General features: G+C 63.7%; 200 protein-coding genes and 1 pseudogene (2 of these 201 running past the window's edge). 95 read left to right on the forward strand and 106 right to left on the reverse strand.

Annotated elements, in window-relative coordinates; genetic code table 11:
* Positions 1–546: the 5' portion of a manganese catalase family protein gene (locus IM816_RS08390; protein WP_250340536.1), read on the reverse strand. It extends 345 nt beyond the left edge of the window; 546 of the gene's 891 nt are visible here — the first part of the coding sequence; it begins with the start codon at positions 544–546; its stop codon lies off the left edge, out of view.
* 199 nt (positions 547–745) lie between these two features.
* Between IM816_RS08390 and IM816_RS08395 the strand changes: the two genes are divergently transcribed.
* Positions 746–1,255, forward strand: a complete 510-nt coding sequence (locus tag IM816_RS08395; protein ID WP_072320855.1) for a ferritin-like domain-containing protein — start codon at positions 746–748, stop codon at positions 1,253–1,255.
* 9 nt (positions 1,256–1,264) lie between these two features.
* Here the strand turns inward: IM816_RS08395 and IM816_RS08400 are convergent, their stop codons facing one another.
* The gene (locus tag IM816_RS08400; RefSeq protein WP_250340537.1) at positions 1,265–2,104 is read right to left on the reverse strand and encodes an SDR family NAD(P)-dependent oxidoreductase; all 840 of its coding nucleotides are present in this window, start codon (positions 2,102–2,104) and stop codon (positions 1,265–1,267) included.
* A gap of 226 nt (positions 2,105–2,330) precedes the next feature.
* On the opposite strand from IM816_RS08400, the gene IM816_RS08405 reads away from it, so the two are divergent.
* The 8 genes from IM816_RS08405 (at position 2,331) to IM816_RS08440 (ending at position 7,146) form a co-directional block, all read left to right on the forward strand.
* On the forward strand, positions 2,331–3,521 hold the full coding sequence (locus tag IM816_RS08405) for a zinc-dependent alcohol dehydrogenase (RefSeq protein WP_250340538.1): 1,191 nt from the start codon (positions 2,331–2,333) through the stop codon (positions 3,519–3,521).
* Between the two features lie 10 nt (positions 3,522–3,531).
* The gene (locus IM816_RS08410; RefSeq protein WP_250340539.1) at positions 3,532–3,939 is read left to right on the forward strand and encodes a hypothetical protein; all 408 of its coding nucleotides are present in this window, start codon (positions 3,532–3,534) and stop codon (positions 3,937–3,939) included.
* Between the two features lie 380 nt (positions 3,940–4,319).
* On the forward strand, positions 4,320–4,577 hold the full coding sequence (locus tag IM816_RS08415) for a hypothetical protein (protein ID WP_072320857.1): 258 nt from the start codon (positions 4,320–4,322) through the stop codon (positions 4,575–4,577).
* A gap of 118 nt (positions 4,578–4,695) precedes the next feature.
* On the forward strand, positions 4,696–5,202 hold the full coding sequence (locus tag IM816_RS08420) for a YciE/YciF ferroxidase family protein (RefSeq protein WP_072320858.1): 507 nt from the start codon (positions 4,696–4,698) through the stop codon (positions 5,200–5,202).
* A gap of 68 nt (positions 5,203–5,270) precedes the next feature.
* Positions 5,271–5,579 carry a DUF3247 family protein gene (locus IM816_RS08425; protein ID WP_250340540.1) on the forward strand — a complete coding sequence of 103 codons (309 nt, stop codon included), beginning with the start codon at positions 5,271–5,273 and terminating at the stop codon, positions 5,577–5,579.
* 84 nt (positions 5,580–5,663) lie between these two features.
* The gene (locus IM816_RS08430; protein ID WP_250340541.1) at positions 5,664–5,990 is read left to right on the forward strand and encodes a hypothetical protein; all 327 of its coding nucleotides are present in this window, start codon (positions 5,664–5,666) and stop codon (positions 5,988–5,990) included.
* Complete coding sequence (locus IM816_RS08435) at positions 5,983–6,561, forward strand: DUF4142 domain-containing protein (protein ID WP_250340542.1); 579 nt, start codon at positions 5,983–5,985, stop codon at positions 6,559–6,561. Before IM816_RS08430 ends, IM816_RS08435 begins: the two co-directional genes overlap by 8 nt.
* Before the next feature lie 126 nt (positions 6,562–6,687).
* Complete coding sequence (locus IM816_RS08440; RefSeq protein ID WP_083527245.1) at positions 6,688–7,146, forward strand: cupin domain-containing protein; 459 nt, start codon at positions 6,688–6,690, stop codon at positions 7,144–7,146.
* A gap of 65 nt (positions 7,147–7,211) precedes the next feature.
* On the opposite strand, the gene IM816_RS08445 is transcribed toward IM816_RS08440, so the two are convergent.
* Positions 7,212–9,845, reverse strand: coding sequence for a bifunctional diguanylate cyclase/phosphodiesterase (locus IM816_RS08445; RefSeq protein ID WP_250340543.1), 2,634 nt, complete (start codon positions 9,843–9,845; stop codon positions 7,212–7,214).
* Positions 9,846–10,124: 279 nt separating this feature from the next.
* Here IM816_RS08445 and nhaA point away from each other — a divergent pair, with 279 nt between their 5' ends.
* Positions 10,125–11,315 carry a Na+/H+ antiporter NhaA gene (nhaA, locus tag IM816_RS08450; protein ID WP_250340544.1) on the forward strand — a complete coding sequence of 397 codons (1,191 nt, stop codon included), beginning with the start codon at positions 10,125–10,127 and terminating at the stop codon, positions 11,313–11,315.
* A 4-nt stretch (positions 11,316–11,319) separates the two neighbouring features.
* Here nhaA and IM816_RS08455 read toward each other — a convergent pair whose 3' ends face one another.
* Positions 11,320–11,742: a universal stress protein gene (locus IM816_RS08455; RefSeq protein WP_250340545.1), complete on the reverse strand. Its 423-nt coding sequence runs from the start codon at positions 11,740–11,742 to the stop codon at positions 11,320–11,322.
* A gap of 151 nt (positions 11,743–11,893) precedes the next feature.
* On the opposite strand from IM816_RS08455, the gene IM816_RS08460 reads away from it, so the two are divergent.
* From IM816_RS08460 to IM816_RS08475, 4 genes are read left to right on the forward strand one after another with little or no spacing between them, the layout of a single operon-like run.
* Positions 11,894–12,793 carry a universal stress protein gene (locus IM816_RS08460; protein WP_250340546.1) on the forward strand — a complete coding sequence of 300 codons (900 nt, stop codon included), beginning with the start codon at positions 11,894–11,896 and terminating at the stop codon, positions 12,791–12,793.
* A 51-nt stretch (positions 12,794–12,844) separates the two neighbouring features.
* Positions 12,845–13,441 (forward strand): GNAT family N-acetyltransferase, encoded by a 597-nt coding sequence (locus IM816_RS08465; RefSeq protein WP_345779965.1) that lies wholly within the window; start codon positions 12,845–12,847, stop codon positions 13,439–13,441.
* A 12-nt stretch (positions 13,442–13,453) separates the two neighbouring features.
* Entirely contained in the window at positions 13,454–14,986 is a 1,533-nt protein-coding gene (locus IM816_RS08470; protein ID WP_250340547.1) for a thymidine phosphorylase, read from the forward strand.
* Positions 14,983–16,365 carry an MBL fold metallo-hydrolase gene (locus IM816_RS08475; RefSeq protein WP_250340548.1) on the forward strand — a complete coding sequence of 461 codons (1,383 nt, stop codon included), beginning with the start codon at positions 14,983–14,985 and terminating at the stop codon, positions 16,363–16,365. Before IM816_RS08470 ends, IM816_RS08475 begins: the two co-directional genes overlap by 4 nt.
* Before the next feature lie 22 nt (positions 16,366–16,387).
* On the opposite strand, the gene IM816_RS08480 is transcribed toward IM816_RS08475, so the two are convergent.
* From IM816_RS08480 to IM816_RS08495, 4 genes are all read right to left on the reverse strand, one after another.
* Complete coding sequence (locus IM816_RS08480) at positions 16,388–17,275, reverse strand: universal stress protein (protein WP_250340549.1); 888 nt, start codon at positions 17,273–17,275, stop codon at positions 16,388–16,390.
* A 14-nt stretch (positions 17,276–17,289) separates the two neighbouring features.
* On the reverse strand, positions 17,290–17,745 hold the full coding sequence (locus IM816_RS08485; protein ID WP_250340550.1) for a universal stress protein: 456 nt from the start codon (positions 17,743–17,745) through the stop codon (positions 17,290–17,292).
* A gap of 72 nt (positions 17,746–17,817) precedes the next feature.
* Positions 17,818–18,240, reverse strand: coding sequence for a universal stress protein (locus IM816_RS08490; RefSeq protein ID WP_250340551.1), 423 nt, complete (start codon positions 18,238–18,240; stop codon positions 17,818–17,820).
* A complete protein-coding gene (locus tag IM816_RS08495) occupies positions 18,237–20,807 on the reverse strand; it encodes a cation-translocating P-type ATPase (RefSeq protein ID WP_250340552.1) in 2,571 nt (856 codons plus the stop codon). Before IM816_RS08495 ends, IM816_RS08490 begins: the two co-directional genes overlap by 4 nt.
* A gap of 135 nt (positions 20,808–20,942) precedes the next feature.
* Here IM816_RS08495 and IM816_RS08500 point away from each other — a divergent pair, with 135 nt between their 5' ends.
* Positions 20,943–21,833, forward strand: a complete 891-nt coding sequence (locus IM816_RS08500) for a universal stress protein (RefSeq protein ID WP_250340553.1) — start codon at positions 20,943–20,945, stop codon at positions 21,831–21,833.
* Positions 21,834–22,004: 171 nt separating this feature from the next.
* On the opposite strand, the gene IM816_RS08505 is transcribed toward IM816_RS08500, so the two are convergent.
* Positions 22,005–22,370 carry a universal stress protein gene (locus tag IM816_RS08505; RefSeq protein WP_250340554.1) on the reverse strand — a complete coding sequence of 122 codons (366 nt, stop codon included), beginning with the start codon at positions 22,368–22,370 and terminating at the stop codon, positions 22,005–22,007.
* 185 nt (positions 22,371–22,555) lie between these two features.
* Between IM816_RS08505 and IM816_RS08510 the strand changes: the two genes are divergently transcribed.
* Positions 22,556–23,257, forward strand: coding sequence for a Crp/Fnr family transcriptional regulator (locus IM816_RS08510; RefSeq protein WP_250340555.1), 702 nt, complete (start codon positions 22,556–22,558; stop codon positions 23,255–23,257).
* Between the two features lie 12 nt (positions 23,258–23,269).
* Here IM816_RS08510 and IM816_RS08515 read toward each other — a convergent pair whose 3' ends face one another.
* Together IM816_RS08515 and IM816_RS08520 are read right to left on the reverse strand one after the other, a co-directional pair.
* Complete coding sequence (locus IM816_RS08515; protein WP_250340556.1) at positions 23,270–25,288, reverse strand: PAS domain S-box protein; 2,019 nt, start codon at positions 25,286–25,288, stop codon at positions 23,270–23,272.
* Positions 25,285–26,028: a response regulator gene (locus IM816_RS08520; RefSeq protein ID WP_250340557.1), complete on the reverse strand. Its 744-nt coding sequence runs from the start codon at positions 26,026–26,028 to the stop codon at positions 25,285–25,287. Before IM816_RS08520 ends, IM816_RS08515 begins: the two co-directional genes overlap by 4 nt.
* Positions 26,029–26,211: 183 nt before the next feature.
* Here IM816_RS08520 and IM816_RS08525 point away from each other — a divergent pair, with 183 nt between their 5' ends.
* Positions 26,212–27,225, forward strand: coding sequence for a zinc-dependent alcohol dehydrogenase family protein (locus IM816_RS08525; RefSeq protein WP_250340558.1), 1,014 nt, complete (start codon positions 26,212–26,214; stop codon positions 27,223–27,225).
* 18 nt (positions 27,226–27,243) lie between these two features.
* On the opposite strand, the gene IM816_RS08530 is transcribed toward IM816_RS08525, so the two are convergent.
* The 3 genes from IM816_RS08530 to IM816_RS08540 form a co-directional block, all read right to left on the reverse strand.
* Positions 27,244–28,503 carry an MgtC/SapB family protein gene (locus tag IM816_RS08530; protein ID WP_250340559.1) on the reverse strand — a complete coding sequence of 420 codons (1,260 nt, stop codon included), beginning with the start codon at positions 28,501–28,503 and terminating at the stop codon, positions 27,244–27,246.
* Positions 28,504–28,629: 126 nt separating this feature from the next.
* Entirely contained in the window at positions 28,630–29,286 is a 657-nt protein-coding gene (locus IM816_RS08535) for a DUF2238 domain-containing protein (protein WP_250340723.1), read from the reverse strand.
* 157 nt (positions 29,287–29,443) lie between these two features.
* The gene (locus IM816_RS08540; RefSeq protein ID WP_250340560.1) at positions 29,444–29,980 is read right to left on the reverse strand and encodes a DUF308 domain-containing protein; all 537 of its coding nucleotides are present in this window, start codon (positions 29,978–29,980) and stop codon (positions 29,444–29,446) included.
* 98 nt (positions 29,981–30,078) lie between these two features.
* Here IM816_RS08540 and IM816_RS08545 point away from each other — a divergent pair, with 98 nt between their 5' ends.
* Entirely contained in the window at positions 30,079–30,657 is a 579-nt protein-coding gene (locus IM816_RS08545) for a TetR/AcrR family transcriptional regulator (protein ID WP_250340561.1), read from the forward strand.
* A 174-nt stretch (positions 30,658–30,831) separates the two neighbouring features.
* Positions 30,832–31,539: an SDR family NAD(P)-dependent oxidoreductase gene (locus IM816_RS08550; RefSeq protein ID WP_250340562.1), complete on the forward strand. Its 708-nt coding sequence runs from the start codon at positions 30,832–30,834 to the stop codon at positions 31,537–31,539.
* Between the two features lie 11 nt (positions 31,540–31,550).
* Here IM816_RS08550 and IM816_RS08555 read toward each other — a convergent pair whose 3' ends face one another.
* Positions 31,551–32,444, reverse strand: coding sequence for a LysR family transcriptional regulator ArgP (locus tag IM816_RS08555; RefSeq protein WP_250340563.1), 894 nt, complete (start codon positions 32,442–32,444; stop codon positions 31,551–31,553).
* Positions 32,445–32,553: 109 nt separating this feature from the next.
* Between IM816_RS08555 and IM816_RS08560 the strand changes: the two genes are divergently transcribed.
* Positions 32,554–33,171: a LysE/ArgO family amino acid transporter gene (locus IM816_RS08560; protein ID WP_250340564.1), complete on the forward strand. Its 618-nt coding sequence runs from the start codon at positions 32,554–32,556 to the stop codon at positions 33,169–33,171.
* Positions 33,172–33,247: 76 nt separating this feature from the next.
* Here IM816_RS08560 and IM816_RS08565 read toward each other — a convergent pair whose 3' ends face one another.
* The 5 genes from IM816_RS08565 to IM816_RS08585 all read right to left on the reverse strand — a co-directional run bounded on the left by IM816_RS08565 (position 33,248) and on the right by IM816_RS08585 (position 40,625).
* Positions 33,248–34,375 (reverse strand): FAD-dependent monooxygenase, encoded by a 1,128-nt coding sequence (locus IM816_RS08565; RefSeq protein ID WP_250340565.1) that lies wholly within the window; start codon positions 34,373–34,375, stop codon positions 33,248–33,250.
* A 291-nt stretch (positions 34,376–34,666) separates the two neighbouring features.
* Positions 34,667–37,795, reverse strand: coding sequence for an efflux RND transporter permease subunit (locus tag IM816_RS08570; protein WP_250340566.1), 3,129 nt, complete (start codon positions 37,793–37,795; stop codon positions 34,667–34,669).
* Entirely contained in the window at positions 37,795–38,913 is a 1,119-nt protein-coding gene (locus IM816_RS08575; protein ID WP_250340567.1) for an efflux RND transporter periplasmic adaptor subunit, read from the reverse strand. The genes IM816_RS08570 and IM816_RS08575 overlap by 1 nt, the downstream gene beginning before the upstream one ends.
* Entirely contained in the window at positions 38,910–40,178 is a 1,269-nt protein-coding gene (locus tag IM816_RS08580; RefSeq protein ID WP_250340568.1) for a TolC family protein, read from the reverse strand. The genes IM816_RS08575 and IM816_RS08580 overlap by 4 nt, the downstream gene beginning before the upstream one ends.
* Positions 40,179–40,250: 72 nt before the next feature.
* Positions 40,251–40,625, reverse strand: a complete 375-nt coding sequence (locus IM816_RS08585) for a hypothetical protein (protein WP_250340569.1) — start codon at positions 40,623–40,625, stop codon at positions 40,251–40,253.
* A 176-nt stretch (positions 40,626–40,801) separates the two neighbouring features.
* On the opposite strand from IM816_RS08585, the gene IM816_RS08590 reads away from it, so the two are divergent.
* The 9 genes from IM816_RS08590 (at position 40,802) to IM816_RS08630 (ending at position 49,881) form a co-directional block, all read left to right on the forward strand.
* On the forward strand, positions 40,802–41,935 hold the full coding sequence (locus IM816_RS08590) for an NAD(P) transhydrogenase subunit alpha (protein ID WP_250340570.1): 1,134 nt from the start codon (positions 40,802–40,804) through the stop codon (positions 41,933–41,935).
* A 23-nt stretch (positions 41,936–41,958) separates the two neighbouring features.
* Positions 41,959–42,276, forward strand: coding sequence for an NAD(P) transhydrogenase subunit alpha part 2 (locus IM816_RS08595; protein WP_250340571.1), 318 nt, complete (start codon positions 41,959–41,961; stop codon positions 42,274–42,276).
* Positions 42,277–42,280: 4 nt separating this feature from the next.
* The gene (locus IM816_RS08600; protein ID WP_250340572.1) at positions 42,281–43,690 is read left to right on the forward strand and encodes an NAD(P)(+) transhydrogenase (Re/Si-specific) subunit beta; all 1,410 of its coding nucleotides are present in this window, start codon (positions 42,281–42,283) and stop codon (positions 43,688–43,690) included.
* Positions 43,691–43,775: 85 nt separating this feature from the next.
* Positions 43,776–45,167, forward strand: a complete 1,392-nt coding sequence (locus IM816_RS08605; protein WP_250340573.1) for an NAD-dependent succinate-semialdehyde dehydrogenase — start codon at positions 43,776–43,778, stop codon at positions 45,165–45,167.
* A gap of 42 nt (positions 45,168–45,209) precedes the next feature.
* Positions 45,210–46,238, forward strand: coding sequence for an alcohol dehydrogenase AdhP (gene adhP / locus IM816_RS08610; protein WP_250340574.1), 1,029 nt, complete (start codon positions 45,210–45,212; stop codon positions 46,236–46,238).
* 596 nt (positions 46,239–46,834) lie between these two features.
* Complete coding sequence (locus tag IM816_RS08615; RefSeq protein ID WP_250340575.1) at positions 46,835–47,227, forward strand: hypothetical protein; 393 nt, start codon at positions 46,835–46,837, stop codon at positions 47,225–47,227.
* Positions 47,228–47,285: 58 nt separating this feature from the next.
* On the forward strand, positions 47,286–48,956 hold the full coding sequence (locus tag IM816_RS08620; RefSeq protein WP_256470274.1) for a methyl-accepting chemotaxis protein: 1,671 nt from the start codon (positions 47,286–47,288) through the stop codon (positions 48,954–48,956).
* A 1-nt stretch (position 48,957) separates the two neighbouring features.
* Positions 48,958–49,275 (forward strand): hypothetical protein, encoded by a 318-nt coding sequence (locus tag IM816_RS08625; RefSeq protein ID WP_250340577.1) that lies wholly within the window; start codon positions 48,958–48,960, stop codon positions 49,273–49,275.
* A gap of 288 nt (positions 49,276–49,563) precedes the next feature.
* Complete coding sequence (locus IM816_RS08630; protein WP_250340578.1) at positions 49,564–49,881, forward strand: hypothetical protein; 318 nt, start codon at positions 49,564–49,566, stop codon at positions 49,879–49,881.
* 2 nt (positions 49,882–49,883) lie between these two features.
* On the opposite strand, the gene IM816_RS08635 is transcribed toward IM816_RS08630, so the two are convergent.
* Entirely contained in the window at positions 49,884–50,894 is a 1,011-nt protein-coding gene (locus tag IM816_RS08635; protein ID WP_425602639.1) for an alpha/beta hydrolase, read from the reverse strand.
* Between the two features lie 213 nt (positions 50,895–51,107).
* Positions 51,108–51,731, reverse strand: a complete 624-nt coding sequence (locus tag IM816_RS08640) for an OmpW/AlkL family protein (RefSeq protein ID WP_250340580.1) — start codon at positions 51,729–51,731, stop codon at positions 51,108–51,110.
* A 296-nt stretch (positions 51,732–52,027) separates the two neighbouring features.
* On the opposite strand from IM816_RS08640, the gene IM816_RS08645 reads away from it, so the two are divergent.
* From IM816_RS08645 to hemN, 6 genes are all read left to right on the forward strand, one after another.
* A complete protein-coding gene (locus IM816_RS08645) occupies positions 52,028–53,596 on the forward strand; it encodes a cytochrome ubiquinol oxidase subunit I (protein ID WP_250340581.1) in 1,569 nt (522 codons plus the stop codon).
* A gap of 2 nt (positions 53,597–53,598) precedes the next feature.
* Positions 53,599–54,732: a cytochrome d ubiquinol oxidase subunit II gene (cydB, locus tag IM816_RS08650; protein ID WP_250340582.1), complete on the forward strand. Its 1,134-nt coding sequence runs from the start codon at positions 53,599–53,601 to the stop codon at positions 54,730–54,732.
* A gap of 14 nt (positions 54,733–54,746) precedes the next feature.
* Positions 54,747–54,962 (forward strand): hypothetical protein, encoded by a 216-nt coding sequence (locus IM816_RS08655; RefSeq protein ID WP_072320897.1) that lies wholly within the window; start codon positions 54,747–54,749, stop codon positions 54,960–54,962.
* Entirely contained in the window at positions 54,949–56,694 is a 1,746-nt protein-coding gene (gene cydD / locus IM816_RS08660) for a thiol reductant ABC exporter subunit CydD (RefSeq protein WP_250340583.1), read from the forward strand. Before IM816_RS08655 ends, cydD begins: the two co-directional genes overlap by 14 nt.
* On the forward strand, positions 56,691–58,418 hold the full coding sequence (cydC, locus tag IM816_RS08665; protein ID WP_250340584.1) for a thiol reductant ABC exporter subunit CydC: 1,728 nt from the start codon (positions 56,691–56,693) through the stop codon (positions 58,416–58,418). Before cydD ends, cydC begins: the two co-directional genes overlap by 4 nt.
* 220 nt (positions 58,419–58,638) lie before the next feature.
* Positions 58,639–60,030 carry an oxygen-independent coproporphyrinogen III oxidase gene (gene hemN / locus IM816_RS08670; protein ID WP_250340724.1) on the forward strand — a complete coding sequence of 464 codons (1,392 nt, stop codon included), beginning with the start codon at positions 58,639–58,641 and terminating at the stop codon, positions 60,028–60,030.
* Between the two features lie 79 nt (positions 60,031–60,109).
* On the opposite strand, the gene IM816_RS08675 is transcribed toward hemN, so the two are convergent.
* Positions 60,110–60,565 carry a hypothetical protein gene (locus tag IM816_RS08675; protein ID WP_250340585.1) on the reverse strand — a complete coding sequence of 152 codons (456 nt, stop codon included), beginning with the start codon at positions 60,563–60,565 and terminating at the stop codon, positions 60,110–60,112.
* Between the two features lie 152 nt (positions 60,566–60,717).
* On the reverse strand, positions 60,718–61,626 hold the full coding sequence (locus IM816_RS08680; RefSeq protein WP_250340586.1) for a LysR family transcriptional regulator: 909 nt from the start codon (positions 61,624–61,626) through the stop codon (positions 60,718–60,720).
* Positions 61,627–61,732: 106 nt separating this feature from the next.
* Between IM816_RS08680 and IM816_RS08685 the strand changes: the two genes are divergently transcribed.
* Positions 61,733–62,797 carry an aldo/keto reductase gene (locus IM816_RS08685; RefSeq protein ID WP_250340587.1) on the forward strand — a complete coding sequence of 355 codons (1,065 nt, stop codon included), beginning with the start codon at positions 61,733–61,735 and terminating at the stop codon, positions 62,795–62,797.
* Between the two features lie 71 nt (positions 62,798–62,868).
* Here IM816_RS08685 and IM816_RS08690 read toward each other — a convergent pair whose 3' ends face one another.
* The 3 genes from IM816_RS08690 to IM816_RS08700 all read right to left on the reverse strand — a co-directional run bounded on the left by IM816_RS08690 (position 62,869) and on the right by IM816_RS08700 (position 66,405).
* A complete protein-coding gene (locus tag IM816_RS08690) occupies positions 62,869–63,504 on the reverse strand; it encodes a DsbA family oxidoreductase (RefSeq protein WP_250340588.1) in 636 nt (211 codons plus the stop codon).
* A 242-nt stretch (positions 63,505–63,746) separates the two neighbouring features.
* Positions 63,747–65,039 (reverse strand): retropepsin-like aspartic protease, encoded by a 1,293-nt coding sequence (locus IM816_RS08695; RefSeq protein ID WP_250340589.1) that lies wholly within the window; start codon positions 65,037–65,039, stop codon positions 63,747–63,749.
* A 37-nt stretch (positions 65,040–65,076) separates the two neighbouring features.
* A complete protein-coding gene (locus tag IM816_RS08700) occupies positions 65,077–66,405 on the reverse strand; it encodes an MFS transporter (RefSeq protein ID WP_250340590.1) in 1,329 nt (442 codons plus the stop codon).
* Positions 66,406–66,672: 267 nt separating this feature from the next.
* Between IM816_RS08700 and IM816_RS08705 the strand changes: the two genes are divergently transcribed.
* Complete coding sequence (locus IM816_RS08705) at positions 66,673–67,317, forward strand: TetR/AcrR family transcriptional regulator (RefSeq protein ID WP_250340591.1); 645 nt, start codon at positions 66,673–66,675, stop codon at positions 67,315–67,317.
* A 49-nt stretch (positions 67,318–67,366) separates the two neighbouring features.
* Here IM816_RS08705 and IM816_RS08710 read toward each other — a convergent pair whose 3' ends face one another.
* Complete coding sequence (locus IM816_RS08710) at positions 67,367–68,116, reverse strand: glucose 1-dehydrogenase (RefSeq protein ID WP_250340592.1); 750 nt, start codon at positions 68,114–68,116, stop codon at positions 67,367–67,369.
* A gap of 78 nt (positions 68,117–68,194) precedes the next feature.
* On the opposite strand from IM816_RS08710, the gene IM816_RS08715 reads away from it, so the two are divergent.
* Both IM816_RS08715 and IM816_RS08720 read left to right on the forward strand, forming a co-directional pair.
* Positions 68,195–68,767 (forward strand): TetR/AcrR family transcriptional regulator, encoded by a 573-nt coding sequence (locus IM816_RS08715; RefSeq protein WP_250340593.1) that lies wholly within the window; start codon positions 68,195–68,197, stop codon positions 68,765–68,767.
* Positions 68,768–68,794: 27 nt separating this feature from the next.
* Positions 68,795–69,376 carry a polysaccharide deacetylase family protein gene (locus IM816_RS08720; RefSeq protein ID WP_250340594.1) on the forward strand — a complete coding sequence of 194 codons (582 nt, stop codon included), beginning with the start codon at positions 68,795–68,797 and terminating at the stop codon, positions 69,374–69,376.
* Here the strand turns inward: IM816_RS08720 and IM816_RS08725 are convergent.
* The gene (locus IM816_RS08725; protein WP_250340595.1) at positions 69,265–70,326 is read right to left on the reverse strand and encodes a phosphotransferase enzyme family protein; all 1,062 of its coding nucleotides are present in this window, start codon (positions 70,324–70,326) and stop codon (positions 69,265–69,267) included. The two genes, IM816_RS08720 and IM816_RS08725, sit on opposite strands and share 112 nt — an antisense overlap.
* A 14-nt stretch (positions 70,327–70,340) precedes the next feature.
* On the opposite strand from IM816_RS08725, the gene IM816_RS08730 reads away from it, so the two are divergent.
* Positions 70,341–71,030: a cephalosporin hydroxylase family protein gene (locus tag IM816_RS08730; protein ID WP_250340596.1), complete on the forward strand. Its 690-nt coding sequence runs from the start codon at positions 70,341–70,343 to the stop codon at positions 71,028–71,030.
* Here IM816_RS08730 and IM816_RS08735 read toward each other — a convergent pair.
* The 12 genes from IM816_RS08735 to IM816_RS08790 all read right to left on the reverse strand — a co-directional run bounded on the left by IM816_RS08735 (position 70,987) and on the right by IM816_RS08790 (position 85,539).
* Entirely contained in the window at positions 70,987–72,192 is a 1,206-nt protein-coding gene (locus IM816_RS08735; RefSeq protein ID WP_250340597.1) for a glycosyltransferase, read from the reverse strand. The genes IM816_RS08730 and IM816_RS08735 overlap by 44 nt on opposite strands.
* Entirely contained in the window at positions 72,189–74,015 is a 1,827-nt protein-coding gene (gene asnB / locus IM816_RS08740) for an asparagine synthase (glutamine-hydrolyzing) (protein ID WP_345779966.1), read from the reverse strand. The genes IM816_RS08735 and asnB overlap by 4 nt, the downstream gene beginning before the upstream one ends.
* Positions 73,967–75,007, reverse strand: coding sequence for an asparagine synthase-related protein (locus IM816_RS08745; RefSeq protein ID WP_250340599.1), 1,041 nt, complete (start codon positions 75,005–75,007; stop codon positions 73,967–73,969). The genes asnB and IM816_RS08745 overlap by 49 nt, the downstream gene beginning before the upstream one ends.
* On the reverse strand, positions 75,004–75,849 hold the full coding sequence (locus IM816_RS08750) for a radical SAM protein (protein WP_250340600.1): 846 nt from the start codon (positions 75,847–75,849) through the stop codon (positions 75,004–75,006). The genes IM816_RS08745 and IM816_RS08750 overlap by 4 nt, the downstream gene beginning before the upstream one ends.
* A complete protein-coding gene (locus IM816_RS08755; RefSeq protein ID WP_250340601.1) occupies positions 75,846–76,844 on the reverse strand; it encodes a phosphotransferase enzyme family protein in 999 nt (332 codons plus the stop codon). Before IM816_RS08755 ends, IM816_RS08750 begins: the two co-directional genes overlap by 4 nt.
* Complete coding sequence (locus IM816_RS08760) at positions 76,845–77,594, reverse strand: FkbM family methyltransferase (RefSeq protein WP_250340602.1); 750 nt, start codon at positions 77,592–77,594, stop codon at positions 76,845–76,847.
* A gap of 73 nt (positions 77,595–77,667) precedes the next feature.
* Positions 77,668–78,141 carry a hypothetical protein gene (locus tag IM816_RS08765; RefSeq protein ID WP_250340603.1) on the reverse strand — a complete coding sequence of 158 codons (474 nt, stop codon included), beginning with the start codon at positions 78,139–78,141 and terminating at the stop codon, positions 77,668–77,670.
* A 74-nt stretch (positions 78,142–78,215) separates the two neighbouring features.
* Entirely contained in the window at positions 78,216–79,055 is an 840-nt protein-coding gene (locus tag IM816_RS08770) for an AraC family transcriptional regulator (protein ID WP_250340604.1), read from the reverse strand.
* Positions 79,056–79,106: 51 nt separating this feature from the next.
* Positions 79,107–79,508: a hypothetical protein gene (locus tag IM816_RS08775; protein WP_072320923.1), complete on the reverse strand. Its 402-nt coding sequence runs from the start codon at positions 79,506–79,508 to the stop codon at positions 79,107–79,109.
* Positions 79,509–79,609: 101 nt separating this feature from the next.
* The gene (locus IM816_RS08780) at positions 79,610–81,790 is read right to left on the reverse strand and encodes a TonB-dependent siderophore receptor (RefSeq protein WP_250340605.1); all 2,181 of its coding nucleotides are present in this window, start codon (positions 81,788–81,790) and stop codon (positions 79,610–79,612) included.
* Positions 81,791–82,053: 263 nt separating this feature from the next.
* Complete coding sequence (locus tag IM816_RS08785) at positions 82,054–84,969, reverse strand: ligand-binding sensor domain-containing protein (protein WP_250340606.1); 2,916 nt, start codon at positions 84,967–84,969, stop codon at positions 82,054–82,056.
* A 60-nt stretch (positions 84,970–85,029) separates the two neighbouring features.
* Positions 85,030–85,539, reverse strand: a complete 510-nt coding sequence (locus IM816_RS08790) for a helix-turn-helix transcriptional regulator (protein ID WP_250340607.1) — start codon at positions 85,537–85,539, stop codon at positions 85,030–85,032.
* Positions 85,540–85,739: 200 nt separating this feature from the next.
* On the opposite strand from IM816_RS08790, the gene IM816_RS08795 reads away from it, so the two are divergent.
* Positions 85,740–86,933 (forward strand): MFS transporter, encoded by a 1,194-nt coding sequence (locus IM816_RS08795; protein WP_250340608.1) that lies wholly within the window; start codon positions 85,740–85,742, stop codon positions 86,931–86,933.
* Between the two features lie 19 nt (positions 86,934–86,952).
* Here IM816_RS08795 and IM816_RS08800 read toward each other — a convergent pair whose 3' ends face one another.
* Entirely contained in the window at positions 86,953–87,660 is a 708-nt protein-coding gene (locus IM816_RS08800; RefSeq protein ID WP_250340609.1) for an alpha/beta fold hydrolase, read from the reverse strand.
* 211 nt (positions 87,661–87,871) lie between these two features.
* Between IM816_RS08800 and IM816_RS08805 the strand changes: the two genes are divergently transcribed.
* Positions 87,872–88,735: an alpha/beta fold hydrolase gene (locus IM816_RS08805; protein WP_250340610.1), complete on the forward strand. Its 864-nt coding sequence runs from the start codon at positions 87,872–87,874 to the stop codon at positions 88,733–88,735.
* On the forward strand, positions 88,732–89,673 hold the full coding sequence (locus tag IM816_RS08810) for an MBL fold metallo-hydrolase (protein ID WP_250340611.1): 942 nt from the start codon (positions 88,732–88,734) through the stop codon (positions 89,671–89,673). The genes IM816_RS08805 and IM816_RS08810 overlap by 4 nt, the downstream gene beginning before the upstream one ends.
* 1 nt (position 89,674) lies before the next feature.
* On the opposite strand, the gene IM816_RS08815 is transcribed toward IM816_RS08810, so the two are convergent.
* Positions 89,675–90,298: a response regulator gene (locus IM816_RS08815; RefSeq protein ID WP_250340612.1), complete on the reverse strand. Its 624-nt coding sequence runs from the start codon at positions 90,296–90,298 to the stop codon at positions 89,675–89,677.
* A gap of 125 nt (positions 90,299–90,423) precedes the next feature.
* Positions 90,424–91,779, reverse strand: a complete 1,356-nt coding sequence (locus IM816_RS08820) for a hypothetical protein (RefSeq protein WP_250340613.1) — start codon at positions 91,777–91,779, stop codon at positions 90,424–90,426.
* Positions 91,780–91,972: 193 nt separating this feature from the next.
* Between IM816_RS08820 and IM816_RS08825 the strand changes: the two genes are divergently transcribed.
* Positions 91,973–92,521: a helix-turn-helix domain-containing protein gene (locus IM816_RS08825; protein ID WP_250340614.1), complete on the forward strand. Its 549-nt coding sequence runs from the start codon at positions 91,973–91,975 to the stop codon at positions 92,519–92,521.
* A 61-nt stretch (positions 92,522–92,582) separates the two neighbouring features.
* Here IM816_RS08825 and mqo read toward each other — a convergent pair whose 3' ends face one another.
* Genes mqo through fumC form a run of 3 tightly spaced genes read right to left on the reverse strand, consistent with a single transcriptional unit; the run spans position 92,583 to position 95,936 of the window.
* Positions 92,583–94,082, reverse strand: a complete 1,500-nt coding sequence (gene mqo, locus IM816_RS08830) for a malate dehydrogenase (quinone) (protein ID WP_256470276.1) — start codon at positions 94,080–94,082, stop codon at positions 92,583–92,585.
* Entirely contained in the window at positions 94,079–94,474 is a 396-nt protein-coding gene (locus IM816_RS08835; RefSeq protein WP_250340616.1) for a cupin domain-containing protein, read from the reverse strand. Before IM816_RS08835 ends, mqo begins: the two co-directional genes overlap by 4 nt.
* A 13-nt stretch (positions 94,475–94,487) precedes the next feature.
* Positions 94,488–95,936: a class II fumarate hydratase gene (fumC, locus tag IM816_RS08840; protein WP_250340617.1), complete on the reverse strand. Its 1,449-nt coding sequence runs from the start codon at positions 95,934–95,936 to the stop codon at positions 94,488–94,490.
* Positions 95,937–96,966: 1,030 nt separating this feature from the next.
* On the opposite strand from fumC, the gene IM816_RS08845 reads away from it, so the two are divergent.
* The 3 genes from IM816_RS08845 to IM816_RS08855 all read left to right on the forward strand — a co-directional run bounded on the left by IM816_RS08845 (position 96,967) and on the right by IM816_RS08855 (position 99,687).
* Entirely contained in the window at positions 96,967–97,359 is a 393-nt protein-coding gene (locus IM816_RS08845) for a helix-turn-helix domain-containing protein (protein WP_250340618.1), read from the forward strand.
* Positions 97,356–98,645, forward strand: coding sequence for a type II toxin-antitoxin system HipA family toxin (locus tag IM816_RS08850; RefSeq protein WP_250340619.1), 1,290 nt, complete (start codon positions 97,356–97,358; stop codon positions 98,643–98,645). Before IM816_RS08845 ends, IM816_RS08850 begins: the two co-directional genes overlap by 4 nt.
* A 784-nt stretch (positions 98,646–99,429) precedes the next feature.
* Positions 99,430–99,687, forward strand: coding sequence for a hypothetical protein (locus IM816_RS08855; protein WP_250340620.1), 258 nt, complete (start codon positions 99,430–99,432; stop codon positions 99,685–99,687).
* 479 nt (positions 99,688–100,166) lie between these two features.
* On the opposite strand, the gene IM816_RS08860 is transcribed toward IM816_RS08855, so the two are convergent.
* The 6 genes from IM816_RS08860 to IM816_RS08885 form a co-directional block, all read right to left on the reverse strand.
* Positions 100,167–101,495: a zonular occludens toxin domain-containing protein gene (locus IM816_RS08860; RefSeq protein ID WP_250340621.1), complete on the reverse strand. Its 1,329-nt coding sequence runs from the start codon at positions 101,493–101,495 to the stop codon at positions 100,167–100,169.
* Positions 101,496–101,498: 3 nt separating this feature from the next.
* Complete coding sequence (locus tag IM816_RS08865; RefSeq protein ID WP_250340622.1) at positions 101,499–102,155, reverse strand: hypothetical protein; 657 nt, start codon at positions 102,153–102,155, stop codon at positions 101,499–101,501.
* A gap of 1,386 nt (positions 102,156–103,541) precedes the next feature.
* Complete coding sequence (locus IM816_RS08870) at positions 103,542–103,781, reverse strand: hypothetical protein (protein ID WP_250340623.1); 240 nt, start codon at positions 103,779–103,781, stop codon at positions 103,542–103,544.
* 45 nt (positions 103,782–103,826) lie between these two features.
* On the reverse strand, positions 103,827–104,078 hold the full coding sequence (locus IM816_RS08875) for a hypothetical protein (RefSeq protein WP_250340624.1): 252 nt from the start codon (positions 104,076–104,078) through the stop codon (positions 103,827–103,829).
* A 12-nt stretch (positions 104,079–104,090) separates the two neighbouring features.
* A complete protein-coding gene (locus IM816_RS08880) occupies positions 104,091–104,378 on the reverse strand; it encodes a G5P family DNA-binding protein (RefSeq protein ID WP_250340625.1) in 288 nt (95 codons plus the stop codon).
* Between the two features lie 43 nt (positions 104,379–104,421).
* Entirely contained in the window at positions 104,422–105,615 is a 1,194-nt protein-coding gene (locus tag IM816_RS08885; protein WP_250340626.1) for a replication initiation factor domain-containing protein, read from the reverse strand.
* A gap of 408 nt (positions 105,616–106,023) precedes the next feature.
* On the opposite strand from IM816_RS08885, the gene IM816_RS08890 reads away from it, so the two are divergent.
* The 4 genes from IM816_RS08890 to IM816_RS08900 all read left to right on the forward strand — a co-directional run bounded on the left by IM816_RS08890 (position 106,024) and on the right by IM816_RS08900 (position 108,816).
* The gene (locus IM816_RS08890) at positions 106,024–106,278 is read left to right on the forward strand and encodes a hypothetical protein (RefSeq protein WP_250340627.1); all 255 of its coding nucleotides are present in this window, start codon (positions 106,024–106,026) and stop codon (positions 106,276–106,278) included.
* Positions 106,279–106,446: 168 nt separating this feature from the next.
* Entirely contained in the window at positions 106,447–106,869 is a 423-nt protein-coding gene (locus tag IM816_RS18870) for a helix-turn-helix domain-containing protein (RefSeq protein WP_425602640.1), read from the forward strand.
* A 595-nt stretch (positions 106,870–107,464) separates the two neighbouring features.
* Complete coding sequence (locus IM816_RS08895) at positions 107,465–108,439, forward strand: RHS repeat-associated core domain-containing protein (RefSeq protein WP_250340628.1); 975 nt, start codon at positions 107,465–107,467, stop codon at positions 108,437–108,439.
* Entirely contained in the window at positions 108,436–108,816 is a 381-nt protein-coding gene (locus IM816_RS08900) for a hypothetical protein (protein ID WP_250340629.1), read from the forward strand. Before IM816_RS08895 ends, IM816_RS08900 begins: the two co-directional genes overlap by 4 nt.
* Positions 108,817–109,349: 533 nt before the next feature.
* On the opposite strand, the gene IM816_RS08905 is transcribed toward IM816_RS08900, so the two are convergent.
* Entirely contained in the window at positions 109,350–110,144 is a 795-nt protein-coding gene (locus tag IM816_RS08905; protein WP_250340630.1) for an SDR family oxidoreductase, read from the reverse strand.
* Between the two features lie 101 nt (positions 110,145–110,245).
* Here IM816_RS08905 and IM816_RS08910 point away from each other — a divergent pair, with 101 nt between their 5' ends.
* From IM816_RS08910 to IM816_RS08925, 4 genes are all read left to right on the forward strand, one after another.
* Positions 110,246–111,139: an AraC family transcriptional regulator gene (locus IM816_RS08910; protein WP_250340631.1), complete on the forward strand. Its 894-nt coding sequence runs from the start codon at positions 110,246–110,248 to the stop codon at positions 111,137–111,139.
* Positions 111,140–111,230: 91 nt separating this feature from the next.
* Positions 111,231–111,671, forward strand: a complete 441-nt coding sequence (locus IM816_RS08915; protein WP_250340632.1) for a hypothetical protein — start codon at positions 111,231–111,233, stop codon at positions 111,669–111,671.
* A gap of 152 nt (positions 111,672–111,823) precedes the next feature.
* On the forward strand, positions 111,824–112,408 hold the full coding sequence (locus tag IM816_RS08920; protein WP_250340633.1) for a methyltransferase family protein: 585 nt from the start codon (positions 111,824–111,826) through the stop codon (positions 112,406–112,408).
* Between the two features lie 275 nt (positions 112,409–112,683).
* Positions 112,684–113,727 (forward strand): serine hydrolase domain-containing protein, encoded by a 1,044-nt coding sequence (locus IM816_RS08925; RefSeq protein ID WP_256470278.1) that lies wholly within the window; start codon positions 112,684–112,686, stop codon positions 113,725–113,727.
* Positions 113,728–113,749: 22 nt separating this feature from the next.
* On the opposite strand, the gene IM816_RS08930 is transcribed toward IM816_RS08925, so the two are convergent.
* On the reverse strand, positions 113,750–115,195 hold the full coding sequence (locus IM816_RS08930; protein WP_250340634.1) for a S41 family peptidase: 1,446 nt from the start codon (positions 115,193–115,195) through the stop codon (positions 113,750–113,752).
* Positions 115,196–115,514: 319 nt separating this feature from the next.
* Between IM816_RS08930 and IM816_RS08935 the strand changes: the two genes are divergently transcribed.
* Together IM816_RS08935 and IM816_RS08940 are read left to right on the forward strand one after the other, a co-directional pair.
* Positions 115,515–117,038 carry a DUF1800 domain-containing protein gene (locus IM816_RS08935; protein ID WP_250340635.1) on the forward strand — a complete coding sequence of 508 codons (1,524 nt, stop codon included), beginning with the start codon at positions 115,515–115,517 and terminating at the stop codon, positions 117,036–117,038.
* Between the two features lie 9 nt (positions 117,039–117,047).
* Positions 117,048–118,238, forward strand: a complete 1,191-nt coding sequence (locus IM816_RS08940) for a DUF1501 domain-containing protein (protein ID WP_250340636.1) — start codon at positions 117,048–117,050, stop codon at positions 118,236–118,238.
* Positions 118,239–118,274: 36 nt separating this feature from the next.
* Here the strand turns inward: IM816_RS08940 and IM816_RS08945 are convergent, their stop codons facing one another.
* The gene (locus IM816_RS08945; protein ID WP_425602641.1) at positions 118,275–121,286 is read right to left on the reverse strand and encodes a TonB-dependent receptor; all 3,012 of its coding nucleotides are present in this window, start codon (positions 121,284–121,286) and stop codon (positions 118,275–118,277) included.
* Positions 121,287–121,496: 210 nt separating this feature from the next.
* A complete protein-coding gene (locus IM816_RS08950) occupies positions 121,497–122,570 on the reverse strand; it encodes an AraC family transcriptional regulator (RefSeq protein ID WP_250340638.1) in 1,074 nt (357 codons plus the stop codon).
* Here IM816_RS08950 and IM816_RS08955 point away from each other — a divergent pair.
* Together IM816_RS08955 and IM816_RS08960 are read left to right on the forward strand one after the other, a co-directional pair.
* Positions 122,557–123,390 (forward strand): oxidoreductase, encoded by an 834-nt coding sequence (locus tag IM816_RS08955; protein ID WP_250340639.1) that lies wholly within the window; start codon positions 122,557–122,559, stop codon positions 123,388–123,390. The genes IM816_RS08950 and IM816_RS08955 overlap by 14 nt on opposite strands.
* Positions 123,391–123,631: 241 nt before the next feature.
* Positions 123,632–125,062: a GGDEF domain-containing protein gene (locus tag IM816_RS08960; RefSeq protein ID WP_250340640.1), complete on the forward strand. Its 1,431-nt coding sequence runs from the start codon at positions 123,632–123,634 to the stop codon at positions 125,060–125,062.
* On the opposite strand, the gene IM816_RS08965 is transcribed toward IM816_RS08960, so the two are convergent.
* Both IM816_RS08965 and IM816_RS08970 read right to left on the reverse strand, forming a co-directional pair.
* A complete protein-coding gene (locus IM816_RS08965; RefSeq protein WP_250340641.1) occupies positions 125,059–125,574 on the reverse strand; it encodes an SRPBCC family protein in 516 nt (171 codons plus the stop codon). The genes IM816_RS08960 and IM816_RS08965 overlap by 4 nt on opposite strands.
* Positions 125,552–125,914, reverse strand: a complete 363-nt coding sequence (locus IM816_RS08970) for an ArsR/SmtB family transcription factor (protein ID WP_072320950.1) — start codon at positions 125,912–125,914, stop codon at positions 125,552–125,554. The genes IM816_RS08965 and IM816_RS08970 overlap by 23 nt, the downstream gene beginning before the upstream one ends.
* Before the next feature lie 292 nt (positions 125,915–126,206).
* On the opposite strand from IM816_RS08970, the gene IM816_RS08975 reads away from it, so the two are divergent.
* Both IM816_RS08975 and IM816_RS08980 read left to right on the forward strand, forming a co-directional pair.
* Positions 126,207–126,770 (forward strand): DUF2878 domain-containing protein, encoded by a 564-nt coding sequence (locus tag IM816_RS08975; protein ID WP_250340643.1) that lies wholly within the window; start codon positions 126,207–126,209, stop codon positions 126,768–126,770.
* A gap of 93 nt (positions 126,771–126,863) precedes the next feature.
* Positions 126,864–128,084 (forward strand): PQQ-dependent sugar dehydrogenase, encoded by a 1,221-nt coding sequence (locus IM816_RS08980; RefSeq protein ID WP_250340644.1) that lies wholly within the window; start codon positions 126,864–126,866, stop codon positions 128,082–128,084.
* A gap of 29 nt (positions 128,085–128,113) precedes the next feature.
* Here IM816_RS08980 and IM816_RS08985 read toward each other — a convergent pair whose 3' ends face one another.
* The gene (locus IM816_RS08985) at positions 128,114–128,860 is read right to left on the reverse strand and encodes an SDR family NAD(P)-dependent oxidoreductase (protein ID WP_250340645.1); all 747 of its coding nucleotides are present in this window, start codon (positions 128,858–128,860) and stop codon (positions 128,114–128,116) included.
* Between the two features lie 181 nt (positions 128,861–129,041).
* On the opposite strand from IM816_RS08985, the gene IM816_RS08990 reads away from it, so the two are divergent.
* Entirely contained in the window at positions 129,042–129,518 is a 477-nt protein-coding gene (locus tag IM816_RS08990) for a host attachment protein (protein WP_250340646.1), read from the forward strand.
* 17 nt (positions 129,519–129,535) lie between these two features.
* Here the strand turns inward: IM816_RS08990 and glgP are convergent, their stop codons facing one another.
* Entirely contained in the window at positions 129,536–132,013 is a 2,478-nt protein-coding gene (gene glgP / locus IM816_RS08995; RefSeq protein ID WP_250340647.1) for an alpha-glucan family phosphorylase, read from the reverse strand.
* Between the two features lie 162 nt (positions 132,014–132,175).
* Here glgP and glgX point away from each other — a divergent pair, with 162 nt between their 5' ends.
* From glgX to IM816_RS09020, 5 genes are all read left to right on the forward strand, one after another.
* Positions 132,176–134,320: a glycogen debranching protein GlgX gene (gene glgX / locus IM816_RS09000; RefSeq protein ID WP_250340648.1), complete on the forward strand. Its 2,145-nt coding sequence runs from the start codon at positions 132,176–132,178 to the stop codon at positions 134,318–134,320.
* Between the two features lie 115 nt (positions 134,321–134,435).
* Positions 134,436–135,668, forward strand: coding sequence for an NRAMP family divalent metal transporter (locus tag IM816_RS09005; protein ID WP_250340649.1), 1,233 nt, complete (start codon positions 134,436–134,438; stop codon positions 135,666–135,668).
* A gap of 165 nt (positions 135,669–135,833) precedes the next feature.
* Positions 135,834–136,790: a bifunctional enoyl-CoA hydratase/phosphate acetyltransferase gene (locus tag IM816_RS09010; RefSeq protein ID WP_250340650.1), complete on the forward strand. Its 957-nt coding sequence runs from the start codon at positions 135,834–135,836 to the stop codon at positions 136,788–136,790.
* A 68-nt stretch (positions 136,791–136,858) separates the two neighbouring features.
* Positions 136,859–137,746, forward strand: a complete 888-nt coding sequence (locus IM816_RS09015) for a universal stress protein (protein ID WP_250340651.1) — start codon at positions 136,859–136,861, stop codon at positions 137,744–137,746.
* A gap of 96 nt (positions 137,747–137,842) precedes the next feature.
* A complete protein-coding gene (locus IM816_RS09020) occupies positions 137,843–138,283 on the forward strand; it encodes a CBS domain-containing protein (RefSeq protein ID WP_250340652.1) in 441 nt (146 codons plus the stop codon).
* A 30-nt stretch (positions 138,284–138,313) separates the two neighbouring features.
* Here IM816_RS09020 and IM816_RS09025 read toward each other — a convergent pair whose 3' ends face one another.
* From IM816_RS09025 to IM816_RS09040, 4 genes are all read right to left on the reverse strand, one after another.
* Positions 138,314–139,099, reverse strand: a complete 786-nt coding sequence (locus IM816_RS09025) for an FMN-binding negative transcriptional regulator (protein ID WP_250340653.1) — start codon at positions 139,097–139,099, stop codon at positions 138,314–138,316.
* 34 nt (positions 139,100–139,133) lie between these two features.
* Positions 139,134–139,691, reverse strand: a complete 558-nt coding sequence (locus IM816_RS09030) for a hypothetical protein (RefSeq protein WP_250340654.1) — start codon at positions 139,689–139,691, stop codon at positions 139,134–139,136.
* Positions 139,678–140,937, reverse strand: a complete 1,260-nt coding sequence (locus IM816_RS09035; RefSeq protein ID WP_425602623.1) for an MFS transporter — start codon at positions 140,935–140,937, stop codon at positions 139,678–139,680. Before IM816_RS09035 ends, IM816_RS09030 begins: the two co-directional genes overlap by 14 nt.
* Positions 140,938–141,052: 115 nt before the next feature.
* Positions 141,053–142,726, reverse strand: coding sequence for a cyclic peptide export ABC transporter (locus tag IM816_RS09040; RefSeq protein ID WP_250340656.1), 1,674 nt, complete (start codon positions 142,724–142,726; stop codon positions 141,053–141,055).
* A gap of 212 nt (positions 142,727–142,938) precedes the next feature.
* Between IM816_RS09040 and IM816_RS09045 the strand changes: the two genes are divergently transcribed.
* From IM816_RS09045 to IM816_RS09070, 6 genes are all read left to right on the forward strand, one after another.
* Positions 142,939–143,127 carry a DUF6229 family protein gene (locus IM816_RS09045; protein WP_072320961.1) on the forward strand — a complete coding sequence of 63 codons (189 nt, stop codon included), beginning with the start codon at positions 142,939–142,941 and terminating at the stop codon, positions 143,125–143,127.
* A gap of 88 nt (positions 143,128–143,215) precedes the next feature.
* Complete coding sequence (locus IM816_RS09050) at positions 143,216–146,086, forward strand: type 2 lanthipeptide synthetase LanM family protein (protein ID WP_250340657.1); 2,871 nt, start codon at positions 143,216–143,218, stop codon at positions 146,084–146,086.
* Between the two features lie 97 nt (positions 146,087–146,183).
* Entirely contained in the window at positions 146,184–147,008 is an 825-nt protein-coding gene (locus IM816_RS09055; protein ID WP_250340658.1) for a DUF5694 domain-containing protein, read from the forward strand.
* 19 nt (positions 147,009–147,027) lie between these two features.
* Positions 147,028–147,786, forward strand: a complete 759-nt coding sequence (locus IM816_RS09060; RefSeq protein WP_250340659.1) for an AraC family transcriptional regulator — start codon at positions 147,028–147,030, stop codon at positions 147,784–147,786.
* 43 nt (positions 147,787–147,829) lie between these two features.
* Entirely contained in the window at positions 147,830–149,686 is a 1,857-nt protein-coding gene (locus tag IM816_RS09065) for a M3 family metallopeptidase (protein WP_250340660.1), read from the forward strand.
* A 114-nt stretch (positions 149,687–149,800) separates the two neighbouring features.
* The gene (locus IM816_RS09070) at positions 149,801–151,279 is read left to right on the forward strand and encodes a serine hydrolase domain-containing protein (protein ID WP_250340661.1); all 1,479 of its coding nucleotides are present in this window, start codon (positions 149,801–149,803) and stop codon (positions 151,277–151,279) included.
* A 283-nt stretch (positions 151,280–151,562) separates the two neighbouring features.
* Here IM816_RS09070 and IM816_RS09075 read toward each other — a convergent pair whose 3' ends face one another.
* From IM816_RS09075 to IM816_RS09090, 4 genes are all read right to left on the reverse strand, one after another.
* On the reverse strand, positions 151,563–153,158 hold the full coding sequence (locus IM816_RS09075) for a tryptophan halogenase family protein (protein ID WP_250337804.1): 1,596 nt from the start codon (positions 153,156–153,158) through the stop codon (positions 151,563–151,565).
* A 166-nt stretch (positions 153,159–153,324) separates the two neighbouring features.
* Entirely contained in the window at positions 153,325–155,763 is a 2,439-nt protein-coding gene (locus IM816_RS09080; protein ID WP_250337805.1) for a TonB-dependent receptor, read from the reverse strand.
* 288 nt (positions 155,764–156,051) lie between these two features.
* Entirely contained in the window at positions 156,052–158,661 is a 2,610-nt protein-coding gene (locus IM816_RS09085; protein WP_250337806.1) for a glycoside hydrolase family 3 protein, read from the reverse strand.
* A gap of 68 nt (positions 158,662–158,729) precedes the next feature.
* Positions 158,730–159,743 carry a LacI family DNA-binding transcriptional regulator gene (locus IM816_RS09090; RefSeq protein ID WP_072320969.1) on the reverse strand — a complete coding sequence of 338 codons (1,014 nt, stop codon included), beginning with the start codon at positions 159,741–159,743 and terminating at the stop codon, positions 158,730–158,732.
* Between the two features lie 293 nt (positions 159,744–160,036).
* Here IM816_RS09090 and IM816_RS09095 point away from each other — a divergent pair, with 293 nt between their 5' ends.
* Positions 160,037–161,470: an MFS transporter gene (locus tag IM816_RS09095; protein WP_250340726.1), complete on the forward strand. Its 1,434-nt coding sequence runs from the start codon at positions 160,037–160,039 to the stop codon at positions 161,468–161,470.
* Between the two features lie 39 nt (positions 161,471–161,509).
* On the opposite strand, the gene IM816_RS09100 is transcribed toward IM816_RS09095, so the two are convergent.
* The 7 genes from IM816_RS09100 to IM816_RS09130 all read right to left on the reverse strand — a co-directional run bounded on the left by IM816_RS09100 (position 161,510) and on the right by IM816_RS09130 (position 170,402).
* Positions 161,510–163,009 (reverse strand): efflux transporter outer membrane subunit, encoded by a 1,500-nt coding sequence (locus IM816_RS09100; RefSeq protein ID WP_250337807.1) that lies wholly within the window; start codon positions 163,007–163,009, stop codon positions 161,510–161,512.
* Between the two features lie 2 nt (positions 163,010–163,011).
* The gene (locus IM816_RS09105; protein WP_250337808.1) at positions 163,012–166,110 is read right to left on the reverse strand and encodes an efflux RND transporter permease subunit; all 3,099 of its coding nucleotides are present in this window, start codon (positions 166,108–166,110) and stop codon (positions 163,012–163,014) included.
* A complete protein-coding gene (locus tag IM816_RS09110; protein WP_250337809.1) occupies positions 166,103–167,218 on the reverse strand; it encodes an efflux RND transporter periplasmic adaptor subunit in 1,116 nt (371 codons plus the stop codon). Before IM816_RS09110 ends, IM816_RS09105 begins: the two co-directional genes overlap by 8 nt.
* A 116-nt stretch (positions 167,219–167,334) precedes the next feature.
* Positions 167,335–167,574 carry a hypothetical protein gene (locus IM816_RS09115; RefSeq protein WP_250337810.1) on the reverse strand — a complete coding sequence of 80 codons (240 nt, stop codon included), beginning with the start codon at positions 167,572–167,574 and terminating at the stop codon, positions 167,335–167,337.
* Between the two features lie 330 nt (positions 167,575–167,904).
* Complete coding sequence (locus tag IM816_RS09120; RefSeq protein ID WP_250337811.1) at positions 167,905–169,485, reverse strand: asparagine synthase-related protein; 1,581 nt, start codon at positions 169,483–169,485, stop codon at positions 167,905–167,907.
* 79 nt (positions 169,486–169,564) lie between these two features.
* Positions 169,565–169,729, reverse strand: coding sequence for a hypothetical protein (locus tag IM816_RS09125; RefSeq protein ID WP_177257358.1), 165 nt, complete (start codon positions 169,727–169,729; stop codon positions 169,565–169,567).
* A 139-nt stretch (positions 169,730–169,868) separates the two neighbouring features.
* Positions 169,869–170,402, reverse strand: a complete 534-nt coding sequence (locus IM816_RS09130) for a DUF488 domain-containing protein (protein WP_250337812.1) — start codon at positions 170,400–170,402, stop codon at positions 169,869–169,871.
* Between the two features lie 151 nt (positions 170,403–170,553).
* Here IM816_RS09130 and IM816_RS09135 point away from each other — a divergent pair, with 151 nt between their 5' ends.
* From IM816_RS09135 to IM816_RS09145, 3 genes are all read left to right on the forward strand, one after another.
* Positions 170,554–172,089, forward strand: coding sequence for a cryptochrome/photolyase family protein (locus tag IM816_RS09135; protein WP_250337813.1), 1,536 nt, complete (start codon positions 170,554–170,556; stop codon positions 172,087–172,089).
* Between the two features lie 117 nt (positions 172,090–172,206).
* Positions 172,207–173,070 (forward strand): tetratricopeptide repeat protein, encoded by an 864-nt coding sequence (locus IM816_RS09140; protein WP_250337814.1) that lies wholly within the window; start codon positions 172,207–172,209, stop codon positions 173,068–173,070.
* A 136-nt stretch (positions 173,071–173,206) separates the two neighbouring features.
* Entirely contained in the window at positions 173,207–173,497 is a 291-nt protein-coding gene (locus IM816_RS09145; protein ID WP_072320978.1) for a hypothetical protein, read from the forward strand.
* 49 nt (positions 173,498–173,546) lie between these two features.
* On the opposite strand, the gene IM816_RS09150 is transcribed toward IM816_RS09145, so the two are convergent.
* On the reverse strand, positions 173,547–175,652 hold the full coding sequence (locus IM816_RS09150; RefSeq protein ID WP_250337815.1) for a phosphocholine-specific phospholipase C: 2,106 nt from the start codon (positions 175,650–175,652) through the stop codon (positions 173,547–173,549).
* Between the two features lie 464 nt (positions 175,653–176,116).
* On the opposite strand from IM816_RS09150, the gene IM816_RS09155 reads away from it, so the two are divergent.
* Positions 176,117–177,904 (forward strand): peptide-N4-asparagine amidase, encoded by a 1,788-nt coding sequence (locus IM816_RS09155; RefSeq protein ID WP_250337816.1) that lies wholly within the window; start codon positions 176,117–176,119, stop codon positions 177,902–177,904.
* Positions 177,905–177,953: 49 nt separating this feature from the next.
* On the opposite strand, the gene IM816_RS09160 is transcribed toward IM816_RS09155, so the two are convergent.
* Together IM816_RS09160 and IM816_RS09165 are read right to left on the reverse strand one after the other, a co-directional pair.
* Positions 177,954–178,532: a helix-turn-helix domain-containing protein gene (locus tag IM816_RS09160; RefSeq protein WP_250337817.1), complete on the reverse strand. Its 579-nt coding sequence runs from the start codon at positions 178,530–178,532 to the stop codon at positions 177,954–177,956.
* 2 nt (positions 178,533–178,534) lie between these two features.
* Entirely contained in the window at positions 178,535–178,984 is a 450-nt protein-coding gene (locus IM816_RS09165) for a YybH family protein (protein WP_250337818.1), read from the reverse strand.
* A gap of 404 nt (positions 178,985–179,388) precedes the next feature.
* On the opposite strand from IM816_RS09165, the gene IM816_RS09170 reads away from it, so the two are divergent.
* The 3 genes from IM816_RS09170 (at position 179,389) to IM816_RS09180 (ending at position 184,647) form a co-directional block, all read left to right on the forward strand.
* Entirely contained in the window at positions 179,389–181,698 is a 2,310-nt protein-coding gene (locus tag IM816_RS09170) for a TonB-dependent receptor (RefSeq protein WP_250337819.1), read from the forward strand.
* A 370-nt stretch (positions 181,699–182,068) separates the two neighbouring features.
* The gene (locus tag IM816_RS09175) at positions 182,069–182,548 is read left to right on the forward strand and encodes a VOC family protein (protein WP_250337820.1); all 480 of its coding nucleotides are present in this window, start codon (positions 182,069–182,071) and stop codon (positions 182,546–182,548) included.
* A 56-nt stretch (positions 182,549–182,604) separates the two neighbouring features.
* Positions 182,605–184,647 (forward strand): M13 family metallopeptidase, encoded by a 2,043-nt coding sequence (locus IM816_RS09180; protein WP_250337821.1) that lies wholly within the window; start codon positions 182,605–182,607, stop codon positions 184,645–184,647.
* Positions 184,648–184,659: 12 nt separating this feature from the next.
* On the opposite strand, the gene IM816_RS09185 is transcribed toward IM816_RS09180, so the two are convergent.
* On the reverse strand, positions 184,660–185,649 hold the full coding sequence (locus IM816_RS09185) for a zinc-dependent alcohol dehydrogenase family protein (protein WP_250337822.1): 990 nt from the start codon (positions 185,647–185,649) through the stop codon (positions 184,660–184,662).
* Positions 185,650–185,786: 137 nt separating this feature from the next.
* On the opposite strand from IM816_RS09185, the gene IM816_RS09190 reads away from it, so the two are divergent.
* Positions 185,787–186,686: a LysR family transcriptional regulator gene (locus IM816_RS09190; protein ID WP_250337823.1), complete on the forward strand. Its 900-nt coding sequence runs from the start codon at positions 185,787–185,789 to the stop codon at positions 186,684–186,686.
* A 38-nt stretch (positions 186,687–186,724) separates the two neighbouring features.
* Here IM816_RS09190 and IM816_RS09195 read toward each other — a convergent pair whose 3' ends face one another.
* Together IM816_RS09195 and IM816_RS09200 are read right to left on the reverse strand one after the other, a co-directional pair.
* The gene (locus IM816_RS09195) at positions 186,725–188,341 is read right to left on the reverse strand and encodes an ArnT family glycosyltransferase (RefSeq protein ID WP_250337824.1); all 1,617 of its coding nucleotides are present in this window, start codon (positions 188,339–188,341) and stop codon (positions 186,725–186,727) included.
* A gap of 367 nt (positions 188,342–188,708) precedes the next feature.
* Positions 188,709–189,665 (reverse strand): MBL fold metallo-hydrolase, encoded by a 957-nt coding sequence (locus tag IM816_RS09200; protein ID WP_250337825.1) that lies wholly within the window; start codon positions 189,663–189,665, stop codon positions 188,709–188,711.
* Between the two features lie 177 nt (positions 189,666–189,842).
* Between IM816_RS09200 and IM816_RS09205 the strand changes: the two genes are divergently transcribed.
* On the forward strand, positions 189,843–192,041 hold the full coding sequence (locus IM816_RS09205) for a TonB-dependent receptor (protein WP_250337826.1): 2,199 nt from the start codon (positions 189,843–189,845) through the stop codon (positions 192,039–192,041).
* A gap of 3 nt (positions 192,042–192,044) precedes the next feature.
* Here IM816_RS09205 and IM816_RS09210 read toward each other — a convergent pair whose 3' ends face one another.
* The 8 genes from IM816_RS09210 to IM816_RS09245 are packed head-to-tail and all read right to left on the reverse strand — an operon-like array spanning position 192,045 to position 201,711.
* On the reverse strand, positions 192,045–193,817 hold the full coding sequence (locus IM816_RS09210; protein WP_250337827.1) for a GGDEF domain-containing protein: 1,773 nt from the start codon (positions 193,815–193,817) through the stop codon (positions 192,045–192,047).
* 29 nt (positions 193,818–193,846) lie between these two features.
* Positions 193,847–194,281: a hypothetical protein gene (locus IM816_RS09215; RefSeq protein WP_250337828.1), complete on the reverse strand. Its 435-nt coding sequence runs from the start codon at positions 194,279–194,281 to the stop codon at positions 193,847–193,849.
* Positions 194,259–195,095, reverse strand: a complete 837-nt coding sequence (locus IM816_RS09220) for an SAM-dependent methyltransferase (RefSeq protein ID WP_256470146.1) — start codon at positions 195,093–195,095, stop codon at positions 194,259–194,261. Before IM816_RS09220 ends, IM816_RS09215 begins: the two co-directional genes overlap by 23 nt.
* A 44-nt stretch (positions 195,096–195,139) precedes the next feature.
* Positions 195,140–196,642, reverse strand: coding sequence for an efflux transporter outer membrane subunit (locus IM816_RS09225; RefSeq protein WP_250337829.1), 1,503 nt, complete (start codon positions 196,640–196,642; stop codon positions 195,140–195,142).
* A 14-nt stretch (positions 196,643–196,656) separates the two neighbouring features.
* Positions 196,657–197,784, reverse strand: coding sequence for an ABC transporter permease (locus IM816_RS09230; RefSeq protein WP_250337830.1), 1,128 nt, complete (start codon positions 197,782–197,784; stop codon positions 196,657–196,659).
* Complete coding sequence (locus IM816_RS09235) at positions 197,781–198,920, reverse strand: ABC transporter permease (protein WP_250337831.1); 1,140 nt, start codon at positions 198,918–198,920, stop codon at positions 197,781–197,783. Before IM816_RS09235 ends, IM816_RS09230 begins: the two co-directional genes overlap by 4 nt.
* Positions 198,917–200,701, reverse strand: a complete 1,785-nt coding sequence (locus IM816_RS09240; RefSeq protein ID WP_250337832.1) for an ATP-binding cassette domain-containing protein — start codon at positions 200,699–200,701, stop codon at positions 198,917–198,919. The genes IM816_RS09235 and IM816_RS09240 overlap by 4 nt, the downstream gene beginning before the upstream one ends.
* On the reverse strand, positions 200,698–201,711 hold the full coding sequence (locus IM816_RS09245) for an HlyD family secretion protein (protein WP_250337833.1): 1,014 nt from the start codon (positions 201,709–201,711) through the stop codon (positions 200,698–200,700). The genes IM816_RS09240 and IM816_RS09245 overlap by 4 nt, the downstream gene beginning before the upstream one ends.
* A 107-nt stretch (positions 201,712–201,818) precedes the next feature.
* Here IM816_RS09245 and IM816_RS18710 point away from each other — a divergent pair, with 107 nt between their 5' ends.
* On the forward strand, positions 201,819–202,484 hold the full coding sequence (locus IM816_RS18710) for a TetR/AcrR family transcriptional regulator (RefSeq protein WP_256470147.1): 666 nt from the start codon (positions 201,819–201,821) through the stop codon (positions 202,482–202,484).
* Positions 202,485–202,614: 130 nt separating this feature from the next.
* Positions 202,615–203,457, forward strand: coding sequence for a class I SAM-dependent methyltransferase (locus tag IM816_RS09260; protein WP_250337834.1), 843 nt, complete (start codon positions 202,615–202,617; stop codon positions 203,455–203,457).
* A gap of 19 nt (positions 203,458–203,476) precedes the next feature.
* On the opposite strand, the gene IM816_RS09265 is transcribed toward IM816_RS09260, so the two are convergent.
* Complete coding sequence (locus IM816_RS09265) at positions 203,477–204,262, reverse strand: LytR/AlgR family response regulator transcription factor (protein ID WP_250337835.1); 786 nt, start codon at positions 204,260–204,262, stop codon at positions 203,477–203,479.
* On the reverse strand, positions 204,259–205,374 hold the full coding sequence (locus IM816_RS09270) for a sensor histidine kinase (protein ID WP_250337836.1): 1,116 nt from the start codon (positions 205,372–205,374) through the stop codon (positions 204,259–204,261). Before IM816_RS09270 ends, IM816_RS09265 begins: the two co-directional genes overlap by 4 nt.
* 172 nt (positions 205,375–205,546) lie before the next feature.
* On the opposite strand from IM816_RS09270, the gene IM816_RS09275 reads away from it, so the two are divergent.
* The 3 genes from IM816_RS09275 (at position 205,547) to IM816_RS09285 (ending at position 207,227) form a co-directional block, all read left to right on the forward strand.
* Positions 205,547–205,903: a hypothetical protein gene (locus IM816_RS09275; RefSeq protein ID WP_250337837.1), complete on the forward strand. Its 357-nt coding sequence runs from the start codon at positions 205,547–205,549 to the stop codon at positions 205,901–205,903.
* Between the two features lie 76 nt (positions 205,904–205,979).
* Positions 205,980–206,537, forward strand: a complete 558-nt coding sequence (locus IM816_RS09280; RefSeq protein WP_250337838.1) for a cysteine hydrolase family protein — start codon at positions 205,980–205,982, stop codon at positions 206,535–206,537.
* Positions 206,538–206,573: 36 nt separating this feature from the next.
* Entirely contained in the window at positions 206,574–207,227 is a 654-nt protein-coding gene (locus IM816_RS09285) for a DUF6766 family protein (RefSeq protein ID WP_345779942.1), read from the forward strand.
* Positions 207,228–207,237: 10 nt separating this feature from the next.
* On the opposite strand, the gene IM816_RS09290 is transcribed toward IM816_RS09285, so the two are convergent.
* Positions 207,238–208,743, reverse strand: coding sequence for an MDR family MFS transporter (locus IM816_RS09290; protein WP_250337839.1), 1,506 nt, complete (start codon positions 208,741–208,743; stop codon positions 207,238–207,240).
* A 107-nt stretch (positions 208,744–208,850) separates the two neighbouring features.
* Here IM816_RS09290 and IM816_RS09295 point away from each other — a divergent pair, with 107 nt between their 5' ends.
* Positions 208,851–209,522 carry an HAD-IIIA family hydrolase gene (locus IM816_RS09295; RefSeq protein ID WP_250337840.1) on the forward strand — a complete coding sequence of 224 codons (672 nt, stop codon included), beginning with the start codon at positions 208,851–208,853 and terminating at the stop codon, positions 209,520–209,522.
* A gap of 7 nt (positions 209,523–209,529) precedes the next feature.
* Here the strand turns inward: IM816_RS09295 and IM816_RS09300 are convergent, their stop codons facing one another.
* The 5 genes from IM816_RS09300 to msrB all read right to left on the reverse strand — a co-directional run bounded on the left by IM816_RS09300 (position 209,530) and on the right by msrB (position 213,853).
* Positions 209,530–210,891: a serine hydrolase domain-containing protein gene (locus tag IM816_RS09300; RefSeq protein ID WP_250337841.1), complete on the reverse strand. Its 1,362-nt coding sequence runs from the start codon at positions 210,889–210,891 to the stop codon at positions 209,530–209,532.
* Between the two features lie 95 nt (positions 210,892–210,986).
* Positions 210,987–211,745: a LytR/AlgR family response regulator transcription factor gene (locus tag IM816_RS09305; RefSeq protein WP_250337842.1), complete on the reverse strand. Its 759-nt coding sequence runs from the start codon at positions 211,743–211,745 to the stop codon at positions 210,987–210,989.
* Positions 211,742–212,755: a sensor histidine kinase gene (locus tag IM816_RS09310; RefSeq protein WP_250337843.1), complete on the reverse strand. Its 1,014-nt coding sequence runs from the start codon at positions 212,753–212,755 to the stop codon at positions 211,742–211,744. The genes IM816_RS09305 and IM816_RS09310 overlap by 4 nt, the downstream gene beginning before the upstream one ends.
* Positions 212,756–212,888: 133 nt before the next feature.
* The gene (msrA, locus tag IM816_RS09315; RefSeq protein WP_072321004.1) at positions 212,889–213,395 is read right to left on the reverse strand and encodes a peptide-methionine (S)-S-oxide reductase MsrA; all 507 of its coding nucleotides are present in this window, start codon (positions 213,393–213,395) and stop codon (positions 212,889–212,891) included.
* Positions 213,392–213,853: a peptide-methionine (R)-S-oxide reductase MsrB gene (gene msrB / locus IM816_RS09320; RefSeq protein ID WP_250337844.1), complete on the reverse strand. Its 462-nt coding sequence runs from the start codon at positions 213,851–213,853 to the stop codon at positions 213,392–213,394. Before msrB ends, msrA begins: the two co-directional genes overlap by 4 nt.
* 623 nt (positions 213,854–214,476) lie before the next feature.
* Between msrB and IM816_RS09325 the strand changes: the two genes are divergently transcribed.
* Genes IM816_RS09325 through IM816_RS09335 form a run of 3 tightly spaced genes read left to right on the forward strand, consistent with a single transcriptional unit; the run spans position 214,477 to position 220,569 of the window.
* Positions 214,477–216,606, forward strand: coding sequence for a DUF6531 domain-containing protein (locus IM816_RS09325; RefSeq protein WP_250337845.1), 2,130 nt, complete (start codon positions 214,477–214,479; stop codon positions 216,604–216,606).
* A 2-nt stretch (positions 216,607–216,608) separates the two neighbouring features.
* Positions 216,609–220,148 (forward strand): RHS repeat domain-containing protein, encoded by a 3,540-nt coding sequence (locus IM816_RS09330; RefSeq protein ID WP_250337846.1) that lies wholly within the window; start codon positions 216,609–216,611, stop codon positions 220,146–220,148.
* Position 220,149: 1 nt separating this feature from the next.
* Positions 220,150–220,569 carry a hypothetical protein gene (locus IM816_RS09335; RefSeq protein ID WP_250337847.1) on the forward strand — a complete coding sequence of 140 codons (420 nt, stop codon included), beginning with the start codon at positions 220,150–220,152 and terminating at the stop codon, positions 220,567–220,569.
* A gap of 106 nt (positions 220,570–220,675) precedes the next feature.
* Here the strand turns inward: IM816_RS09335 and zwf are convergent, their stop codons facing one another.
* The gene (gene zwf / locus IM816_RS09340) at positions 220,676–222,223 is read right to left on the reverse strand and encodes a glucose-6-phosphate dehydrogenase (protein WP_425602571.1); all 1,548 of its coding nucleotides are present in this window, start codon (positions 222,221–222,223) and stop codon (positions 220,676–220,678) included.
* Between the two features lie 217 nt (positions 222,224–222,440).
* Here zwf and IM816_RS09345 point away from each other — a divergent pair, with 217 nt between their 5' ends.
* Positions 222,441–223,187, forward strand: coding sequence for a glucose 1-dehydrogenase (locus IM816_RS09345; RefSeq protein WP_250337848.1), 747 nt, complete (start codon positions 222,441–222,443; stop codon positions 223,185–223,187).
* A gap of 62 nt (positions 223,188–223,249) precedes the next feature.
* On the opposite strand, the gene yjjX is transcribed toward IM816_RS09345, so the two are convergent.
* The 3 genes from yjjX to IM816_RS09360 all read right to left on the reverse strand — a co-directional run bounded on the left by yjjX (position 223,250) and on the right by IM816_RS09360 (position 226,362).
* On the reverse strand, positions 223,250–223,810 hold the full coding sequence (yjjX, locus tag IM816_RS09350; RefSeq protein WP_072321008.1) for an inosine/xanthosine triphosphatase: 561 nt from the start codon (positions 223,808–223,810) through the stop codon (positions 223,250–223,252).
* Between the two features lie 74 nt (positions 223,811–223,884).
* Complete coding sequence (gene pgm / locus IM816_RS09355; protein WP_250337849.1) at positions 223,885–225,528, reverse strand: phosphoglucomutase (alpha-D-glucose-1,6-bisphosphate-dependent); 1,644 nt, start codon at positions 225,526–225,528, stop codon at positions 223,885–223,887.
* Between the two features lie 195 nt (positions 225,529–225,723).
* On the reverse strand, positions 225,724–226,362 hold the full coding sequence (locus IM816_RS09360; protein ID WP_250337850.1) for a response regulator: 639 nt from the start codon (positions 226,360–226,362) through the stop codon (positions 225,724–225,726).
* A gap of 93 nt (positions 226,363–226,455) precedes the next feature.
* Between IM816_RS09360 and IM816_RS09365 the strand changes: the two genes are divergently transcribed.
* Both IM816_RS09365 and IM816_RS09370 read left to right on the forward strand, forming a co-directional pair.
* The gene (locus IM816_RS09365; protein WP_250337851.1) at positions 226,456–227,292 is read left to right on the forward strand and encodes an Hpt domain-containing protein; all 837 of its coding nucleotides are present in this window, start codon (positions 226,456–226,458) and stop codon (positions 227,290–227,292) included.
* Positions 227,289–228,131, forward strand: coding sequence for an NAD-dependent protein deacetylase (locus IM816_RS09370; protein WP_250337852.1), 843 nt, complete (start codon positions 227,289–227,291; stop codon positions 228,129–228,131). The genes IM816_RS09365 and IM816_RS09370 overlap by 4 nt, the downstream gene beginning before the upstream one ends.
* Here the strand turns inward: IM816_RS09370 and tadA are convergent.
* The 4 genes and pseudogenes from tadA to IM816_RS09390 form a co-directional block, all read right to left on the reverse strand.
* The gene (gene tadA, locus IM816_RS09375; RefSeq protein WP_250340730.1) at positions 228,128–228,589 is read right to left on the reverse strand and encodes a tRNA adenosine(34) deaminase TadA; all 462 of its coding nucleotides are present in this window, start codon (positions 228,587–228,589) and stop codon (positions 228,128–228,130) included. The genes IM816_RS09370 and tadA overlap by 4 nt on opposite strands.
* A gap of 103 nt (positions 228,590–228,692) precedes the next feature.
* A complete protein-coding gene (locus tag IM816_RS09380) occupies positions 228,693–229,244 on the reverse strand; it encodes a DNA-3-methyladenine glycosylase I (protein ID WP_250337853.1) in 552 nt (183 codons plus the stop codon).
* Between the two features lie 139 nt (positions 229,245–229,383).
* A pseudogene (locus tag IM816_RS09385) lies at positions 229,384–230,478 on the reverse strand (NADH:flavin oxidoreductase/NADH oxidase); the annotation flags it as partial.
* Positions 230,479–230,576: 98 nt separating this feature from the next.
* Positions 230,577–230,686, reverse strand: partial view of a LysR family transcriptional regulator gene (locus IM816_RS09390; RefSeq protein WP_250340731.1) — the end only. Its footprint extends 787 nt past the window's final position; the window shows 110 of its 897 coding nt (coding positions 788–897); its start codon lies beyond the right edge, outside the window; the stop codon is at positions 230,577–230,579.

Below are 230,686 nucleotides of genomic sequence, written 5' to 3' on the forward strand. Positions count from 1 at the left end.
GATCTCGCGCGTCATCAGGAACGTCAGCGCATCGCGCACACCCGGATCGTCGGTGACGTTGATGAGGCGCTCGTACACGATCTTGGCACGCGCTTCGGCGGCAATATTCGAACGAAGATCCGCGGTCGGTTCGCCGATCGTGTCGATGTAGCCGGCGTTCCACAACTGGCCTGCCGAATTGACGAGGGCAGGGCCGCCGCCGTAGAGAATCTGCGTCACGTGGCTGTCGTTGCCCGCGCCTTGCAGCGCACGGTACATCTCCGCCTGCTGATCGGTGGTCTCGGCCAGCAATCCCTTCGCGCCACGGTTCAGCATGGCGATGATGGAACCGATGACTTCCAGGTGGCTGAGTTCCTCGGTGGCGATGTCCAGCAGCATGTCCTTCCGGCCCGGATCTTCCTCGGCGAGGGCCTGAGTGAAATAGCGCATGGCAGCGGCTAGCTCACCTTGCGGTCCGCCGAACTGCTCGAGCATGAGGTTGGCTAGGCCCGGATTGGACTCGCCCACGCGCACGGTGTATTGCAATCGCTTGTTGTGGTTGAACACTGGCTTGCTCCTGGCGGCTGGCTGAGACGTCATCTTTTCCAAAGCCAGGTGCAGGTGGGGGGCAACATCAGTGAGGACCCATACACACTGCTGAACTGCGGTGCGTCATGCATCATCGCGTCGTCACATGCTTTCGCTTCGCACTGCACGTGTGCTCCATGACGATGACCGCTCCCCAACATGACATAGGAACACGAGCATGGCCGAATTGCGCGAGAACCTTCTGGACTGGCTTCGTGATGCACATGCCATGGAACAGCAAGCGGAGCAGATGCTTCGTGCGCAGGCGTCCCGTATCGAGCACTATCCCATCGTGAAGGCGCGGATCGAGCAGCATCTCGATGAAACGCTTGGCCAGCAGGCGTTGTTGAAGGCATGCATCGAGCGCCTGGGCGGATCGACCTCCGTCATGAAGGACACGTTGGGCCGCATGATGGCATTTGGCCAGGCGGCGGGCGGCATGGCGAACTCGGACGAGATCGTGAAGGGTGCCATCGCCAGCTACGTATTCGAGAACCTTGAGATCGCGACCTATACGTCACTCATCGCCGCAGCGAAGACAGTAGGTGATGTCGAGACCCAGCGCACCTGCGAGCAGATCCTGCCCCAGGAACAGGCTATGGCCGCGTGGATTCTCGAACACCTGCCGGAGTTGACCGAAGAGTTCCTCGTCCGGGACGCCACCCCGGACGTGGAAGCCAAGCGCTGACCAAGCGCATCAGGGACGCGGCGGCGACTCTTTGTCGCCCCGCGCCCGTCGTGGATCGTCGACGTCTTCGTACATCTTTTCATTCATACGCGCTTGCAGCTGTTCCGACATGAAGCGGCGCGAGAACACCATGGCCTTGTTCACCGCACCGACTACGGCGACGCGTTCGCCGCTCATGACCGCCTCGTAGCCGACCTGGGCCACTTCTTCCGGGTCCATCAGATTGGCTTTCTGAAAGGCGAAGCTCTCTTCGAGATCGCCCTTCGGAAAGAAATCAGTGTCTGTCGGACCCGGGCACAGCGCGGTCACCGATACGCCGGAGTCCTCCAGCTCCGTGGCGATGGCCTCACTCCACGAGAGCACGAAGGCCTTGCTCGCGTGGTAGACCGACATCGTCGGGCCTGGCTCGAAACCTGCGATCGAGGCGGTGTTGAGCAGGCGCCCATGACGTTGCGCGACCATCCGCGGAAGAAACAGCGAGGTCAGGCGTAGCACCGCCTCCACGTTGAGCCGCACGATCGACAGATGGGTGGCAATGGGCACCTCCGCGTAGTTGCCCTTGAAGCCGTGGCCCGCGTTGTTGACCAGGATGTCCACCTTCCAACCGGCGCTCAGTATGGCCTCGTCGATGACGGTCATGGCGTCCTTGTCTTCCAGGTCGACGGCGACCACGAGGGTATCCACGCCGTGACGCTGTTCGATATCGATGGCGATGCGCTCCAACTCGGAAGCATCAGGCGCGACAAGGCAGACCGGATGCCCATGCGCGGCGAAGCGATGGGCGAGGTGCAAGCCAATGCCGCTGCTCGCGCCGGTGATGAGAACACGGTCGGTGCTGCGAATGTTCATGGGCAGTCTCCTGGCTGGGACGGGGGCGCGGGACGCAGCGCTGTGAGCAACCTGGGCGTGCGGGCCTCAACGACGTGTTGCCTGCCGATGAAAGCGTGTGCACGTGAGTGAACGCAGCGATATCGCGCGCATACGTACCGATGTGCCTGCACGGACACGCGGTCTTGCCGCGATCGCGACGTGCGGCAGCGAACGATCGACCTGTCCCGACGCGAAGGAGATCTCGATGCTAGCTACCACCTATCGGCGCCCCTACCGGGTCAGCGCAAGGCATGTTCCCGACCCGGTGATCGAGCACCCGTTCGACGCCATCGTGCGTGTCCTGCGCAGTTGCATATGCGGCTCGGACCTGCACCTCTATCACGGGCTCGTTCCCGACACGCGGGTCGGATCGATCTTCGGCCACGAATTCGTCGGCGAAGTGGTGGATGTGGGGAGCGGTGTGCGGAACCTGAAAGTGGGCGACCGCGTGCTCGTGCCGTTCAACATCTTCTGCGGCACTTGCTATTTCTGCCAGCGCGAGTTGTACAGCAACTGCCACAACGTGAATCCCGAAGCCACGGCGGTCGGCGGCATCTACGGTTACTCGCATACGACCGGCGGATACGACGGCGGGCAGGCCGAGTACGTGCGCGTGCCCTTCGCGGACATCGGTCCGACGATGATTCCGCCGGACATCCACATCGAGGATGCGGTGCTGCTGACCGACGTCGTGCCCACAGGTTACCAGGCGGCGGAGATGGGCGATATCCGCGAGAACGATACGGTGGTGGTCTTTGGGGCCGGTCCTATCGGTCTGCTCGCCGCGCGCAGCGCGTGGTTGATGGGTGCGGGTAGGGTGATCGTGGTCGACCACGTGGACTATCGGCTCGATTTCGCCCGGCGCTTTGCGCACTGCGAGACGGTGGATTTCCGCTCGGTGGGCGATATGGCGATTCACATCAAGAAGATGACGGATGGCCTCGGCGCGGATGTCTGCATCGATGCCGTGGGCTGCGAGGCCTCCGGCAGCGTGATGCAGCGAGTGACGGGTGTCACCATGAAGCTCCAGGCGGGTGCCGCCACGGTTCTGCACTGGGCGATCAATTCGGTACGCAAGGGCGGCAACGTATCCATCGTGGGCGTCTACGGACCCACCTTCAATGCCGTGCCGATCGGCAACGCGATCAACAAGGGGCTGACATTGCGCATGAACCAAGCCAGCGTGAAGCGGCATCTCCCTCGGCTCATCGAGCACATTCAGGCGGGTCGCCTCAATCCGCGCGAGATCATCACGCATCGCGTGCCACTGGAGGAAGTGAGCGACGCGCACGAGATGTTCTCCGGCAAGAAGGATCAGTGCATCAAGACGGTACTGATTCCGCCCGGTGTCGATGTGGCTGCCTCGACTACCGCCGCCCCTATCACTACGCCTTGAGGTCCAGCGCATGAATCACGAACACATTCCGGGTTGGGGCGCAGACCTCGACCGCTCTCAGCGTCCCGCAGTGCCCATGGAGCGACGCCCGCCGCGATTGGAAGGCGTGCACTGGAGCGATCCGCCGCCCGCCCAGCAGTCCAGCGTTGAGATATTGAAGTCCACCGAACACCTCAAGATGCCGCCGGTGTTCGGCACGAGCGTGCCGCCGCGAGGGGTGAGCGGGTGGATTCGTCGACGTGCCTTCCGCCACAGTGAGAACGATCTGCGGCACTGGCTGATGCTGCTGTTCGCGGATCGCGTCGACGTGGTGGAAGGCGTGTTATCCGACGGGCGCCGCTCGCGCGGGGCTCGCTCGGCGGCGGCGATCGTCGGCGCCACGCTTGTTGCCGCCTGGTTGCTGCGCCGCTCGCCCTGATCGCGTTATCGTCCTACGGCGATCCTGATTACCGAAAGCACGGACAGGATCGCCACGACAGCAACACCAGCCGCGTGAGGATGAGGGGAGGCACGGCAGTGTCCTCGTTTGGAGTTGCCAGGATTGGCATGTGAGCACTGCGCAGCATGTCGCGCTGTGTAGAGGGCGTCGTCACCCGACTGAACGAGGCGACGAGCGACGACTGGCCGTGTGCTGCGTGACGTGCAGACGTGGTGGGGCCGCTAAGGACGTGTCGCAAAACATACCTACATGACGGTAATTCTTTCCTCCCGGCGAGGTCGGTCGCGTCCTGCGAGCGCGCAGAGGCCGCATCAGAGAACGGTTTGCGTCGTTGGCACGCGCCTTGAATGGGCAGGCGCATGACTCAAGACATTGCTTCGCCCATCATGCTTTATCTCCCCCTCGCCCAGCGGAACGACGCCTTCCCCTGGGAGGTCTTCCACGACACGCATCGCATGGGCGCCTTCGCGACCCAGGACGAATGTTTCCGCCATGGACTCCGTCTTGCCGAGAGCATCGGACGCCGCACAGGGCGCAGCGTGCGATTGAAGATCGAGAACGACGACGGCACCTGGGAGACCGTCGACGCGTTCGAGCCGGACGGCATGGAGGCGTGACCACAGCCGCCTAACGATTTCTTCGAAGATGTGGACCGTCGTTCACGCCATCCATCTGCATGCACGACAAGCTCGGGCGTAGCGTTACGTCTTCGGAGTCCACCACGGAGAACCCACCATGGCAGTAAAGACGATCGAAGATCTTTTCATCCACGAGCTCTCGGACATCTACAGCGCCGAAAAGCAGCTTACCCGCGCACTGCCGCGCCTCGCCCGCGCAGCGGAGTTACCTGAACTCAAAGAAGCCTTCGAAATGCATTTGGAAGAGACCCAGGGGCAAGTCGAGCGTATCGACCAGATTGTGGAGACCCTGGGCATCCGCCTGAAGCGGATGAAGTGCGCCGCGATGGAAGGCCTCGTCGAAGAGAGCAAGGAAGTCATCGATGCGATCGACGCCGGTCCGCTGCGTGACGCGGCCCTGATCGGCGGCGCCCAGAAGGTGGAGCATTACGAGATTGCGTCGTACGGCACGCTATCTGCTATCGCGAAGCAGCTCGGTTACAAAGACGCGGTCACGCTACTTCAGGCCACGCTGAAGGAGGAAAAGTCCACTGACGAGAAACTGACGATGCTTGCTGAGCAGGCGGGCAATCAGCGGGCCGCACAGAAGCAATCGGCGGCCTGATCCCGCTGCCGTGGGAGCCGCCATGGCGGCTCCCAAACCCGCAATGTCATCGGAAGAGGAATCTCGCCATGGGGCGTATCGCACGAACCGTATTTACCGAACCAGCGGACATCGCGCAGATGGAGCGTTGGGTCGAAGAGCTGGCCATCAATGCCCGCGTGCGCATTCACGTGGTCGAGGGGCCGCCGGCAGAGGGTGTGGTTGCCGTGACTCCGACGGTCCAGGTGTTCAAGAATGCCGACGACATCGAAGGCATCAACGGCACCGTCAAGCTGGAAGATGCACAGCGACCCGGCTGGAGCGGCGTGGTGTGGCTGGGCGACATCGTGCGTGTCGAACACCTCGACTCGGTGACAAAGGGAGCGACGCGGGCCTAGCGTACGGCGGCCGATGCGGACTTTCTCGATCGCGACGTTCCGGTCACATCCGCGGAGGCAATCTGTGGGGCGAGGTGAGCCGACATGATGATGACGATGGTTTTCGCGCTGGGCGTGAGCGCCTTGGCGCCTGCAATGCCCCAGGACGCCACCCCTGCGCACGCCGGAACGGCTCAGGGCCAGAGCGTCAACGGTGGGCGTCCCCAGCGGATTGGAGATACCCCGCGTGCGGGTTCGAAAGCGCGCAGCCAGCACTGGGACGACGGTATGAATACCAAGCGCGCGCCCGATCCCGGTCGGCGCGACGAATACGGTACGCCTAAGGTGACCCCGCCCAAGGGCCAGGGCACGAACAATGCAGGGGGAATCCCGAAAGACGAGCTTGCGCCGAAGGAGCACGACGATGAGTAAAGCCGGTAAGGCTCTCGGTATCGCCTTCATGGGGGTACTGGCGGTGGGCGGTGGCGCAACGTGGGCGCAGCAACGCGGCGGGGCCGACCAGCCGCAGCCCGCGGGCGATCGGAAAGCGCAGATAACGCCGACGGACGAAGGCTTCGTACGCGGTGCCAGCGACGCTTATCAGATGGGAAGTCGACTCGCCACGCTGACGGCCGCCCGAGCGAGCGATCCTGCGGTGAAATCCTTCGGGGCCGCCATGGTGAAGGATTTCATTGCCCTCAGTGACGCGTTGAAGCCGGCTGCCAGTGGCGAAAAGGGCTATCAATGGGCGGAGCAGCCCGCGCCCGAAGACAGCAAGATTCTTGGCGCGCTGGAGCGTATGCAGGGCAAGTCGTTCGATGAAGCCGTACCCGTACAATTTGTCGCTCTGCTGGAAAAGCTTCGTGCCGCGCTGTCGACCGAAATCGAAAAGGGGCACGATCCACAGGTGAAACCCGTGGCGCAGAAGCTGCTTCCGACCATCGAGAACCGATTGCATCAGGCCCGCGCGTTGAACAAGCGCGGCGCTGTGCCGAGATCGTGAGCGAGAAGCGCGCAGTTTCTTGACCGCGCGCCTTCAAAAGTCGGCGCGCGCTACCTATACTCAGTGTCCGACGCCGCATGCGGGCGTCGGAACACTCTTGGATTTCCATCTGTAAGGAGACATCGCATGGTTTTTTCCACCGCGCGCGCCTGCGCGTTCTGCGTCATTGCCTTTGCGTCAACCGCGCTTTCCGCGCAGCCCGACGCCACCTCGACGTCCGCTGAGACGATCTCGTTTCCCGCGAACGACCTCCACTGGGTCGAGATCCCCGATACCGGCGGTATCAAATACGCCAATGTCAGCGGCGACCTCACCGGCAAGGGAACCTACGAAGCGTTCGTTCACTTCCCCGGCGGCAAGGCCAACCCGTTCCATCACCACACGCAGGCCCTTCCCACCGTGGTGCTGAAGGGAACGTTCTACGCCATCATCGACGGCAAGCGTACTGAGTATCCGGCGGGCTCCTTCTACCGGCTGCCGGCGAAACTTGCCCATTACAGCGGTTGCAGCAGCAGCGAGGATTGTCTGCTGTTCCAGTATCAGGACGACCATTTCGACATGGTGCCGCTGAAAACGGCGAACTGATCGGTACGCGTCGCGTACCTTCCGGCCTCGCACAGCCCATGCCTGTGCGAGGCCTTGTGCTTGGCTCACACCGTAGGAGCGGTTTGGAACGGCGCAGCCCTGTCGCGGAGGTGTGCCGCAAGCACCGCCATGGGCATCGGTACGGCGAAGTAATAGCCCTGAAGCTGGTCGCACCCGTTCTCGCGCAACCACGCATATTGACGCTCGCGTTCCACCCCTTCGGCCACGACGGTCATGCCGAGCGTGCGGGCCAGCGCAATCATGGATCGGCAGATCGACGCAGCACGCTCGTCCGCATCGATGTCGACAATGAACGAGCGGTCGATTTTCAGCGCATCGATCGGCAGATCGCGCAGGTAGGCCATGTTGGAGAACCCCGTGCCAAAGTCGTCGAGCGATACATGAATGCCCTCGATGCCGAGCTTCTTCAGCGTAGGCACCGCATGCTGGCGATCCATGAGGCTGCTTTCGGTCAGCTCGACCTGAAGCGCGTCCGGTGCCAGGCCATAGGCGCGCGCGGTCGCCTGCAATTGAGCGGCCACATCGGCGCGCTGGAACTGCAGGGCGGAGATATTGATGGCGATCGGCAGCTCGAACCCATGGCTGACCAGCGCCACCCGTGCCCGTGCGGCCGTCTCGATCACCCACTGGCCCAACGGCACGATAAGACCCGTTTCCTCGCAGAGGGGAATGAAGACATCGGGCGGGATGAAACTTCCGTCGGCCTGAGGCCAACGTGCGAGGGCTTCGAGCTTGCACACCGCGCCCGTGCGAGCGTCCACGATCGGTTGAAAGTGCATATCCAACTCGCCGCCCTCGATCGCCTGGCGCATGCGCGAGGCGAGCGTGAGGCGTTCCACGGAATGCCGCGCCATGGCCGGTTCGAACACCTTCGGACCGTCGGGTTCGACGTCGGTCCGCACGTGCGCCGCAAGCGCGGCGTTCGCGATTACCTGATGCGCCTTGGCGCCATCGGTTGGATGCGATGCGACGCCCAACTGAGGGTCGAGCGTGTGCGACGTATCGTCCAGCATCACGGGTTCGTTCACCGCTGCCAGTAGCGCCGCCATCGCGGCGGCACGGCGGCCTGGGTCGTCGATGGCGAGAAGAAAACGATCGCCTGGACGGTGGGCGACCATGCCGTATGCCGCGGCGAGCTCGCCGAAGCGCGCGGCCACCTTGCGCAGCACGTTCCGTCCGACCTCGAGCCCGAAGGTGTCGCTGACCCGATCCATGCCGCGCAGGTGAACGTAGAACAGTTCGTACCATGCGTCCTTGCCCAGACCATGATCGAGGTAGTCGACCAAGGCCTCGGTATTGGGTAGTCCTGTCGTCACGTCATGGGTCGCGCGATAGGTGAGGGCACGTTCGAAGCGGATGCGTTCGGTGACGTCTTCAGCCAGGACCAGCCGCGCGGTGCGGCCGGAGAGGTCGATGTCTGCCGCATGGATGCGCACGTCCAACGTGCTGCCATCCTTGCGTCGATGCATCCAAAGGCGATCAGGTTCGCCGTCGCCACCCTGACGCAGCGCCTCGATGGTCTCCCTGAGCGCTCCCTGGTCGGCGGGTGGGCGGATGTCCGTGATGCGCATGGCGAGGAACTCCTCGCGCGAGTAGCCGTAATTGCGCACGGCCGCCTCGTTCACTTCGAGAAAGGCGAGGGTGCCGGTGTCGAAGACCCACGAGGGCAGGGGATTCCGGTCGAAGGCCAGGCGGAAGCGTGCCTCGGCGTCGGCCAACCGATCCGACGTAGCCGTGATCTCGGCGAGATAGGCGACCTGTGCGGACTCGCTCGCGTGCAGGCGGCGATACAGGAAGATCATGCCGGCCCAGTACACAAGGTAAAGAAGCACGCTGTAGAACGTGAAGCGATACCAGGGCGCGAGCACGTCGGCGGTGGGAACGCCTACGCCGACCCAGAACGGATAGTCACTCGGAGGGGCTACCGCAACCACGCGATCCACCCCATCGATGTGGCTTATCTGCCGCTCCTCGCGGTTCGAACCGGGCTCGAACAAGGTAGTGACGGGCTCGCCGATCACGCTGCGCCCATCTCCGCTGCGGGCCAGGATGGTTCCGAATCGGTCGGTGATCGCCGCGACGCCGTGGCGGCTCTTGCCGAGGTCGTCGGCAATGGCCTGCAGGCGGCTTTGCTTGAGTCGCGCGACGAGCCAGCGACCGTTCACGACGGGAACCGCAAGCGGGACCACCCAGCCGCCGTGCCAGGGTTGCAGCGGGCCGATCCGCAACGCACCGCGCCCGATGGGCGAGGAGGCGACCCACGTGGCGAGCGTCGGGTCGTCCACGCCAGGCGTGAGCGCTTTGCCGTCGGGATCCATCAGCACCAGGTTGGCTAGCTCGCCGTAATGATGGGCGACGCGATCGAGGTCGTGCGAGATGTCCAGCAGTTCGTCGTCGGAGTAATTCACCGCGAGGGGCGCGCTCTCCTCGGCCAGGTCCACCATGGCACGCTGGATGTCCCACAACAGCGAGGTGATGATGCGCTGGCCGCCATCGGCGACCGCCTGATCCTGGCTCTTCGCCACTTGCACGCGCCGTTCGTGATCGCTCACGATGACGAAAGCCATACCCAGGCCGAACATCAACGCAAGAAGGCCGCCGACCACGCGGATCAACCGCGCGGAGCGGTAGGGCGCGTCACGGGCCGTGACGGTCGCTGGCGGTGGAGGGCGATTCACCAGCGCACGCTAGCAACCTCCCCAACGCCCGGCAATAGCTCGTTTTTCAGCGCGTGAAGGGCGCGTGACGACGTACTTGGCCGCCCCCGCCGGACCGGGTGGCCGTCGCTCCGAATGTCCTCACCCAGGGCTCAAAAGACGGTTCGTTCCTCGCGGTCGCGCGAGCTCTCGAAGGGGCCGGATCGACGCGCGTTCCCGCTCCCGGGGGCGGGTTTTCCTTTACCTGCCGACGCGGGGATGGAACCATGCGTTCTTCCGCGCGTTTTTGGATATTCCGTTTTGATCAAGACCCTCGTCTGGCGCCCCTTGCAGCGCCTCATCGATTTCATGTCCGGTTCCGCCACGGGTGGGCTTGTGCTCATGGGCACGGCGGCCCTCGCCATGGTGGTCGCGAACTCCCCGCTCGGGCCTGCCTATTTCGATGCGTTGCACGTCGAGCTGGGTCCGCTCAGCGTGCTGCACTGGATCAACGATGGCCTCATGGCCATTTTCTTCCTGCTCGTCGGGCTCGAAATCAAGCGCGAATTCATCGATGGCGAGCTGGCGTCCAACCGCTTGCGCATCCTGCCTGGGCTCGCCGCCTTCGGTGGCATGGCAGTACCGGCGCTGATCTACCTCGCGATCAACTGGAACAGCGGCGACGCAGCCAACGGCTGGGCCATCCCATCGGCGACCGACATCGCCTTTGCGCTCGGCGTCGCGGCACTGCTGGGAAGCCGCGTGCCGGCATCGCTCAAGGCCTTTCTTGCCGCGTTGGCGATCATCGACGACCTTGGTGCCGTCATCATCATCGCGGTGTTCTACACGCCTGGGCTCGATCTCCTGTATCTCGGTCTCTCTGCAGCCGTCGTCGCTGCGATGGCCGTCGCGAACCGTCTCGGCGTTCGCAGCCTTTGGCCGTATCTGACGTTGGGCGTGGTGCTCTGGATATGCGTCCACGCGTCGGGGGTGCATGCCACGCTGGCAGGCGTCGCCACCGCTCTGTGCATTCCGCTTCGCGATGGCGAGGGGCGCCTTCCGTCCGACGGCGACTGCACGCATTCGCCCTTGCTCCGGTTGGAGCATGCTCTCCATCGTCTGGTGCCGATCACGGTGCTGCCGCTTTTCGGCTTCGCCAATGCGGGCATTTCCTTTGCCGGTCTCGGCGTAGATGCATGGCTCGCGAGCACGACCCTGGGTGTCGGTCTCGGTCTGGCCGTGGGCAAGCTCGTGGGCGTGTTCGGCACCTCGTGGCTCGCCGTCCGCCTGGGCTGGGCAGAAATGCCCCGAGAGGCCTCCACCGTGCAATTGCTGGGTACCGCCTTGCTGTGCGGTATCGGCTTCACGATGAGCCTGTTCATCGGCATGCTCGCGTTTCCCACGCACCCCGAACTCCAGGACGAGGCGAAACTCGGCATCCTGGCCGGCTCCGTGCTGGCCGGCCTGGCAGGGTGGCTGGTGCTGCGTACCGCTTCCAAACGGGCGGGGTGAGCGCTTACGGGAACACCATCACCGGTGTGTCGCCTTCGAGGATCACGTCCCGGGCCACGTTGCGCAAGGAACGTGCCTCGCCCGCGTGACCGTGCATCACGATCAGATGACAACCATAGCGGCGCGCTTCTTCCACGATCGCGATCGCGGAACGCGCGTCGACGACATGGTGGGTGCTGACGCGTACGCCGTGCCCGGCAGCGATCCGAGCGGCGCTGTCGAGGCACTCCGCCGCTCGCTCGCTCGCCCGTCGTTCAACCTCGCCACCTTCGATCAGGTCGGCAGCGAGCTGCACCGCGGGTAAAGGCGCGGTGACGTGGAGTATCTGCAGGTGGCAACGCAGTGTCGCCGCCAACTGCGCGCACTGTTCCGCGCAGCGCGCGGCGCCCGGCGAGCCATCGGTGACCAGCAATACGTTCTCGAACATGGTGGCTCCTGACGAAGTACAGGCCGGTCCGCCGGCACAGGCGATAGCGTGCCTGCAGTCGTTCGGGCGGCAGTTGACGTGCATCAAGAACCCCGTGGGATCTCCGCGTTAGAACGCAGTGGCACCTCGCGTTCACCCGATGGAGTTCGCCATGTCCAGCCTCGCCACTGCGCCTTCCCATACCTCTCCGGCCGGGAGCCACCAGGCTCTCCGCGATATCGCCGTTGTCGTCAGCCGGTTGCCGGCCGATCTGACCTCGTTGACGGTGGCTGCATCGCTTGCGCGCCGATACGGTGCGGAGCTCGATGTGGTCCAGGTACTGCCATTGCCCCTGCCCGTGGCCGACGCCTGGTCGTTCGTACCCGACCCGGCCTGCATGGAATGGTATGTGGAGCTACGCGAGCAGGCGGCGCGACAGAGCGTCGAACTCCAGCGACGCCTGGACTCCCTGGGCGTGGCGGGACACGTGCGCGTGGTGGAGTCCTTCTACGACGCGCCGACGGGCGTTGCGGCGGCGGCAGCGCGCCATGCCGATCTGAGCGTCATCGCGCGTCCAGCCGATGCGCCCGCGGATGCGTCGCGCGCGCACGGCTATTTCAGCTCGCTTCTGCTGGAATCGGGGCGACCGGTACTGATGGTGCCGAGCGCGACCGAGGCATCGACCCTGCCGCCGCGACACGTGGTGATCGCATGGGCGGACACGAGCGAAGCCACACGCGCCGTGCACGACGCCATGCCGCTGCTGCAGACGGCGGAAACCGTCGACATCGTCATGGTCGATCCCGTGGAGAATGCCATCGAGAACGCGGCCACCTTCGGCGCAGCGCTATCCGCGCATCTGGGTCGGCACGGCGTGACACCGCGCGTGATCGTCGATAAGTCCCGCGGACGTCCGATCAGTCGGATCATCCTCGATCGCGCGAGTCGGGCTCGCGCCCAGCTCATCGTGGCGGGTGGTTACGGTCACAGCCGCATGCGTGAATGGGTCATCGGCGGAACCACGCGCGGGCTGTTCCTCGATTCGCCGATTCCCGTCCTTTTCTCGCACTGACGTCGCATCCGTTGACCCAGGTCAAACGACGCCCTGCGAAACGACATCACCATGTTCACGTCATCCCTATTGGAGAACGCCATGTCGAGCCATGCCGCCAGCCCTTCGCCGGACACCGCTGCCTTTCCCGCCGTGACCGGTGAGCATTGGATCGAGACCCTGGCCGACGGCAGGCGCGTACTGATTCGACCCTTGAAAGCCGAGGACCGGCTTCGCGAACAGGCATTCATCCGCCGCCTGTCGGCCGAATCGCGACGCTGCCGTTTTCTGGGTGAGATACGCGAGGCGTCCGAAAGCGTGATCGACGACCTGATGGACGTCGATGGTGTCCATTCGCTGGCCTTCATCGCACTAGCCCACGACGATGGTGAATTGCGCGAAGTGGGTGTCAGCCGCTATAGCGCGACGAATGAACCCTGGCGCTGCGAGTGCGCCGTCACCGTAGCCGACGACTGGCGCCATCAAGGTCTCGCCGCCACGTTGATGCGCCACCTGATCGTCGTCGCCCGTCGCAACGGCTTCAAGCACATGTTCTCGATCGACCTCGCGGAGGATCGCGGCATGGAGGAGCTGGCGCGCGAACTGGGTTTTGCGCGGGCACTCGACCCGGACGACCCGACGCTCGTCATCCATACGCTATCCCTTTGACGGGACGCGACCATGGATGGCACGAAAGGCGAAGTCGCGGGCCCCTTGCAGCGTGAAGGTATCGACAGTGGCGACGAATTCATCGTCTTCTTGCCCGATGGCGACGGATCGCCGGGCTTGCCCGCTAGAACGCGCGTGCGTATCTGCGTGGGGCAGGGCACCGCGTGCCCGCGAGAGGCGTATGCCACGGTATACGTCGGGCGTTGCGGCGGCGCCGCCGGCATCGGTGTGTCGGAGTCGCTATGGCATGCACTGGCGCCACGGGCAGGTGAGTGGGCGATGGTGAAGCGTACGCCGCCGCCGGCATCGATGGCATGGGTAAGGGCCACGATGCACGGTCACGCACTGCCGCCAGAGGCCATGCGGGAAGTGGTGCGCGACATCGCCGCGCGGCGTTACTCGCCGATCGAGACGGCCGCCTTCGTCGCTGCTTCCGCGCACGGCAATCTTGCCTCCCGCGAAGTCGCTGCGTTGACACATGCGCTGATCGAAAGTGGCTTTCGACTGGCATGGCCGGGACGTCACGCGATCGACAAGCACTGCATCGGCGGTCTGCCGGGCAATCGGACCACGCCGATCGTCGTAGCCATCGCCGCGTCGCTTGGCATCACGATGCCAAAGGCCTCGTCGCGCGCGATCACCTCCGCGGCGGGCACCGCGGACGTGATGGAAACCATGGCGCCCGTAGTCATGGACGCGGCGCGCATGCGTCGCGTGGTGGAGCAGGAGAACGGTTGCGTGGTGTGGAGCGGCGGCCTAGGGTTCGCCCCTGCCGACGATCGCCTGATTCGCGCACAGCGAGAGCTGGACGTCAATGCGCCTGCGCACATCGTGGCTTCGGTGCTGGCGAAGAAAGTGGCGTGCGGCGCATCGAGTGTCCTCATCGATATTCCCGTCGGTCCGACGGCAAAAGTGCGAACGCGCGAAGAAGCCGAGGTGCTGGTGGACCTGTTTGCCCAGGTCGCAGATGACGTGGGACTCGCGGTGCGCACGCTAGTCACCGACGGCACGCATCCGGTCGGTTGTGGCATTGGCCCGGCGCTCGAGGCGCGCGACGTGCTCGCCGTGCTGCACGGCGACGCCGAGGCACCGACCGATCTGCGCGAACGTTCGGTACAGGTCGCTGCTGCGGTGCTGATGCTATCGGGCCGATACACCAGTGAGATTGCCGCGCGTGAAGCGGCGAATCATGCCCTGACCAGCGGCATGGCGAGGGCTCGCTTCGAGGGGATATGTCTCGCGCAGGGCGGTATGCGGGAGCCACCGCGCGCACGCTGCGTGCAGGTGGTGCACGCGACCTCGAATGCACTTGTACGCGGTTTCGATTGCCGCATGCTCGCGCGCCTGGCAAGGCTGGCCGGCGCGCCGGAATTTCCTGAAGCGGGCGTCCGGCTTCGCGTCCGCCCGGGCGATCGCGTCGAGCCGGGGCAGCCCCTGCTCGAACTGCACGGTCCGTCCATGGGATCGATCGAAAGTGCCGCGGGATATGCCGCCGTACAGTCGGATCTCGTCCGGCTCGATCACAAAGAAGGAGCGGTCGTATGATCGTCTACACGTGTCACGGTGCAGCGCGGGGCGTCACGGGTTCCTGTCACCTCATCGAATGCGGTGAAAGCCGCATCCTCGTGGACTGCGGCCTGTTCCAGGGGGGACGCGATGCCGCAGACGCCAATGCGCACGATTTCGCCTTCGATCCCCGGACCATTGACGCCGTGCTGCTGACGCACGCACACCTGGACCATTGCGGACGCCTGCCCAAACTTGTGCGCGACGGCTTTGCCGGGCCGATCCTCGCCACCGCGGCGACGCGCGATCTCGCGCGCATTGTATTGCTCGACGCGGCTTCGCTACAGGAAGAGGAAGCGAAGCGGGCTCGCGAGCACGGCCGCCCCGTCGTGGTCGTTTCCGATCTCGACGATGCCTTCCATGCGTTGGAAGCCTTGGACCGACGCGTGGTGGATTACGACGTCACGGTGGACGTGGCGCCAGGCATCCAGGCGACATTTCTCGATGCCGGCCATATTCTCGGTTCGGCCTCCATCCTGCTGACCTTGAACGATGGCGTTTCGCAACGGCGCATGGTTTTTTCCGGCGATCTCGGACACCACGGCTCCGGTGTGCTGCGCCCGCCGCGTCAAGCGCCACCGGCGGACTTCGTGGTCATGGAAACGACCTACGGCGACCGGCCGCACCGATCGTTCGAAGCGACGCGGGAGGAATTCCTCTCGGCCGTGGGGCAGACACTGGCCGCGCATGGGAACGTCGTGATTCCGACTTTCGCGCTCGAACGTGCGCAGGAAATCCTGTACTGCCTGCACCAGGGCATTCGCCAGGGCGCGATACCGGCGAGCGTCTCGGTGTTTCTCGATTCACCCATGGCGATCTCCGCCACCGCGGTGTTCCGCCGCCATCCCGAATGTTTCGGCGACGATTTCCTCGAGGCACTGCGAAAGGACGATCCCTTTGGCATGCCACGCCTGCATTACACGCGGGGCGTAGATGAATCGATGGCTATCAACGCCATCGAAGGCGGCGCGATCATCCTTGCCGGCTCAGGCATGTGCACGGGCGGACGCGTACGCCATCACCTCCGGCACAATCTCGGTCGCGCGCGGTCGTCCGTGATCTTCGTGGGGTACGCCGCAGAAGGCACTCCTGCCCGCGAGATCATCGACGGTCGCAAGGTCATCCGCATCGGCCGGCAGGACATTTCCGTGCGTGCGCGCATCTGGACGATCAACGGCTTCTCGGCGCACGCCGATGCTCCCGAACTCATTCAGTGGCTGGGCGATGAGCCGCGGCAACGGGTCTTCCTCGTCCATGGTGAGCCGGACAGAGGTATGGCGGCGATGCGCGACACGCTGCGGACGCGAGGCATGGCCGTCGTCTGTCCCGAGTTCGATGTGCCTTGCCGCCTCGCGTGAGCGGGGCAGCAGGGCTTCTGCATCAATGGTGAAGGAAGGTGGCGATGTCGCCGTGGCCGAAGACGTGGCGGGTGGCGCCGCCGAAAATGCGCTCGCGCAGAGGCGCATGCCCATAGGCGCCCATCACAAGCAGGTCGGCTTCGAAACGCCGGCTTCGTTCCAGCAAGGCCGGGCCAGCCGCCGACGGGGCGACGTCGAGCAGCGTGCGTGTCGCTTCCACCCCATGTCTCGCCAGAAAAGTTATGGGATCGAACTGCGGTACGCTGCTGGATGCCGGCTCCGTAGCGCCGTCGAGCAGCAACACGTCCTTTGCGGCCATGAGCAGTGGCAGCACGGCGCGAAGAGCCTTGGTGGCGGCACGGCTGCCGTCCCACGCCAGTACGACGCGATCGAATACGCTGCTGGGCGTGCAGACAACCGGCAGGACGAGGCATGGCAGGCCTGTGCGCAACAGCAACTGGTTGAGCCCGTCGATCGGATCGGCGCCGGTATCGCCCGGACGCTGGACCACGATCAGGTCATGCCACGATGCCAATGCGGACAGACGCGCAGCGACGTCCGTCTCGATGACGGCCCACGACGCCGAGTGCACACCCTCATGGCGGGCGAGATGCACGAACGCGTCGCCGTTGCCGCCGGGTTCCATGTCGTGCGCATGCACGGTCGACGGTGGGGCATCCAATAGCGACAGCACGGTGGCTTCGTGGCTGAAGCCATGACCGCCGAGGAAAGCGGTCGACATCGCACAGCCGGTGACCGAACCATGGGCACGTGCCGCGAGACGGCAGGCGACGTACGAGGCGACATCGTGCGGTGAGGCCACGATGGCAAGCACATCGCCAGCCGTCGGCAGGCATGTCTGCATGGCGCCGGTGTCGCCGCTCGTCGAGGTAAAGGGGGGCTTGGGCATGACGGACTCCGGGATCAGGACGTGCCGTGTGGCGCGCGGCAGACGAGTACGGGCAACGTCGCCGTCAGAAGCAGCTTCTGCGCCACGCTGCCCAGCAACAGCCGTTGCAGGCCGCGGCGGCCATGCGAGCCCACGACGATCAGGTCGCAGTGGCGCTCTTGTGCCGCCTCCTCGATCACCTGGTGGACCGGGGCGCCGGCTTCATACGAGGTCGTGCAGGTCACACCCGCCACGGTGGCGGCTTCTTCGACATCGCGAAGGTAACGGACAGCCTCCAGGCGGGCGTGATGGAGGTAGACCGCTTCGCTCGACGGCAGCATGAACTTGCCGTAGGCCGTGGCGTGGAACGGTTCGATGACATGTACGGCGGTCAGCGCCGCACCACACGCCTTCGCCAGTTCGACGGCGGTGTGGGTGGCGACGGCGGCGACGGGCGAACCGTCCGTAGCCACGAGGATGTGCTTGAACATGGGTGACCTCCCTTGACGGTGGCCATCGTCGCAGTTGACGGTCTGGGCGCATTGACCTGGGTCAAGCGCAGCTCAGCGCACAACGACCACCGGCACCTTAGAGCGCGACAGCACCTTCAGCACCACCGAGCCGAGGAACATGCTGCCGACCGCGCCGCGACCGTGCGAACCCATGGCAATCAGCTCATGGCGTCCCTTGGTGGCGATACGCACGATCTCCTCCGCCGGGTCGCCGACGCACGTCACCTCTTCGTGGGTATGCCCGGCCTTGGCGAGCAGGCGCCGGACCGGCCGCAGCGCCAGCTCGCTGTTGCGTGCATGGAACTGGGCCACCGATTCCGCTCCGAGGTAACCGCTGATGTGCGCGCTCAAGGGTAGATCCACGTGCACGACGGTCAGGTCCGGCAGGTCGCCGCGCTGCAGCCACTGCCGGATCACGAAGCGTGCGGCCCGGTTGCTTTGCGCACTGCCATCGACGGGTAACAGGATCTTCATGGGGGTATCTCCCTGGTGGGTGCGTGATGAGGTGACGCGCGCAGAGCATCAACGGAGGCTGGGTGGCGCGCGAAGCGGAGTCGGCGTTCCAGCAAAGCGACGCCAGCGAGCCATGCCCACAGCGTCAAGAGCGAACCTGCAAGCGTCGCCAAAGTCATCGCAGTCGGCGGAGCGAAATGCAGGATGCCGCGCAACCAGGGCAGATAACTCGTCGCCAATCCGACAGCCAGAACCAGCGCGCCCAGTCCCATGAGCCAGGGTGTGGCCTGCACCCGCGGAGAACCGCGTCCCGCGAATGCGAGCATCAGCGCTGCACCGAGCAGACCCAGGAAGGTCGCGAGGGACGCCGCCTCGTAGCTCGAGCCCAGATGCAAGGAGAGCAGGTGCGCGAGCGTCAGGATCGCGCCAGCACCCGCGCCCTGCGCGATGCCGATGCCGATATTGCGGCCCGCGAACGGGGATTCGTTCGGGCGCCTGGGTGCGTGACGCATCACGTCGGGTCGCTCAGGCATGGCTTCGAACACGATCGAACAGGCCGGGTCGATGATCATTTCCAGCAACGCGATCTGGACAGGCAGCAATACGGGCGGCCAGCGCAGGATGACCGGTACGATCGCGAGGCAGACGATCGGGACGTGGACGGCCGACACGAAGCGCATGGAGCGCTTGACGTTGTCGTAGACGCGCCTGCCCAGGCGGATGCCTGTCACCAGCGAGGAAAAGCGATCGTCGAGGAGCACGAGGTCCGCCGAGTCCCGTGCGACATCGCTTCCGCGGGCGCCCATCGCCACGCCGACGTCTGCAGAGCGCAGGGCAGGGGCGTCGTTGACACCGTCGCCGGTCATGCCCACCACGTAGCCGGCCCGGCGGAACGCCTTCACCAGACGGAGTTTCTGGGTGGGCTGCACTCGCGCGTAGACGTCCACGTCGACCAGGCGGCGGGCGAGTTCCGGCTCGCTCATGCCGTCGAGCTCCGCACCGGTCAGGACGTTCTCCACGCGCAGGCCGGCCTGCGCGCCAATCGAGGAAGCGGTGGCGGGATGGTCGCCGGTCAACATCACGACACGAATTCCCGCTTCGCGGCATATACCGATGGCCGCGGGAACCTCTTCCCTGAGCGGGTCGGCGAGCGCGACCAAGCCCAGGAACCGCTGGTGCACGCCCGCGCCATCTCGTGTCGGCGGCATGCCCGTTCCGTGAGCGACCGCTACCGCCAGCACGCGCATGCCTTGTTGTGCAAACGCCACGGCACGGGCGCGAAGGCGCGAACGGGTGTCGTCATCCACGTCGCATAGCGCGAGAATCGCCTCCGGTGCGCCCTTGGTGGCCAGGACCCAGTCAGCGCTGCCTTTCGTCAGCAGTCGCGACACGAATGGCCGCCCCTCGCTCACCGGCGTTTCCCACACACATGCGGCAAGGGGCTCGGCTGGTTCGGTATGGCCGAGACGATGCGTCGCGTAGGCGACGATGGCGCGGTCGGTGGGGTCCAGGGAGTGCGCCTGGCAGGCGTCCGACGCGGCGCCGAGCAAGGCGACATCGGCATCGTCGAGAGGACCCGCCAGATCGCGCGGCACGCCCGCGGCATCGGTGACCGAAGCCACTTCCATCTGGTTCTGGGTCAGCGTGCCGGTCTTGTCGACGGCAAGCAGCGAAATCGTGCCCATGGCCTCGACGGCCGCCAGACGGCGCGTGAGCACGCCGTGCTGGGCGATGCGTCTTGCGCCGAGCGCGTAGAACACGGCCAGTATCACCGGCACCTCTTCCGGCAGCACGGCCATGGCAAGCGCAATGCCGGCGAGCGCGGCGTTCAATGGCGACGATCCGGCCCACCACCAACTGCCCCACGCCACCGCCAGCGCGAGGGCAAGCGCAAGCACGGCGAACAGCCGCACGATGCGCGCCGCAGCTTTTTGCAAGGCGGAAGGCGACGCCAGCGCACCTGCCAGGGCGCCGCCGATCTGTCCGACGGCGGTACGGGCTCCGATGGCGGTGACCTGCATGCGCCCGTTCCCGCCGACGACCAGCGTCGCCGCGTGAACCGCGTGGTCCTGTGCATCGCCTGCCGAGCGTTGCACCGCGACGGACTCGCCGGTCAGCAGCGACTCGTCCAGGAGAATCGTACCGGCGACAAGCGTGCCATCGGCGGGCACCTTGTCTCCTTCGCGAAGAAGTACGACGTCGCCGAGCACGACCGCACTGGCGGGAATCTCCCGTTCCACACCTTCACGGATGACGTGAGCGGTCGGGGCCGCGAGTTCGCGAAGCGCGGCGAGCGCGCCCTCGGCGCGGAATTCCTGGGCGAAGGTGATGCCGACCACGATGAGTACGGACGCGGCGAGAAAGAAGGCCTCGGCGGCACTGCCGATCGCTCCGTAGATGGCCGCCGCCGCGATAAGCATCAGCAGCATCGGTTCGCGGAGCAGCTCGCGAAGTACGCGCAGGCTTCGGAAGCCCTCGCTTGCGATCAGGACATTGGGCCCATCGCGCCGCAGCCGCTCGCGAGCCTCCGCGTCGCTGAGACCCACGGTGTCGTCGGGGTGGGGCGATGTTGCGTGGATCCCCATCATGTCGTCATACCCATGGCGACCGCGCCGCGGCGTTGGTTCCATGCTGCCGCCGCGTTGGGGCGGCGTCTTGATCCAGGTCAAAAGGCGAGGGTGATTCGCCTCGTATAACGAAACTCCCAGAGAGGAGGCATCGCCATGTCCGCGACCCACATCGACGCGCCCGCCGGCTCTGTGGCGCACCAGGACACCTATCGAGAGATCGCCGTGGCATTGACGGGCGCCGCCGGCGATGTCTGTGCCGTGGACGCTGCCCTCGATCTGGCACGGGCCAGCGGTGGTCAGGTCCGTCTCCTGCAACTGCTGATGATGCCGACACCGTTCGTCGATGCGTGGTCGCTGGTGCCTGACGCGGGCTTCTCCCAGGCCTATGACGAAATCCGCGAGGCGGGACGTCGGGCTGCTGAACGCTGGCGCGAGTATCTGGCGGCACAGCAGGTTCCGGGCGAGGTGAAGTCCCTGGAGACGCAATACGTCGAGCCGGCCCACCTGGCGACGTTGGCCGCACGTTGCTCCGACCTTATCGTGCTGGCGATGCCGTATCGCGAGCCGATCGACACTGCCACGGTGCATACCTACTTTGCCAGCCTGCTGTTCGACGCCGGTGTGCCTGTGCTGGTCGTTCCGTCGAACGCGCCGGCATCGCTGCCACCTCATCGCGCCGTGGTGGCGTGGGCAGATACACCCGAGGCAACGCGTGCCGCGCACGATGCCCTGGGGTTGCTGCGCGGATGCACCTCGGTCGACGTGCTCGCCATCCGTACCGATAGCGCCGCACCGGCGGACGACGCGGGTGTCGAGGCATTCACGCGTCACCTCGTCCGGCACGGTGTCGCAGCCCACGCGGTGTCTCGGCAGGCGGACGACGCGGCCGTTGCCGATCTCATCATGCAACGTGCGTGCGACGCCGACGCCCAGTTGATCGTCGCTGGCGGCTATGGTCACGGGCGGATGCGCGAATGGGCCTTCGGCGGCGTCACACGGGAACTGTTCCTCTCCTCGCCTGTGCCGGTATTTTTCTCGCACTGATACGGGTAGCAGCCACCCTAGTGGCGGAAAGCCAACGAAGCGGTGTCGCGGTGTGGCAGGCTGCGATCGCCATCAGGATGGCTCCCACCAACAGATTCCGATGGTGGAGACAGGTGGGAGCCACCCTGGTGGCGAAAAGCCAACGAAGCGGTGTGGCAGTGTGGCTGGTTCCTATCGCCATGCCGCCTTCGTGCGTACCGGCCGGAGCCCGTCCGTCGAGACGATCACCAGATCGCAGGCATTGCGCTCGATGACCTCGGCCGTGGTGGCGTCGAGGTCCCTGCCGAACGCGAACCGGCAGGTGCAGGTGACGCCGAGCGCGGACGCCACCCGCCTGACCCGCTCGAAGACGGCCCGCCCGCGCGTCACCGTGTCGCGTGAGGAGCCGGCCCTGGCTTCGCGCGTACCGGGCAGCGCAGGCACGACGAAGACGACCGTGACGCAAGCCGCAAGGCAGCGGGCCAGACGCAGGCCCACCAGCACGGCGCGGAACGCCTTGGCGCGGTCGTCGATGACGATGAGCAGGTGATGGAACAAGGCGCTTCCGTGGAGTTTGAAACGACCTCATACAGCCCTGTTCGCGGCGGTGCCGGCTTGACGAGGATCAAGCGGAGGCCCGCCCTGTTACACACCGTTACAAAGCGTCACCGTCGTGTTGCCGTCCCGGGCCGTTCGCTGCGTAAGCTCTCCCCATCGCGTTCGATCTGATCGGAGAGGGGAATATGTTCACCAACGCTTGCTCGCACCCGGCCATGACGCCGCCTACCGTTGCGCTGCCGAAGGTGGACATCGAAGCCTTGAAGGACATCCTGCCGATCGTCCGACACAAGCATGCTGCCGGTCAGCACCTCTACCGCGCCGGCCAGGCCTTCCGGGCGATCCATCTGGTCCATGTCGGTTCGTACAAGATCTGCGACCTGGCGGACGACGGACGGGAAAAGGTCACCGCGTTCAAGATGAAGGGCGAACTGCTTGGCGTCGAGTCGATCGGTCTCGGCACCTATGCCTGCGACGCGGTGGCACTGGAAGACAGCGAAACCTGGGAGCTGCCGTATCCGGCAGTGATGAAGGCCGCCGCGACCATGCCTGGCCTGCAGGAACAGATCCACGCCGCGCTGGCTGCCGAGATCCGCTGCGATCGCTCATGGATGCTGCTGCTGGGCACACTTGCCGCAGAACCGCGGGTTGCCGCACTGCTCATCGACCTCGCGGCACGTCATGCGCGCCTGGGTTACAGCGCCAAGCATTTCATCCTGCGCATGAGCCGACTCGACATGGCGAGCTTCCTCGCGCTGAAGCATGAAACGGTTAGCCGCGTGCTGAGTCGCCTCGTCGACATGCACTACATCGAAGTGAAGCGCCGCGAAGTGCATCTGCTCGATGTGGAAGGTCTGCGCGCCATGGCCTGCGCGCAAGCGGCCTGAGGTAAACAGGCCCTAAGCCGCACCATCCAGCATGCGACGCATCGCGTCGCCCAGTTGTTCGCGTCGGTAGGGCTTGCGCAGCAGTTCCTGCGCGCCGACCCGGCGAAGGTCGTCCTCGTGGGCACCGTACTCGTAGCCGGACGTGAGCAGCACCTTCAGCGAGGGTCGCAGCGCAAGCAGCTCTTCCGCCAGATCGAAGCCTGTTTCGCCGTCGCCCAGCGCGACGTCGCTGAAAACCGCGTCGATCTCGGGATGGCGCGCGAAAACGACCCTGGCCGTCGCCACGTCTTCCGCCTCGACGACCTGATATCCGAGGCCTTTCAGGAAGGCCACCGCAATACGCCGGACTTCCGTTTCGTCCTCGACCACCAGTACGGTCTCGCGCCCTCGCAATGCCTCCGGATAGGGCGACGATGGCGCGTCGTTGTGTTGCGCGGCCGGCAGATACAGCTCTGCACGCGTCCCCACGCCCGGTGTGCTCTGGATGGCGAGGCGACCGTTGGACTGCTTGACGAAGCCGTAGACCATGCTGAGGCCGAGGCCGCTTCCCTTACCGGAACCCTTGGTCGTGAAGAAGGGTTCGAGCGCGCGTGCCAAGACGTCCGGATGCATGCCTTCTCCGGTATCCACCACGGAAAAGACCACGTAGATCCCTCGCGACAGATCGTCGGTGCCGGTGGTTTCCTCGTGTATTCGCGCAGCGATGGTCAGCCTGCCGCCGCGTGGCATCGCGTCGCGCGCGTTCAACGCGAGATTGACGATGGCGGCCTCCAACTCGCCCGGGTCGGCGAAGACCGGAGGCAGGCCGTCTGCACACTCGGCGGCGACAGTGATGCGTTCGCCCAGCGTCCGGCCAAGCATGTCGTTGAGGTCGGCCAGCAGCACCTCGCAGCGCATGGCCTGGGGATGCAGGCGCTGGCGGCGCGAGAACGCCAGCAGCTTGCGGGTGAGCGCCGAGCCGCGGTCCACCGCGCGCGACGCACTGGTGATCGTCTCCCGCACCGACGGATCTTCGGGCAATTCCAGTTCCAGCAACTGGAGGTTGCCCGAGACGATGGTCAGCAGGTTGTTGAAGTCGTGGGCGATGCCGCCGGTGAGCTGGCCCAGCGCATCGAGCCGTTGCGAGTGCGCGAGCTGTTCCTCGCTGCGTCCTCGCTGGATCGCCGCCGCCAGCATGTTCGCCACCGAGCGCAGGAAGTGCTGGCGGTCCCGGTCGAAACCGTCGTTCCGTTTCAGCAAGACCACGATGTATCCCGCCGCGGCGTCACGATCCGGCAGCGCAGCGACCACCGCATCGGCGGGGTAGGTCATGCCGTCGGCGTCCGCAAGCAACATCGGGAAGGTTCCCCGCGTAGTCGCCTCCTCGTCAGCCAGCGCCTGCGGCGACGGCAACAGATCCGGCAACCAGTCGCCGGACGCCAGGGCGAGACGCAGCGATTCGTCCACGCCGATGGCGGCAGGAATGTGGAAACCCCGTCCATACGCGTCGGGCAGAAGCACGGCCGTTACGGGAACGCGCAAGGTCTCGGCGACCAGCGCGGGAATGTCGCGCATGGCCGCTTCGTGACTCGCGGCGAGCAGAATGCGCCGGCTGATGTCGGCCAGGCTGGCGTCGTAATGAGCGCGCGCAAGCGCCTGACGTGCACGCTGCGTCTCGGAAATATCGCGGATCGACGCTGCGAACAACGGTACCTCGCCGGTCGACACCGGGCTCAGGCCGATCTCCACCGGGAACACCGTACCGTCCGCACGTACGCCGGTGAGTTCGTAGCCGGCCCCCATCGGCCGGACACGCGGATGGTCCATGTACGAGGTGCGATGCGCGACATGGACCTCACGCACAGCCTGCGGCAGCAACTCCTCGATGAGGCGGCCGTGCAAGGCGCCTTCCGGATAGCCGAAGAGTCGGTCCGCCTGGGGGTTCGCCAGCACGATCGCGCCGCCGCGATCCACCACGATCATCGCGTCGGGTGCCGTACGGAACAGCGCGTGGAACAGCCCGGCGTGCAGCGAGGTCTCGTGGTCGTTCATGGCGCGACTACCTTCGGGGTGAAGATGTAGCCGGCGCCGCGCACCGACTTGATGACGCGCGGGTGCAGCGCGTCGGGCTCTATCTTGCGTCGCAGCCGGCCGATCTGGACATCGATCGCCCGGTCGAACGGACCGGCCTCGCGACCGTACAGATGCGACATGAGCTGGTCCCGCGACAGGACCTCGTTGGCGTGATCGACCAGCACCCGGAGCAGGGCGTACTCGCCCGAGGTGAGGTCAACCGGTTGCCCGTGGGGGTCGTTGAGCACGCGTGCTCGCGTATCCAGCGCAAAGCCCTCGAAGCTCAGGATGTGGCTCTCCGGTTTCATCGGCGTCGATGCTGGGGGCGCGGCCGTGCCTCGCGCCCGGCGAAGCACGCTGCGCACGCGTGCGAGCAGTTCGCGGAGGTCGAACGGCTTGGTGACGTAATCGTCGGCACCGAGTTCCAGGCCCACCACGCGGTCGCCCGCATCGCCGCGACCGGTGACGATCACGACCGGACCGCGCCAGGTTTCACGCAGGTAGTGGGTGATCGCCAGGCCGTCCTCGCCGGGCAGGCCGAGGTCCAGCAGCACGAGATCGATGTGCCCCTCGGCCAGGCGATGGCGCATTTCCTCGCCATCGGAAGCGAGCACGGTGTCGAAGCCTTGCGCGGCGAAGTAGCGCGAGAGCAAGCTCCGGACGTCGGCTTCGTCGTCGACGATCAACAGACGATCGCCTTGGCGCTGGGTCGAAAGCATTCCATCACCCTTGGAATATCTGTGTCAGTGGCGGGGAACCGCCGCGCAACGTAGCCTCGGCATGAGCGCATTGCTGTCACGATAGCAAATGTGGCCGAGCGAAGCCGCATCAGGCCCGAATGACACGGTGTAGTGCGCGAAAACGCCGCAGTGGCGGTGCAGTCGACGAACCCGGACGAACCCATGAACACGCTGTTGACCGATCCTGTTGCGCCCCATGCGATGGTCCTGCACGAGACGGGTGCCGCTCTTCGTTTCGAGCCCCTGACGCTCGCGCCGCCGGGAGCCGGCGAGGTTCGTATCCGCATCGAGGCATGCGGTGTCTGCCGTACCGACCTGCACGTGGTCGATGGCGAGCTTCCTCATGTGGAAACGCCCGTTGTGCCTGGCCACGAAATCGTGGGCCGCGTCGAGGCCGTGGGTGCCGGCGTGACCTGGCCCGTGCCGGGCGAGCGCGTTGGCGTGCCTTGGTTGGGAGGCACCTGCCAAGCCTGCGAGTTTTGTCTCGATGGACGGGAGAATCTCTGCGACACGCCCGAGTTCACCGGATACACCCGTGCGGGCGGGTTCGCCACCCACGTGACGGCTCGCGCTGCCTATTGCGTGCCGCTGCCGAACGAGGCCGATGCGGTAGCACTCGCACCGTTGCTCTGCGCGGGGCTGATCGGCTGGCGCTCATTGCGTCACGCAGGCAACGGCCGTCACGTTGGCCTATACGGATTCGGCGCATCGGCACACATCGTGGCGCAGATCGCGATCGCACAGGGCAGGGAGGTATCGGCGTTTACGCGGCCCGGCGACGTGGCAGCGCAGGCCTTCGCCCGATCGCTTGGCGCGCGTTGGGCCGGCTCCTCACTCGACGATGCGCCGGCGCCGCTGGATGCCGCCATTGTCTTCGCCCCGGACGGGGCGCTGGTTCCGCAGGCGCTGCGCCAGGTGAAGAAAGGCGGACGCGTCGTGTGCGCTGGCATCCACATGTCCGACATACCCGGCTTTCCCTACGCATGGCTTTGGGAGGAGCGGGAGATCGTCTCCATCGCCAACCTGACGCGCGACGACGCACGCAGTTTCTTTGCCGACCCCGCCTGCGCACGAGTCACCACGACCACGCATCGCTATCCACTGGATGCCGCCAACCAGGCGCTGGACGACCTCCGCGCCGGGCGACTCACCGGGGCGGCGGTATTGGTGCCCTGACGGGTGTGACGACGCGGATCATGCCCAGCCAAGCGCCAGCGCGAATGCGATCACGATGGCTGCAATGCCCGGGATCACGCGCAACGCATAGCTACGGCCGCCTTTGACGAGGGCGGCGGCACATTTCAGGCACGAGTTGGTGACCAGCGCGGCGAAGACGCCGATCGCAGCCGTCGCCATGTCGACGCCGCCTGTCGTCACGGCCTGCGCGACGGAGGCCGCCGCGGCGTGGACGTCCGCAACGCCGGAAATCGCCATCACCCACGGAAGGCTCTCCGGTCCCCAGCGTGCCCGAAGAATGGCCGCCAGCAGCATGATGCCCGCGAGTAGCGCGCCGAAACGCAGGGCCGTCATCACCTCGAACGGTCGGCCGGTACCGATCGTCACCCGATCGTCTGACACGGAAAACGCGCGCCAGCCCATGCCGATCGCTACCACGACGGCGACACTGCCGCTCGCGACCAGCGGTATCGCCAGATACGAGAGCAAGGCGGGCGACAGCGCGCCGGTCACCACGGCCAACTGGACGACCGTGCCGACGTTGGAAAGCAGCGCCGCACTGGCCGACGCGCCGACCAGCGCCGGTGCGCTTCGCGCGCGCTCGCCCATCGCTGCCACCGTGGCGGTGCTGGACGCGAAGCCGCCTGCGAGCCCGGCGATGGGCAAGCCGAAACGCAATCCGAACGCGCGGAGCGAGAGATAACCGAGCGAACCGATGGCCATGACGGCTACGACCAGCATCCACACGCGACGCGGGTTGAGCGCGCCCCACGGATCGATCGCGTGATCGGGAAGCAGGGGCATGACCACGAACGCCGCGGCAGCAAGGGTCAAAAGATCGTGTAGTTCCCGTTCGGACAACCACTGCCGCGAAAGCCGATGCAGACGCCGCCGGTTCGCCAGCACCGTTGCCACGACCACACCGGCGCCGCCCGCCACGGCGGGCGACGACAAGGCCAACATGCCCAGCAGCAGCGTGACCAGCATTGCCACCTCGGTCGTGAGGCTGGGGTCGCTGCGTGCCGTGGCACGGTAGCTCGCCACACCAAGGCAGGCCACGAAGAAACCGGCCACGTAGACGGCGGCGTTGCCAAGCAGCGCAGCGAGCGCACCACCCAGTGCAAGCAAGGCGAAGGTCCGCACGCCCGCCTGACCCGTTGCGCCGCCGGGATGCTTCGCGCGCTTCGAACGCTCGCGCTCCAGGCCGATGAGCAAGCCGATGCCCAACGCGACGCCGAGCCCCGTGGCCAGTGCAACGATATCGGTCGGCGCACCCATCACGCGCCGGGAACCGGCGAAGGGGCGTCGCCATACAGGCGGAAGCGTGGCGCGTCAGGTGTCATCGGCGTGCTCGTGGCGAGGCCTTCATGGTCGGTGTCGTAGCACACATCGCGTTGATCTGGATCAAACTGACGACGCAGATGCATCCCTGGCGATAAACATCGGCCGCCAGCGGCACGTGGCAAGCACGAGCACGGCCAATGCGCTCCCCAAGGAGGCCAGTGCCATGTCCTTCTGGGCATCCCATACGTCTCCCTGCGTGCCGAGATAGGCCTGACCCAGGTCGCCGCCGAAACTCTCGGCCGCCATCCACTCCACCAGCTCGTAGATCAACGAATGCGACATCACGAAAGTCACAGGCAAGATCCAGCGCCAGATACCTCGCGGCGGCGCGCGCCAGGCGAACAACTCAACGACAGCCGGTGTCACCAGCACGCCATACGCAAAATGGACGGCGCGGTCGAAGTGATTGCGTCCACTACTCGCCATCTCACCGAGCGAGGTCAGCCCGCATGCGTCGAGCCAGCGTGGGTAGGGCACCTCCGAATAGGTGTAGTGAGCGCCGATTTCGTGCAGGCAGAGAAACAGCAGGAGCGACACATAACTGGCATCGGAGAACGGCATCCGCCGGTATCCGAACACGAGCAACGGAAGGGCGACAGCCACCAGAGCATTCTCCAGCAGCCAGTCCTGCCAATCCGCCGGACGTATGCCCGACAGGATCACGACCGCCACGGCGGCGAAGCACAGCAGCCGTGGCAGGCGATGGGGGTGTGGCATGAGATGCACGATGCGCTCCTCGGAAACGAGGGTGCAGCATATCGCTCGGTCAGTCGCTCGGCGGACGGCGTGGAGGGTCGCTCCGACGCCTTAATAACCTACCAGTAGGATGTTTCAAGGCTCGACATGCGCGGCGAAAGCGAGCCAGGCGAGGTCATCAGGAAGCGGGCTTGGCACGACCCCGTTTGAACGTCAGCCAGAGCGCGGAGAGCAGAAAATAGAAGGCGCCAAAGGCCGCATACGGGGCCAACTGGGCGATACCTGGCACCGCCTTGAAGGCCTGCACACAGAACACGATGCCGGCCAGCGCCGACTGCACGCCGCTGATCATCATGAACACCTGGCCGCCGAGTTTGCGGCGGCGGATGCCGACCGCGAGCTGGAACAGACCGGCCAGCAGGGCCCAGACGCCAAAGACGAGCACGCCTCCCTTGGCGGCGTAAAGGCTGTACGCCACGGCCATGACGATCGCCGTCATGCCGCTGGTGATCGCGTTGAAGCGCTGCCCCGGATTCGCGGCCAAGCCCCCGTTGCGGCGTGCGTCGAGCACGTTTGCGAAGGCGTCCCATGCTGGGTAAAGCACCAACAACAGGCCCACGACGGGGCTCGGCGCGGCGGCCGATAGCAGCGCCAGCACCACCCAGACCAGGGCGACCCCGGCACGAAGAAAATAGAAGTTCCGAAGCGTGTTCATGGCGGTCCAGGAGAGGAAAGTGTGTGCAAACCTACTAGAAGGTAGGTACCTCGTCAAATTGGTGGGCTCACTACCTACCCAGTGATAGGATGGCCGCCATGACCAGCACGCGACAAAAGCTCATCGATTCGGCCCGGCATTTCATCCAGACCCGGGGCTACAACGGCTTTAGCTACGCCGATGTGGCCGAGCAGGTGCAGGTGCGCAAGGCCAGCATCCATCACCACTTCCCGGCCAAGTCTGACCTTGCCCGGGCTGTGGTCGACGAATCGCGTGGGCACATCGTGGCGCAGACGGCGACACTTGCCGGCGGTGCGTTCGATCCCGACGAGCAACTGCGCATGTACACGGCGTATTGGGAGCGGTGCATCGCCGATGCGTCGGCTCCTTTCTGTGTGGCCGGCATGCTCGCGGCCGAACTCACCACGCTGCCTGACGATCTCGCAACCGATGTCCGCGCGCATTTCCGCGACCTCTCGCACTGGCTGGAAATCGTGCTGACCAAGGGAGCGCACATGGGGCGCTTTGCGTTCGAGGGTTCCGCGCGCCAGGAGGCGGAAGCCTTCATGGCACTCGTCTACGGCGCCATGCTGGCAGCGCGCGCGCATGGTGATCCTTCCGTGTTCGCCGGCATCGTCAACGTGGGGCTGCGCAAGCTGGCGCCCGTCGCGGCCTGACGGTCGGGCTCGTACCGTCAGCGTGTCCCTGACCTCCGCAGGTGTTCCTGCGCCTGCAGCGTGGTCGCGAGCACGCCGTCGGCCTGCGTCCGCAAGAACATGCGCCAGTCGGCGCCTTGCACCGGTCACCGTGCGACTTCACCATACGGCGTTTCAAACGATGGCAGCGCACTCATGACGTCGAACGCAACACCCCGCATTCTTATCGTCGGTGCCTCGCGTGGGCTCGGTCTGGCCATGGTGGCCGAGTTTCTGTCGCACTGTTGGGCCGTGACCGCTACGGTGCGCGAAAGCAGCCCACGCGACGGCCTCGACGATCTTTCCCGCCGACACCCAGGCAAGGTGGGGATCGAACAGCTCGACATGAACGACACCGATCAGCTCGCTGCGCTGGACACGCGCCTGGACGGCGAAACGTTCGACATCCTGTTCGTGAACGCCGGGGTGAGCAACCGCGATCCCACGCAAACCATCGGCGAGGTCAGCACCGAGGAATTCATTCACGTGATGGTGACCAATGCGCTGAGTCCGATGCGAGTGGTCGAGCGATTGGTACGTCATGTCACGCCGGATGGCCTGATCGGCGTGATGTCGTCGGGACAGGGCAGCATCACCAACAACACCGCCGGACAGCGCGAGCTGTATCGCGGCACGAAAGCCGCGTTGAACATGTACATGCGCAGTTTCGCCGCACGTGAGGCAAACGCCCGTCATCCTATGGTCGTCATGGCGCCGGGCTGGGTGAGGACCGAGCTTGGCGGTGAAGCAGCACCACTCACCATCGAGGACAGCATCCCTCGTCTCGTCCAGGTGCTTCTCGCGAAACGCGATCGTCCGGGGCTCGAATATCTCGACTACCAGGGCCGCACCGTGCCCTGGTAGCGGCGCCTCGCCTAACGCGTTCGCAAGGCTTTCTTTGCGGCTTCGCGCAAGGCGCGTCCGATGTGTTCCAGGGTTTCCGAGCGTACTGCCGCGAACTGCCAGTACAGGGGCACATCGAGCCAATGCTTTTTACCCAGGACGACGACGCGTCCCGCGTCCACGGCCGGAGCGATCAGCGATTCGGGCGCCAGGCACCATCCAAGCCCCAGCCCTGCCGCGTCGACGAAGCCCGTCGAGGTGGGTAGGTAATGCACCGGTGGCGCCAATCGCGCACGCGTGATGTCCCGAATGAAACGCCATTGCAGTTCGTCCTTGCGGTTGAACACGATCAGGGGCGCCTTGCCCAGAGCGTCCGCAGTCAAGCCGCGACGAAAGTGTGCGGCGGCGAACGCGGGTGACGCTATGGGGTAGTAACGCATCGCGCCTAGCGCATGTACGTTGCAGCCTTGCACCGGCTTGGCCTCGGCGGTGACCGCGCCCAGTACGGAGCCATCGCGCAGCATCTCCAGGGTGTGGTCCTGGTCATCGACGCGCACGTCGAACAGATAGCCATGACGGTGATGCAACTCGGCCAGGCCGTCGAGGAACCAGGTCTGCAGCGAATCGTCGTTGACCGCGATGGCGACCGAGCGTGGAACGTTCTCGTCGGTGGGCAGAAAATCCGCCAAAGCCTCCGCTTCGAGGGCTTGCATGGGACGCAGTCGCCGCAGGAGTCGTTCGCCCGCCGGCGTCGGCCGGCACGGGGCATGGCGCACGACCAGAACGTGTCCGAGCCGGTCTTCCAGAGCCTTGATGCGTTGCGAAACGGCGGATGGTGTGACGGACAGACGTCTTGCAGCGCCATCGAAGCTACCTTCTTCGATCACGGCGGCAAATGCGGCGAGTTGGGGATGAAGAAGATCCATGGTCGGTGCTGTCTGGATTAGTTTTTCTAATGATGGCACAGAATGTTTAGATGGCCTTGAGTACGTTCCCCCGGCATGCTGTTGCGCATTCGTTTCCGGAGTTCATCCCATGTATGTCGCTGCGGCGCTCGCCGGCTTCACCGCTGGCGCTGGCCTGATCGTCGCCATCGGTTCGCAGAATGCCTTCGTGCTGAGGCAGGGTCTGCTGCGGCAGCACGTCGGACTTGTCGTGGCGACCTGCGCGCTGGGCGACATCCTGTTGATTAGCGCTGGGGTGGCCGGCGTGGGGGCGCTGGTGCGGCAGTGGCCGGCGCTTCTCGATGCCCTGCGCTATGGCGGCGCAGCGTTCCTCATGATGTACGGCGCCATGGCGGCGCGACGCGCCTGGCACGGGTCCGGTGGCCTCGTCCCCAGCGATGAGGGCGGGCAGAGCGTGTGGATCGCACTGCTGACCTGCCTGGCCTTTACCTTCCTCAATCCTCACGTGTACCTGGACACGATGATCCTGCTGGGAAGCCTGTCTACGCGTTACACCGGCGGCGTGCAGTGGGCGTTCGCGGCAGGCGCATGCATCGCCAGCGTGACCTGGTTTTCGCTGCTGGGCTATGGATCGCGCGTGCTGCTGCCCATCTTCAAGAGGCCCGTGGCCTGGCGTGTGCTGGATATCTTCGTCGCGGGCTTCATGTTTTCGCTTGCCCTGTTGCTGCTACTTCGCCCGATCCGGTAGCCGCGACCGATACACCCGCGAGGGAAGCCACAGCGTTGTGGGAGGCGTGCGTGATAACCCGCCTATTCGAACGTCGTCAGAACTGCTTCAACGGTTCGTAGGTATTCCGATAGCTGCGCGGCGTGATGAATGGCATGAGCAGGGTGCGAAGCGCATGCGGGAGGCGCGCAGCCTTCGAGAGGCGATCCGTCATGGCCTGTACGTGCGCTACGCGCGAGCGACGGATCTCTTCGAAACGTTGGCCAATGCGCGCGACGTCGTCGCTGTCGGAAACAATCGCCGCCAGCGCAAGCGCGTCTTCCATCGCCAGCGCGGCACCCTCGGCCCATACGGGCGCTGTCGCGTGCGCTGCATCGCCGATGAGTACGACGCGGCCGTTCGACCAGCTCGCCAGCCGCGCTTCCTCGATGGGTGAGTGGTAGATGGACTCCGGATGAGTCACGGCCCAATCCACCGCCTTGCGCGCGCGGTCAGGGAAGGTCTTGAAGACATCGATGAGGTGTCGATGGTCGTCGCGCGGCGCGTTCGCCGCGTTCACCGAGACCCAGCCGTAGACCGTGCTGTCATCGACAGGGAGCAGCAGAATCATGCCGTGCTCGCCGGTCCATAACGTCCATCCGTCGATGCCGCCGGGGTTCGGTGCCATGAAACGCCAGCTTGCCGAAGCCAGGCGCGCGGTCGTGGTTCCGGCGGCCGTCATCACCAGGCCTCGCACGGTGGAGCGGACGCCGTCGGCGGCAACCAGCAAGCGGCCGGCGACCTTGTCGCCATCGCCCAAGCTGACCCGCACGGAGGCGGCGTCCTGTTCTACAGCGGCGACGGTGCTGCCAAAGCGAACCGCGCCGTCATCGAGATCCTTGCCCAGCATGGCCATGAGATCTGCGCGGCGCACGGCGCGCGGACGCATCGCCTCACCCCAGAACGCGTCTTCATCGATGGCTGCCAGCAGACGATCGGTGCGCGTGCGGTATTCGCGCTTGCGCACGGGGTAACCGACGCGCTCGATGTCCGCTGCAAGTCCGAGCTGACGAAGCGCCGCGATGGCGTTGCCGGGCAGGTTGATGGCGAGGCCGCCGTCGGCGGCCTGCGCGCTTCGTTCCAATACGAGGGCGTCGATCCCGCGCTGTTTCAGGGCACGGGCTGCGGCGAGGCCGGCGATGCCACCACCGGCGATGACGATGGATGGTGAATCAGGTGAGGCCATGTCAGGTCGCTTGTGAAGAACGACCTCCGATTGTGCCCCAGGCGTGCATACGAACACACACTCTTATGGGGCATGGCCGACGCCTTGTCGATCGTTCTCCAGCATGTACGGCATCGTTGCCGCCGTAAGACTGTGGAAGCCGCCATGGCTTCGAGAAGCTAGCCGGTGGGAGCCACCCTGGTGGCGATGGGAGCTTGCCTCGCCGCTTCATCGCTTCGTTGGCTTTTCGCCACCAGGGTGGCTCCCACCATTGCTCCGTTGGTTTCTCCCTAGAACGGCTCCCACAAGCGCTCACCCCATTGGCCCGACCCTGCCAGCTTGCTCCTTCGCCGCGCGACGCTGTTCCATCCAGTCGTACAGAACGGGCAGCAGCACGAGCGTAAGCAAGGTCGAGGTGATCAGACCGCCAACGACCACGGTCGCCAGTGGCCTCTGGACCTCGGCACCGACGCCCGACGAGAGCAGCATGGGGACCAGACCGAGGATCGCCACACTGGCGGTCATCAGCACCGGGCGCAAGCGCAATGCCGTACCCCGAACCACCGCATCGCGCACACTCAGGCCCGCGTGTCGCTGCTCGTTGAGAAAGCTCACCAGCACGATACCGTTCAACATCGCCACACCGAAGACGGCAATAAAACCGATGGCCGAAGGCACCGACAGGTATTGCCCCGTGGCGAACAGGCCGACGATGCCACCGATCACCGCAAAGGGAACGTTGGCGAGAATCAGGCCGGCATGACGCACCGAGTTGAACGCGGTATAGAGCAGCACGAAGATGAAGAAGATCGTCGCGGGTACGATGAGCGACAGACGTTTCAATGCGCGCTGTTGGTTCTCGAACGCGCCACCCCATTCCGTGTAGTACCCGGGCGGCAGTTTCACGGCCTGGGCGAGCCGCGCGTTGGCCTCGTTCACGAACCCGTCGATGTCGCGACCACGTACGTCCATCTGGATCACCGCGTAGCGCTGCAACTGTTCGCGGCGGATGAACGAGTAGCCCTCGGCCGTGTCGACCTTCGCGACCTGCGATAAGGCGACCAGTGCCCCCGACGGGCTGCGGATCGGAATCCGTTCGATGGCGGCTATCGATGCCTTGCTGGCGTCATCCAGGCGCACGGTGATCGCAAAACGCTTCACGCCGTCCAGCAGCGAGCCGATGGGTTCGCCGCCGATGCCGTTGCGCACAACGGTGAGAATGTCGTCCGCATTGAGGCCGTAGCGGGCCAGGGCATCGCGATCGACCTCGATGCGGATCTGCGGCTTGCCCAGGTTGGCTTCCAGGCCGAGATCCGCCACGCCCGGCACGGCAGCGAGCGTGTCCTTGATCCGCGCGCTGAGCCGATCCAGTTCGGCAAGATCGTCGCCGTAGAGCTTCAAGGCAAGTGTCGCTCTCACGCCGGAAATGAGTTCCTCGATACGCATCTGGATGGGCTGCGTGTAACTCACCACCGCCGTAGGCAGCAGGGCGGTGAGTTCGTTCTGCATCGTCTGCTCGAGGCTCTCGAGCGTTTCCCCATCGCGCCATTGTTCTTTCGGCTTGAGTGGTGTGTAGACCTCCATGTAGTTCACGTCGGCGGTCTCGCCTTTCTCGGCGCGGCCGATCATCGCCAGTGTCGTCTCGACTTCGGGCACCGTCGCCTTGATCCGTTGCGCGACCTGGTTCGAGATGTCGATCGATTCCGCAAGGGAAGCGGAGGGGATCGACGTGATGCGCCACATGATCGCGCCCTCGCGCAGGTTCGGCATGAATTCCTTGCCCAGGAACGGAAACAACGCGAGGCTGGCGAGCAATGCCACCACCGCCAGGCCGACGACCGCTTTGCGGTGACGCAGTGCGCGATCCAGCAGGCGGGCATAGCCGCGCTTGAGCGCGGCCACCAGCCGAGTGTCCTTCTCTTCCTTGGGCTTGAGCAGCAGTGCCGCGAGCACGGGAATCAGCGTGAGCGCCAGCACGAGCGACGCCGCCATGGCAAAGCTGATGTTGAAGGCCATCGGCTTGAACAGCTTGCCTTCCAGGCCTTGCAGGCTGAACAGGGGAAGGAAGACCACGATGATGATGCCGATCGCAAAGGCAATGGGGCTGGCGACCTCACGTGCCGCTTGCAGCACGGCAGCGGTTCGATTCACAGGGCCGCCCTGGGATCGTCGTTCGGCCATGATCCGGTAGGCGTTCTCGACCATGACGACGGCGCCATCGACCATCATGCCGATACCGATCGCCAGGCCAGCCAACGACATGAGGTTGGCCGACAACCCGGCCTTTTCCATGCAGATGAAGGCGATCAGCATTGCCAGGGGCAGGGTGACCACCACGATCAGGGCACTGCGCAGTTCGCCCAGAAACAGAAAGAGGACGATCGCGACCAGGATCGAGCCTTCGATCAAGGCGCGGACGGCGGTTCCAACGGCAGCATTGACGAGATCGGTGCGCTCGTACACCGGCTTGATCGTCGCGCCAGCGGGCAGGGCCTGCTGGACGGTCTGCAGCTTGGCTTTCACCGCATCCACGACGGTCTTCGCGTTCTCACCGATCCGAGCGAGCGCCTGGCCCATGACCACTTCCTTGCCATCGCGGGTCACCGCACCCGCGCGAGGCCCGCCAGCTTCGGTAACGCTTGCCACATCGCGCACGTGGATCGGCGTGCCGTCCTCCGTCTTCAGGACGATGTTGCCGATGTCGGCCGCCGTCCTGACCAGACCCAGGCCGCGGACGAGATACTGCTCGCGACCGACGTCGATGAAGTTGCCACCGACCTGCGCATTGTTGTCTTCGATCGCCTGCATCACCTCCTTGAGCCCGAGATCATGCGCGATGAGGCGCAGCGGATCGACCTGCACCTGGTACTGCTTCTCCTGACCGCCCCACGAGGTGATGTCGTCCACTCCCGGCGCAGTGCGCAGGATCAACCGCACCGTCCAGTCCTGCAGCGTGCGCAGGTCGGTATCGGAGGGCGCGCTCTTCGATGCCTCGTCCGTGCGCTCCACGGTGTACCAGAAGACCTGACCCAGGCCGGACGTGTTCGGCCCCATTTCCGGCTTGCCATAGCCTGCCGGCAAGCGGTCGCCCACCTGCTGCAAGCGTTCGTTGACCAACTGCCGTGCGAAGTAGATGTCCATGTCGTCCGCGAAATACACCGCGACGTACGACAGGCCAAACAGACTGACGGAACGGATCGCTTCGACCTTGGGTAATCCGGCGAGTGCGGATTCCACCGGCGTGGTAAGCAGCTGCTCGACGTCTTCGGCGGCGAGGCCGGATGCCTCGGTGTATACATTCACCTGGACCGGCGTCACGTCCGGAAAGGCGTCGATCGGCACGGTGCGCACGGCCTGCACGCCCAGGAAACCGACCACCACGAAGACGATCAGCACAAGCACCTTGTACTTGAGAGAAATCTCGACAAGACGTCCCAGCATCAGTCTTCTCCCAACTGCGAACGCAGCATGCGCGCCTTCAAGGCGAACGCACCTTTACGCACGTAAGGCGCGCCGGCACGCAGGCCTTGCTTGATCTCGGTCCACCCACTGCGGGTATCGCCCACCTCCACGGCGACCGGCTCGAACTGGCCCGGCGCTTTCCCGCGGACAAACACAGTTGCCTGGTTCTGCAAGAGAACGATGGCCTCTGCGGGTACTGCGAGCTGCTGCGTGGCCGAACGCACGGTAATGCGTGCTTCCACCAGTTCGCCCGGATGCAGCATGTCCTTCTCGTTCCCGACCTGAATGCGCACGTCCACGGTGCGGGTCTTTTCGTCGGTTTGGTGAGATCGCTGGATGACCTTGCCGGGCAGTTCCGTACCGTGCGCCACGACCGTCACTGCATCGCCTTCCTTGATCTGCTCGGCGTCTGCCGGTGCAAGACGCGCTTCCACCCATACCGACGCCTCCGTCACCAGGGTGAACAGAGGACGTCCGGCCTCGATGCGCTCGCCGACCAGGAAAGCATCGGTGGTGATGCGCCCTGTGCTGGGCGCGATAAGTTCGAAGCTTCCATCGGCTGCCGACGAACCACGCTTGAGCAGTTGGCTTATCTGCCCGTCGGACAGGCCGTAGGCCTTGAGCTTGGCCTTGGCCTGGTCGCGCTGCACGAGCGCTTCGTTGTAGCGCCGCGCGGAAACCGCTTGTGGGCCGAGCGATGCGACACGCTGCCAATCCTGGCTTGCCACGATAAGCGCACCTTGCGTTTCGGCCACTTCGACGCTGGACAGCACCACCAATGGGGTGCCGGCAGCCACGACGTCGCCGAGTTTGGCCTTACGGGCGACGACCTGGGAGGCAACGCGGGGAGCCACCAGCACCGTGTTGTACGCATCGACCTTGACCTCGCCGGGGGCCTTGATCTGGTCGGAGACCGTGCGCACGGCCAACGTGTCCACGACGATGCCGGCCGTCTTGATCGCAGCGGCATCGAGCACGAGCGGGTTGTCGGCGCCGGGCGCCTTGGTCTCTTCCGCGCTCACGGCAAGTGGCAACGCGCTCATCAAGGCGAGCGCAAAAAACGATGGGCGATTGAAGCGGAGCAAACGGGCGATCATCGGGAGAATTCCTTGGAGGTGCCATCGATCCCATCGGTCAGGCGACCGGCGGCGGCGAGATAGTCGAACCAGGCCTGCCACGTCTGGCTTTCCAGCGTGATACCGGACAGTGCGGTGTCGAGGCTTTGCTTGAGTTGCACGAGGTAATCCGAGGTACCGATTTCACCGGCCTGCCACAGTTTTTCGAGTGTCGTTGCGCGTTCGTCGAAGGCGCTGGCACGACTCTGGCGAAACGACACCGCGGCAGCTCGCAGCGCGACATAGCTGGCTCGGGCCTGCGTGAGCGCTGCATCCGTACGCAAACTGACGGCACGACGTGACGCGAACGCCGCATCCGCGTCGGCCTGCGCCGCCGATATAGCGGCTCGTCCCGTGTCGCGCACGGGGATCGGCATGGAAATGCTCACACCAATGACGGCATCGGAGCGCGTGCCGCTGCGAACGCGGCCACCCGTCACGCTCAGGGTGGGATCGGGGCGTCGGGCACGTTCCGCCACGACAACGCCGGCTTCGGCGCGGTCCTGCTCGGCCTGCGCCTGAATCCGTTCAAGCCGATCAGCTGCAGCCACCGGCACGATTGCATCGGCCTCCGGCGGAAGGGCCTGCGGCATGGCCGGCAAGCTGCGCTGGTTATCGCCGTCGATGGCGGCGAGCACAGCGAGGGAACTCGCTTCCTGCCCCGCAAGCGATGCCTGTTGTACCTGCGCCTCGCCCAGGGCCAACCCGGCGAGGTCGCGCTCGGTGGTGCTGATGTCTCCCACCTTCAGCCGCTGCGCCGCCAGTTCGTCGAAGCGTGCCATCAAGGCGACGCGACGCCGGCCCAGCTCGCTTTGCTTGTGGGCGAGCGTCGCACCGACCCACGCCTTGAGCCAGTCCGCGGCAATGTCACGGCGTTCGCGTGCCAGGGCAGCTTGCTTGGCTCTTACTTCGGCATCGCTCTCCGCGACGCGGGCCCGACGCTTTCCGGACAGATCCAGCGCCAGGCTTGCACCGGCGGTCCGCCGATCGACGTCCGCGTTTTCGCCCTCCAGTTGCACCGAAGGGTTGTAGATCGGCTGGTCGGCCGCACGCGCACGTGCCTGCGCGGCACGCAGCTCGGCTTCGGCCACCTGCAACCGCGGACTTTTCGACCACACGTTGCGAACCGCTGTCTCAACCGCCGGGGACGGCAGGACCGCGGCATCGTCCTGATAGGGCACGGCAGAAACGGTGGCGACAAAAAACACGCACACGGCGCCCCAGGGCGCTGTACGCCAAAACGACATAAGAAGAATCTCCTGAAACCATCAACGATCGACGCGCCGGCAAGGCCGGTCATGCGTCGGACACGAGGGGTTTCAGGCGATCGGAGGGCGCAGCAGCGAAGACGCGGCCGGGTAAGGCGGCGCCTCGGGGAGGTGGCTCACGACCTCAGGCAAACGGATGAGGGTCGCCACCGCATGGGACGCCATCGGCAACGCCGCACCGTGTGCACAGGCGCAATGGCAGCCGTTGCCTTCATCGAGGAGACAGATCTCTGTGTCGCCGGATGAAGCGACATCGGCCTGCACGGCAGCCACGGCAAGCGTGTGGCCGCTGGACGGCGAAACCGAGACCAGTGCAGGACCATCGAGCACACAGACGGTGCTCGCCGCGATCTTGATCATCAGTGCCGCGAACAACAGCACCCAGCCACCCTTATGGCGGCGCAGGCGCTGAAGCAACGTGGGCACGTGACGTGTCATGAGTGGGATGGTAGCCAGAACACGGGCCTTGGGTCCACCGATGCTCCGGTACGCGCCGATAGGACGCAACGTCATGCGCGTATAAAGCGCCTCAGTTGACTGAGATCAACTGTCTCATCCGTGCAACTGACAGACTTTCTACGAAGTAGACACAGGACTGCCGGATGTCGCTCAAGATTGCCGTACTGAAGGAAGTGGGCTCTAACGAACGTCGCGTTGCGATGGTGCCCGTACTGGTCAAACGTCTCACCAAGCTGGGGGCGAGCCTCGCGCTGCAGACGGGAGCTGGCGTCGCCGCTGGGTTCGCCGACGCGGACTATGTGGGCGCCACGACAGTGGACGATCCACTGCGAGTGGTGGCCGATGCCGACATCGTCCTCGCGGTACAGGCGCCGTCGGCAGCCGTGATCGCGGCGATGAAGCCCGGTGCCGTACTTGCCAGCTTCGTCTATCCGCAGAAGCACGCCGATCTGCTGGAACCGCTGTGTGAACGCCACATCAGCGCTTTCGCACTCGAAACCGTGCCGCGCATCAGCCGTGCCCAGGCGCTCGATGCGCTGTCCAGCCAGGCGACCTTGGCCGGCTATTACGCACCGCTGCTGGGCGCGGTACACCTCCCACGCATCTTGCCGATGATGACCACGGCCGTCGGATCGCTGCGTGCTGCCCGCGTGCTGGTGATGGGTTTGGGCGTGGCCGGGTTGCAGGCGTTGGCGACCGCGCACCGCCTGGGTGCGATCACGGAAGGCTACGATGTGCGACCCGAAACGAAGGAGCAGGCGCAGTCGGTAGGCGCCAAGTTCGTCGACACGGGTGTGGATGGACGTGGCGAAGGAGGTTACGCGCGCGAACTCACGGCCGAAGAGCAGGCGCGAACCCAGGACGCATTGACGCTGCACATCCAGCAGGCCGACCTGGTGATTACCACGGCCAATGTGCCGGGGCGCACCGCGCCGCGCTTGATATCGCGTGTGCAGATCGAGGGCATGAAGCCCGGTTCGGTCATCGTCGACCTGGCAGCGGAGAGCGGTGGCAACTGCGAGGGCACGGTACCTGGCGAGACCACGACCGTCGGACGGGCCACCATCCTCGCGCCGCTCAACGTACCGTCGCTGCTTGCTCAGCATGCCAGCGAGCTTTATGCAAAGAACCTGCTGAGCCTGCTCGACCTGATCGTCAAGGACGGTGCGCTGTCGCTGGATCTTGGCGATGAAGTGGTGGCGGGCACGCTGCTGACCCACGCCGGTGAGATCCGCCAGCCGGCGGCCCGGCGCCTCGTCGAAAACGTTACGCCCTGACATCCCATTCAAGGAATCCAACCATGAGCATCGACTTGTCGATGAGCTGGCTGATCGCGCTCTACGTGTTCATGCTGGCCGCCTTTACCGGCTACGAAGTGATAAGCCGGGTGCCATCCATCCTGCATACGCCGTTGATGTCCGGGTCCAACTTCGTTCACGGCATCGTCGTGGTCGGTGCGTTGCACGCTCTGTTCAATGCCAGCACCGTGACTGGCCAGATCATCGGCTTCGTCGGCGTGCTGCTTGGCGCGGGTAACGCGGCCGGTGGTTATGTGGTGACCGATCGCATGCTCGCGATGTTCAAGCCGAGCACCCCCGCACCGGCCGGAAAGGAGTAGGCCCATGTGGCAGTTGCTGGTCGAAGTCAGCGGGTTTGCAGCCGCGCTGTTGTTCATTCTGGGCCTGAAGCGGATGTCCTCGCCGACGACGGCGTTGCACGGCATCGTGCTGGCCGGTGTAGGCATGCTCGTCGCGGTGGTCGCCAGTTTCGGCTATCTGGCCGACGTGGAAGGTCCGGCGCGTGAGCACCGTCTGGTCAACGTGGCACTCGCGCTGCTCGCGCTTGGCATCGGCGTGGGTTGGGCCTGGTATCGCGGCAAGCGGGTCGAGATCACGGCCATGCCGCAGATGGTGGCGTTGTACAACGGCATGGGTGGTGGCGCCGCGGCAGCAGTGGCTGCAGTGGAATTGACGGGGCCGCATGACGGCAGCCTGCTCTCGGTGAGCGTGACCACGGTGGGTGCGCTCATCGGTTCGGTGTCCCTGACCGGCTCGCTGATTGCGTGGGCCAAGCTCGACGGGCGCATGAGCAGTGCATGGCGGTTCAAGGGGCAGGGTGCCTTCAATGCCTTGGTGCTGGTGGCGACCCTCGTCTGCGGCGGGCTGATCCTCGCCGGCATCGGCGCACCGATGACCTGGCTGGCCTTGTTCTTCCTTGGCGCATTGGCCCTCGGCGTACTGATGACGTTGCCCATCGGCGGCGCCGACATGCCGGTGGTGATCTCGCTGTACAACGCCTTCACCGGTCTGGCGGTCGGCCTGGAAGGCTACGCGCTGCAGAATCCGGCATTGATGATCGCCGGCATGGTGGTCGGTTCGGCCGGCACGCTGTTGACCCTGCTGATGGCCAAGGCCATGAACCGCTCCTTGGCGAACGTGTTGTTCAGCCGCTTCGGCGAGGTAGCAGCGGAAGCGCAAGGCGACGTCGCCGGCCGGCTCAAGCCCACCGACGCGTCGGATGCAGCGGTGACCATGCGCTACGCCGGCAGTGTGATCGTGATCCCCGGCTATGGACTGGCGGTCGCGCAGGCACAGGCCAAGCTCTACGAGTTCGTGAAACTGCTGCAGAGCGGTGGCGTGGATGTGAAGTTCGCGATCCACCCCGTGGCCGGACGCATGCCGGGTCACATGAACGTGCTGCTGGCCGAAGCCGGCGTGCCCTATGACCTCATCTACGACATGGAAGACATCAACGACAGCTTTGCCAACACCGACGTGGTGCTGGTGATCGGTGCCAACGACGTGGTGAATCCCGCCGCGCGTACCGACAAGAGTTCACCGATCTACGGCATGCCCATCCTCAATGCCGACAAGGCGCATCAGATCTACGTCATCAAGCGCGGGCAGGGCAAAGGCTATGCCGGCGTGGAGAACCTTCTGTTCTACGGCGACAACTGCAACATGGTCTACGGCGACGCGCTGGCGGTGCTCACGGGCATGGTCCAAGCGGTCAAGGAGCTTCCTGCCGGCTGAGCCCGACGCAGGCCACCCCGTCCCCCCACTATCTGTCCGCCCGTCGGGCCATCGATGACACGGACGCACTCAGAAGAGGCCAAACATGTCTTACGCAACCACCAACCCCTACACCGGCGAAACCGTCAAGACGTTCGCCAATGCCACCGATACTGAGATCGCGCAGACCCTGGACAAGGCTCACGCCATGTTCGACGCCTGGAAGGACGTCAGCGTTGCCGATCGTGTGAAAGTCCTGCAGAAGGCGGCGGATCTGCTGCGCAAGAACCACACCGAGTACGCAAAGATCCTGACGCTCGAGATGGGCAAAGTGATCGGCGAGGCGGAAGGTGAAGTGGAGCTGTCCGCGCAGATTCTCGAGTACTACGTCGAGAACGCCGAGAAGCTTCTGGCGCCGGAAAAGCTGCCCAGCAAGCACCCTTCCTATACCGATTCGTGGGTCGAGTTCGTGCCGCAGGGCATTCTGCTCGTGGTCGAGCCGTGGAATTTTCCGTACTACCAGATCGTGCGCATCGCTGCGCCGCAGCTGGCGGCCGGTAATGTGATCATCCTCAAGCATGCCTCCAATGTCCCGCAGTGCGCGGCTGCGTTCGAGCGCCTGTTCCGCGAAGCGGGCCTTCCGGAGGGCGGCTTCACCAACGTGTACGCCACCCGCGATCAACTCAAGACGATCATTGAAGACCCACGCGTGCAGGGCGTGGCACTGACGGGTTCCGAAGGTGCCGGTGCTGTGGTTGCCTCGCAGGCCGGCCAGGCACTGAAGAAGTCGACGATGGAACTCGGCGGTGCCGACGCGTTTGTCGTGCTGGCCGACGCCGATCTAGACAAGGCAGTGCAATGGGCGGTCACCGGCCGTCATTGGAACGCCGGCCAGGTGTGCTGCTCGTCAAAGCGCATCATCGTGCTCGATGCGATCTATGACGCGTTCCTGGCGAAGTACAAGGCGGGTGTCGCCACCTTGAAGGCGGGCGATCCGATGGACCCGACCACTACGCTGGCACCGCTGTCGTCGCAGGGCGCGGTGGATGATTTGAAGGCCCAGGTCGAAAAGGCCGTGGCACATGGTGCCAAGGTCGAAGCGATCGGTGCGGAAGTGCCCTCCAAGGGCGCGTTCTTCCGCCCGGTACTGCTCAGCAACGTTGCCGAGGACAACCCGGCGCGCTATTGGGAGTTCTTTGGCCCGGTATCGCAGGTGATTCGCGCCAAGGACGAGGCCGACGCCGTCCGTATCGCCAACGACTCGCCGTTCGGGCTTGGCGGTTCGGTATTCACCACCAACATCAAGCACGGCGTCGAAGTCGCGCAGAAGATCTCCACGGGCATGGTCTACATCAACCATCCCACGGGCGTCGCGGCCGACCTGCCGTTTGGCGGCGTCCGCCGCTCCGGTTATGGCCGCGAACTGGTGGGCTTCGGCATCAAGGAGTTCGTGAACCACAAACTGATCGCCGTGACCGACATCGACGGCGCGTTCTGAACGACTGACTGACCCCCACAGATCGATACGAGGAATGTACTCATGAACAAGACCATGAAAGCCGCGGTCGTCCGTGAATTCGGCGCGCCGCTCAGAATCGAAGAAGTGCCTGTGCCGACACCGGGACTGGGTGAGGTGCTGGTAAAGATCGAAGCGTGCGGCGTATGCCACACCGACCTGCATGCCGTGGACGGCGACTGGCCGGTGAAGCCGGCGCCGCCGTTCATTCCAGGTCACGAAGGCGTCGGTTACGTCGTCGCGATCGGCCCGGGCGTTACGCACCTGAAAGAGGGCGATCGCGTGGGCGTGCCCTGGCTGTACTCAGCCTGCGGCCATTGCGAGCATTGCCTCGGTGGCTGGGAAACCTTGTGCGAGACGCAGAAGAACACGGGTTATTCGGTCAACGGCGGCTTTGCGGAATACGCCCTTGCTGCTGCCGATTATGTGGGTCATTTGCCGGACAACGTGGGCTTCGTCGAGATCGCGCCTGTGCTGTGCGCAGGCGTCACTGTCTATAAGGGCCTGAAGGTCACCGATACCCGACCGGGTCAGTGGGTCGCCATTTCCGGCATTGGCGGCCTGGGCCACATGGCGGTGCAATACGCCAAGGCGATGGGGCTCAAGGTAGCAGCAATCGATATCGACGATGCGAAGCTCGATCTCGCACGCCGGCTGGGTGCCGAGCTCACGATCAACGCGAAGCACGTCGACCCGGCGGCTTTCCTGAAGAAGGAGATCGGCGGTGCCCATGGTGCGCTGGTCACGGCCGTATCGCCGGGCGCGTTCAGCCAGGCGCTCAACATGGTGCGCCGTGGCGGTACCGTGTCGCTTAACGGCCTGCCCCCCGGCGCCTTCGACCTGTCGATCTTCAACATGGTGCTCAACGGCATCACGGTGCGTGGCTCGATCGTCGGTACCCGCCTGGACCTGCAGGAATCGTTGGACATGGCGAAGGACGGTAAGGTGGCCGCCACCGTCACCACCGATCGCCTGGACAACATCAACGACGTGTTCAAGCGCATGCATGAGGGCAAGATCGAGGGCCGCGTGGTGCTCGATTTCGCTGCGTGAGGTAATCCAACTGCCCCTGCGGCAGAACGTGGGAATGCTCGCTGATGACGGGTATTCCCAACGCTCACAGAGCAATGAGCGGTGAGCAATGCGTCGCACCGAGGTTGATGCGGGATGGTGCGGCCAGGTTTGGGGGAGGGAAGCGCCCGTTATGGGCGCTTTTCTTTTTTGCGGAATCGCCTGGAAATGTGCTTCGCGGCTACACCGCTTCGTCGGCCTCTCGCCGCCATGGCGGCGAGGGGACGATGCCTCACGGCTACTAGAAATACCTCGCCACCTTTATCGGCCAGGAACATTAATTCTTTAATCGTTGCTCATTATGAGTTGGCGATGGTGGCGCTAATTAATGCAAAGCAACGAATTCACGTGAATTAATAATCGAGACAGCCTTGTCCTTCGCTGTTTTTCCGATGTGTAACTAGACACTCCTTTGGATTTCCTTAGTCACTGACAAAAATCGGCCGATATGCCATTGGCTTCAATTCGTAAAATGTCACGAATTGACAAGATGGGCATTTTGATCGAGTCAAACGACTGTTTTACGCTGGCACGGACAGTGCAATGCATGGCATGACGATCTTGGGAGAAGTCATGCCATGAAGCCGAATACACTGCTGGACTCATTCGAATACGACATCAGTCGGTTCGACCCCGAGGGTGCGGGCACCGATTGGATAGGCCGGCTCGGCGAGATCGCTGCGTCGGGAAGCCATTACGCAATGTCGCATCAAGCCATGAGGCTCTTCTCCGCCACCGGGTCGAACGACGTCGACGCTGCCCTGGCGCATGCATCTAGGCTGGCGGACCTGGCGCAAGACCGGGAAATTCGCACCACGCGCGATGCTGCCGAGGCGCTCGAGGGCGCACTTGTCTCCTACGAATGCTGCGACGCCATGCAGGTAAAGCACGCGTGCGCAGACCTTATCGGGGACATGGTCGAGCGGCGTCTCATAAACACGATCCCGTGCCGATCGGCTCCGTCCCATTGAATCATTCCTATTCCATCCATTGATGCGGGCGGGTGCCCGGCTGCCAAGGGGACAATGTATGAGGTTCACAGTACGCGCAAAGATCTTTTCGGCCATGGCAGTCGCCCTGGCATTGATCTGCTTTCTCGGAGTGAGTGGATTAGTCGGCGTCAAGAAGACCTACTCCCTCGTCGAAGAGATTTATAGATCCAACGTTCTCGCGATATTGGATCTGACGACGGCGCAGAAGTCCGTTGTAGATCTACGTGTCGCGCTGTTGCGTCGCATCCTGGACCCCAACCTCAAGGAAACCGGCAAACGGTTGAAAGACGACTTTGCGAACGAGTCCGCCGCATGGACACGTTTTTATTCCGCGAATATCAGCTCGGACGAAGAACGCAAGCTTGCCGAGGCCTATATTGCCGAGCGCGCCAAGACCTATCCGCTGATCGAGAAGGAACTGGCCATGCTCGAAGCGGGGCGGCCGACGGAAGAGATCCAGAGGATGCAGGTCGAGGTGGTCGGACCTGCGATCGGTCGACTGTCCAGCTTTGCCGATGAACTGGTGCGTGTAAACACCGAGCAGGCTAATGACGCTGCGAAGCAGGCGGAAGGACGCTACGCCGAGACGCGTTATCTATCCATCGGCGCCCTCGTGGTCAGCGTGATCTCACTCTTGGCGGTGGCCGTTCTACTCGCACGCATGGTGCTCGTTCCGTTGAACAAGGCGCGTACCCTGGCGCAGGCCATCGAAGGCGGTCGTCTCAACAATGCCACGCAAGTAACGGGCAATGACGAGTTCACCGACACGCTCAGGGCCTTGGATACGATGGACAAGCGGCTGGCGGACATCGTTACCGACGTCCGCTACATCTCCCAGCAGGTGTCATCATCGGCTGGCGACATTGCCCAGGGCAACGACGATCTCTCCCAGCGCACCCAGGAGCAGGCCAGCTCGCTCGAAGAGACCGCAGCGTCGATGGAGCAACTGGCGGCTGCCGTGAAACAGAATGCGGATGGCGCCGAACAGGCCCGTCAACTTGCCATGCGCGTGCGTGGCGATGCCGAGTCGGGCAGTCAGGTCTCGGCCGAGGCAGCCGAGGCCATGGGCCAGATTACCCAAGCCAGCAAGCAGATCGGCGCCATCGTCACGCTCATCGATGAAATCGCTTTCCAGACGAACCTGCTGGCCCTTAACGCAGCCGTAGAGGCAGCGCGTGCCGGCGACCAAGGCAGGGGCTTTGCCGTCGTGGCATCCGAGGTCCGCAACCTGGCTCAGCGCAGCGCCGCCGCGGCCAAGGACATCAAGAGCCTGGTGAATTCGACGGTCGAGCGCGTCGACGCCGGCGCATCGCTGGTGGCACGTACCGGCACGGCGCTCGAAGAGATTGCGAAGGGCGTGCGCACCGTCAGCTCGATCGTCGAAGAAATCGCCGCGGCGTCGCAGGAGCAGGCGGCCGGCATCGAACAGGTCAACAATGCCGTGGTGACGCTAGACGACGTCACACAGCAGAACGCTGCCTTGGTCGAAGAGGCCAGTGCGGCCAGCAAGAATGCCTCCGATCTATCGCAGGAGCTTCTGCGCAAGGTGGCTTTCTTCTCGGTGGAGGGTAAGGAACAGGATGTCGTTGCCAAGCCCGCTCGGACCGTGACGCGGCAAGAGGCGCCGGTGCCGACCATGGCTTCGTCGTTCCGTTCCGCTCCCGCCATGGCCACGGCGGGCGATGGTGCCGTTTGGAAGGAGTTCTGACATGACGCGCCCGTCGGCCATGCCTTCTACCCTCGCGTGTGCGCCGATTTCCCCCTCGATGATTGCCGAGGAGGCCCTGGCACTCGTCGAGGCATTCGCCGCTCGCGATACGGAGGAAATGACATTCCGAGCCACGATGCTGCTTACCTACGCGCGCGATACGGGCCAGATGCCGCTTGCCGTGGCGTCCATCGCATTTCTGGAAGAGGTGCTCGATGGCGGAACCGTGCAGCACACGAGCAATGCCTTCGAGCACGTGATCGCCGCGGCCGCGGCGATCGTGGAAGCCACGATCGCTCAGACCCCCGCGCATGTGTAGGCAGTGTTTGCGGTGGGAGCCAGCCTGCTGGCGATGGGGAAATCCAATAGCCGATCGGAGCCGATACATGGCGCAGTAGCGTGATGGTGTGAGGCCGACGAGGCCATGTCAGATTTTTGCGCCGGCTCACGTAGGCCATGCCCTACGACAGGTACCGCGACGACCTACCTGCAATACCAGCAGGTCACAGCCACGGTCCAGTACTGGGTAAGGGCATGCAATGCCAGTGGTTGTTCCGGCAACAGCAACGGCGTGGTTATTTCCTTGCAGAACTAAAGGACGTCGACAATGCGAAAAGCCATTGACGTGGCCGAGCGGTATTTACTCGGCGATTCATCGGAACACATGGCGTGCCTCGTCGAAGTGGCTAGGCATATGGATAAGATTGTTCATGATCCAGCCGTGGACAAGGCAGAGAAGTCTCTGAACCGCCTCATTTGGTGCGCATTGGTAACGAACACCGAGCTATCAGGTTACGCATGCGAATTCGTGGTCGGATTGGGCGAGGACATCGGCCTGGAGCTCGATGTGATGACGGAGATCGTCGTGCATACCGTGCCCGGAATGGCCGAATGGTGCGAAGCGCACGGCAGCAGCGCCGAATAGCGCTAAGAGGACGGTCGACCCGAGTAAAGGTTGCTCTTACAGCTGGCCGAGTCATTGGGAAGCACCCCAAGCCCGCACATCCACGCCTCGGCGAGTGTCGTCCAGTGTGTGATCGGCTTATCGGTCTGGCGTACGCCGAACGCGTGGCCGCCCTCGGCATAGAGGTGCAGTTCTGCCGGTACCTTGGCCTGTTGCAGGGCGAGGTAATAGGTGAGTGACTCGCGGGTGTCGTCCGTGCCGTCGTCGCCTGCCTGGGCGATGAACGTCGGCGGGCCCTTGGGATCGATGGTGACCTCTTTGGTCAGGGGGATCGCCGTGCCTTTCCCGTTCCACAGGTGCCCCGGGTAGAGCGCCAGGGCGAAGTCGGGCCGGCTCGGCAGGCGGTCGGCGTCATCGATGGGATGGTAGGCGCGCGTGCGGTGATTGCTGATGTCGGCGACCATGCGGCCGCCCGCGGAGAAGCCGACCACGCCGACCTTGGTGGGATCGAAATGGAATTCCGCAGCGCGTTGGCGCAGCAGTCCCATCGCGCGCTGGGCGTCCTGCAAGGCCATGGGCTCCTTGGGAGCGCGGCGACAATTACATTCTTCATTCCAGTACGGCCCCGAGCCCGGGACGCGGTACTTCAGCACGGCGCAGGTGATGCCCTTGGCCGTCGCCCAGTCGCAGATCTCCGTCCCTTCGAGGTCGATGGCGAGTATGCGATAGCCGCCTCCTGGGAACACGAGCAAGGCGGCGCCCGTGTTTACGCCCTTTGCGGGATAGATCGCCATCGTGGGCCGCGTGACGTGCTCCACGATCTGGATCGGTTTGCCAGCGATGGTGCCGTTGCCGGCTCCAAAGACCTCAGGAGCCGGGTACGGCGGTTGGGCGATCGCCAGGTCCTTCGGCCATAGGGGCACTTCGACGCCGGGGGCATTGGGTCGCCACGGGCGGTGCTGCACGTTCTGCAATGGCTCACTGCCTGTCGTGGCGGAGGCCAGGGTGGAGACGAGCATGGCGGCGATGCCGATCCATCGAGCAAGGTTCATGGTCTGCGTCCGTCCAGAAAGAGGTTTCCGGACGATAAGCCGAGGCCGTGGCGTTTCCCCGGCACCTGTCGGGCAGGAAACTGACACCCATCAAGCGAGTGCAAGACGCCCAAATGCAGCGGCCCCCTCTCCCGCGGGGAGAAGGGGCCGCCAAGACAGGCAGTGGGCCGGATCGATCAGACGTCGACTGCGTCCTTAGAACCGGTAGCCCACGCTGAACCCGTAGACGATCGGATCGATACGCGCCTGGCCCACCTTCGTGCCGCCGACCTTCACGTCCGAGCGGATGCGGATCCAGCGCAGGTCGGCCGTGATCAGCCAGCTGTCGTTGAGCTTGAAGTCCACACCGGCGCGTGCGGCCACACCCCAGCTGTCGTCGATGGTCACGTGGGCGCCCTTGAGCAGGCCTTCGCCGCGGCTGTCGTAGAAGTGCGTGAAGTTGATGCCTGCGCCGACGAACGGGGACACCTGCTCGTTGGGCATGAAGTGGTAGTTGATGCCGACGGTCGGCGGCAGCTGCTTGGTGGTGGCGGCCTTGGTACCGTTCAGACGCACTTCATGGCGGAACGGCAGCGCGCCGAGCACGTCGATACCCCAGTTCGGGGTGAGCAGGTATTCGAGATCGATGCTGGGGCGGGTGCTGCTGTCGACCTTCGCCTTCATTCCGGCGAGGTGACCCGTATCGCTGTCCGGATGCACCGTGGCGGCGCCGAAACGCAGCACCCACTGATCGTTGCCATTCACGGTGTCGGCAGCGAAGGCGGGCAGGGTGGTCAGGGCGGCGGCGCTGAGTGCGAGCCAGGGAAGCAGGGATTTCATGGTGACGTCCTTTGTGTGGAATGCGAGCTTTGTTTGGAATGCGAGTTCATTCTCGAAATCACGCGCGCTGCCCGATTGATCCAGATCAGTTACACGCCTACGTTTTGGGCGCCTGCGACGTCCTGCCGCAGCGCCGTGGGCGGGCCTGCGCGGTCGATATGCCCGCGGGTTGATCGAAGTCAAAAAGGCTGTCCATCGCAGCAACGAAACTTGCGCTCACGGTGCACCGCCTGGTGGCGAGGCACCGAAGCGCGCCGCGTGACGGCGCGTGCCACTCCACCTAGGGACGTCACGCCATGCATGACATCACCGTCGTAGACCTGTCGCGGCTGCAATTCGCGGCCACGGCGCTTTATCACTTCCTGTTCGTACCACTTACGCTGGGCATGACCTTCATGCTGGCGGCGATGGAGACTGTCTACGTGGTCACCGGCAAGGTGATCTACAAACAAATCACCCAGTTCTGGGGCAAGCTCTTTCTCATCAACTTTGCGCTTGGTGTGGCCACCGGCCTCACCATGGAATTCCAGTTCGGCACGAACTGGTCTTTCTACTCAAGTTTCGTCGGAGATATTTTCGGCGCGCCATTGGCCATCGAAGGCCTGATGGCGTTCTTTCTTGAATCGACCTTTGTCGGCCTGATGGTGTTCGGCTGGCATCGGCTCAAGCCCGGCCAGCATCTGGCGGTGACCTACCTGGTGGCACTCGGCTCGAACCTCTCGGCTCTGTGGATCCTGGTGGCGAACGCGTTCATGCAGGACCCGGTCGGTGCGCATTTCAACCCGACCACGATGCGCATGGAGTTGAACGACTTCGCCGCATTGATCTTCAGCCCCGACGCGCAGGCCAAGTTCGTACACACGTCGATCGCCGGCTATGTCACGGCGGCCGTCTTCGTCGCCGGCATCAGTGCCTGGTACATGCTGAAGAACCGTCACATGGAGCTGGCTCGTCGTTCGTTCCGCATGTCGGTACTGTTCGGTGTGCTGTCCACGGCCGGTGTGATCACGCTGGGTGACGCGCTGGGTTTTGTCGGTGCGGAAGCACAGCCGACCAAGCTCGCTGCGATGGAAGGTCTGTGGAAGACCGAAAGCGCGCCCATGCCGTTCAACCTGATGGCGTTCCCGTCGCAGGAGAAGCAGACCAACTACGGCGAGGTACAGATCCCCTATGTGCTCTCGATCCTGGTCACGCATTCGCTGACGGGCACGGTGCCGGGTGTGGACGTGCTGGAGCAGCGTGCGCAAGATCGCATCCGCGGTGGTATTCCAGCGGTCGCATCGCTCAAGATGCTCTCGGCCAACCCGGGTGATGCCAGCGCGCTGGATCAGTTCAGGACGCACGAGAAGGATCTGGGCTATGGCTTCCTGGTGAAGCGCTACGCCGACGACGTGAACACGGCGACCGACGCACAGATCGCCCAGGCGGCCAAGGACTCGATCCCGCACGTGGCCACGATGTTCTGGTCGTTCCGCGTGATGGTGTTGCTGGGTTTGGGCATGCTGGCCTTCTTCGTGCTCGGCCTGCTCTTCACGCTGCGCAACACGGTGCAGCACCAGCGTGGGTTCCTGAAGTTTGCCGTGTGGATGATCCCGGCACCGTTCCTCGCCTGCGAGGCGGGCTGGATGGTAGCCGAACTGGGTCGCCAGCCCTGGACGGTGTACGGCCTGCTGCCGACCTGGATGTCCGCATCCACGCATAGCGTCGGCTACATGGTGTTCTCGCTCATCGGCTTCGTGGCGGTCTATACCGTGTTCATCGTGATCGAGATGTACCTGATGGTGCGTGCGATCCGCACTGGCCCCAGCGACGGCGGCGATGAACTCTCGCTGCCGGTTTCCCACAAGACGTTGGTAGAGGCTTAATCATGGATATCTACGCAAGCCTGCAAGTGGTCTGGTGGCTGCTGCTCGGCATACTGCTGATCGGTCTGGCCGTGATGGTCGGCATGGACATGGGCGTGGGAGCGATCCTGCGCTACATCGGGCGTACCGACCTGGAACGCCGCGTGGCATTGAACGTCATCGGCCCTCACTGGGACGGTAACCAGGTGTGGTTCATCCTCGGTGGCGGCGCGATCTTCGCTGCGTTTCCGCTGATCTACGCCACCGCGTTCTCCGGCTTCTACGTGGTGATGCTGTTGCTGCTGTGGACGATGATCATTCGTCCGGTCGGCTTCGAATACCGCAGCAAAATGCCGTCGGCGACGTGGCGTAGTGCCTGGGACTGGGCACTGTTCGTCAGTGGCTTCGTGCCGATGGTGGTGTTCGGTGCTGCGATAGGCAACCTGTTCCAGGGCGTGCCGTTCCACTTCGACTGGACCCTGACGTCGTTCTACACCGGCAGTTTCCTTGCCTTGCTCAACCCGTTCGCGATCCTCTGTGGCGTACTGTCGGCGTGCATGTCGGCAGCCATGGGTGGCGTGACGGTGATGGGCGGCGCGCACGGTGCCATTGCGCAACGTAGCCGTACGGTCACGCGTGTGGCATGGACGCTGGCGATCGTGCTCTTCGCGGTCGGTGGTCTTTGGGTGTCGCATCTGCAGGGCTACGTCCTCGCGCAGTTCCCGGGTGCAGGTGTCGCGCAGACCCCGCTGCAGCAGGTGGTGACGCGTGCGGATGGCGCATGGTTGAACAACTTCCACGCGCACAACATCCTGTGGTTGGTGCCGGCCCTGGGTTTCGTCGGCATGCTGGGCAGCCTGTTCAGCGCAAGCAGCAACCGTCCGCTGCTGGCCTGGTGGATGGGTGCGGCGGCCTGGATCGGTGTGATCGGCACCGTGGGTTGTGCGCTGTTCCCGTTCCTGCTGCCCTCGGTCAGCGATCCTCAGCAGAGCCTCACGGTGTGGAACTCGAGCTCGAGCCGCCTGACGCTGGGTTGGATGCTTGGTTTCGCCGCGGTCTTCGTGCCTCTGATCCTGTGGTACACGAGCTGGGCCTTCTATGTGATGCGTGGCAAGGTCGATCCCGATCAGGTTGCCACTGACGAACACGCCTACTAAAGGGAGGCTTGGCAATGAAAACCTTTATCCAGTTCTCGATCTTCATGTTGATTGCCACGTTGGCCATCGTGCTGGCGGTGATCCTCGGCGATCGCGGTGCGTGGTACTTCGCCTGGCTCATCGGCACGGTGATGATTGTCCTCATCGCTGCGGCCGGCGGTGCCTTGCTCGATGCGCAGGACGAACGCGCCATGGCGTCGGCCACCGAGCGGGAACATGGCCAGCACTGAGCATGCTGTTGCCAACGACTGGCTGCGCCAACAGGCGCAGCCAGTCCGCGGCTTGCTGCGCGCCGCCATCGGGTATGGCGCGACGCAGTCCCTATTGTTGTGCGCGATAGCATGGCTGGTAGCGCAGGTACTGGCGCTGGCTATCTTCGAGCACGTTGGTTTGGCCGACCTGCGCTGGTCGATCCTGGCGATTGCCACGCTGGCCATACTCCGCGCCGTGTTGCTTTATCGGCAGCGGATGTGCAGCGACGCCGCCGGCCGCGCGGTGACGCAGAACGTGCAGCGGGCGTTGCGGCAGCGACTGCGCGAGTTGGGGCCGGCCTGGTCTGCCCGGCAGTCGGCAGGCGATCTGGTGACGCGGCTGGTCGATGGAGTGGATACCTTGGCGCCGTATTACGCGGGCTATCTGCCGCAGGCGGCGCTGGCTGGTTTGATTCCGATGGTGGTGCTGCTGGCTGTGGGCCTGCGTGAGCCGTGGTCGGCCCTGGTCCTGCTGTTGTGTGCACCGCTGTTGCCGGTGTTCCTGATTCTTGCAGGGCGCGCTGCTGCCGATGCGAGTACGCGGCGCTGGCTGCGCTTGCGCCGACTGGGCGCGCGTTTCATGGATGCGGTGGCCGGCTTGAGCACCCTGCGTCTTTATCGCGCCGCCGAGCGTGAGCATGAGCGCGTGCTGGCCGCTGGCGAGGCTTATCGGCAGGACACCATGGCGGTGTTGCGGGTCGCGTTTCTGTCCGCCCTGGTGATGGAATTCTTTGCCACATGCAGCATTGCGATCGTGGCCGTCGTGGTTGGTTTTCGACTCATGTCCGGGCACCTCGCTTTTGCGCCTGGCATGTTCGCGCTGCTGCTGGCACCCGAGTTCTTCCTGCCATTGCGGGCCATGGGCACGCAGCGGCATGCCCGCATGGAAGCGGCCGCTGCGGCGGAAGGTCTGGTCGAGGTGCTGGCCGTGCCGGTCGCGCCAACGGTCAGCGGGCCGGTGTGCGTTGCCTTCGAGACCTCGGCGCCGAGCGTGGCCTTGCGCAACGTCCACGCTAATCAGGGCGACCACGCGGACGTGTTGCGCGGTATCGATCTGGTGGTGCCCGCAGGCAGCCGTCTCACGCTGGTCGGCCCGAGCGGTGGCGGTAAATCCAGTCTGCTCGCCGCAGTGATGGGCCTGCTTCCGCTGGAAAGCGGCAGCATCGAGATCGATGGTCTTACCTTGACGGCGCCCGACTGGGACGCCTGGCGGACGCAGGTCGGCTGGTTGCCGCAGCGGCCTCACGTGTTCAATGGCAGCCTGCGTGACAACCTGTTGCTCGCACGTCCCGAGGCGGACGAGGTGAGCCTGGCGCGCGTGTTGCGCATGGCCGGGCTGGACCAGGTCGTGGCGAAGTTGCCGCAAGGGCTGGACACGCCGCTGGGCGAGCGCGGCCTGGGCCTCTCGGGTGGCGAGCTGCAACGGTTGGCGATCGCACGCATGTGCTTGCGCGACGCAGCAGTCCTGCTCTGGGACGAACCCACCCAACATCTGGATGCAGCCACCGCCGCCCAAGTCGAACAGCAACTGGATCAGTTTGCGCGTGGCCGCACCGTGTTGCGGGTAGCGCATCGTGTACGGGATCTGGGGCCGCTGGAAACGGTGGCCGTGCTGGTCGATGGAAAGATCGTGGAGCAGGGCACGGTGGCGCAGTTGTGCCAACCGGGCACCGCTTTCTCGGCGCTGCTGAATGAGGATCTCCGCGCATGAACTGGCAGCGTCGTCTGTTCGACCTGGTACAGCCGCAGCGCGGACGCATGCTGGCGGCGTTCGGTTTGAGTCTCCTCGCGAGTCTGGCGAGTATCGGCCTGATGGCCGTATCCGGCCACTTCATCGCCAGCATGGCGCTGGTCGGTGCGGGGGCAGCAGCGATCAACTACTACACCCCGGCCGCGCTGGTGCGCCTGTTCGCGATCCTGCGTACGGGCGGCCGCTATGCGGAGCGGCTCTTTGGACACAATGCCACGCTGTCGATTCTCGCCCGGTTGCGCGGCTGGCTTTTCGGGCGTTTGATTCCGCTCGCTCCGGCGGCACTCGCGGAACAGCGCGGCGCACAGTTGCTGTCGCGCCTGCGGGCCGATATCGACACGCTGGAACAGGCGTATCTGGGCCTTCTTCTGCCGAGCGCGGTCGCGGCGTGCAGTACCGTCGTCGTGGTGATCGTGTCCCTGTTCTGGTCCGGCTGGTTTGCGTTGCTTCTGCTGCCGGTGCTGCTGTTTGCGGGGGCATGGCTGCCGTGGCGCCTGCAGGCTCGTCATGCGGATGACGCGGCGCAGATCGATCGCGATGCCGAGAACCTGCGTGCCGCGTGGGCGGATGCACTGGCGGGCCGCGCCGAGTTGATGGTCTGGGGGATGGAAGACGCGCTCGACGCACGGATGGAGACACTCAGTGCGCAGCGCGAAGCCGCGCGTGCGCGAGCGCAGCGCGGTCTCGCGCGGGCCGATGCCCTGTTGACGGCGTGCAGCGGCATCGCCTTGAGCCTCGCCTTGCTGATCGGTGTGCTCGGCATGCAGCAACGTACGCTCGAGGGCCCGGGGCTCGCCATGCTGGCGATGCTCGCGCTTGCCGCGTTCGAGCCGCTGTTGCCGTTGCCTTTGGCGTGGTCGCGGCTGGCGGCGATCAAGGCGGCCGCATTGCGGGTGTTCGAGCTGGCCGATCGTACGCCGGCCGTGTCCGATCCCGTGGTACCGGTGGCACTGCCGAAGCAAAACGATCTGCGCCTGCGCGAGGTGTGGATGCGCCATGCCGAGCACGGTGAATGGGCATTGCGCGGGGTCAACCTGGACCTCGCCGCCGGCACGCGTCTCGCCCTGGTCGGTCCATCGGGCGCCGGCAAGAGCACGCTTGCGCATCTTCTTGGTCGGCTCTATCCCTACCAGGGCAGTGTGACGATGGGCGGCGTGGATCTGGATCGCGTGTGCGCCGACGACGTGCGAGCGCGCATCGCCATCGTGGAACAGACGCCTTATCTGTTCGACGCGAGCCTGCGTGACAACCTGCGTATCGCCGCTCCCGACGCAGACGACGCCGCACTGGCGCGCGTGCTCGCCGTCGCGCAACTGGAGGGGTTCCTGCACAACCTTCCGCATGGCCTGGATACCTGGGTGGGTGCCAACGGCGTGACCCTTTCGGGCGGCGAAATGCGACGGCTGGCGATCGCCCGGGCGCTTCTGGTCGATGCGCCGCTGCTGGTGCTGGACGAGCCCAGCGAAGGCCTCGACGCGCTCACCGCGGCGGCGTTGTACAAGGCGCTAGCCGACGAAACACGCGGGCGCAGCGTCTTGCTGATCACCCACCGTCTGGGCGGCATCGCCACACTGGTCGACGAAGTGGCCGTGATGGAGCACGGGCGCATCGTGGCGCGTCATGACCTTCACGCCGCTGTAGTGGCCCCGACCAAGCTGCCCGCGGGAGCGGCCATCTCGCCATAGAAGCCGCCATCCGCCTGTGGGAGCCGCCATGGCGGCGAGGGAATCTTGCCGGTGGGAGTCAGCCTGCTGGCGATGGGAGCTTGCCTCACCGCTACATCGCCAGCAGGCTGGCTCCCACCGGCGCGTTCGGCTTTTCGCGGCTGTAGCCGCTCCCACATCTTTTGCATACCAATTGACCGGCATCAAGAACGAAGGCAGCGGGCTACGGGATAGTATCCCCATGCAAAACGCACACACGATGCCCGAGTTCGACGCCGACCTGATTGCCCGTTACGACGGCCACGGTCCGCGCTATACGAGCTACCCCAGCGCGCTCCAGTTCCACGACCGGTTCGGCGAAGCCGATCTGCGCGAAGCGATCACAGCGTCCAACCACGACCTGGTGCCGACGCCACTCTCGCTTTACGTCCACGTACCGTTCTGCGAGAGCCCGTGCTTCTACTGCGGCTGCAATCGCGTGATCACACGCGACACCAGCCGAGCGGACGACTACCTGCGCGTGCTGGACCATGAAATCGCGATGATGGGGGCGCTGGTCGACGCCGATCGCGTCGTGCGCCAACTGCATCTCGGTGGCGGCACGCCGAACTATCTGAGCCTCAACGCGATGAGCCAGCTCAACGCGTCCATCCATCAGCATTTCACGCCCGCACCCGTGGATCAGCGCGAATGGGGCATCGAGATCGATCCGCGCCACGCCAACGAGATCTACGTGCGCGGACTCGCTAGGCTCGGCTTCAACCGCGTCTCCATCGGCATCCAGGATTTCGACCCGGCCGTGCAGGAGGCGGTAAACCGCGTGCAGTCCGTCGAACAGACGCGCGTGGCCATCGACACGGCAAAGCGCGCGGGCTACCGTTCGATCAGCGTGGACCTCATCTACGGGCTCCCTCGCCAGACCATGGACGGCTTCAGTCGTACCCTGGACAAGGTGATCGAGCTCAAGCCTGACCGCATCGCGGTCTACGGCTACGCGCATCTGCCGAAGATGTTCAAGGCGCAACGGCGTCTCGATGCCGAAGCGCTGCCATCACCGTCGGAGCGCCTGGAACTGTTTGGCATGGCCCTGCGCCGGCTGACCGAGGCCGGGTATGTCTATGTCGGCATGGATCACTTCGCGCTACCCGACGACGACCTGGTCCGTGCGCAGAGGGCAGGGAGCTTGCAGCGCAATTTCCAGGGTTATTCCACCTGCGGCGACTGCGACATCATCGGCCTTGGCCCGAGCGCCATCAGCCGCATCGGCGATACCTACAGTCAGAACCAGCGGGATCTGGCGACGTATGCGGCGACGGTCAACGAAGGCCGACTGCCGGTGGCGCGTGGCTTGCGCCTGAGCCCGGACGATCAGCTGCGGCGCGAAGCCATCGGCGAGCTGATGTGCCACGGTACGCTGGATATGGACGCCTTCGCGGAACGCCACCACATCCATTTCGCCAGTTACTTCCGCGATGCGCTGACGCACATGCAAGCCCTTGCGGACGATGGACTGGTGACGCTGACCGAGCATCGCATCGACGTCGGCGCCAAGGGGCGCCTGCTGCTGAGGAACATCGCCATGTGCTTCGACGCCTACGCGCCGGCAGCCCTCAGCAGTTCTCGCTTGATCTGATGGCAGTGATTCGCTGCGCCCGACACACGTCGCTGACGCAGCGAATCAAAAGCACAAAGTACCCGGAGCGATTACCGCATCACTCCACGTGATAGAGCACGGCCGCACCAGGCTTGGGCTCGAAGGCCGGCACCGTGCGCTGCTTCAGCGCTTCGCCCTGCACATTCCACACCAGGGTGTCCGGCGGGAATTCGTCCTTGCGCGTCATTGCGTCGATTTTCTTCACGATCGCTTCCGAGCTGCCCTTCACTTCGGGGTTCCATTCGAACACGCCGACGCGCCCGTAGAAGACAGCCGGTGCATCGGCGTCGAGGCGGCGATCGGGACACATCACCAGGCCGCGCTCGAGCATGACGCGAAGTGCGCCGACCGGCGTTGCGCGAACGGTGGGCGTGGTACGGTCTGCGCTGTGGCCTGGGCAGACGTTGGCGGAACGCGTAACCATTTGTTCCACCACTTCGCGATCGGATTGCGCGAAGGCGGGTAGGGCGACCAACGAGAGAGCGAGGGCGGAGACAGCGAAAGACGGCTTCATGTGTAGGTCTCTGTGGCTTGAGTGCGAGCGAGTCTATCGACGTAAACGGCCGTTACATAGCTTGAACAGGTCCGCGACGCGCAGCGATTCAGTCGCGTGGTGTGCTTCGTCATGGTGGCGTGAAGAAGGGCGGCGGGTCGTCGCGATGAACCTCAGCGACTGAGCGGTGCGTGCTTCTCACGCAGGAAGTCGATGAATACCCGCAGCTTGCGCGGCATGTGCATGCGACTGGGGTAATACACATGGAAGGGGCTGAAGGTCGGCCAGTAGTCCTGCAATACCGGAATCAGCATGCCGGATGCCAGGTGATGAGACACCATGCTTTCGAAATGGCATGACACGCCGACGCCTGCGAGGGCGGCGGCAAGGAGCACGCTGTCGTCATTGCTGATGGTGCAGCCTCGGGTGTCCACTTCCACGAGCCTGCCGTCGAGCATGTAGTCCCAGCGCATCGGACTGCGGTCGTGCTCCAGGCGTATGCCCACGCAGCGATGGTGCAACAGGTCGGCAGGCGTGGCGGGTATGCCATGGGCTCGCGCATAAGCGGGCGCGACGAACGTGGCGATACGTTGCGAGCTTCCGATCGGGTGCGCCACCACGTCCTTGCCCAACGATTCGCCGATGCGGAAGCCGGCATCGAAGCCGGCCGCGACCAGATCCACGAAACGGTTGTCGCAGTGCAATTCGACCACGACGTCGGGGTAGCGCGCCTGGAAGTCGGCCAGGTGAGGCAGGATCAGAATGTCGGCTATGGCACGAGGCAGGTTGATGCGCAGCAGCCCGGAGGGCATATCGCGCGTTTCCGTGACTGCGGCCATGGCCACGGTGAGTCCGCTCAGCGCCGGCTGCGCTTCGTCGAGGAACCGCTGACCGACCTCGGTAAGGCCTACGCGCCGTGTAGACCGGTCCAGCAGCCGCGCCCCGAGGCGCGATTCCAGCGTTCGCACCGTCTGTGACAGCGCCGAGGGGGAAACCCCGAGTTCGGCCGCGGCCCGCGTAAAGCTGGCATGCCGGGCGACGCACGCAAAAGCGGCAATGGCGGGGAAAAGGTCGGGCGACATACGTCAGGCCATTATGAAGTTCAGCTTCAAAGCGTATGCGCGTTTATCACCTTTATCCAGATGGCCGGGATTCCTAGATTCATGAAACCCTTTCTGGAGCTACGCCATGAGCAAGCAACTCAACGACTACGTGACCCTGGGCCGCTCGGGCCTGCGCGTGAGTCCCGTATCCATCGGCACGATGACCTTCGGCAAGGACTGGGGCTGGGGCGCCACCGAAGAGGACGCCCGGCGCATGCTCGACATTTACATGGAGCGCGGCGGCAACTTTATCGATACCGCCAACTTCTACACCGGCGGCACTTCGGAGCGCCTGCTGGGCGAGTTCCTCCAGGGGCGCCGCGACCGTGCCGTCGTCGCGACCAAGTACTCGCTCAATGTGGATCCCTCCAACATCAATGCGGGCGGTAACCATCGGCGCAACATGGTGCGCGCTGTGGAAGAAAGCCTGAAGCGCCTCGGCACCGACTACATCGATCTCTATTACCTGCACGTGTGGGATGCCACGACCCCGGTCGAAGAGATCATGCGCGCTTTCGACGACCTGGTGAGCGCGGGCAAGATCGTCTACGCAGGCATCTCCGATACCCCCGCGTGGCAGGTGTCGCGCATGCAGATGCTGGCGGACCTGCGCGGCTGGTCGCCCTTCGTTGCGTTGCAGATCGAGCACAGCCTGGTGGAGCGCACGGTCGAGCACGATCTGATTCCCATGGCCCATGAGCTGGGCCTGGGCGTGGTGGCGTGGTCGCCGTTGGCGAATGGCGTGCTTTCCGGCAAGTACACGCGTGCGGACATCGAGGCGCACAAGGGCGCCGACATGTTTACCGGTGGTCGTGCTGCCGTGGCTGCTGGCGTCGGCTCGCTGAGCGAGCGCAATCTCGACATCGTGGACGTGGTCAAGGCCATCGCCTCCGACGTGGGACACTCGCCGGCACAGGTTTCGCTGGCGTGGCTGCTTGCGAAGTCCGCGCCGTCTGTCATTCCCATCCTCGGCGCGCGCACCGCGGCCCAGTTCGAGGAAAACCTGGACGCGCTGTCGGTAGCGCTGTCGCCCGAGCAGATCGCCCGACTCGATCAGGCCAGCGATATTCCGTCGCCGTTCCCGCATCGTTTCCTGCCGCTCGTGCAGGCGCAGGTGCTGGGGGAAGCGCGGTTGAGCGTCACGCGGTAAGTGTTTCAGTGTTGAGGCGTGGCGGGCTTACTCCACCAAGGCGATGCGGTCGCGATCGACGGCATCGCCTGCTAGCCGCCGCGATGCATGGCCTCGCGAATGGCCGCTGCCAACTCGACCTCGCTTCGACCACCCGTGATCGCGACGCTACCTCCAAAGTCGAAGTGAGGTACCGAACGGATGCCCGCAGCCGATGCCCGGGCAACGTTCGCTTCGACCTTCCTATGCGCCGCCGGGTCGAGCGCGATGGCACGGGCTTCCTCCCGGTCGAAGCCATGGTGAACCGCGACGTCCGCGAGAACATCGGCATCTCCGGTGTTGCGCGCATCGAGGAAATAGGTGTCGGTAATCGCGACAGCGAGTGGGTGCTGGGTTCCGCGCTCACCCGCGGCGTGGATGAGTGCGTGCGCCGGCTGGGTCGGGTACATCCACAGTTGACGGCTGAGGTCGAGTTCGAAGCCGGACGCGCGTGCCTCGCCCTCGGGGCGCGCAAAGGCTGTCTTGGGATCGGTCACACCATAGCGCGCACGAAGCAGGTCAGGGATGTAGACCCCCGCAGCGGGAGCATCCGGTACCAGCAGGACCGGATGATGGCGGATATTCACGGGAACACCGCTGAAGTGCTCATGCAGCACCTTATCGAGCCGATGGATGCCGACGAAACACCACGGACAGGAGATGTCCGTATAGAGGTCGATCTGAAGCATGGACGACGTTCCCTTACTTAGTGATCTGCAATGCCTGGAGCGACTCGAATGAAACTGGTGTCATCGATCGAGTAGCCAGATACCTGGTCGGGTTCTCTCGCGATAACGTCATGCCGAGCTTGGCCTTGCCGTACGGCAATCGTAGGGTTCCCACCAGGGCCAGACAATAAGGCACACACATGTGACCGAGTCGCAACGACCCTAGCGAGATTCCGAGCTTTCTGGCCGGCTTCGAGTTCGACTCAATTCCGGTCGATGCGGAAGCGCATGGATTGGAAATCCACAGTGAACCCCGCCGCATTCGCCCAGGCGTCCTGACCGACCGTGCCGAACATGGGCGGTCCGCCTGGGCCTGATCGGCTCACCGTTTCGATGCGCACGTTCTTGAGCGTCGTTTCGTCCGTGCCGAGGATGAGCTTCCACTCGGGTTGGGTGACCACGTCGAAACGCTGCGCGCCGCCCAGGCCTGCCGAAGGCTGCTGCGAACGTGGCCAGTTGTTCGCGCGATCCTTGACCTTCATCCAATATGCCGAGGACAGGCTGGTGGAGCTGGCACCCGTGTCCAGTACAAGGGGCACTCTCTCTCCCACAGTGAAACCCAAGACAACCGGCGTCAGACCGTCCATGTAGATGGGGACGCCACCGTCGAGAGGGATGGGCGCGGGCCCGATCGAGATGGCGGTATCCCCATGAAAACGGATTCGGCCGAGTGCCTGGAAGACGGGGAAACCGAATGCTGCCGTGATCTGGTGTTCCTTGTTCGGCAGCTTGATATGCAACTGGTCGTCGGCGACCACCAGTACAGCAACGTTGTGGAGCGTGGCACTACCCAGATGAATTTCCTTGACGATCGCGACCTTGCTCTGGACCGACGCCCCGGTGCTGGAGCCGATGCCACCCGCTGCCCCCTTGACCGAGAGTCCCAGGCGTTTGGCAAAACTCTCGCTGACGACTGAGTAATTGGCGCCGGAGTCCAACATCCACGATCCGCCGATGCCGTTCGCCACCGCGTCGACATCCAGCGTGCCGAGAGGATTGCGCCGGATAGGCAGGCGCGACGCCCCCGAAAAACTTACGGCTTGGGGCGGTGAACCGCTGAGGGCGCTCGAAAGGGCAATGACATCCTCTACGCCTCGCATGGCATCGGGACCTATGTCTTTCGCATGATGCTTCGCCGCTTCGCGTAGCACCGCAGCCTGATCCGCATACGACGAGGTCTTCTGGTAATCGTCGGAAAGGGTCAACAAGGCATTGGCCGCTCGCGGCGAATGCTGTCGCTCCAATGCGGGAAGCGCACGGCGAAGGAAGCGCTTCGACGCTTCGACATCGTTCATGCGGTTGGCGACGAGGCCCCGCATGTAATCGCCTTCTGCCGTATCCGGAAGCGTCGGTAGGAGTGTGCTCACTTCATCCATGCGCCACGCGTCGAATGCCGTCTCGGTCCGCGTCACGGGATCGGTCTGGCTTGCCATGGCGCATGGCATGCCTGCACAAGCGAGCATGACCAGCACATGCTGGAGAGAACGTGTCTTCAAGAGTGGGGAACCTTCTGGGGATGGAAACAGCCGCGGGTCAGGCGTGACTTTGTGCTTGTCGCCAGCTGAGTGCCGCGGCAAGGGCCAACGCTGCGCCAATCACCAATGTGGCAAAGGCGAAACCCGCCTGGGCGAGCCTTGCACCACTGCCGTCGGGCGCCAGGGTGAAGAACAGGCCGCCTACCAGTGCAGTCGACACGGCGGCGCTGATCTGCAGCGTGGCGCTGACCAACCCGGCGGCGAGGCCAGCCCAGCGTGGATCGACCTGATCCACGTTCAAGCGGACCAGGGCCGGCAGGGCGATACCTTGCCCTAGTCCGATCAGGAAGAGCGGCGCGGGAAGCCACGCGGGCGCGTGCGTCAGTGCAAGGATGCACGCGATAAGCGCGCCCAGTACCTCACACAGCATGCCGAGCGCGGCCGTGCGTGTACCCATGCGCATGGCCAGTCGCGGACTGCACAGTGGCCCGAGCAGGAACCCCACACCCAGCGGCAAGATGGCGAATCCGGTAGCCAGCGCGTTGTGCCCCAAGCCAACCTGCTCGTAGACGGCGAAAATCAGAAAGAACGGGGCGAGCCAGTAGAAGAAAAACGTTGCTGTCAGGCTTCGCTGCAGCCCGGGAGCTCTCAACAGCGAGGGATACACCAGCGGTGTATTGCCCCGCTGTTCCTGGCGCCTCTCGAAGCGCCAGAACGACACGAGCAGCGGCGCGCTCACCATCAGCAACGCCACACACCACCACGGCCAATGCTGCTCTCGTCCCTCGATGAGGGGGATCACCAGGGCCAGCAGCCCAGTTGCCAGCAGCAACGCACCCGGCACATCGAGTTTGGCGGATCGTTCGCCTCGGCTTTCGCGAAGCAGGATCAATGCTGCCGGCACGGCCACCACGATGATAGGCAGGTTGATCAGGAACACGCTGCGCCAGCCCAGGCCAAGGACATTGGCGGACACCAGAACACCACCCAGCAATTGCCCGCCCACCGACGCCAGACCAAACGTAGCGCCGTACAGACTCAGAGCGCGGTTTTTCTCCGCAGTGGGGAAGAGAGCATGGATGGACGCCAGAGACTGCGGCGCCATGACGGCAGCAGAAACACCCTGGAGCAATCGCCCGACAACCAGCACGGCGGGCGAGGGCGCCCAGCCGCACAATGCGGACGCGGCGGCAAAACCGAGCATGCCACCCACGAAGGCGCGCTTGCGCCCATACAGATCGCCGAGCCGGCCGCCCAGAATGAGCGTCACGGCGTACGCGGTCGCATAGACCGAGACCACCAGTTGAGCGACATCCGACGAGGCTTTGAGATCCGTGCGTATCGCTGGCAACGCCACGTTGACGATGAAGAAATCCAGCGGCGGCAAGAGGGTGCCTGTTAGAAGCACTGCCAAAGCCAGCCAACGGTGAGTATCGCGCGTCGAGTGCTCGGGTATGGCGGTGCTGACGGCCGCGGAGCGGATTGACGAGGACATGGCACGCTTTCCGGGGCAGGACGACGGGGAGGCCCACGGCCGCCTTGCGATCATGGGTACTTATGTATCGAGCGATACATTAAATAGTCTGGCCGTGCGTAGTCAACAACTTGTATATCGATTAGTATCTAAATCGAGTTTCCGCCGGAGGATGCCGTTATGGCCGTCATGGGCCGCCCGCGAACGTTCGACCGCGACAAGGCAATCGATGAGGCCTTGCAGCTGTTCTGGCAGAACGGCTTCGAAGCCACATCGTTGAGCCAGCTCAAGGCAGCGATGGGTGGCGGGATTTCTGCCCCGAGCTTCTATGCGGCATTCGGCTCCAAGGAAGCGCTGTTTCAGGAGTGCGTGCAGCGCTACCTGGAAACGTACGCGCAGGTGACCGAGTGCTTGTGGGACACCGACATGGCGCCAAGAGACGCCATTGAAGCCGCCTTGCGTCAGTCCGCCCGCATGCAATACGAGCGCGGCCATCCGAAAGGCTGCATGGTCGGGCTGGGCGTCATGAGCGCACCTTCCGATGCGCATGCATCGGTCAGTGTCGGGCTGACGCGCTCGCGCTCGCGCACCCGCAAGGGATTCATTGCCTGTGTACAACGCGGTATCGACCGTGGCGATCTCGACGCCAGCATCGAGGCCCAAGGGCTGGCTGCCGTCTTCGACGCCTTCCTGATGGGGTTGTCGGTGCTCGCCCGAGACGGTGTTCGCCTGAGCACCGTGGAAGCCGGTATCTCTCACGTCATGCTGGCCTGGGATGCGGCGGCGCGCTCGCAACGCGGAGCCGCGCGCGCGGGAAAGGCATGATGGATCGCCGGTTTCCCGCGCCACGCGGCCGCCGCTGGCCGCGACAGGCTCAGACCGCGACGAGGCCGCCGTCGACGACGAGTTCGGCACCTGCGATGTAGCTGCCCTGGCTCGACGCGAGGAAGAGCACCGCGTCGGCGACTTCTTCCGTGCGGCCCATGCGACCGAGCGGGATGAGCTGATTGAACATTTCCTCGGCGCCCGGACGCGTATCGAGGTAGCCGCGCATCAGCTGTGTTTCCGTGCCGCCGGGTGCGACGACGTTGACGCGGATGCCGCGCTCTTTCAGGTCGGCGGTCCAACTGCGAGCGAACGAGCGCACCGCCGCCTTGGTGGCGTTGTAGAGCGACTGCCCCGGAAAACCCTTGCTGCCGGCGACGGATCCGTTAAGGACCACGGCACTACCTGCACCGAGCAGCGGCAGCGCCTTCTGAACGCTGAAAAGCAGGCCGCGGACGTTCACGCCGAAGATCCGCTCGAAGTCCTGTTCGGTGATGTCGTCCAAGGGGAGGGAATCGGAGTCCGCCGTACCGGCATTAGCGAAGAGTACGTCCAGCTTGCCGTGGTCCTGGCGGATGCGGTCGTAGAGGCGGTCCAGGTCGCCCAAGTTCGCCACGTCGCCCTGGATGCCCACGGCGGCCTCGCCGAGTTCCGCCACCGCTGCGTCCAGCCGGTCCTGCCGGCGCCCGGTAATGTACACGCGCGCGCCTTCTGCAATGAACGCCTTTGCCGTGGCGAGGCCGATGCCTTCGCTGCCGCCCGTAATGGCCACGATCTTGCCTTCGAAACGCTTGTTCATGGGGTGCCCTTTGATTAAGTGGAGGATTGCTCCATTTAATATATGGAGGCATCATCCACTTTGCAACCGAGGCTGTCCATGACCGAAACATTTCAGACGATCGACGAGACGCCGCTGCGCGCCGATGCGGCGCGCAATCGCGAGCGCATCCTCGCGGCGGCGGATGAGGTGTTCTCTGAACGCGGTGCCGACGCGTCCCTTGAAGACGTCGCGAAACGCGCGAAGGTCGGTATCGGCACGCTCTACCGTCGATTCCCGACGCGCGAGTCACTGCTAGGAGCGCTCTGCGACGAACGCCTGCTCGCGCTCGCCGCCAACAGCCGCACCCGCGACGACGCGATGGACCCCGGCACGTCACTCCGTGCCTTCATGGTCGAACTCGCCACGCATGCCAGCCATTACCAAGGACTGGCCGTGCAGCTCGGGACGGTGCTCAAGAGCCACACCGTCGGATGCAATGCAGGACGCGAGGAAGGGCAGCGCCTGCTGCAGCGCGCGCAGAAAGCCAAGGCCGTGGCGAAAAACGTTTCATTCGACGATCTGCTCTGCGTCATCACGGCGATCTCCCTGGCGGTGGAGCAGGGTGGTCCGGCGAAGTCACGAGTCAAGCACCTGGTCGATTTGTTTCTCGATGGAATCAGGGTGCGTTGAAGCGGCGAGGCGATAGCGTCGAAATCTATGATCTCCATCCAACTGACATTCGACGACGGCCCCGGACCCTCGACCGCTCGCCTCTTGGATGTGCTGCAGCACGCGCGCTTCACAGCGACCTTCTTCGTCCTTGGAAAACACGCGCAGGTGCAGCCTGCACTCCTGCGACGCATGGCTGAAGACGGTCACGTGATCGGTAATCACACCTGGTCGCATGCGCGTGATGGTGAACTAAGCGATCAAAGACTCAAGGACGATATCGCTGCGACCGATCGCCTTATTCGTGAGGCTTTCGAGAAGGCCGGTGTCGCTTCGCCAGAGCGCATCCCTCTACGGCTGCCGTACGGTGCGCAAGAGGGCGACACCCGCTTGCGCGTGCTCGCATCCCTCGGTCGATCGCATGTGGGATGGACATCGCTCTTCGACGACTGGGTAAGACCCGCTCCGAACGTAGACCGCCTCGTTGGGGCCATGCGTGCGCATATGGCCGATCAGATTCACCGCAATGAAGATGCCGTGCTCTGCCTGCATGATGCTTCCCCGACTGCCGAGGAACGCGAAGCCACCGTCGACGCCGTCGAGCGCTGGCTCTCATTGAGAGTGTACTGACGACGCAGGGCTCGCCAGCAACCGAGAAACCCCATGCCCGGGCCGGGCTGCCAGAGCCGACGTTGTGCCGCGTGGATATGGATCAGCACCTGGTCGAGGCAGAACAGATTCATGAGCGCCTCTCGGTAGCGCACCCACCAGGTTGCGTCAGCACCGGGAATCATTTCAGCATAAGCCAACACCGCTTGATGCCACCGCCGATCATCAAAGTGAAAACCGTCATCTCGCTCGGCATCGCGTGAGAGAGCGAATGCAGCGAAGGCCGCTTCGAGCCAGGAGGCCCCTTGGCCCACCTCGTCGAAGTCCACGATCCCGCAAACCCGATGGTCGATAAAGAGAAGGTTGCCGGCATGGAAGTCGCCGTGTAGCCACTGTATCGGCCCGCGCACCCATGTCATGGCTGCCGTCAGCCATGCGTGTGCACGGTCGAGCATCAAATCGTAATGCGCATTCGGGATCGCCGGCAGCAGCGGAGCGGGGTGTGCCCGAATGCGTTCGTAGCGCTGCCATAGCCATGCCAGCGGATCGGCACTCGGGCACGGGAGGGGTGCCAGTGCGGCATGCAGTCTCGCCAGAGCGTGCATCGCGTGTGTCGTCGCACGATCTGGATCCTGCGGCAATCCCGGTAGCCCATCGATACGTTCGAACACATGCAGCCAACGTCCTTCGTCGGTCCTGACGACGTCATTTCCCTCCCGGGTAGGGATGACCGTAGGCACCGCGATATCACCCTGCTTTCCGCGTACCTGTCGGATCGCCTGCCGCTCTCTATGGACCTGCTCAGCCGTCTTTCCTGGCCAGGAGACGCGAACGATACACGGGCCCTGTTCGGTGGGGACGAGGTACGAACTGTTAGTATGGCCGGCAGGCAAGGGCTTCGGACTTACGTCGCCAAGCCCCCACGCGGTACTTAGCAGCGCTACTGCCGCGTCGTCCATCACGCTGTCCATGACCTGGCTCGATCATGTCCGAACGTATTTCCGCTCGCATGCGCGATATCAATGTCGAATGGCTGACCCGCGCCGCTGAGGTCGATCATCTTTTTCATAACCGTTGGCTGGGTGAGCTGTTCTTTCATCTTCCCGGCGACATGCTCGCCATTCAAGAGCTGGTTTGGCGCGTCAAGCCTCGGTGCATCATCCAGACGGGCATCGCTGCGGGCGGCGGAGCGGTATTTTCCGCCTCGATGCTGGAGTTGGCGGGTGGCGACGGGATCGTTGTTGCCGTCGAACCCAAACTCCGGCCCGAGGTTCGGGATCGCTTGCTTTCGCATCGCCTGGCGCATCGCATGCGCATTGTCGAAGGCGATTCGCTCGACCCTGCGACGTTTCAAAAGGTCGTGGCGGAGTGTGCCGATATCTCGCCGACCATGGTCATTCTCGATCTCGTCCATACCCATGAGCACGTACTCGGCGAGCTTCGCACCTATGCGCCGCTGGTGACGCCGGGCAGCTATGCGATCGTCATGGACACGATCATGGAACACCTGCCGGTGGAGACGTTTGCGGGCAAGCCGTATGGCAGAGGCAATAACCCAGCCACCGCGGCAAAGGCGTTTCTCATCGAAAACGATCACTTCGAGGTGGATCATGACATCGAAGACCAGGTGATCATGACGCTGTCGCCCGACGGTTTCCTGCGGCGAGCTCGCTGATGAGTTGCGCGGCTTCCGTAGACCCTGGGCGACGATAGCTCTTCGCAACGCGTGCAACGTTCGCTTTGACCTGTTCGGACGTCATCAATCCCGTGATGGCATCGGCAATGTCATCACGCGATGCGTGCTCGAGATCGAGCCGCCGCCCCACGCCTGCTCGCTCGACGAAATGCACCTGATGAAACTGATCGTTGCACAGCGGTGAGATGATCATGGGCACGCCGAACGACAGCGCCTCCATGACCGAGTTGGCGCCTCCGTGCGTGATGAAGAGCGACGCGCGGTCCAGCATCGCGAGTTGCGGTGCATAGCGCACCGCATGCATGTGTGGGCCCAACGTCGGCAGCTCGTTCGTGTCGAGCAGGTCGGCCATCGACAGCACCAACTGCACGGGGAGGTCGCGGGTCGCTTCGATGACCTTCGAGAACATCTGGGGCTGGTAGTAGATCTGGCTGCCCAGCGACATGTACACGAGGGGTAGGGCAGGGTCGAGGCGTTCCCAGGAGAAGTCTGGTTCGTCGCCGCGCAGCGTGGCGGGTAATGAAGGTCCGACCAGGGCGACATCCGGTGGTGCGTCGGCCGCCAACGCCTCGGTGGTGAAAGCGATCGTCAACCATGGCGAGATCACGTCACAGCCTCGAAACGTCGGACTCATCCCGTGCGCGGCAAAGAGCGCATCGCGAGAAGGTGCAAGCCATCGAACGGTTGCCAATAGATCGGAGTTGAGCGACGGCGGCAGCACGGGATTCAGCGAGTTGGACATCGCCACCCAGGGTAGCCCCTCGGCGTCGGCGGCGATGGCAGCGGCGTAGAGCAACGGATCGATGACGACGATATCCGGGCGCCAGCGACCGATGCTTTCACGAATACGGTCGATCTCGGCAGGCACCCCATCGATCAGCAAGGAGCGCACCCACTCGCGAAGCCACGACGGATCACGCACCTGCTTCGCAAATTCTGCACCGCGTCGCCAGTCCGCCGGGCGTGGCGATTCGACAGGTCCAAAACATTCGAACTCGCCTGCGCGCCGCACTTGGTGACGGATATCGCCGGGCGCATGAAACGCCACCGCATGGCCCATCGCTTTCAATGCAAGTGCTGGCCCCATGCACGGATTGACGTGTCCGCGCTCTGGAACGACACAGAAAAGAACACGGCTCATGCAAAACTCACATCGTGAAGGGTCGCCCAGTGCGCCAAGGCGGAAGCGCGGAACATGACCGCACGCTCGTGTTCGTCGAGGGGGCTGGGATCGGCGCAACGTCGAAGCAGACGTGGTACGTCCATCACGACAGCGACAGAGTCGCCATGGTCCCGCAGCGTCTCATGGGTGTGCTGGCGGACATGTTCGCCAGCACCCTGGTCTTTGGGGAGTGCCGACTTCCGCCGACGCCGAATAGGCTCGGGCACCAGACCTCGCGCCGCCTCGCGCAACATGGCCTTCTCGATACCGTGGCGCAGCGCGTCTTCAGGCGCTATCGACGCCGCGAGATCGAGCAGTGCCGTGTCGCCGAAAGGCACGCGTGCTTCCACGCCGTGGGCCATGCAATGAATGTCGCCGTTATGCAGAAGACGTTGCAGCCACCGATGCCTGACCAGCCATTGGGTCGCGCGTAAACGACCGCCGACGGTCGCCCACTCATGGCCGGCATCCTGGGCCAGCGCACGGTACGCCGTGCCAAAATATTCGAGCGGCCGCGCAAGCAAGCCTGGGCGCAGGTAGGGGTCGCCGGTCAGACGCTGCAACACATGAAGCGGGTCGCTCGTCGCGTGGGGGTCGAGAAGAAAGTGATAGCCGAAGTGGGTTTCATCGGCGGCATCGCCGACCATGACGGCCTTTACGCGGGTTCCCGCCGTCCGAGCAAGGTGATGTTGCGCCAGTTCCTGCTCCCATGCGGGCAGCGCATCGTTCTGACTTGCCACCTCGCGCAAGCTTTTTCCGAAGTCATCGCGCGAGGGCCTGACGTCTGTACGAGGCAGTCGCAAATGCGTTGACGCGCTTTCCGCAAACGGCTGATCGTCGGAGTCCACGATCAGGGAGGCTGCGTAGTCGTAGCGATCGTGCTCGGCGAAGGCAATGGTGAAGCTTTCCGGTGTTGCGCCGGCCTGTGTTGCCAACGCACCGATCAAGGTGGAATCCAGGCCGCCGCTCAGAAACAGCCCCACGGGAGCGTCTGCCACGAGAGTGCGCCGAACAGCCTCAGCCAACCGCACGCGCAGTTGGTCAGCGGTTTCCTTCCACGAGCCTGGCGAAGCGGTCGCTTCACCCTCGATGGCCCACGGCCACACGTGTACGCCTTCCGCGGTGATGCGCAACGCGTGGCCGGGCGCGAGGTAGTTCATGCCGACGAACATCGGTGCCGCTACACCGCTGAAGTAAGGAGCGACCAGATATTCGGTGACGGCGTCGATGTTCGCGCGCGGGCGCGCATGCATGGCCGGCAGCAAGGCCTTCGCTTCCGACGCAAAGATGAACTCGTCGGACTGTTCGGCGTAAACGAAGGGCTTGATTCCCAGGCGGTCCCGCGCTGCAAAACCCTGACGGCGTTCCGTGTCCCACACGAAGAACGCGAACATGCCATTGAAGCGAGCCAGGCATGCCTCTCTCCACGTCGCGTAAGCCGCCAGCACGACCTCGCTGTCGCTGCGCGACTGGAACCGCCACGCTTTCGACAGCTCGGCCCGCAGCGCGTCGTGGTTGTAGATTTCGCCGTTGTACACGAGCACGTAGCGGTTGTCGGCGCTGCGCATCGGCTGCGCGCTGTTGGCCGGGTCGACGAGGGCGAGCAGGGTGTGGCCGAGCACGGCGCACGGGTCGTGCCAAAGGCCGCTGCCATCCGGGCCGCGGTGACGAAGACGGTCACGCATCGCGATCACTCGGTCCGTGTGCACGCGCGCGCCGCCGTCATAGCGGATCAAGCCAGCAAGGCCGCACATCAGGCTGCGACTCCGAGGTCGGCCAGCAGCAGGCGCAGCGTGGCCCATTGCACGCGTTCGGCATCGGTCGTCAGCGCCGGCGTGGCCGTGCCGAGTTGTGCGGCCAGCGCCTCGATATCCGGGCTTGGCAGGAGATGATCGATATTCATTGGCGGTGCCAGGCGGAGTCGCTTGGGGCCGTCGGTCAACGCAGGAGAGACCCCGAAGCGCCTACCAAGCACGCGTAGGCACGTTTTCTCGGGATCAGGCGGAAGCGCCTGCAGGTGTGCAACGACATCGCCATCCAGAAAGGGCGGGACAAGCTCGACGCCTTCGGCCCGGAACAAGGTGCGGCACAGCGGCAGATAGTCGGCCGAGGTGTCGCGTCGAAGCACCTGGTCGGCACCGTCGCCGCTGATGGCAAGTTCGATCCCATCGCGCCGCATGGCTCGGGCCAACAGGAGCTTCGCCATGGGATGCAGGTTGAACAACGGCTCTTCGAGATGGCGCATGGCATCGGGCACGGCGTCAACGAAGTCGGCCTCACTGACTTCCACGACCACTACCGCGACGCCCGATCGCCTCGCCGTCTCGAGTGCGGCGTCAAGTTCGTCGTAGCCGGGCAGTCTCGTCGTCAACACATAGGCGGGGAGGTGGGTGGCTCCGAGGGTGTCCAGCATCGCGAGGAGCAAGGCGGAATCGAGGCCGCCACTCAGCGCGATCGCGGCGGGTCGGTTGCTCTTTACGACACGCTCCAGCGACGCGAGAAGAAGCGATTCCAGATCGCCCGCTTTCGAGACCATGGGCCGAGGGGCGACGGTAAGGCCGCTGGGCGAAGTCAGAAGCGCATACCTGGGAGGCACCGCAAGGAAGTCCGCGAGTACTGTGCGTCCCGGCAAGCGCATGCCACTGAAGTATCCGGCGACCGCGCCCGTATCGACGTGTCCGCAAGCGAGCGATCCGCGGCTGATCAGCTCACGGATGCTTGTGCCATATGTTCCGCTCGCGGGATGGTAAATAAGCTGTTCGAAGCCGAAGGCGTCGCGGTGACCAAGGATCATTCGAAGCGGGCCTTCTCTGCCTGGACTTCGGCGTGCCGCATCATCCGATGCGGCTCCATCGATGCGCTACCGCCGCGGCAATGGAAGCACGCCTGCAGTGCCGTCTCGCGCATGAGATACGCGTGAAGCTCGTCGACCAACGAATCGCCGTCGTGCAGCGGGATCCCATCGTGCGTGAAGTCATTCGCCCCGCGATGAAGTGTCTGCATGTGCGGCGGTCGGGTGCAGGTGTAGAAGATGCCATCACGAATGAGGTGGCAGCGTTCCCTGAGCCAACAGTCGTGGTAGACCGCCTGCGTCTCAGCCACGTCGTGTGACACAGGGTCGCGCGTCATACGCACGAACTGAGTCTGGGTTTTCCAGTTGAGCGCCACGTTGAAGCGCGTCGCCTGGGCCTCGATGTGCGTTACGAGTGCGGCACCGAGACGCGGTTTTGGGTAGAGCGAGATCGTCAGCGCATCGACTTCTTCCCAGAACGCGTCGGGGAGGCGGCCGAGTAGCAAGCCGTTCGTCGTCACCGAGATTTTCGGTGCGATTCCCGTCGCTCGAACGCCGCGAAGTATCGCGACCAGGTCCGGATGTAGCGTGGGCTCACCGCCGACCAGCTTGAAGACGCGCGGTTTGACGACGCGTGCCGCCCGCACGAGGTCCTCGAACAACGACGCCGGGTCGGCCGTCCAGGGGGGCAACAGTGGCGACAGCGAGCAGCATTCGACGCACGTCAGGTTGCAATGATCCACGATGTGAGCTTCAAGGGATCGCGTCTGGATGCGTCCATCGACGATAGGATAGTGACGCTCCATGAGCGGGGGGAAAACGTGCTCCCGTTCGACCGTGCTCACGACGCGTCTCCTACACATTGGATATAGAAATCAGCCAGACCGTTACGCTCCCGCGCGAGCATCGAAACCATCTCCATGGCGCCGCGCAGGCGTTCCTCGAAACCTGCGCGACCCGCTATCCAGCCTTCGAGCACCCAGTGCTTCGTTGCATGCATGACGCACGACACGTCCACGGCCCAGCGCATGCGATCGGCGTGTAGCGGGCGGAGACTGAGGTAGCCCGCCAGGAAAGAGCGGGCGAGCGTGGCGTTCTTCAAGGGCAGGTGATTCAGGCACCTGACGACCTCGAATTCGCGTGGCGCACCGATGGAAGCTTCCCAGTCGATGATCAGCGGGGGCAAGCCGGCATGGAAAAGGTAATTGAACTGGTTGAAGTCGTTGTGGATCGGTTGCTCCGTATCGTCGAACGGGAAGGCCTCGATGGCGCGCGCGTAGCAGGAAGCGAACATGTCACGGCAGACCGCCAAATAGCGTGTAACGCTTGAGCTATCGATGCCGACATGTTCCGGTATGAACAGGCTGCTCGGTTCCAGCCGGAGAAGCTCGGCCTCGGCATCGATACGACCCAAACGCAGGGAAAGCGTGTCGGGGGAGGGCGTGGTTACCTCGTCCAACCTCGCATGCAGTGACGCCAGGCAGCGGCCAAGGCACGCCCATTCCGCAGCCGAGTAGGTGTCGTAAGGTCGGTGTGTACCGGCTTCCCAGCGAGTCACGAGGATCCGTTGACCGTCGTGTTCCGTCGAAGTCTTACCCGTCGTCGTCCTGATCAGCGACTGGACGCGGTAGGCGTCATCGCGGTAAGAACCGAGAAACGCGATCAGCTCCGCTTCCCGTGCGCCACGGAGGCTGTCTGCCGCCGTGAACCGTTTGACCGCCACATCTCCCTGGTCTGTCGACCACCGGGAAACGCGCTCGGTCACCGGCATAGGCTTGCCCAGAGGACGCAGGTCATAGTCGTTCGGGAAAGCCAGCGAAGCGGGGAACGAGGAAGTCACTTAGATCGACTCGCCAGGTCCGAACCGGTAAGGATGCCCGGTAAGGAACGTGTTGTGCCCCACATATCGAAGGTTGTACATCGCCGGGCGGAACAACAGCCGCGTTTCGTTATTTGCGATGCCGAGCAGGGGGTAGAGGTCGCGGTCGACGAAGAAGGCGTTATTACCCATGTCGTCGCAGCACACCAGCTCATAGCCGAGCGTCTTGCCGAGGGCAACCAGTGACTCGAGGCTGGCTCCGTAATGGGTCGATCCGTCCCAGGCATGGTTGGCGTCGAAGGCCATGACCCAGCGTTCGGGAGGCGCATAGTACGGGTTGTATTCCACGACGACGATGCGCGCACGATGACGACGCAGCGCACGCCATACCCAGTAGTCGTTGCCGTCGATATCGAGGGAAAGAAAGTCGTACACAGCCGGCACCCCGGCTTCGTCGAGCAAATCGTCCGCCATATCAGGCTGGACGCGCTCTCCGATCAACGTCACGTTCTTCGCTTCGCCGTAGTTCTCCCGCAACCGTCCAAATCGGTAAGCGGATGCCTCGATCAACGTGCCAGACCAACCTTGCTCACGCAGCAACAAGGCCGTATTGCTGTTACGCAAGCCGTCGCTGGCCCCAATATCGACACAGTATCGATTCGTGGTCGGGATACGTTCCAGAATACGGGAGAGAATCGCTTCCTCGGTGCCCTGGGAATACAAGCCGGGCATCAGCCTGGACAGATCGATTTGCGGAGTCCCTTCATGCATGCCGTGCCAGCCATAGGGTTGCGATGACCGAATGATAGCGAAGATGCCAGCCTAGAGAAGATGACCTACAAACTCACCGCCCAGCTGACGCGATGATGGCCAGAAGCTGTGCCCTCAGCACCGCGGCACGCGCGTTGTCACCGGCGCTAAGCAACTCGCGGTCGCGATCGTCGATTTCGGTAAACACGATGTCACCGGCGCGATTCACCCGTGGTGGTATCACCGCGCGCTCATCGGGACGACCCGGCACGCTGGGGCTGTGGAAGACGTGGTCACGGCATTGAGCGTGCGTCCATAGCGCCAACGCGATCCTCGGACCCGCACGCGATGACGTGGGATCGAAGTCGACTTCTCCAGCCCGGATCCAGGCGTGGGGATATACCTCGCCGTCCTCATGGAGAAAGCCTAGGACCAGGGACACATCCGGGTAACACGCTGTGAGCTGGAAAGCGTCGTGGAAACAGAAGCGGGCGCCTCTGAGCACGCCGGCCTTTGCGTCTCTAATGGCATCGGGTAAGGGCTCGATAGTCTCAATGAGCTGCTGCATCTTAGTCTCCTTACCAGGATTGAAGGCGGAGCGGGGCGGGATCGACGTCCTTGGGACACTCGATCTAATCAGTCCTAATCGGAAATCACAATGCCCCGCGAGGGAGTGGATTGTCCATCAATCGTTTTTTCGGCGAGGTATCGGGCCGGTGGCTTGCCTACCGTCTTGCGAAACATGGTGACGAAGCCGCTGGCATCTTCATAGCCCAACTCGAACGCCACCGTCTGCACGCTCTCACCCTTCGTCAACCGCTGAAGCGCGAGGATGACGTGCAGCTGCCTTCGCCACTGTCCGAAACCCATGCCGATTTCGCTTTGCAGCAGGCGGCTCAGGCTTCGCTCGCTCATGCCTATTCGTGCGGCCCAGTCGGCCTTCGAGCTTTTATCGTCGGGCGCTGCCAGCAGGTATTCCGCAATGCGCCGCAATCGAAGGTTGCGCGGCATGGGGAAATGCAGGTCCTCCAAGGGAGCCAGCGCCAACTCGTCGAGCAATGCCGCAATCAGGCGGTCCTCCCGGCCACCCGGCATGTAAAGCGCAGGAAAGCCGGCCACCGTCAGCAATAGCTCACGTAGCAGTGGGGAGACCGAGATCGTGCAACAGGTTTTCGGAAGATTCGATGCCGCGTCCGGCTCCACGAACACACAATGACATTCCGTTTCACCCGACCCACGTGCCGAGTGTGGCAGGTTGCCTGGAATCCATATGGCGCACTGCGGCGGTACGATCCACACACCGTCTTCGATTTCGCAGTTGAGGACGCCGCGAACAGAGTAGATCAGTTGGGCCTTACGGTGCTGGTGCTTCGTGTTTTCCCAGTCTTTTGCTACCGATGTGGCGCTCAAGGCAACGACGCGCCCCGGTACGTTGTCGATGTCGATCTGTATGCTCATGTTGGTGACGTCGCCGACCGACACGGTGTGTGCCTAGCCTCATCTGGAATTCAAGTCGTTATGGAAGCCGTTGGATTATTGAGGCGACACCGCGCCAGTCGACAGCAATTCTCTAGCCATATCGATGGCCTGCTCGCGTGAAGCGGCAAGGATCATCGGATAACCCCAAAACTTAGCAAACATGGCCGACATGGCTTTATAAGCAACACGTTTTGCCTGACTTGGCTCAACGACGATCATGGCAAGAACCAGCGTTCGCAATTGAAGCTTGTGCTTCTTCATCCAGAGCGAAACGAGCTTCTTTTCCTCCGGCGTATGCTCATGGTCTTCGGAGGGAGAGGAATCACTCAAGATGACGAATGACTCGCCGCGCTTTAAATTGGCCTCGAATTCATCGAAGTCTTTCTGGGCGTCATGCCCAGGCTGGTGTGAAAAGTTCATCCATACCAGTGGAAAATCCGAGCTATTCATCGTCATTTGCCAACTCCTGTGTTCTTGCCGCTGAACGGGCGTGGATTTTCTCCACGGTCGATGGTTAGGTGCAGGGTTCGCGTGGCTAACGCCTGCACCGAGACAAATCAGTACTTGAGGTTCAGCGTCACCATCACGTTCCGTGGCGCGCCATAGCCGACTGTGTCGAAGTCGCCTTTCTGTAATGCGTACTTCCGATCGAGTAGGTTGTTGACGTTGACCGCGACGTCGATTCCCTTCGCTATGGCATAGCGTCCCATCAGCGACACCATGGCATACGACGCCTGCTCTCCGCCCAATGTGCTGGTGCCGGTGTTCGCCGCCTCGTAGAAGCGACTTTGCCACTTGATCCCACCGCCCAGCGTAAGTCGGCTCCAGCTTCCAGAAAACTGATGCGTGCTGAAAAGCTGTGCCGTGGTGCGGGGTAGCTGCGAGTTCAGGCGTACACCTTTGCCGTCCTTGGCCGTAAAGTGGGCGAGACCTGCATATACACTCCAGCCGCGCGCCAGTTCGCCCTGAAGGTCCAGCTCGACGCCGCGCGACGTTGTCCCGTTCACGCTCTCATAGGCCTGGGCGCCGCTTGGTGTATATCGCCCAGCGACGATCTGCGCGGCGTTGTCCAGATGGGTATCGAACAAGGCGACCGATGCATTGAGACGCCCTTCGAGGTAATCGCCTTTCAGCCCGATTTCTCTGGTTTTACCTTTGGCCGGCGTGAGCACGTTGCCGTTGTTGTCGCGGTAGTCGGTTTGCGGGTTGAAGATGCCGGTGTAGCTGACGTAGGCCGAATAGGTCGTGTTGATGTCATAGATCAGGCCGGCGTATGGATCGAACTCACCGGATTTCTTGTAATGAAAAGGCGCGCCGTTGACGTTCTCGTTGATTTCATAGGTGGTGAAGCGGCCGCCCACGACGAGTTTCAGGGGATCGGCAAGCGAAAAACGGGCTGCGGCATAGACACCGACTTGCTTGATTCGGGTTTGGGTCGGTACCGACGCCATCGCCTCGAAGTCGGGCCGGGGGTAGGGCGAGCCGAGGTCGTAGATGTTGACTGGCACCAAGCCTGGATAAAACGGAGGAATGTCCCGTTCGCTGCCGTCGCGCCAAGAACTCGTCGCGCCGACCACCACGTCGTGGGAGCGGCCCAAGAGTTCTACAGGGCCGCTTGCCATGACGTCCAGGGTGTTTTGGTGGCTGCGGCCTTCGGACGCTAGCGCTACCGGATAGGCCCCGAAGGGATAGGCGCCCAGCCCCGTGAGACGATCAGGACGGCCGCCCAGCGCGATCAGGTGTGAGTCGAATCCGGTGCGATACTGATTGGCAACGGCCCGTAGGTTCCACCCATTGGCAAAGCGGTGTTCTATCGTGGCGAATGCGGTTTTCATATTTGTGTCCCAACCGCTCCATGTCTGCCCGAAGGACTTTGAGCGTGGGTAGTCCGCTTGTGTGCCGTCACTGAACCAGAGCGGTAACCCTCCCCAGGTCGAACCCTTAGGGGAGCTGTCCTGATAGTCGAAGCCCATGCTTATCGACGTGTCGGGCGTCAGATCGGCCTCGACGACGCCGTAGAATGCCTTCCTCCGCGGCTTGTATCGGTCGATGTAGGAGTTTCCGTCCTGATACGTCCCCACCACACGTGCTCGGACGCGGCCGTCCTTGGTCAGAGGCGTCGAGACGTCAGCGGTTCCCCGGTGGGTATCCCAACTGCCTGCGCCGAGAGACGCAGATGCCGAGAAATCACGGGTGGGCCGTTTGCGTACCAGATTGATGGCGGCCGAGGGATTGCCGGTGCCGGTCAGCAAGCCGGAGGCACCACGTACGACCTCGACACGATCGTAAAAGGCAGTGTCGAGAGAACCGATGCCGCTGCCATTGACAACATCACCAACGGCCGTTGGTATCCCGTCATACTGAATGTTGTTAATCAGGAAACCGCGGGAATAGAAGCTCGTCCGTTCGCTGTCGGACTGGTACGAGGTGACGCCTGCGGTGTTATCCAGCACGCTCTGTACCGAGTTCAATTGCTGGTCGTCCATGTGTTGACGCGTGATCACCGTGACCGCCTGCGGTGTCTCGTTCAACGCTAGCGGCAGGCGCATGGCCGCCGCCGTTTTTCCCGTCGTGTATGAACCGGTCCCCTCAGTCGCCTCGGGGCCCACATGGCCTGTGACGATCACGACCGGCAAGGTCAGCTTGTCCTTGGACGCGTGCTCCTTGGCATTGTCCTGGACCGGCGTCGGCTCGGCGGCGAAGGTGCTCTGCGCGCTGATGACCAAGGCGACGACCATGGCAGAACCCAGATTGTTGCGCGCCGCACACCCGAGTAATCCCTTGGGGCGGGCCCGCTGTGGACGGGCAGGGACTGTCCTGCACATACGTCCGAAAGGCCTTCCCTTGCACGATAGCCTGCGCATACAAATACGACTCATTAATGTTTAGACGTCGTATTAGAACCCGCGGCCTGTCAGGCTCGATGGCGAATTTAGGCCAGATGATTGTTCAAGTAGGCCAAACTTGGCGAACGGAGCGAGCTGCCTACGTCTTCTTCTCGTCACTCAGTCTTACGCGGAAGCCCGAACCTCCGCCGTCTGCCGGCCGCCGACGCATAAATCGCCACCGCAGGCATGGTCACGTAAGCACTGGTGCCCCTGGGTTCGCCTTGTCCGATCGTGAAGTGGCCCGACCAGCGCGCCGTCCTTTCGCGGACGCCTTGCAACCCAAACGATAGCGGTTTGTCAGTCGCTCCGGGGGCCACCCCCACGCCGTCGTCGCTTACTTCGATGTCGAGATGGTGCTCGCCAAACCGAATGTTGACGCAGACGGCGTTCGCATGCGCGTGCTTTCGAACATTACGGATGAGCTCCAGGACAATGGCGTTGAGATCATCTTCCGCTTCGGCCCGGATGGGTTTCTCCTCGCCGTCGACCGCGACGACGCCGTCGATGTCGGTGTCGGCGAGGCATTCGTTCAGCGCGGAGCGCAAGCGCATGACCAGCGATATCGAGGGTCTGGGAGTCGTGCGGAGGTCCACGACGCGCTGCCGTCCCTCCGCCATGGTCTGTTCAGCCACGCGCAGGGCCCGCTCGAGGTGATCACGAGCGGCGCCTTCCTTCATTGCGTTGGCCGCCACGCGCACGTAAAGCAGTACTCCATGCAGTCCTTGCAGCACCGTGTCATGCAACTCACGCGCAATGCGCTCGCGCTCCATGACCCGCGCGAGCAAGACCGTACCCAGAATCCGCACGCGCCAGGCGTAAAGCGCGTAGAGCAGGGCGATCACGATGGCCACGCAGAGCAGTGCAAACCACGTCGTTTGGTAAAAATAGGGCGCGATACGGAATGACACACGCGCGGGAATCGTGGACCAGACGCCGTCCTCATTGGCCGCGAGAACTTCGAAGGTATAACTGCCGGGCGAAAGATTCGTATACGTCGCCTCCCGCACGTTGCCCACATCTCGCGACGTTTCATCCAGGCGCGTGAGCCGGTAGCGGAATCGCGCACGTTCGGGAATGGAAAGAACCGGTGCCGTATAACGAAACTCAACACGTGTCGTGCCAGCGGCCAATGCCTCATCTGGCCCGAGGGTCCTGCCGTTGACCGCGAGGACCGTCGCGACCGGGGGGCGAGGGTTTTGCGTGAGGCGTGCCGGGTCGAGCTCCGCCGCACCCGTGTCGGACGCGACCCATAGACGATGGCCGGCACCAGGGATGAGCGAGGGGGCGGGTACCGCGTCCCGAAGACCCGGCCAGCCGTCACGCTCGTCGAAGTGCTGCACAGGCACGAGGTAGTGGGGGTCTGCCCACCATCGCTTCATGTCATCCGCCGCGACACGATAAAGTCCGTCGGACGCGTTGACCCACAGATCGCCATCGGCCTGTTCGACGATGCCTGTGCCCAGCCGCACCACATGGTCGTCGGCGAAGCGCAACGAGCGAACGGGTTTGCCCGGGGTGAAGAACTGCACACCATGGTCGCCTGTGATCCAGACGCCGTCGTGGCGCGGCCACAAGGCAATCACCTGTCCGACGGTGATGCCTGCAGTGCCCGTATAGACCGTCGCGCGTGTTCCATCATCCTCGATGGTCGCCACCGTGTTGTCGTCGTAACCAAGCCACAAGCCGTGATCGGCACGCGTGGCGATCGCACGGAGGTTCTTTTCTTTTCCCGGAAGGCCTGCGTCCGTGCCAAGGGGGACACCCGTTCCACCGGCCAGGCGGAAGGCCTGGCGGAAGGCCAGCCACACCGAGCCGTCGCGAGCCTGGGACAACGCGCGCACTTGTCTCGGCATATCCATGATGGCCGAGGGAAGCGGCTCGACCTTGATGTCGTGTCCGTCGATTCGCAGCAGGCCCCGGTCCGACGTCATCAAGACGTTGCCGTCCGGGGCCCTTGCGATGGCGTTTATCTGCTTCCCGGCTTGTGGCCATGCCTTGGCGACCGGCGCGAATTCGGTCAAGCCGCCTTGGGAAGCCACCCATAGGTGATCCTGGCCGTCTGTGGCGATGGCCGGCTTGTACGTGTCCTGAGGTAGATCGACAGGCTCGAAGCGGCCCCACCTGAACTGGTCGATGCCCTTGGGGGTCGCCACCCAGAGGGTGCCTTCGCGGTCCTTGAAGACTGCAAGCGCGGATGCACCGGTCAGCCCGTTCTTCTCGCTGTACGTCTCGACCACAGGCTGGCCTGTCGCCGGACCGCTTCCCGGCCAGATGATGCGCACCACGCCGGCATTCGCACCGCACCACATGGCACCCTCATCGTCGATGATCTCGTCGGTGAGTTGGTCTTCCGGGCGCCACACGCCACCCGCGCGACCGAGTTGCGCAGCACGGTAGTCGGCGACGGTCCGCAGTTCGAAGGCCGCGGCACCAGGTTCTTTCCGCAGCGCGCTCTTGTCGCGAAGAAGCCAGATGGACTGGTCGGGTGCAACGAAACCCTGTTGGATATATTCCCTGGGCTCGGGCTCTGTCTTTGGAAATCGCTCCCAGCTATTGCCCGTGAACCGATACAGCCCGTTGGTGCGCACGGCCCATAACGTACCGTCCGTGGTGCGAGCCAGGGATATGACCGTTCCCACGCCATCCGGCCTCGGAAACACCTGCGCTTTGCCGCCGGCAAGGCGGGTGATGTAACCACTCCGGTCACCTACCCACAAAGCGCCATCGGGCGTGGCAAGCAACGACATGATCTGGGGATGGGGCAGCAGGGGGCTGAGGCTGCCGTCGAAGGTGACGCCATCGAATTTGAACAGGCCCGTCGGTCCGCCAAGCCACAGGTAGCCCTCGCGGTCCTGCGTGATCGCCCAGACGCCGGCCGGCGCTCCTGCACTGGCAGGAAAGGCGCGGTGGATGAGTTGTCGGATCGGGCGGTAAGCGGGCGCCGGTGGCGCGTCGGCTAAGGCGGTCGATGCGTACACGAGCAAGAGCAGGCCGAAAGCGGCCAGCAGGTGCTTCATAACTCGACGCATCGGCGTTTCCCGGGACGGCCTCGAGCCATTGTGACCACCGCGCCGTGGAAGGTCCACCACCTACCGAAGGAAGCCACGCTTGAGTGCGATGGCCACGGCGTGCGTGCGATTGTTGGCCTGCAGTTTGCTCATCGCATGCGACAGGTGTTCCTTCACCGTTTCCGTTGAGAGGCCGAGGCGTTCTGCGATTTGCTTGTTTTCGAGCCCTGCCGCGATACCGCGCAAGACCGAGATTTCCCGTTCGGTGAGGGCGTTGTCGTCAGGGCGCTGAAGCATCCGCCAGCCATCGCTCGTCAACAGGTCCTGCGTCTCGGGATTGTCGCGCATGTACTCCGTCACAAAATCGCAGGCTGGCTCGACCAGGAGGCCCTGCAGCCGCGCCTGGGCCAAGGCCACCCGCATGAGCTGGATGCCAACCCCGTTTTCGATCAGGGCCTGGGAAATATCGACACGGAAGAAGCGCAACACACGCCCGTTCCGTTCATACCAGGCGCTCGCGCTCTGCCGGCCGAGTTCGGCGATGAAGCGTCCTTCGTCGGGTGCATCCCTGATGCCGATGTCCGCTGCCATGCATGCGCTGAAAGAAGAGCCGGGATCCCGGCGACCGCAAAAATCCTAGCGCGTGGTCTACGGGCCGGCTTGCACTTTTGGCGTCACGCCCGATCGTTCAATGCTCACGCGTGTACGGAATGACCGCTATGACACAGTCCTACTAGCAAAGCGGCTTTCGGCGCGTACCATGCGCGCCATCCCCCGTCTCTGGAATCCCCATGTCCTCACCCACAGAACGTGCAAGCGGTCCCCGCCGGGGCGTCCTGTTTGCCATGGCCCTTGCCGCAGGCCTCGCGGTGGCGTCCATCTATTACAACCAGCCCATGCTGGGCGTGATGACCAATACCTTCCACGATGCGCGCGTCAGTGGATGGATTCCCACCTTGACCCAACTCGGCTATGCCGCGGGCCTGCTATTCCTACTTCCGCTAGGTGACATGCTCGAGCGCCGGAAGCTCATCGTCGTTCAGTTCGGTGTACTCGCCCTTGCCCTCGTGGTCATGGCCATCGCCCCTGGCGTGTCGGTGCTCGCCCTGGCATCGGTCCTCGTGGGCGCCGCGGCCACGGTCGCCCAGCAGATCGTGCCGTTTGCGGCCATCCTCTCCGCGCCAGAAAAGCGGGGTGCGGCCATCGGCACGGTGATGAGCGGGCTCCTCACCGGCATCCTCCTCAGCCGCACGCTCGCCGGCATTGTCTCGAGCATGGCCGGATGGCGGGCGATGTACTGGCTGGCTGTGCCACTGGCCCTGCTGGGCGCTGCGCTCATGGCGCGCAGCCTGCCGGCACATCACCCGGCAAAAAAGCTCCGCTACGGCGACCTGCTGGGCTCACTCATCCATCTTTGGCGTGGTGAGCCGGTGCTGCGCCGCGCAGCGATCACGCAGGCGCTGCTGTTTGCTTCGTTCTCGGCGTTCTGGACGACCCTCGCGCTCCGCCTGGCCGAACCGCCGCTCAACCTTGGCGCGGCGTCCGCAGGCCTGTTCGGCATCGTCGGTGCCGTAGGCGTTGCGATGGCGCCGGTGGCGGGCCGCGTAGCCGATCGTCGCGGCCCGGCACCGGTCATCGCCCTGGGGGCGGCGGCAACCATGGTGGCCTGGCTCGTCTTCGGGTTATGGCCGGGCCTGATCGGTCTCATCGTTGGCGTCGTGGTGCTCGACTTCGGCGTGCAGATTGCGCTGGTGTCCAACCAACATCTGATTTATGGCCTGCACCCGGAGTACAAGAGCCGGCTCAACACGCTCTTCATGACCACGATGTTCGTGGGTGGCGCGCTCGGATCGATGGCGGCAGCCACGGCGTTTGTCCATGGTGGCTGGCGGGGCGTCTGCATCCTCGGTGGCGTGCTACCTGTGGGTGCATTGCTCCTCAGCCTTATCCGGCGGCGCGCCTCGCCGTCTCAGCAGGCGCACTGAGACGGCGGGCGTCGCCCGGTCAGCCGCGTGATGCAGCCGCCGCGGCCTGCGTGATGGCCTCGATGACTTCATCGGCGTGCGAGATGAGCGACATATGGCTCGACGGCACCTCCGTTACCGTGGAACCCATGAGCTTCGCGGCGTCGCGCTGCAGCTCCGGTGAGACTGCGCGGTCACTTGTCGAGACGATGAACCAGGACGGGCGCGTACGCCAGGCGGTCTTCGTGAGCGCGTCGGCGAACGTACCCTTGGCGAGCGGACCCTGCGTGACCGAAAGAAGGCGGGCTGTCTCGGATGGCAGATCCTGCGCGACGTCATCGATGAAGGCCTGCTCGGAGAGATAGACAAAACCGTTGCCATCGTCGCGGATGCCACCGAGCGCCGGCGGAGCAGGGTACTTGCCGACGAGTTCACCGGTCGTCTGGCCCGTTTCGCCGGAGAAAGCCGAGACATAGACCAGCGATTTGACCTTCGGGTCCTCACCGGCCTCGGTGACGATGAACCCCGCCCAGCTGTGACCGACGAGGACAACCGGGCCCTCGACAAAATCGATGACGCGCTTGGTTGCAGCCACGTCGTCGGCGAGCGACGTAAGCGGGTTTTGCACGGCGACGACCTTCAGGCCCTTCGACAGGAGCTTGGGAATGACGGCGCTCCAGCTCGAGCCATCGGCCCAGGCACCGTGGACGAGGACAATGGTGGGCGAGGCAGTTGACGTGGTGCTCATGGCAGGTCCTTTCGATGGCGAAGAATGATGTCCGGGGACAAAACACACGCCAAGCTAGGACAACTACCTGCGCGGAGCTTGCAGGAAGATGAGGCGGACAATCGTTCTACGCGTTCACCTCATGCCTCATCAATGAGCGGTCCAATCGTGCTATTTCCGCCTTTCCGTCATCGCTACGCTGCACCCTTCCCCTGGCTGCGGTCGACGCGCAATGAAACACCACACCATCAAGGCCAACGGCATCCGCCAGCATTTCATCGAAGCAGGTGAGGGGGCGCCGGTCGTCCTGCTCCATGGATTTCCCGAAACCTCTTACGCCTGGCGTCACCAGATTCCGGTACTGTCCGAGAAGTACCGCGTCATCGCGCCGGATCTCCGCGGCTACGGCAAGACCGACAAGCCGGCCACGGGCTACGACAAGCGCAACATGGCGAAGGATCTCGTCGCGCTGCTCGATCACCTCGGCATCGACCGTATCGCGCTCGTGGGTCATGACCGTGGCGCGCGTGTCGCGACGCGTTTTGCCAAGGACCACCCGGAGCGCCTCGACCGGCTGGTGGTGATGGACAACGTGCCTACGCGCATCGTTGCCCAATCGATGAATGCAAAGGTCGCCAAGGCATACTGGTTCTTCGCGTTCCACCAGGTGCTCGATTTGCCAGAGGCGCTTATTTCTGGCCGTGAGGATGTCTGGTTGCGCCATTTCTTCACCGACTGGTGCTATGACCCGCATACGATCGAAGGCGCCGATTTCGAGGCCTACGTGTCGGCATACCGCGAACCGGGTGCCGTTCGCGGGGCCATGGCCGACTACCGCGCGGCGCCCGAGGATGTCCTCCAGGACGAACAGGACGCCGATACGCTCATCGCATGCCCAACGATGTCCATCTGGGGTGCCGATTTCGAAGCCGTCGGCGGTACCTTCGACATGGCGGCGGTCTGGCGCGGGATGGCGACGCACCTTCGTGCCGAGCCCATTGCCCAGTGCGGCCATCTTCCCCAGGAGGAGCAGCCGGAAATCGTCAACTCCCTGCTGCTCGATTTCCTCAGCGGCTGGAACGGGGGTGTGGCATGAAGCGGCTGGCGTTGTTGCTCGCGCTCCTCGTTACAACGGGTGCTGCCCTGGCCGCCGATGTGCGCGTCGGTCCGCAGGGCCCTGGGTTTTACCGCCTCCGCATGGGCGCGGACGAGGTCACCGCGCTGCTCGACGGCACGCATCCGTTTCTCGCCGATGAGCTGCTCACTCATATCGACCGTACAAAGGTGGACAGTCTCCTCAAAGCGGACTACCTCGCATCCCCCGTGCAGGGATCGATCAACGCCTTCCTGGTCAAGACGCCCGACCGGCTGGTCCTTATCGACACAGGCGCAGGCCCCCTCTACGCAGGGGATGGCGGATTCCTGCCCACGGCGCTGCTTGCGGCGGGCTACCGCCCCGAGGATGTCACCGACGTCCTCCTGACGCATCTGCACCGCGATCATGTCGGTGGTCTCATCCGCAACGGCACCATGCTGTTTCCCAACGCGATCGTCCACATCAACAAGGCGGACGCCGACTTCTGGCTCAACGCGGCAAATGAAAGCAAGGTTCCGAAGATCCTCCTGCCCATGTTTTCAGGTGCCATGGATTCCCTGGCGCCTTACCAGAAGGCCGGGCATGTCGTGACGTTCGCGGGGGAAACCGACGTATTGCCCGGCTTCCATGCCATCCCGGCGCCGGGGCACACGCCAGGGCACACGTGGTACCTGATCACGAGCGGGCATGAGCATCTGCTGGCCTGGGGTGACACAGTCCACGTGGCTACCGTGCAGCTTGCCGACCCGAACGCCTCGATCCGTTACGACTACGACGAGGAGCAAGCGGCGGTATCGAGAAAGCGTGCGCTCGAGGACGCGGTGGCCAAGGGGTATTGGATCGCCGCGGCGCATGTGTCTTTCCCCGGCCTTGGGCACATCCGGCGCACGGGGGCGGGTTACCAGTGGGTACCCGTCAACTACACGAGAACACCCTGATTCAGCCGAGATAACCCCGGGCGAGCGCAATGGACAGCGCATGCGCCCGGTTGCTCGCACGGAGTTTGGCCATGACGCGGGAGAGGTGTTCCTTGACCGTGTCGGCAGCAATGCCGAGGTGCTTGGCAATTTGCTTGTTCTCCAGTCCGGCCGCCACACCACGCAAGACGGAGAGCTCCCGCTCCGTGAGCGGCTCATCGCCACGGTGTTCGGAAAGGCGTTTAGCGACCTCCGCCGAGACGCGGTGCTGCCCCGCATGGACGGCGCGAACGGCCCCTACAAGGTCGTTGGCGAGCGAGGTCTTGAGAAGGTAGCCCTGGGCGCCGGCCGCAAGGGTCCGCCTCGCGGCCGCATCTCCGCCGTAGGTCGTGAGCACAATCACGCGGGCCGTCGGTTCGATCTTCCGCATGGCGCCAACCATCGCATCGCCGTCCATGTCCGGCAGCTTGAGATCGACGACGGCAACATCCGGCCGCATGGCTCGGAAAGCCTCGATGCCCTCGGCCCCGGTCCCCGCCTGTCCGACGATGAGCACGTCCGGTTCGGCGGCCAGCATGGCCACCACACCCGCGCGAAAGAGGGGGTGGTCATCGACGACGATGACGCGGATGGCCTGTGATGTCATGGTTGTGCCGAGATGGTCTGGCGATCGGGATACAACATGTGGGCGCCGCGTGGCTTGACGCCCTGCGTGGTCAGAATCTATCGCCGCATCGAGTCGCCGATGTCTCCCGGCGCACACGAGTGCCGTCAAAACGCGTAGGAAATCATGACCCGGTTATACGAGAAGGGGCGGTTGCCTGGATTGAGGTTGTTTGCTCCGCCCACGGAGCGTTCCCACCGGTTGCGCAACTGCAGGCCGTTCAAGGGGCCGGTGAACCGGTAGACGAGATCGAGGTACACATCGTGGCTGTTACCTCGGTACAGGGTTCGGTATTGGGTGTAGGCGGTCACCACCTGGAGTCGGTCGCCAAGCAGCATCTGGGTGATCCGTGCCTTCCACGCATGGCCCGGCCCCTGCTCGACGAGGCCTCGCAGCATCGACGTCGTATAGAGGGGGTCCGTGGCGTAGCTGGCGGTAAACGGCGAGATAAGCGTGCCACTGCCGACGGTATCGCCACTTTGGCGGACCACACGGTTCCACGACACATCGAAACGGGTATGGCCGACGTGCGCGCCAGCGTCGATGCCGGGTATTTCACTTCGCACCCGCCGCCCGGCCACGCCGAGGATCTTCGTGCCCGTCTCCACGAGCGTGTTGTCGCCCGTCGTCCACCCTTCGACAAGCTGTGCGGAGACGAACGGATGCACGATCCCGACAGCGGGGAAGGTTACTGTGCCGTCCGTGTAGGCCATCCGGGCAAAATGCAGGAAGTCATAGAGCCATGTCTGCCCGGAAAACATCCCGTGCCGGTACGTGGAGCCGGCGAGCCAGGTGCCGCTATAGGCCTTGGCGTCGGGCGGCAACGCGCCGTTGCCGCCATACACAGGGTCGCCGTCAAAGTGCGTTGGGTAATAGAGATTGTCGGAAAAGAACCGGTCGGACGTGCGGCTCTTCCACTGGAAGGTTCGTGCCACGACGAACGACCAGTCCCTGCCTGCGTCGAACCGGGCGCTCAACGCGCGATAGGCAGCCGGAAGCACGCGCGAATCGCTCATCCCGAGCCAGGGCGTGTCGAGGTACTGGTCGCCTGCGCGCAGCGTCCAGCCTGAGGCGCGGTACTGGACGTACGCCTGGCTTATGGCGTCCAGCGAATTCTCGCGACCCATCAGCGTCACGTCGATTCGGTTGGCGGGTGTATTGCGCGTGCCCAAAGCATTCGCATAGACCAGGGAAACACCGGCTGAGAAGCCCTGCACCTCGCCGCTCCGCGCATTGACGAGCAGGGCGCTGGCGAGCGCGGACGCATCGGGCATGTTGGGCGAGTCGTACATGCGGTGGTAGTCGTACAAGCGCAGCGATCCATCGACATGCCCATCGGAGAAGATGCCGTCCGCCATGCCAACGCCTGGCAACGCCGACAGGACGATGCCGACGCAGAGCACGCGACGACGACCGAGTGCATGAAGGCGGTGATGTGAACAGGAGGGGCGTCGAAGATGCATGGGCTGCGGCGCGCTGGGCGCCACAGTATGGGGAAGGGCAAGCGACAGCGATTGGCCTCACGTGCGATGGGTAAGGTCACATTCCTGCCAAAACGTTTCGTCCTAAGAACGTGCCCCCCCATACAGGGGGTCAACCGTCCTGGGTCGACGGATAGCATCCGATGGGTCTTCGAACTGTGGAGATGGTGGCTCCATGCGAATCGATAACTCATCGCCATCGGGCTCATCGGGCGACGACCCGTCGCCGGTCCGGGCCGTGCAACAACTGCTGGATCATGCGTTGCGTCAGATAACGGATGTAGACAAGGTGGATCGCGTCGCCTGTGCGCGTTATCTCGCGCAAGCGTTGCAGATCCACCACGAGCGCATCAGCGCCCATGCGCCACGTCCACACAGTGGGCTGGCCCCATGGCAAATCCGCACCGTCAAGGAAATCGCGCTCGCGCGACTCGACCTGGGCCTTGCGATCAGTGACCTCGCCGCAGCGTGCCGGCTGTCGCGCAGTTATTTCAGCCGCGCGTTCAAGGTCACCTTCGGCGAAAGCCCGCATCGCTGGCGCCACGGCAAGCGCATCGAGGAAGCCTGCCTGCAGCTCTGCAGCACGGGCAGAAGCCTTGCTGACATTGCCATGGCGTGCGGATTCAACGATCAGGCGCACTTTACTCGGTCATTCAAGGCCGCTATCGGTATGACGCCTCACTCGTACCGCAAGTCCCGAAGTGCGGGGAATGTGCGCGACTGATATCGCCAACGACGACCGGGCAGGAGGTGCCCCCAGCCCAGGGCAGGGGGCACATTTCCCATCATGGGATGTTTTCAATCTTGAGGACAGCCGCGGTGGCGGTGCGGGTGGCATCGCACGCTGCTGCATCCTCGATGAGGTTGATCCCGTACGTCGGAAACACGGTCTTTAGCATTGGCAACCAACCGGTTTCCGTGAGGCGATCGGGAAAACAGGCCTGCAGTACCTCCACTGCAATCGCTGCCGCGGTGGACGCACCTGGCGATGCCCCGAGCAGGGCCACCAGTGACTTGTCCGCAGCGACGACGAGTTCGGTGCCGAAAACCAGCGTGCCACCGTGGTCACCCTCATCGGGCTTGATGATCTGTACACGCTGCCCAGCGACTGCTTCCTGCCACTGAGAACGGTGCGCTGTCGGGTAGAAGTCCTGAAGCAACTGGAACTGGTGATGCGAACTTTGCAGAACCTGTCCTATCAGGTACTCCTCCAGCTCAGCGTTCTCCTTTGCCACGGACAGTAGCGGAAGGATGTTGCTGGCCGTGACGGACTCAAACAGGTCCGCGTGCAAACCATGCTTCAGGAACTTCGTCGAGAACCCCGCATAGGGACCAAAGAGCAGCGACGTCTTGTCATCGATGACGCGCGTATCGAGGTGGGGCACCGACATCGGAGGAGACCCGGAAGACGCCTTGCCGTAGACCTTGGCGTGGTGTTGCGTGGTGACGTCATCGACGTCGCATTTCAACCAGATGCCGCTGACCGGAAAACCCCCATAGCCTTTCGCCTCGGGAATGCCCGACTTTTGAAGAAGCGTAATAGCAGCACCACCGGCACCGATGAAGACGAAGCGCGTCGATACCGCCCGCGTCACGCCGGAGACGGTATCCGTGAAGGTCACGGTCCACCGGGAATCGTCGGATCGCTCCAGTGCGATGACCTCGGCGTTGTACCGAACTTCGATGCCCTCGCCCTGCAGGTGCCCGACGAGAAGGCGGGTCAGCGCGCCATAGTCGACATCCGTCCCCGTTACCAGGCGCGTTGCAGCGACATGCTGCGCCGGGTTGCGTCCCTTCATGACAAGCGGTGCCCATTCGGCAATCTTGGCATGATCCTCGCTGTACTCCATGCCCCTGTAGCAGTGGTGGGCACTCATGGCGGCGTGGCGTGCCTTGAGGAAAGCGACGTTCTCCTCGCCCCAGACAAAGCTCATGTGCGGACACGGATGGAGGAAGGCCCGTGGATCGGGGATGGCACCCTTCTCAACGAGGTAAGCCCAGAGCTGGCGCGATATGTCGAACTCCGTGTTGACCTTCAACGCCTCCGAGATATCGACGCTTCCGTCCGGTCGCTGCGGTGTGTAATTCAGTTCGCAGTTTGCTGCATGGCCCGTGCCCGCGTTATTCCAGGCCATGGAGCTTTCCAGCGCGCAATCGTGGAGTCGCTCGACGACCATCATCTTCAGACCGGGCTCGAGCGTATGCAGCAAGGTGCCGGTGGTGGCGCTCATGATGCCAGCGCCGATGAGAAGGACGTCGACGTCCGGCTCGCTTCGTGAACTCATGCCTCGTCTCCCTTCGTTTTGAAGTGCAGGGTTGCGCCTGGGTCATACACAACGTAAGCGCGTCGCCACGGCTGGTCGCCTATCAGTCGCCAGCGGTGTCCGGTGCCGCTGTCATCCTGGGCTATCAGCACGTCGCCGGGATAAATCGTGAAGGTCGCACCGGACTTGACCTCGAACTCCACGGTGCCGGTGAGAGTCAGCACGAATTGGGGTTGCGGATCCTGATGCCATTCGAACGACCCACCAGTGGTCGTTTCCTGAAACGACAGCTCATTGACAGCGATGGGCAGACCGGAAGCGCGACCATGTCGTCCGGCGCCTATCTCGAGCTCGCCCTCCTCAAAGAGCGAGTTGCCGTCGCCAGCCGTCCACATTCGTATGCAGCGAATCATTGCTTTGTTCTCCTCATGCGCCAGCCAAGCCGTGCCCGACCATCTCGATGGGGCGAATCGTTTTGTCGAAAAGTGCTTCATCCACGAGACCCGACGCGAGGGCGGCCTCCTTCAGGGTCGTTCCGTCGGCGATCGCTTTCTCGGCGATGTGGGCGGCGTTCTGATAGCCGATGACGGGAGAGAGCGCGGTGACAAGCATCACGCTGCCCTCGACGTATTGGCCGATTTTCCCGGGAACGATCTGCGTACCCTCCACCGAGAACTCGCGGAAACGGTCGCAGCCGTCCGCGAGGATTCGTATGGAATGAAGCACGTTGTTGATGATGACCGGCCGCATCGCGTTGAGCTCGAAGTTGCCCTGGCTACCGGCGACGGCAACGGCGCTGTCGTTGCCAAGCACCTGTATGGCGATCATGACCATGGCCTCGCACTGGGTCGGATTCACCTTTCCCGGCATGATCGACGATCCTGGCTCGTTGGCCGGAAGCGTCAGTTCACCGAGTCCACAGCGTGGCCCGGATGCCAGCCAGCGCATGTCGTTGGCTATCTTCATGAGCGCAACGGCAAGCCCACGCAACCCAGCCGATGCCCTGACCATCGCGTCGAGTGAGCCCTGTGCCGCAAATTTGTTGGGCGCCGTCACGAAAGGCTTTCCAGTGAGCTCCGCAATTCTCGACGCCACGTCCGTCGAAAATCCCTTAGGTGCATTCAGGCCCGTACCCACGGCCGTGCCCCCGACAGCGAGTTCGTAGAGTCCGGCCCGAGTTGCTTTGACATCCTCGAGGCATGCACGCAACTGGCCGGCCCAGCCATGCCATTCCTGACCGACGGTCAGCGGTACGGCGTCTTCAAGGTGGGTTCGCCCAATCTTGACGACGGTCATCCATTCGTCAGCTTTGCGCTCGATGACCCCGATGAGCCGAGAAACCGCGGGTATGAGCTGATCATCTATGGCAAGGACGGTCGCGACATGCATCGCCGTCGGAAAAGTGTCATTCGAAGACTGTCCCATGTTGACGTCGTCGTTGGGACCTACGGGGTGCTGGCTGCCGAGAGTTCCACCCAGCAGTTGGATGGCACGGTTGGACAGAACCTCGTTGACGTTCATGTTCGACTGCGTGCCCGAACCGGTCTGCCAGACATACAGTGGGAAATGCATATCCAGCTCGCCCGCGATGGCCTCGTCAGCCGCTTGCACGATAGCGTCGCGCTTCCATTCCGGCAGGCGGCCGGCCGCGGCGTTGACCAGGGCGCAGGCCTTTTTCACAAAGCCATACGCGTGATACACCTGCGCCGGCATCTTGTCGGTGCCGATATTGAAGTGGTGCAGCGAGCGTTCGGTCTGAGCGCCCCAGTAGCGGTCCGCCTGTACGCTGACCGTACCCATGCTGTCGAATTCTTCTCGCGTTCCTGTGGCATGGATGCCAATAGGGATGGAACGCAGTGTGGGGGTATCGCTCACATGCATGTCCTCTTTGGTTCTCGGGGAGGATGGTCCGTGCAACGGACGCTGCGAGTGATGATTTATAACGACGTCTGTGGGGCGTCGCCTTGCAAGAAGGTGATTTTCGGCAGGTGACAAATGATCTATAAATTCAGCGCGTCATCCATGATGCCCGTCGGGCATCTGTAGAATCGTGGTATCCGCATTCGACTCGCAGCGGACATCAACGAAAGCCAGAGCAGGGATGAGACATTGGAACTCTCGCCACAAGACAAAGAACTTCTCCGCAGAGTCGATGAAGTCCTCCACTACATGTGGGATCCCATCGGCGTAGCGGGCTCCCGCAAGCCAGGGACGAGTATCAAAGCTATGTCTCAGCGGTATTCCGGCTTCTCAAGAGCACGGCCGACGGAAAGGATGTCGCCGATTATTTGCTTTGGTTGAGCACGGAGCAGATGGGGATGGGGCCTAACCCTAGTCGCGATGCCGAGGTGGTTGACGTGCTCTTGGCGTGGCGCGATTACCTTGTTGGGTGAGTTCGAAAGGTGCGCTTGCGACCCGAGCGGATATCTCGATGATGCCGCCGAGGGAGGGCGATTAGGGTTGGGTATCGCGGGGGATAGGAATCGCCCCACCGGCTTGTGTGGATGATCTCTCGCTCAAGTCGCGGCATTTGATCGACTGCGCCGACGTGCTGTCGCGCTTGTGCGCGGGGCGTGTCGCGGCCCGCGTGTCCTCAGCCTACCACCTAGCTCTGGTTGGGTATGGCGGGCTGGTGGGCGGAACCCGATGGGCAACCGAGCGAACTTCGCTTAATAAAAACAAATACGAACCCGAGCCCGGCCCGGATGCCGAGGTGCCTCCATTCCCGCCGGCACCATCCCTCAGTGCTGCCGATCGTTTGCGTGCCGAAGGGAAAACCAGTCCGCTGGCCAAGCTCTCTCAGACCCCTGACGTCTGAATGATCCAGCGGAGAACGATCATAAAGGGGCCCTTGAGAGCCCTTATTTAAGGTATGATAAGAGCTCCCTTAGAAGGGAGACTTCCCGTGAAGCAACTCAGCGATTTCATCGGCAAGCGTCGGGTCAAAACCCCCTCCATGGACATTTTCCCGATGGAGGTGGGTCGGCGGCTGCGCCTCCAGCGCATTGCCTTCAGGTGGCGCCAGTCGGATCTGGCCCTGCGTGCCGGTGTCTCGGTGCAAACGATCAAGACGGTCGAGAAAGGGGAGGCCATCTCTTCCTGGAACCTCCTGCGCATCCTCCTTGCCCTGAACCAGGGATCCGATTTCTTGAAGATGCTGGAGGCGCCGAACTTCCCCAGCTTGAAAGCCCACGAGCACTACCTCCAACTCACCAGCGTCAAGGGTCCGAGCCTCCTGGGTCGGCGCGTGCGCACGAAAGCAGTGACCGCGACCCAGACCCCGGAGAAGAAGGCATGACGATCCCCACCGCCTGGCTCAATGCGCCGATCCACCAGGTGGACGTTTGGACTGAGCATCTGGGTCCAGCCATCCTGGTGGGCCGCCTCAATTATGAACGTGCCACCGGGGTGGCCTACTTCGAGTGGAGCGACGAGGCCCAAGCGCATCATCTGGACCTTTCACCGTTGCGCCTGCCATTGGAGGCGGGGGTGTGGGCCAGCAACCGAGAACGCGAGCTGCCGGAGGAATATCGTGGGCTGCCCGGTTTCCTCAACGACGCGTTGCCCGATGGTTGGGGCCTGTATTTGATGGACAAGGCTTTGGCACGTGCGGGCATTCCGCCGGAGCAGATCACGCCTGCCACGCGCCTGGCGTTTCTGGGGGACCGCGCGTGGGGTTCGCTTTCCTTCCACCCCGTGATCGGGGAGGACATCGGCGAGCTCATGTCCCTCGATGCGCTGGGACGGGAAATGGAAGCCTCGATCGAAGGGCACCTGGAAGCGGTGTCGGATGAACTTCTGCAGGCCGGCAGTTCCCCTCAGGGGGCGCGGCCCAAGGTCATGGTCGATTGCGACGGACACTTTCGCCACGCCAAGGTGACGCGGGGCTTGCCCGCCGAAGGGTTCCGTTCGTGGATCATCAAGTTTGCTGGCCGCGATGAACCCGAAGATGGACCCCTCTTGGAACTGGCTTACATGACCACCGCCCGCAACGCGGGATTGCGGGTTATGGACAGCAGGATCCTGACGATCCGGGGCAAGCATGCGTTTGCCACCGAGCGTTTCGATCGCTCCCCCGCGGGTCGCGTGTTCACCCACACGCTGGGCGGCCTCATGCACTTCTCTCACCGTCGCATCGGTTTGGACTACGGGATCTTGGCGCAGGTCATGGATGAGTTGCAGGTGCCCCAAGGGGCTTATCGGGAGGCTTACGCCCGCGCCGTGTTCAATGCGGCGATGAGCGTGCGCGATGATCACTCGAAAAACTTTGCCTTCATCAAGGGGCAGAACAATCAGTGGGACATTTCCCCCGCGTATGACCTGACCTACATGACCGGTCCGGGTGGCTATCACACAATGACCTTTGCCGAAGGCGACACGCAGGATCCGACGCAGCAGGATCTGTTGAACCTGGCGCCTCACTACCATCTGTCCGAGGCGCAGGCGCGACCGATCATTCAAGCCATGGCCGAGGCGGCGCGACAGGTGGTGCCCATGGCCCGCGAGATGGGTGTGAGCAAAGCCACCCTGGATCCGATCGCGGACCGGCTGGGGGCCATCAACGCATCGATGCGCCGCGCATGAGCCGGAGCAGGGGGAGGTAAAGGGCACGGCCCACGACACCTACACCTGCGTCGAAGCCCAACACATCAACGGCAACCCGATCAACGCGCTGCGCATGACGTGTGGATAGTGGCGACTGTTGCAGGAGACCTATGGCATGGGCGAGCTGCTGATGCCCTGCTGTAAGGGCGCCGCGGTGCCAAAGGTCAGCCCCAACGGCCTTCAACACTTTGCCCACGCCTCCGGTGTGTGCAGTGAGTCCGAAGAGAGCCAGCTCCCGGAATTACCGGACCCAGTGGGGCAGGTGATTGACCCGCGAACGTGACAACTGGGAAGCCGGCCTACAAGCCGCTGAGACCCGCGTGCAAGGCAAGACACCAAGCAATGGCAGCCCAACTAGAACACGAAGTTGCACGCCAATCGGGTCAAATAACTGCTTTGGAAAAGGCGCTCTCAGAGGCGTACGCTGCGGCACCAAAAAAAGAGCCTCACGACCGACGCCTAGGGCGCCCAATACTGGCATAGGTATGAAACCCTCGGCACGCCCCAAGGACAAATAACCCAGCGTCGAACGATGACCAGATAGAGTGCGCGCGAGGACGTCCTAAAGGCATGGACATTATTAAGCCTGTGAGGACATTTTTAAGCAGGTCCCGACAAGCTGACAACAACAACGGTGCGACGCATCCGGGTAAGGAAGTGCAAAGTGCGCATAATGTATATTATGTCCAATTCAAACGGCGCCTTCGCAGGATGTTGAAGGCCCTCGGGAAAGCCTTTGCAGTCCCGCGTCAAGGAGTCAGACATGCCGCGCAGGCAGTGGCAGCTTGAAGATGGCGCGCTGGTCCACCCCACTGGCCGGCGCATCCCGCTAGACGATATCGAAGATTGGTTCCGCGCCGCCTGGGGCGGAAACCAGTCGATCCAGACGGATCGATGGCGAGGCTGGCGGATCGTACAACAGTACCTTGTCCCGCCAGGACGAAGCATCAGGGACGGCATCCACATCAACTGTCTGCGCGCACTTGCCAACCACCTCGGCGTAGATGGAAAACGAAGCTGAAAAGCAGGTTTGGCGGGAGAAGGCTCAGGCATGAAAAAAGCCCCGGTCGGTGACGATCGGGGCTTCTCCGTTGGAGAGGTTGAGAGCGTATCCGCAGGGGTTTCACCCCTACAACCCCGAGGCCTCCACGCCCGTGGCGCTAGGGCCATCGCCAACGCACCGAACCCGGCCGGGCCAAGGCTCAATCACATGGTCACTGGTGCGATACACAACCCCTGCGACACACCGCGCACGCCCAGCAACGATAGCCCTGAACGCTGACACCTCATTCGGCGTCATATAGAAACGACGCGAAACAGACACCGAAGGCGGCGCATCTACGTGAGAAGCCTCCAAATTCTCCGGTCGAACTGCACGCATGTAGATGTACCGATAAATCGGCAGCGACGCCAAAACAAGCAATCCCGCAATAACGTAGTAGCCGCTCGGCCGCATAAGGCTCCCTCCTGACGACGAAGGGTAGCGTACCTTCCAGCAATTTAGCGATCTGACCCGATAGCAGACACGGTAGTCAGCTCAGGCGGCACGTACGCGACATTCGTGGGCCGATCGCCCCACTTCGCTTTCTCAGAAGCCTTGGCGGCGTCGTGTGACGGCTCGCTGACGCTCGGCGTCACAGACGCCGCCACGGACGACGACGAACGCATATCAGCCGCGATCGTCCCCGGCATGTCTACCGGCCAACGCGTGGCGACGATCACCTGCTTTTCCCAAGAAATCTTTACACCGTAAGGCTTGACCTCCACAGCAACACCCATCGATCGCAGCTCGTCAAACGTCATGCGTTCGAGCACATGCGACTGGTCCTCGCGCCACTCGATGATGCCGACAGCACCCCTACTCCCCTCAATCACTGCAGCAACACGAGGACGAGCCTGCTGACTCATTTCGAACACGTACGCGACCTCGGCAGGCATCCCCTTCGTATCGAACGATCCATGCTGACCCGTGGGCAGCATGGCGCTCTTGACAGATGCCGGAGCATCCGGAGCCACGACCGCAGGCGTCGCAGCCTGCGTGGTAGCCATGTGAGCAGGCGGCGGGCTTTTGACGAGCTTGACGTCACCGTGCACGAACTTCCAGAGCACCGGCACCGCAAAGAACAACGCAACGCCGGCAACGAGCAACGGTCGCGCGAGCTTCGACCACACCGACTTGCCACCACCATCGTACACATCGACATTGTTCGCGCCCGCCGCGTAACCGCTGTACAGCGGAAAAATCGAAGCATCGTACTTGAAGGTATCGCCACCAACGCGTTCGTATTTATCCGGCGCAATCGTCACGAAATAGCGAACGCGATAGCGGTTTTTGAAGCCAACCGCAGTGAGCTTTTGGAACTGATTCTTGCGTTCGATTCGCGCCCGAATCACCGCATGAAGTCGTTTGTAGGCTTGGGTCATGATGACGCCATCCATGCCGTTCTGACCGTGCAAAGCAAAGAATTGCTCCACCGGCTCCGGCAGCGGCGCACGACCCGTAACGTAAAACTCGTGAACCTCATCGATGACAAACAACGCGTTTTGCAGATGAGTCGGAATGCTCCACGCATCGCTACCCGGCTCGCCATCATTCGCAGCAGGACGAACAGCTTGGAACGTCTCTACGACCTTGCCCGTAGGAACGCAAATCAACTTATCTCGAACCGTTTGGACGTCCATCTTCAAGTGAGCCGCGATCTTGTCATGGTCCAAACCATTGAGACGCGCGTACACCGTTCGCCCCTTCTTGAGCGCAGGGAGGATATGGGACTTCACCGCGTCATAGCTTTTGCCCGAGCGCGGCACACCTTCATTGAAAACGAGCATACGTCACCACTGGAAAAGGGTTAGAAGCTTCCGAAGAAGACGAAACGCGTAGCCGGCGCCGATTACCGTCATGCCCTCCGCCACCTTGAACATATTGAGGAACCATCCGACATCGGGGCCGGCGTGCGACAACAACGCGCCCAGGCTGTATTGCTTGACGAAATCGGGAACAGGAATGGCCGCAACGGCAGCGGCGAAGACACCGAGCACCGCGCTCACGAACCAGACCACCGCATCTTTCACGAGCGCGACGATGGACGAACCGAACGACGAGAACGCACCCGAGGCCCAGCTCGTAATCTTCGTCACGAAACCCGGCTTGCCACCGCTGCTACCGCCGCCGTTTCCACCCGAGCCACCGTTACCGCCCCCACTACCGTTACCGATGCATACCAGCTCCCCGGTGGGCTTCGTTGTGCACGAATACCCGTTCCCGTTGTTCGTTCCAGTACAAACGCGCTCGCCGTTCGATTCGGTATGACACTCATACCCACTGCCGTTACTGGTGCCCGTACACACCTGTTCGCCGTGCTCGTCGAGGTGACACTCAACACCCGGTGGCGTCCCCGTGGAATTGGACTGCGCATGCGCCCGGCCAGGAGCAACGAGCAAAGCGAGGACGAGGACGACGAGGCTAGTAAATAGCGATACGGAACGCATGGAACACCGCCAGAGATAGAACGATCCACCCCGCCAGCTCAAAGAACCGAGCAAACGACCCGTCGCACAAAAAACCGAAGCGCAGCTCAGGCGTGTACTTCGACGCCGGCACCGTCCAGACCGGACACGAGCCCGTCGCTTCCACCTTGAAAAAGCCACTCGCCGCAGACAGCAAAGGCGAGGACGACACCTGCGTTTTGTAATCGTTGAAGGCGTCCGCGACCGTCTTGCCGCTCGACGTGTAGAAAGCACCAGGAACACCGGCTGCATCACCCGCCGTACACGCATCGCCGGCCGTGCACTTATCCTCACTGTCGTCGCCACCGCTCCCGCTGCCGTTACCGCCACCGGTGCCGCCCGTACCATCACTGCCGCCCGTGCTCCCGCCTCCGGTGCTGCCACCGCCCGTGCTGCCGCCACCGGTCGAGCCACCGCCGGTAGATCCACCACCCGTGCTGCCACCGCCCGTGCTGCCCCCTCCGGTCGACCCGCCGCCCGTAGATCCGCCTCCGGTCGAGCCACCGCCGCTATCCCCTCCCCGGTGCTTCCGCCCCCGTGCTGCCCCCGGTAGAGCCTCCGCCAGTGCTGCCGCCCGTATTGCCGCCCGAACCGCCAGTGTTCGGTGCAGGACCATGCACACACGTCCTACCGGACTCGTCGCAGTAGGTGCCGCCCTTACTCGGGTCTTGCGGATCGTCCGGCGTGTAGCCGCCCCCAGGCGGCGCAGGAGCCCCGCTCCATGGCGGGGAACCGGACGTACATTGTTGGCCCGTCTTGTACGTGCCAAACGTGGGATTCGTACCACCAATTTCGATGGTCGTTTTTTGCTCGCAGCTATCGCGGCAGTACACAGCCGACGCATCGCCGCCGTTCTCCGGCCAACCGGCCGTGAATTCGCCTTGCTTACAGTCTTTCGCGGGCTGAACGTTTGGACACGACGCACCATACCCCTGACCCCACGCTCCATCACTACGCACGGCCCGGTAAGAAATACCCTCGATATATTGATGGTAGTAATCCCACGACTCGCTATAGACACACGTGTAGCGCAAAAAGTGTGCAGGGTCGGCGTCCGCCTGTGCATTCAGATCCGCGATGTCCGCTTCACACTGCTGTTGAAGAACGGTCTTCGACGGCGTGCAATCCTCGGTCGTGCCGGTCGCCGCATACACGGTGCGAGGCGTAAAGGCCAGCATCACGACCAGCACGAACACGAACGAGATAACGCCCGACCTCACGACCGCAGCCCCGCAACGACACCGTACGCGCTGACAGTTCCGAGCATCGCAAAAACGAAACAGATGAGCATGGCTTTCCCCTTGAAAAAACGAGGGGGCCGAAGCCCCCTCCCCTTGCCTCGCACGTGACGTGACGTCTCTCGCCGTATCAGCCGAAGAAGGTCGCAACCTTCTTGGTCGCCCACTTGGCAAAGCCCGGACCAACCACGATGACACCCATGGCGACAATCGCCGTGATGGCGGTGGAGCTGTCCACACCGGCACCGATCGACGAGAAGTCCGTACCGGCCGCCATCGCCGAACCGGACACCACGGCACCAGCGACAGCACCGGCCGACGCCAGCTTCTTGGCATTGCGGGCAACGAGTTCGCGAATGTTCTTGCTCATGTCTTTTTTCCTTTGTCTGTAGTCGTCGAAATGACGTTTTCGTGGCTATTGGTGGTCAAAGAACGACGCGACAGCTCCGACGTTCCGGGCGACCAAGTGCAGCGTGAGCACGAGGACGAACGGACCGGCAAACCATCCCGCCGCAACTTCCGGCGTCGGTGCAGACAACGCGTCCTGCACGACCTGATAAACGCCGTATTCCGTGCCGCTGACGAGCACGTAACCCGAACACTCCGAGACCGCCTGACCTGTCGTCGCGAGCGTGCCGTCAGTGTTGAGAGTTACGCAGACCGCCATGGCACGAATTCCTTATGCCGACGCGACGCGCGCAGCGGACTTGACGGGCACGAGGCCGAGATTGCGACCCAGCTCGGGACGATTGAAACGACCCACGCTCAACGGGGTTTCCATGACGTACTCACCGACCGGATACGCATCCACGTCGTCCGGCAGCGTGAGATTGATTTCCACGGGGTACTTTGCGAGGCCGACCAAATACGCCTTTTGCTCGCGCATGGAATACGCCTTGCCAGTACGTGCGCTCGTGCCCGATCGCGTCTCAACCTTCGTGTCTTCGATTCGGATTGTCTGTGCCATTTTCGTTTTCTCTGTTTGGACGTCTAAACGCCTTGGGATGCCGTCAGAACGGCGCTACGAACGCGTACCCCATTTCTTCACGGAGCAGCGTCAACAACGATTCGCGATCACCGCCCTTGCCCTTGAAACGAGCGGGAACGGTGTTGCGAAACACGTTTTCTTTGAACCAGTCTTCGGCACCAGGGCCAAGCGCCGCCCAAAGCAGATGGAGCAAAGGCCCGCATTGCTGCTTGAGAAAACGCTTCGCACCCTGGACGGTGGCGTCCACCTCGCGCCGCGTGTACTCGGGCCTAGCAGCCTCGGGTGAAGCCACGATCGGCAACCGCTCGTCCAACACCTTGTAGGCTCCACGCAGGAACCGCTCAGGGAACGTAATCGCCTCCATTGGGATAACGCAGTTGCGCGACCACAGGCGAAGCTCTACGCGAACCCAAGGCGATTCAGGATCACCAAGTTGCTTGCCTTTCTCGTAGATGCACAGTTCCTTTCGACCTTTGCCGCCAACGTAGACGGTGCATCCCGTATTCGAACCATGGTCATCAATGAAGCGCGTGCGAGGCGGCTGCCCGTTGCCCGCAAACGCGCCAGACCTCGCCATGGCATCGACACCACGGATGTCGAAAACCGCACCGGCATAGTCGTCAAACGCAACATCAATACGGCTGATGTGCGCGCGCAAAGCCGCAGCCTGACCGACGACACGCGCCCAATCGCTCACCAAGCGACAGCCCGCACCGCTCAACGACACACACCACGTATCGCCGTTTCCACCCCGCCCGATCCGGCCAACGGTGTTGCCTTCCTCGTCGTGGATGAAGGAGCTGAGGCGGTAGAACTGCCAGGACTTAGACCGAAGCTCGGTTGCCATGAGCCTCGACGTGCCGAACAAGAACGACAGGATCGTGCGAGTGGCCTGCCCTTGATCCTTCGCCCCGTCATCGGGAAACACGAGGGTTAGATAGTCAATTGAGACAGCAAAGGCGCTTTCGCCCTTCCCTTCCCCGAGGTGACCTGTTAGGCCCGTATTACTAACCGGGCCTGCCGCGCACAGCGCGGCCTGCGGATCGATGTGTATCGACCCATCCAGTACAAAGGTCCCCGACCACGCAGAAGCCTCCACAGGGGGCAGAGCGACGTCCACGTGGGCGGGGGTAAAAACGATGGAAGACGACAACGCGCGACGCATGTAGCACGACGAGTGCGGGACGTAAGCTTCCGGAAGACCACGGCGGATCATGCGGCCACCTCGGCGGTAGCCCAGGTGAACGCGCCTTGGGAGTACAAAGCCGCATCAGCACGATGGAGAGCCATCAACGTATAACGCTGACGCAACGTTCCAGACCGACCAGCAGCATCCGAACGGATCAACGCCAACTCGCAGTCTTCGGCGCAACGAACGATGTACGAACGACGCTGATCTTCGGTAAGCGGGCTCATGCTCGACCCCCGCGAAGACGATCGAGCGCGCGGTCTCGAAGCGCGAGCCGGTCCGTCCAAATGTCCGCCGTGCAGCGGGCGATGCCGTACACGATCGCGGCGAGAACGACACCGAGAATGAAGTAGGCACCGAACGCACAAAGCCAACGTATGCCCTCCGAAGACGCGCCGAGCGAATGCAAGCATTCGATCGAAGGAATACGGTTCATTGTTCAGCCCCGCAGTGCGGGCAGTAGGCGAAATCACCGCCGACGTCCTCGCGGCACTCGATGCAGACGTCGTCATCGACGAGTTCGACGACCTCAAGGCATTCGCCGCAAAAACCGTCAGCGCCACCCCAATCGACGTCCTCATCCACGTTGTCACTGCCGCACTGACCACACCGGCTCATACGAGCCACCCTGCCCGCTTGAGCGAGCGCGTGTGCACGACGATGACCAGCGCACGGTGGACCATCAGGTAACCCAGCGCCGAGGCGCAGAACACCATTGAGAAGCCGAGAGCAAGCATTGATAGACCCCTGTTGATTGCGTCAAGGTGCTTGACGCGCGGGGAGAGTAAAGTACCTTGACGCCATCTCCGTCAAGGGCCTTTACGCGTGAACACGACAAATAAATTGCTTGACATGTACATGGAAGCTGTGCAAGCGAGCACACTTACAGCGGCAGCAGCAAAGCTAGGAGTGAGCCGCCCTGCACTGTCGAACTGGCGCGCAGGAACGTCACACGCGGAGCCAGAGCTTGTGGAGAAGATGGCGAAGGCGTGCAAGCTAGACGCCGAGGAATGGGTGCTACTCGTGCAGGCTGACCGGGAAATACTACCGGCCAGAAAACAGGTGTGGCTTCGGGCTGCTCAACGTCTGGCGGCGACGGCCGCGATTGTCGCGCTCACGCTCGGTTTAGACGTCCAAACGGCTAAAGCGGATTTCACGAAGAATGGACAGAATTTCGCAGAAGTCCCGGCGAGTGTATATTATGTAAAATTAAATCCGGGGAGCTATGGGTCACGAGCAGTCAAAACCTCGATAGCACATCGGACCATGTGCCAACGGTGAACCCGAGAATGCTGCACGCACTCGCCAATATGGCTAGCGTTGGATCCTGCGCAATCATTGCCCAAACACTCTTGGACCCAGGCTCGCCCGTCTGTCGGCCCTCGGCCACGATGAAAACGATAACACCGACGCAAGGACCAGCAATTCGCCCCAGGTTTGCGTAGTGGAATTCAGTATGCAACGGACGACCGAAAATCCAGTCGGCGAAGGCGGGGTGCAGAATATCGAACGCCCCACCCAGCACGGCAATTACCGCTCCATAGAAAACAGCGTACAACGCCAGCGTTAGTCTTCCGAAGGGAGACATAGGTAGTGTGACCAAGAATGAAATCGCTGCCAGGAGGCTTTCAAGTAAGCGGGCCGTCCAATAAACGGTCAACGACGGTCACGTGGGCAGCGGTTGCGAACGCCACGAGCTACCAGCTGCAGGAAACGGTCACCCCGGTCGGTGGTACGTCGGTTGTCTACAACGGCAGCGGTACCTCTTACATCGAGCGCGCGTTGGGTGTCTCGGGAACCCTGACCTTCCATGTCATGGCATGCAATGCAAACGGGTGCTCTGCATATGGCCCTTCCAGCTCGATACAGGTGCTCAATGGAAATTAAGCTGAGAACGATCGCGCATGCCGCGCTGTGGTTGGTGGCCGCCATATCTCTCCGTGTGTCCGCAGCTGACGTGCATTATCTTTACACTGACGTGGCTAATTCGGTCTTGGCCACGACAGACGCCAGTGGCGCGATCATTGCTTCTACGCAGTACAAGCCTTACGGGCAAGCTCTGCTTGACAAACCGCTTGATGGCGTCGGATTCGCTGATCATCAGATGGATGATGAGTCCGGCCTGGAGTATATGAACGCGCGATATTACGATCCTATCGCCGGGCGTTTTGTAAGTCCCGATCCCGTACCGGCTGGAGGCGGGAAGTTCCTGGCCATCAATCGTTACGCTTACGGAAACGACAACCCTACTACGTTTATTGACCCCACGGGCATGGAATCCTGTGGGGTCTGGGCCTGCGAGACGTATGACTCCGGCTACAGCGACGGAGGCGCCGGGTCAGGAGACTCGCCATCAGCGCACATGCATATCAATCAATCGATCGTGATATTTGTCAGACAGCACTTGGCGGATGCGATGGAGGTGGCTCAACAGTACGGCCTTACCGCGGAAGAGGTGCTTGGCCTGGCCGGCCTTGAATCTGGGTGGGGATTTAGCCGCTTCGCGATGTTCAACAACTATTTTGGATTGCACGCACCCGTTAGTGGCGAGACGGGAGAGGTTCTCTCCAACGAAAGGTCGAGACAGGCAAACGGAAAAGTGGACTATACACGGGTGGCGACATTCAGCTCGTTCAAAGCGGGCCTTTCGGCCATGCTTGATCGACATACTGATCTGCAGAACATTACCGACCCCAAAGTGTTCGCTCGGCAGGCTCAGATGGGCTCGGGCCATTGGGGATGGGATCCCGCCATGAAGGGGGCGCCGAGCGCGCCGCGGTCTAGCTACCAGCATAATCTTGTTCAGGTGATAACCGAAATTCAGCAGCTCATTGGTGAGGGGCGGAAATGAAATTTTATTCGGCGTTTTTCGGATTGCTATTAGTCTTGGCGATCATGAATTCAAGCCTCTGGGCGGCGGACCACCGCATTGGACTCACAGAAGCTCAGGCGAAGGCAAGAGCAGCAGAGCTGACGCATACCGCCTTTCCCGGCACACACGTGTATCCCGATCTGGAAAGGCCTATGTCGCCTGGATTCTATGGTGTCGAGTTGCACTGGGATCAGTTGGTCGAAGGTAATCAGGTAGCTGCCTTCTTACAGATCGATAGGCTAAACGGCAACGTCTTCCAGTTTGAAGGCGTGACTTGCTATCAATACGGGCCTGACAAGAAGATGCATGAGGTTCATCCGAACGGCAAGCTTCGCATGCCGGACGTGTGCGAGTAACTGCTCGCAAATGGCATCGGTTTTGACCGACGCTAAGAACTCTCCATTATATCGCTGAATGAGTGCACCTCGGCGGGAGGTTGGTGTCTGCGCTCAAGCACGTATCGTCCAACGGCCTAGTTATTCTCCATGCCTCGGCGCGCGCTTTCCCGTCTAAGTAAGCAACGCATGCGAGAGTTCGAAGGCAAAGTGTGACTGCAAGGATGCAGCGCCATCCGGACAGGCGCTGCATCACGGTTCCGGAGCTTTTCGCGCGACAGGCGGAAATAGGATCGGGCCACCGAATTGCGTCAATCTTACCCTCCTAGCCCTGTATGCGCCTCTCGAAGGCGTACGAAGAGTTAGTCTAAGTATTGATCAACGGCTGATGTGGAAAGCGGAACGCACCGGATGCTCCGGGTCGGGTTTCTGCCAACGCCATGTCTCAGCACGAGATGGTGTCGCGAACGGCGAATCGAGCTGCTGATCATGTCGAGAATCTAAAGATTGCCGGCGCAGATCGCGATCTGAGGCTGGATATTTCATTGATATATTCAATGAGATAGATCGTAGATGCGGTTTGCGACGTATTTAGGGGGCTGCCGACACCGCGTCGACGCCAGCGCAACAGCGTCGGCACCCGCCGGGAAATGCAGCCGGCCGGTGGTGTCGTTGGCGGCATCCCAGATGCCTTCGGCGACATCTGTCGCAGCTGTCACGGCAGACAGGTGGCCGAATCCCGTAAGCACTTCACGGGCGAAAGACTCGTAGGGCTTCGTGAGCAGCCCCTGCATGCGCTGCTGGCCATTGGCGGCGAAGCTCGTGGAAGGTCCGTAGCCGGGTTCGACCAACTTGACCCGCACACCCACTGCTTTGAGTTCATGCTCCAGCGACGCCGTGAAGCCTTCGATGGCGGTCTTGCTAGCGGTGTAAGCGGCCACCAGTGGAAACGAAGCAAGGGTCGCGCTGGACGTGACATTGACGATCACGCCGTCTCCGCGTTCACGGAACTGCGGGATCACTGCCTGGCACATCGTCATCACACCGAACGTGTTGGTCTCGAAGATCTCTCGCACGGTGGACATAGGCGTAGCTTCGAATGCACCGAAGAGTCCGATGCCGGCGTTGTTCACCAGAACATCGATGGGGCCAGCGGCCTTCAGGGCCCGGCCGATGCTATCGGGCTGGGTGACGTCCAGGGGCAGGATACGTAGGTTGTCCGAGGCTGGAAGAAGGTCCGACCGCGGCGTCCGCATGGTAGCGATGACATTCCATCCTTTTGCGAGGAAGTGTCGTGCGGTTTCCAGGCCGTAACCGGATGAACAGCCAGTAATCAGTACAGTGTTCAATTCGTTCTCCGAGTGGTGTAGTTGACTCGAAGAAAACGATAGAGGACGCTATTCGGATCGTCGATACTAAATAATCCGTATTATTCCAGTGATCGTCTAGCGTGAGTGACCCTCTCTCAGAAATCGTTCGGTTGCTGCGCCCGCAGGCCGTGTTCGCCAATCTGATCAGTGGCAAGGGCAATTGGGCGGTGCGCTACTCCGAGTTCGGCAAACCCAGCTTTTGCATCATGCTGGAAGGCGGCTGTCGGCTGGCGGTGGATGGTCACGAGCCGACGACGCTAAGCGCCGGGGATTTTGTGCTGCTTCCTACGACACCCGGCTTCACGCTATCCAGCTTCCTCCCCTCGCCCCCCGTCCACCTGGACCCCACCAAAGTGCCGAAGGGACTGGAGCTACGCTATGGCGAGCAAACAGGCCAACCCGACATGCGTTCATTGGGAGGCGCGTTCCTGTTCGATTGCGTCGATCCCGGTTTGCTGGTGTCGCTGCTGCCTGGAGTGGTGCACGTGCAAGGTTCGTTGCGGCTGTCACAGCTCGTGCAGATGGTGGGTGAGGAGACTGCGGACGAGAAACCAGGCAACGAGTTCATGCGTTCTCGGCTGGCCGACATGCTGCTCGTCGAGGCCATGCGTTCGACAACCTCTGGCAGCGCCCCGCCGGGCCTCCTCCGTGGATTGGGCGATGAGCGATTAGCCGCCGCACTGAAGCAGATGCACGCCCATATCGGCCGGAGGTGGTCGGTTGCGCAACTTGCAAAGATCGCTGCGCTATCTCGGTCCAGTTTCTTCGAACGATTCACGCGGACGGTCGGGGTTGCGCCGATGGAGTATCTTCTCGCCTGGCGAATGGAAATCGCGAAAGAGTTCTTGCGTCGCGGTGAGTTGTCCGTGTCGGAGATCGCCGAACACGTCGGCTACGGGTCGACCAGCGCGTTCAGCGCGGCATTCACCAGGCATGTCGGACAGCCACCCAGCCACTATGCGCGCGCAGCGTAAACGCGTCTGGATATTAGCGACACAACTCAATGCCCTGCCCCTCGCACGTCATGCGTCGGCTAAACTCACTTACGAGGCTTAGGGAAGTCACATGGAACGCGAATTCAAGGTCGGCTCGGCCCGTTTTGTGGTGGACGATCCCCGAGGTTTGCTGGGCGTCGCCGAGGCAACGCCTTTGAAAGCGGAGCAGCTTGGCATCGAGACAGCGCGGACTCGCGACGAAGAAGCATGGCCGTTCAGCCCGTTAGGCCATCCCAACCCGAATGACCCGATTGGAAATATCGGCGCACGAGTCGCAGTGCTCGATGGCATCGTTCAAGGGCGCACGAGCCCGTGGACGCTCGGGTTCGCTTGGTTTTTCAGCGCGATCGATGCATTCGCCTTTGCCGCCCTGATCTGGATGTCCAGCACAAGCATCGTCGCCAGGGGTCTCGCAATCGGCGCTGTGATCTGCCACACGGTGTTCTTCTTGAGAGCCAAGGCCACTATGCTGGGGCGCCGCGCAGGAAAGAAGGCCTACTTCAGTCGTTAACCGGTACGGGTGCGGTTTACCCGAGCTTGAGTTAGGGGGAAAGGCCATAACGCACCCGCTTCAACATAGGCACATCGGCACTAGTCACGCATGGCCCCCACTGCAATATTCGAAGCACTGACGGGGGCTGGGCCACGCTTAGCGGAGGATCGGTGGAAACGGAAGAACTTCTGAAAAGGGGTATCAGTGTCTGTTGGTACTTCCTGCTTGCCTGGTGGCTCTGGAGCGCCCGTGGAAATAAAGTCGTTGCGCGTGGCGAGCCATGGACGACCCGGCTTCTCCTGTACTGGCTGCCATTGACACTGGCTTTCGTCTTGCTGGGACCGGGCGATTGGTACGGGCACACGTGGCTGCGCGAAGGGATCGTGCCGCACACCCTTCCCTTCTTCACCGCGGCTCTCGTGATCGTCGCTGCTGGCGTCGCTCTCGCTTGTTGGTCGCGCTACCTCTTGGGTCGCAACTGGAGCAGCGTCGTGCAGATCAAGAAGGATCATGAACTGATCGAAGCCGGTCCCTACCGTTTTATCCGGCATCCCATTTACAGCGGGCTCCTCCTGGCATTCATCGGCACGGCGATCAGAGAGGGCGATGTGCGCGGCATCGTTGCGGTGCTGATCGTGTTGGCTTCGTTCTGGCGCAAGCTACGGATGGAGGAACGCATGCTCGGCGAAACCTTCGGCGGTGCATATGCCGCCTATAAAGCCAGAACTGCAGCGCTGATACCCGGCGTCCTCTAGTCAGCAAGGGATTTGCGAAGCCTGCACCTCAGGCCGGCGGGTGGCCGCGTGTTAGCGCAGGCCCGCGATTCAACGTTTCGACTCGAGAACGGCTTTGCCGGGTCCTGCCGTTTGCAAAGCGCACCCGATTTCGCCCTACCCTGGGCAACTAAACCTTTGCGACGCGGACCGCATCCATGCCGTAGTCGTCGGCGCGGGGTGTATCGATGAATGGATTTCCAGGACTGCGTGAGCGGGCATGCCGGCGTGCGCTACGAGGGTTCGCGCTATGTCTGATGAGCCTGCCGGTTGCCTTTCCGGCGTGGGCCGACTGCGGTAGCTGTGCCGCCATCGTTCGCCCTTTCGTCGTCGATCAAGGCTTCAACGGCGTGGTGATGGTGGGCCACGGTTCGCACATCGACTACTCCGCGAGCTTCGGTCTGGCGGATGCCGCCACGGGGCGAGCTCTGACGGCCGACACGCCGTTCGAGTCCGGCTCGATATCGAAATGGATTGCGGCAATGCTGGTCCTACGACTGGTTCAACAGGGGCAGCTCGCACTGGACGAGCCCATTTCGATGTATCTGCCGGATTATCGAGCTGATAATGGTGCCAAGCTGACGCTGCGTCTCTTGATGTCCCATGCCAGTGGGCTTCCCAATGCCATCGATGAGGCGATCAAGCGCGATCCGGCCACGCGGAACCTGTCGATCGACCAGGCGGAAGCCGTGCGACGCTTTGCGAGCGGCGACTTACACTTCGAGCCAGGGACGGATTGGGAGTACTCGCACTCCAACTGGCTTCTGGTCAAGGCCATCGTGGAGCGGGTTACGAAGCGGGACTACGCCTCGCTGGTCGACGGTTACATCGTCCAGCCGCTCGCCATGCGCCATAGCGGAACGTTCGCTGGGAGTTCTCTTGCGGTACCGGGTATGGCGCACGGCTACCTCAAACTGGCTCCTTCGGCGGAACCGCTGGACAAGCCTTCGCCGGACTTCATGATGCTCGCCGGTGGGTTCTACGCCAGTGCCAACGACTTGTTCATCCTCGTCGATGGCCTTTTCTCAGGAAGAATGTTGTCGCCCGAACTAACGCGCATTTTGATGAGCGTCGAACGCCCTGCCCAGCACTACGCCCTGGGTGGACGTACCAAGACACTCTCCTTTGGCGGCAAGGATCACCCCGTCGCCTGGGAATACGGATCCAACGGTGCATACCGGGTACTCGTGTGGCGCACGCTCGACGACGGACACACCGTCATCCTGATGAACAACACGAGTTTCGATCATATGAAAATGGGCGATCTGGGCGCCGCGCTCATGGAAGCGAGCTATCGTTAGACGTCACGCACTGCGACCGTCCTCAGCGTAAGCCAGCGATCCAACGTTCCAGTGCGGCGTTGTCGGTCAGGTCGGCTTGGTAGACGTAGCGCGGCACGAGCGGCACGTTGCTGCCACGCTGACGACCCCGGTACACCTTCATGGGTACGACCAGCGCCATGTGTCCGCTCGGCAGCATGGTACGGCGAATGTCCATATACGCCGTGTCTGCACTGGTTACCTGGCCGACGTGGATGGCGCCCAGGGCCAAGAATAGATCTGCGGCATCGAGGCAGGCCGACGCGCAGCCGCTATCGGTCACCATGAAAATGCGGGCGTGAGTCTTCGGCGGCTTCGGCGTAGGACGCTTTGCCTCACCCGGCTCCATGTAGAACGGTTCGCCCTTCGCCATCGCCGCCTGCATGCCTGCAACGGTACTTTTTCCCCAAGCAAGGTTCTCAGGGGGCGCGTCCGCATGGGCGGACCACATGCGCACATAGGATTGCATCTGCGCCATGTTGTCCTGGGAGGCGCGCCAGTCGACGCGGGTTGGAGCCAGGTTGACGGCATCCACAGCGTGCTTGCCCCAGAGTGCTTCGGCCACACGGTGGCTCCATCCGGAGTCGCCGCCATTGTTTCCGCGCAGATCGAGCACGACGCGCGGCGCAGCGAGTATCGTTTCCCGCTGCGCTTGCACCTTTGCAATCAAAGGCTCCAGCGCCTTGGCTGCAGGATGATCGGGGTCGCCGTCGAAATCGCTGAGCGCGATCCAGACGGTGCCGTCGGAAAGCGTCCGCATGCCGATCGGTTCGGCCTTGCGTCGAAAGGCTTCGGCAAAACGGCGGTCCAATTCCTTATCGTCAATCGGACGCCATGCCAGATCCACCGTGCGGCGCGTGCCGTCCACGTCGAACGTGCACCGGACGGGGCGCTTGATCCAGGGATTGCCCACATCGGTGAAAAGGCGCTTGCCACGCATGACGCGTGACACATGAAGATTCCACCGGCCGCTTCCTCCCATGCCGCCGACATTGTCACGCGCGAGTGCTGCGGCGTCCTTTCCGTCGCAGGCGATGAGGCGTGCACCGAGGGGCACGGGTGCGTCCGCAGCACGGGTCACGACCCGTTGATCGTCTTTCGTGTCGAACGTCGTGAGAAATCCGGGCCACCGGGTGACGAGCGGCGGCTGTATGACACCTTCGGGCACGAAGGCGGCAAGGTGTCCGTCGTCAAATGTAGCGGCGTACGCGATGAGGGCATAAAGGTACCCCGCATACGTCGTAGTGCTGCCCGCGCGCTGCAGTGCCAGTGCCAGGGCCTGATCGTTTTTTGCGGCGAACCCGGGGTTTTCAGGATCGACTGGCCCCGGATGGTTGCGAGCGATGTCATCGTGCATCGCCTTGGCGTCCATGCGCAGGCTGGCAGCCCAGTCCTGTGCCGATGCAATAGGCGCCGTGAGCAGCAGCGCAGTGGCGAGCAGCGACTTCATACCTTCCCCCTCAGGTGTCGTCACGCATGCTCAAGGATGCGAGCAGGGAACGGCAAGCGACGAAAGTCATACCTTAAAGATGCTTCGTCAGTACGGCCCAAGGGAGACGGTCCAGGTCGAAGGGCCAGCGAAAAGGTTGATTGGCATACGCGCAAGAAAATGCGGAGGCCGTATCCCTTCGCGAAGCCACATGGCGTTCATGTACTCCGATGAAAATGACACCGGAAACGCCCAAACTATGAACCCGTGCCAACACCTCCAGTAAACCCGATGAGCCCTCCGCCGTTTGAGGGTCATCCTGCCTCGAACGGAGAACCGGATGCGTTCGATATTCACGACCAGCCTGACCGCACTGCTCTGCCTGGCCGCTGCCGCCCCGCCCGCCTTCGCTGCCGATAAGCCGCTTTCGCAGGAAGACACGGAGTGGCTCGATCGCGTGACCTTCGGCCTCGATACCGCCACCGTGGCCAGCTACCGCGATCTTGGCCGACGCCGCTTTCTCGAAGCGCAGTTGCATCCGAAGACCGATGCCCTGCCCCAACCGATCGCCGCACAGATCGCCGGTTTCGATGTCATGAAGACGCCGCCGGAAACTTTGCTGGCCACTGTGCGAGACCAGTATCGCGACATCAACGCCATGCCCGATGGCGATGCGAAGCAAGAGGCGCGAAAAGCACTGCAGAAACAGGGCAACGATTACGCGCAGCAGGCGCAGGCAGCCGAGCTGCTGCGTGCCATCTACGACGAAAACCAACTGCGCGAACAATTGGTGTGGTTCTGGCTGAACCATTTCAGCGTGTTCAAGGACAAGGGTCGCGTGCGCTGGCTCGTCGCGGACTATGCGCAGAACACGATACGGCCGCACGCATTGGGCAAGTTCCGCGACCTTGTCATGGCAACGCTGAAAAGCCCCGCCATGCTGGAATACCTCGACAACGCGCAAAACGCACGCGACAAGATCAATGAGAACTACGCCCGCGAGCTCATGGAACTGCACACGCTCGGCGTAAACAGCGGTTACACGCAGACCGACGTGCAGAGCCTCGCTCACATCCTCACGGGCGTCGGTGTGAACTTCGATGGACAGCCGCGCAAGTTACGCCCGGATCTCAGGCCTTACTACGTGCAGGAGGGCGTCTTCGAGTTCAATCCGAATCGCCACGACTTCGGCGATCAGGTACTCCTCGGCAAGACCATCAAGGGCGGTGGCTTCGACGAAGTCGAAAAGGCCGTCGATCTGATCGTCAGCCAGCCGGCGTGTGCCACGTTCATTTCGACCAAGCTGGCAAAGTACTTCGTGTCGGATAACCCCCCGCCGTCTCTGATCGCTGCCATGGCGAAGACCTTCCGCCGCAGCGATGGCGACATTGCCAAGGTGATGGAGACGATGCTCACGTCTAAGGAATTCACCGCGTCGCTTGGCAAGCGCTACAAGGACCCCACTCAGTTCCTCGTGTCGACCATGCGGCTTGCCTACGATGGCAAGCCCGTGGAAAACCCGCGTCCGCTGGTGAACTGGATCAACCAGCTCGGCCAGGCGCCGTTCGGCCGAATAACGCCCGACGGCTGGCCAGTGACCGATTCGGAATGGTCGAGCTCCGGCCAGGTGGCGAAACGTTTCGAGATCGCGCGCTCGATCGGCAGCGGTGCCAATCATCTGTTCGACTTGGACGATACCGGTAAGCGTAGCGTAGGTGGTTTCCCGCAGCTCACCACGCCGACCTACTACGCCACGATCGAGCCTACGCTCGGCGCCAAGACGCGTGCCGCGCTGTCGCAGGCCACGTCGCAGCAGGAGTGGAATACGTTCCTGCTCGCCTCACCCGAATTCAACTACCGCTGAGGTTCCGCCATGGACCGTCGCCAATTCCTCTTCACGCTCGCCGCGACCGTACCCGCCCTGACGCTGGGCGGCAAAGTGTTCGCCGCGCCCGCCAGCTCGCCGCGTTTCCTGCTCGTGTTTCTTCGTGGCGGCTACGATGCCAATAACCTGCTTGTGCCGTACGCGAGCGACTTCTACTACGAGTCGCGCCCGAGCATTGCGCTAGCGAAGCCCACGGACGGCGATCCGAAGTCAGTGCGCGCGCTGGACGCACACTGGGGGCTCACGCCGGCTGTCGCGCAGACCATGGGTCCGCTGTGGGACAAGAAGCAGCTTGCGTTTATTCCGTTCGCTGGGACCGACGATCTCTCGCGCAGCCATTTCGAAACGCAAGACAACATCGAGGCGGGCGAACCCAGTGACTCGCGCCAGTACGGCTCGGGATTCATGGGCCGTCTGAGCGGCGTGCTGCGTGGCGTGCCACCGATCGCCTTCACCGATGCCCTGCCCCTGTCCTTCCGCGGCACGGGCGATGTGCCAAACATCTCGTTGAAGGGCGACGGCAAGGCCGTGTTCGACGATCGCCAGTCGAAGATCCTCGCCAGCATGTACGAGGGCACGCCGCTGCAAGCGGCCGCCACCGAAGGCCTGCAATTGCGCCAGCAGGTCGCTCAGGATCTGCAGACGGAAATGGTCGCCGCCAGCCGCGGCGCAGTGAATGCGCGTGGCTTCGCCCAGCAGGGCCAGCGTATGGCTACCCTGATGAAAGACCGTTTCCGCCTCGGCTTTGTCGACGTGGGTGGTTGGGACACGCACGTGAACCAGGGCGGCGCGGACGGTCAGCTCGCCAACAACCTGGACAACCTTTCGCAAGGCCTCAGCGCCTTTGCCGATGAGCTGGGTCCAACGGAATGGAACAACACCGTCGTTGTCGTGGTTTCCGAGTTCGGCCGCACCTTCCGAGAGAACGGCAACAAGGGCACGGACCACGGTCATGGCACCACGTACTGGGTGCTGGGTGGCAAGGTACGTGGCGGGCGCGTCGTTGGCGAGCAAGTCGCCATCAATGCAGGAAGTCTGCTGCAGAATCGGGACTATCCGGTACTCAATAACTATCGCGACGTGCTTGGCGGGCTGATGAAGCGCATGTACGGGCTATCGGATGCGGATCTCGGCACGGTGTTCCCCCGTGCCAAGCCGCGCGATTTGCAGCTCGTGTGAAGGTGCCGGCGTGAAGCCGGCACCTCCCCGCTTGCCTCAGAAGTCGTAGCTGACCGAAAGCCGCGCATAACGCGGTTGCTGCCGGATCGTCGCTGTGCGGTACAGCGGATTGATCAACTGCGGGCTCAGTTCGCTGTAGGGCGACAGTTGGAGTGGACGCTGCTCGTTCAGCAGGTTGAAGATGTTCGCGCTGAAGCTGAGCTTGTGGTCCGCGAAGGCGGGGCTGTACGTCGCACCGATGTCCAATTGGCGCGTCCATGGCAGGTGGCCCTGCTTGCCTGGACGCGACGGCTCGCCGTTGCAGAAGTGATAGAGGCTGCCGTACGACAACGGGTCCGTGCCATCGGCACCATAGAAACCGAGGCAATGCCGCGGGCTTCCCGAGATGACGGCCAGGTTGGCCGAGACCAGCCACTGCGGATCGATCTGGTAGTAGCCGTACAGTTTGATCTGGTGCGTGTGGTCGTTGTTTTGCGGGCCGTTGGCGAACTGCATGATCGATGCGCCATCCCAGTCGTAGCTGGTGGACGCGTTGGCCTGGCTGACGTCGGAACGGAGCTGGCCCTCGGTGTTGCCATAGCTGCGCGAGAACACGTAGTCGAACTTGGCGTACCAACGCCCGTTGAAGGGGTGCTCGAGCAGCGTTTCGAGGCTGTAATACTGGCGCTTGAGCTTGGGGAAGCCGAGTTCGGCGTTGCTCATCGGCACTTCGACGTAATTGCCACTCGCGTCTACCAGCGTGAAGGTGTTCGCCCGACCCGAATTGATCAGGAAGCAACTGTTGCTGGTGGAGGCGTCGTAACCCAGCTGCGCCGACTTGGCCAGCACGGCATCGCGGTCGCAATAGTCATCGATGGCGTTGCGCAGGTTGCGGTACATCAGCTTCGCGCCATAGACCCACGCGGGGCCGGCGGTCTTGGTAAAGCCGAGGATGTACTCGTCCTGCTTTTCCGCCGTCAGCCCTTTGGCCGTGGTTACCTTCGGGTCGGGTTGCTGCCCGTAGAGGTTCAGGCCGGACACGGGCCCAGACATGGCGGTCAGGCCCGTGGGCGTGCCGTCCGCGGCAATACCGCCATAGGTGTAGTACTGCACGGTGTTGGTCGTGGCGGCCGCGGAATTGAGCGCGGGGTTGAGCGGCAAGCCGAGGTAATAGCGGCCGGCATTGCCGTAGACCTTGAAGCTGGCGTCGCCCATCACGTCCCAACTGAAGCCCAGTCGCGGCGCCCACTGCGGCTTCGTCTGGGTGATATAGGCCTGGCTGGCGGAGTCGTAGTTGGTGAATTGGTCGTTGCGCAGCCCCAGCTGCAGCAGCAGCCGGTCGTTGACCTGCCACTTGTCCTCGACGTACTGCGCGCGCTGCGTCGAGCGCACCGTCGCCACTTGGCTATAGGTGTTCTTCTGGACGAAATAGCCGTCCGCGCCGTTGGGAAAATCCTCCGTCGCGCCGACGCCCAGATCGGAGTTGATCGGCACATTGGGCAGCGACTGGCTGTACGACCACGTATAGCCCGGGCCCGAGGATTCGCTGCCCTGGTTGGCCGCCTTGGCCGTCAGGTTGTCGATACCCACGCTGATGGTGTGCTCCCCGATCGCATACGCCAGGTCCAAGCGCGTGTTGGTGGTGAAGTTGCCACGCTTGGGGTCGCTCAGGCCATCGGTCGTCTGCGCGTTACCGATCGGAACGCCGCCGTTGAACGCGGGGTTCTGGTTCACCTCACCGTCGACGTAGGTCAGGCTACCGTCGTAATTGGCCGGTGCCTGATAGGCCTGCGTATGCATCTTGCCGTACTCGGCCGTGAGCGTCAGCGCGTCGGTGATATAGCTGGTGAACTTGCCGCTCCACAGGTCGCCGCCGTTTTTCTGCCGGTCCGCATCGTTGACGAACGCACCACGACGCTTAGCCACGTAGTCGTAGTCGTAGTAGCTGCCCTGCGTCTCCGTCTTGTCCGAGGCGCCAGTCAGTTCCAGGATGTTGCTGTCGGTGATGTTCCAGTCGAGTTTGGTGTACCAGCGCGGCATGGTGCTACGCGACTTCTCGAACGAATTGCTGGCTTCTTCGTTGGCCACCGTCTGAGTATCGCGACGTTCCACCTCGGCGGCGGCGAACACGTACAGCTTGTCCTTGATCAGCGGACCCCCGGCATAGATGGACGCCGTGCTGTCGACGTCGCGGTTGGCGCGGTTGTACGCATACAGGTTGCCGGCCTTGGCCGACTGCGGCACGCCGCTGGCGTAGTAGTCGTTGGCGCCTTTGGCGCGCGCGAACTGTGGCTCCCAAAGGAACTGCACGCCGTAATGCCAGGTGTCGGTACCACGCTTGCCCACCGCGTTGATGACGCCGCCGTCAGAGCGCCCGTACTGCGCGCTGTAACCGCCGGTGTATACCTCTTCCTGATCGATCGCGCCGTACGGCAGCGTGATACCGCCGAGCGCCTGAAGCGGATCGGTCGTGTTGAAGCCGTTGATGTAATAGGCATTCGCATTGGCTGACGATCCGCCGAAGCTCACCAGCGACTTGCCGGTGTCACTGGTAAAACCGCCACTGTTCGGCACCACGCCCGGCGCTAGCTGGGCGATTTGCTCGGCCGTGCGCCCCAAGGGCAACTTCGCCAGCTGCTGCGCATCGATCACGGTACGGGAATCGACGCTGGCGACATCGATCGGCGGCGTGGCATTGGCCGATACCTGTACGCCATCCAGGGCCGTGGCCTGCGCCGTGGCCGCGGTGAACGACACCTCGCTGGCGTTGCCGACCCGCACGGCCACGTCGTGGCGGCTGTCGAGCACCTTGCCGTCGCGTAGCAACGTGACAGTGTAGGTACCGATCGGCAGCGCCGGCGACTTGTAATGCCCGTTCGCGTCGACTGGTAGATCGCGGCTCACACCGCTCTGGTTTTCCACGCGCACCGTCGTCCCGGCCGCGACCGGCACCTCACCGAAGAGGCTGCCCGTGGTCGATTGAGCGAAGCTCATAGGGGCACAAGCGGCGCCGACAGCAAGACACAGCGCCTGTAACGGGAGATGACGAAAAGAACGCGGAAGCGACATGGAAAGGCCCGGTGGCGGCACCATCGTGTGCACGGGTACCTCCCGTGGACGAGATGCGGAATGGATAGGAATATCCGTCCCCGAAGGCGGACGCCTCACCTTCTAGCACCACGTAAACGTTTACACAACGGTTACATAAGCATTACGTAAAAGTCGCAAGTTATTGCGACGCTTATCTTTTTTTGGTGGCTTCGCCGATCGCCATTTAGCTCAATGCGAGGACACGTAGTCGGATGCGGCAAGTGCCGGCGGAACCGCAAACTGTTCTTTCATGCGCTTGAGTTCCGCCATGGGCGGACGGCCGAAGAGGCGCTTGAACTCGCGATTGAACTGCGAGGCGCTGGCGTATCCCACCGCATAGGCAGCGGCTTCCGCCGTCATGCCCTCGCGTACCATCAGTAAGCGGGCTTGGTGAAGACGCGTGGACTTCACGTATTGCATGGGCGACGTCTGGGTGATCGCCTTGAAGTGCGTATGAAACGTGGGAACGCTCATGTTGGCGTCCTTCGCCAACGCCGCGAGATTGATGGGTTCGGCGTAGCTGGCGTGTATCCGCTGCAGAGCTTTTCCTATCTTGCCGAAAGGGCCTTGCATCGCCAGGGCCGAACGGATCGCCCTGCCCTGCGGCCCGGTCAGTACGCGGAAATAGAGTTCGCGTACGAGGTTCGGTCCGAGGATGGGCGCTTCCAAGGGGCTTTGCATGGCCTCCAGTAAACGGAGCACCGACGCTATCAACGAGGCATCCATCGGACTGGACACCATACTGGCCGGCTCGTCTCGATTCACCGGCGAGTGCAGGCGATCGATCTGGATGGCCAGCTCGGCGGCCATCTGAAAGTCCAGGTGCATGTAGATCGCCAGCAGAGGGCGATCCGGTGAGCCATCCGATGTCATGGTGAAAGGGACAGGTACCGCTACGGCCAGGTAGTGCTGCTCGTCGTACACATAGATCTGCTTACCGAAATAGCCGCGCTTGCACCCTTGGCACACGATCACGATGCCTGGGTCGTACAGAACCGGTGTATGAGATAGCACCCGGTCGGAGCGCAGGATGCGTACACCGGGCAACGCCGTGAGGTTGTAACCCTCCTGTGGCGCCAGCGCGCGAATGAGCGCGACCATGCGGCGTTGTTCCTCCATCGTAGACTTCTCGTCGGACAGCATTACAAGGCGCTCATAAGAATAGGCAATAAAGGCGATTGATTCGGCATAAAAGTGGCGGCGTAACGACAGTATTGTGCATGCATCGTCGTTAGTTGGGAGTGACCCCATGGTAGCCAGCAAGACCTTGTTTATTACCGGCGTCAGCAGCGGTTTCGGCCGAGCCTTGGCCGAAGAAGCACTCCATGCCGGTTATCGCGTCGTCGGCACAGTGAGAAACGCGCAGGCCCGGGTTGAATTCGAACGGCTCTCTCCCGGGCGCGCCCTGGGCCGCATTCTCGATGTGACGCACTTCGACGCGATCGACGCGATCGTGAGCGATGTCGAAACCGACGTCGGCCCTATCGACGTGCTGATCAACAACGCCGGATATGGTCATGAGGGCGTCATGGAGGAATCGCCCCTCGCGGACATGCGCCGCCAGTTCGACGTGAACGTATTTGGCGCCGTGGCGATGATGAAGGCTGTGGTGCCTTACATGCGTGCTCGTCGCAGAGGACACATCGTCAACATCACTTCCATGGGCGGTTACATCACCCTGCCCGGCATTTCGTATTACTGCGGCAGCAAGTTCGCGTTGGAAGGTATTTCCGAGGTGGCCGGCAAGGAATTGAAGGCGCTCGGTATTGCCGTCACCGCGGTGGCGCCCGGTTCATTCCGCACGGATTGGGCGGGACGCTCGATGGTCAGGACACCGCGTTCCATCCCGGACTACGACGCGTTGTTCGACCCGATCCGAGAAGCCCGCATCGAAAAGAGCGGCAAGCAACTCGGCGATCCCGCGAAGGCGGCGCAGGCGATATTGAAGGTGATCGACAGTGACTCGCCACCGGCGCATCTGCTGCTGGGAAGCGATGCACTTGCCCTGGTCAGGCAGAAGCTGGCCGATCTCACCGCCGAGATCGACCAGTGGGAGGCGCTGACGCGTTCGACGGATGGTTGAGTGGGTGCCATGGCACTGAAGCCTAGGAGTTATGAGAGCCCGATCCGGCGTCTAGGCAGCGCCGCGGGCTCGCCGTATCCTGCGTGCAAAGGATGGCCCCGGTGCTGATACGGGTTAATCTCTTGCGTGCGTCCCGCAACGGATGCGCGCTTGCTCCAGGGCCGGAGTGGTCGTTGTCATGCTCCCTATATGAGGCCCGATGCGAATACAGCGATGGACCCCGGTCTTTTTCAGCGTGCCCATGGCAGGGCAATGTATTGCCGTTTTGTGGGCGACCGAGAACACCTTGTTTCATAGCTACGTTGCGGTGGTGACCACCGTTGCGCTTGCCATACTGCTGTGCGCCAGGCGGATGTCCCTGGCGGTGAAACATAACCGGCCTCTTTGGGCGCTGCTGCTGGCAAGCCTTGCAGCGAAAGGTGTGGCGTTTACGCTTTTACTCATCGACAGCACCCATCACAGCGAAGGGACGCTGGTGATGGTCGATCCCAGCTTCTGGTTCTGCGTGGCGGGTTGGTTCCTGATTGCCGCGGCGTCGTTCGACGCTGCCACGCCAACGGTTCGATGGGCGTCCCTTGGGGACATCCTCACCTCGATACTCTCAGTCGGCCTGTTTTACGTTCTCTTGCGCGCTGCCATCGAGGGACCGATGGCCGCCGATTCGGCGGTGTTCCTCACTCGCCTGTTCGACGCCCTGGACGGATTTGTCGCTGCCATCGTGCTCTTGCGATTCCTCGGCACACGCCGGGCCGACGAGCGGCGCTTCTTCGGCGTCGTCGCTGCCTTCACGGTGACCGATGCGATCGCCGCCGCCGTTCACAACCGTCTTGTCGTGGCGACCGATTCGTATCTTCCGGAGCTGCTGTTGACGCTGCCGATGGTGGTGGTCGGCATGCTCCTCAGCCGGCGCAAGGCCATCTGGTTGCGTGGTTTCCGTCCGTCCCTCTTGCAACGTCGGTTGTCGCGCATGGTCAGGCCATTCGCATTGAGCCTGGCGACATGCTTCGTCGCACTCGCGACCGCCCATGTCGACAAGACGCTTGCCATTCGCGCCCTGGTGGCGGCACTGACCCTGTTTGCCGGCAGGAATGCGCTGGTCGTCTGGTATCACCTTTCGGCAGAGGACCAGATGCGGGTACTTCGCCGAAGGCTGCAACACGCCGCAGTGCATGATCCGCTGACGGGCTTGCTCAACCGCCGCGGCCTGTTCCATATCCTGCAACGCGAATACGACGCTGCACGCCATCCTGCAGGATTCAGCATCGCCATGATCGACGTCGATCACTTCAAGCGCTTCAACGACGAGTACGGTCACCAGGCCGGTGACCGTTGTCTGGTGCATGTCGCGCGCTCGCTGACGCAGATAGCCGATGCCGTCCCCTCGTGCGTCGTGTCGCGCTACGGCGGGGAAGAGTTTGTTCTGCTGTTTCCAGGGGTAACGTTAGAAAGCGCCCTGCTGCACGTCGAACGCGCGCGCATCGAGGTTGCCCTTGCTCCTCCATCGCCGTTGCCACCCGATACACGAATCACCTTCAGTGCAGGCCTCGTGACGGTCGAAGGGGGCCGTTGGCCCCCCATTGACGAATTGCTGCGCCAAGCCGATTCAGCGGTCTACGCCGCCAAAGCCGAAGGCCGGGACCGAAGCGTTGGAGCGGCGCTTGTGACCGCCTAGGCGCCTTCCCGCAGGCTGCCCTGGTCGAGCATCGCATCCAACTGCGCGAACTGCTCGGGCAGGCCTTCCGCCGAACCCTTGAGCGCCTCGTCGCGAGCCGCCTGCGTGGGATAGAGCTCGTGGAGAGTGACGAGCGTCTTGTCGCCGTGCGCCTCGAACGTCACCGTGGTCAGGGCGCCCTCCTCGCTTTCCTCATTCGTCCACACGATGCGCTCGAGCGGCGTCACTTCCTTGTACGTGCCGAAGAATGCCATGGGCTGGTCGAATGCCGGGTGGCGGAACACGAGCTTGTACGTACCACCCGTGCGAATGTCCATGCGGCATTCTTCCAGTGACATGCCGGCCGACTTCGGCACCCACCACTGTTTGAAGAGGTCCGGCGTGCTCCACGCTTCGAACACGATATGTACCGGTGCGTCGAAGGTTCGCCTGACGACGAGTTCCCGGTCCGACCTGGCTTCCACTACCGTGCGGTTCGCGGTGGTGGCGTTACTTTCGTTTGTGGCGGCCATTTGCGTTCTCCTCGCGTTTCATGTGCTGGACGAGCGCGTCCAGTGCGTCGAAGCGTGCGTTCCAAAGGCGGCGCTGCTGCTCGATCCAGGCAGCCTCCTCTTCCAGGCGGCGCGGACCTAGCCTGCAGGTGCGCACCCGCCCGACCTTCTCCGTGCTCACCAGGCCGGCCTGCTCCAGCACGCTCACGTGTTTCTTCATGCCCGTGAGTGTCATCTGAAACTTTTGCGCCAGGTCGCTGATCGAGGCGTCTGAGGCCCCGAGTTGCGCGAGCACGCCACGCCGCGTGATATCCGAAAGCGCGGCAAACGTTGCGTCGAGGGAAGCTTCATAGTGAACCATGTGGTTCAGTGTATGCCTGTCCTGGCGCGGAGTGCAAGCGGTGCCCGGGGGCGGCACGTTGATCGGGTACTGAGTCCAAAACGCTCGGTGCTACGTATAGGACGGTAAGCAAGTCGCACACTGACCGGGGCCTGCCGCTTAGGCCTTCATCCTGGAGAACCACCGTGAAGACGTTCCTACCGACGGCAGCGGCCACTGCGAAGGTTCCCTTTGCGGCCGCTCCCGCGCGTACCAGCGACGGCGCGGCGCCTGATGTCGGGTATCGCGTCTGATGCGCATGCGGAGCATGCGAGTGCCGACGAACGCTTCGCTTCGCCGCAGCTTGGGCTTCTGGGCCAATCTTCTTGGCTATCAGGGGGTGTGGTTCCTGCTCGTCAGTGGCGCCGCACGCTCCAGCTTGGTCGTGCCGATCGCCGCTGCGGTCGCGTTTGTGGTGGTTCAACTGATCATGACGGCAGAGCCACGCAGCGAAGGCCGCCTTGTGGTGGCCGCGTTGCTGTTGGGGTCGATCACGGATGGCGTAGCGGCGGCGTTGGATTGGCTGCGCTATGCGTCCCCTGCTCCCGCACTACCGCCGCAGGGTGCGCCGTTATGGATATTGATGCTCTGGGCCAGCTTCGCGACAACGATCAATCGCTCGCTTACGGTCGTCCGTGGGCGCCCTTGGCTTGCTGCTGTGTTGGGCGGTCTCGGTGCGCCGTTGGCCTATTCGGCCGCTGCCAGTGGCTGGCATGCGGTCGAATGGACCTCCCCCTGGGCATGGGTATGGATAGGTGCCTGCTGGGCCTTTGCACTGCCGATACTCGTGTGGGTTAACGCATCCTCGACTCAAGGCCAGATTCCGCGATCTGAATGAGCAACTTGCGCTGCGGATGAAAAACACCGTCACACATGAACGATCTTTCGCACGCTATGTTTTGTAGATCACCACGGCGCGGGAAATGGGGACATGAAGAAACTGGCTAACGGGGTTTTGTTCGCGGCTTGCATCACGGGCGCGGTCCACGCGCAGGCGAATGCCGGCGACCAGAAGCCGGACTCCGACCTCCCGTTTACCATCACCAAGGTAGCCAGCCTCGACCTGCCCTGGCGCATCGCCTTCCTGCCCGACGGACGCATGCTGGTGACGGAGAAGGTGGGACGCGTGGCACTGGTCACTCCACAAGGTGACAAGACCGATGTCGGAGGCGTGCCGGCGAGCTACTTCGAAGGCCAGAACGGCATGTTGGGCGTGTTCCTCTCGCCGCATTACGCCGCCGATCACAGCGTGTACCTGACCTACGTCGAGCCGGGCGACTACGGTGGCGGCGTGGCCCTGGGCCGAGGACGCCTCGTGCTGGACGACAAGCAACCCCGGCTGGAAGGCTTTCAGGTGTTGTGGCGCCAGGTGCCCACCGGCAAGGGCGGTCAACCGGGCGGCCAGATCGCGTTCTCGCCGGACGGCAAGTACCTGTTCCTCACGCTCGGTGACCGCCAGCGCTTCACCCCGGCGCAGGATCCGAGTCAGCCGCTCGGCAAGATCCTCAGGCTCACGCTCGACGGCAAGCCGGCGCCCGGCAATCCGTGGGCAGGAAAAGTCGGCGCGCGAACCATTCCCTTGATCGATCCGCCCGCCGATACCGAAAAGGCCAAAACGGCGCCGATCGTCAGCACGTACACCTTCACCGGACCCAACCTCACGCCTGCAGAAACCTGGAGCGTCGGTTTCCGCACGCCCTATGGCCTGGCCTTTGGTCCGGACGGCCGCTTATGGGAACTTGAGCATGGTCCCAAGGGCGGTGACGAGTTGAACCTCGTCCAGCGCGGTAAGAATTACGGCTGGCCCTTGGTCTCGTATGGCATAAACTACAACGGCGTGCCCATTCCCAACCCGGATACGCGCCCCGATCTGGTCAAGCCAGTCATCTATTGGGACCCGGTCATCGCGCCGGGAAACATCATGTTCTACAAGGGCACGCTGTTCCCGCAATGGAATGGGAGCGCCCTGCTCAGCGGTCTCACCGCTCTGGGCATCGTGCGCGTGACGTTCGACGAAAAGGGCGGCGCGACCGCCGTCCAACGGTGGAGCGTCGGCAAGCGTGTACGCGATATCGAGGAAGCCCCGGACGGTTCGCTGTGGATGCTCGAGGATGCTTCGCCCGGAGGGCTGTATCACCTGATGCCGAAGTGATCGTTGAGGGCTGTGCCTGCACCGACGAGCTAGCGTGCGGTATAGCCCCCGTCGACCACGAACTCCGCGCCGGTGATGAACGACGCTTCGTCCGAGGCGAGAAACACGGCGCACCAGGCCACTTCGTCAGGCGTCCCCAGGCGGCCCAGCGGATGTAACGCTGCGATCGCCTGGAAGCCTGCCGTCTCTTCCACCTCCATGCCCGCCACGTAACCCTCCACCATCGGCGTGTGGATGAATCCGGGATGGATGGAGTTCACCCGTATCCTGTCCTTTGCGTAGAGCAGCGCATCCGTTTTGGTCATGAGACGAACCGCGCCTTTCGATGCGTGATAGGGCGGTACGTCGGCAGCGCCGACCAGTCCGTAAATCGACGACAGGTTGATGATGCTGCCGCCGCCAGCAGACCTCATGGGAGCGACGGCATGTTTGACGCCGAAGAACACGCTCTTGACGTTGATGCGCTGGACGCGGTCCCACTCCTCTTCGGTCAGCTCATGGGTCGGCTTGTCGGCGCCTACGATGCCAGCGTTGTTGACGAGGATGTCGAGCCGTCCGAATCGCGCATGCGCGTGCTGGATCGCACCGGCCACGTCCGCTTCGTTACCCACATCGGCATGAATGAAATCGACGCCGGGGCCTAAGGCTCGCTCGGGGCGGCAGATGTCCGCGATGACCACGTCGGCGCCCTCCTCCGCCATGCGCTGCGCGCAGGCCGCGCCGATACCCATGGTGCCGCCCGTAATCAGCGCGACCTTTCCTTTCAATCGGTTCATGGCGCACCTCCCGAAGTCGGTAGCTCGAGCATGCGTGCGGTGCCCGCCTCACGCCTTGATCTGAATCAAGCGCCTCTCCGTCCGGATTGATCTACGTCAACGTCGGCAGCGGTGCCCCCGTCTACAACGTTGTTGACGTCATTGTTTCGACACCCTTGCCGCACAGACGGAGGTGGTTACCATGGCTCTGACCTGGATCTTGGTGTGCGACGCTGCGCGGGCGCGCCTATTCGAAAGCGCGGACAGGCATACGGCATGGTGCGAAGTAGCCTGTTATGCCAATCCCGAACTGAGGGGGCCCCCTGCGGATCGCGGCACGGGCCGTACGGTGCCCCGTTCGCAGGAAAGCGTCGGTGCCGCAAGGCATGTGATCGAGCCTCGCGAGAGCAGAAAGGATCACAGCGCGCGTATTTTTGCTCACAGCCTTGCCGAAACGCTGCGTGAGGCTCATGCACACCGCCGTTACGAGCGACTCTTCATCGTCGCGCCGCCGCGCTTCCTGGGTGTGCTCTCCGACCAGTTCGGCGATGAAACGGCGATGATCGCCGGCTCACTGGGCAAGGACGTGGTCGGTTTGTCGGCCGAGGACATGGAGCGACATGTCCGGGCCGCGTTTCCTCACGACTTCGCCGCTGAAGCGAAACGTCCGGCCGCCTGACACGGGCGGCCAGCCCCTCACCGCTGCCACGTCACAAGAGGCAGCTCGGCCGGGAGGAAGGCGTCCTGATGCCAAGGCCGCAGTCGCACCGTGTAGTCGCTTGCGGGGCGGGTGGCAGGGAGTGACGCTTTGAACATGTAACCGCCGATCGCGCCACTGATCGCATCCCCCTGGCTCATCGGAATGGACTGCCGCGGAAACCCGTCGCGTTCCTCGGCATAAAGTTCTACTTTTACCCACTCGACGTTCAATCCACCGAGGTACGCTTGCGCGTGAAAGCGCCAGTGGGCGTCGTCGAGCGTCACGTCCACGTCGCCGAGTCGCACTTCGTGCCAATGCGACGACATGGCATCGCTCCATGCGACAAGTTCACCCGGGTTGCGCTTCGTCAACGCGCGAAGGGCCGGACGATAGAAACCGTCCACGTACTCAAGCAGCATCCGATTGCTGCTGAATGCAGGTGTGAGCCGCGACATGCTCGCGCGCATTCGCTCCACCCAGCGCTGCGGCACGCCGTGATCATTGCGCTCGTAGAAGCACGGTGCAATTTCGTCTTGCAGCAGACGATAGAGACAGTCCGCGTCTTCCGGGTTGCCCCCGTGTCCGTCGATCGCCCACCCGCAGGCCGCGTCATAAGCTTCCGCCCACCAGCCGTCCAGCGTGGAGACGTTGAGTCCACCATTCACCAGCGTCTTCATGCCGCTGGTACCGCAGGCTTCCCACGGTCGGCGCGGCGTGTTGAGCCATACATCCACGCCCTGCACCAGCCGTTGTGCGAGAGCAAGGTCATAGTCTTCCAGGAACACCGCCCTGCCCTGGACGTCCGGACGTTGCGTGAATTCCACCCAGGCACGCACCTGTTGTTTGCCTTCCTCGTCGGCGGGATGTGCTTTCCCGGCGATGATGAGCTGGACCGGCCGCTTCGCATCGGCGAGGATATCGATGAGCCGCTGCGGGTCGTGCAGCAACAGGTTCATACGCTTGTATTCGGTAAAGCGGCGCGCGAGGCCCACGGTCAGAACGTTGGGATCGAGAACGCGGCGCGCCATGGCGATGCTTGCTGGCGTTTCACCTCGAAGGCCGAGCTGCATCGCCAGCCTGTCACGTGCGTATTGCACCAAGTCGCGTCGCTGGCGGCCCGCCAGATCCCAAAGCACGATGTCATCGCAGGCGGCTATGGATGCTTCGAGGCAGCCGACGTCGCCGAGCCAGCGTCGTTTGCCGCACGTCTGGGTCCAGAGTTCATCGGCCGGTGCGGAATCCCATGACGGCACGTGAACGCCGTTGGTGACGTGGCGAACCGGTACCTCGTCAAACGGCCAGCGCGGATAGAGCGGCGCGAAGAGCTTTCGACTCACCTGGCCGTGGAGCTTGCTTACCGCACTGGTTTGCGCGCAACCGCGCAACGCGAGATAGGTCATGTTGAACGGTTCGTCTTCGTCTGCCGGGTCGATACGACCCAGGGCGAGGAAGTCGCGTAACGAAAGCTGGCAGTCGTTGAGCAGATCCTGCGCGTATTTTCGGATCAGCGAGGGCGCGAACGCGTCGAACCCGGCGGGGACGGGCGTGTGCGTCGTGAATACGTTGCCCGCCCGGGTCTCCCACCATGCTTCCTGGAACGTGACGTTGCGACGATGCATGCATCGCCGTGCCCGCTCCAGTACGGCAAACGCGGCATGTCCCTCGTTAAGGTGGCATACCTCGACGGGCAAGCCGAGAGCGTCCACGAGGCACCAGCCACCAATGCCGAGCACCACCTCCTGCAGCAGGCGCATTTCGGAACCGCCGGCATAGAGCTTGGCGGTAATGCCGCGGTCAACGGCGCCATTGAGTACATGGTTGCTGTCGAGCAAGTAGAGCCGGGTGCGCCCCACGTCGGCCTGCCACACGCGAAGCCGCAACGTCCGTCCGGGAAGCGGCAGCGCGAGTTCCAGCCACGCACCATCGGGACCGACCGACGGTTGGATGGGCAGGCTGGTCGGATCGTTCGACGGGAAAGCTTCCTGTTGGTTGCCTGCGCTGTCGATCGTCTGACGGAAGTAGCCTTCCCGATAGAGAAGTCCCACGCCGATCAGCGGCACGCCGAGATCGCTGGCTGTTTTCAGGTAGTCGCCAGCCAATACGCCCAAGCCTCCGGCATACAGGGGCAGCGCTTCGCTGAGCCCGAACTCCATGCTGAAGTAGGCAATACCGTTAGGCATGTCGCCCGACGAATGGCCGGCAAGCATCCCTGGGGTTTCCAGGTAATGACGGCGTTGGTCGACAGCCGTTTTCAGTCGCTCCAGGAAAGCCTCGTCGCGTTCGAGTTGATCGAGCTGCGCCTGCGACGCGTTTTGCAGCACCACCCATGGGTTATGCGTGAAATCCCATAGCTCTCCGTCTACCTGTCGCCAGAGTGCATCGACCGCGTGGTTCCATGTCCAGCGGAGATCGAGCGCGAGGTCGTTCAATGGCTCGAGGCCCGATGGAAGCGAGCGCGGAAGAATCCGGTGCATGTGCATTGGCGACCTCCTGGGCGGCAGCCGTTACGTTCTCGCCAGCGAGACGCTGAGGTATTGACGAGGATCAACGAGCGGCTTCGTGGCGAAGGTCACAGTGCCTGCAACCTCGGCAGATATGTGAAGAGTCGTCATGCCCCCAAACCCTGCACAGGCCGCATGAACGGGCCTTTTGTCCTCGCAGCAGGGGCACCGGAGCCTTTAGGTGCTCACTGGGACGGCCACGGCGTGAACTTGTCCGTGGTGTCGCGGCACGCCCAATCCATCGAATGGTGCGTATTCGACGAGACGGGCGAGCGTGAACTCGCTCGCCTTCCCCTGCCCGTGCGTGACGGCGACATCTGGCACGGCTACCTCGAAGGCGCAGGCCCCTGTCTCGTCTATGGGCTTCGGGTGCATGGCCCTTACGATCCATGCCGTGGGCACCGATTCAACCCCCACAAGCTGCTCATCGACCCCTGTGCCCGGGCGTTGCTCGGCACGTTCACCTGGGGCGATGCGGTATTCGGGTACGCAGGTGGAACGCCCGACGTCGCCTCCGCCATGGATGAACGCGACAGCGCACCGTTTGTACCGAAATGCGTCGTTACGGCGCCGCTGCCGCCGCTTTCGGAGCGGCCGGCCCGGCCACGTACGCCATGGAACGACACGGTCATCTACGAACTGCACGTCAAGGGATTCACCCAATCCCATCCGGCCGTGCCGGAGGCCATACGAGGCACCGTCGCCGCGCTCGCGGCGCCTTCTGTCATCGCGTACCTGCAGCAGCTTGGCGTCACGGCCATCGAGTGCATGCCGATGGCGGCCTTCATCGACGAACGGCATCTCGTCAGGCACGGGCTGACCAACTACTGGGGCTACAACCCGATCGCTCCGATGGCCGTCCATGCGCCCTACCTTGGCGGCGGAGACGCACGTGCCATGGCGGACGCCGTCGATCGACTGCATGACGCCGGTATCGAGGTGATTATCGACATCGTCCTGAATCACACCGCTGAAGGCGGTGCCGACGGGCCGACGCTGACGTTGCGCGGTCTGGACAACGCCGTGTACTACCGTTTGCAGGAGCAGCATCCGGAACGCTATGTGGATGCCTCCGGTTGCGGCAACACCCTCGATCCGTCCGAGGCCGCCGTCATCGCACTTTTCCACGCCACGCTGCGCTACTGGGCTTGCGAGATTGGGGTCGACGGGTTTCGCTTCGATCTGGCGACGCTCCTGGGACGCTCCGAGACCGGCGCGTTCGACGCGGATGCGCCTTTGTGGCGCACCATTGCCGCCGATCCGGATCTCCGCGACCTGAAGTTGATCGCCGAGCCGTGGGATGCCTCGACGTCAGGAGCCCTCGGGTCGTTTCCGCCGCCCATCCGCGAATGGAACGGCCGCTATCGCGATGACATCAGACGGTTCTGGCGTGGCGACGCTTGCGCCCGCGGCGCGATGGCGACGCGACTGGCGGGTTCCAGCGATGTGTTCGACCACGGCGGCCGCGGCCCGCTGCACGGGGTCAACTACGTCACCTGCCACGATGGCTTCACGTTGGCAGATGTCACCTCGTACGCCGCCAGGCACAACGAGGCAAATCCCTATGACAACCATGACGGCAGTCCGGAGAACTGGAGCAGCAATGGCGGTGAGGAAGGCGATACCCAGGACAAAGCCCTGCGCCTGCTCCGTCGTCGCCGACGCTGCGCCATGCTGGCGACGCTGGCGTTGTCTCGCGGCGTGCCGATGGTGCTCGCTGGGGACGAGCTATCGCGTACGCAGCACGGCAACAACAATGCCTTTTGCCAGGACAACGCCCTGAGCTGGCTCGACTGGACCGCCATCGAGGACCCCATGCGCGATCTGCGGCCATGGCTCGCCCGCGCGTTGCAGTTGCGGCGACGGTTCCGCTTTCCGCGTGTCGACGCGTTCTTCCGTGGGGCCACGGCGATACACGTCGACGACCGGGACATCCGCTGGTCCGAGCCCGATGGATCCGAACTCGACTCGGCAGGATGGGCAGACACTGCAGAGCGCGCTCTCGGTATTCTCGTCACCGGTCCCGGCGAAGGCGAAGCGGTCAACGAACGCATCTTTCTCGCTCTCAATCCAGGGGAACACGAGCGGACCTTCCGCTTGCCTGCGCCACCGGGGACCGAGGCATGGTTCGTCGTGCTCGATGCGGACCGCCCGCCCACCGCGGCTGCCGTCCTCGCATGCGGCAGCGAGGTATCGATTCCGCCCACGGGCATGCTCGTGCTGTCGGATTCGGACCCTGCAAGGCCGTCGCTCGCCGCAACGCGTGTGGCCACGCCTTGAGCCAGGGCGAGCTGATGTTCTCTTGATGCGTATCAACTCCGGGGGACGCCGGTTTTGCTGCACTGCCCTCGTCATGAACAGTCCTGCGTCCCCACGCCGTACCCGGACCTCCGCAGTGAAGGCGGGATGGCGGCGACTCGGGGCTGGCCTGGTGACAGGCGCGGCTGACGACGACCCCAGTGGCATTGCCACCTATTCACAGGTAGGCACGCAGTTCGGCTACAGCATGCTCTGGACGACGGTCGCGACCGTCCCGTTGATGATCGGCATCCAGACGATCTGCGCCCACATCGCCCGGGTCACGGGAATGGGGCTGGCTGCCAACCTCACCCGCATCCTGCCGCGCGGGGTGGTCGCCGGGCTGGTCGGGCTGCTGGTCATCAACAACGTGGTGAATCTCGCCGCCGACATCGGCGCCATGGGCGATGCGCTGGCCATGCTCACCGGCGGCCACGCGCGCTATCTTGCCTTGCTCTGTGCAGCGGTCTCGTTGCTGCTGGAGGTCTTCATACCGTTTCGGCACTACGCACCCATCCTCAAGGTACTCACAGCGAGCCTCCTCGCCTATGTACTGACGGCGTGCGTCGTCGGTATTCCGTGGCGCGAGATGGTTGCGCATTGGCATCCGGAACGATGGGACCATCGCACGCTGGTGGCGTTGACCGCCGTCTTCGGTACGACCGTGAGTCCCTATCTCTTTTTCTGGCAGGCGGCAGAGGAAGTCGAACAGGAACGCGGTAAGCCGGGTGCGCAGGCCCTGCTTGCCGCACCGGAAGACGCGCCAGAAGAATTCCGTCGCATCCGCATCGACACGAATCTCGGCATGACCTACTCGAACGTCGTTGCGTTCTTCATCATGCTGACGGCTGCCGTCGTACTGCATGGGGCCGGGCTGCCGTCGATCGATACCTCGGCAGACGCGGCGCGCGCATTGGAGCCTCTTGCCGGTCGCCTGGCGTCGATGTTGTTCACCCTGGGTATCGTCGGTACCGGCATGCTCGCCGTGCCGGTGCTGGCGGGTTCCGCGGCATACGCCGTGTCCGAAGCCCTGGGGCAGAAAGGCGGCCTGGAGAACACGGTCGCCGAGGCCAGGACCTTCTACGTCATTCTGGCGATTGCCACGGCGCTGGGTACCTTGCTCACGTTCCTTCCCGTATCGCCACTGCGTTTACTGTTCTGGTCTGCGGTGATCAACGGTGTGATCGCCGTGCCGCTCATGGGGGCGATCATGGTCGCGGCGTGCAGCCGATCGCTGATGGGACCCTTCGTCCTCAAAGGCACGCTTCGCCTTCTGGGTTGGGTGGCCACGGTCGTGATGGGACTGGTGGCTCTTGGGCTGCTCTTGTGACTTGAACCCGATCCATCGTCTTGACGAGGATCAATAAGCCGGCTGTGACGGGATCCAGAATGGAGGCATGCTTCGCGACGTTGACGCGTTGATGCCGGATGTCGGTAGCCAAGGCATCGCGTCGCCGAGCCCGCCCCTCTTCGTGATGTACGCGCTGGAGTCGCCATGTCGCTGCCAAGCACCGATACGATCGCCGATGCCGACCTTCGCCATCCGCGTTTCCGCTTTCTGCTATCGCGTTGTCGCAATCGTCCGAAACTTCCGATGGGTGTGGTCCATCCCTGTAGCGCCGTTTCCCTCGAGGGCGCGCTCGATGCTGCCTCGCACGGCCTGATCGAACCTTGGTTGTTCGGGCCGGAAACGCATATCCGTCGCCTGGCCGACACGCTGGGGCGTGGTCTCGAAGGCGTGATCATCCATGACGCGCCCGATGCTCACACCGCGGCTCAGTTCGCCGTCATGGCAGGGCGCCGCGGCGATGTCGCCGCACTGATGAAAGGCGACATGCACACGTCCGATCTGCTGCATGTGCTGCTCGACCGCGATACAGGTCTTCGCGGTCCGGGGCGCATGACCCATGCCTTCGCCATCGACACACCCGCTTATGCGCATCCCTTGATCGTGAGCGACGCCGCCATCCACATACGGCCGAATCTCGATGAAAAGCGCGACATCTGCCAGAACGCCATCGACCTGGCGAAGGCCATCGGCATCGAGCGCCGGCACGTGGCGATTCTCGCCGCGGTGGAGACGCTTCACGAGGACATGCCGGCGACACTCCATGCCGCCGCGCTGTCCAAGATGGCAGCGCGCGGCCAGATCGCGGATGCCGACGTCGACGGCCCGCTCGCGTTGGACAATGCCCTAAGCCCTGCGGCCGCGCGCCTGAAACATATCGACTCGCACGTGGCGGGGCGCGCCAACATCCTCATCGCGCCGGATCTCGAGTCCGGCAATCTGCTGACGAAGGCGCTGGTATTGCTCGCGGACGGCATTGCGGCGGGTATGGTCCTGGGCGCCGCCCTGCCCGTCGCCCTCACCAGCCGATCCGATACGTCGGCCGCGCGCGTGGCATCGGCGGCCATGGCGGTACTCCTCGCCGCGCAAGAACGGGCGGCTTGACGCAGGTCAAGGACGCACCCCGCCATTGCGCTAGCGTGCAGACGTAGCCATTTCAGAGCGGGGCTTTCATGAATACGACAGCACGTTCCCAGCGCACCGTGGCTCAGATGCCTGCCTCCTGCCTTCCGGCCGTAGGCGATGTTCTGGCCGTTGTCGCCGGACCGGTGGATGGCGCGGCCTATGTCGCGAGTCGTCTCGCCGCGCGAGACGATGGATCCGTCACGGGTTGCGCGATCTCGCCGGCGTTCCTGGGCGTCCCGTCTGCTGAAGCCGGCACGCGTTCCACGTCGCTGCGGGAACCCATCACTCACTCGTCTCAGAGCGAAGGTCGGGAAGCCGTTGCCGGTCGCGATACCTTTCTCCGTTTGGCCCTTGCTGCGGGTGCGCAGAGGCCGCAGTGGGCCTGGGCGGGAAATGATCCGGGTCATACGCTGGCCATGCTCGCCGCGTGGCACGACTTGATCGTGGTCCAGCGGCCTGCCGATCCGCACGCCAATTCCCTGGACGGCCTGGAAAGCCTGCTGATGGGAACAGGCCTGCCTTGCCTCGTACTGCCTTCCGTCTGCGCCCCCTCCGGCGTGTTCGATCGGGTCGTGGTCGCATGGGACGGCAGCCTTCCTGCCGTCCGCGCGATCCGTGCGGCCTTGCCGCTGATCGCAGCGGCCCAGGATGTGCTTCTGCTCGATGGATGTCCCACGCACCAGAGTGACAACGAAACACCAGGATTCGATCCTGCGGGTTTCCTGGCACGCCACGGTATCGAGGCGACGCACCGGCGCGTGCGGACCACACCGGGGGAAGCGGGCGCGACGATCCTGAAAAAAGCTCACCAGTTCAAGGCCGATCTGTTGGTCATGGGCGCCTACGGGCATACGCGGCTGCGGGAACGCCTGTTCGGTGGCGCTACGCGGCAGGTCCTCGCGCATAACGAGCTGGCGACGTTGCTCTACCACTGAATCACGCAGTCGCTTGCCGGGCGAGGAGCGATAATCCACGCCGACATGTTCGGCGCGGTCGGTTTATCAGCCGTCGCAGCATCCGGAGGTTACGCCATGAAAGCCATCGAGATCGGCCGGCAACGCGTTCCCACCGTCGAGAGCGGCACGCCCGTGGCCGAAGTCGCGCGGTTGATGCAGAAGCATCAGGCGTCGTGTCTCGTCGTTGTCGCAGAAGCGAGCATGAAACCGCTCGGCGTGATTTCCGAGCGCGACCTGGTCTTGCGGGCGCTGGCCCCGGGAGCGGACTTTGTCCATATGACCGCTGCCAGCATCATGTCCACGCCCGCCATCGTCTGCCATGCAGACGCGTCGCTGGCGGACATCGTGCAAGCGATGGCCGGTGGCGGCGTGGCGCACCTGCCGCTGGTGGACGACGAACGCCGTCTCGTAGGCATCGTGTCGGCAACGGACGTAACGGCCGCTGTCACCGAGTTGCTAGGGCAGTTGGCGAAAGCCCTCGCCACCGATGCGTTGAGCGATCGTCCTTACGCATGACCTCCGCGCGCTGGCGGCGTGCTCCTGGGTTCAATCGCCTCCCGGCCGAGCGCGTCGCATGGCCTCGGCAAGCTCACGGTGACCGTGCTCATCGAGGGCTTTCAGCGTGCTGTCGAAGTCCCTCGGCTCACGATTCTGGCTGAGCTTGCGCTTGCCCTCCAGACGGGAGATTTCGATCTCCAAACCGACGATATGAGCCAGATGTTCTGTCAGGTAATCGGCGGGCGCATCGCTCATCTTCCAGGGAGCGGGCAAGCTCGCCTCCTGCTGACGCGTGAGTCGCGCCACCATGCCGCGTACAAACGACTCATCGTCGTGGATGCTGATCCGTCCGTGCGCATGCACGATCTCGTAATTCCAGGTGGGCACGTGGCGATGCGTTTCCTGCTTGCTCGCGTACCAGCTCGGGGAGATGTAACCCTGCGCGCCACGAAACACCACCAGGACGGGATCGCCGTTCCGAACCTCTTGCCAGATCGGATTCGCGCGGGCGACGTGGGCGAGCAGCACTCCGAACGCACCGCGGCTCTCGTCCAAGACGAACGGCAGGTGGTTGGCCTCCAATCCAGCGGCCGTGTTAGTGACCATCATTCCGAGCGGATGCGCTTGAATGATGCGCCGGAGTTCCTCGGGCCTGGATTCGGTAAACAGCGGTGGAACGTACATGCGGGCTCCGAGCAGGCCGTATGACTGGCGATCATACAGCGGGCCTGGCGTCGCGCGCGTGGCGACACCGTCGTCGCAGGAGCCGCCATGGCGGCGAGAAACATGCACCTCACAGCTACCGCTCCGTCGGCTTCCGGCCTGATCTGCCAAGGGAGCGCCACCCAGGCGCCCCCTCCCAGGCTCCTCACTCGACCGCTTCGAGCGGCCTCCCCGCGCGAGCCAGATGATCGGCGTGGATGACGACGCCGTGGGGCGATTCGTGCCAGGTGCCTTCCACTTCGATCTCGCGACCGACCTTCAGGACATTGGCGAAGCGTTTCGCCGCATGGGGCGGGAAACGAAGATGCACGCCGTCGTCGAGGATCACGCCGTGGACGTCGCCCTTGGGGCCATGGACGAGGTATTCGATGACGCCGCTGTATCCCCACCGTTCTGCCTTGGTCGGTGTGTGACGTTCGACGGTCTTTTCGGCCTGCGGTCCGTTGTCCACGACCGCCGCGCCATGCGCGGGCTCGACGGCAACCGCGACGATAAGAGGCTTGCCGCGCACGCGAACGCCGCGTACCACGATGCTGTCGCCGATCTTCATGCGTGGCAGAAGCTTGCCGGACAGATGCGGCGGGATGTGCACCTCGGTCCCGTCCTTCAGCAATACACCGTCGAGATGGCCGTGGGGATTAAGCAACAGGCGCGCGATCTTGCCGCGCGTGATCGGGAGATGGTCGGGATCAATCCAATGCATGGTGTGCTTCCTGTGGCATACGAGATGAGTGGGGAGTCGTGTGGGGGAAGGCGGCGCGGCCCAAGGACCAGATAACGATGGCGAACGCCGCGAGCGCGCCAAGGCAGAGAAACGCGGGGGCGAAGCCGTACCACTGCGCTACCCAGCCACCCAACGCGGGACTGAGTGCCGCGCCGATGCCCTGTACGGCCAATACCGCGCCCTGGGCGACATTGACGCGTCCGGTGCCGTTCATCAGATGGGCGACCAGCGCCGGTACCGCGACGCTCTGCAGGCCCGCGCCGATGCCATCGAGCGCCTGCACCGGAATGACGCCCCAGGTGTCCATCCAGAGTGCGGCGATCACGCCACGGATCGGCAGGGCGACGAGGGTCAGCATGACGACCCACCAATGCCCGCGGGTGCGCATCCAACGCATGGCAACGAGCGACGCCACGATCATGACGAGCTGGGCGATCACGATGGTGGCGGAGGTGAACAGTGCCGGGTCGGCCTGTCCTCGCCCCACGACAGCGAGACCGAACAGCGGCAGCATCGCCGCGTTGCCGAGGTGAAAGAGGCAGAGTGTCGCCGCGAGGATCAACAGTGCACGGTTCTGCCAGACGAGGCGGAAGCCGCCGGGTGTACCCGCGTCCCCGCCCTGCGCCCCCTCGCCCATGCCGCGCGCGCGTCGGTCGTCGATGTCCGTCCGTCGGATGGTGTAGGTAGCACCGATGGCGAACGCGCCGAACGCCGCTGCAAGCAAGAAGATAGCGGGAAAACCGAAACGCCAGCCCAGATAACCGGACAATGCGGCGGCCACGACGTTGCCGGCATGGTTGGCCACCTGCACACGACCGAACTGCCGATCGAAGCCGCTCTGTCCCACCAGGCCCAGCGTGAGGCCGGCAAGCGCCGGACCGAACACGGCGCCCGTAAGTGCCGTGAGGACCTGCGACGTCACCACGGCGGGCGATGCGGTCGAGTACAGCAGCAGGAGCGTCGCGAGTACGGTCCCGACGCTCGCCAGAGCCACCAGCCCTCGCTTGTGTGTGGTGCCGTCTACCAGCGCACCCGCCGGAGCCGTCGCGGCAAGTGCCACGAGGCCGCCGATCGTCATCGCCGTTCCGATCTGCCCGGGCGCCCAGTGGTGCGCCTGGAGATACACGCCCAGGAACGGGCCCACACCCGCCTGCACATCGGCAAGAAAGAAACTGGCCGCTTCGAGCGCACGTGGCGAGCGTTGCGATGCGGTGTTCATGGGCACTCATTCGGGGATCGGTGGGGCAACGATAGGCAAGCGATGTCTACGTCTTCGTGAAGACGCGAACGCAAGTTCTTTCGATGCCCGGTATCCCGTCCGAACGCGGTGCTCAGTGCCGCTAACCCACGCGATGATCCGCAGACTGGTCGCCCGCCGCGTAGGCGACCCCCGGGTCACGACGTCGCGTATCGGACACGATGCGTCCCGATTCCAGCTTCACCACGCGATCGGCGAGCGCGAAATAGCGGTCGTCATGGGTAATCGCGACCACGGTCTTGCCCTGAGCTTTCAGGTCCGGCAGCAAGGTTCGGTAGAAGTAATCGCGGAAGTGCGTGTCCTGATCGGCGGCCCATTCGTCGAAAAAGAAAATGTCCCTGTCCTCGGCATAGCACTGCAACAGCGCCAGGCGCTTGCGCTGTCCGGTGGACAGCGTGAGCTTGGACAATTCCCCCTGCTCCACCTGCACCAGCGAGCCGAGGCCCAGTGAGGTCAGCAAGGTCCGGATGCGCTCATCGGAGAGCGGTCGCCCGCTCGCGTCGAGTACGTGGGGGAAGAGAAAGAAGTCGCCGAACACCCCGGTGAAGCGTTGCCGGTGCGGTTGCGTATCTCGACCGAGCGGCACGTCATCGATGAGCAGTTCCCCGGTGCGGGGCGTGAGCAACGAGGCAAGCAGCAGCAACAAGGTCGACTTGCCGCTGCCATTGCCGCCCACGATGAAGAGCAACTCGCCACGCTGGATGTCGAGGTCGATGGGGCCTAGCGCCACGCGTCCTTCTTCTTCGCCGGCATAGGCATAGGTCACGCCGCGGAGCGCGATGCGCTGCCACGCGCCGCCCTTCCCCTGCACAGCGGACCGTCTCGATGAGCCGTCACCATCGAGGTCCAGGCCGACACGTTGAAGATGCCGAAGGCTCGCCGTGCCGACACCTACCTGCCGCGCAGCGCTCACGATGAACGCCACGGGGCCGCTGAGAAACAAGGCGCCGATCACGAACCGCATGATCGTCGTCTGCGGCAAGGCCAGACTCGCATAGCCGATGTAGACGATGACGAAGACCGATGCGTAGATCACGGTCGATGTCCATGCCTCGTTGAAGCCCAGGCCCGTGTGTACCTGCACCATCAGGCGGCGGGAGCGGCCGATGGCCGGGCGGATGAGTTCGTCGGCGACGTGCTTTGCGCGGGCGGCATTGAGCGCCAGTTCCTTTTTTCCTTCGCTCAAGTAACGGAAATACTCGAAGACCTTTTCGTTCGCATCGCGCAAGGCATCGAAGCGACGACGAAGAAAACGTTCCAATGCCATCGACGCAACCACGGTGACGCCGAGAAAGCCCGCGAGAATAGCGAGCAGCGGCGGCGACACGCTGGCGAGATAGCTCACATACAGGACGACAAGCAGCACGTTGTACGCCAGCAAGGGTGCGACGAGGACCAGCGGCGCGATACTCGCCACGTCTTCGATGAGCGATCCGAAGATCGTGTGCTTCTCGTTGGCGAGCGTTTCGTACTCGAGGTCGACGAATCGGCGCGAGAGGTCGATGCGCAGCTGCGCGACGAGATCGCCACCCAGACGGGCGAGAATGAATTGCGACGCGGCTCCTGTCGCGAGGACCGCAACCAACCAGCCCGCGCCTTCCCATAGCGGTGCGGTGTCACCGGCATGCACGCCATGCGTTGCCATGGCGTTGATGTGCGATAGCAGCGCCATGGTGGACAGCGCGCTTGCGGCAGACAATGCCACGGCGCTCGCCACGAGCATGCGATGCTGAAGGATGAAGCGCTTGAGGATCATCGACGCATCCTTACACCATTGTCGCGTCTGCGCATGGTGCCAGACATGCATAGTCGGCATGAAAAGCCTATTGCGTGCGGAATCGGCAAATCGCACAAAATCACGCTGCGAACTCCTCAGAATGCCTGAGCGGTGTCGTCGTGGACGCGCCCGCCGCGACGCGATTCCTATACCGTCCGGGCGCACACCCGTAACACGTAAGGAGTACTCGTATGCAGACCGACAAGATCCTCGCGGGATGGTTGAGTGGCGCCGACAACGTAGGTGGGTATGACAACCCGGCTGGGCCGCTTTACACCGAAGGTCACAACCAGACCCTCATGGCCATGACCAGTACGGATATCGCACTGATTTCCAATTGCAGTTCGTGTACGGCTTCCCGGCCGGGCGTCTGCTGCTGACAGGCAGTAGTCGCGATAGCCGTGGCAACCACCACGGCTATCTCTTCCGTCGCTCCTCCCGCTTGCAACGGTCATGCAGGGACCGCCCATGGATGCATCCGCATCGCCTAACGCCTTTGCTCCCCTCATTGCTTATCTGACGGATGACGTACGACGACGTCTCGCCAGTGACATCGCCGCCCAGGCCGGGCTCGACGCCGCCGAAAGAGAGCTGGTCGCAGCGACCGCAGAGCGCGCCCTACGCGACAACGCAGAACGCAAGCTCAACCGCGTGCTTCTGCTCGAACTGCACGCAGCGAAGCTGTCCGGCGAACTGCCTGAAGGCTCTGACGCATCGCGTTTCGCCGCCTTTATCGCCCGCTCGATGACGACCGAGTTCATCGCAGCCATCGATCGACGTTACCCCGTGCTGAGGCCTCGCCTCGCTCGCGCCCTCGATCAGCAACGCCGGGCCATCGTCGCCATGGTGTCCCGACTGGAGGCCGACCGCGATGCCTTGTCTGCCTTCCTCGGTGCCGATCTGGGCGCGCTGCGCGCATTGCACCTCGGCGAAGGCGACGTTCACGAGGGCGGGCAATCCGTAGCGCGCCTCACATTCGTCGGCGGCACGGTCATGTACAAGCCGAGGTCGCTGCATGTCGATGCGGCGCTGGATCGCTTTCTCGCCACGGTGCTTCGCGACGCTCCATCGCGCATACGCGTTCCCGCGGTGCTCGACCGAGGCGATTACGGGTGGAGCCGGCACGTCGACCACGTGTACTGCGTCGACGATGCCGAGCTTGCTGTGTTCTATCGGAACATCGGCCATTGGCTCGCGGTCATGCGACTCCTGGGCGGTACCGACATCCACTACGAGAACCTGATCGCCTCGTCCACGGTGCCCTATGTGGTCGATGTCGAAAGCCTGTTCGTCACCGAGATCCCCCTGCCGCCCTCGCAAAAGGGCGAAGCCGTCGATCTTGCGCAGGCGCTCATCCGCTCGTCGGTCCTGCGGACGGGTCTTGTCCCCTTTCGCGCACCCGTTCTCGGGCTGGACGGCGTGGACATATCCGCCATCGGTGCGCTGCAGGGGGAGCAGCCGAAGATCCGCGTGCCTGAGATCGTCGATCCCGGAACGACCGACGCCCGCGTCGGCCTGGTCAGCGTCGATATCGATACCGGCAAGAACCATCCCTGCCTCAACCCTGACATCTCGCGCTTCTGGGAGGACATCGTCGTCGGCTTCCGCACGATGACCGAGACCTTGAACGAGCGGCACCGCAAGGGGGAGCTCGCGCCGCTGCTCGATGCCTTCGTCGGGTGCCGGATCCGACGCATCCGGCGGCCGACGCAGGCGTACGTCGAGGTCATGCGCATGCTCTGGCACCCCGCATCGCTGCATGACGAAGCCGCCGCTGTCGAGCGTGCTCGCGACCTGCTCGCGAAGAACGCCGCCGTATCTCCGGTGGCCCCGTCCGAGCCGGCGCTCATCGCCAGCGAGATCGACGACATGCTTTACGGGGATGTGCCCGTCTTCGCCAACGTGCTCGACGCGTCGCAGCGTGACGAGGTGTTTCGAGCCTGGCTGGACATGCGCGTCGAACTGGAGGAGCTGACCATCCGCGGCGCCCTCGTGACCGCTCACCTCAACGTTCGACTCAACGACGACAAGCGATCTCCCTACGACCTATCTGCGCACCATCCGCATGCGAACGATCTGGATCGACGGCGGCGATCCATGGCTCGGCAGACGCTCGAACAGCTGTTGCGTCTCTCCGTGCGTGGCGACGATCGCACCATGACCTGGATCAGCCCGGTGCTGGGCCGCGGCGGTTGGCAGATGCGTACACTCCAATCCAATCTCTACGTCGGCCTTGGCGGCATCGTGCTGGCATTGGCGACCTATGCTGAAGAGATGCGCCAAGGACGCCTCGATGAGGTGGCGGGCATCGGCGATGCGCTGGAGGGGGTGCTTCGGATTCTGCGCGCGGCGGAAGACGTCGATGAACCCGAGGCGATCGGCGGCTTCATTGGGCTCGGTTCGCAGGTGCAGACGTGGCTCGTGCTCGATGGGCTGATGCCTGGGCGTGGCTACGTGTCCCGTGCTGTGGCACAGGCCGCACGTATGGAACAGTGGAACATCGAGAACGAGCGCGTGCTCGACGTTCTCGAAGGCGTCGGCGGTGCGATCGTTCCCCTGCTCAATCTGGCCGAGGCTACCGGCGATTCACGTTGGCTGTCACTCGCCGAGCGTGCCGGCAGGCACCTCGAAGCCACGGCCATCGTCGACGAACGCGGCGCGTGCTGGCCCGCGTCGATCTTCGACGAGCCCATCGGTGGCTTTGCGCATGGCGCCACCGGTACAGGCTGGGCGTTGACGCGTCTTGCGCTCAGTAACGCCGGGACGGCCACCGATCGACAGCGTTGGCTCGCGCTCGCCGAGCGGGCGTTCGACTTCGAGGAATCGCTGTACGACACGGAGGCGGGCAATTGGATCGACGTTCGCAAGCCGGATAGCCGGGACTTCGCGAACACCTGGTGTCATGGCAGCGTCGGCATTGGCCTGGCGGCCTGCGATCTCTACGAACGTACGGGACACCCGCGTCACCTGGACACGCTACGCCGCGCGGTGCGCGTCGCGGCCGAGGGTGGCTGGGGCCACAGTCACACGCTTTGCCATGGCGATCTCAGCAACTGGGAGCTGTTGAACCGCGCGTCGCGCATCGCCGCGTCCCAGGTGCCCGATAGCGGCATGCCGCCAGCGGCGATCGTGTTGTCGAGCATTGAGGAGCACGGCATCGTCGGCGGCCTGGCACGCGATGCGTTCAACCCGGGGCTGATGAGCGGCGTGTCGGGGTCGATCCTGCAACTGGCGCGCATGCACCCCGCGTGCCCGGTGCCGTCGGCACTGCTGATGGAGTATCGCGTGGCGAAAGCGCCACGCGATGCGGCGCAGCAACCTGCGGTGGCCGCGATCTAGTGTGACGGTCCACGCCGTTGGCATGCCGAAAGTCATGCCAACGCTTCCGCCGTGGCGCGCATCCCATCGGCTCGTAGACCATCCGATGGGGTTCACCATGTGTCGTTGGGTATCCGCTGCCTTCCTGGCTGTCGTCTCTCTGTGCGCGGGCGCCCAGGAGGCTCCGCAGATGATGTTCCTGGGCTCCGGCCACCTGGCCAATCACAATCGCGACGTCGCCAACACACATGTGGAAGACGTGCGTACTCCCGCGCGGCAGGCCGAGATCGAGACGATGGTCGCGCGGCTGGCGGCCTGGAAACCCACACACGTCGCGATCGAATATCCCTATGCGAAGCAAGCGGAACTGGACAAGCGCTATGCCGATTACCGGGCGGGCCGCTATACCTTGACGGCAGACGAGACCGACCAGATCGGTCTGCGCCTAGCGAAACAGCTGGGTCTGCCACGTGTCGATGCCGTGGACTGGAATGACAACGCTCCCGGCAAGGACGCCGACTACGATTGGATGGCGTGGGCCAAGGCGCATGGCAAGGCCGATCTGCTGGAGGCTAGGGTCGCCCCATGGAAAGCTCAGGCGGCGAAGGAAACCGAGTACCTGAAAAGCCACAGCGTGACGGAGTGGTATCTCATGTGGAACGATCCGAAGCGTATGGCCGAGGACCAGAAGGGGTACTTCGATCTGCCGCTGTTCGGCGACGACAGCAACAACCCCGGCGCCGCATGGGTCGGTCAATGGTATGCACGCAACCTGCGCATCTTCACACACATCCGCGCGCTCGCCACCAAGCCCGACGATCGCGTGCTGGTCATCTATGGTGCAGGCCACGGCCCCCACTTGCGCAAGGACGCCGTGGAGTCCAACGTATTCCGACTGGTCGAGCCGCAACCATGGCTCACGGGGCAAGCCTCGGCGCGATAGCCTGCACGGGAATATCTGGATGAGCGGTATCGTCGATCTCCACGTCTCCCAATACCGCCCTGGCGGCCACATGGCGGGACATCGCCACGACGAGGCCTGGTTCTGTCTCGTCGTGGAAGGCGGTTACGAAGAAACCATTCTTGGCATGCGCAACGTCCATGAGCCGGGCGATCTTCTGTTCTGCCCCGCTCATGCAAAACACGAGCAGCGCTTCGGCCACCGCGGCGCGCGCAAGGTCATCTTCCATCCCGACGATACGCTGGCCGGCCTGCTGGCCGAGCACCACGCGCGACTGGACGGGCGCCCATTGATACGTCGGTCGGCCACGCTGCATGCGCTGGGATGGCGCATTGTTCAGGCCATGGCGGTCGAGGACGCATGCGCGCCGCTATGTGCCGAAGGCCTGGCCCTGGACGTCCTGGCGGAAACCGGTCGCGGCATGGCAGAGCTGAGCATGATGGAGCCAGCTTGGCTGCGCAGGGTCCGCCAGTGCCTGCATGACGATCGAGCCCGCGACTGGTCGCTGGCCGATCTGGCGGCCGTGGCAGAACGCCACCCCGTCCATCTCGCCCGGAGCTTCCGGCTCTTTCACCACTGCACGCCCGGCGACTACCTGCGCCGGCTGCGCGTGGAGCGCGCAGCGCATCTGCTGCGCGCCACTCGGCGGCCGTTGCTGGACATCGCCCTCGAATGCGGTTTCGCGGGTGCGGCGCAGTTTTCCCGCTCGTTCCGCGCAGTGCACGCCATGACGCCGTCGGCGTGGCGCAGGTCGCGCTAATCCGGGTAAAGCGTTGCCTTCACGCGCCTGCTAGCGTGGGCCAATGAAGACCTTCATCCCATTCGTTCTGCTGGCGGTGCTCGTTGCCCCCGTTCACGCCGAAGACCGGCGCATCGATCCCCGCCTGTGGTTTGCGAGCCCCGCCGCCGAGGAGACGGATCGCACGACGTTGTTGACGGACGTCGCGGCGCTACCCGTCCTCGACGACCCCACTCCCGGTGCCCTGCTCGATTATTTGCACCGGGCCGAACGCCTGCTGGAGCGCACCCAACGCCACGCGGCATGGCTGCACCTGCGCACGGCCCAGGACATCGACGACCATGCCGCTGCCGAGTCCCGACGTGCGGTGGGCGATGCGGGGGATACTGTCGTGGAACGCACCCGCCAGACCTTGCGCAAGATCGGTGGCGATGGGTTTGCGAAGGACGTGGCTGCCCTGCCCGCGCTCGCGCGCTACCACTGGCTGCTGGAACGCGCCGTGCGCGCGCTGCCGCACGAACTTCCCGATGCGCAACAATCCATCCTCGATACGCTGACCGACCAGGACAGCCAGACGTTCTGGAACATCTACCAGAAGACGCGCCGCGCCACGGCCTATGGCCATGTCCATACATCGCACGGCGACCTCGATGTCGGGAAGGATGCCGACAAGCTTGCTTCCGATCCCGACCGCCGCGTGCGCGAACAGGCGTGGAAGCTGCGCCAGGATGCCTTGGCCGCGCAGGAGGAAACCTATGCGTCGATCCTGGTGGGGATCGTCCGCCTCAACGACCGCGTCGCCAAGCTGCAGCACTTCAACGATGCGCCGGAGGCCGCGTACTTCGCGCGTCTTTTTACCCGGGCCGACGTAGATGCCACGGCGAAGGCCGTGGAAGCCCATGCGCCCTTGCTACAAGCGTACCAACGCCTGCGCGCAGAGCATGTCGCACACGCGCTCGGCATCGAGCAAGCGCATAGCTGGGATCTCGCGATGCCGACGTCGGGGTTCGAGCCACCTGCTTTCGACGACGCACAGATGCGCCGCGTGATTCCCGAGTCACTGGCGCCGCTTGGTCGTGACTACGTAGCCCATTTTCGCGCCCTTCTCGACCCTGCGAACAAGCGCACCGACCTCGCCACCGTGCGGGGCACGCGCGAAGATGATGCTTTCTCCCTTGCAGCCCCTGGATCTCCCGGCGCGCTTTTTCTCGGCGTATGGAAGCCGACGGTCAAGGAAGCCAGCGTCGTGGCACACGAGGGCGGTCACGCGATCCACAGCCAGTTGATGGACGAGCGCGGGGTATCACCCTTCCTCAACCACGGCCCGAGCTGGATGCATGAAGCCATCGCCATCCTCAACGAGATGCTGTTCTACGAGTACCTCTATCGGCATACCGACGATCCCGCGGCGAAGGCGTATTACCTGCAGGCGCAACTGGACGAGATGACCTTCGAGATCTTCACCTCAGCCGAAGAGGCGCAATGGGAGGAAGGCATCTATGACGGCGTCGTTGCCGGCAAGATCCGCGGCGCCGGGGACATGGATGCGTTGACGCTGGACATCACCCGGCGGTTCGAGATCTGGCCTTCCATCGACCCGTCACTGGCGCACGCGTGGATCGGCAAGCGCCTGATGTTCGAGGATCCGCTGTATCTCGCCAATTATCTTTACGCGGGCTTGTGGGCAACGCGCATGTTCGACATGGCCCGAAAAGATCCGGCCGACTTTCAGAAGCGATACGCCGCGCTGATGGCCGAAGGATTCGACGCCGCACCTGACCAGCTTCTCGCCCGGTTCTTCGGCAAGCCTCTGACGCCTCCCGATCTGGTGGACGCGGACATGGTCGTTATCCAGGAGAAGGTGGATGCACTGGCACAGCTATATCGAAGGTTGCCTGGCCCGCCCTCCTCCCAACGTTGAAGGTCGCGTTTCAACCTTTTTCCACACCCGCGCATCCTTCCCGCTAACGAATCCGCTCTCAGCCTTTACCGCCGAGTACGGCGTTTGCCACCCCATCGTCTACGGGAAAACACGATGCCGTTTCGCAAGCTCATCCTCTTGCTGATTTGCAGCGCGTCCATGGCTGCCTCCATTGCCATGGCACAAACGACCGCCGAGCCTGAGCAGGCGCGAATGGACCGCGTATTCCAGCGGCTCGGCACCCAGTTCGTTGCTGACGGCCGCGCCGACGGCGTGTCGATCGCCGTGGTCAAGAATGGTCAGCCGCATTTCTACAACTTCGGTACAACCACGCGTGGCAAGGACAGCCCGCCGACCGAGAACTCGGTCTACGAGATCGGTTCAGTCAGCAAGGTCTTCAATGCGCTGATCCTTGCGCATGCCGTGATCGAAGGAAAGATCCACTTGCAGGACGACATTCGACGTTATCTGCCCGGCGACTACCCCAACCTGCAATGGGAAGGCACGCCGGTACGCATCGTCGATCTGGTCACGACGACCTCGGCCTTGCCCGACAACCTGCCTAACCCGTTCCCCGATGGGGTCGATCCGGACAAGGCGCCCTTCCTCGCGACGGAGGCGATGAGCCGCATCACGCCGGAACAGGTCTATGCCGAACTCAAGACGGCCAGACTCAGTCGCAGGCCGGGCACGGAGACGCAGCACTCGAACCTCGCACCCGTGCTCATGGGCCGCATTCTCGAGAAGGTCTATGACGAGCCGTACCAAAGCCTCGTGGCGCGCTATATCGAGAAGCCCTTCGGCATGCAGTCGGGATTTGGCAAGGGTAGGCAAGCGCTCGAGGTGGACGGCTATAACAAGCGGCACGTCGCGATGCCGCGGATGTACGAGGATGCCTTTCTGATGGCCGGCGGCCTGCGCTACAGCACGCGCGATATGGCGAAGTTCCTGACCGCAGAACTGGCAGCCACCGATCCCGCCATTCGCCTTACCCAGCAAACGGCGTGGGGCGATCCCGAAAAAACGTCCGCGATGGGCCTCAACTGGGTGCTCAGCCGAACTGTGGACAACAAGCCGCGCCTGCGCATGTCCGGCAGTACGTTTGGCTGTGCGAGCTACATCGAAATCTATCCGGCGCTCGGCTACGGGATCGTTCTCCTCGCCAACCGGCCCGGTGAAGCGCAGAACGAGCTGCAGAACCTCGCGAACCAGGCGCTGGAAGAGATTTGGGGAAAGCCTCCGGCGTTGGGCGCGCTCGAACGCGCCTTGCAGGACGATCGTTCCGGCGATGCTTCGCGCGTGATCGCGATGGTGAAGCGCAAGTATCCGGAGCTGCATCTCACGGAAGACTTCGTGAACACTTGGGCCTACCGCCTATTGCGCGAAGGCAAAGGTACTCAGGCGATCGGACTGTTTCGCTACAACACGGAGCAGTGGTCGACCAGTTGGAACGCCTTCGACAGTCTGGCCGAAGGCTACGAGACGCTGGGCGACAAGCCCAACGCCATCGCCAACTACCGCAAGTCGCTCGCCCTCAATCCTTCCAACACTCACGGCGCCGACCATCTGAAGAAGCTGCAGACCGGGCAGTAGGCGAGTTCGTTAATCGCCAGCAGGCTGGCTCCCACCGGTCATTTGCAGGCTCCCGCTGTCTCCTTTCGCCAGCAGGCTGGCTCCCACCGGTCATTAGCAGGCTCCCGCTGTCTCCTATCGCCAGCAGGCTGGCTCCCACCGGCAACCTCGACAACTCGGTGGGAGCCAGCCTGCTGGCGATCGAAGGTAACTCGAAGAACAGCGTCGCGGCCTCGCCGTGACTGACTTTTCAACGGGAGGTCAGCCAACATGCAACGAGCCATCAAGACAGCGACCGATCCCTTCAGGCTGAGGCTCGGACCACGCCGGATTCACGAGATAGCTCACGCCGCGCATGCTCACCACACATCTGCTCGACCAGCGCCCGATGATCCGGTAGATCATCGAGGGCGCGAATGGCCGCTTGCTGGATCATGGCGAACTCGTGACGTGCAGCGGCCACATGCGGATACGCACTGCGCATGGGCTCGAGATCGGTCTTGAACTCCATGCCGTAGAGGATGTACTGCCAGCTGCATGGCATGAACATCTCCAGGTCGGTCACGAAGTCCAGTCGATGCGGCGGCCGGTGTTTCCACCGGGCCAGCTTTTCCTGCAGTGTGGTTGGAATCGTGGCGGGGTCGGCATTGTCGATCCAGAACGCCGAGTCGCGTCGCTGGCTCAGGCAATAGTGCATCTTGATGAAATCGATGATGCGGTCGTAGCGCGCAACCATCATGTCGTTGAAGTGGCGCGAGGCGCTTTCCATGCCATCCGTGTCGCTGGGCAGCAGATGGGAAAGCAGGTACGTCGCCAGTTCGATCAGCGCGATGCCGGTGGATTCCAGCGGTTCGACAAAGCCGCCCGCCAGCCCCACCGCCACGCAGTTCTTGCGCCAATGCTCGGGCCGATATCCCGTCTCGAACCGGATATGCATGGCCTTGAGGTTTTCGCCGGCCTGGCCGAGGTAACGTCGGAAAACGTCTTCGGCACGGTCGTCGCTGGTGTGGCGCGACGAATACACGTAACCCACACCGCGCCGCTTCTGCAGGCCAATGTCCCAGATCCACCCGGCCTCCTGGGCCGTGGAGATGGTGTATGAGGGAATCGGTGTATCCGGTGTGTCGTACGGCACCTGCATGGCGACGGCGCGGTCGGCGAACAGCACGTCCGCCCGGCTGCGAAACGGCGATTGCATCACGTTGCCGATCAGCATGCCGCGCAGGCCAGTGCAATCCACGTAGAGGTCTGCAGTGAGGTCGCCCTCCTCCTTCGTCACCACGCGTGCGATGGCGCCCGTCTCATCCAGCTCCGTGCGCTCCACCGTCGCCACGTGCCGGACAACGCCGAGCGACTGTTGGCCGTGCTCCGCGAGCACGCGCGCAAAGCACGCCGCATCGAAGTGGAACGCGTGGTTCATCGGGCCTTGATAATCGCTGTCACGCGCACGTTTGGGTGCGCGCGAGTGGTCGACCAGCGTGCTCTGCATCGACACGGCATCGGCAAACGGCATGCCCTCCGGTGCTGCACCCAGTAGCCAGTACGGCAGCAAATCAGGGCCGCCCGGGCGTTGGCTGGGTGCATTGAACGGATGAAAAAAATGGTCAGCACCGGGCGTGCCCGGTGGGCGCACCCAATGGCGATAGTGAATGCCTTGCTTGTACGTCGCAGTAGCGCCCACCAGGAAACGACGCTCGTCGAGTCCGATGGCCGCCAGCGTGCCGCGAATGGAAGGAAACGTCGCCTCGCCGACGCCGAGCAGGCCGATGTCGGGCGACTCCACCAGATGCACCTGCACGCTACGCGGATCAAGGGCGTTCACTGCTTTGGCGAGGTAACACGCCGTCAGCCACCCGGCGGTGCCGCCGCCCACGATCAACACGTTCTTGAGGCGCGCCATGATCTGCTCCCGCGGGTTGCTAGCGATGGATCAAAGAACGGCCGGGCCGCATCATGCGGGCCCGGCAAAGAAGCCATTCACGGGGAGAGGGGTGAGCGCTCGCCGAAGCGGCCCCAACGGAACGGCAAACGTCGGGCGTCCCGAACACGGGACGCCCTGGATGACGTCAGAACCACACACCGAGTTGCACACCGTAGGTGCGCGGTGCGAGGTACTGCGATACGTATTCCAATGAGCCGTCGGACATGAGGAAGCGCCCGGCGCTCGTACGGACCTTTCCGTCGGACACGTTCTGCACGTACGCGTTGACCCACCACTTGTCGCCTGGCTCGCTGTAGCGCAGCGACACGTCGCCACGCGTGTACGCCTTCTGCCGGTCACCAGCGCCCAGGTTGAAGTAGCTCAGCCACTGCGAGCTCTGGTACTGCGCGCTGACGCGGGGCGTGAGGCGTCCTCCGTTGGCAAGGTGGAACGTGTGCTCGTAGATACCCGTAAGCGACACGTTGGGTGCATGAGGCAGATCGTTGCCGGTCACGTTCGCGCAGTTGGCAAGGTTTGACTGCGGCGGGCATGCCGGCAGGCCCTGATAGTCGTTGGAGCCGGCGTAGATCAGACGACCCAGTTCCTTCTTCGGGATCGCCGAGAAGATGAGGTTGAAGCGGTCGTTGGTCTGCTGGTAAGCCAGCTCCGTTTCGAAGCCGAGCACCTTGGTGCTGCCGCCGACGTTGGAGAAGCCCAGGCCGTGATTGCCGTCCGGATAAACGATGGGCGCGGAGAGCTGGAAGTTCTTGAAGTTCTCGTAATAGACGGCCGAGTTCCAGGTCATGTGGCCATCGAGGAACGTGAACTTGCTGCCGACTTCGTAGTTGGTCAGCGTCTCGGGCTTGTACAGCGTGCCCGCATCCTGCGTGCCGCCCGACTTGTAGCCGGTGGACACGCTGGCGTAGAGCAGGCCGTTCTCGCTGACGTCGGTATCCAGGCGCAGCAGCCAGGTCGGCTTACCCTTGCTGTACTTGGCCGTATTGCGCTGCGAAATGGAGAAGCCGTTCGACGGGTCCGGATACACGTCCGGCGAGATCGGCACCTGGGGCACGGTCGGATCGTAAGCCCAGCCCCAGTTGATACCGCCCTCGTTCTTCTTGGTGTCATGCGACCAGCGCGCACCACCGGTGAGGCGCCAGTGGTCGCTCAGGTGCCAGGTCGCCTGGCCGAACAGTGCATACGACTCCACCGTCTCCTTGGGCTGGATGAACGAGCCCTGCCAGTTCACGGTGCCGTAGCGCGTACCGTTCATGATGGGGATGTCGAAGCGGATGCTGTTGTCTTCGTAGCCGTAATAGGCACCGAGGATCCAGTCGACCGTCTGCGGACCGACGGACTTCAGGTTCAGTTCCTGGCTCCAGTTCTTGTAGCGGGAGTCGTTGGTGCGATCGTCCTGGTAGACGCCGTTGGTGGTGAAGCTGGTTGGCACGCTGACGCCCACGTCCTGGTCGAAATCGCTTCGACCCGTGTAGTGGTTGTAGCCAGCGATGTAGCTGAGCTGCATGCTGTCGTTGATGTTCCAGTCCATGCGGCTACGCAGCGTCTTGGACGTGCGGTCCAGGTACGGCGCGGTGTCGATCAGTGCCGACCAGAAATCCTGCCCCTCGCGCGGCTTCTGCATGAGGCTCATGCTCGGCGTGCCGCGGTCGACGAAGTACTCGTACGAAAGGTTCCACTTGAACGCGTCGCTGGGCTGCCACAGCGCGCTGACGCGCGCGGCGGACTGGTCTTGCGAGTTGTATTTGTCGCCGCGCTGCACGTACTGGCCGGGATCGATCGGTTTGAAGTTGGCTAGCGTGCCGCCGGAAGCCGACGACGCAAGATACGCCTGCTGTTGCTGCGCGATGCTGGGCAACTGGCCCGACGGGTTCTGGTAATCGACGTAGCCATCGTGCTGCTCGTGCACCACCGCAACACGCATGGCGAACGTGTTGCTGATGGGCAGGTTGAACGCAGCGCGCGCACCCACCTGGTTGTAGTTGCCCGCGCCCACCTGCGCGTTGCCGTAGAAGCCCGCACCGATATCCGGCTTGGCCGTCTGAAAGCTGATGGCGCCGGCGGTGGAGTTGCGACCCCACAGCGTGCCCTGCGGGCCACGCAGCGTCTCGACGCCGTCCATGTCGAGCAGCAGGCCCGATGCCGCTTCGGCACGCGGTGCATAGACGCCATCGACGAAGGTCGCCACTTCCGGATCGGCGTATTCGGTCTTGGCGCTGTCGTTACCGATGCCGCGCAAGGTCAGCGTCACGACACCGTGGTCACCCTGCGACGTACCCTGCAAGCCCGGTACCAGTTTGGTCAGGTCCTGCACGGTCATGACCCGCTCTCGGTCGAGGGTATCGACGGAGATGGCGGTCACCGCCACGGGCGTCTTCTGCAGCGGCGTTTCGCGCTTGGTCGCGGTCACGGAGACCGCGTCCAGGTTCTGAATTTTCTTCTCGTTGCTGCCCTGCTCTTTCGCCGGCGTGCTCTGTGCGGTGGTGTCCTGTTCCGCCGCCAACAGCGTGCCTGGCGTGATTGCCAGCGTGATGGCGACATACAACAACTTGCGATGCAGATTCATTTGGCTCTCCCCGTCCATCGTTCGGATAAATGTTGTCCGCCGCACTACCGGTCTAGACAAACGTTTTCCCTACGTCCCCATCGACACGCCATTCCCCCGAATGACAGCGCTGTCATTGGTCGATGATAAAACGCGTTGGTAACGAATGCTTGCGGCACGGCAGCACGTCTTCACAGGTACGAAAAACCCCACCACGCACTCGCGTGCGCGGCTCGCCGAGGCGTTGGACGCCTCGGGTTTGGTGCAAAGCAAACAAGCGCACTCGAGCCGGAAGCCCGAAAACGGTAGTCATGGCGCGTTCCCGGACGGCGGGCACGACAAGGTGCGGTCCGCCACCGTACTGAGCGATACATCCGTGATGGCCATCTGCGCACCGGCGTGGCTGGACCACGCGAAAGGCCGATCCAACCGGCTCATGTTCGCGCCGGCCGCCCTGAAGCATTTCAACGGAATGCCCACTCGCAGCCACTGCCCCTGGGGCAACGCGGCGAGCTGTGTACCGACCGGCACGCTGGCCTCGCATCCGGTTCCGCAGCCCACACCGATGGCGCTGTCCGCCGGCGGCGCGGCATCCATCCGCAACGTGGTGACGAGCAGCACGTCGCCGTTCGTTTCGCGCTCCACGTCGAGCGGTGCGGGCGCGACCAATTCGACGCTCGCGGCACCGGACCAGCGCACCTCGCGTGCGTCTTCCTGAGCCTTGTAGTCGACGGCTTCGATGCGCACGCTGCCGTCGGCCGCGGCCGATGGCATCGCGGTGACGTTCGTGGCGCCACCATGCGCGCCACTCAAGCGCAGCACGAAATCCGCTGCCGGCTTGCCGCGTGTGAAGTAAACGCCGGTCTGCTCGTTGTTCAGCGTGAGGCCCGGGTCCTCCGGCAGGTTGCCGGTGTCCGCATGGTCGGCGTAGGTCAGGCCGAAGCCGTAGGGAAACTGCGGGCGCTCGCCGCGCGCGATGGCTGCGACCGGTATCTGCGCCGCGCTGCGTGGCCACGCATAGGCCAGCTTGCCGTGGAAGTCGTACGCCACGCGGCCATCGGGTTTGCGCAACAAGACATCTGCCACGCCCTCGCCTTCGCTGCCCGGCAGCCATGCAACAACGAATGCGTCCGCGGCATTGATCTCGCGATTGACCCAGAGCGGACGTCCAGTCAGGAACACGGCCGTCACCGGGATGCCCTGCCCGCGCAGCTTACGCAGGAGTTCCAGGTCGCGGTCGTTGCCGGGGCGGTAGGCGAGATTGGAACGGTCGCCCTGGAATTCGGCGTAGGGATCCTCGCCGAAGACGACGATCGCGGCATCGGGCTTCTGTGTGTAATTGCCTTCCACCGACAACTCGGCGCTGCCACCTGCGGCCTTCACCTGTGCGTCGATGCCCGCCCAGATGGAGGTGGCTCCCGGGAAATTCGCGTTGGTCAGACCCGTGCCCTGCCAGCCCAACGTCCAACCGCCGTTCTGCTTGGAGATATCGTCGGCGCCGTTACCGGCCACCAGCACGTGCTTGCGCGGATCGATCGGCAACGTGCCCCGATGGTTCTTCAGCAGCACCAGCGATTCGCGGACGGCGCGACGAGCCACCTCGCGATGCGCAGGACTGCCGATGATGTCGGCCGCCTTGACGGCAAGCGGATTGGTCGACGGCGCACCGGCGTCGAACATGCCCAGCCGCATCTTCACGCGCAGGATGCGGGTTACCGCATCGTCTACGCGGCTCATCGGGATGGTGCCGGCTTTCACCTGGGCCAGCGTGTTCGTGTACAGACCCTTCCAGGAATCGGGGGCTTCCAGCATGTCGAGCCCCGCGTTGTACGCTACGGCGCAGTCTTCATTGGTGCAGCCCGGCACCTGTCCATGCGCGTTCCAGTCGCCGAGCACAATGCCGTCGAAGCCCATGCGCTCTTTCAGTACGCCGGTGATCAACGCTTTGTTGCCGGCCATCTTGACGCCGTTCCAACTGGAGAACGAGACCATCACGACCTGCACGCCCGCCTTGATGGCCGGCGGATAGCCGGCGGCGTGGATGTCGCGCAGTGCGGCTTCGCTGATCTGCGCGTCGCCCTGGTCCTTGCCGTCGTGCGTACCGCCGTCGCCGACGAAATGCTTGGCCGTGGCAATCACATGCTGCGCATCGAGGAACTGCGGCGTGCCCGGCTTGCCTTCCAGCCCACCGACGACTGCCGCGGCGTACTGCGCGACCAACGCCGGATTCTGCGAGTAGCCCTCGTACGCACGTCCCCAGCGACCATCCTGTGGCACGGTAAGCGTCGGCGCGAAGGTCCAACTGATACCGCTGGCGCGGAGTTCCTGCGCGGTGACCTCGCCGATATCGTGGATCAGTTGCGGATCGCGCGTCGCTCCCAGCGCGGAGTTCTGCGGAAACAGCGTGCTGCCGACCAGATTGTTGTGGCCGTGCACGGCGTCGATGCCGAACAGCACCGGGATCGCCAGTCCGCCACGCGAGGTGTCCATGGAGGCGTGGTAGAACGCGTCGGCCAATTCGCGCCAATGCGAGCCGTCCGGGTACGGATGCCCCGGCGGCTTGGAATTGCCGCCCGCCAGCACCGAGCCCAGGCGATAGGTGCGTACGTCGTCCGGCGTTACGTATTTGATGTCGGCCTGGATCATCTGGCCGACCTTGTCCTCCACGGACATCTTCGCCATCAGCGCGTGTATCCGCGCCTCGATCGCCGGGTTCGGCGGCAGCGGCGATGTGCCTTTCGGCCATTGCTCGGGGTGTACTGCGTTGGCATCACCCGCCGCGGCCGGCACGGTGCTCAACACGGCGCCGGCAAACGCCAGCGCAACGGAATGGCTTCGCAAGAACAGGCACGATCGCTGCAGCAATGGCACGGCATGGGCCCCTGGCTGGCGCACCGGCGGTGCGCTTCCGGGCCGCATCTTGGCAGGAATGACAGCGCTGTCAATTTGCTATGCAGCATGACCGCGGGCATCGCCAGCGAACGATCTCAGGGAGCTGCGGCCGTGGAACCGCGGATCTGGAGGGTGTACGGCATCTGCACCAGTTGGCCGACGCTGTGACTGCGCAGCATGCCGAGCAACTGCTCCGCCGCAATCTTTCCCATTTCACGGGCGGGCTGCTGGACGGTGGTAAGTGCCGGCCAAAGTTGGCGAGACAACGGCGTGTCGTCGAATCCACAGACCGACAGATCGTGCGGCACCTTCAAACCATATTCGCCAGCCGCCCACATCACACCGGTCGCCATGTCGTCGTTGGCGGCGAAGACGGCTGTCGGGCGTTCGCTCAGCGACAACAGTTGCTGCGCAGCCAGCACGCCCGAGCTGAAGGTGAAGGCGCCTTGCACGACCAAGGCGGGATCTTCCGGCAGTCCCGCCGCAGCCATCGCATCGCGATAGCCTGCCAGGCGCCATCGGCTCGCTCCATGGTTCGCGATACCGATCACGTGCGCGATGCGCCGGTGCCCGAGGGCCAGCAGATGCTCGACGATCGCACGCGCGGCACCCTGCTCGTCCATGGTCACGCCAACGGTCTTCCCGCGATGTAACGGCGACACGCTGGCATACGGCACCTTGTGTTCACGAAGGCGTTTCAGCAGCGGCGCATAGTCGGTAATGGGCGGCGTCAGCACCACCCCGTCGGGGTGATGATCGGCAATCAGCGCGTCGAGACGGCGGATGAAATCGCCATCGCGCATGCGCAACGGCCGCACCATCATGCTGTAGCGATGCGCGTCGCAAGCCTCGAGCACGCCATCCTGGATTTCCGCCAGGTAGGTCGAGGACGGGTTGTCGTTGTTGTCGTACAGCATCGCCACGACGAACGAGCGATTGCCTGCCAAGCTGCGTGCCGACGGATGGGGGCGATAGTCCATCGCCTCCATGGCGGCGCGCACCCGCTGCCGCGTGGCATCGGTGACGTTGGCCTCGTCGTTGAGCACGCGTGACACCGTCTTGGGCGATACGCCCGCTGCGCGCGCCACATCTTCGAGGCGTACCCGCATGGATTCTCCGCTGTCCTCAAACCTTCGTTCGACTATGCCGCCACAGCCCTGCCCTTTACAAGCGCTGAGGAAGGCCTCGATGCTGCGTCCGCAGCATGCGCGAGGCGCCGCGCCATGACATAACTGCGTCCGGGAGGGAGGAACCGGTGTCCTGGATCAACGCAGCACAGGCCAGCCACGTGCATGCCGAGCAAGCCGCCGATGAGCGTTCGCTTGCGGCCCGGCTGTGTCCGCCGCCCAGCCAGCTACCAGTGACGAAGCGGTCCACGCTGTCGTTCTGGCAGATATGGAACATGTGCTTCGGCTTTCTCGGCCTTCAGTTCGGCCTTGCGCTGCAGAACGCCAACGTCAGCCGGATCTTCCAGACACTCGGTGCGAACCTCAACGACATTCCCGCGCTGTGGATCGCCGCGCCGCTGACCGGCTTGATCGTGCAGCCGATCGTTGGGCACTACTCCGATCGCACCTGGAACCGTCTCGGGAGGCGGCGGCCGTACTTCCTGGCCGGCGCAGTGTTCGCTTCCCTGGCCTTGCTGTGGTTACCGAACGCGCCCGCGTTGTGGATCGCCGCCGGTCTGCTGTGGATTCTGGATGCCTCGATCAACGTGTCGATGGAGCCATTTCGCGCGCTGGTCGGCGATCAGTTGCCCACGAAGCAAGGACCCGCAGGCTTTGCGATGCAGAGCTTCTTCATTGGCGCGGGCGCGGTGGTGGCATCGCTGCTGCCGTGGGCGCTCGCGCGGTTCGGTGTGGCGAACGTGGCACCGGACGGCGGCATACCGGACACCGTGAAGTACGCCTTCTATGTCGGCGGTGCCGTGCTGCTGGGCGCTGTGCTGTGGACCATGCTGACCACGCGGGAGTACTCCCCTGCGCAACTGCGTTCCTTCGCGGACACGGTGCCCGAAGGTCTGCCGGCGGACGTATCGCGCGCCGTGCGCCCTGGGCTCCTGCTGCTTGTCGCGGGTGTCATGGTGCTGTTCGCTATCCGGTACTTCACGCTGGAGCGGGAGGTCTACCTCCTCTCCGGCGGTCTGCTCGCGTTCGGCCTCATGCTTACCTGGCTCAGCCGCACACGCAGCCGCGGCATGCTGCGCGAGGTCGTTGGCGACCTCTACGGCATGCCCGACTCGATGCGGCGCCTGGCCGGTGTCCAGCTGTTCTCCTGGTTCGCGCTGTTCGCGATGTGGATCTACACCACGGCAGGGGTCACCCAGACCATCTACGGCACCAGCGATACAAGCTCGTCGATCTACAACGAGGGTGCGAACTGGGTGGGCGTGCTGTTCGCCGCATACAACGGCTTCGGCGCCCTCGCTGCGATCGTCATTCCTTTCATGGTCAGACGCTGGGGCTTGCGCATCAGCCACATGGTCAACCTCTGTCTGGGCGGCGCGGGCCTGTTGTCCTTCCTCTACATCCGCGATCCACGCTGGCTGCTCGCCTCGATGGTAGGGGTCGGCTTTGCCTGGGCATCGATCCTGTCGCTGCCTTATGCGTTGCTATCGGACCACCTCCCGACCGCGAAGATGGGCGTCTACATGGGCATCTTCAATTTCTTCATCGTCATTCCTCAGGTGCTCGCCGCCAGCATCCTGGGTCTGCTTTTGCGACTGTGTTTCCACAACCAACCAATCTGGGCGCTCGGCCTAGGCGGCTTCAGCCTGTTCGTCGCAGGCCTGTGCACCCTTTATGTTCCCGAGCCTGGAGGCCATAAGCGCGCCTAGGGATGCTCTGGTGGGAGCCAGCCTGCTGGCGATGAGGGATCACTTCGTCTGGGTCGAGAATTGGGCGACCGTGTCACGGCGATTCCACCAGCCACCGCCTAGCGACTGAAACAGCGCCACCGTATCCGAGTACCGCGCCGCCCGGGCCTGTACCAGCGCAAGATTTGTCTGCTGCCATGTCACCTCAGCGGTGAGCAAGCTGCTTTCGCTGATATCGCCGAGTGCCCACTGGCGCCGGGCAATGTCCAGGCTGCGCGCGGCGGCGTCTTCGGCCCGTTCGGCGGCCGCCATTCCCTCGGCATCCGCATGGATCGCATGGAGCGCATCGGCGACGTTCTGCATGGCACTGATCACGGTGCTGCGGTATTGGGCAGACGCCTCCCGATAAGCCGCCTCCGCCGCACGCTGTTTGTGCTTGAGCGCGCCGCCGTCGAACAACGACTGGGTCACATTGCCCGCCAGATTCCAGAACCCGGCCTCGCCGGCAAACAAGCGGCTGGCCTTTTCGGACGAACGACCGAAGGTGGCGTCGATCTGGATGTTGGGTAACCGATTGGCGATGGCTACTCCCACGTTCGCACTGGCCGCATGCAACGCTTCCTCGGCGGCACGTACGTCGGGACGTTGTTCCAGCAGTTGAGCCGGCATGCTGAGCGGTAGTTCACTGGGAAGGTGAAGGTCATCCAGCGTGAACGTGACCGCCACGGGGCGGTCAGGCGTGCGGCCCGCCAAGGCGGCAATCAGATCCCGCTGCTGGACGAGCTGCTTTTCCAGCGGCGGCAGCGCAGCGCGACTCTGTTCCAGCGTCGCCACCTGGGCAGCCACCGCCGCCTCCGACACATCGCCGAGAACATATTGCCGCTTTACGGTATCGAGCACGTGCGTCTGCAGCTCGACCATGCGGTGCGTGGCGTCAAGCTGCCCGCGCAACGAGGCTTCTTCGATCGCCGCGTTCACCAGGTTGCTCGTCAGCGTCAGATAGGTCGCTTCCACCTGGAAGCGCTGTGCCTGCGCCTGAGCTACCAACGACTCGAGTTCGCGCCGATTGCCGCCCCAAAGGTCTGGCGAGTACGACACGCTGACCTGCGCCGTGGTCAGGCTGTACAGACTGCTTCCCGAGGCGGCCGATGTGGCGACGTCCTTGGCAACGTCTTGCCGCGTCGGATTGACACCTGCCGTGACGGCGGGGAAATAGGTTGCGCGCTGGGCGTAGACGTTCTCCCACGCCACTTGAAGCGCTGCGTGGGCCGCATCTACATCGGCGTTGTGCGCAAGCGCGTCGTCAAGCAACGCATTGAGCGGCACGCAGTGGAACAAGGCCCACCATTGGCCGGGGATATCCATGGACGCGACGAAGCGCTGCGTCTCTCCGTCGGCACCCGCAGTGCCGACCGTGGCTTGCGGTAGCGGTTGTGGCGCGAAGGACTTGGCCTCCGGCATCGAAGGGCGCCGATAGTCGGGCCCCACAGCGCAGCCCGCCAACACGATGATCACGCCGGTCACGGTCCACCGGCAGGCATGCTTGAGTGCAATCCACATGGTCAGATCTCCTTGGCGGGCTGCGAGTGACGCCGACGGCGGCGCTCCATGAAGCGCTCGAGCACGTCGTAAAGCGCCGGAAGGATGAACAGCGTGAGCAAGGTCGCGATCACGAGACCACCGACCACGACCGTCGCCAGTCCCCGCTGTACATCGGTACCGATGCCGGTGGCGAGCGCTGCCGGCAGCATGCCGATACTCGCCACCGTGGCCGTCATCAGTACAGGACGAAAGCGCTCGGCGGAGCCGATGAGTACGGCGTCGCGCACGCCATGTCCATCGCGACGCATGCGATTGAAGTTCGACACCATGATGATCCCGTTCTGCACGGCTACGCCGAACAGCGCGATGAAACCCACGGCCGTGGCGATATTGAGCGTCTCGCCCTTCACGTGCAGCGACACCAGGCCACCCAGCGCAGCAAGCGGAACAACGCCCAGGACCAGCAACGCCTGGCGCAGATTGCCGAATTCGGCGAACAGGAACACCGCCATCACGGCAAGTACCAGACCCATGACCAGCACGAGACGAGCCTGGGCGCGCTGCTGGTTCTCGAATTGGCCAGCCCACTCCAGGTGATACTTTTGCGGATCGAACTTCACCTTGGCGGCAATCTTGTCCTGTGCTTCGGCGAGGTAGTCCGATAACGCCCGATCGCGATTGTCGATACGCACGGTCAGCTGCCGCTCGGCTCCTTCATGGGCAATGGTGCTTTCACCGGTTTGCAGAACGATGTGGGTCACCATCGCCAGCGGCACGCGCGCGCCGGACGGTGCCGTCAACACCAGCTTGCCGAGCGCCTCGGGATCGGCGGCTACCTGGTGCGGCACGTGCGCCGTCACGTTGTAGACCCGATCCTCGACGTAGGCCTGCGTGATGGGAGCGCCGCCCACACCGGTCTGGATGAGCGTGTTGATGTCTGCCACATTGATGCCATAGCGCGCCGCCGCGTCGCGATCGACCGTGACCGTCAACTGGGGAATCGGCGGCTCCTGAAAGATGGAAGCATCGGCGGTGCCCCGCACGGTCTTGAGCACGTCCACGATCTCCCCGCCGATGCGGCGGAGTTCCTTGAAGTCCTCGCCGTAGACGCGCAGCACCAACGGGCTGTGGGCACCCCCGACCATATCGTTCTCGCCGTCGATGATCGGCTGGCTGATGCCTACGCTGATCCCCGGTATCTGCTGCAGGCGCCCATTGAGGTGCCGGATGAATTCGGCCTTGCTCTCGCCGCTCGGCCACTGTGCGTAGGGTTTGAGACCCACACCTGACTCGATGTGCGACGGTGTCCAGGGATCGCTACCCGTATCGTTGCGCCCCAGTTGCGTCACCACGTAGCTGACTTCGGGGAACGCGCCCACCACGCGACGGTATTCGCTCGCCATGTCGCTGGCCTTTTCCAGCGACAATCCGCTGGGCAACTGCACCTGCACCCATAGCGAACCCTCGTCCAGGTCCGGCAGAAATTCACGGCCGATGGTCATGCCCAGTGCGATCACCGCGGCCAGCGCTCCGATGACGATCGCATAGGTGACGCGCGGGTGGCCGAGCAGCCTTTCCAACGTTCGGTGATAGCCCTTCTGCAGTCGTTCCAGAGGCTTGTTGTGAAACATCTTGCGCGGCTTGCGCAGGGCCAGCCAGGCCAGTGCCGGAACAAGGGTGATCGCGCACAACAGCGCGCCGAGCAAGGCGTAGCCCACCGTATGCGCCATCGGCGAGAACAGCTTGCCCTCGGCCCGCTCGAACGCCAGCAGCGGCGCATAGGCCGTGATGATGATCAGCGTGGCGAAGAAGATCGGTCGCGCCACCTGCTTGACCGCGCTCAGTACGTCGGCTTCGTGCAGGTAGGCCTCTGGCCGGGCCTCGCGTTTGCGCAGGATCGCTTCGGTCACCACGATCGCGCCGTCCACGATCACGCCGAAGTCGATGGCACCCAGCGAAAAGAGATTGGCCGGCATCCGGGTGAAATGCATGACGATGAAGGTCGTGATCAACGCAAACGGAATGGTCACCGCGGCCACGAGTGCGGCGCGCGGGCTGCCGAGGAACAGGATCAGCACCAGGCAAACCAGGGCCACGCCTTCGATCACCGTGTGTCCGACCTTGCTCACCGTGGCCTGCACCAGATCGTCGCGATCGAGGAATGGCACGATGCGCACGCCGGAAGGCGCAAGTTGCCGGTTAAGTTCGTCGACCTTCGCGTGAATGCCTTTGAGCACCATGGACGGGTTTTCGCCCAGCAACAGATCGACGATGCCCTCGATGGTGTCGGGGTTGCCGTCCTTGCCCAGGATGCCTTCGCGAATCTGATGACCATCCTGCAACGTGCCCAGGTCGCGCACGCGTATCGGATCGCCGTTGTGCTGGGTCACCACGATATCGCCCATGTCCTTGAGCGAGCGCATCAGACCCTCACCACGGATGACGTAGGACTGCTCGCCACGCGTCACGCGGCCGCCCCCGGCGTTGGTGTTGTTGGCACTGAGCGCGGCGATCACGTCGTTCATGCCGACGCCGAATTGCAGCAGCTTCTGCGGATCGACCTCCAACTGGAATTCCTTGGTAAAGCCGCCGAAGTTGTCGACATTCGCCACGCCGGGCACTTGTTGCAGGGCGGGGATCACTTTCCAGCGCTGGATCTCCGAGAGCTCCATCAGGTTGTGCGTGTCCGATTCCAGCGTGTAGCGGTAAATCTCACCCGCCGGTCCGGAAACCGGATCGAGACCCGGTGTCACGCCCTGCGGCAGCGTGACGCCGGCAATGCGCTCAGTGACGCGTTGGCGAGACCAATAGATCTCCGCGCCATCGCGAAAGACCAGCGTGATCAGGGAGAGGCCGAAGGTGCTGCTGGAACGCATCGACGTCAGCCCGGGTGTGCCGGCCAATGCGCGCTCCAGCGGCGTGGTGATCTGTTGCTCGATCTCCTCGGCGGCCAGACCAGGCACCTGTGTCGTGACCTGCACCGTCACGTCGCTGAGTTCCGGATATGCCTCCACCGCCAACTGGGTCCATGCGTAGTGCCCATAGATCGCGACGAGCATGGCGATGCCGAACACCAATCCGCGCCGGTGGAGACACCAGGCAATGATCTTGTCAATCATTGATCAGCACTCCACCGGCCACGACCACCCGAGCACCGGGCTGCAGTCCCTCGAGGATGCGCGCCTGATCGCCCTCGTCGGCGCCCAGCACGACGGTTCGGCGACGGAACGCCCACGGCGACACCTCCACGAAAACGGTGACGTTGTCGTTGTTCATCAGCAGTGCCGATTGAGGCACCAGCAGCGCTTTCGTCTGCGGCACCTGGAAGGTCGCCGTGGCGAACATGTTGACCTTCAGCGCGGCGTCGGCGTTCGACACGGCGATACGCGCCTTAACGCGGCGCGAGTCCGCATCGAGCACATCGCTTATCGACTGGACGGTACCCTGCACATGCCGCCCCGGAAGGCTGGGCAGAACGATATCGGCCGACAGTCCAGGCGTGATTTCGGCCGACTCGTTTTCAGCCACGTTCGCGGTGACCCATACATGGCGCAAGTCGGTGATCGTCATCAGCGCTGCCGAGGCGTCATTGACGAAAGCACCCTGCGCGGCGGATAGCGCCGTGATGCTGCCATCCGTCGGAGCGACCACCGTCATATGGCCGGCGCTGCCTGGGTGAGTGGTCTCACTCGTGATCGAATCCAGCCGCGCCTGTGTGCGATCGTGCTCGGCGCGCGCCTGGATGAAGGCGCTGCGTGCGGCGTCCAGATCTTTCTGGGCGGCACCGCCGGCCTGCTTCACGCCCTCGGCGCGATCGAGCGTCGCCTTGGCGAGTGCGAGCGCATCGGTTGCCTTCTGCTGGTCGGTAACGGCTTGGGCATAGTCGCTCGACGCCATCACGGCCAGGAGCTGTCCACGCTTCACGCGATCGCCGAGCCTGACGTCGAGCTCGACGATGCGTCCCGTCAGAGGTGCCAGAACGTTGATGGTATGGGCGGGATCGGCCTCGACGAGTGCGGGTGCCGACAAAGCATGGGGCAGTCCGTGCAGCGCGACGGACTGCACTTTCAGACGTGTACGAAGCGGTGAAGCCGGCGGTACACGGATGACACCGTGATCGACGACGATGGCCGGTGTCGCTTCCTGAGAGGGGCTGTCGTTGGAACAAGCTGCCAAGAGTAGAGAAAGAATCAGGGCCGTAAGGGTATGGCGAGCATGGAACAGCATGGGAATTCCCGGTGCTTGGGCATAGAAAACCCGTCGCGGGTCATGGCCCGCGAGCAGGAATGGCACGGAGAGAATGGATATCGCCCGTCAGGGCGACGGCATGCTCCGCGGCGTGTTCACGCAAAGACCCGTGGGAACGGGTCGGAGCTCTTCAGTGCAACGTGCCGATGCCAGCGCGCGACCGGGCGCACACTGCCCGGTTCGCGATGCCAGCGCATATCAATGGTTGCCATGGTCACCGACGTGTTCAGCGGTGCGGGGACCGTGATGGTCCAGTCATGGCGGGAAGCGACACGGCGATCCAGCAGCGATCGGCCCGCAGCGCGCAGACGAAAGACATCGCGAAGGAGCTTCATAGCCCATCTCCTCGTTACGGCCCAAGACGGCCGTCAGGAGTGGGCCGGTCTTCCCTAGTCGAGGAAAGCGCCGGCCGACCGCAGGCGGTCGCCGCAGGCAATCAGCTTGTGATGCGACGCCGGCATCCGATGCTCGCGGATGTCGACATGGCGACTAGGGTTATCGTCCATATGCCTTGGTTTGGTCGGACAGGAATGCCGCGGGCGCTGGTGGCCGACGGCCCGCGCATTGTCTTGACGCACTGCGACAGAGTCAATGCCCTTGCAGACGAAAGTTCTTGCGTCAGCACCCGGCAAAACATCTCGCCGCTATAGCCGCTTCTACAGTCCTTATCCGCATGCAGCCTGTCGCGCGCATCGCTCCAGCCACAGAAAGGATGCGAACGCAGAGGTCGCCGGGTGCTCCTGTGTCTGCTCGATCGTTTCCAGCAGCTTGAATACCGCGGTGCGGTCGACGAGACCAAGATCCGCCAGAGCGCATTCGCGAAGCTGTGCAGCGAGTGTCTTCGCATGGCGTGCGATGAGCGGCGGCAGCACGTTGGCGAAGGTTTCCTTGATGTAGCCCTTCGGGAACACATCGGCGCCCAAATGGTTTTCGAGATAGCGGCGCATCACTTCCCTTCCCTCACGGCTGCTTCGCGGCAGGCGATGGCAGAACGCGGTGAGACGCGGATCGCTCAATGGGTTGACGGGCCATTGGCCATGCGCAAGCAGGTCCGGCGCACGGCATGCCTGGGCCAACAGCGACGTCGCAGGCACAGGACTCTCGGGCGCATCGAAGAGCGTTCGACTGCGCGCGGCGTTGAGTGCTCGCGGCGTCAGCAGACCTTCGGCAAAGCTGCGCGCATCCTTGGCCCAGGCCGGGCCGGCCATGGCGCTTTCGGATACTTCACTTTGGTAGGCGGGGAACAGTTCGTCACCGCCAATGCCGGTGAACATGACATGCCGGCCCTTGACGGACGCCGAGTCCCATAGCGCGGCACAGGCATCCAGGTAGAAATCGTGACAGAACCCGTACGGGCGCTGCGATGGCGAAAGATCCAGGTTCGGTGGGTAGTCGGCGATATCGACGGTCCGGTCGGACAGTCCCAGGCGTTCGGCGATCAGGCGTCGTCGATGGACCTGCGGTCCGCGGACATCGCCGTCCAGAAGGATCCCCTTGCTGTCGATATGCTCATGCCATTGCACGAGCGCCGTGGCGACCGTCGCGGAGTCCATGCCGCCACTCAATTCGACCGACGCGGCACCCAGCCAGGGACGCAGGTTCAAGACGTTTTGCAAGGCGTCTGCGAATCGCGGCAGTGCGTCCTCGCCGTCTTCCGGCGACGGCGTCGTGGGCGCCATCGACTCCGGATAGCGAAACCGCGCCCTGCCCGGCTCCACGTGCAGTGAGGCACGTTCGGTCAGCAACACCACGCCCGTATACAGCTGTCGCGCGGCATACAAGGTGTGCAGCGCCAGTTGATGGCTGGCGACTTCCATATCGATCGCTGCCGGACGATCGGCGAATTCGGCCGAATCCCAGGTGAGGGTCACGCGGTCATCGAGTACTCGCGCGTACACCGGAACCGCACCGAGCACGCCAGCCCGAACGCGAAGGCGGTGGCCGGCTTGCGCGACTTCGATCATTACGTAGTCGAGCGGCCAGAGCAGGCTTTCTTGATAGAGCGAATGGAAGCGGGCTTCGTCGGTCTGCTCGACGACAAGCTTGCCTGCCTCGGCGTGGATCGCATCGCGGGATGCCTTTCGCTCCCTGACCACCACGAACCATTGCTCCGGCGCGCGAACGCACACGGTTTCCAGCAACGGGTGGGTATGGGGTCGGATCCAGCTTGCGCCCATGAACAGGGCGCCTTGTTTGATCGTGGGTTCGAACGACAGATCCGATAGCGATATCTCGGCCTTGATCACCGCTGAGCTCCCTGCAAAGAAAGCCGCCTTCGGACGAAGGCGGCTTCGGCGTGCGTAACGGAACGAAGTTCCGGGGGACTCAGCCCCAATCGCCGCCGCCGTGGATGGAGCCGATGCGGCCAATGTCGCCCGTGTCGTCGATCTTCGGCGCCCATTTGCCGACCGTCACGGTCGGTTGCATCGGTGCTTCCATCTGGATGCCAAACGGGTTCGAGTCGTGCATCACCTGATCGCGCTTATCCATGGAACGCTCCTGAGGTCATACGCCGCCAGATGCGGCTTTGGGACCGTAACACGACGGTCCGGCGTGCGGCGTTGCGAGAACTACGCGTTAACGGCCTTTGGCACGATGTTCAATGCCAGAAATGTGCATGGCCCGACCGTTACGCGTCCGTCGCCGGATACGCGAGCAGGCCATCGGTCCGAACGATGGCTGCCGGTGTCATTCGCCCAAGCTCGCTATGTCCTACGTCGAAGACATGCACCACCTCGCGGCCCGCGGCGATCGCGTAGTCGGTGATGATGCGCCGGTGGCAGCGCCACCAGAGCACCTCCGAGCACATCATCGCGGTGCGACGTTCGTCGGCCAGCGCGAGTAGTTTACGCAGCGATGCCTGGAAGGCATCGGACATCGCGTAATCCGCGTAGTTGTGAAATCCGGACACCCGCCAGAACGCGTTCACGGCGGGATCGATATCCTTCGACTTGCGTCGCCGCCCACCGAGTTCCGGCAGATAGTCATACGCGACATCCACCGCAGCGAGCGACGCCGGAAGCGTCTCGATGTTGAAATGCGGATGCGTGCGCGAACGCGGAAAGGTCCGTACGTCCACCACACGCTCGATACGCGCGTCCTGTAGCACGCCAAGAAAGTCGTCGATGCTTCGGTTCGAGTGACCGAGCGTCAGGAGGGGCATGTCACGCGTGGGCAAGGCTCGAGTCATCGCATCTAGGGTCTCAGCCGGGCGGGCAATATCCGGTGAAGACGCCGTGCGCGTTTTCTCGCCTTCATGGCTGTGCCACGATCGCCATGTCGCGGCCAGGTCCGCTCAGGTCTTTCCTATACCCATGCGCCATCTCGTTATCGTCCTGGGCGATCAGCTCAATCTGGATTCCCATGCCTTCGACGAGTTCGATCGCGAGCAGGACGTGGTGTGGATGGCCGAACGGCGCGGAGAATCGACGCACATATGGTCGCACAAGACCCGCAGTGCCTTGTTTCTGTCGGCCATGCGCCACTTTGCCGAGACGCTGCGGGATGCCGACCTGCCCTTGCTTTACACGCGGCTCGACGACGCAGGTCCTGACGACCTCCTCGCCTTGCTGGACGAGACCGTGGCCCAGCGGCAGCCCAAGCGCTTGGTTGCCGTACGGCCCGGCGAGCATCGCCTGCGCGAGGGATTGCGCGCCATCGCCGCACGTCACGGCATCGACTACGTGGAACGGCCCGACAATCATTTCATGGTTTCCACGGAGGACTTCGCCACCTGGGCGAAAGGCAAGAGCCAGTGGCGCATGGAGACCTTCTACCGCTGGATGCGCGTGCGCCACGGTGTCCTGCTGGAGAATGGCAAGCCGGTGGGTGGCCGCTGGAACTTCGATCATGACAACCGCGGCGCCTTCGGTCGCGCCGGGCCGGGCTGGCTTCCGGCGCCGCAGCGTTTCGAACCGGATGCGGTGACCCGTGAAACCATCGCGGAGGTGAATGCGGCGTTCCCCGAGCATCCGGGTGACCCGTCGACGTTCGATTGGCCTGTGACGCGCGCCGATGCGCTGGCGGCGCTCGACGATTTTCTGAATCACCGACTCGTGGCCTTCGGCCAGTGGCAGGACGCGATGTGGGCCGGCGAGCCATGGCTTTACCACGCACGCCTGTCGAGTTCGATGAACCTCAAGCTGCTGAGTCCGGCCGAAGTGATCCGTGCCGTGCTCGATCGCTACGACGCCGGCAAGGTGCCACTGGCATCGGCGGAAGGCTTCATCCGCCAGATCCTTGGTTGGCGTGAATTCGTTCGTGGCGTGTATTGGCTGTCACCCTCGCGCCTCCTCAGCGGCAACGCGTTGAAGGCCGATGGCGCCCTTCCCTCGTGGTACTGGACCGGTGAGACGCCCATGCGCTGCCTGGCCGAGACGATCGGCCAGACGCTGCGCTTCGGCTACGCGCATCACATTCAGCGCTTGATGGTCACGGGCAACTTCGCGCTGCTGCTCGGCGTGGAACCACGTCTCGTGCATGAGTGGTATCTGGCGGTTTACGTGGACGCCGTCGAATGGGTGGAAGCGCCCAATACGCTCGGCATGAGCCAGTTCGCCGACGGAGGACGCATGGTGTCGAAGCCGTATGTCGCTTCGGGCCGTTATATCCAACGGATGAGCAACTACTGCGACGGCTGCCGCTTCCGTCCAGGTGACGCACTGGGCGACAGCGCCTGTCCGTTCACCACCTTGTATTGGGACTTCCTGGCCCGTCACGAGGAACGCTTTCGCCATCACCCCCGCGCTGCCATGCAGTGGCGGTCGCTCGATCGGCTGTCGCCCGAGACGTTGACGGCCATACGCGCCAAGGCCGCGGAACTCAGAGCAAGCCTTGCCGCCTCGGCGTGAGACGTCTTCACGCGGCTTTCGTAAGTTCTTCCTGAATCCGTGACGTGGAAGAAAGCCTGCGGAAAATTCCGTGAGCGTACGCTGTGCGGTGCCACGTGGCCGACATCGAAGATATCCATGAAGAAGCTGATGCTTTTCCTCGTACTGCTTTGCCTGGCCACTGCGGCCGCGGCAGCGGATTCCCCCAAGGATGTGCAGGCGGCGATCGACCGCGGCGACTATGCGACGGCCGAGACGCTGCTCCGGCAAGCCGTGAGCGAGCACCCGTCGAGCGCGAAGGCGCATTACGTGCTCGCGGAAGTGCTCGCACACCAGGGCAACATTGGCGAAGCGAAGGCGGAGGCGACGAAAGCGTCGTCGCTGGACCCGGCCACCCATTTCACGGATCCGGCAAAGTTCCAGGCCTTCCAGCGCAAGCTCGACGCCGCGCTCGGCACGCCGGGAGCGAAGCGCCCTTTGGGGTCGCTGCGGAGCATTGACGCTCCGCAGGCGCCGGCTGTGGCCGCCCCCGTTGCCGCGACATCGAGCGGTTCGTCGCATCTCGGTCTCGTGATCGTCGGCGGCATTGCCTTGCTGCTGATCTTCTTCCTGATGCGTCGTCGCCGTGACGCGGTGCCGCCGACCACGGCCTATCCGCCGCCCCCGGTGAACGGGCAGCCGCCCTATGGCGGGTACGGCGGCAACGGCTCGTACGGTGCCTATCCGCCGCCCCCGCCGCCGCGTTCAGGCGTGGGTTCGGCCGTCGCCGCCGGCCTGGGCGGTGTGGCGGCGGGCATGCTGCTCGATGAAGCCTTGCGCGGTCATGGCGAGTCCGGCCTCGGCGCGGGCAGTGACCCGCGCGCGGCGGGCACGTTCGTCGATCAGCCTGCGGACCCGACAGGACAGGCTTACGATGACCTGCGCGATGACCCGATCGACATGGGCAACGATGACGCGTCGTGGGACGACAGCAGCAGCTCGTCCGACGACGACAGCTGGTAAGCCCGTGTCCACGCCCCGAACCGGCGCTGTATGACGCCGGTTCGGGCGATCCCCCGATTCATCCTGGCGCAAGGAAGGCCGGGGCATAGTCCGGCTGCAGTGTTTCCGGCCTCGTGCCTCGTACGGAGATCGTTCCATGCGCCAATCCACCCTGCTCCTGGCCGCCTCGCTCGGCCTCGCCTTTGCCTCGCACGCGTTCGCCTCGGATCGCCCCGATCCGGTCAAGCTGACCGAGAAGTGCACGAAAGAGGCCGCCGACAAGTTCGACGTGAAGCACGATTACGTCCAGCTCCAGCCCCTGCAGTCCTCGGACTCGGGCTATACGATGAGCGGTACGGCAGACGCCGGCATCGACGGCAAGAAGAACTTCACCTGCCAGTTCGACAAGAAAGGCAAGTTCGCCAACCTCGTACAGGAAGGCAAGTAAGCTTCCGCGCCGCCGCGAAGCATGGCGGCGGCGCATTCCTTACCGTGTCTCAGCGCCGCGATGAAAGCGCTGGATCGGTGCGCGACGGGCGCCCCGTCTCGCGATGACCCGCGAGGCGACGCAGGAAACGCGGGTCGTGGTCGCTGGTGACGGTCATGTCGTACCAGTGATCGCTTGAAAGAATGTCCCAAAGACTCTCGACGCGGCTGCCCGGCAGAACGACGTGGCGGCGCGATGGCTGGTGCGTGTAATCGTCGCTCGGGTTGACCGTCACGATGCAGGCACGGCTTCCCTCGTTGACGATGACGAGACGCAGCAACCCGTCGAGTTCGCTTTCCGCGATGTGCACTTCCAGTGCCGCGTGCGAGCCCTGATCGGCAGCGGGCTGGCTTCCGGCGAACTGGCGAAGGAAGCCATTGGGACCGGTTACCGACAGGTCGTAGGCATGGCCGCTGTAGAGGCTTGTCCATGTGTCCGCGAGCGACTTGCCTGCTTCGACCGTATAGGTCCAGGGACCATCGGTGCGCGCCGTGGAGAACACGTGGAAGAATGCGCCCACTTTTCCCTGGTTGATGAATTCCAGCCCGTACTTGCCCGCGGCGATGTCGACGCGACCGCGTACGTCCACGTCATAGGCCAGGGGGCGCGCGGGCCGCTGGCCGGGCTCCTGCTTCGGCATGCGCTGTTCGGCAGGCGGCGCGGGGTGCAGTGGGTCGTGCTTCTGCTGGTCCGGTCGGTAATCCCCGGTGGCGGGTAGGCGAGGCGCATCGCCGTCATGGCGCGAGAAATCGAAGGCACGCGTGAGGTCGCCACACACCGCACGGCGCCAGGCGGAAATGTTCGGTTCGCGCACGCCGAAACGCGCTTCGAGAAAGCGCAGGATGGACGTGTGGTCGTAGGTCTCCGAGCACACCCAGCCGCCAGTGCTCCAGGGGGATACAACGAGCATCGGCACGCGTACGCCGAGACCATACACGCCGGGCACGAAGCCATGGCCGCCGGCATACAACTCGCCCTCGGTCGACACCGTCGACAATCCCTGATCGCGGGACACCGGCGCATATGGCGGCACGATGTGATCGAAGAAGCCGTCGTTCTCGTCGTAGGTGATGAACAGCGCCGTCTTGCTCCACACGTCGGGATTCGACGTGAGTGCATCCAGCACGCCGTCGACGTACCAGGCGCCGTAGTTGGCAGGCCAACTCGGATGTTCGGTATAGGCTTCGGGCGCAGCGATCCAGGACACCTGCGGCAAGCGGTTCGCCATCACGTCCTCGCGCAGCAGGGCGAAGGGCGACTGCCCGCGGGCGATCTCGGTACCGGTACGCGCCTTGTCGTAAAGCGGGTTGCCCGGCTGCGCGTTGCGGTAGTTGTCAAAGTAAAGAAGCGAGTTGTCGCCGTAGTTCCCGATGTACGGGTTCGGCGTCCAGCCCCAGCTTCCCGCGGCGTCCAGGCCCGTGCCAATGTCCTGGTAGATCTTCCACGAGACACCCGCCTGTTCCAGTCGCTCCGGATAGGTCGTCCAGTGGTAACCCTTCTCGGCGTTGTCGAGCACGGGACCGGCGCCCTGCCCGTCGTTGCCGACGTAGCCGCTCCACATGTAGTAGCGATTGGGATCGGTCGAGGAAAGCATGCTGCAGTGATACGCATCGCAGATCGTGAAGGCGTCCGCGAGTGCATAGTGGAACGGGATGTCCTCGCGCGTCAGGTACGCCATGGTGGTGGTGCCCTTCGCCTGCACCCATCCGTCGTACTTGCCGCCGTTGGCTGCCGCGTGCGTGTCGTTCCAGCCGTGCGGCAGGTCTTCGATGAACTGCAGGCCAAGTCGCTCGGCATCCGGGTGGAACGGCAGCAGGTAGTCGTCGGGGCTCCCGGGGTGTGGCTGATGCCATACCGAGCGGCCGTTCGCGAGCGTGAAAGTGCGCGTGTCGCCGAAGCCACGCACGCCGCCGAGGCTGCCGAAGTAATGGTCGAACGAACGGTTCTCCTGCATGAGGATCACCACGTGCTCCACGTCGGCGAGGGTGCCTGTTCGCCGCGAGGCAGGAATCGAAAGCGCCTTGGTGATCGATGAGGGAACGACCCCGGCGGCGAGAGCGGCGCCCGTGGCGCCGAGTGAAAGCTTGAGGAAGTGCCGCCGATCGTGTGACGTCATGGTGTGCCCTTTGCGCGGATGGGGCGCGTGCGTCGCATGCCCACGCGCTCCGCTGACTGCGTTGCCCTGTGCCGCGCAGTGTCGCGGTGAAATGTGACAGGGTCGTTCCAATGTCTCGCCGTCGTGTATGGCGATGTGGATTCTGCGAAAGTCGTCGCATTCCGGGCAGAGGATGCTCCACAGCGCCGTCGCGCGGCACGGGACGGTCCTGCTCCGTAGCCATCGCCGACAGGTCGACTCCCACCAAGCATGAGCTTCGTCGCGGCGTATGGTGTCCTGCTGGCACACAGACATGCACCCCGCTGGCGCGGACAGACACGGAGCGCCGGCTGGGTGGGAGCCGACCTGTCGGCGATGCTCTTAGAGCATGAAGTGGACGTCTGGATGGCGATATGCCTCACCGGCGCCCTGCCGTGCTACGTTTCATCCCGCAGGGGGCCAGTACGTCGCGGGAGAACGGGCGCATGGCTTTTATCGATGGGGCGGACCGCAAGGTCTTGCGATGGGTTTCGCTTGGCTGTATCGCGGCCTGTGCCGCGCAGGGGGCGTTCGCAACGACGCCAGGGTTCGACGTGGGCTCCGCGAACGTCGCGGTGGCCGACCCCGTCGTGCCTCGACCGCCGGGCAAGGCGTGCGTGGTCGAACTGTTCACAGGGTTTACCTTCACCGACTTCTCGAATCATCCCTATACCTATGCGCCACCGACGGGCTGCGGCCGATCGTGGTCTAAGGTCGTGCTCGAAGCCGATTTTTCCGTGACGGCGGGGCGCCAGTTCGATCGCACCGCATCGCTATGGCTGGGCGGCGCCAACCTTTACTTCGGCACCACGCAGGAGCCGTCGTCCTCGGTCGCTCCGAGCTGGCATGTGGAACGCGACGTCACCGACTTTGCCAGCCTGTTCGGCAACCCGCAGACCGGCCAGGCGGTGCTTGGCAACGTCGTCAACGACACCTATACCGGCGTGATCAGCGGCTCCGCCAGGCTCGTGTTCTACCCCGCCAATGTCCTCGCGCCTCGGGGCGATGCACCAGATGCGGTATTCCCGCTTTCAGACGGCACGGCGGGCGGACCCGTCACGCTCAACACCGGAACCGATGCGCTGACACGCACGTTCACGCTGCCGACGAATATCGAGCGCGCTTATCTGGATGTCTTCGCCCAGGGTCAGGGCGGCGACGAGTTCTGGTATTCCTGCGTGCCCGACGAGGTCACCGCGACCGCGCAGAGCTGCGGCGGCGGAGCGTACCGCGAGGTCCAGGTCGCTATCGATGGGCAGCCCGCCGGCGTCGCGCCCGTCTATCCGTGGATCTTCACCGGCGGCATCGATCCGTACATGTGGCGCCCCACTACAGGCGTACAGACGCTCAACTTCGTGCCGTACCGGGTCGACATCACGCCATTCGCCTCGCTGCTCAACGACGGCAAGCCGCACGCGCTGTCCATCAACGTGACCGGGGCGAACGGCTACTTCGCCGTGACCGGCAACCTGTTCGTCTACCTCGACCGCGGTCGCAAGGTCCTTTCCGGCGCACTGACGGCCAACACCTTGAAGGGGCAATCCCCGACTGCGTCGGTAGACAACACATTGACCGACGTATCCGGCACGGTGGGCGGTGCCGTCGCCACCCACGCATCGCGCAGCTTCCGCACCAGCGGTTACGTGGATACATCGCACGGCCGCGTCGCCACGGACGTCGCGCAGACCGTGGCATTCCGCAACACGCAGACCTTTACCATCGACGCCACGCAGTACCGGCAGGCGATCGACCAGGTGTCGACGGTGGACAGCACCACGAAGACCCGCCAGGGGCCGCTGGGATGGACGGTGACCACTGAAGCGCACTACGACTTCCCACTGGTCGCGACCTTCAAATACGCCTTCGATGCCGGTGGCAACATCGTCTCCGCGCCGAGCGCCGTCACCCAGGGCTTCTCACGCCAGTTCTCGAAGCGTGTAGGTAGCCTGCTTGTCTATCGCAGCAACGTGGACAACGGCATCGACACAGCCGATACGCTCGCCTTCACTGGTGGAGCGGTCACGGGCCACAGTGGTCAGCATAGCCGCCAGGTCTATCGGTTCAAGGACAACCTCGGCAGTTGCTACAGCCGCGAGATCGGCACGGACAGTGGTGTGCTTGCCGCGGTAGCGGACGCCAATGGCTGTGCCGGCCAGCGCAACCGGCTGCTGTGGTTTACTCATCCGGACGGCTCGTCCGATACGTCGCGCACCGAAGACCCCGGCATCTTCTAAGTCGGTGTGACGGAGCGTACGGTGCCGCTCGACGGGTCGAGCGGCACCGTCAGTCCTTGAAGATGGCCGGTGTACCGACCCAGATCATGCGCACCTCGGCCTTGCCGACGTTGCGCATGCTGTAAGGATGCCTCTGATCGAAGTGCGCGCTGTCACCCGCATCGAGCACGAACTTCTTTCTGCCCACCGTCATCTCGAGCCTGCCGCTCAGGATGTACCAGAACCCCTCGCCTTCGCGATGAATCGTCGGCGCGGCGAGGCCTGGCGGGACCGTCAAGCGAAGCGCTTCCATCTTGCGTTCGGCATGCCTGCCGCTCAGCCGTTCGTACACGACCGGAGATTCCAGGTCGATGCGGTCATGTTCGTCGGCGCGGCAAACGATCTGCCCCGGCGAGGGCACGCCGACGAAATAATCGACGTCGACGTCCAACGCCCGCGCAATCGCCTCCAGCGACAACAACGACGGATAGGCAAGATTCCTCTCGACCTGCGAAAGAAACGGTATCGACAGCCCCGAGCGGTTGGCGAGCGCTTGCAGCGTAAGATCCAGCCCGCGCCGGCGGTCGCGGATCGCCGATCCGATGCTCAGGCCCGCACTCTTGTCCGGCGTGCCTTGTGCGGCCGCCATCGTTACGAACTGTGATCGCTGCTGATGAGCCAGCGCGTGCCGACCTTGTGAAAGAGCAACGTGGTCACGCCCGAGATCTCCGCACCCGTGTCGGGTTTGAGGTGGTAGCGGCCGATGACGAACGCGTACTGCGAACCCAGCGGCTTGACGTCCACCAGTTCCAGAGTGAGCTTGCCCAGACTGGCACCGGGCTTCTGAAACCGCGAGGCGTACATGGCTTCAATCGCCTCGTAACCTTCGACGATGCCGCTCGCGCTTACATAGCGCGTGCCCGGCGCACGTTCGTAGCATTCCATGAAGGTCTTGAGATCGCCTGCCGACCATGCTGCAGCGCTCGCATCCAGCGTCTGCTTGATGGCGGCGGACGTCGACACAGGAGGTGTTTCAGCCGACACGGCGATGGTTGCAGACACAGCGCTCAACGCGCAGAACAGCACGGAAGTGGTTTTCATGGCACCCCTGAAGCATGTGAGAAGTCGCTCTGCCGGCGTCGTCGTCGAAAGGCTGACGGTATCGACCGGAACCATTTAGGTGGCTATCTGACCGGTTCGGTTCGATCCTAACGTAAAAGCTTGACGTCATCAAAACTTTTTGATCTTATCGAAATCACGCAGTGTGCACCGCAGCATACGCGATTTTTGGACGGCCATACGTTAGGGCGCCAGGGGATACAGGCGCAGCCGGTCATGGACGTCTGGTGTCAATCGAGCAACGGCCACTCACGGCATCGTCCGTGGTACGAGGTCCGGGGGCATACACATCAAAACAGGCGAACGCGCTCTGAACCATGAGCGTGCACGAAGGACGTGCACGTTTCGCAGGCCGTCTTCTGTCCAGCCGACTCTGGGGAGTCCCAATGAACCATGATTTAAAGCGCACCCTTCTCTATACGGCCCTGTTGTCGGTCGCTCTGGCATCGGGCGTGGCCTATGCGCAGGACGCCTCCACCTCGGCAAACGACAAGACGAAGACCCTGCCATCCGATACGCCGCAGACGCTCGAAGGCATCACTGTCTCGGCCGAAAAGCGCGACCAGGACATCCAGAAGGTGCCGATCAGCATGACTGCCCTGACCGGAGAACAACTCGAACGCCAGGGTGTTACCAGTCTCGTGGATCTGGCGCGCATTGCGCCGTCACTGACTGTCGCGTCGTCGGGCCCGGGCTCGAACAACCTGATCATTCGCGGTATCTCGTCGAGCGCCGGCTCCGCTGCCACGGTGGGCTACTACCTCGACGATGTGCCGATTGCCGCATCGAGCAATGCCGCCCTGCTGTCGACCCGAGGCGTCATCGATCCGTCCGTCTTCGACATCGCGCGCGTCGAAGTGCTGCGCGGCCCGCAAGGCACCATCTACGGTTCCAGTTCCATGGGCGGCACGGTGAAATACGTGACCAACCAGCCGGATCTCGATTTCGTCGAGGCCCGCATCAAGACGGATGTCTCAGGCACATACCACGGCGGTCCGAACGCGAACGTCAACGGGGTACTCAATGTGCCGCTGCTCAAGGACAAGGTCGCGCTGCGTGTGTCCGCCTACTACCGCCGCGACGACGGCTATATCGATCGCTACGCCATTTCGCCGACGAACTATCTGGAGGCCGACCCGGACAGCAAGAAGAAGGACAACGTCAACACATACACCACGTACGGCGCGCGCATGGCGATGCTCATCAAGCCGGACGATTCGCTGACGATCACGCCAAGCATCATCTACCAGTACTCGAAGCTGGGCTCGCCGTTCACCTACGACAAGATTCCCGCCACGCTCGCGAATCCGTACCAGGTACGTGACGTCAACGAAACCAATGTGCAGGAATCGACGATCTCCAATATCGCCGTCCACAAGCAGTTCGATGCGTTGGAACTGATGTCGTCGGCCTCGTACTTCACCCGTAACGTCTCCATTCGCGACGACAGCTCCAAGGTCATCAACTACTTCTTCGGTCTTCCGACCGTATATCCGACGACGATGTACGGAAGCTACAAGAACAAGGAGTTCACCGAGGAAGTCAGGGCGACCAGCAAGTTCGACGGACCAGTGCAAGCCATTCTTGGCGCGTTCTACCACGACGTGCGCGCACCGCTGGCCTCCTCCATTCCGTACCCCGACGGTTTCAACCAGACGTTCGATACACCTTTCCCGGGCTACTCCACCATCTACCAGGGTGCGCGTACCGCCACGCTCAAGGAATATGCCGTCTTCGGGGAGCTGTCCTGGAACATTACCGAGAAGCTGAAGGCGAGCGCAGGCATCCGTGCGTTCGAGGTCAAGCAGGGTTTCTCGCAGAGCGGTGACGGCCTGCTCAACGGCGGCCCGAGCACGGTGCACAGCGACTCGAAGGACTACGGCAGCACGCCGAAATTCACGCTGCAGTACCAGGTGAGCCCCGAGAACATGGTGTACGTCACCGCCTCGGAGGGCTATCGCCCTGGCGGCCCGAACAACCCCGCACCGGAGGCGCTGTGCGGCTCGGAAGTGGCAGGGCTCGGTCTCAGCAAGTCGCAGTTGAACAAGTACAACCCGGACACGCTCTGGAATTACGAGATCGGTTTCAAGAGCGCGTGGCTGGATCGTCGGCTGCTCGTCGATGCGTCCGTCTATCACATCGACTGGGATCACGTGCAGCAGCAGATCGTGCTGGGCTGCGGATACAACATCACCGCGAACTTCGGCAAAGCCGTCAGCCAGGGCGCAGAGCTGGAACTGAAGTTCCTGCCGATCAATGCCGTAACCTTGAGCGCCGGCTTCGGTTACAACGATGCCCACCTGAAGAACGACGTGCCAGGTACCTCCGCGAAGGATGGCGACCGCCTCGTGAACGTGCCGCGCTTCACCGGTTCGCTTGCGGCCGAATACCGCCGCCGCGTCAACGCGGAATACGACGGCTTCATGCGTGCGGACGTCAGCTACGTGGGCGATTCGAACTTCCTGTATGACCGCGAGAGCCCGTTCTATCGGCGCAAGGGCTTTGCCACGACCAACGTCCGCGTGGGTGTGGAAGGCCGCAACGGATTCGACATCTCGTTCTACGCCACCAACCTGTTCGACAAGCACGGGGAAACCGACCTGCCCGTCGCGATTTCGGCCGACCTGCCGACGACACGCCGTGTAGCGCTGAACCAGCCACGCACGATCGGCGTCACTCTGCAGTACCAGTACTGAGCTTCGATCGGAAACGCGGGCGTCGTGCGACACGGCGCCCGCGCATTTTTCGGACGGTGGGAGCCACCCTGGTGGCGAAAAGCCAACGAAGCGGTTTAGCAGTGAGGCAATCCCCCATCGCCACCAGGATGGCTCCCACCAACAAGCGTGCCCTCGCCGCCATGGCGGCTCCCACATGAGTGCCGATTCGCCAGGCGACTCAGGTCCGATGCGAGGCCGCACGGTGCTCCCACCCCAAGAAGCGAAGCCCCAACGACCCGCAAATCCGCGAAGAATTTTGTTCCACGCGATGTCGATCCAGGCTCTGCTCGTTCGTCGTTGGTAGGTAGAGGGGCATGCCGCCTCCTCCCGCCCCCGACCAGGAGCCGCCATGAATCCGAAGAACACCATCTGCCTTTGGTATGACAAGGACGCGTTCGAAGCCGCCACGTTCTATGCGGAAACGTTTCCTGATAGTGCCGTGGGGACGATTCACCCTGCGCCAGGCGACTATCCCGAAGGCAAGCAAGGCAGCATTCTCATGGTGGAATTCACCGTCATGGGCATCCCGTGCCTGGGCATGAACGGCGGCCCGATGGTCAAGCACAGCGAGGCATTCTCGTTCCAGGTAGCGACGGACGACCAGGCCGAGACCGACCGTCTGTGGAACGCCATCATCGACAACGGCGGCAGCCCAAGTGACTGCGGCTGGTGCAAGGACAAGTGGGGCTTGTCGTGGCAGATCACGCCGCGCGCGCTGATGGCAGCCGTGACCGATCCCGATCGCGCTGCGGCCAAACGCGCATTCGACGCCATGATGGGCATGTCCCGGATCGATATCGCCGCCATCGAGGCGGCACGGCGCGGCTGACACCGGGGACGGTACCCTTACCATGATCGTGCACCCTGCACGTCAAAGGAATACGCATGCCTTTCCCGCGACACCCCTTCGCCATCGTCGCCTGCGTCGTCGTGCTGATCGCCACGCCTTCATACGCCAACGATGCATCCCCGTTCGACACGAGCGAACTGGATCGCACCGTGGTGCCGTGTATGGACTTTGATCGCTTCGTCAACGCCCGCTGGCTCGCGGCGCATCCCATTCCCGCAGATGAGGTGCGTTGGGGCGTGTTCGATCAACTCGCCCTGGAAAGCCTGCGTATTCAGCGCGACATTGCCGATCAGGCGGCGAAAACCTCAAGCCCGGCCGATGGCGACATCGCCAAACGTCAGATCGGCCTGCTTTACCGCTCAGGCATGGATACCGCGGCGATCGAACGGGCGGGCATCACGCCACTCAGGCCTACGCTCGACGCCATCGCGCGGCTGAAGACGCCGAACGATATCGCCACCTTCCTTGGCCGCGCTGCGGCGGACGGCCAATCGTTCGTCTTCACCTTCGACGTGCAAGGCGACTATCGCGACGCCCGAAAGCAGATCGCGGCCGCGTCGCCTTCCGCGCTGGGACTACCCAACCGCGATTATTACGTGGACGCGCGATATGCGGCGGAACGAAAGGCTTACCGTACCTACATGATCGACCTGCTTCGCCTGGGCGGCGACGTCTCGCCCGAGCGCAGTGCGGACGATGCATTCGCGCTGGAAACCGCGCTCGCTGCGGTAACTCCCTCGCCGGTCGAAGCCCGGCAGCCGGCCAACCAGTTCAACGCGGTACGGGCGACGGATGCGGACCGCCTCATGCCGCACTTCCGCTGGGCACGCTATCTCGCGGCGCAGGGGTTGCCGGCAGACGCGGCATTCTCTCTCGCGCCCCCTGCTTTCTTTTCCGGCGTCGATCGATGGCTGGCCTCGGCACCGCCGGCCCAGTGGCGGGCCTACTTGCGCTTCCATGCCCTGGATACCGCCGCGCCTTATCTCACGCAGGCATTTCAAGACGCCGCATTCGCCTTCCATGGCCGCGCGCTGACGGGCCAGCAGCACGACAAGCCGCGCTGGCAGCGCGTGCTCGGCACGATCAATGCCTCGATGGGCGAAGCGATGGGCCAGCTCTATGTTGCCCGTACGTTTTCGCCCGAGGCCAAGCAGCGCGCCCAGGTCCTGGTGACCCGTTTGCTGGCGGCACTCAAGGCGCGCATCGAGGGGCTCGACTGGATGAGTGAGACCACCAAGGCGCGTGCCCTGGCCAAGTGGGAGGCATTCGTGCCGAAGGTGGGTTATCCCGATCGGTGGCGGGACTGGTCCGGCCTCGATCTGTCGCCGGTCAATTACTACGCAAACGTGCGTGCGCTCGCGCGTTACAACCACCACGACGCAATGGCGCGCGTCGGCACGCCTACGGACCGGACACGCTGGAGCGTGTTGCCGCAGACCGTGGATGCGTTCTACCGCGCGGAGGACAACAGCATCACCTTCCCCGCCGCGATCCTACAGCCGCCGTTTTTCTACGCCGATGGCGACGACGCGATCAATTACGGCGGCATCGGTGCCGCCATCGGTCACGAGGCCACGCACGGTTTCGACGATGCGGGCCGCCAGTTCGACGGGCAAGGCAACCAGACCGATTGGTGGACATCCGACGACAACCGACGCTTCAACGCACGTGCGGATGCGCTCGTGCGACAGTTCGACGGCTATGCGCCGTTGCCCGGCCGCCCCGACGTTCATGTCAATGGACGCCTCACGCTTGGCGAGAACATCGCGGATCTCGGCGGCGTCCACATCGCGTATGACGCATTGCAAGCCGCGCTAAAGGCCGATCCTGCGGAGGCGCGTCGTCGCATCGGCGGCTTTACGCAGGATCAGCGTTTCTTTCTGGCCTTCGCGCGGATATGGCGAGGCCGGATGCGCGAGCAGCAGACGCTCGTCTATCTGGCGAGCAATCCGCATGCCCCGCCGCACGAGCGCATCATCGGCACGCTCGGCAACGTGCCTACCTTTGCGGAGGCGTTCCAGTGCAAGGCAGGCGATGCCATGCCGAGACCGAAGAGCGAGCAAGTGCGGATCTGGTGACCTGAGGCGCCGCTAGGCGATGTCCACCACGACCTTGCCTCGCGCCGCCTGGGACGTCAGCAAGGCATGCGCATCGGCCACGTCGGCGAGCGTGAAATGGTGCGGATCGAGCGTGACCCGGAGCTTGCCCGCGTCGGCCAGCAGCGCGGCTTCGGCCATGATCCGGCCGTAGTGCGACCGCCCTTCCCCACTCAGCAGCGGCAGCAGCGTGAACACGCCGGAGTACGTTGCGCTGCGGAATGACAGCGGCGCGAGGGAATGCGTCCCCCAGCCGAGCGCACTGACCACGTGACCGAAACGCCGCACGGCGCGGAACGACGCATCGAGCACCGCACCGCCCACCGTGTCGTAGACCACGTCGAAGCCGTCGCCGCCGGTGCATTGCGCCACGTAGTCGTCTACAGGGCGGGCGCGGTCGATCGGTGTGACGCCCATGGCGGCAAGCTCGCCCGCGCGTTCGGGACGATCCGTGGCGTACACGTCCGCACCGCGCGCCAGGGCGATTTGCACCGCCGCACGGCCGACGCCGCCGCTTCCACCTTGCACGAGCACCTTCATGCCTGGCGCGAGCCGGGCGCGGTCGATCAAGCCCTCCCATGCGGTGATGAACACCAGCGGCAGTGCGGCCGCTTCGCGCATCGACAGCGCGCGCGGCTTGTGCGCGAGCAGCCGGGCGTCCACGTTTGCGGCCGAGGCGAGACTGCCCTGGTGGCCGCCCACACCGCCGGTCATGCCCCAGACCTCGTCACCCACCCGAAAAGCCGTCACGTCGGAGCCCACTGCTTCGACGACACCGGCCAGATCCAGGCCCAGGACGGCGGGAAGCGGATGGCGGGCGTGCTCGGCCTTGCCCGCGCGAATCTTGGTATCGAGCGGATTGACGCCGCTGGCGTGGATGCCTACCCGAACCTCGCCGGGGCCGGGCGGTGGAAGCGACAGCGTCTTGAGCACGAAGGGGCCATCGACCTGCTCGACAACGGCGGCGTGGATTGTGTCAGGCATACTGGCGATCTCTGCTGAGGGTGGTGGGAATCCGATGTCTGGCGAGCGCCGCGGCATGTCGGCGTCGTGTTGCCAGTGTGGTGACCTCGCCCCTGCCTGACCACCGCCACCGCCGCATGGCCGCCATACGAAATCGCATGAACGACGCACGCCTCGATTGGGACGACCTCCGCCTGTTCCTCGCCATCGCGAAGACCGGCACGCTGACAGCCGCGGCGTCCCAGCTCGACCTCAGCCAACCCACCGCGGGCCGCCGCCTGCGTCAGTTGGAAGAAGCCTGTGGCTGCATCCTGTTCCAACGCTCTGCGAGCGGCTTCCGCCTCACCGACGAGGGTGCGGCCATGCTGCGCCACGCCGAGCGCATGGAAGACGAAGTGCTCGCGATGGAACGCGAACTGGCGGGTCAGGACGATACCCTGCACGGTCAGTTGCGCGTCTCGTCACCGGACTGGTTCGCCCATCTCGTGCTTGCCCCGGCCATCGCGCGTTTCAGCCTGCACCATCCCCGGGTCACCATCGAACTGGTGGCGGACTTCCGCATGCTCAGCCTCGATCGTCGGGAAGCCGACCTCGTGTTCCGCTTTCGCCCGTCCGACGTGCCCGACGTGGTGCAACGTCGGCTCACGCACGTTCGCTATGATCTGTTCGCCTCGTCCGGATACCTCGCCGCACGCGGCCGTCCCGAGGCCACGGTCGACGGGGAAGGTCACGCCATCATCGGTATGGATACGCAGTTCGATGCGCTGGCCGATGTCGCGTGGCTGCATGAGCGATTTCCCCGCGCGCAACTCACCATCCGCAGCAACAGCCGCGAAGCGCAAGGCATCGCCTGCGCGCATGACGCAGGGCTGGCCGTGCTGCCCAGCGTCCTCGGTCACCACTACGGCTTGGAACCCATCGACACCGGCGATGCGCTGCCGTCGCGCGATCTATGGCTTTGCTATCACACCGACCTGCGTCGTCTGCGACGACTCCGCGTGTTCCTCGATTTCCTCGGCGAGGCCATCGACGATCCGCTTGGAAGCCACGCTTCCTGAGAGACATCGGCGAGCTGGCTATCCAGTGGCTCAACGCCTCAGGCGCGCGGCACCGGCAGAGCGTGACCTGATGCGGGTGACTGCACGACGTCCGGCCGCCAGCCGCATTCCCACGCCTGTCGCCAGACCATGATCAGCGGACGGCCGGTAGCAGTACTCACGGTGTGATGTCCCGCAGCGAGCGACCAGCGGGTAGCCGCCGTTGCGCCGTCGATCGAGACCGGCGTCTCCTGGAGACCATCCGTCGCGACATAGCTGCCGGCCAGTACGACATCGACGTTCGCCGGACCTGCCAGCGCGGGAACGGCGATGCCAGCCATGCGCACCCCTCCGGTACCGGGCAGGTAGTGCTGCTCGATGAATGCTTGCGCTGCCGGTGGATACATCCCATCGATCGCGACCATCGTATGGTTTGCGATCAGCCAGCCGGCAATATCGTCCGGCATGCGGCCGTACTTGAAACGCTGCCTCGCCAGACTCTCGATCACCAGATAGTAGGGGCGGCGCCTGAAGATGCCTCCGTTCTTCGGGTCCATCAGCGTGTCGTTCGGCGTGGTACAGGCAATCACGACACGCAGTTGCGCCTCCTCCGCCGCGAGCTTGTCTCGCCAGAGCGGAGCGTGGGTGAGCACCAGGCCGAACTCCGTGAGCGCGAGGAGAGAAACGAGCGCGATCTTGCCCTTGGATGGAAGGACGCCGGAGCGGTCGACGAAGCCGATCAGCCAGAGCACCGCCATGGGCAGCACGGGGAGAAAATCCTGTTCCGTCGGCAGAGGCCAGACGAACCAGATCATCAGCATGAACAGGAGCGCATGCACGCCGAGGAATGTTCGCCATCGCGTGGTCGCATCCTTACCGCGCATCGTCACTACAACGAAGACAAGGATCGCGACAGCGACAAGCGCGTAACCGACGAGATGCCATGGGCGCCCGGGACACCCGGTAGGCGCGAGGTTGTACGCGACGATGTCGAACCAGGCGGGGGCACCATCGTGCCGCATCGCCAGCCACAGGACGAACAGGCCCGGCACGGTCACCATACCCGCGAGCAGCGCCAAGGCGTTCGCCGCGGTGACGCGGCGATGTATCCACCACCATGTGCCCCAGATCGCCCCCCCAGACGCGAGTGCGACGACCGTCAGCGGCAGCGTTTTCTGTGAGACGGACAAGGCTGCGCCGAACAACACGCCACTCGCCAGCCAGCGCCAGGTTCGCCGCTGCGCAAGCGTCATCGTCGCCATGCCGCAAAGCCACAACGCCGCCCACAGATCGTCGGTGCGGAACTCCCCGAACTTGATGAACAGGATGGGAAGCAGGCCAATGAGGATCACGGTTGCATCAGCGATACCGTTGGAATACAGCCGGCGCGCGATGCGCCATGTCGCTACCAGCGACAGCATGTACCAGGGCACCACGGCGAGGCGCAGCCACCACAGAACGTCCGGCCGTTCGCCGAGAATTTTCAGCAGTGCGGCGTAGATCGCACTGAACAACGGACCATGGTTATCGAAAACATCGCGGTAAGGCATCGCGCCCTGCGCAATGCTCCACGCCACATGCGCATGTTGCGGCTCATCCGAATTCAGCGGATAGGCCGACAACCACAACACGCGAAGAACAAGCAGGACGATAAGCCCACCCACTCGCATGCTCATCGCTGCCGTCACACGGCGGGTTCTTGTCGTACACGCCGGTGAGTTCACGAGAGGTCGATCGCGTCGCGCAGGAGGAGTCTGTGCGCAACGTTAGTGCGGCGTTCTTTCCAACGCCTTTCTCAATGAGCAATGAAAAACTAAGGCACGGCGGAAGCGGTTCCTTTCATAAGTGGGACAGGAGCGCGGCCGCCGCGAATCGTTCTGTCACATGCCAGAAACCTGCGCGCTTCTCCTGCAGGAGCCGCCATGGCGGCGAGGGGAATCTTGTCACCATGCCGCAAGATTTCCTCGCCGCCATGGCGGCTCCTAAGGGGAGGTAGCTGCTTGCTACTGAGGTTTCACAAGCCGCCGTGACGGCCCCTTCCGATTACTTCACGCCTTCGTATACGATGCGGGTGAAGAAATCGGGGGCGATCACGAAGTGCCCGTAGATCGCGTCGTACTCGGCCGTGGGCTTCGCGGCGATGACTTCGTCGAGCGACTTGCCTGCCTTCTTCATGGCGACCACCTTGTCGCGAATGCCGGCGAGCATGTCGCGAAAATCTTTCAGTTGCTTCTTGCTGCCAACCGGTCCGTGGCCGGGCACGATGATGACGTTGTCATCGAGGCGCGCGAGGATGGCGTCATCCGCTTTGATCATGCCGTCGATGCCACCGCCATGCTCGTTATCGATGAACGGATAGACGCCGTTCCAGAACAGGTCGCCAAGCGAGGCGACGTTGGCCTCCTTGAAAAACACGTAAAGATCGGTGTCGGTATGCGACGGGTCGAGCAGACGCACTTCCACGGTCTGGCCCTCGAAATGAAGCGTCTTGTCGGCCTTCAAGACCTCGGTCGGTATCGCGCGCTTGGGCAGCGGCTGGAAGGTGAAATCCCAGTACGCCACATGCGTCACTTCCGAAACGCGGCGCACCGTGCCCTGCGTGGCAAGGATCTTGGCGCCGCCCTCACTCACCCACGTGTTGCCGTCCGTGTGATCCCAGTGGTAGTGCGTATTGATGACGTACTTGATTGGCGTCTTGCCCAGCGCGTCGAGTGCGGCTTCCACGCGTGGTCGCGATACGGCGATACCGGCATCGACCAACAGCTTCCCCTGCTTACCGGCCAGCACGGTGATGTTGCCGCCCGAACCCGAAAGCATGCTCAGCGATCCGCGCAGCGCCGTCGTCTCGATCGGGTCCGTGGCCGCGGCCTGATTGATCTTGATCACCGGGCTCACCGCCTTGGCGGTCTGTGCCCACGCGGCGTTCGTGGCGGACGCGGCGACGACGGTCGCCAGGGCAAACGAAAGGATCGACCGGTTCGATAACAGGCGGCTTGTCATGGCGCACTCTCCTTGGGGCGGCTCGGCGGGCGCCAGCCGGATGCGACATTTAGCGCCGCCTTTTTCGCAATTTATTGTGGAAATACGCGACCGACGGCGCTTGGCAGCGGCTTAGCTTTACCTGATAATGCGACTGCTTCGCATTTACATCCGCCCGCGAACCTGCCTGGATCCTCGATGCCCTCCACTGCCCCCACCCTTCGTGCGCTCGTCGGCGCGATCCTCGTCGTGCTCCTGTCTCCCACCGTGCATGCGACCGACGATGCCAATCCACAGCAGACGCCCCGCGACAACAGCACCACGCTTTCGGGCATCCAGGTCGAAGCCAACGTGGCGGCGCCCACCGCGGCCTATGCAGGCGATCAGGTCGCGCGTGGTGGACGGTTTGGCGTGCTGGGTAACCAGGACGCCATGAACGTGCCGTTTGCCAGTACCAGCTACACGGACACGCTTATTCGCAACCAGCAGGCGCGCACGCTGGGTGACGTGGTGTCGAACGACGCCGCCGTACGCACCGGCTTCGGCTTCGGCAACTTCTCGCAGACCTTCACCATTCGCGGGTTTCAGCTCTACAGCGACGATATCGCCTTCGATGGCCTGTACGGCTTGCTGCCCCGGCAACTGCTCGCACCGGAGTTGGTCAGCCGCGTGGAAGTATTCAAGGGATCCAGCGCGTTTCTCAACGGCATCAGCCCCGGCGGCTCCGGCATCGGCGGTTCGATCAATATCGCACCCAAGCGTGCCGAAGCGCAGCCGATCGCACGGGTCGGGCTCGACTGGGGCAGCGACAGTCAGGTGGGTGCGAGCGTCGATCTCGGTCGCCGCTTTGGCGCTGGCGATGCCTTCGGTGTGCGCGTGAATGCCGTGCATCGCGACGGCAACACCGGCATCGACGGCGAACAGCGCCGCGTCACCGCTGCGTCGGTCGCGTTCGATTACCGCGGCGACGAGCTGCGCGTCACCACGGATCTCGGCTACCAGAAGCAGGTCATTACCGGCGGCCGTGCCGTCGTCTATGCCAGTGGCCTCACCGCCGTTCCGCGTGCCCCGTCCGCACGCACCAACTACGCGCAACCGTGGTCGAACTCCTCGCTGGAGGACACCTTCGGCGTCGTTCGCGCCGAGTACGATTTCGCACCGTGGATCACCGGTTACGTCGCGGCCGGTGCGCACCACGGCAACGAGTTTGGCGACTACGTGAGCCCTACCCTGCTCGATCGCGCTGGCAACGCCACGGAAACGCGCTTCACGGTGCCGTACATCGCCGACACCGCCACCGGCGAGGCGGGAGTCAACATGCACTTCGACACCGGCGAGGTCAGCCACCGCGTCAACGTCGGCTTCTCCGCGCTCACGTTCCGCAAGAAGGCGGCGTACGCCGGCTCACTCGATCCGATCCAGACCAACCTTTACGCGCCGACCTATGTGCCGGTGCCGGCGTTTGCCTATAACGTGGGCCCGATTTCCGATCCGGGCATTACGGGGCGCACGCAACTGCGCAGCGTCGCGGTGTCGGACACCCTCGGTTTCCTCGACGACAGCCTGGAACTCACCCTCGGCGCCCGTCGCCAGAAGCTGCACGTGCTCGGTTACAACTACGCGGTGAACGGCGTGGATGGTGCGAAGAATGCCGAGTACGAGCAGTACGCCACCAGCCCCGTCATCGGTCTGAACTACCGTATCGCCGAGCAATGGTCGGTCTACGCCAACCATATCGAAGCGCTGACGCAGGGCGATCAGGCGCCGGAGACCTTCAACAACCGACCGGTGACCAATGCCGGCCAAGTGTTCGCGCCGTACAAGGCGAAGCAGAACGAAGTGGGCGTGAAGTGGGATGCCGGTACCGTCGGCAGCAGCCTCGCACTGTTCCAGATCAAGCAGCCGAGCGCCTACGTCGACACGTCCAACACGTATGTCGTGGACGGTGAGCAGCGGAATCGCGGCGTCGAATGGAACGTGTTTGGCCAGCCCACCGCGGGGATACGCGTGCTTGGCGGCCTCAGTTACATCCGGCCCGAACTGGTGAAGACTCAGGGGGGCACGAACGAAGGCAACGACGCGATCGGCGTGCCCCGCTTCCAGGCCAATGCCGGCGTGGAGTGGGATCTGCCGAACGTGCCCGACGTCACCCTGAGCGCACGGGCGGTGCATACCGGCAAGCAGTATCTCGACGCGGCGAACACCCTGAAGGTACCGGCGTGGACGACGTACGATCTCGGTGCGCGCACCACGACGCATCTGGAAGGCGTACCCGTCACCTTCCGGCTCACGGTGCAGAACGTGGCGAACAAGGGTTACTGGGCCTCGGCCAACGGCGGTTACCTGACCCAGGGCACGCCGCGCACGTTCTATGTGTCGGCCTCGTTCGACCTTTAGCGGCTAGGCCACGGACGGCTGTGCGCACTCGTGCGCGTGGCCGTTCGCGACCACGCGATTGCGTCCAGCGCGCTTGGCCGCGTAGAGCGATGCATCGGCTTCGCGGCATACACGCGGCAAGGTATAGCCGTGGTCTTCGGTGCCTGCGACCCCCACGCTGGCGGAAAACACGATGGTGTACCCGTCCTCCACGGCGGGCGACAGCTCGATGGCCCGCCGGATGCGCTCCGCGATCGCTACGCCCTCGTCCAGCGGACAGCCCGGTAGGAACACCCCGAATTCCTCTCCACCGAGCCGTCCGAACAAGTCCGCGGGGCGCAACTGCTGCTGGCAAAGGGTCGCCGCGTGCCGAAGCACGACGTCGCCCATGGCATGACCATAGGTGTCGTTGACCTGCTTGAAGTGGTCGAGGTCGATCAACAGCAGACACGCGGGTGCGTGACGCTTTTCCATCGATCGCAGCACGCGCTCCGCTTCGTTCATGAAATGCTGGCGATTGAAGATTCCCGTGAGGCCGTCGTAACGGGACAGCTTGCGGAAGCGGAGCTGCGACCGCTTGGTGCGGAAGAGCCAGAAGATCACCGAGGCGAGGAACATCGACAGCAGGCCGATGTAGAGCCGCCCCGTTTCCAGCGCTTTGGTTTCCAGTGCCTTCTGCAGGCGCAGGATGTTGTTCTGCTTGGCCAGCTGTTCGGATTCCAGTTTCTGGACCACGACGTGCTGCTGGCTGAGCTGGAAGGCAAGGCTGCGCGCCGTGAGATCGGTGAGATATCCCTTGTCGGCAGCGGTATAGCGCTCGTAATAGTTGAGCGCGGCGGCGCTGTGTCCACTGGCCTTCTCGATCCGGTACAGCACGCCGTAAGCATCCCTCAGCCACTCGCTCAGGTCGGACGGATCGCTCATGGCCACGGCGGCTAGCGCCGCCTTCCGGGCTTCGTCGTTCCTGTCGAGTTTTTCGTAGATCCTGGCACGTTGCACTTGCGACGCCAGCATGTGCGGATAGTACGCATTGGTGCGGATACTGCCGCCGATGTGGTCAAGCAGATCGAGCGCTTTGCGCGGCTGGTTCTCGTCGAGCAGCCGGTCGATGAGAACCAGCCGCATGGTGTTGGCGAGCACCGGCTGGGCCGACGACACGCAGGTCTCGATGGCCTCTGTCAGGTCGGTGCTTGTCGACGAAAGATGGCCGCGCGTATCGAGCGCGGCGACGCGCAAGGAGCGTGGATAACAGAGATCGCCGCCCGGCGGCATGGATTCCTCCATCATCGCCGCGTAGCGCAGGGCGAGGTCCGCCTGGCCTGCGAGATTCAGCATCTGCGACAGATTCATCAGCAGCATCGACCGGGCGAGCGGGTCAGTGACCTTGTCCAGGCCCACGGTGACCTGGTTCGCGAGCGCGAACGCTTCCGCATAGCGACGGTTGGCGGCGAAGTTGCTCAGCAACAGCGCCGATGCCTTGGCCGCCAGTGTGGCGTCGCCGGAATGCGCCACGATGTCCTGCAGCGCCGTCTGTGACTTGACGTAATCGCCCGAGAACATGGTCTGCCAGGCGTCGAGATAACGCAGGTACCACGTCGTGGACGCGTCCATCGGCGGGGACACGCGGTGGATTTCCTCAAGCCGGCGTACGAACTCGGCATGATCTTTCGTGCGCAGGCTTTCGGTCTGGGCGAGAAATGCCGCCGGGTCGTCGATCGAAGTCGCGGTACGCTCTGCGGCTTCCACGGCGCCGCAGGCGAGGACGAGGCAGGCAAACCATGACCTGAAACGTTTCATCCCTGGTCGTCCCCCGTCCCGGGCCTCGACTATGGCTCGGCGTGGCCGGGCGCTGGCGGCGCTTGCGGCTCGTCGTCGCAATCGTCGTCACCTTGGTCGTCGTTATCGTCGCAATCGTCGTCCCCGTCGTCATCCCCGTCATCGTCATCCTCGTGGCAGGGGGTCTGGGAAATCTGCGTCGTGTGCATGGTGATGCGGCCGAATTCACCGTCCAAGTGCGAGCTGTCACCCAGGGCAGCGGCCTTCACCAATGCCTCCGTCGCACCGGCCTTGGCGAGCAACTCGGCCAGTTCTTCGGCCGACGCATCGCGTAACGCGGCGTCGCGCCCGATGGCCTCCAGCAGTTCGATCGTGTCACGCATGTTGTTCCCCTGTTTTCCGATAACGGTCGATGTCAGGGCCGAGGCCCCGGAAACCGTGACGGCAGCCGCCGCCGTTTCTTTACCGTCCGGCGTCAGCCTCAAGCGCATCGATCGCGGCCAGGCGCTCCTGTATCGCCGGATTCGGCTTCAGGGCCACGGCGGGAGGCAGCACCACGGTTTCCACCGCCGTCAGAGGATCCCCCGGCAGGTCGCGCAGACGAATGCGGCGCACCCCCGGTGTCTGGATGGGCAGCGTCGCGCCCCGGTAGACGATGATCTCGTGATCCAACGGGTAGTCCTGGGCCAGCACATCCACCAATACCTGTCGGTAGGCCGGCCCGGTCGCGAAGCGAGCCAGGGATCGGTCGCCCACCACGCCGACCTGCCACAGCACCAGGTACGCACTGGGATCGAGCCGACGCTCGTAGAACAGTAGCTGGCTGGCTTCGAAGTGCTGGCATCCATAGCGGCCCGGATCGATGCCCAGGTCGGCATACAGGCAATCCTCTGCCGAGATTCCGGGCTCCATCCGCGCCTCGAAACCCTCGTCCCGCGCCTTCTCGATGGCCTTGTGCGGCGACCACGCGAAGATGCCAGGGTGCCCGTAGAACACGCCGCACACGCGCTTACCCGCGCGCACCTCGTCCAGCATCAGGTCGACCCATTGCCGGTACGTCCGCATGCGCGATTTTCCTTCGCGGTAGTACGGCTGCAGACTGCGCACGTCACCATGCATGCGCCGGAGCCAGGCTTCCACCACGGCGTCGGAGAGTGCCGCGAACACGACGTCCGCCTGGACGATGTAGCTGTGTGCCAGGGGCGTGAGGTGCGAGCCAAGGGTCATGCCCATGCCGACGCACGCCAGGCTGCCGCGGCGCGGGATGGGCTCGGAGAAATGTGAAGAAGGTGTGTTCATGGGGCGGATCATAGGCGATGACGCAGTCCGCCACATGAGCCCGGTCAATTAGGCGTGTCGCCGCCCCCGATAGCCTTGCACACCGCCACGTATCGCACCGAAACCGCCGCCGTGCTCTGTGCCAGCTCGCGCTGCGCGTCGAGCAGGGTCCGCTGCGCGTCCAGCTCATCGATATAGCTGACGTCGCCGGCCCGATGGCGCGACACCGCCATATCGTACGCGTCGCGCGACAGACGCTCGCGTTCGACGAGTCGCGCATGCCGCTGGCGTTCGGCGGCGTACCCGTTCAATGCGGTATCCACATCCGTCCACGCCTGCAGGACGGTGTTCTGATACGCCACCGCCGCCTCCTGCTGTTCCAGCCGGCGCAGGGTGACGACGCTGCGTCGGCGGCCCATGTCGAATACCGGGAGGTCCAGTCGCGGCCCTACGGTCCACTGGCGGCTACCCCAGTCGCCAAGTTCCCCGGATCTGAGCGACTCGAAGGCGAACGAACCGCCTAGCGTGATGCGCGGGTACAGGTCGGCCACGGCAACGCCCGTGTTCGCCGTAGCAGCGTGCAGACGCGCTTCCGCCTGGCGGATGTCGGGCCGACGGCGTGCAAGCTCGGAAGGCACGCCCAGCGCCAGATCGGGCCAGGCCGGCGTGGGCGCTTCGTCATGCGGGGGAGCCAGCATGGTCTGGAGACCTCCCGGCGGCTGCCCGAGCAACAACGAGAGTCCATCGATCGCGCTGGCCTCCTGGTCCAGCAAGGCCGGCAGGCGCGACTCGAGATCGGCCAGCAGCGCCTGCTGCCGCGTCGCATCGAGGTCGCTGGCCATGCCGCCGTCCGCGCGTGCTTTCAGCAGGGCGAAGCGCTCGGTGGCGGCATCGATGTCGGCCCGCGTGAGGGCGACCTGCCGCTGTACGCCGCGCAGTTCCATATAGCGTCGTGCCACCTCGGCCGCCACATCGAGTCGAACGCCGTCGAAGAGTGCCCCGGACACGTCCACCTGCGCGTCGGCTGCTTCGACCGAACGCCGTACGCGTCCCCAGAAGTCGAGTTCCCAGGAAGCGTCGAAGCCCGCCTCGTACACGTTGAACGGTTGGCTCAGGAGGGCAAGCACGGCATCGCGACTGCTCGCCGGCGCAAGCACATCGATGGTTCGGGTGGTCGCGCCGTTTTCGCTCGGGCGTTGGCGCTGCGCGCTGGCACCCAGGTTTACTTGTGGACCGTGCTGTGCCGCGACGGCGTGGCGCTGCGCACGACTCTGGGCAAAACGTAGCGCCGCCGTCTGCAGATCGGGGTTGGCAGCGGCGGCGCGCGCTTCCAGTGCGTCGAGCACCGGATCGCCGAACGCCTTCCACCAATCGCTCGACGGTTCGGCGTGCTCGCCGGACCATGCCGCGTCGCGCAGCGACGGGTCGCCGGCGCGCAGGGTCGTCCAGTCCGCAGGCGGCTTGGTCGTCGGTGTCGGGCGGACGAAATCCGGGCCGACGGCGCAGCCGCCGAGCGTGCCCATCGCCAGGACGAGAAGCGGCAGAAAGCGAGGCGTTGGCGTGCGCATGAGGCGTACCGGATTCAGGTGAGTCGATGACGGAAGAGCCACGCCGCGGTGGGCAGGGTCACAGCGGAAATGGCAAGCAAGGGCAAGATGTCGGCGAGCACCGCGTGGAGGCCCACGCCTTCGAGGTAGACACGATGAACCATGTGGATGCCATAACGCGCGGGATCGATCATCGTGAACCACTGCATGACCACGGGCATGTTGGCGATCGGTGTGGTCATGCCCGACAGCAGGACGAGCGGCATCATCAGCACGAACGTGTAGAGCATCGCCTGCTGCATGCTCACCGCCAGTGCGGAAATGGCAAGCCCGATGCCCACGGCCGCCAAAGTGAACACCAACAGCGCCGTATAAAGCGTCACTAGTGAACCCGCCGGCGGGATGCGGAACCACAGGCTGGTGATGAGCACGACGAGGCTGGCCTGCGCGAGACCGACGATGATCGACGGCACCGATTTCCCGATCATGATCTCCGTCGGCGTACACGGCGTCACCAGCAACTGATCGAACGTGCCCTGCTCCCGTTCGCGGGCGACCGACAGCGCGGTCAGCATGAGCGTCTGCAGCATGCTCAGGTTCGCGATCATGGCGGTCATCATGAACCAGCGCGTTTCGAGATTCGGGTTGTACCAACTACGCACGTCCACGGTAAGCGGAACCTCGCCACCACCGTGTTCCTTCCGCCAATCGGCATTGAAGCGGCTCACGATCGTGCCCAGGTACCCCGCCGCCGTCCCTGCCGAGACCGAATTGCGCGCGTCGAGCACGAGTTGCACCGGCGTGTCCTCGCCGTTGGAAAGACGGCTTTCGAAGCGCGGCGGGATGTGTACGACGAACAGCACGTCGCCCGCATTGACGATGGGTGGGATGTCGCTCTCGTTCCGGAGTGTGGCCGCGCGCTGGAAGGCGCCGGAGCTTTCGATCCGGGCGACCAGCGCCGTGGCCGCCTCGCCGTGATCCTGATCGAGCAGCGCATAAGGGGCCTGCCGCAGGTCGAGCGTCGCCGCGTAGCCAAAAATCAACGACTGCACCAGCACCGGTGCGAACAACACCATGCGGCCCGCCGGATCCTTAAGGATCACCTTAAGCTCCTTCCGGCAGAGGTTGAGCACGCGACGCAGGAAGGCGACAAGGCTGTTCATCCGATGCGCTTCCGGGTCTTCAGGCGTGCCGCCGCCAGGAGCACGACCGCGTAGCCGAACAGGATGGCGCAATTCCTCAGGACCATGGACCACAGGTTGCCGGCCAGGAAGAGACTTTTCAGCGCTTCCAAGTAATACGTCGCCGGAAGCGCGTGCCCCACCACCTGCACCGGCCAGGGCATGTTGCGCAGGTCGTAGATGAAACCGGAAAGCATGAGCGCGGGAAGAAAACTGGCGATCAACGCGATCTGGCTGGCATTGAACTGATTCTTGGTGACCGCCGAAATCAGTAGACCGATGCCGAGCGCAACGAACATGTAGAACACCGACAGAAGCACGATCAGCAGTAGCGATCCGCGCAGCGGCACCTCGAACAGGAAGCGCGCCGCGAGCAGACACATCGCCAGCCCGATCAGGCCGACCACGAAGTACGGAATGATTTTCGCCAGCAGGATTTCCAGCGGCCGTACCGGCGTGACGAACAGGGCTTCGAGCGTGCCGCGTTCCCACTCCCGCGCCATGACCAACGCCGTAAGGAACGCGCCCACCAGGGTCGTTATGAGTACCAGCAGTCCGGGTACGAGGAACCACGTGCTGGTGTTGGCCTCGTTGAACCAGAGGCGCTGCTCGAGATGCACCATGCCGATCGGCGTGGCGGTGTCACCCGCACGCTGTTCCTGCTCGGCCGCCCACGCCTGTAACGACGACTCCACGTAGCCCTGCACCGTGCGTGCCGTATTGGCATCCGCACCGTGCAGGATCAATTGCAAGTGCGCGTCGCCGAGGTGCAGGCGTCGCGAGAAGTCCGAGGGAATACGCAGGATCGCGTTTACCTCGCGATCGGCCATCAGCGCCTCGGCGGCGTGCATGTCGTGAACCGGCTTCGGATCGAGATACGGCGACAGGCGCATGCCGGCCATCACGTCGTTCGCCATCGGCGACGGGTCTTCGAGCACGACAGCGACGGGGGCATGCTTCACGTCGAACGAAAGGCCATAGCCAAAGATCAGGATCAGCACGCCTGGCAGGGCGATACCCACCATGAGATTGCTCCGGTCCCGCAGCAACTGCTTGACCTCCTTGCGTACGAGCGCGATCAACCGCCGCGCAAAACCGCTTCTGTTCGCCGTGCTCATGCGGCATCCCTGGCGTTGCCGCCTGTATGCTGTCGGTGCTGCCGCACGATGCCGATGAACGCCTGCTCCATGTCGAAGGGGGCCTCGTCGGTCTCCCCGGCCTGCCGACGGATGGCTGCGGGTGTGCCGAGCGCAAGCACCTGCCCTGCGTCCTGGATCACGACGCGATCGCAGTACTCGGCTTCCTCCATGAAGTGCGTGGTAATGATGATGGTCGTGCCGCTTTCGGCCAGCGCCGTGATGCGTCGCCAGAACTCGCGGCGAGCCAGCGGATCCGCACCGCTCGTCGGTTCGTCGAGAAACAGAATGTCCGGCTCGTGCAGGAGGCCGGTCGCCATCGCCAGCCGCTGCCTGAATCCACCGGGCAGGCTACCCGCCGGCGCACCGCCGGACCGTTCCAGCTCGAATTGCGCCTTTACCGCATGCATGCGCTCGCGCAGCCGGGCGCCGTGCAAACCATAGGTGCCACCGAAGAACGAAAGGTTTTCGTCCACGCTGAGGCTGCCGTACAGCGCGAACTTCTGCGACACGTAGCCGACCTGCTGGCGAGCGTGCGCGCGTGCGCGTCGAAGGTCGTATCCGGCGACGTGCAGGCTGCCCGAACTGGCCGGAAGCAACCCGCACAGCATGCGGAACGTCGTCGTCTTGCCGGCACCGTTCGGGCCAAGCAGGCCGAAGATCTCACCGCGCTCCACGCTGAAACTCGTGCGATCCACAGCGATAAAGTCCCCGAATCGGCGGACCAGATCCTTGACCTCGATGACGGGCCCGTCATGCGCCCGCTGCGCCGCTCCCGACGTACTGGTGGAGGCAGCCGCGGCGAAATCGCGCTGTACCTTCGAACGCAATGCGAGCATCACCCCGTCCTCCAGGGTGGCTGCCACCGGTACGCTGCTCGCCGCACCGAGCAGCGCGGCGAGCCCAGAATCGCCCTGCGACACGGCATGTCGTGCACGCACGACATGCACTTTTCCGCCGCGCGGCACGGCATCGATCGTGTCCTCGTCGTCGAGCAGCCGGGCCTGGAGCGAACGCGCCGCCGTCCCTGCCGCGGGCGTAGCAGCGAAACACAAGCCGTCCGCCGTCGCGCGGATCGTCGATGGGGGGCCGTCCGCCAGCAGACGACCTTCATGCAGGATGGCCACATGCTCGCAACGCTCCGCCTCGTCCATGTAGGACGTGCTGACCAGCACGCTGAGCCGCTCGTCGGCGACGAGCTGCTCGAGGATTTCCCACAGCTCACGGCGAGACAGCGGATCGACACCGACGGTCGGTTCGTCCAGAAGCAGCAGTGCGGGCGAACGCACCAGCGTGCAGGCCAGGCCGAGCTTCTGCTTCATGCCGCCGGACAGCTTGCCTGCGGGACGGTCGGTAAATCGCCCCAGGTCGGTCATCGCCATGAGACGTGCATAGCGATCGCGACGCGTGGCCGCATCGACGCCGTGAAGGTCGGCATAGAGATCGAGGTTCTCCTGAACGCTCAAGTCTTCATACAAGCCGAAGCGCTGCGGCATGTAACTGATGCTGTCCTGCACGGCCTGCGGATCGTGGGCGACATCGATGCCCAGCACGGTCATCGTTCCCGCATCGGCCACCATCAACCCGGCGGCAAGACGCAGCAAGGTCGTCTTGCCCGCGCCGTCAGGTCCTACAAGTGCGGTGATCGTGCCCTTTGCCACGGCGAGCGAAACGTCGTCCAGCGCTTGCACCGCCTGCCCTGTGCGGCTCGCGGCGAAACGTTTGCCGATACCGCGGGCCACCAGCGCAAGTTCGTCGGTCATGGCCTTGCAGCCACCGTACCGGGCAGCTCGACGGTCGCCGGCATGCCGAGGCGAAGGCGATCGTCGGGATCGTCGACGTTGATCCGCACCTCGTAGACCAGGCTGGTGCGAAGGTCCTCGGTTTCCACGTTCTTGGGCGTGAACTCGGCCACCGAGGCGATGTAGCCGACGCGACCCTCGATCGGGTGAGCCGGTGCGCTGTCGGTGGTGACGCGAGCCGCCTGGCCGGGCTTGATGCGGCCGAGATTCGTCTCCGACACGTAGGCACGGATCCACTTCGGGTGAAGCAGCGCCAAGGTGTACACGGGACGCTGCGGCGAGGCCATGTCACCCGGCTCCACGAGGCGGCTGCGTATCACGGCGTCGACGGGTGCCTTCAATTCGGCATCCGCGAGTTGCTGCGCGACGACCGCGCGTTCCGCTGCCGCGGCGTCGCGTTGCGCGCGCGCCTGGTCGATGTCTTCCTTGCGCGCTCCTACCACGGAGAGATCGTGCGCCTTGCGTTGCGCGTCGAGCTTGGCATCGGCGGCGGCGCTCGCGGCGGCGGCCTGGTCCAGTTCCTCGTGGCTCACCGCGCGGCCGCGCGTGTCGCGACTGATCTCCCGGAGTCGATCGAGCGTCTGCCGCGCCATGCGTGCATCGGCCTGCGCGGCGCGCACGTTCGCGTCGGCCTGGGCGATCTCCTGGGGACGATTGCCGGCTTCCAGCCGCTTGAGGAGCTGATCCTGCGCACCGAGCTGTGCCTGCGCCTGAGCGAGGTGCAAGGCGAGCTTGGTGGTGTCGAGTGTGGCAAGCACCTGGCCGCTGACGACCCGATCCCCTTCCTCCACGCGCATCTGCGCGACGCGTTCGCTACCGTTGAAGGCGAGCGAGACCTGGCGGATATCGACGTTACCGTGCAGGACGATCGGTTCATCGCCATGCGGCCGCAGCAGCCACCAGGCGATGCCCGCGGCGACCGCCAGCGTCACCGCAGCGACAGCGAGGAAACGAGGCGTCGGTCTGCGCATGAAGGGCCCCTGAGCCGCGAGAGTTCCCGCAGTCTAGGGTGCGGGCAGGGTCGAATCAAATACAAATTTGAGTTACATTTTGCCGCACCTCGTACCCCGGTTCGCTCATGTCCGCTCGTCTACCCGTGTCCCCGACGCCCCAGCGGAGTCCCCGCCAGGACGGCGAGACGACCCGCGCCACCCTGCTCGACGTCGCCGGACGGCTGTTCGCAGAACATGGCTACCTCGGTACGTCGAGCAAGGACATCTGTCTTCGCGCAGGCGTGAACATGGCCGCGGTGAACTACCACTTCGGCAGTCGGGACGGGCTTTATGCCGCCGTGCTCGTCGAGGCGCACCGGCAAGTTATCAGCCAGGAGGAACTGCGCGCCCTGGTCGCCTCGGACCAGCCTGCGAAAGACAGGGTGCGCGGCCTCATGGCACACCTCGTCGCGCAGATGGGGCAGGACGAAACCTCGTGGGGCTTCAAGGTCGTGCTGCGCGAGGTCATGGCGCCCTCGCCGCTCGCTTCGACGCTGGTCGACCAAGCAATCGTGCCGAAAGCGGGCATCGTGGCCGGGCTCATCGCCGACTGCATGGGTCTGCCGCACGACCACCCGAAGGTGCAGCGCGGCCTGATGATGACGGTGGTGCCGTGCATCGTGCTGTTGCTCGCGCCGCCCGGCCTCCGCGAGAAGGCGCTGCCTGCCTTGCAGCCCGGCTCCCCCGACCTGGCCGATCACATGGCGACCTTTGCACTGGCGGGGTTGGACGCGCTCGCGGACGCCCCCTGAGCGCGCGATGGGCGGTGCTGGCGTCGTCGAGCAGCTGAGGCCGCCACCGCGCCGGAAGCGCCCGAGCCGCTCAACGAACGGTGCTTGGTACCATGCAGCCCTTTGCGCCGTCGGCGCCCTGGAAAACCTCGTGTCGCATTACTCCGGTCCCCTGCTCACCCGCGCCGATGCCGACGCCTTGGCATCCGCGCGCGATGCCGACGCTACGACCTGGACCGGCTCGCTTGATCTCGGCCGGTCCGAAGGCGTCGCGCAGCTCGGGCCAACGCAATGGCAATGGGCCGGCCTCGCCTATCCCTATCCGGATCGTCTGAAGGACCGCACGCTCTATTACTGGGACGGCGACGACTTCGTCGCCGTATCGCGTTTCTCGGGCTCGCTTATCAAGCTCGTGCCGACGTCATGGGGCGTACCCACGTTCGAGATCGACGGCATCAAGATGCTGCCCACGTCGAAGGAGTCGCCCCTCGACGACGCGCGCCGCAAGGTGGCGCTCGTGGAACCGCGCGGCAAGACGGTATTGGATACCTGCGGTGGCCTGGGCTACTTCGCTGCGTGCTGCCTCGACGCAGGCGTGGGACGCATCGTGTCGTTCGAGAAGAACGACGACGTGCTCTGGCTTCGAACGATCAATCCGTGGTCGCCGGACCCCGATGCGCCGTCGTCCGGTGGGCGTCTGCAACTCACGCACGACGACGTGTCACAAGCGGTGACGATGCTGCCCGACGCGTCGATGGACGCGATTCTGCATGATCCGCCGCGCTTCGGCATTGCCGGGGAGCTATATTCACAGGCGTTCTACGACCAGCTCGCGCGTGTGCTGCGGCGTGGCGGACGCCTGTTCCATTACACCGGTTCCCCGAACAAGCTGACGTCCGGGCGCGACGTGCCGCGCGAAGTCGAAAAGCGCCTCGAAAAAGCGGGCTTCAAGGCGCAACTGGCGTTGGATGGCGTGCTGGCGACGCGACGCTAGCAACGCGGCTGCATACGCTTTACTCGTCGGGTGCCTTCTCGACGCGCGTCGAGACCAGCCGCATGAAGGCCTCTTGTTGATAGCGGCTCATCCGCAGTTTCTGCCCCGTGTCCATGGTGACCACGTGGTGGCCGTTGAACCAGGGGTGGATGGAGCGGACGCGGCGGACATTGATGATGGCGGAACGGTGCACCCGCGCGAAGTACCTCGGGTCCAGGCGTTCCGCCAGCGCCGTCATCGTCTCGCGCACTTCGTGAGTACGGTCGGCGAGATGGATCTCGACCACGTTACGGTTGGCCTTGATCCACACGATGTCGTTCACGTCCACGAAAGTGACCTGGTCGTCGACACGTACCGGCACGCGGTCCAGGTAACCCTCGCGCCGACGCAACGTCTCCAGCACCTGACGTATGGCGGCACCGTCGTCGGGCCTGGCGACCGGCCCCAGGCGCGCCTTCACACGGCGCAGCGTGTCCGCGAAACGGTCGCGACTGAAGGGTTTCACCAGATAGTCCACTGCGTTGGCTTCGAAGGCCCGGACGGCGTATTGCTCGTAGGCGGTGACGAAGACCGTGGCGGGCATGCGTGCTGGCCCGATCGTCGCCACGACGTCGATACCCGTCATCGCCGGCATCTGGATGTCGAGAAAGACGAGGTCGGGCGACTGCTCGCGAATGGCTCGCACCGCAGATGCACCGTCGCCGCATTCGCCCGCGATCAGGATATCGGGGTCATCGCGCAGCAGACGCAGCACGGCGTGCCGTGCGATCGGCTCATCGTCGACGACCAATGTGGCGATCTTCATGCGTTTTCGATCTCTGGACCGTCGTCGACGTCCTCGGTTTCCCTGAAAGGCAGGCGGATACGGCAGACCACACCCTCGGGCCAGATCATGTCGAGTCTGACTTCCGCCTCATCGCCATAAAGCTCGCGCAGCCGCAGCGCGGTGTTGGACATGCCGATGCCGTGTCCACCGCTGGATGCCGCGGGGCGCGCTTCGAGGGTACTGTTGCGGTTGCGCACCTCGATGCACAGGCTGTCGCCTTGCCGACGGCTTTCGATCTCGATGTGATCCGAACCCACGCGCTCGCCGATGCCGTGACGAATCGCGTTCTCCACGATGGGCTGGAGGATGAGGCTCGGCACCGCACAATCGAGCGTCGCCGGATCGAGATAGATGCGCGTGGTGAGGCGATCCTTGAAACGCATGCCCTGGATGCCGAGGTAGAGTTCGAGCAAGACGAGTTCCCGGCGCAAGGTGATCTCCTGCCCGTCGGAGTCCTCCAGAAACGCACGCAGCAGCTCGCTGAGGCGAAGCAGCATGTCTTCCGCCGACAGCGCGTCCTCCCTCAACAGGGTGGCAATCGCATGCAGCGTGTTGAACAGGAAGTGGGGTTGCAACTGCGACTTCAACGCCTGCAATCGCGACTGCGCCAATTCGGTGGCGAGTCGACTCGCTTCCACCTCGCGTCGGACCTTCTCCGCTCGCAGAGTCACCGCCTGCTGGATCGCGAACAGGCCCCAGTAGGTCAGCAGGCCGCTGGCGAAGTGTTGTCCGAGGAACTGGCGAAACTGCTCGCCGAACGAGCTGGGCTCGAACACCGTGGAGACCAGGGCACCGATCGCGAGGGACAGAAAGGTGACGCCGACGCTCGCCGGCAACTGCATCCCCAGGCCGCGCAGCCGTACCGCGCCCTGGATCGGATACCTGACCGCGAGCCGGAACACGAGCGGCGCGAGCGCAGCCCAGGTGTACCACTGGATCAACGACCAGCGCAGGTAGTCCACGGCATCCCACACCGGGCCACCCAGCAGCGAGGTCATGTAGCGCTGGAAGGCGAAGACGATCGCGATCGCCGTCCACAAGGCGATATAGCGACCGAAGCCGATCTCCGTGCTGCCTAAGCGAACCTTCATGGGCGTGATCCGTGCGGTGTCGAGACGCATGGTAGGGCGAGCACGACCGCTCGCAAAGCGAAAACGCTCGGCGCTACGACTCGTCCCGCGACCACGACGATTCGTCCCGAACGGGTTCTTTCGCGGCCCATGGTGACGGCTCAATGGCCCCACCCTACCTGGAGCCTTGCCGATGAAACCCGCCCACATCGCCGTCGTCGCGTTGTCCCTTGTCGCCCTTCCCGTCTTCGGCCAAGCCACGGCAAACCCTCAGATTCCCGCGAAGATGTTCACTCTGGTCAACGCCACATCGGACAGCGTGACCGCGGTGGCGGTGAGGGGTGCCGATACGGGTCCGGCCACCGACGTCGGCTTGGGCGAGCCGTTAAGCGGCGGACTCACGACTACCACGGTAAGGCTCCCCGCCGGCGACTGCATACGCACGTTCGACGTCACCTTCGCCAATGGCGTCACGCGGGCCTTCCGCGACATCGACGTATGCCGGTTCCATCGCTTGCGCCTCGGCGCGTCGTTACGCCCCGGCGCGTAACGTTGCGCTCTCCTGCGCGCCGCGTTCACGCGGCATGCGGTGTGCTTCGCGCAGTCATCGAGCGCGAGGTACACCGATGAGTGAGGCCGATTCCCGCACGGCTCTGCTGGTGCTGGACGTCTTCAACACGTTCCAGTTTCCTGGAGGCGACGAACTGTTCCAGCAGGCCCAGGAAGCGATCGGAAAGATTCGCCTGCTCCGGGAGCGCTTTCATGCGCGCGAGGCGCCCGTCATCTTCGTGAACGACAACTTCGACCGCTGGCAGGACAGCTTCGATGAGCTGGTCGATTACGTCGCCGGCTCGGGGGCGCCGGGACGCACGATGGTCGAAGCGCTGTGTCCGCACGGCAGCGATCTGAAGCTTCTGAAGCCGCGGCATTCGGCGTTCTTCGAGACTGCCCTGCCCTCGCTGCTCGATCACTTCGACGTACGACGCATCGTCGTGACGGGGCTGGCCGGCGATTCCTGCGTGCTCTGCACCGTGCTGGACGCGCACGTACGCGGCATCACGCCCATCGTGCCAGCCGATACCACGGCATCGCAGACGATCGAGCGCACGACACGCGCACTGGCCCACCTGCGCGAGACCTTCGGCACTGAGACCCCGCTTTCCGAGCGGGTCGACCCGCACTGAACCCGCCCCCGTGTTAACTACCCAAGGAGACAGCCTGTGAAGGACACGTTCTTCCGGCGCAATGGCCTCAGCGTTGTCGTCGCGGCCATGATGCTGGCCGCGTGGTCGGCCCAGGCAGTCACTGGGCACGCGGCGCATAACCAGGAACTGCTCGAACACGGTAAGGCCACGATCGGTTGGCATGCCTATTTGACGAGTGGCGATTTCTGGTCCGCCACGTTCGAGAATTGGGAAAGCGAATTCCTGCAGATGGGCGTGTACGTGCTGCTCACTGTCTGGCTTCGGCAGAAGGGCTCCGCCGAGTCGCGCCCTATGGATGAAGCGGAAGACGACACCGAGCCCACGCCCGTCGAACGACAGCCGCGCGCGTGGCGTCGGGGCGGTGTCGTGCGCTGGCTCTATGCCAACTCGCTGTCGATCGCTTTCCTTCTCCTTTTCTTCTTCAGCTTCACCGGACATCTTTTCGGGAGCTGGCGAAAATCGATCGGCGACGCCGCGATGCATCACGTACCCGCGGAAAGCCTCGGGAGCTATGCGCTGGACCCGTCGTTCTGGTTCGAGTCGTTCCAGAACTGGCAAAGCGAATTCCTGGCCGTGCTCTCGCTCGTCGTCCTGTCGATCTTCCTGCGTCAGAAAGATTCGCCCCAGTCCAAACCGGTGGACGCGCCCAACGACAAGACCGGGTCCTGATCGTTGCGCCTCAGGCGCCGGCCTTGCGCAGCGGCACGTCGCGCATGCCCAGCGCAAGCAGGAACGCCACGGCCATGAACACGGCCGCCACGTGGTAGACAGTGTGCAGCGAGGCGCCGAATGCCAGGACGTATCGCTCGTGGACGACACTCGGCAACCCGCGTATCGCCTCAGGGCCCAGCGATCGCGGCACTGCCATGCCCTCGGGCAGCGAAGCGCGCACGCGATGCTGCAGCCCGATGCTGAAGATGGCGCCGAACAACGACACGCCGATCGAGCCACCGATCGAACGGAACAGCGTCACGCCCGAGGTGGCGACGCCAAGATGCTGCATCTCGACGCTGTTCTGTGTGGCGAGGATCAGTACCTGCATCACCATGCCGAGGCCGACGCCGAGCAAGCCCGTGTAGCCGTAGATCAGAAACAGGGGATCGTTGTCGCCGACCGTCCCGAGCATCACCAGCCCGATCGTGGCCACGACGGTGCCGATGATCGGAAAGATGCGGTAGCGCCCCAGGCGGCTGATAAGCCGTCCACAGACGATGGAGCTGACGATCACACCGCCCATCAGCGGCAGCAGTTGCATGCCGGCCACCGTGGGCGTGGCGTTCCTCACCACTTGCAGATAGAGCGGGATGAAGGTCGTGGAACCGAACAGCGCCGCGCCGACGAAGAAGCCGATGAGGCTGCTCAAAACGAAGATGCGGTGACCGAACAGGTGCAGCGGCATGATCGGCTCTACGGCCCTTCGCTCGGTAATCACGAACGCAACGGCGCCTGCGAGCGCAAGCGCTAGGATGCACCACAGCGTCGGCGCGTTCCACGGCAGCGTGGTACCGCCTTCGGTCGTGAATAGAATGATGCCGCTCAGCGCCACCGTGAGCCATGCGGCACCCCAGTAGTCGATCGCGTGCTGCTTGTGTCGCGTGTGTGGGTGGAACACTGCGGCGATGACGCCGATTGCCAGCACGCCGAGCGGCAGACTCACGTAGAAGATCCAGCGCCAGGACAGATGATCCACCATGAATCCGCCGAGCAACGGACCGATGACCGTAGCCAGCCCATACACGCCGCCGAACAGGCCCTGGTATCGGCCACGTTCGGCAGGCGGGATCACGTCGCCGATGGACGCCATGGTGACCACCAGCAGACCGCCACCGCCCAGCCCCTGCAAGGCGCGCATGAGGATCAACTGAGTCATGTCCTGCGCAAGGCCGCACAGTACGGAGCCGAGCAGGAAGATAGCGATGGCGGCCTGCAAGACGATCTTCCGCCCGAACAGGTCGCCGAACTTGCCATACAGCGGCACCACGACCGTGGAACTCAGCAGATAGGCTGTGACCACCCAGGACAACTGATCGAGGCCACCGAGGTCACTGACGATCGTGGGCAGCGCCGTGGAGACGATGGTGCCGTCGAGGGCGGCCAACAGCATGACCATCATCAAGGCCGTGAAGAGCAGGCGCAGCGATGGCTGTGGCGTGACGGCAGCTTCTTGCGATGTGTCTGGGCTCACGAGAGGTCCGGGCAGCGGGCAAGGTGCGCATCATAGAGGGGACGGCGTCGTTCTGTGCTGAAGGGGCGCCGGGCGTAGAATGACCGCTTTGAATGCGGAGCCAGCCCTTGCCTTTTCCTTACTCCCTGGCGATTTTCGATCTGGACGGCACCCTGGTCGACAGTGCGGCGGACATTGCCGAATCGGTGAATCGCACGCTGCGCGACTGGAAGCTGCCGACCTACGACACGGCGCAGATCACGGAGTGGATCGGCGAAGGCTCGCGCAAGCTCATCACCTACGCATTCCGCCATGCCGGCAGCGATGCGGACATCGACGATGTGATGCCAGGGTTTCTCGTCCATTACGCGGAGACCGCGCTCGATGCCGTCGCGTACGATGGTGTCGTGGAGACGCTGGCCGCCCTGCATGCGCAAGGCGTGAAGGTGGCCGTTTGCACGAATAAGAACGAGGAGTTCGTGAAACCCTTGCTCGACGCGCGCGGCATGCTTCCCTTCGTGGACGGCATCGTCGGCGGCAACACCTTGCCCGAGCGCAAGCCGAGCGGCGTGCCGCTGCGTTACCTGGCCGAGCGCGCCGGTGTGTCGATTGCCGAGACCCTCATGGTGGGCGACTCGGAAAGCGACGTGCTCGCGGCGCGCGATGCCGGTATGGACTTCGTGCTCGTGAGCTATGGCTACCGCAAGTCGCTCGATCTTCATGCAACCGGTGCGCTCGCCGTTATCGACCGGATGCCGGACCTTCTGACCATTCAGCCAGCGGCCACCTCACGCGGTTGATCGCCCATCAGCGCGTGGCCTGGATGGCGGCCTTGATGAGCGCCACGTCGTCCTGAATGCCATAGTCGGGCGGCGCGGAGTAGCCGAAGCGCACGACCACCAGCCGCGCCGACGGCACGATATAGATGCGCTGGCCGAGCGTGCCGCTGGCGAAGAACCCGTCCTTCGGAAAGCCGCCTTCGACCCGCCATTTCGCTGGCAGACTCGGCCCGTCGTTGGTCCAGAAACCGGCGCCGTATGGCGCTCCGAGTGTCGACCGACGCGACCACGCCACCCAACCCTCGGGGAGCAGGCGGCGGTGATCGGTCGTCACGCCGTCGCGGAGAAACAACATGCCGAAGCGGGCATAGTCCCGGGCGGTGGCATAGACGTACGTGGAACCCACGAAGGTGCCCTGCCCGTCGAACTCCATGGTGACGTCGCCCATGCCGAGCGGATCGAACAGCTCACGCCGGGCAAAGGCGCGCAGACCGGCGGGGCCACCGCCCACCAACTCGCCGATCCGGCGCGAGAGCAATACGGTGTCGCCGGAGGTGTATTCGAAATGGTGTCCCGGCGGCTCCTTGGCCGGTTGCGTCGCGGCGAAGCCGGCCATGTCGGCATGCAGGAATTCCATGCGCGCCACTGGGCTGAATGCCGACTCCGCTTCTTCGAGGGCGAGGCCGCTGCGCATGCGCATCAAGTCCTCGATGGTGATCGCACGACGCGGATCGTCCGGCGCGTTCCATTCAGCGGCCGCCAACGGACCATCTACGCGCAAGCGACCCTGGCGGACCAGGATGCCAATCAATGCATTGGTAAACGACTTGGCGACGGAGAAACCGAGCAGCGGCGTCCGCGCGTCGAAACCGGCCGCGTAGCGCTCGGCCACCACTTTTCCCTCTTTCACCACGACCACGGCCTTGACCCGTTTGACAGGTTTGTCCGGCGCCTCACGGAACAGTCGATCGAGCGCTGCCGCGATCGCGGGCGGCTCGGGCTGCGCAGGACCGAGGTCGTCAGCCGCGACGCGATGCGTGGCATGGTCGGCTGCCAGGGGATGGTTGCCTGGCAGGCGTAATCGGCAACCATAGCCTGGCGTGAAGTCGGCGCTGGCGAGGACACCGAAAAGGCCGGACACGTCCACGCTCTGCCGTTCGGCAGACACGTGCGGTGTGAGCCAATGGCCCGCCACGTTACCGATCATCGGCACGACCAGTTCGCGATAGGTGGTCTGCGCGTCCTGCCCCGAGACGAAGGTCAGCGAGCAGACGTGATGCGCGGCAACGCCAGCGGCGACGCGCAGAGCCTGGTCGGGCCTCGCCACGAACCAGCCCGCGACACCCAGCGCGGCGACCACGCCAGCGACGATATAGGTTCTTCTTCCCATGCGATCCTCCCGTGATGGGCGGAGTCTCGCCCCATCGCGAGGCGGTCGGCGCACCGTCGGGGACGAACCCCGTCAGCCCGGGGACGAATGCGGAATCAGGAAAGGGAAAGACCCGGGGGCAGGTTCGTCAGAAAGCGCCGGGTCCAGGTGACGCGACTGCCATCGACCAGTAGCAAGCGCTGCTCCCCATCGGGCCACGGCTGTACCTGGCGGATCGCGTCGAGGCGCACGATGGTGGAGCGGTTCACGCGAACGAAGGACGCCGGATTCAGTCGCCCATGCATGCTGTCCAGCGTACCGCGCAGGCGCCGCGGCTGGCCTTCCACGAATACGTCTAGGTAGTTGCGGTTGGCCACCACGCGGTCGATGTGCTCCACACGTACCAGCTCTGCCGCTTCGCCGCTGGGCAGCAGAAGGCGCTCCAGATATCTGACCGGCACCGGTGCGCCATCCAGCAGGCCCTCGATGCGTCCGGCCATGTCGAGCGACGGTTTCACCTTGTCCAGCAGTCGTTGGATGGCGCGAGCGAAACGTTCCGGGCCCACCGGCTTCAGCAGATAGTCGAACGCATGCACCTCGAATGCGCGCACTGCCTGGTCGTCGTGCGCCGTGACGAAGACGACCTCCGCGGGCAACGGCTCGCCCAGGGCCTGTAACACCGCGAAACCGTCCATGCCCGGCATGCTGATGTCGAGGAACACCACGTCCGGACGCGCCTTGTAGATCAGGCCTACCGCCGAGGGGCCGTCCGCGGCTTCGCCCACCCACTGCATGCCGTCGCTCTGCGCGAGATAGCGACGCAACTTGGCGCGTGCCGGCGCCTCGTCATCGATGACGACCGCGCGCAGGCTCATGCAACCACCCAGCGTCGCGCCGGCAGCCATACGGTGACGACGCTGCCTCCGGTGTCCACCGGATCGAGCCGGACGCCCGCGTCATCGCCGTACAGATGGCGAAGGCGCGCATCCACATTGCCCAGCCCGATGCCGTGTCCGACGTGCGTTCCTCTACCGCCGCCGAAGTCGCGCACGCGCAACGTAAGACACCCACCCTGCCGCGACGCCTCCACACGCACGCGGCGTTGGTGTCCCACGCCGCCATGTTCGATGGCGTTCTCGACCAGCGGTTGCAGAAGCAGGAACGGCACGCGCAATTCGTCCAGTGAGGGATCGTCCTGCACCTGTGCATCCAGGCCGTCGCCGAAACGTACGCGCTGGATGTCCATGTACAGCGACACGAGGCGCCATTCATCGGACAGCCGATGTTCCTGGCCCGTGGCCGAGAGCGTGGCGCGGAGCAGTTCGCCGATGCGCGAAAGCATCTCGTCCGCCACGCGGGGGCGCTCGTACATCAGTTCGGATACGGCATTGAGCGTGTTGAACAGGAAATGGGGATTGAGCTGCAGGCGGAGCGCTTCGAGCCGCGCTTCCGACAACGCCGACTCCAGCTGAACGGCACGGAGTTCACGCGCTTGCCCTTCGCGATAGCGGTCGAACAACCAGACGCCGGCAACGATCACGACGTAGAAGAACAACTGCGTCGGCATCTCCATGAGATACCGCCATAGGCTGGGGAGATAGGTGAAGTCCGGCATGCCCAGCACGCGGAACACGACCTGGCGCGATGCCATCATCAGGCTGGTCTGCAGCAACGAAAGCGCGACGAACGTGGCGGCGTGATTGAGCCACGTCCAACGCATGCGACGAAGCACGAGAAACAGCACCGGCAGAAACGCGCCGAAGCTCAGCGAGCCGGTGAGTTCCTCGACCAGTTTGGGTAGAAACAACGACGGCTGATGATTGGCGACGTCGACGAGATAACGGTTCGTCGCTCGCAACAGACCGATCGCCACGAGAAGGGCCACCCACGCCCACGGCGCCCTGCGGCGCCATCCCCTCGGCCGTGATTCCCGCGCGTCAGCGTCGCCCCCATCCATGCCCTGCTCCCTTTACCACGCCCCGCCGGCTCTTATACCAGAGCCGGCGGGGCCTGTCGGATCAGGCGGTATTCCGGCGGGGCAGCACCCAGTCCGGACGGATGAAGTGGCAGGTGTAGCCGTTCGGGTACTTCTCCAGGTAATCCTGATGTTCTGGCTCGGCTTCCCAGAACGGGCCGGCAGGAGCGAGTTCCGTCACGACCTTGCCCGGCCAGAGGCCGGAGGCGTTCACGTCGGCGATCGTGTCCTCGGCTACGGCCTTCTGCTCGTCGTCCAGGTAGAAGATGGCCGAACGGTAGCTCGTGCCGACGTCGTTACCCTGACGATTCGCCGTGGTCGGGTCGTGGATCTGGAAAAAGAACTCGAGGATCTTGCGGTAGCTGACCTTCTGCGGATCGAACTCGATCTCGATCGCTTCGGCATGCGTTCCATGGTTGCGGTAGGTGGCGTTGGGAACATCGCCACCCGAATAGCCAACGCGGGTGGCGATCACGCCCGGCTGCTTGCGGATCAGGTCCTGCATGCCCCAGAAACACCCGCCCGCGAGGATGGCGCGTGATGTGGTCATGCCACACCTCCCTTGGCGTCGGCGAACAGGCTGGCGTATTCGCCATAGCCTTCCTTCTCGAGATCCGCGACGGGAATGAAACGGAGAGAGGCGGAATTGATGCAGTAGCGCAGGCCGCCACGGTCACGCGGGCCATCGGGGAAGACGTGCCCCAGATGGCTGTCGGCGTGCGTCGAGCGGACCTCGGTACGGATCATGCCGTGGGTCGTGTCGCGGTTCTCCACCACATGCTCATCTTCGAGCGGACGGGTGAAGCTGGGCCAGCCGCAACCGCTGTCGAACTTGTCGAGCGAGGAGAACAACGGCTCGCCGGAAACGATATCCACGTAGATGCCCGGATCGTGGCTGTCATGGAATGCGTTCTGGAAAGGCCGCTCGGTCGCGCTTTCCTGGGTCACCCGGAATTGCTCGGGCGTCAGTTTCGCGAGGGCTTCGGGGGTCTTGCGGTACTTCGACATGGGGAACCTCCGGACAAGGTAGGCGGCCGACGGCACCTCCCGCCGCCAGCGCTCCCCCCATAATGCGGGCGGGCGTCGAATATGCAACGCCCAGCCAGACACCCAAAGCGGGCAATAGCCCGATCGCTACGTCCCCGAAATCGTCTTCTGAACCTTTCCGTCCTTATCGAGGAATTTGATCGACGACGTCCCTTCCGCAGGCATTTGGATCTGAAGGTGGCTTGAGACAAAACATCTATCCATTAGGAAGGTAAGTACCCCACGCTTGCTGTAATGCAGCCCGCCGTTGCCATTCCTCATGAACCCCGCTGAGCTCCTGGTCTCGCTTCGAAGCGATAAGCGAGATGGATGCCGTAATGCCCATCGTTCTTGGGGCAACAAGATCGTTTTTCTCATTGACGACTTCTTACTGGAATCGACAAAGCTTGCAGCCACTCGTATTGCGGACTGACCCTTTGCTTGGCTCGCCAGGATGGTGGACATATCGTGGGCTAAGCGCAATATATTGCGAATCGCACGAAGAGGGCTTGTAGAGTCGTAGCTCTTTGCCGTAGCTTTTTGCGCGAACGGCCTGCGTGCAATGCGTTGGCCTGGGGAATATCACGGGGACAGGGGAAAGGGACTTGAGCGCTCTGCGTTTTGCGTTGTCGTGTCTGATTGGGTTGTGGCTGCTCCACTTTGCATTGCCGGTCCGGGCCGAAGTCATGGTCGCCCGATGGAACTGTGTGGTTGTGGGCGATGAGTACAGCAACGCCGGCTACACCGACTGTCAGCCGGTCTATGTCAATGATGGCCAAGGTGGTCACTTGGGCGGCGGACCGGGTTGGCTAGGCGGTGGCGGCGGCGGTGGGGGCTCGGGCGTGATCTCGCTCAACCCAGGCGACAAGACAATCGGGACGCGAGATCCCGCCGTCAAAAACGATTGCAACCGCGTGGGTGATCCGGTGATCCCGTCCACGGGCAACCGCATCGAGCCCGAAACGGACTTTGCCGCAGCAGGCGAGATGGGGTTGTCACTCACCCGAACCTATGACTTGTACTGGAACGGCATTGGCATCTTCGGCCGGCGTTGGATCAGCAACTTCGACTACAAGTTGCTGTACACCACGAGTGATCCGTCCTCGTCATGCTACCCGCAGCCGTTGAGCACGCCGTGCGATCCGGCCAACAAGCCCATCTGGGCTCAGCGTCCCGACGGCCGTCTTATCAAGTTCAACTACTCGACCAGCCCCACGCCCGGGTGGTACGAGGACAAGCCGAGCCCAGTGGCCAAGATCATCAAGACCGGCTCGACCTACACGCTCTACAGCGAAGATCAAACGGTTGAGGTGTACGACACCACCGGCTTCCCGCTGACCATCATGAACCAGCAGAACGTGGGGCTGACCTTCACGTTCGATAACTACCACTACTTGACCCGCGTGACACAAAGCTCGGGCCGGCACGTCGACTTCACCTGGAATCAAGGTCGGCTGACTCAAATCACCGATCCGGCTGGGAACGTATACCAGTACAGCTTTGTGAGCGTACTTACTCCGATCACCCAGTTCGGCTCGGTGCAGCCACCGGGAACGAGTGGGTGGAATGTTTACGCAACCATGCTCTCGAGCGTGGTTGCACCGGCCACCGCGGGCGGATCACCTGCGACGACGGTGACCTACCAGTATGAAAGTACAACGTACGTCACGGCGCTGACGGGACGCACGATCAATGGATCCCGCTACGCGACGTTCCAGTATGACGGCAACGGTCGCTCGTCGGATACTCAGATCGCCAACGGGGCCGGGCACTACCACTTTGACTATGCCGTGGACGGCAACGGTGCCGTGACGGGCGCGACAGTGATCAATCCACTGGGCAAGTCCGAGGTATATGCATTCGACGCAGCAGGAAACCAAACCAGCTTGACCGGGCTGGCATCGGCGCATTGTCCGGCCGCGGCCAAGGCGGCAAGTTTCGATAGTCATGGGTATCCGCAAGGATCAACGGACTTCAATGGCAACACGACCCTCTACACCTATGCAGCCAACGGGCAGTTGCAGCAGCAAGTCGAGGGCTACGGTAAGGCCGAGGCGCGCACGACGGATTACGCGTGGGACGGACTCAATCGTGCAACTCGGGTAACCATCGAGGGCGACCACGAAACCACCTACGCGTACGACGGTAACAATCGCCTCCAAACGGTCACGGTCAAGAACTTGTCGGCAAAGATCGCGGCCAGTGCGGGTGCCACGCGTGTCACAACTTACGCTTACACCACCTGGCCCAACGGGCTGGTGGCCAGCGTCACCGTGGACGGTCCGCTGCCGGGCGCCAGCGACGCGATCACGCGGACCTACTCGCAGCAAGGCGATCTGTTGTCGGTCAAGGACAGCGCCGGGCACACGACGTCGTACGACGGCTTCAATGGACTGGGCCTCCCTGGTTCGGTCACGGGGCCCAATGGCGAAAAGCAGAGCTTCACCTACGATGCGCGCGGGCGGGTCATGGTGTTACGGACCTATCGCAATGGCGGTACCCAAGACACGCGGTATGACTACGACGGTTTCGGACGCCTGGCTAGGGTCACTCAGCCCGACGGCCAGATCCACGCGTTCCAATACGACGTGGCCGGTCGATTGACGGCCGAGTTCTGGCCCGATGGCAACGGAACATTCGCCGAGACTGCCTACCAGTACAACGCCATGTCGAAGCCGACGGTGATCACGAAGATGCGCGTGTATGCGCAGCCTGCCCAGGGGACGGTGCAGTGAAGATGATCACGTTCAATCACATCCAATCGAAAGCCCGCGGTCGGATGCGCGCGCTCTCATATGTTGCGATGCTTTCGTTCGGCGCCTGGCAATCCGAAACGGCGAATGCAACGTCAACGCTGCCGTCAACCGGTTCGCGCGTTACGCTGCCGCAGCCGAACATGCAAAAGTGTGACGATCCGACCGATCCGAATTGCGGGACCAATACCAACCCGCACGCACCAACCATCAGCTGGACGTCGGTTGTGCCGGCCAACGGTTACGTGTTGCCCACCGACACTCTGACGTTTGGGGCAACTGCCGCCGACAGAGACACCTATGTTGCCAGCATCGATTTCTTCATCGATGACAAGAACAGGGTGACCTTCACGGGCTCGTCGTTTCAGACCACAGTGAGCGGCCTTTCCCCGGGTGCTCACACTGCCGTTGCGGTGGCGCGGGACAGCCAAGGGCGTACGGGCACTACCGACCACGTCCCGTTCACCGTGCGCACCTCGGTGATAGCTGGAAATATCGATGGCGTCTCGTCCGACGGCATCATCAGTGGGTGGGCGTGCTCCACCTACTTGCCGCAGTCCATTCCGGTGGACCTCTACCTGGGTGGACCTTATGGGACAGGCACTGGCATTGGCCGCTTCACCGCCAATGTGGCCAGTGAGCCGGCCGTTGCCGCCGCGTGCAACGTGAGCGGCGGCAGTTATCGCTTCTCGATTCCTCTTACATCGGCGCAGCGAGTCCAGTTCGGCGGCAAGACCATTTACTTGCATGGAATTTCTCCGGTCGGCGCGGCCAACAGCCTGCTGGGAAACTCGGGCAATTTCGTTGTCCCCGCGGCGGTTCGGAACGCGCAAGTCGTCAGCCAGACGGTCGCGTCGACCATGCAGGCAGGTGCAAGCCAGACCGTCAATGTGCAGATGCGCAACACTGGCGACTACACGTGGTCGGCCGGAACCGGCTTCAAGTTGGGCTCGGTGGGGGAAAACAATGTTTGGGGCATTGGGCGAGTCGCGCTGCCTAGCGACGTCGCGCCAGGGCAAACGGCCTCGTTCACGTTCAACATCACGGCACCATCCACCCCCGGGGCCTACACCTTCCAATGGCAAATGTTGCAAGAGGGCGTAGTCTGGTTCGGCGGGGCGACCTCGGCGGTAAGTGTGAGCGCCATCGGAGGGGCAATCTCAGCCAACCCGGGCACATGCAGTATCACAACCGGCAACACCAGCTGCTCCAGCGCCATCACCTGGAGTTCCAACAGCGCTTCGAGCCAGGTTTGGGGCTCGAATCTGGACGGCTCGGGGGCTGCGGTGGTCGCGAGCGGCCAGAGTGGTTCACAAACGCTCGGGGGCATCACCACTGCCGGCAGGCGTTTCACGCTCAAGAGCGGCAGCTTTACCCTTGGCAGCGTGGACGCCCATGCCATCCCAGGGCCGGAAGTCGCCACCATCGCTAGCATCGACTACGACGAATTGGGGCGCGTCATCGCGCGTCACGACGCCTCTGGGCAGGTGAAGGTAAGTTACCAGTACGACGCAGAAGGTCACCTCACCAGCACGACCGATGCGCTCAATCATGTGCAGTCGCTGACGTACGATGCGCTCGGTCGCGTCGCCTCGTCCACCGACGCCGACAACAAAACCACGTCGTATACCTACGACGCCGCCGACCGTATCGTCCTGGTCGTGGATCCACGCAGTAACGTCACGACGTACGACTACGACGGTTTCGGGCAGCTATGGCGACAGGTGAGTCCGGACAGCGGTACGACCACGTTCGCCTACGACGCCAACGGTCTGCAGCAAAGCATGACCCGTGCGAGCGGCGTGCAGACGGTCTACGGCTATGACGGTTTGAATCGGCTGGTCAGCATGACGTCCGGCGGGCTCGTCCAGCAAGCGACCTACGACAGTTGCACCAACGGTGCGGGGCGACTATGCAGCGTGGCCGATGCCACCGGCACCACGTCGTATAGCTACACGCCGGAAGGCGCCATCGCCGGACGCGGGTTCTCCATCGGCGGCACGGGATATGGCCTGGGTTATGCGTACGATGGCATGGGACGGTTGAGCGCGGTGGTCTATCCCGACGGTGCACAGCTTAACTATGCCTACGCCTATGGACAGGTCTCGGGGGCGACCCTGACCGCCAACGGCGTGACGTCGTCGATAGCCACCGCACTGACCTATCGTGGCGGCGACGGGTCGTTCGCCGGTTGGACATCAAGCAACGGCCTGAGCAACACACTCAGTTACGACGGCGATGGCCGCCTGACGGCGATCAACGTGCCTGGTGTGCAAAGTCTGGCCTTCGGCTATGACGGAGCGGATCGCATGACGCGCATCACCAACGGCATCGATGCGACGCTGACCCAGAACTTCCAGTACGACAGCCCATCGCGCCTCACGTCGGTAACATCCGCTGCCGATAACGAAAGCTTTCAGTACGACGCCAATGGGAACCGAACGTCGCAGTCGATCAATGGCCTAACCTCGGCTCAGGGCATCGCGTCGACGAGTAACCGCCTGCTGAGCACGGGTACGCAGGCTCTGGGCTACGACGCCAACGGCAACCTGACGACGGTCGACGGTGTGGCGCAGTATCACTATGACGCGTTCAACCGCATGGATGCGGCAGCGGGCGCGAGCTACTACGTCAATCCCGAAGGCCAGCGACTGCGCAAGGCCACCAATCTGGGCACGACCTTCTTCGCACCGGATCGCGGAGGCCCGTTGTTGGCGGAGTATGCCGACGGCGGTTGGGTCGACTACCTATGGGTCAATGGGCGATTGATCGGACGTAGGGCTGGCGGGCAGATCTACGCCATACACGCCGATCAAACCGGACGACCCGAATCGGCGACGAATGCCTCACGGAGTGTCGTCTGGTCGGCGAACAACTTTGCGTTTGATCGTCAGGTGGTCACAGAAGGGTTCAAGCTCAACCTGGGCTTCCCGGGGCAGTACTTTGACGATGAGACCAGGACATGGAACAACGGGTTTCGGGACTATCGGGCGGATTTGGGGCGGTATATGGAAAGCGACCCTATTGGCCTGATGGGAGGGCTGAATACGTATGCCTATGTAGGCAGTGCTCCGTTGAACTTGGTCGACCCCCTAGGACTACGATCGCTGACAGACTGTGAAAACAGAATTCTTGCGCCATACTTCCCTGGTAAAGATCTGAGCAAGATCGACGTAGAAGAAGGAATTCCTTGGCTCGCTAGGCAATTTGGAGCCGGTAATGCCGATGCCTGGACTTACAAGAACACAATCTACACTGCGCCAGGCGTAGATGCGCCGGACACCGCCGGCGGAATATCGCTAATCGGCCACGAAATCGTGCATTCGACGCAGTACGACCAATATGGTGCCATCGGTCTTGCACGACGTTACAACAGTGCCTACAAATCCAACATTAAAGCCGGAATGTCTGAGTACGATGCCTATCGAAACAATCCGTTCGAGGTCGCTGGCTTCGATATGGGGGCGCGTGTTCTTCACGACCTAAAGGAAAATGGAGGCAATCCTTGTGAATGTTCGAAGTAAAGTGTCGGTCGCACTGTTGATCTTTGCGACTGCAGCTTGCGCTGGTGAGTCAGCTAACGACAAGTTGACTGAACTTCGGCGATTGCCGACGGGTGAAAGACAGCTCGCATACCACCAACTGAGCGAGCAAGAAAAAGTTGACCTCTTCTTTCAGGCGAATCGACGTCACCCTCCCTATAGCGGGCTAAACGATGTGATTTCGCTTGAGGGCAAAGAATTTCTTCTTCGCCTTCGAGCAGAACTTGACGAACGCGGGGGAGTCCCTGAAGTGTTGTCGTTCTTGAATATCGCTCAAGATGTAAAAACCAGGGGGCAGCTTTCGCACGAAGATGTCGATCAGTTGCGCATAAAAGGAATTTGTCATCTCGCTCAAAGCAGCAACTATTGCCCAACGCTTGAAGCAGAGCTGTTAGCACACTGACACCTACAGCCGCGTGGATGCGGCAGCGGGCGCAACCTACTACGTCAGTCCGGAAGGCCAGCGACTTTGCAAGATGACAGCCTGGGCGGGCTGACGCCCGTCGAGTTCAGTCAACAACACCATCCGGCGATCTTGGGTTATGGGTGGCACTAACGACTCTGAACGCGTCAGGCCACCGCGTCCTCGACCCAACGGTGGCCCGCTCGATCCAGCAACTCGCGCGCCGACTCCGGGCCCCAGGTGCCCGCTTCGTACGGGTCGGGGCCCTGCTCGTTCTCGCGCCAGCCTTCGAGAATGGGCGTGACCGCCAGGCGGCTTCGGTCTCGTCCTTGCGCACGAACAACGCCGGGCTGCCCTTCACCGCATCCAGCAGCAAGCCCTCATAGGAATCGCGATAACGCACGCGCTCGGGAACGCCGAGGCGCGACAGCGCATCCACCTCGTCCAGCCCGAAGCTGTTGCCTGGGTGCTTGACGAAAAGCGGCAAGGTCACGCTCTCGTCCGGCTGCACCCGAATGACCAGGCGGCTACCGGGCCGCGCTTCGCCGAACAGGCCGGGCTCACCGGCGCGGAACTGCACCACCACCTCGGTCAGCTTCTCCGGCATGCGCTTGCCCGAGCGCAGGTAGAACGGCACGCCGCGCCAACGCGGATTGTCGATCTCGGCCTTCAAGGCGACGAAGGTCTCGGTCTTGCTCGGTGCCTCGTCTGGCAGTTCCTCGCGATACGCCGGGACGCGCTGGCCGTCCGCCGTGCCCTGCACGTACTGACCGCGTGCCACGTGTGCGCTCAGGTTGTCGCGATCGAGCGGCTTCAGCGATTTCAATACGAGGACCTTCTCGTCACGCAGCGCATCGGCGTCCAGCGATGAGGGCCGCTCCATCGCGACCACGGTGAGCACCTGGAGCAGATGGTTCTGGATCATGTCGCGCAGGGCGCCGGAGCCATCGTAATAGCCGCCACGCCCTTCGAGGCCCACCGTCTCCGCTGCCGTGATCTGTACGTACTCGATCGACTCGCGGTCCCACATCCGTTCGAGCATGGGGTTGGCAAAGCGCAGGGCGATGATGTTCTGTACCGCTTCCTTGCCGAGGTAGTGATCGATGCGGAAGATGCTCGACTCGGGGAAATAGCGGCCGACGCCTTCGTTGACCTGCCGGGCGGTATCGAGATCCGTGCCGATCGGTTTCTCCAGCACGATGCGCGACTGTTCGGTGCGCAGACCTTTCTCTGCAATGTTGCGGGCGATGTCGCCGTAGAGCGCCGGTGCCGTCGCGAGATAGAACACGCGAACACGTTCGGCATCGGCATGCGTGTCGAGCAAGCTCTTGAGATCGTCCCAGGGGCCTTTCGCTTCGGCGCCATTGAGGCTGACATAGTGAACCAGACGGAGAAAGCGGTTTACCGTGGTGTCGATCCGTTCGTCGGCCGGGACATGGTCGCTCAGCGCCTTGCGTGCCCGTTCGCGGTAGGCATCGTCATCGAGCGGCGAGCGCGCGGTGCCGATGATGCGCGAGTCGCTCGGTATCTGCCCTTCCGCGAAACGCCGGTACAGCGCAGGCAGCAGCTTGCGCATGGTGAGGTCGCCAGTGGCGCCGAAGATCACGTAATCGAAGGAATCGACCGGTTCGAGGGGACTGGGAGAAGCATTCATGGTCTGGGGAAATCCGCGAGGCAAGGAAACACGGCCGTGAGGCCAACCCGGTCTTGAATGCGGCATGGCGTTCGTGTTTCAAGGCCGGCATGCCAAAGCTGCCTTGCCTCGCACGCACAAGTGTTTTGACTTGCGGCCTATGACAGTCCCGTTCCCGGCGTCCCCATGCATCGGCGTGGCGGCCTCATGTCGAGGCCCATCGAAGGACATACATCCCATGAGCAAGCTCAAAGACAAGGTGGCGATCGTTACGGGTGCATCCAAGGGCATTGGCGCGGGCATTGCCAAGTCGCTCGCAGCCGAAGGCGCGGCGGTCATCGTGAATTACGCGTCCAGCAAGGCGGGTGCCGACAAGGTGGTGGCCGAGATCGAGGCCGCTGGCGGCAAGGCCGTGGCCGTGGGTGGCGACGTATCCAAGCAGGCCGACGCGGAGAACCTGGTGGCGAAGGCGATCGAGCACTTCGGCCGTCTGGACGTCCTGGTGAACAATTCGGGCGTGTACGAGTTCGCCTCGATAGAAACCATCACCGAGCAGCACTACCGCCGCATGTTCGACATCAACGTGTTCGGCACGCTGCTGGTGACCCAGGCAGCCGTCAAGCACCTCGGTCAGGGCGGCAGCATCATCAACATCGGTTCCGCCGTCACCCGCATCACCCCGCCCGAAAGCGCCGTCTACACGGGGACGAAGGGCGCGGTCGACGCCATTACCGGCGTGCTGGCCCGCGAACTCGGGCCGCGCGGTATCCGCGTCAATGCTGTGAACCCGGGCATGGTCATCACCGAGGGCGTGCAGGCCGCGGGCTTCGCTGCGTCGGAGATGGAACAGGCACTGACCAGCATGACGCCGCTCGGCCGTGTCGGTCAGGTGGACGATATCGCGCCCATCGTGACCTTCCTCGCCTCCGATGACGCGCGCTGGGTGACCGGTGAGCTGATTCTCGGCTCGGGCGGGATGCGCTGAGCTTTTCCGCATCGTGATCCGGAAGGCGGGCTGCGTCGTCACGGCGCACCCGCCTTCGTGAATCACTCTTCCGGATGCGTCCCATACAGGTCCGGATGAAGGAACGGTGCCATCGCCAGCACCATGGCCTGGGCATATGCGCTTTCGCGCGTCGCGTGGCCGTTGGTGACGAGGCCGATGGCCCCGCCCTGCTGCTTGATGTTGACCGTTCCGAACAGGCGGTCCATGACGTGGCCGAGTTCCTCGCCGTCGAGCAGCGACTCGTACACGGCAGGCGGCAGTGGTAACCACGCGCTGCGACCGACCGAGACGTCCACGCCATTGGCAATGGCCACGTAGCCGAACGTGCCGGGGCCGTCTTCGGTGACGTCCACGCCGCCTTCGAGCGCTACGTAGAAATCCGCGTCGCCTTGTTGACGACAGAAGTTCATGCGATTGATCGCACCCTCGCGTGTCTCCGCGGCCGTCATCGGCTGGTCGGGCACGCCCGAGGGCGCATGCATGCCCTCGCACTCGACGAGCCGCCCCGGGAACAGCGGTGCCAGGGCGGAATGCACGGCAGAGATCTTGATGGGATTGCGCGAGCCGACCAGAACCTTGATCGGCAAGGAAGGATTTGACATGGGAAAGCGCCTTCGTGAACCGCGGGCATGGTATCAGCCCGCGGCCACCGCTTCGGCGATGTGAGACCGGCGATTCAATCGGCCAGGGCGCGATCCACCATGGCCTGGGCTTCCTGGAGCACGGTCTGCAAGTGGTCCTTGCCACGGAAACTCTCGCCGTACACCTTGTAGATGTCTTCGGTGCCGGAGGGGCGCGCGGCGAACCAACCCTGGTCCGACACGACCTTGATGCCGCCGATGCCCTGCCCGCCCGCCTGGTTGGTCACGTCCACGATCGGATCGCCGGCCAGAGTGGTCGACGTCACCTGCGTCGGCGCGAGCTTCGACAGCTTCGCCTTCTGCGCATGATTGGCCGGTGCATCGATGCGGGCGTTCGCGGGATCGCCGAGCAGCGCTGTGACCTCGGCGTAGATCTGGCCCGGGTCCTTGCCCATCCGCGCGGTCATCTCGCCCGCCAGCAAGGCCGCGGCGATGCCGTCCTTGTCGGTGGACCACGCCGAGCCGTTCTTGGTCAGGAACGACGCACCGGCGCTTTCCTCGCAGCCAAAGCCGAGGCTGCCGTCGTAGAGACCGGACACAAAATACTTGAAGCCGACCGGTACCTCGCGCAGCGGCCGGCCCAGGTGCCTGGCGATGCGATCGATCAAGGCGGTGGTCACGGCGGTCTTGCCGATCGCGGCATCCGCACGCCAGCCCGGGCGATTCTGGAACAGGTACCAGGCAGCGGTGGCGAGATAGTGGTTGGCCTGCATGAGGCCCGTGCTCGGTGCGACCACGCCGTGGCGGTCGTGATCGGTATCGCACGCAAAGGCGACCTCGAAGCGGTCCTTGAGGCCAATCAGCCGCTGCATGGCATACGACGAGGAGGGATCCATGCGCACGCGGCCGTCCCAGTCCAGCGACATGAACGAGAAGGTCGGATCGACCGTCTCACTGACCACGGTGAGATCGAGGCCATAGCGTTCGCCGATGGCGCTCCAGTAATGCACCCCCGCTCCGCCAAGCGGATCGACGCCCATGCGGACACCCTGCGCACGGATGATCTCAAGGTCCAGCACGTCACCGAGATCGCCGACGTAGCGCTGCAGGAAATCGTAGTCGTGCGTGTTCGATGCCTTGATGGCCTGGGCAAACGGCATCCGCTTCACGTCGCGCAGGCCGCCTTCCATGAGCGCATTGGCACGCGCGGCGATCCAGCTCGTGGCGTCCGTATCGGCGGGGCCGCCATGCGGCGGGTTGTACTTGATGCCGCCGCTTTCCGGCGGATTGTGCGACGGCGTAATGACGATGCCGTCGGCCAAGCCGTGTTCGCGGCCGCGGTTATAGGTCAGGATCGCGTGCGACACGGCGGGCGTAGGGGTATATTCGCCGCCCGCCGACACCTGCGTCTGTACGTCGTTGGCCGCCAGCACTTCAAGCGTGCTCTCGAACGCCGGACCGGATAGTGCATGCGTGTCGATGCCAACGAACAGCGGGCCGTCCACGCCGCTCCTCGCCCGGTACTCGCAGATGGCCTGGACCACGGCCAAGACGTGCCATTCGTTGAACGAGCGATCGAACGAGGATCCCCGATGACCCGATGTGCCGAAGGCAACACGCTGTTCGGGCACCGACGGGTCGGGCGTCAGGTCGTGATAAGCGGCCAGCAGGGCCGCCACGTCTACCGGCTGGCTTTCCGTGGCGGGCTTGCCGGCGAGCGGGCTGATCTTGGCACTCACGAAGGGCGACTCCTTGGGCAGTCACCCGGCCGATGGGCCGGGGCGCGAAATTGTAGGCCGACGATCCGGCCAGGGTGTCAAGCGTACGTGCACAGACCTACGCCGCGTAATCCGCAAGCATACGCCGCGTTTTACGAATTCTTCCATGTCCGCGCGGGCGCCGCGTCGTTATCGTCGTCGCGGCCCGCCCACAGGTCAGAGGCGCAGCCGCTCGATGTACTCGAAGATTTCCGCATCCGTTTCCAGACGCAGCTTTCGCATCGCATTCGACTTCTGCTGACTGATGGTGGACAAGCCGCGCCCCGTGGCTCTGGCGATATCGGTAACACTGTTGCCGGCCGCGAACAGGCGCAGAATCTCAAGCTCCCGAGGCGACAGATCGGCGAGCGTGCCCGACTTAACCAATGGCTCGCCAGGTGGCGAGCCGATCAACGCGCGTACGGAGCTTCCGAGGTAGACATGGTTCGACAGGATTTCCAGCAGGGCCTCGGGGATTTCCCTCGCATCGCCGGACTTGCCGACGAGGCCCAAGACGCCCGTGCCGAGAATCTCGCGATACAGCGCGGGGTTGGCGAGAGTGGTAATCACCATCACGGGGAGGTCCGGGTAGCTCCGACGTATCTCGCGCAGCAAGGCGAGGCCGTCCCTTCCGGGCGCGGGCATGCTGAAGTCGGTAATGAGGGCGTCGCACCGTGTCTTGGCGAGCAGCCCAAGCAGTTCGTCGGGCGACTGTGCTTCGGCGACGACGGTGGCGAGATCGTCCTTGGCAAGAGCCAGGCTGAGGCCCTTCAAAACCACGGGGTGATCGTCCGCCAGGATGACGCGATAGACCATGGGTAATCCGTCCTATCTTGCTTGTCCAGTCACCGCCGGATTGGTCTCGGCTGCCGTCGGTGGGGCGAAGAGTTGAGCACATCGCGCTCTACGATGCCACTGCATCAGCGCATCGCACGGTGGATCGCCGCACGGCGTAGCGTTCGCGAGCGCGCGCGCATGGAGGCATGCGGCCACCTCGACGAGCTTCTTGCGTACCTCGAACATCGCTATGTCGGCGAAGCGCAGGCGCGTGGCATGGTCTTCCGACTCGAGGTGGACCCTGCACTCGCTGCGTCGCTGCCGGGGCCCCTGGGTGTGCTCGGCGAGGTGCTGGTCGGGCTGCTCGATCACGCCTTCGCGCAGCGCAGCGCGCGCGTCGCACTGCATGTGGACGTCGTGGGCGACAACGCGCGCGTCCAGATCGTTCACTTCACTGTGGCGGATGCACAGCACGATGCCTCGGTCGACGCCGCACTTATCGCCCTCGCGTCGGCCGCCATGCGTGGCGTCGGTGGCGCGGTGCATGCCGAACATGGCGCCGATGCCGGCCACCGCGTGATCGTCGAACTCGCCTTCGAGCGGCCGCGTCCCTGGGCCCAGATCGACGTGGATGCATTGCGCTCGACCCTCGGAGGCGATGCCGCCCTGCGCGAAGTCATCGTGGCGCTCGACGCCGCACTGCGTCGCGATCTGGCCGACCTGGAACGCCTCCTGGCCGAGCCGGGCGCGAATGCCTTGCAGGCGTGGCTGCACCGGGTTTCCGGTGCGTTGGGCATGGCGGAAGCCACCGCGTTGTCGCGCGTGGGCCTGACCCTGGAGCGGGAGCTGGAACAAGGGCGACAAGCGCATCTGGACACGGCGATCCGGCGCTTCGCCGACGATGCGAGACAGGTGCTCGCCGCGCTTCGCGAGCACGTCGGCCCGATCGGCTATAGTCCCGACACGTGAACACCCAGCCTTCCCTCGACACCACGGCCGACGATCGCCTGCGCGAGTTCATCGACGCGCACCCACGCCTGTTCGTGCTGACCGGTGCCGGTATCAGCACGGACTCGGGTATACCGGACTACCGCGACGGCCAGGGCGCGTGGAAACGCAGTCCGCCGATGACCTTGCAGGCGTTCATGAGCGGGCCGCCGGCACGCGCACGCTATTGGGCTCGCGGCATGATCGGCTGGCGACACTTCGCCACCGTGCAACCCAATCTCGCGCATCACGCCCTCGCGGCCATGGAACGTCGTGGTCGCGTGGAACTGCTGCTCACCCAGAACGTGGACGGCCTGCACGAGGCCGCAGGCAGCCTGAACACCGTGGACCTGCATGGTCGTCTGGATCGCGTGCGCTGCATGCAATGCGGCGACATCACCTCGCGCGAGGCCATGCAACAGCGGCTGGAAGACGCCAATCCCGCATGGCTGTCGATGCAGGCCACGGTAGCTCCCGATGGTGACGCGGACCTCGACGAAGACTTCTCCACCTTTACGATTCCGCCCTGCACCGTCTGCGGCGGCATCCTCAAGCCCGACGTCGTCTTCTTTGGCGAGAACGTGCCGCGCGCGCGCGTAGACACCGCATGGGCGCATCTCGGTCGCGCCGATGCCATGCTCGTGGTCGGCTCGTCGCTCATGGTGTACTCGGGTTATCGCTTCGTGCTCGAAGCATCGCGGCGGAACCTGCCCATTGCCTCGGTCAACCTCGGGGTCACGCGCGCCGATGACCTGCTCACGCTGAAGATCGAGCGGTCCTGCGCCGAAGCCCTCGCGCCTTACGCCAGCGATCCGGGCTAACGACGCGCTCGGAAGAACCGGCGCAGCATGTCGCCGGCTGCTTCGGCGTCCAATCCACCCTGCACCGCCACGCGATGGTTGTGCCGCGGCGACACGAGCGTGTCGAACACACTGCCTGCGGCACCGGTCTTGGGGTCGGTGGCCCCGAACACCACGCGCCCTACCCGTGCATGCACCATGGCCATGGCGCACATCGCGCAAGGCTCCAGCGTCACGTAGAGCGTGGCGCCCGGAAAACGATAGTTGGAGAGCGTCTGCCCCGCGGCGCGCAACGCCTGAATTTCCGCGTGCGCCGTCGGGTCGTTGAGAGTGATATTGCGGTTCCAGCCTTCGCCGACGACCTTGCCGTCCAGCACGAGCACCGCGCCCACCGGCACTTCACCCTCGGCCTGCTCCGCATGCGCCGCCAGTTCGAGCGCACGCGCCATCCACACCCGGTCGGCATCGGTGAAAGGCATATCGGCAGCGGGGATCACATCGGGCGGAAGCAAGGCGGGGTTCCATCGCGCAAAACCGGATTCTACGGCAGCGCACGCTCGCCGGCCTGCCGCATACCGTCGTCTAGCGGCGAAAACAACCCAGCATGTGGTCGTCCACGATACCCACGGCCTGCATCCAGGCGTAGGTGATCGTGGGGCCGACGAACTTGAAGCCGCGCTTTTTCAGGTCTTTCGAGATCGTGATCGACAGCGGCGTCTGCGCCGGCACGCTGCGGCCGTTGCCACGAATGACCTTGCCGTCGGTGAACGACCAGCAGTACGCGTCGAAGTCCTGGCCTTCGTCGCGCATCGCCTCGTAGATGCGCGCACCCTGGATCGTCGCTTCGATCTTGGCGCGCGAGCGGACGATGCCGGGGTCCTCCAGCAGGCGCAGGATGTCCTTTTCGCCGAAGCGCGCCACCTTGGCGGGATCGAAGCCCTTGAAGGCCTTCCGGAAATGCTCACGCTTGCGCAGGATCGTGATCCACGACAGGCCGGCCTGGAAGCCTTCCAGCATGAGCTGCTCCCACAACAGGCGCGCGTCGTGCAGGGGCACGCCCCATTCCGTGTCGTGGTAGTCGCGGTACAGGGGATCGCTGCCCGCCCAGGCGCAGCGCTTCGTTTCCTTGGTCATGCGGGCCTCGCCATCGCCGTTCGACCGAACAGCATGCCGCGATGCGCGAGGCCGCGCCATCCGGCGCTTGTCATCACCAGTACGCGCCGTTCTCGTCGCGCACCCAGGTCGGTGTCGGACCCACCGGCCCATCCACACCGAACAGGTGCCGATGCTTCGACGGCTGAGAACGAAGGTACTGCTTCGGCGCAAGCACGGTCGCCCCCAGCTCCGCGGCGGCGTGCCAAGGCCAGCGCGGGTTGTAGAGCACCGCACGGGCAAGCGCGATCAGGTCCGCGTCGCCGGTCGCAACAATGGCCTCCGCCTGTTCGGGGCTCGTGATGAGCCCGACGGCGACCACGGGCATGGACACCGCTTGCTTCACCGCACGCGCGAACGGCACCTGGTAGCTCGGTCCTACCGGAATCTTCTGCGCCGGATGCAGCCCGCCCGTGGACACGTGGATGGCGTCGCAGCCACGCGCTTCGAGGGCCTGCGCGAAGGCGATCGTCTGCTCGAGGTCCCAGCCGCCGTCTACCCAGTCGGTCGCCGACACGCGCATCGTCACCGCGCGGTCCTCAGGGAAGGCCTCGCGTACTGCCTCGAACACTTCCAACGGGAAGCGCATGCGGTTCTCCAGCGAACCGCCGTATTGATCGGTGCGCTGATTCGAGAGCGGCGACAGGAACTGATGCAGCAGGTAACCGTGCGCGCCATGCAACTGGATGAAGTCCAGCCCGAGGCGGGCCGCGCGCCGCGCCGCCGCCGCGAACGCGTCGCGAATGCGGCGAAGGCCGGCATCGTCGAGCGCTTCCGGTGCGTGGCTCTGCGCAGCGAACGGCACCGCCGAAGGTGCCACGGTCTGCCAGCCATGCGTCTGGTCCGGCGGGATCTGCTGTCCACCGGCCCAGGGCACCTCGGTCGACGCCTTGCGTCCGGCGTGGCCGAGCTGGATGCCGATGCCGATGTCCGACCAGCGACGCACGCTTTCGAGGGTGCGCCGCATGGCGTCCTCGGTCGCGTCGTCATAGAGACCCACGTCGCCCCAGGAGATACGCCCCTCCGGCGAGACAGCCGTCGCTTCGATCGTCAGCAGCGCAGCACCCGACATGGCCAACTGGCCCAGGTGGATGTGGTGCCAGTCGTTCATGCAGCCGTCTTCCGCGGAGTACTGGCACATGGGCGCAATGACGATGCGGTTGGGCAGGGTCAGGTTCCGCACGCGGAAGGGTTTGAACAGAACGGGCTGAGCCATGTGGATACTCCTGGCAACATCGAAAGACCGCCTTGGTACCATCGATGCGTCCACAGCGTCTATGCAGGGAATGACACGAGCGCGTTATCCCAGCGCATTCAGACCGTTGCAGCCGCGGCTCCCGATGCCTTCACGAACTCGACGAACGCCTTGAGCGGCGCCGGCATGAGGCGCCGTCCGGGGTAGTACAGGAACGGCCCCGAAAAGC

Origin of the sequence: Luteibacter flocculans (genome assembly GCF_023612255.1) — a bacterium.
Classification (GTDB): domain Bacteria; phylum Pseudomonadota; class Gammaproteobacteria; order Xanthomonadales; family Rhodanobacteraceae; genus Luteibacter; species Luteibacter flocculans.

Bases quoted from the DNA above. Each gene is read 5' to 3' on its own strand.
- IM816_RS08395 (WP_072320855.1), top strand. From the start codon at position 746: ATGGCCGAATTGCGCGAGAACCTTCTGGACTGGCTTCGTGATGCACAT.
- IM816_RS08400 (WP_250340537.1), bottom strand. From the start codon at position 2,104: ATGAACATTCGCAGCACCGACCGTGTTCTCATCACCGGCGCGAGCAGC.
- IM816_RS08405 (WP_250340538.1), top strand. From the start codon at position 2,331: ATGCTAGCTACCACCTATCGGCGCCCCTACCGGGTCAGCGCAAGGCAT.
- IM816_RS08410 (WP_250340539.1), top strand. From the start codon at position 3,532: ATGAATCACGAACACATTCCGGGTTGGGGCGCAGACCTCGACCGCTCT.
- IM816_RS08415 (WP_072320857.1), top strand. From the start codon at position 4,320: ATGACTCAAGACATTGCTTCGCCCATCATGCTTTATCTCCCCCTCGCC.
- IM816_RS08420 (WP_072320858.1), top strand. From the start codon at position 4,696: ATGGCAGTAAAGACGATCGAAGATCTTTTCATCCACGAGCTCTCGGAC.
- IM816_RS08425 (WP_250340540.1), top strand. From the start codon at position 5,271: ATGGGGCGTATCGCACGAACCGTATTTACCGAACCAGCGGACATCGCG.
- IM816_RS08430 (WP_250340541.1), top strand. From the start codon at position 5,664: ATGATGATGACGATGGTTTTCGCGCTGGGCGTGAGCGCCTTGGCGCCT.
- IM816_RS08435 (WP_250340542.1), top strand. From the start codon at position 5,983: ATGAGTAAAGCCGGTAAGGCTCTCGGTATCGCCTTCATGGGGGTACTG.
- IM816_RS08440 (WP_083527245.1), top strand. From the start codon at position 6,688: ATGGTTTTTTCCACCGCGCGCGCCTGCGCGTTCTGCGTCATTGCCTTT.
- IM816_RS08455 (WP_250340545.1), bottom strand. From the start codon at position 11,742: ATGTTCGAGAACGTATTGCTGGTCACCGATGGCTCGCCGGGCGCCGCG.
- IM816_RS08460 (WP_250340546.1), top strand. From the start codon at position 11,894: ATGTCCAGCCTCGCCACTGCGCCTTCCCATACCTCTCCGGCCGGGAGC.
- IM816_RS08465 (WP_345779965.1), top strand. From the start codon at position 12,845: ATGTTCACGTCATCCCTATTGGAGAACGCCATGTCGAGCCATGCCGCC.
- IM816_RS08470 (WP_250340547.1), top strand. From the start codon at position 13,454: ATGGATGGCACGAAAGGCGAAGTCGCGGGCCCCTTGCAGCGTGAAGGT.
- IM816_RS08475 (WP_250340548.1), top strand. From the start codon at position 14,983: ATGATCGTCTACACGTGTCACGGTGCAGCGCGGGGCGTCACGGGTTCC.
- IM816_RS08480 (WP_250340549.1), bottom strand. From the start codon at position 17,275: ATGCCCAAGCCCCCCTTTACCTCGACGAGCGGCGACACCGGCGCCATG.
- IM816_RS08485 (WP_250340550.1), bottom strand. From the start codon at position 17,745: ATGTTCAAGCACATCCTCGTGGCTACGGACGGTTCGCCCGTCGCCGCC.
- IM816_RS08490 (WP_250340551.1), bottom strand. From the start codon at position 18,240: ATGAAGATCCTGTTACCCGTCGATGGCAGTGCGCAAAGCAACCGGGCC.
- IM816_RS08495 (WP_250340552.1), bottom strand. From the start codon at position 20,807: ATGATGGGGATCCACGCAACATCGCCCCACCCCGACGACACCGTGGGT.
- IM816_RS08500 (WP_250340553.1), top strand. From the start codon at position 20,943: ATGTCCGCGACCCACATCGACGCGCCCGCCGGCTCTGTGGCGCACCAG.
- IM816_RS08510 (WP_250340555.1), top strand. From the start codon at position 22,556: ATGTTCACCAACGCTTGCTCGCACCCGGCCATGACGCCGCCTACCGTT.
- IM816_RS08515 (WP_250340556.1), bottom strand. From the start codon at position 25,288: ATGAACGACCACGAGACCTCGCTGCACGCCGGGCTGTTCCACGCGCTG.
- IM816_RS08520 (WP_250340557.1), bottom strand. From the start codon at position 26,028: ATGCTTTCGACCCAGCGCCAAGGCGATCGTCTGTTGATCGTCGACGAC.
- IM816_RS08525 (WP_250340558.1), top strand. From the start codon at position 26,212: ATGAACACGCTGTTGACCGATCCTGTTGCGCCCCATGCGATGGTCCTG.
- IM816_RS08530 (WP_250340559.1), bottom strand. From the start codon at position 28,503: ATGGGTGCGCCGACCGATATCGTTGCACTGGCCACGGGGCTCGGCGTC.
- IM816_RS08535 (WP_250340723.1), bottom strand. From the start codon at position 29,286: ATGCCACACCCCCATCGCCTGCCACGGCTGCTGTGCTTCGCCGCCGTG.
- IM816_RS08540 (WP_250340560.1), bottom strand. From the start codon at position 29,980: ATGAACACGCTTCGGAACTTCTATTTTCTTCGTGCCGGGGTCGCCCTG.
- IM816_RS08545 (WP_250340561.1), top strand. From the start codon at position 30,079: ATGACCAGCACGCGACAAAAGCTCATCGATTCGGCCCGGCATTTCATC.
- IM816_RS08550 (WP_250340562.1), top strand. From the start codon at position 30,832: ATGACGTCGAACGCAACACCCCGCATTCTTATCGTCGGTGCCTCGCGT.
- IM816_RS08555 (WP_250340563.1), bottom strand. From the start codon at position 32,444: ATGGATCTTCTTCATCCCCAACTCGCCGCATTTGCCGCCGTGATCGAA.
- IM816_RS08560 (WP_250340564.1), top strand. From the start codon at position 32,554: ATGTATGTCGCTGCGGCGCTCGCCGGCTTCACCGCTGGCGCTGGCCTG.
- IM816_RS08565 (WP_250340565.1), bottom strand. From the start codon at position 34,375: ATGGCCTCACCTGATTCACCATCCATCGTCATCGCCGGTGGTGGCATC.
- IM816_RS08570 (WP_250340566.1), bottom strand. From the start codon at position 37,795: ATGCTGGGACGTCTTGTCGAGATTTCTCTCAAGTACAAGGTGCTTGTG.
- IM816_RS08575 (WP_250340567.1), bottom strand. From the start codon at position 38,913: ATGATCGCCCGTTTGCTCCGCTTCAATCGCCCATCGTTTTTTGCGCTC.
- IM816_RS08580 (WP_250340568.1), bottom strand. From the start codon at position 40,178: ATGTCGTTTTGGCGTACAGCGCCCTGGGGCGCCGTGTGCGTGTTTTTT.
- IM816_RS08590 (WP_250340570.1), top strand. From the start codon at position 40,802: ATGTCGCTCAAGATTGCCGTACTGAAGGAAGTGGGCTCTAACGAACGT.
- IM816_RS08595 (WP_250340571.1), top strand. From the start codon at position 41,959: ATGAGCATCGACTTGTCGATGAGCTGGCTGATCGCGCTCTACGTGTTC.
- IM816_RS08600 (WP_250340572.1), top strand. From the start codon at position 42,281: ATGTGGCAGTTGCTGGTCGAAGTCAGCGGGTTTGCAGCCGCGCTGTTG.
- IM816_RS08605 (WP_250340573.1), top strand. From the start codon at position 43,776: ATGTCTTACGCAACCACCAACCCCTACACCGGCGAAACCGTCAAGACG.
- adhP (WP_250340574.1), top strand. From the start codon at position 45,210: ATGAACAAGACCATGAAAGCCGCGGTCGTCCGTGAATTCGGCGCGCCG.
- IM816_RS08615 (WP_250340575.1), top strand. From the start codon at position 46,835: ATGAAGCCGAATACACTGCTGGACTCATTCGAATACGACATCAGTCGG.
- IM816_RS08620 (WP_256470274.1), top strand. From the start codon at position 47,286: ATGAGGTTCACAGTACGCGCAAAGATCTTTTCGGCCATGGCAGTCGCC.
- IM816_RS08625 (WP_250340577.1), top strand. From the start codon at position 48,958: ATGACGCGCCCGTCGGCCATGCCTTCTACCCTCGCGTGTGCGCCGATT.
- IM816_RS08630 (WP_250340578.1), top strand. From the start codon at position 49,564: ATGCGAAAAGCCATTGACGTGGCCGAGCGGTATTTACTCGGCGATTCA.
- IM816_RS08640 (WP_250340580.1), bottom strand. From the start codon at position 51,731: ATGAAATCCCTGCTTCCCTGGCTCGCACTCAGCGCCGCCGCCCTGACC.
- IM816_RS08645 (WP_250340581.1), top strand. From the start codon at position 52,028: ATGCATGACATCACCGTCGTAGACCTGTCGCGGCTGCAATTCGCGGCC.
- cydB (WP_250340582.1), top strand. From the start codon at position 53,599: ATGGATATCTACGCAAGCCTGCAAGTGGTCTGGTGGCTGCTGCTCGGC.
- IM816_RS08655 (WP_072320897.1), top strand. From the start codon at position 54,747: ATGAAAACCTTTATCCAGTTCTCGATCTTCATGTTGATTGCCACGTTG.
- cydD (WP_250340583.1), top strand. From the start codon at position 54,949: ATGGCCAGCACTGAGCATGCTGTTGCCAACGACTGGCTGCGCCAACAG.
- cydC (WP_250340584.1), top strand. From the start codon at position 56,691: ATGAACTGGCAGCGTCGTCTGTTCGACCTGGTACAGCCGCAGCGCGGA.
- hemN (WP_250340724.1), top strand. From the start codon at position 58,639: ATGCAAAACGCACACACGATGCCCGAGTTCGACGCCGACCTGATTGCC.
- IM816_RS08675 (WP_250340585.1), bottom strand. From the start codon at position 60,565: ATGAAGCCGTCTTTCGCTGTCTCCGCCCTCGCTCTCTCGTTGGTCGCC.
- IM816_RS08680 (WP_250340586.1), bottom strand. From the start codon at position 61,626: ATGTCGCCCGACCTTTTCCCCGCCATTGCCGCTTTTGCGTGCGTCGCC.
- IM816_RS08685 (WP_250340587.1), top strand. From the start codon at position 61,733: ATGAGCAAGCAACTCAACGACTACGTGACCCTGGGCCGCTCGGGCCTG.
- IM816_RS08690 (WP_250340588.1), bottom strand. From the start codon at position 63,504: ATGCTTCAGATCGACCTCTATACGGACATCTCCTGTCCGTGGTGTTTC.
- IM816_RS08705 (WP_250340591.1), top strand. From the start codon at position 66,673: ATGGCCGTCATGGGCCGCCCGCGAACGTTCGACCGCGACAAGGCAATC.
- IM816_RS08710 (WP_250340592.1), bottom strand. From the start codon at position 68,116: ATGAACAAGCGTTTCGAAGGCAAGATCGTGGCCATTACGGGCGGCAGC.
- IM816_RS08715 (WP_250340593.1), top strand. From the start codon at position 68,195: ATGACCGAAACATTTCAGACGATCGACGAGACGCCGCTGCGCGCCGAT.
- IM816_RS08720 (WP_250340594.1), top strand. From the start codon at position 68,795: ATGATCTCCATCCAACTGACATTCGACGACGGCCCCGGACCCTCGACC.
- IM816_RS08725 (WP_250340595.1), bottom strand. From the start codon at position 70,326: ATGGACAGCGTGATGGACGACGCGGCAGTAGCGCTGCTAAGTACCGCG.
- IM816_RS08730 (WP_250340596.1), top strand. From the start codon at position 70,341: ATGTCCGAACGTATTTCCGCTCGCATGCGCGATATCAATGTCGAATGG.
- IM816_RS08735 (WP_250340597.1), bottom strand. From the start codon at position 72,192: ATGAGCCGTGTTCTTTTCTGTGTCGTTCCAGAGCGCGGACACGTCAAT.
- asnB (WP_345779966.1), bottom strand. From the start codon at position 74,015: ATGGGCCACGCTGCGCCTGCTGCTGGCCGACCTCGGAGTCGCAGCCTG.
- IM816_RS08745 (WP_250340599.1), bottom strand. From the start codon at position 75,007: ATGATCCTTGGTCACCGCGACGCCTTCGGCTTCGAACAGCTTATTTAC.
- IM816_RS08760 (WP_250340602.1), bottom strand. From the start codon at position 77,594: ATGCATGAAGGGACTCCGCAAATCGATCTGTCCAGGCTGATGCCCGGC.
- IM816_RS08765 (WP_250340603.1), bottom strand. From the start codon at position 78,141: ATGCAGCAGCTCATTGAGACTATCGAGCCCTTACCCGATGCCATTAGA.
- IM816_RS08775 (WP_072320923.1), bottom strand. From the start codon at position 79,508: ATGACGATGAATAGCTCGGATTTTCCACTGGTATGGATGAACTTTTCA.
- IM816_RS08780 (WP_250340605.1), bottom strand. From the start codon at position 81,790: ATGGTCGTCGCCTTGGTCATCAGCGCGCAGAGCACCTTCGCCGCCGAG.
- IM816_RS08785 (WP_250340606.1), bottom strand. From the start codon at position 84,969: ATGCGTCGAGTTATGAAGCACCTGCTGGCCGCTTTCGGCCTGCTCTTG.
- IM816_RS08790 (WP_250340607.1), bottom strand. From the start codon at position 85,539: ATGGCAGCGGACATCGGCATCAGGGATGCACCCGACGAAGGACGCTTC.
- IM816_RS08795 (WP_250340608.1), top strand. From the start codon at position 85,740: ATGTCCTCACCCACAGAACGTGCAAGCGGTCCCCGCCGGGGCGTCCTG.
- IM816_RS08800 (WP_250340609.1), bottom strand. From the start codon at position 87,660: ATGAGCACCACGTCAACTGCCTCGCCCACCATTGTCCTCGTCCACGGT.
- IM816_RS08805 (WP_250340610.1), top strand. From the start codon at position 87,872: ATGAAACACCACACCATCAAGGCCAACGGCATCCGCCAGCATTTCATC.
- IM816_RS08810 (WP_250340611.1), top strand. From the start codon at position 88,732: ATGAAGCGGCTGGCGTTGTTGCTCGCGCTCCTCGTTACAACGGGTGCT.
- IM816_RS08815 (WP_250340612.1), bottom strand. From the start codon at position 90,298: ATGACATCACAGGCCATCCGCGTCATCGTCGTCGATGACCACCCCCTC.
- IM816_RS08820 (WP_250340613.1), bottom strand. From the start codon at position 91,779: ATGCATCTTCGACGCCCCTCCTGTTCACATCACCGCCTTCATGCACTC.
- IM816_RS08825 (WP_250340614.1), top strand. From the start codon at position 91,973: ATGCGAATCGATAACTCATCGCCATCGGGCTCATCGGGCGACGACCCG.
- mqo (WP_256470276.1), bottom strand. From the start codon at position 94,082: ATGAGTTCACGAAGCGAGCCGGACGTCGACGTCCTTCTCATCGGCGCT.
- IM816_RS08835 (WP_250340616.1), bottom strand. From the start codon at position 94,474: ATGATTCGCTGCATACGAATGTGGACGGCTGGCGACGGCAACTCGCTC.
- IM816_RS08850 (WP_250340619.1), top strand. From the start codon at position 97,356: ATGACGATCCCCACCGCCTGGCTCAATGCGCCGATCCACCAGGTGGAC.
- IM816_RS08855 (WP_250340620.1), top strand. From the start codon at position 99,430: ATGCCGCGCAGGCAGTGGCAGCTTGAAGATGGCGCGCTGGTCCACCCC.
- IM816_RS08860 (WP_250340621.1), bottom strand. From the start codon at position 101,495: ATGCTCGTTTTCAATGAAGGTGTGCCGCGCTCGGGCAAAAGCTATGAC.
- IM816_RS08865 (WP_250340622.1), bottom strand. From the start codon at position 102,155: ATGCGTTCCGTATCGCTATTTACTAGCCTCGTCGTCCTCGTCCTCGCT.
- IM816_RS08870 (WP_250340623.1), bottom strand. From the start codon at position 103,781: ATGAGCAAGAACATTCGCGAACTCGTTGCCCGCAATGCCAAGAAGCTG.
- IM816_RS08875 (WP_250340624.1), bottom strand. From the start codon at position 104,078: ATGGCGGTCTGCGTAACTCTCAACACTGACGGCACGCTCGCGACGACA.
- IM816_RS08880 (WP_250340625.1), bottom strand. From the start codon at position 104,378: ATGGCACAGACAATCCGAATCGAAGACACGAAGGTTGAGACGCGATCG.
- IM816_RS08885 (WP_250340626.1), bottom strand. From the start codon at position 105,615: ATGATCCGCCGTGGTCTTCCGGAAGCTTACGTCCCGCACTCGTCGTGC.
- IM816_RS18870 (WP_425602640.1), top strand. From the start codon at position 106,447: ATGGAAGCTGTGCAAGCGAGCACACTTACAGCGGCAGCAGCAAAGCTA.
- IM816_RS08895 (WP_250340628.1), top strand. From the start codon at position 107,465: ATGGAAATTAAGCTGAGAACGATCGCGCATGCCGCGCTGTGGTTGGTG.
- IM816_RS08900 (WP_250340629.1), top strand. From the start codon at position 108,436: ATGAAATTTTATTCGGCGTTTTTCGGATTGCTATTAGTCTTGGCGATC.
- IM816_RS08915 (WP_250340632.1), top strand. From the start codon at position 111,231: ATGGAACGCGAATTCAAGGTCGGCTCGGCCCGTTTTGTGGTGGACGAT.
- IM816_RS08925 (WP_256470278.1), top strand. From the start codon at position 112,684: ATGAGCCTGCCGGTTGCCTTTCCGGCGTGGGCCGACTGCGGTAGCTGT.
- IM816_RS08930 (WP_250340634.1), bottom strand. From the start codon at position 115,195: ATGAAGTCGCTGCTCGCCACTGCGCTGCTGCTCACGGCGCCTATTGCA.
- IM816_RS08935 (WP_250340635.1), top strand. From the start codon at position 115,515: ATGCGTTCGATATTCACGACCAGCCTGACCGCACTGCTCTGCCTGGCC.
- IM816_RS08940 (WP_250340636.1), top strand. From the start codon at position 117,048: ATGGACCGTCGCCAATTCCTCTTCACGCTCGCCGCGACCGTACCCGCC.
- IM816_RS08945 (WP_425602641.1), bottom strand. From the start codon at position 121,286: ATGTCGCTTCCGCGTTCTTTTCGTCATCTCCCGTTACAGGCGCTGTGT.
- IM816_RS08955 (WP_250340639.1), top strand. From the start codon at position 122,557: ATGGTAGCCAGCAAGACCTTGTTTATTACCGGCGTCAGCAGCGGTTTC.
- IM816_RS08960 (WP_250340640.1), top strand. From the start codon at position 123,632: ATGGCAGGGCAATGTATTGCCGTTTTGTGGGCGACCGAGAACACCTTG.
- IM816_RS08965 (WP_250340641.1), bottom strand. From the start codon at position 125,574: ATGGCCGCCACAAACGAAAGTAACGCCACCACCGCGAACCGCACGGTA.
- IM816_RS08970 (WP_072320950.1), bottom strand. From the start codon at position 125,914: ATGGTTCACTATGAAGCTTCCCTCGACGCAACGTTTGCCGCGCTTTCG.
- IM816_RS08980 (WP_250340644.1), top strand. From the start codon at position 126,864: ATGAAGAAACTGGCTAACGGGGTTTTGTTCGCGGCTTGCATCACGGGC.
- IM816_RS08985 (WP_250340645.1), bottom strand. From the start codon at position 128,860: ATGAACCGATTGAAAGGAAAGGTCGCGCTGATTACGGGCGGCACCATG.
- IM816_RS08990 (WP_250340646.1), top strand. From the start codon at position 129,042: ATGGCTCTGACCTGGATCTTGGTGTGCGACGCTGCGCGGGCGCGCCTA.
- glgP (WP_250340647.1), bottom strand. From the start codon at position 132,013: ATGCACCGGATTCTTCCGCGCTCGCTTCCATCGGGCCTCGAGCCATTG.
- glgX (WP_250340648.1), top strand. From the start codon at position 132,176: ATGAACGGGCCTTTTGTCCTCGCAGCAGGGGCACCGGAGCCTTTAGGT.
- IM816_RS09010 (WP_250340650.1), top strand. From the start codon at position 135,834: ATGTCGCTGCCAAGCACCGATACGATCGCCGATGCCGACCTTCGCCAT.
- IM816_RS09015 (WP_250340651.1), top strand. From the start codon at position 136,859: ATGAATACGACAGCACGTTCCCAGCGCACCGTGGCTCAGATGCCTGCC.
- IM816_RS09020 (WP_250340652.1), top strand. From the start codon at position 137,843: ATGAAAGCCATCGAGATCGGCCGGCAACGCGTTCCCACCGTCGAGAGC.
- IM816_RS09030 (WP_250340654.1), bottom strand. From the start codon at position 139,691: ATGCATTGGATTGATCCCGACCATCTCCCGATCACGCGCGGCAAGATC.
- IM816_RS09040 (WP_250340656.1), bottom strand. From the start codon at position 142,726: ATGATCCTCAAGCGCTTCATCCTTCAGCATCGCATGCTCGTGGCGAGC.
- IM816_RS09045 (WP_072320961.1), top strand. From the start codon at position 142,939: ATGCAGACCGACAAGATCCTCGCGGGATGGTTGAGTGGCGCCGACAAC.
- IM816_RS09050 (WP_250340657.1), top strand. From the start codon at position 143,216: ATGGATGCATCCGCATCGCCTAACGCCTTTGCTCCCCTCATTGCTTAT.
- IM816_RS09055 (WP_250340658.1), top strand. From the start codon at position 146,184: ATGTGTCGTTGGGTATCCGCTGCCTTCCTGGCTGTCGTCTCTCTGTGC.
- IM816_RS09060 (WP_250340659.1), top strand. From the start codon at position 147,028: ATGAGCGGTATCGTCGATCTCCACGTCTCCCAATACCGCCCTGGCGGC.
- IM816_RS09065 (WP_250340660.1), top strand. From the start codon at position 147,830: ATGAAGACCTTCATCCCATTCGTTCTGCTGGCGGTGCTCGTTGCCCCC.
- IM816_RS09070 (WP_250340661.1), top strand. From the start codon at position 149,801: ATGCCGTTTCGCAAGCTCATCCTCTTGCTGATTTGCAGCGCGTCCATG.
- IM816_RS09075 (WP_250337804.1), bottom strand. From the start codon at position 153,158: ATGGCGCGCCTCAAGAACGTGTTGATCGTGGGCGGCGGCACCGCCGGG.
- IM816_RS09080 (WP_250337805.1), bottom strand. From the start codon at position 155,763: ATGAATCTGCATCGCAAGTTGTTGTATGTCGCCATCACGCTGGCAATC.
- IM816_RS09085 (WP_250337806.1), bottom strand. From the start codon at position 158,661: ATGCGGCCCGGAAGCGCACCGCCGGTGCGCCAGCCAGGGGCCCATGCC.
- IM816_RS09090 (WP_072320969.1), bottom strand. From the start codon at position 159,743: ATGCGGGTACGCCTCGAAGATGTGGCGCGCGCAGCGGGCGTATCGCCC.
- IM816_RS09095 (WP_250340726.1), top strand. From the start codon at position 160,037: ATGTGCTTCGGCTTTCTCGGCCTTCAGTTCGGCCTTGCGCTGCAGAAC.
- IM816_RS09100 (WP_250337807.1), bottom strand. From the start codon at position 163,009: ATGTGGATTGCACTCAAGCATGCCTGCCGGTGGACCGTGACCGGCGTG.
- IM816_RS09105 (WP_250337808.1), bottom strand. From the start codon at position 166,110: ATGATTGACAAGATCATTGCCTGGTGTCTCCACCGGCGCGGATTGGTG.
- IM816_RS09110 (WP_250337809.1), bottom strand. From the start codon at position 167,218: ATGCTGTTCCATGCTCGCCATACCCTTACGGCCCTGATTCTTTCTCTA.
- IM816_RS09115 (WP_250337810.1), bottom strand. From the start codon at position 167,574: ATGAAGCTCCTTCGCGATGTCTTTCGTCTGCGCGCTGCGGGCCGATCG.
- IM816_RS09125 (WP_177257358.1), bottom strand. From the start codon at position 169,729: ATGGATAAGCGCGATCAGGTGATGCACGACTCGAACCCGTTTGGCATC.
- IM816_RS09130 (WP_250337812.1), bottom strand. From the start codon at position 170,402: ATGCCCCTCCTGACGCTCGGTCACTCGAACCGAAGCATCGACGACTTT.
- IM816_RS09135 (WP_250337813.1), top strand. From the start codon at position 170,554: ATGCGCCATCTCGTTATCGTCCTGGGCGATCAGCTCAATCTGGATTCC.
- IM816_RS09140 (WP_250337814.1), top strand. From the start codon at position 172,207: ATGAAGAAGCTGATGCTTTTCCTCGTACTGCTTTGCCTGGCCACTGCG.
- IM816_RS09145 (WP_072320978.1), top strand. From the start codon at position 173,207: ATGCGCCAATCCACCCTGCTCCTGGCCGCCTCGCTCGGCCTCGCCTTT.
- IM816_RS09150 (WP_250337815.1), bottom strand. From the start codon at position 175,652: ATGACGTCACACGATCGGCGGCACTTCCTCAAGCTTTCACTCGGCGCC.
- IM816_RS09155 (WP_250337816.1), top strand. From the start codon at position 176,117: ATGGCTTTTATCGATGGGGCGGACCGCAAGGTCTTGCGATGGGTTTCG.
- IM816_RS09160 (WP_250337817.1), bottom strand. From the start codon at position 178,532: ATGGCGGCCGCACAAGGCACGCCGGACAAGAGTGCGGGCCTGAGCATC.
- IM816_RS09165 (WP_250337818.1), bottom strand. From the start codon at position 178,984: ATGAAAACCACTTCCGTGCTGTTCTGCGCGTTGAGCGCTGTGTCTGCA.
- IM816_RS09170 (WP_250337819.1), top strand. From the start codon at position 179,389: ATGAACCATGATTTAAAGCGCACCCTTCTCTATACGGCCCTGTTGTCG.
- IM816_RS09175 (WP_250337820.1), top strand. From the start codon at position 182,069: ATGAATCCGAAGAACACCATCTGCCTTTGGTATGACAAGGACGCGTTC.
- IM816_RS09180 (WP_250337821.1), top strand. From the start codon at position 182,605: ATGCCTTTCCCGCGACACCCCTTCGCCATCGTCGCCTGCGTCGTCGTG.
- IM816_RS09185 (WP_250337822.1), bottom strand. From the start codon at position 185,649: ATGCCTGACACAATCCACGCCGCCGTTGTCGAGCAGGTCGATGGCCCC.
- IM816_RS09190 (WP_250337823.1), top strand. From the start codon at position 185,787: ATGAACGACGCACGCCTCGATTGGGACGACCTCCGCCTGTTCCTCGCC.
- IM816_RS09195 (WP_250337824.1), bottom strand. From the start codon at position 188,341: ATGAGCATGCGAGTGGGTGGGCTTATCGTCCTGCTTGTTCTTCGCGTG.
- IM816_RS09200 (WP_250337825.1), bottom strand. From the start codon at position 189,665: ATGACAAGCCGCCTGTTATCGAACCGGTCGATCCTTTCGTTTGCCCTG.
- IM816_RS09205 (WP_250337826.1), top strand. From the start codon at position 189,843: ATGCCCTCCACTGCCCCCACCCTTCGTGCGCTCGTCGGCGCGATCCTC.
- IM816_RS09210 (WP_250337827.1), bottom strand. From the start codon at position 193,817: ATGAAACGTTTCAGGTCATGGTTTGCCTGCCTCGTCCTCGCCTGCGGC.
- IM816_RS09220 (WP_256470146.1), bottom strand. From the start codon at position 195,095: ATGAACACACCTTCTTCACATTTCTCCGAGCCCATCCCGCGCCGCGGC.
- IM816_RS09225 (WP_250337829.1), bottom strand. From the start codon at position 196,642: ATGCGCACGCCAACGCCTCGCTTTCTGCCGCTTCTCGTCCTGGCGATG.
- IM816_RS09230 (WP_250337830.1), bottom strand. From the start codon at position 197,784: ATGAACAGCCTTGTCGCCTTCCTGCGTCGCGTGCTCAACCTCTGCCGG.
- IM816_RS09235 (WP_250337831.1), bottom strand. From the start codon at position 198,920: ATGAGCACGGCGAACAGAAGCGGTTTTGCGCGGCGGTTGATCGCGCTC.
- IM816_RS09240 (WP_250337832.1), bottom strand. From the start codon at position 200,701: ATGACCGACGAACTTGCGCTGGTGGCCCGCGGTATCGGCAAACGTTTC.
- IM816_RS09245 (WP_250337833.1), bottom strand. From the start codon at position 201,711: ATGCGCAGACCGACGCCTCGTTTCCTCGCTGTCGCTGCGGTGACGCTG.
- IM816_RS18710 (WP_256470147.1), top strand. From the start codon at position 201,819: ATGTCCGCTCGTCTACCCGTGTCCCCGACGCCCCAGCGGAGTCCCCGC.
- IM816_RS09265 (WP_250337835.1), bottom strand. From the start codon at position 204,262: ATGAAGATCGCCACATTGGTCGTCGACGATGAGCCGATCGCACGGCAC.
- IM816_RS09270 (WP_250337836.1), bottom strand. From the start codon at position 205,374: ATGAAGGTTCGCTTAGGCAGCACGGAGATCGGCTTCGGTCGCTATATC.
- IM816_RS09275 (WP_250337837.1), top strand. From the start codon at position 205,547: ATGAAACCCGCCCACATCGCCGTCGTCGCGTTGTCCCTTGTCGCCCTT.
- IM816_RS09280 (WP_250337838.1), top strand. From the start codon at position 205,980: ATGAGTGAGGCCGATTCCCGCACGGCTCTGCTGGTGCTGGACGTCTTC.
- IM816_RS09300 (WP_250337841.1), bottom strand. From the start codon at position 210,891: ATGGGAAGAAGAACCTATATCGTCGCTGGCGTGGTCGCCGCGCTGGGT.
- IM816_RS09305 (WP_250337842.1), bottom strand. From the start codon at position 211,745: ATGAGCCTGCGCGCGGTCGTCATCGATGACGAGGCGCCGGCACGCGCC.
- msrA (WP_072321004.1), bottom strand. From the start codon at position 213,395: ATGACCACATCACGCGCCATCCTCGCGGGCGGGTGTTTCTGGGGCATG.
- msrB (WP_250337844.1), bottom strand. From the start codon at position 213,853: ATGTCGAAGTACCGCAAGACCCCCGAAGCCCTCGCGAAACTGACGCCC.
- IM816_RS09330 (WP_250337846.1), top strand. From the start codon at position 216,609: ATGATCACGTTCAATCACATCCAATCGAAAGCCCGCGGTCGGATGCGC.
- zwf (WP_425602571.1), bottom strand. From the start codon at position 222,223: ATGAATGCTTCTCCCAGTCCCCTCGAACCGGTCGATTCCTTCGATTAC.
- IM816_RS09345 (WP_250337848.1), top strand. From the start codon at position 222,441: ATGAGCAAGCTCAAAGACAAGGTGGCGATCGTTACGGGTGCATCCAAG.
- yjjX (WP_072321008.1), bottom strand. From the start codon at position 223,810: ATGTCAAATCCTTCCTTGCCGATCAAGGTTCTGGTCGGCTCGCGCAAT.
- IM816_RS09360 (WP_250337850.1), bottom strand. From the start codon at position 226,362: ATGGTCTATCGCGTCATCCTGGCGGACGATCACCCCGTGGTTTTGAAG.
- IM816_RS09365 (WP_250337851.1), top strand. From the start codon at position 226,456: ATGCCACTGCATCAGCGCATCGCACGGTGGATCGCCGCACGGCGTAGC.
- tadA (WP_250340730.1), bottom strand. From the start codon at position 228,589: ATGCCTTTCACCGATGCCGACCGGGTGTGGATGGCGCGTGCGCTCGAA.
- IM816_RS09380 (WP_250337853.1), bottom strand. From the start codon at position 229,244: ATGACCAAGGAAACGAAGCGCTGCGCCTGGGCGGGCAGCGATCCCCTG.